Source organism: Agromyces intestinalis (genome assembly GCF_008365295.1).
Classification (GTDB): Bacteria; Actinomycetota; Actinomycetes; order Actinomycetales; family Microbacteriaceae; genus Agromyces; species Agromyces intestinalis.
Genome location: NZ_CP043505.1, coordinates 1 through 229884, shown reverse-complemented (window position 1 = coordinate 229884; position 229884 = coordinate 1). Strand labels below are relative to the sequence as shown.

Below are 229884 nucleotides of genomic sequence, written 5' to 3'. Positions count from 1 at the left end.
CGCTGGCGGCCGAGCTGGCCGGCGGAGCGTCCGACGAGGTGCAGCGCCGCTTCGCCGACTACCTGGCCGAGGTGGGTGCCGAGACCGATATCGAGCGCCTCGCGACCGACAAGCCGAAGACGGGCGTGTTCCTCGAGCGCTACGCGATCAACCCGCTGAACGGCGAGCGGCTGCCGATCTGGGCGAGCGATTACGTGCTCGCCGACTACGGTCACGGCGCGATCATGGCGGTGCCCGCGCACGACCAGCGCGACCTCGACTTCGCCCGAGCGTTCGGCCTGCCGGTGCGCGTCGTTGTCGACGTGAACCAGCCGGTCACCGGCGTCATCCCGGTCATCCCGACCGACGACGAGGGCAACCCGGTGCTGCCCGACGACCTGCCGCCGCTCGATCCGGCGTCGACGGGCACCGCGCTCACGGGCGAGGGCCGGCTGATCAACTCGGGTCCGCTCGACGGGCTCTCGAAGTCGCGCGCGATCCACCGGGCGATCGAGGTTCTCGCCGAGCGCGGCACGGGCCGTGCCGCCAAGAACTACCGCCTGCGCGACTGGCTGATCTCGCGGCAGCGGTTCTGGGGCACGCCGATTCCGATCATCCACTGCCCCGACTGCGGCGAGGTGCCGGTGCCCGAGGCCGACCTGCCGGTGCGCCTCCCCGAGGCCAAGGGCCTCGATCTCGCCCCCAAGGGATCGAGCCCGCTCGGCGCAGCCGAGGACTGGGTCAACGTCTCCTGCCCGACGTGCGGCGGCGCGGCCAAGCGCGACTCGGACACGATGGACACCTTCGTCGACAGCTCGTGGTACTACCTGCGGTACCTGAACGCGAACGACGAAACCCGGGCGTTCGACCCGGTCGAGGCCGAGAAGTGGGCGCCCGTCGACCAGTACGTCGGCGGGGTCGAGCATGCGATTCTGCACCTGCTGTACTCGCGGTTCGTGACGAAGGTGCTGTTCGACCTCGGGTATCTCAGCTTCACCGAGCCGTTCACCTCGCTGCTCAACCAGGGCATGGTGCTCATGGACGGGTCGAAGATGTCGAAGTCGAAGGGCAACCTCGTCGAATTCGCCGCCGAACTGAACCAGCACGGCACCGACGCGCTGCGCGTCACGCTCGCGTTCGCGGGCCCGCCTGAAGACGACATCGACTGGGCGGATGTCTCGCCGGTGGGTTCGGCGAAGTTCCTCGCGCGCGCGTGGCGCATCGCGGGGGAGGTCACTTCGAGCCCGCAGGTGGAGTGGAAGACGGGCGATCGTGCGCTTCGGCGCGTCACGCACCGACTGCTGGCGGATGCCCCGGGGCTGATCGAGTCGTTCAAGTTCAATGTGGTCGTGGCGCGGCTCATGGAGCTCGTGAACGCGACCCGCAAGACGATCGACCAGGGGCCCGGCGCGGGCGACGCGGCGGTGCGCGAGGCGGCCGAGGTCACCGCGATGGTGCTCGACCTGTTCGCACCGTACACCGCGGCCGACATGTGGCAGCGGCTCGGCTACGACACCCCGGTGGCCCTCGTGCCGTGGCGCAAGGCCGACTCGGCGTTGCTGGTCGCCGAGCAGGTCACCGCGATCGTGCAGGTCGACGGCAAGGTGCGCGATCGGCTCGAGGTGTCGCCGAAGATCTCGACCGACGAACTCGAGTCGCTCGCCCGCGGGTCGGCGGCGGTTGCCCGCGCGGTCGGTGAGCGCGAGATCGCGAACGTCATCGTGCGTGCGCCGAAGCTGGTCAACATCGCCACGCGGCGGTAGCGTCGCTCGCCCGAGCACTCCTCGACAGGAGGGCGCTCGATACGTGGTTCGCCCACCCGTGATCGGGTGCGCCGAGCTGAGGCGAGCGGGCTTCTAGCCTGCCCGCATGCGTGCGGACGACCCCGACGACCCCCTCGACCGGCTGGACCCCCTCGACCGGCTGGACCCCCTCGACCGGCTGGACGCGAGCGCCCGTCGCGCCGGTCCCCGCGCGCGGGTCGCGATCGGTGCGTCGGTCGTGCTGTTCGTCGCCGCGGTGGCGGTCGCGGCGGTGCTGTCGGCCGCCACATCGGGCGGCGGAGAACGCGGGGTCATCGCAGCCGGGTCCGGCGCCGCCGAGGGTGCCGGGTTCGGCGGCGACGCGGATGTCGCGACCTCCGCCGCGGTCGGCGCCGTCGACGCGCCGCCCCTGCTCGTGCACGTGCTGGGCGCGGTCGCTACCCCCGGCCTGGTCGAACTCGCACCGGGCTCGCGGGTCGTCGACGCGATCGCCGCCGCGGGCGGGTTGACCGAGGCCGCCGACCCGGCCGGCGTGAACCTCGCTCGCCCGGTCGCCGACGGCGAACAGCTGCGGGTGCCCGCGCAGGGCGAGGTGCCGCCGCCGGCGGCAGCGTCGTCGGGCGGCGGGACGTTCGGTGCCGGCGGCGGCGCGGCCGCGGGCGGGCTGGTCTCGTTGAACTCGGCGACGATGACCGACCTCGACACTCTTCCGCGGATCGGGCCGGCGTTGGCCCAACGCATCATCGACTTCCGTGAGGCGAACGGCCCGTTCACGAGCGTCGACCAGTTGCGTGAGGTCACCGGCATCGGGGACGCCACCTTCGCCGGCCTCGTCGACCTCGTGACGCTGTGAGGTGCCGTGCGCACTCCTGACCTGCGATTGGCGTGGCCCGCGCTCGTCGCGTGGGCGGCCGCCTGGACGGCGCCGCTGGTCGCCTCGTCGGCCGGGCGCGCGGTCGTGGTCGCGGTCACCGTGGCGGCATGGGTCGTCACCGGCGTGCTCGTGGCCGGCGCGGTGGCCATCGGTGCGGCCGGACTCGGGCGCGCGCCGCGGCGGGCGCCGGCGGAGACCGCCGCCGGTCGAACGGATCGGGGCGGTCGCCGCGGCTTCGTCGGCGCCGTGCCCGCCGTCGCGGTCGCGACCGCCGCCGCGGCGCTGGCGTTCCACGCCGCGGCCCTGGGCATCGGGGTTCGGCTCGATTCGCCCCTCGCCGAGGCGGCCGTGGCCCACCGCACGGTCGATGTCGTCGTCGAACTCGTGCGGGCGCCGCGCGCGTCGAAGTCCGCCCCACCGTGGGCGGTCGACGACGACTCCGGCGAGGGGCGGGTCGTCGACGTCGTCATCGACGGTCGCGCGATCGCGGTCGACGGCAGGGCGGTCGCCGCGGTGACGGTGAGCGCGGTGCTCGCCGACGACGAACGGCTCGCGTTCGGCGCCCGGATCGGATTCCGTGCGCGGGTCGAGGCGCAGCCCGCCGAGGAGGGCACCGCGTTCCGGTTGCGCGCGGTGGGGGACGACCTCGACGTCGCATCGCCACCGCCGTGGCTCGCCTGGGCGGCGTCGCTTCGGGCGGCGTTCCGCGACGCCGCTGCCGATCTGCCCGGCGACGGCGGCGCCCTCGTGCCGGGGCTGGCGATCGGTGACACCGCCGCCGTGAGCGATGATCTCGACGCCGCGATGAAGGCGTCTTCACTCAGCCACCTCACCGCCGTATCGGGCGCGAACTGCGCGATCGTGACCGCCGCGGCGTTCGCCATCGCGGCCGCCGCGGGACTCGCGACTCGATGGCGCATCGTGGTCGCCCTGCTCGCGCTGGGCGCGTTCGTCGCGCTCGTGACACCCGAGTCGAGCGTGGTGCGCGCCACCGCGATGGCTGTCGTCGTGCTCCTCGCCCGCGCGTCGGGGCGCCCGGGCGGGGGCGTCGCGGCGCTGTCGGGCGCAGTCGTGATCCTGCTCGCCGCAGACCCCTGGATGGCGCGCGACTACGGATTCGCGCTGTCGGCGAGTGCGACCGCCGGCCTGCTGCTGCTCTCGCGCCCGCTCGGCGGCGCGCTGGCGCGGGTCATGCCCCGACGCATCGCCGACGTGCTCGCCGTGCCGATGGCCGCCCAGCTCGCATGCCAGCCGATCCTGATCCTGCTCGACCCGGGCATCGCGGTGCACGGAGTGGTCGCGAACCTGCTCGCGGATCCGGCCGCGCCGATCGGCACGGTGATCGGCATGATCGGATGCCTCGTGCTGCCCGTCCTGCCCGGCGTCGGCACCGCCCTGCTGCAGGTCGCGTGGCTGCCCGCGTCCTGGATCGCCGCGGTGGCGCGCGGCGTCGCCGCGTTGCCGGGCGCCCGACTGCCCTGGCTTCCCGATGCGATCGGGGCGCTGCTGCTGGCCGCGATCACGGGGCTCACGCTGTGGCTGGTGCTGGTGCGCCGTCGACGAGGCTGGGCCACCGCGTTCGGCGCGGGTGCACTCGCGGTACTCGTCGCGATCCCGGTCGGCGTGACCGCGGGCGCGCCGACGCTGCGATCATGGTCGATGCCGGGCGACTGGCAGTTCGCCGCGTGCGACGTCGGCCAGGGCGACGCGATGCTGGTGCGCTCGGCGGGGGCGGTGGCACTCATCGACACGGGCCCCGACCCCGCCGCCCTGTCGACGTGCCTCGGCCGGCTCGGCATCGGGCACATCGACCTGCTCGTACTGACCCACTGGGATACCGACCACGTCGGCGGGTTCGAGGCCGTCGACGGCCGAGTCGGCACGGTGCTGCACGGCCCGCTCGACGGTGGGCGATCGTCGCGCGTGCTCGGGCCGCTCGTCGCCGGCGGTGCCGAGTCGGTCGAGGTCGTCGCGGGCCGGTCGGGCCGGCTCGGCGACGACCGCTGGACCGTGCGGTGGCCCGAGCCCGACGAGCCGCCGGGCAACGATGCGAGCGTGGTGATCCAGCTCGATGCGCCCGGGTTCCGTGCGCTCTTCCTCGGCGACCTCGGCGAGGACGCGCAGCGGCGGATGTCGCGGACCGCAGACCTGCCGCCGGTCGACGTCGTGAAGGTCGCGCACCACGGGTCGGCCGACCAGTACCCCGAGCTCTACCGCTCGCTGGGCGCACGCGTCGGGTTGATCGGCGTCGGCGCCGACAACGGCTACGGGCATCCGACGGCCAAGACCGTCGACCTGCTCGCGGATGCCGGCATCGCCGTCGTCCGCACCGACCGCGACGGCACGTCGGTGCTCACGATCGACGAGCGCCGAGACATCCGACTGTGGACCGAGCGGGGCGAAGCGACGTCGGAGGCCGACCGTACACTGGGAGCGGCAGAACGCGAGGCACGGGAGGCACGGTGGCGGCTCGCCCCAGCGCGACGAAGACCAAGACGGCGATCCCGCAGCTCGGGTGGAACGCCGTTCGTCCGGCACCCGTGGTGCTGGTGTCGGGCCCCGAAGACGTGCTGGCCGACCGCGCGATCTCGATGCTGCGCGAGTTCCTGCGCACCGAAGACCCCGCCCTCGAGGTGAGCGACCTCGACGCGGCCGGTTACCCGCGCGGCGAACTGCTGACCCTCGCGAGCCCGTCGCTGTTCGGCGAGTCCCGGCTCATCCGGGTCTCGGGCGTCGAGCACGCGAGCGACGACTTCCTCCTCGACGCGCTCGGCTACCTCGAGCAGACCGCGTCCGATACGACGCTCGTGCTGCGGCACCGCGGCGGTGTGCGGGGCAAGAAGCTGCTCGACGCGATCCGCGCGGGTACCGGCGGCGGGGTCGAGATCGTGTGCGCCGAGCTCAAGAAAGACGCCGAGAAGCAAGACTTCGTGCACGACGAGTTCCGCGCGGCGGGCCGGCGCATCACGCCGGGTGCGTTGCGCGACCTGGTCGGCGCCTTCAGCGACGATCTCGCCGAGCTCGCGGCGGCGTGCCGTCAGCTGCTCGCCGACGCTCCCGGCGACATCGACGAGCGCACCGTCGCGCGGTACTACGGCGGACGCGTCGAGACCACCGCGTTCGCGGTCGCCGACGCCGCAATCGCCGGCCGGCACGGGGCAGCGCTCGTCGCTCTGCGGCACGCCCTCGAGAGCGGTGCCGACCCGGTGCCGATCGTGGGCGCGTTCGCGGCGAAGGTGCGCCAGATGGCCAAGGTCGCGGGGGCGCCGCGCGGCGGCTCGGGTCAGCTGGCGTCGAGTCTCGGTATGGCGCCGTGGCAGGTCGACCGCGCGCGGCGCGATCTCGCCGGATGGGACGATGAGGGGCTCGGCCGCGCGATCGAGGCGTTGGCCGCCGCCGATGCCGCGGTGAAGGGCGCCGAACGCGACCCGGTGTTCGCCCTCGAACGGCTCATCGCGGTCATCGCGAGCCGGGGTCGGGTGCGGTCGGCGTCGACGCGTTGACGCGCTGATGCGTTGACGCACGGGCGCTGCGTCGCCTCTCCGTGCTGCAGCCGGGGGCTGTGGACAGTTCCGCTCACGGTCCGCTCGGCGCACATAGACTCGGCGCGGACCCGGCTCTCGGGAACTTCCCAGTCAACCCTTTCGAAAGGACACCATGCGAGCGCGTAAGAGGATCGGCACCATTCTGGCGGGCCTGGCGTTGGCCATCGGGGCGATCGCGCCCGTGGTCGCGCCGAGTGAGCCCGCACAGGCCGCGGCACCGTGCGTCAGCTATGTCTACGGCCAGAACTCGACCTACGCGTCCTGCGTCAAGAACATCCAGACGATCCTCAACGGCGCGACGGTGCTGCGCAGCACGTGTCGTGGCGTCGGGTATGCGAACAACCGCATCACCGCCGACGGCTACTTCGGCCCGGCCACGAAGAGCCGCGTCATCGCGTTCCAGAAGTCCAAGTGCCTCACGGGCGACGGTGTCGTCGGACCCAAGACGTGGTCGGAGCTCTGCTGGGTCGCCAACTGGCTGGGCGCGAACATCCGGTCGGGCGCGCCCGACTACGCGATCGCTCAGACGACGTACAAGGCCGGAAAGGCTTCGGGCTGCTGAATCGGCGCTCGAGATGACGAAGGGCCCCGCACGATCCGTGCGGGGCCCTTCGAGCGGGCTGCGTCAGAGCGCGGCGACCTGCTTCGCGATCGCCGACTTGCGGTTCGCGGCCTGGTTCTGGTGGATGACGCCCTTCGAGACGGCCTTGTCGAGCTTGCGGGTCGCGACCTTGAGGGCGGCGTTCGCCTTCTCCTTGTCGCCGGCGGCGATGGCCTCGCGGGTCGCGCGGACGACGGTCTTGAGCTCGCTCTTGACGGCCTTGTTGCGCTCCTGCGCCTTGAGGTTGGTCTTGATGCGCTTGATCTGCGACTTGATGTTTGCCACGTCGGTTCTTTCGTTCTCGTGCGGGTACGGGATGTGCCGCGAGCGGTAGAGGGGCCGTCACGGCGTCTCGTGCGGGGTGGGACCCACACGCAAGCCAACAGGCAACGATACCAGTTCGGCGCTCACGTCTCCACTCGGGTGCGCGCCGTTCGCGCCCGGGCGCGGCGCTCGCGAGCCGCCCGGCGGTCGAGCTCGGCCACCGCATCGAGCACCGCCGCGGTGAAGTGGTCGGGCTTGACGAGGCTGACCAGGTGCGTGGCGCCGGGAACCACGACGAGCCGCGCGTCGCGCGCAGCGCGGAGCATCCGTCGCTCTTCGAAGCGGAAGTGATCCCAGCGTCCGTTGACGAACCAGACCGGCACGGCGATACCGCCGAGCGCGGCCTCGAGGTCGATGGTGCCGATCGCCCCGAGCGCGTCGGCCATGACGTCGAGCGCCACGCCGCCCGCAACGATGTCGGCGGCCGCGTCGGCAGGCAGGAACAGCGCGGCCATGGCATCGTTCAACGACCGGCCCTGGTCGGGAAGCCGGCGGATCGCCGCCGCGAGCGCCCGGTAGCCGGCCAGGCCCGCTCCGCGCGGGCGGGTGCCGGCCGACGCTGCGACGAGCCCGTCGATGCGGCCGGGATGCTCCGCCGCGTACCCGATCGCGAGGTAGGCGCCGAGGCTCAGCCCGACGAGCAGGCGCGGCACCGTGGCATCCGTCTCGCCCTGCGCCTGGGATCGCGCGAGGGCCGCATCGATCGCCGCGTAGGCGGCGTCGAGCGAGAACGCCTCGCCGAGGTGCGCTCCGTGACCCGGCAGGTCGATGGCGTCGACCTCGACGCCGTGCGCACGCAGTGGTGCGAGCTGGTTGCGCCACATCGTCGCCGAGGTGCGGATCCCGTGCACGAGCACGACGCGTGCCCGCGGCATCCGCTTCGTCGCCGCTCGGTCGCGACCCGCCTCGCCCATGCCTCAAGCCTACGAGCCGGGTCCATCGGGCAGGGGCGGCCCGGGGGAGCGAAGCATGGGAGAATCGACAGGATGTCTCCGAGAGCCGCCAACCCGCCGGTGCCCGCCGCCACCGACCCCGCGCTGATCCGCAACTTCTGCATCATCGCGCACATCGACCACGGCAAGTCGACCCTCGCCGACCGCATGCTCGGCATCACGGGCGTGGTCAGCGACCGAGACATGCGTGCGCAGTATCTCGACCGCATGGACATCGAGCGCGAGCGGGGCATCACGATCAAGAGCCAGGCGGTGCGCATGCCGTGGCAGGTCGACGGCACGTCGTACGCGCTGAACATGATCGACACGCCCGGCCACGTCGACTTCAGCTACGAGGTGTCGCGGTCGCTGGCGGCGTGCGAGGGCGCCATCCTGCTCGTCGACGCGGCCCAGGGCATCGAGGCGCAGACGCTCGCGAACCTGTACCTCGCGCTCGAGAACGACCTCGAGATCATCCCCGTGTTGAACAAGATCGACCTGCCGGCCGCCGAGCCCGAGAAGTACGCGAAGGAGCTGGCCGACCTGATCGGCGGCTCGCCCGACGATGTCCTCAAGGTCTCGGGGAAGACCGGCCTGGGCGTCGAGGACCTGCTCGACCGCGTCGTCGAGCGCATCCCCGCTCCGGTGGGCCAGGCGGACGCCCCGGCCCGCGCGATGATCTTCGACTCGGTATACGACAGCTACCGCGGCGTGGTGACCTACGTGCGCATGGTCGACGGTCAGCTGAACCCGCGCGAGCGCATCCAGATGATGTCGACGCGGGCGACCCACGAGATCCTCGAGATCGGCGTGAGCGCCCCCGAGCCGACGCCCACCAAGGGGCTCGGCGTCGGCGAGGTCGGATACCTGATCACGGGCGTGAAGGACGTGCGTCAGTCGAAGGTCGGCGACACGGTGACGACGGCGTCGAAGCCGGCGACCGAGGCGCTCGCGGGGTACACCGAGCCGCTGCCGATGGTGTTCTCGGGCCTCTATCCGATCGACGGCAGCGACTACCCCGAGCTGCGCGAGGCGCTCGACAAGCTGAAGCTGTCGGATGCTGCGCTCGTCTACGAGCCCGAGACCTCGGTGGCGCTCGGCTTCGGGTTCCGCGCCGGGTTCCTGGGCCTGCTGCACCTCGAGATCATCACCGAGCGGTTGCGCCGCGAGTTCGGGCTCGACATCATCGCGACGGCGCCGAGCGTGGTCTACGAGGTCACGACCGAAGACAAGAAGACCGTGACGGTTACGAACCCGAGCGAGTTCCCGACCGGCGGCAAGATCGCCGAGGTGCGCGAGCCCATGGTGCGCGCGGCGATCCTCGCCCCGAAAGACTACGTCGGCACCATCATGGAGCTCTGCCAGTCGCGCCGCGGCACGCTGCTCGGCATGGAGTACCTCGGCGAGGACCGGGTGGAGATCCGCTACAACATGCCGCTCGGCGAGATCGTCTTCGACTTCTTCGACAACCTGAAGTCGAAGACCGCGGGCTACGCGTCGCTCGACTACGAGCCGAGCGGCGACCAGGCGGCCGACCTCGTCAAGGTCGACATCCTGCTGCAGGGCGAGCAGGTCGACGCGTTCAGTGCGATCGTGCACCGTGACAAGGCCTACGCGTACGGCGTGCTCATGACCGGGCGGCTTCGCGAGCTCATCCCGCGGCAGCAGTTCGAAGTGCCGATCCAGGCCGCGATCGGCGCGCGCATCATCGCGCGAGAGTCGATCCGCGCGATGCGCAAGGACGTGCTCGCCAAGTGCTACGGCGGCGACATCACCCGCAAGCGCAAGCTCCTCGAGAAGCAGAAAGAGGGCAAGAAGCGCATGAAGATGGTCGGCCGCGTCGAGGTTCCGCAGGAAGCGTTCATCGCCGCGCTCTCAGGAGAAACCGAGGGCAAGGCGGGCGGCAAGAAGTAGGCTGTCGCGGATGTCTCGTCGCAGCACCTTCACCGACCAGTCCGTCACGTACGGGGCGATCGGCGCCACCCTCGACCCTGATTTCCTGCGCTATCCGCCGAAGGGGTTCCGCCCCTCCGAGGACGCGGTGCGCATCGGTTCCGGCGCCGAGCGCTTCGAGCGTGCCGCCGAGGACCTCATGACGTGGGGCGTGCAGCGCGGCGCCGGCCTCGAGGTCGTCGACGTGTCTGCGGGCACAGGCATCCAGTACACCGGCGTCGTCTACGACCCCGAGGGTGCTCCCGTGAGCGGTGAAGCGCCGCGCACCGAGCAGCGGTACAGCGCCGACGGCACGCCGTGGATCACCGCGGGCGTCGCGGCCACGCTCGTGCGGCGCGGCCGGTTCCGCGCCGCCCGCACCCCGGTGCTCGTGGTGTACGTCATCGACGAGCCCGACCGGGTCGGGTTCGCGTACGGCACCACCGGGCGCAGCGCCGAGAGCGGCGAGGAGTCGTTCATCCTCGAGCGCCGGGAAGACGACGGCGTCTGGCTGACGATCCGTTCGATCCTGCAGGGGTCGGGCGGCGCCGGGGCGGTCGCCGCGCCCGTCGTGCGCCGTCGTCGGCGCGAGCTGACGCGGCGCGAACTGCGGGCGCTGCATCCCGCATTCGTCTGATGGGCGCCGCACTGCCGCTCGGCGACCCGGCTCCGGCCGACGGGCTGCTGCCCACGAGCGCAGCGCGCGACGCCGCCGAGCGCGGGTTCGGCGTGTACCTCCACGTGCCGTTCTGCCGGGTGCGGTGCGGCTACTGCGACTTCAACACCTACACCGCGACCGAGCTGCGCGGCGCGCGACAAGAGGACTACGCCGGCCACGCCGTCGACGAGGTGCGGTTCGCGCGGCGGACGCTCGAGGCATCCGGGCTGCCCGGCCGCGAGGCATCCACCGTGTTCTTCGGCGGTGGCACGCCGACCCTGCTGCCGGCCGCCGACCTGGTGCGCATGCTCGCGGCGGTGCGCGACGAATTCGGGCTCGCACCCGGCGCCGAGGTGACCACCGAGGCGAACCCCGACTCGGTCGGGCCCGCCGACCTCGAGGCGCTGGCCGCCGGCGGATTCACCCGCGTCTCGTTCGGCATGCAGTCGGCGGTGCCGCATGTGCTCGCAGCCCTCGACCGCACGCACGACCCCGCGCGAGTGCCGCTCGTCGTGCGCTGGGCACGCGACGCGGGTCTGGACGTCAGCCTCGACCTCATCTACGGCACCCCGGGGGAATCGCTCGACGACTGGCGCCGCAGCGTCGACGCCGTCGTCGCCGAGCGTCCCGACCACGTCAGCGCGTACGCCCTCATCGTCGAGGAGGGCACGAAGCTCGCCCGGCAGATCCGCCGCGGCGAGCTCGCCGAGCCGTCCGACGACCTCGAGGCCGACATGTACGAGCTCGCCGACGACGCGTTCGCGGCGGCGGGCTACGAGTGGTACGAAGTCTCGAACTGGGCGACGTCGCCCGACCATCGTTCGCGTCACAACCTCGGCTACTGGCGTGGTGACGACTGGTGGGGCGTCGGCCCGGGCGCGCACAGCCACATCGGCGGCGTGCGCTGGTGGAATGCGAAGCATCCGGCCGCCTATGCCGAGCGCATCGCCGCCGGCGTCTCGCCCGCGGTCGGCCGCGAGACGCTCGACGCGCCCACCCGCGAGACCGAGCGCGTGCTGCTTGCGACCCGCATCCGCGAGGGCATCGCGGTGTCGTCGTTGGGCGCAGGCGGGCGGCACGCCGTGGCGGGCCTCATCGCCGACGGGCTCGTCGAGGCGCGCACCGCGCTCGGCGGTCGGCTCGTGCTGACCCGCCGCGGCCGGCTGCTGGCCGACGCGGTGGTGCGGCGGCTGCTCGCCGACTGATCGCCCGCCCGCTGTCCCTCGCACGCGCGCTGTCCGTCGCCCGCCCCGCTCGCTCTCCGGCGCGCGCCCCGCTGCCGCGGGTTCCCTCCCGCTGCGCCACATGCGCGGCCTGCGCGCCACCCGAGCTGGCGCAGCGGGAGCCGAACTGGCGCAGAGCGACGGACCGGGGCACGCAGCAGGTGGACGGCGCCAGGCAACGGACAGCAGGCGCGGGCCGTCAGGCCGAGCGCTGGTAACTGCGCAGCGACGACACGGCCCAGACGAACGAGGCAGCGGCGAGCAGCGCGAGCAGCAGCATCCGGCCGGCGACGAGCAGCCCGTCGCCCGAGCCGTCGAACGCCGTGCCGTCGAGCCCTGCGCGCCCGGCCTCGACGGCCCAGGTGAGCGGGTTCCACGCCGCGACCGCCGCGATCCAGTCGGGCAGCAGGTCGGCGGGCATCATCGTCGTCGACAGGAACGTCGCCGGCAGCACGACCGTCTGCGAGAGCCCGATGAGCGCGACCTGGTTCCGGGTGCTGAGCGCGACGGCGCTCGACATCGAGCAGAACGCGGCCGCGAGCAGGGTCGCCGCGGCGAGGGCGAGCAGGATGCCGGGCAGCCCGCCCGGGTAGCGGGCTCCGCCGAGCCATCCGATGCCGAGCACGATCGCCGACTGCGCGAGGTTGATCACGAGTTGCTGCAGCAACTGACCCGTGATGATCGCCGTGCGCGAGATCGGTGCGGTCAGCAGCTGATCCATGACGCCCGAGCGGATGTCGTCGATGTACCCGGTGCCGGCCCACGCGCCCGAGTAGAGCACGGTCATCATGAGCACGCCCGGCACCAGGTACGCCAGGTAACCGGCGTCGCCGAACGCGGGAAATGCGCCGAGCGACGCGAACACCTGCCCGAACAGCAGGATCCAGATGATCGGCTGGATGAGGCTCATGACCGGGCCCCAGGCCTGTCTGGCGGTGCCCACCATCCATCGGCGGAAGACCTGGCCGGTCTGGGTGAACCACCCGGCGTCGCGCACGGGGGCGGACGCAGAAGATGCGATGGTCGCGCTCATGCGGCGACTCCCTCCTGGTCGGACGCGGCGTCGGCGAGGCCCGCGTCGAAGCTGTGGCCGACGTGGTGCAGGTACACGTCGTCCAGCGTCGGCGCCGACACGGATGCCGCGCCGAAGGCGACCCCGCCGGCGGTGAGCGCGGCGATGACGGCGGCAAGCGCCGCGGTCGCGTCGTCGACGCGGGCGGTGACGGACCCCGCGGTGCCCTGCGTCTCGACGACCACGTCATGCAGGCCGGGAACGCCGTCGATCGCGCGGCGGACCGCCGTGGCATCCGGTTCGACGAGCGTGACGCGCAGCGTCTCGCCGCGCAGCCCCGCCTTCAGCGCAGCCGCTGTGCCCGACACCACCTCGACGCCGCGATCGATGATGACGAGCCGGTCGGCGAGGCGGTCGGCCTCTTCGAGGTAGTGGGTGGTGAGCACGACGGTGAGCGCGTCCTCGGCCGACAGCCGGCGGATCTCGGCCCACATCGCCGCGCGCGACTCGGGGTCGAGTCCGGTCGTCGGCTCGTCGAGGAACAGCACCGAGGGGCGGTGCACGAGCGCCGCGGCGACGTCGAGCCGCCGGCGCATGCCGCCCGAGAACCGGGCGACGGTGCGGCCGCGCGCGTCGTCGAGGCCGAACTCGTGCAGCAGGCGTCGTGCGCGTTCGCGGGCATCGGCGGCCGGGATGCCTCGCAGCCGTGCCGCGAGCACCAGGTTCTCCTCGGCGGTGAGCAGCGGATCGGTGCCCGTGCCCTGCGAGACGTACCCGATGCGCCGGCGCACCGCCGCCGGATCGCGCGTGACGTCGATACCGGCCACGGTGGCGGTGCCCGAGGTGGGCCGCGCGAGCGTGGTCAGGATCTTCGTGGTGGTCGACTTGCCGGCGCCGTTCGGGCCGAGCAGGCCGGTGACGAGGCCGGCGGGCAGGTCGAGATCGAGGCCGCGCAGCGCGTGCACCGGCGGCTTGCCGCGCCCGACCCGGTACGTCTTGGCGAGCGCCGCCGCCGTGATGGCAGGGGAGGAGGAGGTCATGTCGGAATCCTTCGGAACCGTGACTGAACGGTGGGCGCTGCGCCTCAGCGCTTCGCCGGGAAGAGCATGCGGGCGAGCGTGACGAACATCACGACGAGGGCAGCCGGGAAGGCGAGCAGCGCCCACCACCAGCCGACCGTGAGCCCGAGCACGATGAACGCGACGAGGGCGGTGGTCCAGATCGCCGCGGAGTAGATGCCGAAGCGGGCGGCGCTGGCCGGGTCGTGGTCGAAATGGTTCGCGACGACCTGGCTGCGCTGGATCTCACGCACCCACGCCTTGTGGCGGTTGGTCTGCGTCGCGCCGAGGAAGGCGAACAGCACCGCGGCGCCGGCCACGAGCAGAGCCGGAACGAACGCGACCCATACGGGGATCGCGCCGATCACGATGAGCGCGGTGAGCCCGAGCCCGAGCACGGTGACTCCGGCGCCGAGCCCGTAGCCCGCGGCGCGGGGTTGCGGCATGGGATGGTTCGTCGTCGTCTCCTGCTGGAGCGAGTCGGCGACGATCCAGAAGACGGCGGTCGAGAGCAAGCCCGCCATGCCGAGCGCGGCGACGGGTTCGGCGGCCGTGGCTCCCGAACCCAGCACGACGCCGAACACGAGCGCCGCGGCGCCGATCGCAGCCGCGACGGTGACGCGCACGACGAACGCCGGCTTCGGCCGCACGCGGTAGCGCGCGTGCAACAGCTCGGCGCTGGGTCGCACGGCCGGCTGCGCCGTCGCGATCGACTCGGCCTCGACGAGGGCGTGGATGTCGCCGAGCTCGCGGATCGCGCGATGCGCGGCATCCTGCGGCGTTGAACCGCCGGCCTCGAGCTCGGCGACCCGCGCGATGAGGTTCGAGCGCATCTCTTCTTTCAGGTCTTGCACTTCGGGCGTCGACGGGATGCCCGCGAAGGCCTCGTCGAGCAGGCGGTGGATGTTGTCGATGGCCATCATTCGGAGCCTTTCAGTCGCTCGTCTCGAGCAGGGAGTCGATGATCGTCCGCGTGGCGACCCACGCGGTGACGTTGCGGTGGTAGACCGACCGACCGGCGTCGGTGATGCGGTAGTACTTGCGGCGGCCGCCCTGCGTCTCGTCGCCCCAGTACGACTCGGCGAGTCCGTCGCGTTCGAGGCGTCGGTAGGTGGCGTACAGGGTCGCCTCCTTGATCTCGTAGCGACCGCCGGTGGCATCGCGGATCGTCTTGTAGATCTCGAAGCCGTAGCGCTCGCCGCGTCGCAGGACGCCGAGGACGATCGTGTCGGTGTGACCGCGCAGCAGGTCGGCGGCGAACGCGTCGTCGGCGGCGGGCACGGTGTGGTCTGTCATGACCAGTACTGTATCTGATCAACTACTCGATCTGCAAGACACCCTGCACGACCGCACCTCGCCACCACCTTCGTCGGGGTCGCTCGTGGTCGCGTAGCGCCGCGCGCAGCGACCACAAGCGACCCCGACGCGCGGGCCAGGGCGCCATCAGACGCGACGGCGCCCACCGGCAGGGGGGGCGCCGGCGGGCACGACGAAGCCCGCCGGCCCGGGGATCCGGGCGAGCGGGCTTCGGTCAGGCGGCCGGGTCGATCAGCTCACGAACTTGATGGCCACCGGGTACACGTAGGGCTGGCCCTGGTTGGCCTTGATCGCAGCGATGATGCCGAAGACGATCGACGCGATCCAGGCCGCGGCCAGCAGCAGGAACCCGATCAGCACGAACGCCAGAACCCAGCCGACCACGTAGGCGATCAGCAGCGTGATCTGGAAGTTCAGCGCGGTCGCGGAATGCCCGCGGATGAACGGACCCTTGTCTTTCAGGACGAGGTAGCCGATTAGAGCCGGCAGGAACCCGAACAGGATGCCGCCGATGTGGATCAGCGTCGCCCAGAGCTTCTCGTCGGACGGGCTGAGCGGCTGGCTCTGCTGGTACGGATTGCCGGGCGGCGGACCTGCCGGCGGCGGCGTCGGGGGACCGGGCGGAGGCGGCGGGGTCGGAGGCGTTGCGTCTGACATGAGGCTCCTTCGGGGTGCCCGCGTTCGCGGGGTATGCCGCCATATTCCCAGAGCGGCACGCCGGGGGGAAGACCCCGCCCGGCGTGCCGGTGCCGGATTACTTGATGAGACGGATGGCGAACGGGTAGCGGTAGTGCTGGCCGTCCTTGGCCTTCAGGAAGGCGATGATCGAGAAGACGACGCCGAGGATCCACGGCACCCACACCAGGAAGGTGAGCAGGGCGCCGAACCCGAACGTCAGGATCGTGATGATGGTCACGAGGATCCACAGCGCGATCGACGCGATCGTCAGCGTGATCTGGAAGTTCAACGCCTCCTTCGCCTCGGTGTTCGTGAACTGGCCGCGATCCTTGAAGACCAGCCAGATGATGAGCGACGGCAGCAAGCCGAGGATGCCGCCGAGGTGGGCGAACGAGGCCCACTGCACGTCCTGTTCGGGCGTGAGCGGAGCGGCGGGCTGCGCGTACTGGCCGGGCGCGGGCTGCTGCGGTGCAGCCGGGTCGGGAGCGGGGTTCTGGTCGGACATGGCATGCCTTTCAGACTGCGAGGTGAGCCGCCGGGGGAGCGGCGTCCGCGCCGGGACCTGCGCGAACGGTGCAAAGCTAGTGCCGCGCCGCCGCCTGCGGCAACGGTGCTGGCCCTGAACGTCACGATAGGATTGGCACTCAGGAACGTCGAGTGCCAGTTCGTCGGAACGGGAGGACGCATGGTCTCCGAGCGTGGTCTCGCGGTGCTCCGCGCCATCGTGCAGGACTACGTCGCCTCACGCGAGCCCGTCGGCTCCAAGGCGATCGTCGAACGCCACGCGTTCGGGGTGTCCGCGGCGACGATCCGCAACGACATGGCGATCCTCGAAGAGGAAGAACTCATCGCCGCCCCGCACACCTCATCGGGGCGCATCCCGACCGACAAGGGCTACCGGGTGTTCGTCGACCAGCTCACCGAGCTGCGGCCGATGAGCCAGGCCCAGCGGCACGCGATCGAGACGTTCCTCGGCGAGGCGGGCGACCTCGACGAGCTGCTGAGCCGCACCGTGCGCCTCATCGCCCAGCTCACCAACCAGCTCGCGGTCGTGCAGGTGCCGAGCTTCCACAGCGCGCGCGTGCGGCACGTCGAGCTCGTGCAGCTCGCGCCGACGCGGGTGCTGTGCATTCTCATCACCGATGCCGGCCAAGTCGAGCAGCGCATCGCCGAGCTCGCCGACGACGTCGACGTCGACACCCTCGCCGACCTGCGGCTGCGCCTGAACCGCGTCGCCGCGGGCCTCACCATGAGCGACGCGGCCGCCGTGCTGTCGGGCGAGATCGAAGGCGCCGACCCCCGGCACGCGGCGGTGCTGCACACGCTCGCGCTCACCCTCGCCGAGCAGGCGCGCGCGCAGCGCGGCGGCGACCGGCTGGTCGTCGCCGGCGCGGCGAACCTCGTGCGCATCGAGCAGGACTTCTCGGGCTCGATCCTCGAGGTCATCGAGGCGATCGAAGAGCAGGTGGTGCTGCTGCGCCTCTTCGGCGAGATGGCCGCCGACCCGCACGGCATCGCGGTGCGCATCGGCCGAGAGAACGCGCCGTTCGGGTTGCCCGAGGCTTCCGTCGTGTCCACCTCGTTCGCGGTGCCCGGGCGCGACATCTCGCGGCTCGGCGTCGTCGGGCCCACCCGTATGGACTACTCCGCCAGCATGGCCGCCGTCCGCGCGGTCGCGCGCTACCTGTCGCGCACGCTCGGCGAGCACTGACCCGCGGCCTCGGCCGCATCCGATCGAAAGGAACCGCCCTCCGTGGCAGACCACTACGAGGTCCTCGGCGTCTCACGCGACGCAACGCCCGACGAGATCAAGAAGGCGTATCGTCGCCTCGCCCGAGAACTCCACCCCGACGTCAACCCGGGCGCCGAGGCATCCGAACGATTCAAAGAGGTCACGCACGCCTATGACGTGCTGAGCGACCCCAAGCAGCGCCAGCAGTACGACCTCGGCGGCCAGGGCGGCTTCGGCGGTGCGCAGGGCTTCGGCGGGTTCGGCGACATCTTCGAGACGTTCTTCGGCGGCGGCGGGCAGACCCGAGGGCCGCGCAGCCGGCGCGAGCGCGGCCAGGACGCGCTGATCCGCGTCGAGGTCGGCCTCGACGAGGTGATCTTCGGCACGCATCGCGATCTCGAGGTCGACTCCGCCGTGCTGTGCGAGACCTGCAACGGCTCGTGCTGTCAGCCGGGCACGTCGCCCGTCACGTGCGACATCTGTCACGGCAGCGGGCAGATCCAGCGCACCGTGCGGTCGCTGCTCGGCAACGTCATGACCTCGAGCCCCTGCGGCACCTGCCGCGGCTACGGCACCATCATCGCCACGCCGTGCGTGACCTGCCAGGGGCAGGGCCGGGTGCGCGCGCGGCGCACCGTGCCGGTCGACATCCCCGCCGGAGTCGACACCGGCCTGCGGCTGCAGATGCCCGGCTCGGGCGAGGCCGGGCCCGCGGGCGGGCCGAACGGCGACCTCTACCTCGAGATCAAGGTCAAGACCCACGACGTGTTCAGCCGCAACGGCGACGACCTGCTCTGCACGATCGAGGTGCAGATGTCCGACGCGGTGCTGGGCACGACGACCACGATCCCGGCGCTCGACGGCGACGTCGACGTCGAGCTGAAGCCCGGTCTGCAGGCGGGCGAGGTGATCACGGTGAAAGACCGCGGTGTGACGCGACTGCGCGGCTCGGGCCGCGGCGACCTGAAGATCGGCGTGCAGGTGGTCACCCCGACGAAGCTCTCGCACAAGGAGCGGCAGCTCATCGAGCAGTTCGCGCAGGCGCACAAGCCCCAGAAGCCGCAGCTCAGCCACTTCCAGCAGGGTCTGTTCGCGCGGTTGCGCGACCGGTTCCTGGGCTGAGCGCGAAGATCGGATGCCTCGATGAGCAACCTGTACCTCGATGAGCGGCTCGACGCGGCCGCGGTCGCGCCCGGCGCGACGGTCGAGCTCACCGGCGACGAGGCGCGGCACGCCGTGACCGTCGCCCGGGTGCGGGTCGGCGAGCGCGTCGCGATCGGCGACGGCCGCGGCACGATCGCATCGGGTGCGGTCGCCTCGACGGGGCCGCGCGAACTCGCGATCGAGGTCGACGAGGTCGTCTTCGAGGAGCCGCCGGCCGTCCGGCTCACGCTCGTGCAGGCGCTCGCGAAGGGCGACCGCGACGAACTCGCGGTGCAGGCGGCCACCGAACTCGGCGTCGACCGGGTCGTCCCGTGGGCCGCCGCGCGCTCGGTGTCGCGCTGGGAGGGGCAGAAGGCGCAGAAGGGCCGGGCCCGGTGGGCCGCGATCGTACGCGAGGCGACCAAGCAGTCGATCCGGTCGTACCTCGCCGAGGTCGACGAGCCGGCCACGACCGCGCAGCTTCCCGCGCGCCTCGACGGCCAGCGGATGCTGCTGCTCGAGCCGACCGCATCGGTCCGCCTCACCGATCTCGAGCCCGACGGTCGCGACCTCGCGCTCGTCGTCGGCCCCGAGGGCGGCATCGCCCCCGCCGAACTCGACCGGCTCGTCGCCGCCGGCGCCGAACCCGTCAGGCTCGGAGCATCCGTGCTGCGCACCTCGACCGCCGGCCCGGCGGCCATCGCGGTGCTCAGCGCCGCGCTCGGCCGCTGGTGAGCGTTCCCTCGCTACGATGGAGTGATATGACCGACACTGCCGACCGGCCCACCGTCTTCGAGCGCATCGCCGCCGGCGAGATCCCCGCGCGGATCGTCGCCGAAACCGAGCGCGTCATCGCGTTCCACGACATCGCGCCCCAGGCGCCGGTGCACGTCGTCGTGACGCCCAAATCGGGCGACTACCGCGATGTCGCCGAGCTCGCCGCGGGCGACCCCGCCCTGCTCGTCGAACTGGTCGAAGTGGCGAAGGGCGTGGCATCCGACCTCGCCGACGGCGACTACCGACTGATCTTCAACTCCGGCCCCGCGGCCGGCCAGACCGTTTTCCACGTGCACGCCCACGTGCTCGCCGGGGGACTCGAGGAGGGCACGCTTGCCGGCGGCTGAACCCGACCCGGGCGCTGAGCCCATCACCGAGTCGCCCGACGAGGAGCGGCTGAGCATCGACGGCGTCGCGATGGTGCGTCTGCTCGGCCCGCAAGACCGACTGCTCTCGTCGATCCAACGCGAGTACCCCGGCGTGACCGTGCACGTGCGCGGCAACGAGATCGCCATCCGCGGCGGCGAGGCCGAGCGCGTGCGCGTGCGGCGGCTCATCGAAGAGCTGCTCGAGCTCGTGCGCAACGGCCAGGACCCGACGCCGACCGAGGTGCGCACCTCGGCGCGCATCCTCGACGCCGACCCCGCGGCACGGCCCTCCGAACTGCTGAGCCAGGTCATCGTGTCGAGCCGCGGCAAGTCGATCCGGCCGAAGACCGAGGGGCAGCGCGAATACGTCGACGCGATCGACGAGCACACCATCGTGTTCGGCATCGGCCCCGCGGGCACCGGCAAGACGTACCTGGCGATGGCGAAGGCCGTGCAGGCGCTGCAGCGCAAAGAGGTGAGCCGCATCATCCTGACCCGTCCGGCCGTGGAGGCCGGCGAGCGCCTCGGGTTCCTGCCCGGCACGCTGACGGACAAGATCGACCCGTACCTGCGCCCGCTGTACGACGCGCTCAACGAGATGATGGACCCCGAGCTGGTGCCGAAGCTGCTGGCGTCGGGCACCGTCGAGGTCGCACCGCTCGCGTACATGCGCGGCCGCACGCTGAACGACTCGTTCGTCGTGCTCGACGAGGCCCAGAACACCACGCCCGAGCAGATGAAGATGTTCCTCACCCGCCTCGGCTTCGGCTCGAAGATGGTCGTCACGGGCGACATCACGCAGATCGACCTCCCCGGCGGGGCATCGGGCCTTCGGCTCGTGACGCGCATCCTCGACGGCATCGACGACATCCACTTCTCGCGGCTCACGAGCGACGACGTCGTGCGTCACTCGCTCGTCGGTCGCATCGTCGACGCCTACACCGAGTACGACCAGCGCACCCAGGCGCAGCGCTTCGAACGCGACCAGGCGCGCGAATTCGCGAATCGCGCCGAACGGCGCGGGCGGATGCCACGCGACCACCAGCCCCCGCGGCCGCGGGCGTGAGCGGGCGACGGCCGACCGCATCGTGACCACGCCGACCTTCGAGAGGACCAAGTGAGCATCGAGATCAACAACGAGTCGGCGATCGAGGTCGACGAGGCCGCGCTGCAGCGCCTCGCGGTCTACGCCCTCGACGCGATGCACGTGCACGCCGATGCCGAGCTGGCGATCGTGCTCGTCGACGAAGGCGCTATGGAGCAACTCCACGTGCAGTGGATGGACGAGCCCGGCCCGACGGACGTCCTCAGCTTCCCGATGGACGAGCTGCGCCCCGGCACCGCCGACCACCCCACCCCGCCCGGGCTGCTCGGCGATGTCGTGCTCTGCCCGCAGGTCGCCGAGTCGCAGGCGAAGACCGCCGGACACTCGCTGCTCGACGAGCTGCAGCTGCTCACCACGCACGGCATCCTGCATCTGCTGGGCTTCGATCACGCCGAACCGGCCGAAGAGAAGGAGATGTTCGGCATCCAGCGTGACATCCTCGTCGGCTTCGCCATGCAGGAGCGCCGCCGCTGACCATGGAGCCCTGGCTCTTCCTCGCCGCCGCCCTCGTGCTGGTGGCGTTCGGCGGCCTGATGGCCGCCGTCGACGCCGCCCTCGCCACCCTCTCGCGGGCCGACCTCGTCGACCTCGCGCTCGCGTCGCGGGCACGTCGATCGTTGCTTGCGATCGCCGACGACACCGGTGCCCACGTCAACGCGGTGAACTTCACCCGCATCATCGCCGAGACCACGGCGGCGGTGCTCGTGACGCTCGCCTTCACGTCGTTCGCCGACAACGTCTGGTGGGCGCTGCTGTGGTCGGCGCTCATCATGACGGGGGTGTCGTTCGTGCTCGTCGGGGCGAGCCCCCGCAGCGTCGGCCGCGCGCACGCGCGGGGTGTGCTGCGCGTCGCCGCACCCGTCGTGCGGTTCATCCGGCTGCTGCTCGGGCCGATCGCCAACGCGCTGGTGGCGCTCGGCAACCGGGTGACGCCGTCGCGTGCGCGATTTTCGGGCGTGGCGAGCGAGGAGCAACTGCTGAGCATCGTCGACGACGCCACCGAGCACGACGTGCTCGAGGAGGAGGACCGCGAGCTCATCCACTCGATCTTCGAGTTCAACGCGACGGTGGTGCGCGAGGTCATGGTGCCTCGCACCGACATGGTCACGATCGAGTCGACCGCCCACCTGCCGCATGCGATGGCGGTGTTCCTGGGCGCCGGGTACTCGCGCATCCCCGTGGTGGGGCGCGACGCCGACGACGTCATCGGCGTGCTGTACCTGCGCGATCTCGCGAAGGTGGGGTTCGAACGATCGCTCGACGCCGAGACGCTGACCGTCGGCGAACTGGTGCGCCCGGCCGCCTACGTGCCCGAGTCGATGAAGGCCGACGCACTGCTGCGGCGCATGCAGCGCGAGTCGAACCATCTGGCGATGGTCGTCGACGAGTACGGCGGCATCGCCGGTCTGGTCACCCTCGAAGACCTCATCGAGGAGCTGGTCGGCGACATCTCCGATGAGTACGACCGCGAGGCCGCCCAGGTCGAACCCCTCGACGGCGGGCGCTTCCGGGTGAACGCGCGACTGGCGATCGACGAGCTCGGCGAGCTGTTCGGCATCGAACTCGACGATGACGACGTCGACTCGGTCGGCGGCCTGCTGACCAAGGAGCTCGGCCGGCTGCCGCAACCCGGCGAACGGGTCGCGGTGTCGGGGCTCGTGCTCGAGGCCGAGCGCACCGAGGGCCGGCGCCGCCGGATCTCCACCATCCTCGCCTGGGCCGACCAGGCGCTCATCGACGTGCGCGCGGCCTTCGAGTCAGGCGCCGAGGGAAGGAACGGTCGTGACTGAATACCGTGCCGGGTTCGTGTCGTTCGTCGGGCGGCCGAACGTGGGCAAGTCCACGCTCACGAACGCCCTCGTCGGCGAGAAGGTCGCCATCACGAGCTCGAAGCCGCAGACGACGCGCCGGGCCATCCGCGGCATCGTGCACCGCGAGCGCGGCCAGCTCATCCTGGTCGACACGCCGGGTCTGCACCGCCCGCGCACCCTGCTCGGCGAGCGGCTCAACACGCTCGTGCAGACCACGCTCGGCGACGTCGACGTGATCGCGTTCTGCGTGCCTGCCAACGAGGCGATCGGCCCGGGGGACCGATTCATCAACGAGCAGCTCGACCAGTATCCGCGGGCGAAGAAGGTCGCGATCGTGACCAAGACGGATGCCGCGTCGAAGGCGAAGGTGGCCGAGCAGCTGCTCGCCGTCTCGCAGCTGCGCGAGTGGGCGTCGATCATCCCGGTGTCGGCGCCGAAGGGCGAGCAGCTCGACGTGCTCGTCGACGAGCTGCTGGCGCTCATGCCCGAGTCCGAGCAGCCGCTCTACCCGGCCGAGACCCTCACCGACGAGGACGTCACCGAGCGCATCGCCGAGCTGGTGCGCGAGGCCGCGCTCGAGGGCGTCTCCGACGAGCTGCCGCACTCGATCGCCGTCACCGTCGATGACCTGATCGAGCGCGACGACAAGGACCTGCTCGAGGTCTACGCGAACGTGTACGTCGAGCGCGACAGCCAGAAGGGCATCATCATCGGCAAGGGCGGCTCGCGGCTCAAGGAGGTGGGCGCGAGTGCGCGCGCACAGATCGAGCAGTTGCTGGGTCGCAAGGTGTACCTGGCGCTGCACGTGAAGGTCGCCAAGGACTGGCAGCGCGATCCGAAGCAGCTGGGGCGGCTCGGGTTCTGAGCGGGTCGGTTCCGAGCGGCGCGCGGGTCCCTCGGCGCGCGTGCCGCGCGGCGCGCGGGTCCCGCGGCGCGCGTGTCGCGCATACATCGAGCGGATGATTCGGGCCGGTGCGCACCGAAGACCGGCGGGTGACGACGTACGGTGGATCGGTGCATCCCACTGAGCGACTGAGCCGCGGCAAGCTCACGACCGACGTCGTGCTCGCGACCCTCTTCTCGCTCGTGTCGCTGCCGTTCGCGCTGCTCGGCAACGGAGTCGACCTCGTGGCGCTGGTGCTGTTCGGCACCGCCTTGGCGGTGCGCCGGCTCTCGCCGGCGTGGTCGCTCGGTATCGCCTGGGCCGGCGCGGTGCTGCAGATGCTCGCGCTGCGCGACCTGCAACTCTACGACGCCGCGGTGCTGGGCGTGCTGTATTCGACGGCGGCGCACGGCGGTCGCACGGTCAAGTGGCTCGGACTCGCGTCGGCGATCGTCGGCGCGTTCGTCGCGACGGGTTACCTCGGACTGGTGAAGACGCTGTTCGGCGGGTCCGCCGACCCGGCCGGCGAGGTGCTGCAGGTGCTGCTGCTGCTCGGCATCCTGTTCGTCGGGGCGATCTCGGTGCTGGTGCTCGCCTGGACGGCCGGCCTGCTCATGCGCGCGGTGCGCGAGTCACGTGAGACCCGCCGTCGCGAGGAGGTCGCGACCCGCGAACGCGAGCTCGCCGAGTACCGCTACGCGGTCGAGCAGGAGCGCAACCGCATCGCCCGCGACATGCACGACGTGGTCGCGCATTCGCTCGCGGTCGTCATCGCTCAGGCCGACGGTGCCAGGTTCGCGGCGGCCGCGCGACCCGAGGCCGCGATCGACGCGCTCGAGACCGTCTCGACGGTGGCACGGCGTGCGCTCGGCGACGTGCGACTGCTGCTGGCCGAACTGCGCCACGCCGAGGGGGAGGCGCCGCAGCCCGTGCTCGACGACCTGGGCGAGCTGATCGCCGAGATGCGCCGGGCCGGCCTCGACGTGCGGTTCACCGAATCGGGCGTGAGGGTCCCGCTCGGCGCGGGCCATCAGATCGCGGTCTACCGCATTGCGCAGGAGGGGCTCACGAATGCGCTTCGGCACGGCGACACGTCGAGTCCGGTCGAGTTCGAACTGGCGTGGAGCCCGTCGGCGGTGCGGCTCGTGATCGAGAACGTGCTGCGAGCGGATGCCCCGACTGACGCGGTGGGGTTCCGCCACGGCATCCCCGGCATGCGCGAGCGGGCGCAGTTGAGCGGCGGCGGCCTGCAGGTCGAGGAGACGGCCGGCCGACGATTCCGTCTCGTCGCAGAGATTCCCGCGAGCCCGATGACGGAGGCCACCGCATGAGACCGATCCGCGTCGCCCTCGTCGACGATCAGGCGCTGTTCCGCGCGGGCATCCGCATGCTCGTCGAGTCGCAGCCCGATCTCGTGTTCGCCGGCGAGGCGGGCGACGGCGTCGCCGCGGTGCAGCTGGTCGCCGAGTCGCAACCCGACGTCGTGCTCATGGACGTTCGGATGCCGCTGCTCGACGGCATCGCCGCCACCCAGCGGATCCTCGCCGACACAGATCGCGCCGGGCGGCCCGCGCCGCGGATCATCGTGCTCACCACGTTCGACCTCGACGAGAACGCCGCGCGCGCGATCCGCGCGGGTGCGAGCGGGTTCGTCCTGAAGGATGCGGCGCCAGAGTTCCTGCTCGCGGCGATCCGCACCGTGCACCAGGGCAACGCGGTGCTCGCCGCGACGGCGACGCGCGAATTGTTCGCGCACGTCGGCCGGGGCAACGGCCGGCGGCCGGCGCCCGCGGCGTGGGGCGAGCTCACGTCGCGCGAGCGCGAGATCTTCGACCTCGCTGCGCGCGGCCTGTCGAACTCCGAGATCGCCGCGGCCGAGTTCGTGAGCGAGGCGACCGTGAAGACCCACGTCAGCCGCGTGCTGCAGAAGCTCGGACTGCGCGATCGGGTGCAGCTGGTCGTCTTCGCCTACGAGCACGACCTCCCCGCCTGACCCGCCGGCGGTCTTCAGGCGCCCAGCACAACCCGATCCTTTTTCAGGCGTAATGGGTCGGTTCGGCGTCGTGCACGGCGTGTTCTCCTGAGAAACGTGCGCTTCGCAGGATCTCTCCTGAGAAAGGTCGGGTGGGGGTGGGTGGGAGGGTCATCCGAACGGATGACGCGGACGAGACTCGAGCCGGATGCTTCGCCGCCGGGGCCGTCCGTAGCGTCGAAGGCATGCAGAACACTCCCTCCGAACTCGGACTCATCGCGCGCGCCGTCGGTCTCGGCAAGCGGTACGGAACCGGCCAGGGCGAGGTCATCGCCCTCGACGACGTGTCGATCGGGCTGCGCCGCGGCGAGTTCACCGCGATCATGGGCCCGTCGGGCTCGGGCAAGTCGACCCTCATGCACCTGATGGCCGGTCTCGACACTCCGACGAGCGGTCGAGTATGGCTCGGCGACACCGACATCACCGAACTCGGCGACAGCGCCCTCACGGTGCTGCGCCGGCGTCGCATCGGGTTCGTCTTCCAGTCGTTCAACCTCGTGCCCACCCTCGACGTTCGCGGCAACATCCTGCTGCCGTTCGAGCTCGACGGACGCAAGCCCGCGGCCACCGAACAGGCTTGGATCGACGAGCTCATCGACACCCTCGGGCTGCGCGCCAGGCTGGCGCACCGGCCGCACGAACTTTCGGGCGGTCAGCAGCAGCGCGTCGCGATCGCGCGGGCGCTGGCGACTCGGCCCGACCTGGTCTTCGCCGACGAGCCGACCGGCAACCTCGACTCCCGCACCGGCCGTGAGGTGCTGGGGCTGCTGGCTTCGGCTTCGTCGCGGTCGGGCCAGGCGATCGCGATGGTGACCCACGACCCGATCGCCGCGAGCCACGCCGACCGCATCCTGTTCCTCGCCGACGGGCGGATCGTGCGCGACCAGGGTCGCGCCAGCGCGGAGGAGATCTCGTCGCTGATGTTGCAGATGGAGGCGGCGGCGTGAGCCGGGGCATCCGCGACCACCTGCCCACGCTGCTGGTCGCCGCCCTGTCGTCCGGGTTCGGCGTGACGCTGCTGCAGATCACCGGCATGCTCACCGCCGTCGTCTCGGCCGACGACGTCATGGGGTCGAGCGCGACGGTGGCGCTCCTGCTGAACCTCCTCGCGATCGCCTTCATCGCGATCGCGGTGTACGTCGCTGCCGTCACCACGGCGAACACCGTCGCGACCGTCGTCGCCGGGCGCACCCGCCTCATCGCCTTGCTTCGGCTCATCGGCTCGTCGGGGCGGGCGCAGCGCGCCGTGATCGCGCGCGAGGGCCTCGCGGTCGGGGCGATCGGCGCCGTCATCGGCGCGCTCGTCGGCACCGGCGCGGCCTGGGTGGTCGGCCGGATCGGCGTGGCGACCGAGACGATCCCGGCATTCGATTACGGGTACCTCGACCCCGTGCTGCTCGTGCCGATGGTGGCGGTCGTGGTCACCACCTGGCTGGCCGCGTGGGCGGGTTCGCGCCGGGTGCTCTCGGTGCGCCCGGCCGAGGCGCTCGGCAACGCGGGGGAGTCGTCGGTGGCCGAGGTCGACCGGCGGGTCGGGCGCACCGTTGTGGGCATCGTGCTCATCGTGCTGGGCGCTGCGGCGCTCGCGCTCGGCGTGCTGGTCGGGCTCGTGCACCCCACCGGCGTGCTCGTCGGCGTGGTGGGCGGCATCCTCTCGTTCACCGGCATCGTGCTGGTCGCCGACCGCATCATGCCGCGCGTGCTGCGGGGCGTCGGCCGATTCCTGGGCGGTTCGCCGTCGGCGCGCCTCGCGGCCGAGAACGCGGTGCGTCACCCCGAGCGATCGACCCGCATGACGATCGGCCTCGTCATCGGAGTCACGCTGGTCACCATGTTCGCGGTGACGATGGAGACCTACCGGCACGCGGTGCTCGACGCGCTGAGCGGGCAGGAGCAGCTCGAGGAGGCGATCGGGCCGGTCATCGACGGCACCGTCGCGGTCTTCTCGGCGCTCGTCGGGTTCAGCGCGGTGATCGCGGGTGTGGGCCTCGTGAACACGCTGTCGATCAGCGTGCTGCAGCGCACGCGTGAGATCGGTCTGCTGCGCGCCCTCGGTTTCGACCGGTCGCAGATCACGCGGATGATCCTCGCCGAGGCCGCGGCGCTCACGGTCGCCGCGACGCTCACGGGCCTCGTGCTCGGCACGGCGTACGGATGGTTCGGGGCGCAGTCGATGCTCGGGTCGATGACGGGCGAACCGCAGCTCATCGCCCCGGTCGTGCCATGGGTGATCGTCGGCATCGTCATCCTCGCGGCCCTCGTGCTCACCCTCGCGGCATCGATCACGCCCGCCCGGCGGGCGGTGCGCATCTCGCCGGTGGTCGCGCTCGCGGTCGAATAGGCGAGACCCGCGCGACGGGCAGGGGCGTCGGCGGCCGGATGACTCGGGGGCGGGTCATCCGGCCGCCGACGTTTCGCGCACCGCGGCGACGGTGCTAGCCTTGCTGCGTGCTTCACGGCCTGCTTCTCCTTAGCTGCCGCAGCGAGTCCTAGTTCGAAGGCCTCCCTCGCTGCGGAGTTCGTCGTCGGCTGAAACCGAACCAAGCGAGAGAAGAGTCCAGTGAAGAACCAGCAGAAGCCGTCCTCGATGCCCGTGCATCGCTACCGGCCGTTCCACGAGCAGATCCGCGTCGACCTGCCCGACCGCACCTGGCCGTCCAAGCGCATCACCGAGGCCCCGCGCTGGTGCGCGGTCGACCTGCGCGACGGCAACCAGGCGCTCATCGATCCGATGAGCCCCGAGCGCAAGCGCATCATGTTCGACCTGCTTGTGCGCATGGGCTATAAGGAGATCGAGGTCGGGTTCCCGAGCGCGAGCCAGACCGACTTCGATTTCGTGCGCAGCCTCATCGAAGAGGGCGCGATCCCCGACGACGTGACGATCCAGGTGCTGACGCAGGCACGCGACCACCTCATCGAGCGCACCTACGAGTCGATCAGGGGCGCCAAGCAGGCGATCGTGCATCTCTACAACTCGACGAGCATCCTGCAGCGCGACGTGGTGTTCCGCACCGACCGCCAGGGCATCGTCGACATCGCCCTGAACGGCGCGCGCAAGTGTCGCGAATACGAGGCGACCGTGCCCGGCACGACCGTCTACTACGAGTACTCGCCCGAGTCGTACACCGGCACCGAGCTCGAGTTCGCCGTCGACATCTGCAACCAGGTGCTCGAGGTCTTCGAGCCGACGCCCGAGCGCAAGGTCATCATCAACCTGCCGGCCACGGTCGAGATGGCCACGCCCAACGTGTACGCCGACTCGATCGAGTGGATGAGCCGGCACCTGAACCACCGCGAGAACGTGATCCTGAGCCTGCATCCCCACAACGACCGCGGCACCGCGGTCGCGGCGGCCGAGCTGGGCTACCTGGCCGGCGCCGACCGCATCGAGGGGTGCCTGTTCGGCAACGGCGAGCGCACCGGCAACGTCGACCTCGTGGCGCTCGGCATCAACCTGTTCACGCAGGGCATCGACCCGCAGATCGACTTCTCAGACGTCGACGAGATCAAGCGCACCGCCGAGTACTGCAACCAACTGCCGGTGCACGAGCGCAGCCCCTGGGCCGGCGACCTCGTCTACACCGCGTTCTCGGGGTCGCACCAGGACGCGATCAAGAAGGGCTTCGAGTCGATGGCCGCCGCCGCCGACGCGGCCGGCGTCGCCGTCGACGAACTCGAGTGGGCCGTGCCCTACCTGCCCGTCGACCCGAAGGATCTGGGGCGCTCCTACGAGGCGGTCATCCGGGTCAACTCGCAGTCGGGCAAGGGCGGCGTCGCCTACCTGCTGAAGACCGACCACGCGCTCGACCTGCCGCGTCGCCTGCAGATCGAGTTCTCGGGCGTCGTGCAGCAGAAGACCGACACCGAGGGCGGCGAGGTCACGAGCGACGAGATCTGGCGCGTCTTCACCGACGAGTACCTGCCCGCACCGGCCGACCGCCCCGACGAGAAGTGGGGCCGCTTCGAGCTGTTGAGCCTGCGCACCGAGAGCGAGCTCACCGGCGAGGTGCGCGTGCAGGTGGGCCTGCGCGACGGCGAGACCCGGCACGAGCTGGCCGGCGTCGGCAACGGGCCGATCTCGGCGTTCCTGCAGGTGCTGGGCACCGAGGGCGTCGAGGTCAAGCTGGTCGACTACGTCGAGCACACGCTGTCGGCCAGCGGCGACGCACTCGCGGCGGCCTATGTCGAGGTGCAGGTCGAGGGTCGGACGCTCTGGGGAGTGGGCATCGACGCCGACATCTCGACCGCGTCGCTGAAGGCGATCGTCTCGGCGGTCAACCGCGCGCTGCGCGGCGTCGTGCGTACCGCCGAGCCGTCGCTCGCCGGCGCCGTCTGATCGCCACGCAGGGTCAGCGACGGACGATCGGGATCATCCCGGTCTCCGTCGCGACCTTGCGCCGGTAGATCATGCGCTGCTCGGGCAGCGAGATGTCGAAGATCACGGCGAGCCAGCGGATGAGCGTGGTCACCGCCGCCCCGACGATCCCGGCGATGGCGATGGGCACGCCGAACTCGTGCAGACTCGCCAGCACGAGGCATCCGGTCAGCGCGGCGACCGCATAGAGCGAGCCGACGTGCATGATCGACACCGGCAGGCTCATGAGCACGTCGCGCAGCACGCCGCCGCCGACGGCAGCGCACGCGCCGACCATCACGGCGGGCACGAACGGCACGCCGAGGCTCAGCGCCTTGCTCGTGCCGAACGCGCCGAACAGGCCGATGACGAGCGCGTCGAGTCCGACGATCACGGCGTTCAGCCGCTGCAGCGGCGCGGCAAGCAGCATGCCGACGAGCGACGCGATGACCGCGGTCACGAGATACCAGTTGCTCTGCAGGCTCGCCGGAGGCAGCCCGAGCAGCAGGTCGCGGATGAGTCCGCCGCCCAGGCCGATGAGCGTGCCGATGATCGCGACCCCGAGCAGGTCGAGACGGCGTTCGCCGCGGAACCCCGACGCGAAGAGTGCGCCCTGGATGCCGCCGAGGCCGACGGCCGTGAGGTCGAGCCACAGAGGGATGGTGAACTGGGTGCCTTCCACCGAATCAGTGAATCATGCGCGGATGCCTCGCAGCGCGACATCCGTGCCCGCTGCCGTGACCGTCGGCTGCAGGTGGGAGAATCGCAGGGTGCCGGTCTACCGAGATGAAGCCGTCGTGCTGCGCACCCACAAGCTGGGCGAAGCCGACCGCATCGTCACCCTGCTCAGCCGCCGGCATGGCAAGATCCGGGCCGTCGCGCGAGGCGTGCGCCGCACGGCGTCGAAGTTCGGCGCGCGGCTCGAACCGTTCATGGTCGCCGACCTGCAGCTCTACGAGGGCCGCACGCTCGACGTCATCACGCAGGCCGAGTCGCTCGGCAGCTACGGCGCCGAGATCTCGCGCGACTACGCCGCCTACACGGCCGCGAGCGCCATGGTCGAGACGGCTGATCGCGTCACCGAGGCCGAAGGGTCGCTGCAGCAGTACCTGCTGCTCGTCGGGGCCTTGCGCTCGCTCTCGCGGCGCGAGCACGGAGCCGGGCTCACACTCGACTCCTACCTGCTGCGCGCGCTCGCGCTGGCGGGCTGGGCGCCGACCTTCCAAGACTGCGCGCGCTGCGGTGCGCCGGGCCCGCACAGCGCGGTGGTCGTGCAGGTCGGCGGGGTGGTGTGCGATGATTGCGCGCCGCCCGGCACACCCCGCATCGACCCGGCGACCGTGGGCCTGCTCGGGGCGCTGCTCAGCGGCGACTGGGCGTCGGCCGAGGCATCCGGCGAGCGCGATCGCAATCAGGCCAGCGGCATCGTCGCGGCCTACACCCAGTGGCATCTCGAGCGGGGGCTGCGTTCGCTGCCGCACGTGAGCAGAGGAGCATCCGAGCAGTGAGTCCCAAGCCGTACACCCACAAGGATGCGGTGCCGTACCGCCCCCTCGACTGGACGGGGCTGACCCCGCCGGCGCTGCCGAAGCAGGCGGTGCCGAACCACGTCGCGATCGTGATGGACGGCAACGGGCGCTGGGCGAACCGACAGGGCCTCACCCGCATCGAGGGGCACAAGGCGGGCGAGGAGGTGCTGCTCGACGTCGTCGCGGGTGCGATCCAGGCGGGCGTGAAGCATCTGTCGGTGTACGCCTTCTCGACCGAGAACTGGAAGCGCTCACCCGACGAGGTGCGGTTCCTCATGGGGTACAACCGCGATGTGCTGCACCGGCGCCGCGACCAGCTCAACGAGTGGAACGTGCGCATCCGCTGGGCCGGCCGCAAGCCGCGGTTGTGGAAGTCGGTCATCGACGAACTGCAGTATGCCGAGCGGCTGACCGCCGGCAACACCGGCCTGCAGTTCACGATGTGCGTGAACTACGGCGGGCGCAACGAGCTGGTCGACGCGGTGCGGGCGATCGCCGACGACATCGCTGCGGGTCGGATCCGCCCGTCGGCGGTGTCCGAGAAGCTGATCGGGCGGCACCTCTACGTGCCCGACATGCCCGACGTCGACCTGTTCGTGCGCAGCTCGGGCGAGCAGCGCACCTCGAACTTCCTGCTCTGGCAGTCGGCGTATGCCGAGATGGTGTTCCTCGACACGCTCTGGCCCGACTTCTCGCGCGTCGACCTGTGGCAGGCGATCGAGCTGTACGCGAACCGCAACCGTCGCTTCGGCGGTGCCGTGGACGCGCCCACGGATGCCCCGTCGGCGAGTTCGTAGGCCCGCCCCCGTCGGGCCGGAGCCCGCCGCGAAGCGGTACGCGGCGTGTCAGGTCGCCGCCGCCCGAACCCGGTCGTGCAGCAGGCTCGCCGCCGCGCCGAGCGCTTGCTCTGCGGCCGGCTGACGCTGGGCCGGCACCGACGACTCGCTGAGCACGGCGATCGCGAACACTCCGCCGTCGCGGTGCTCGATCACCCCCACCTCGTGGCGCAGGTGCAGGAAGGTGCCGGTCTTCGAGAACCACTCCGCATCGTCGGACTCGAGGTCGGGCGCGAGACGCTGACGCACGAGATTGCCGCTGAGCAGGCGTCGCAGCGGTTCGCGTTCGCGCGCGAGCGCGGGGTCGCCCCAGATGCGCTCGAGCAGGTCGACGAGGGCGCGCGCGGTGCCGGCGTTGGCGCCCGTGACGTCGAGCTGCGGGATGAGGTGTCCGCCGCCCGCGGTCGACGCGGCGATCGCGAGGGCCAGCGCCTGCGGCCGCTCGTCCTCGGAGAGGCGGCTCGCGAGCGTCTCGTGCAGGTCGCGGATGCGGTGCCGCACCGTGATGCCCTCGACGCCGACTTCGCGGAGCACCGCGGTGACGGCGTCGGGCGAGCATCGGTCGAACAGGGCGTCGGCGGCGGTGTCGTCGCTCACGCACATCGCGAGCGAGAGCAGGTCGCCGATCGCGATCTCGGCGGCGTACTCGAACCGGCAGGTGCCGGTCGGGCCGGGCGTGCGACGGCCGGGGTCGAGCCGCACCGGCTCGGCGAGGTCGAGGTCGCCCGTTTCCGCAGCCCGCAGCACGGCGAGCGCGAGCGGCAGCTTCACGATCGAAGCGAGTGGATACGGCGCGTCGGCACGGTGTGCGAGCTCGCGCCCGGTCGCGAGGTCGCGCACGAGGATCGATGCGGTGAGTCCGGCGTCGTCGAGGACGCGCGCCGCCTCGCGGACGACGAGGAGCTCAGCCTGCACGATGCGCACCCTCGGTCGTGGGGTCGGCGATGCCTGCCGGCAGGGGTGCGGCGACCGCGCCGACGAGCGCCGGCGCGAGGTCGCCGACGGCGTCCGTGAACCGCCGGGCGAGCTGATGATCGCGGTGGGCGAGCGCATACCCTCGGCGCAGGTGCAGGTCGCCGAGCGGATGCCACGTCAGCCTCAGCGCGCGGGCTTCGGCCGATGTGCACAGCACCAGGTCGTCGTCGGCGATCACCCGCGCCACGGCCGCGGTGAGCGACCGTTCCACGGCGAGTTGCCCGGGCGAGAGCCCGGCACCGTTTCGGGCCCGCTCGAGCCGGTCGCGAACCTGGGGCACGTCGTCCTCGGGCTGCAGGCGGATGCGGCGCACGCTCGAGGATCCCCGCCGCGGGCGGATGGCCGCGAGGAAGAACGGATGCTCCGTGGCATCCGTCGCCGCCGTACCCACCCCGAGCGGCGCCGACCAGCTCGCCCGATCGGGCTCGACGTGTTCGAAGGCGAGCTGTGCGCGACCGGTGGAGAGCCAGGCGGCACGTTCGCGAGGCGTGCCGCTCACGGCCTCGACGCGCATGGAGGGCGTGGCCGCCGCCGCCGCCGCGATCGCGTGCGCGGCTGCGGCACCGCCGTCGATCGGATGCGGCACCGCGACCGCGATGGGGAGGTTCCGCGCCTGCCCGGCGTCGTCGGCGAGTTCACCGGCCGCGGTGACGAGCTTCACGGCGCTCGGCAGGACGCTGCGCCCGAACGCGGTGAGCGCGACCCGGCGCGAGGAACGCTCGAACAATCGACCGCCGAGGTGCGCTTCGAGCGCCGCGACCCGACGGCTCGCGACCGATTGCGAAACGCCGACCGCGGCTGCGCCCGAGGTGAAGCTCTCACGATCGGCGACCGCGACGAATGCCTCGCAGGCGGCCGCGAGGTCGAGGCTCTTGGGCATGCATGCCAGTGTTGCATCGATACGACCATGAGGTGCTTTGCATGCATGCGGTGGGTCTCGTGAGACTGCCGACATGACCACTCGATCGCAGCACCCCGCTTCGGCTCAGCCCTCGCTCTCGCGCCGTTCGCTTCTCGCCCTCGGCGGCCTCACCGCCGCCGGCGCCGTCGTGGCGGCGGGTGGCGCCGGCACTGCGTGGGCTGAGACCACGGCCCCCTCCACGACCCTGCTCGGCACGACGGGTGCGCTCCGCCGGCTCGAGCGCGAGACGTCCGTCACGATCGGCGTGACCGCGGTCGTGCACGGCACCGAACGCGTCTTCCGGTACCGCGGCGGCGACCGGTTCCCGATGTGCTCGCTCTTCAAGGTGCTCGCTGCGGGCGCGCTCGTGCGGGCGCGCGGCTACGACGACGGGTACTGGACCAGGGCGATCCCGTACACCGACGCCGACATCGTGCGCGACTCGATCGTGCTCGCCACCAAGCAGCCGCAGCAGGCGACACCCGGCGAACTGGCCGATGCTGCGCTGCGGTTCAGCGACAACACCGCGGGCAACCTGCTGATGCGCGAGCTCGGCGGGCCGGCCGCGATCACCGCGTTCGCGGCCGAGCTCGGCGCCACCGCGACCCGACTCGACCGGTGGGAGCCCGACCTCAACGCGGCGATCCCCGGCGACTTGCGTGACACGTCGACGCCCGATGACATCGCACGCATGTACGAGGCGCTGCTGCTCGACGATGCGGCCGGCGTGCTCGCGTCGTCGCGGCTGCGGGAATGGATGCTCCGTAACGCCACGTCCGGCACGCGTATGCGGGCCGGGCTGACCCCGCCGTACGAGCTGGCCGACAAGACCGGCGGCGGCGACTACGGCGTGGTCAACGACGCGGGGGTGCTGTGGCGTCCCGGTCGGACTCCGCTCACGCTCGCGATCATGACCCGCGCCGACCGCGCGGATGCGGTGCGCAATGACGACGTCGTGGCCCGCGCCACCCGGATCGTGCTCGGCGATCGCGTGCTCGGCGGCTGAATCCGCCCGCCGGTGCGCTGACGGGTTCGCGAACCGGCGCACCGGCGGGAATACGAACGCATGGATGTCTCGTTGCCCTTGACGTGACTTCCCCCATCAAGATCGACATCTGGTCCGACATCGCCTGCCCGTGGTGCTACATCGGCAAGCGCCACCTCGAGGCCGGCATCGCCGCGCTGGGCGATGACGCGCCCGACGTCGAGATCGAGTACCACTCGTTCGAACTCTCGCCCGACACGCCGCTCGACTTCGAGGGCTCGACGGTCGAGTACCTGTCGGAGCGCAAGGGCATGCCGGTCGAGCGCGTCGAGCAGATGCTCGAGCACGTGACCGGCGTCGCGGCCAAGGCGGGCCTCGAGTACCACTTCGAGAAGGTCGCGCACACCAAGACCCTGAAGGCCCACGAGCTGCTGCACTTCGCGAAGGCGCACGGCAAGCAGCTCGAGCTGAAGGAGCGGCTGCTGAAGGCGTACTTCACGGAGGGCGGCCGGGTGAACCGCATCGACCAGCTCGTCGGGTTCGCGGCCGAGGTCGGCCTCGACGCCGACGACGCGCGCGAGGCGCTCGAGTCGGGCCGCTACGCCTCCGACGTGCAGGCCGATATCGCGCAGGCGGGTGCGTACGGCATCCAGGGCGTGCCGTTCTTCGTCTTCGAGGGCAAGTACGGCGTCTCAGGCGCGCAGCCGGCCGAGGTCTTCGCCAACGTGCTCACGCAGGTGGCCGGCGAGCAGGAGCGGGTCGCGTGAGCGAGCCGGCGGATGCCTCGGTGACGGATGCCTCGCGACCGGCGCCGTTCACGATGGTGACGGGCGACCCCGCGGCCATGGTGTGCGAGGGCGACGTCTGCTTCGTGCCGGCACCCGACGGCGCTGCCGATCCCCGCGACTGATCGCCTCGCGCTGCGCCGTACAAGGTCGAATTGCGTGATGGAGTGAGGTCGAGGACGACCTCAGTCACGCAAATCGACCTCGCACGGCAGAAGCGGGGTGCGCGGGGGAGGGGGTGCGCGGGGGAGGGGTGCGCGGGCGAGGGGGGTGCGCGGGGGCTACTCGGGCTCGCTGATGTCGGCGACCGTCGCGTCGAAGGCAGTGATGAGGGCGTCGGCGTCGACGAAGAGGCTGCGTCCGTGCTCGCCGGCGCCCATCGAGACCCGGCGCCCGACCACGGACTCGTCGACGATGACCGGCCACGCGGTCGTCGAGCCGAGCGGAGTGATCGTGCCGCGTTCATAACCGGTCGCGGCGAGGGCCAGCGAGGCATCCGGCAGCTGCAGTTTGTTCACGCCGAGCAGAGCACGCAGCTTCGGCCAGCTGATCTTGCGCCCCCCGGGCACGAGCGCGAAGACGTAGGTGTCGTCGCTGCGCTTCACGACGAGCGACTTCACGATATCGCCGGGCTCGATGCCGAGGATCGAGGCGGCCTCCTCGAGACTTCGCGCCGCGGGCCGCTCGATGACCTCGATGTCCAGGCCCCTGGCTGCGGCATCCGCCCGCACTCGCTCGGCGCCGGTCGGCGATCCGTCCGTCATCTCGTCCTCCCCAGGTGTGCGCTTCTCGCATCCTAGGCGCGTCGCGACCCTCGATCGGCCGCGAGCCTGCAGAAGTCTGGGAGAATCGGAGGCGATGTCACTTCCCAGCACCGCCACCCGCGACCCGCTCTCCATCGGCGGCATCGAGCTCGACGTGCCCGTCGTGCTCGCGCCGATGGCGGGCATCACCAACACGGCGTTCCGCAGGCTCTGCCGCGAGTTCGGCGCGGGCCTCTACGTGAGCGAGATGATCACGAGCCGAGCGCTCGTCGAGCGCACGCCCGAGTCGATGCGACTCATCACGCACCACGAGTCCGAGACGCCTCGGTCGATCCAGCTCTACGGCGTCGACCCCAAGACGGTCGCCGACGCGGTCACCATGCTCGTCGCTGAAGACCGGGCCGACCACATCGATCTGAACTTCGGATGCCCCGTGCCGAAGGTCACCCGCAAGGGCGGGGGAGCCGCGCTGCCGTGGAAGTCGGGGTTGTTCCGCGGCATCGTCGAGGGCGCAGTGAAGGCGGCGGGCGACATCCCGCTGACGGTGAAGATGCGCAAGGGCATCGACGCCGATCACCTCACCTACCTCGAGGCGGGCCGCATCGCCGAGGGCGCCGGTGTCGCGTCGATCGCCCTGCACGCGCGCACGGCCGCCGAGTTCTATTCGGGCCAGGCCGACTGGCCGGCCATCGCGAAGCTGAAAGAGACGGTCACGACCGTGCCCGTGCTCGGCAACGGCGACATCTGGTCGGCCGACGACGCCCTGCGCATGGTCGATGAGACCGGGTGCGACGGGGTCGTGGTCGGTCGCGGATGCCTCGGGCGGCCGTGGCTCTTCGGCGATCTGGCCGCGGCGTTCCGCGGTGAGCAGCGCAAGGCCGAGCCGAGCCTCGGCGACGTGGCGCGCACGTTCCGGCGGCATGCCGAGCTGCTGGTCGAGTTCTTCGACAGCGAAGAACGCGGGTGCCGAGACATCCGCAAGCACGTGGCCTGGTACTTCAAGGGCTACCCGGTGGGCGGCGAGCTGCGGGCGAAGCTCGCGACCGTCGAATCGCTCGCCCATCTCGACGATCTGCTGGGCGAGCTCGACTGGTCGATGCCGTACCCGGGCGAGGGCGCCGAGGGGCCGCGCGGCCGGGCCGGCACGCCGAAGCAGCCCGCGCTGCCCGACGGCTGGCTCGACTCGCAAGAGCTCGTCGGCCACGACCGCACGACGCTCGTCGACGCCGAGCTCGACACGAGCGGCGGCTGAGTTGCGCGAGCGACGACTGTTCGGCGGCTACGACGACGCCGATCACGAGAGGCGACTGCCCGAAGAGCACTCCTCGCGGCGCAGCGACTTCGCCCGCGACCGCGCACGCCTGCTGCATTCGAGCGCGCTGCGCCGGCTCGCCGCGAAGACGCAGGTGCTGAGCCCGACCGCGGGCCTCGACTTCGCCCGCAACCGGCTGACGCACTCGCTCGAGGTCGCGCAGATCGGTCGCGAGCTGGCGGCGAACCTGGCGCTCGACCCCGACGTGGTCGACACCGCCTGTCTCGCGCACGACCTCGGGCATCCACCGTTCGGGCACAACGGCGAGAAGGCGCTGAACGCGTGGGCGGCCGACATCGGCGGCTTCGAGGGGAACGCGCAGACCTTGCGCATCCTCACGCGTCTCGAGCCCAAGGTGTTCGATGACGACGGGCACAGCTACGGGCTGAACCTCACCCGGGCCAGCCTCGATGCGAGCTGCAAGTACCCCTGGCCCGAGACCTCGGGCGTGCCCGACCCGTCGGGGCGACGCAAGTTCGGCGTCTACGAGGACGATCTCGAGTCGTTCCGCTGGCTGCGGCGGGGTGCGCCCACCCGGCGGCTCTGCATCGAGGCGCAGGTCATGGATCTCAGCGACGACATCGCATACTCGGTGCACGATTTCGAGGACGCGATCGTGAACGGCTACCTCGACGTCGCGGCGCTCGGCGCCCGCGCCGACCACGACGAGCTCGTCAGGTCGATGTACGCGTGGATCGGCGGGTCGATCCCGCACGACGAGCTGATGGCCGCGTTCGACCGACTCGAGTCGCTCGACGTGTGGCTCCGAACGTGGGATTCGAGCCGGCGCGACCAGGCGCGGTTGAAGAACCTCACCAGCCAGCTCATCGGCCGGTTCGCGCACGCCGCGACCGAGGCGACTCGGGCGGCGTTCCCGCTCGCGAGCCTCATCCGGTTCGACGCCGACGTCGTCGTGCCGCGCAGCATCCAGGCCGAGATCGCGGTGCTGAAGGGCATCGTGGCGACGTTCGTGATGTCGCGCAACACCCGACAGCCGATCTACGAGCAGCAGCGCGAAGTGCTGACCACGCTCGCGGACGTGCTCTCCGATCGCGGGCCCGACGTGCTCGACCCCGGCTTCGCCGAAGACTGGTCACTCGCCGCCGATGACGCGGCCCGCCGACGCGTCGTCGTCGATCAGGTGCAGAGCCTCACGGATCAGTCAGCCCTCGCCTGGTACGAGCGGCTGGTGCAGCGGTGATCGCTCCGGCCGTGCGCCGGCCGCGCGGGCCTAGGATGTGACCATGCCCGGCCGGATTCGACAATCAGACGTCGACGAGGTCAAGGCCCGCACGAACATCGCCGATATCGTCGGCGAACACGTGAGCTTGAAGTCCGCGGGCGTCGGCTCGATGAAAGGACTCTGCCCGTTCCACGACGAGCGCAGCCCGAGCTTCCATGTGCGCCCGGGTCTCGGCTACTACCACTGCTTCGGCTGCGGCGAGTCGGGCGACGTCTACACGTTCCTCCAGCGCATGGACCACGTGACGTTCAGCGAGGCGGTCGAGCGGCTCGCCGGCCGGCTCGGCTACCAGCTGCACTATGAAGACGGCGGCCCGGCGCAAGACCACGGCAACCGCGCCCGGCTGCTGGCGGCGAACCAGGCGGCCGCCGAGTACTTCGTCGAGCAGCTCGGCACCGCCGAGGCCGAGGTCGGTCGCCGGTTCCTCGGTGAGCGCGGGTTCGACGCCGACGCGGCCACGAGATTCGGCGTCGGCTTCGCGCCGAAGAGCTGGGACCGCCTGACGAACCACCTGAAGGGCCGCGGCTTCACCACCGACGAGCTCGCCGCCGCCGGGCTCGTCTCGCAAGGCGACCGCGGCGTGTACGACCGATTCCGGGGGCGCCTGGTCTGGCCGATCCGGGATGTCACCGGTCAGACCGTGGGGTTCGGCGCCCGACGCCTGCTCGACGACGACAACGGCCCGAAGTACCTCAATACCCCCGAGACGGCGCTGTATCGCAAGGCCCAGGTGCTCTACGGCCTCGACCTCGCCAAGCGCGACATCTCGAAGTCGCACCGCGTGGTGGTGGTCGAGGGGTACACCGACGTGATGGCGTGCCACCTCGCCGGCGTCACGACCGCGATCGCGACCTGCGGCACCGCGTTCGGCGTCGAGCACATCAAGGTGCTGCGCCGGGTGCTCGGCGACGACTCGGGCGTCGGCGAGGTCGTGTTCACGTTCGACGGCGATGCGGCCGGCCAGCAAGCGGCGATGCGCGCCTTCGCCGAGGAGCAGCGGTTCCAGGCGCAGACCTACGTCGCGGTCGCCCCCGACGGGCTCGACCCGTGCGACCTTCGCCTGTCGCGCGGCGACCGTGCGGTGCGCGACCTCGTCGAGACCCGCACCCCGATGTTCGACTTCGTGATCCGCCACACCGTGACGAAGTTCGACCTCGAGACGGTCGAGGGCCGCGTCGGTGCGCTGCGCGCGGCGGCGCCGATCGTCGCCGACCTGCGCGACCCCGCCCTGAGGCCCGGGTACACGCGCGAGCTCGCGCGCATGCTCGGCATGGAGCTCGGCGAGGTCGAGCGCGCTGTGCGCACCGCGCGCGGTCAGTCGCGCAGCGCTGCGCCGGGTCGGCAGGGTCGCGACGAGGCATCCGGCGAGGCATCCGGTCGCGATCGCGGCGGCGAGGCCCGTGCGGATGTCGCGGTGCGCCCGTTCTCGATCACCGAGCTGCCCGGCGACCCGTCGACGCGGCTCGAACGCGACGCGCTGCAGGCGATGCTGCAGTATCCAGAATCGGTCGGCGACGAGCTGATCCGCCGGGCGACCGACAGCCGATTCGGCAACGAGACGCTCGCCGTGGTGCGCGACGGCATCGCCTCGACGCTCGCCGCCGACGGCTCGGTGAAGGTCGATCGGGTGATGGCCGAGGTGCCGGCGCCCTACGCCGGGGTGGTGCAGCAGCTCGCGGTGGCCCCCGTGCCGCAGCGCAGCACCGCCGAGCTCTCGGTGTACGTCACGGGCGTGGTGGGGGCGCTGGTCGAACGCGAACTGCTGCGCCAGAAGCGCGAGCTGCTCGGCCGGCTGCAGCGCACCGACGCGGCCGATCGCGAGACGTACGCGACGATCCAGCGCGCGCTCGTCGATATCGAGCGCGAGCGGCGCGCGTTCGCCGGAGATTGAGGCGACGGCCGAGCCTGCGTCAGCCGCGCTGGATGATCCGGTCGAGCTCGGCGCGCAGCTTCGTCTCGTCGGCGCCGCCCGGCCAGAGCTTCACGAGACGACCGTCGGCGTCGATGAGCGCGGTCATGGGCGGCTCGTCGACGGCGTACGAACGCCAGATGCGCAGGTCGGGGTCGTGGATGACGGGCTGGTCGACGCCGAGCTCGTCGAGATGCTCCAGCAGGTCGTCGGCGCCGTCGGCGGGGTCGCCCGCGACGAGCACGACGGTGAGCGCGTCGCCGTAGTCGCGCGCGATGCCCGCGATGACGCCCTGCTGCTCGTCGCAGCGGGTGCACCAGGACGTGATGAACTGCAGGACCGCCGGGCGCTCGCCCCACAGGTCGTCGCCGTCGACCGTGGTGCCATCGACGAGCTTCGCATCGATCGCGGGCGCGTTCGGCGCCGTCTCGGTCGCGGCGAATGTGATGTCGCCCGGAACCGGGCCGGGCAGGCGGTCGGCGCCGCCGCGGGGGCCGGAGGTGCAGCCGGCGAGCGTGAGCGCGAGCAGCACTGCGGTCGCAGCGGCGGTGATCGAACGGGAGACTCCGGGGTGGAGGGGCATCAGCGGTCTCCGGTCTCGAGAATGGCGTTGGGGTCGGCGAGCGGCGGCACTGCGATCGGCGGGGTGTCGGTGTCGAGGTAGCGGTAGGTGCCGGCTGCGCGTCCGTCGATGGTGACGGCGTACTCGGTGTCGGCGGTGAGGCCGGGCACGTCGAGCCGGAATCGACAGGCCGTCGGGATGCGAGGGGCGGCTCCGTAGTCGAGGTCGTCGATGCGCACCGCCTCGCCGTCGGGCAGCTCGACCGCGAGGCGTTCGTCTGCGTGCTCGAGCACGAGCTCGGAGCCGCGGTGGATGTGCTGGTAGGGGCGTGCACCCGAGCAGGCGTCGCCCGCGACCCGCAGCTGCGCGTCGCGCACGAGGAGGTCGACGGTGGCAGCGTCTGGGCCGCCTCCGGTGGAGCCGGCTCCGGCGGGCTGAGCGGCGCATCCGGTGAACGCGAGCGCGGCTGCGGTCGCGACCACGGCCGCGATGCGGGGGAGGGATCTGGTCATGGCTGGAACTCCGAGGTGTTGCGGGGGCGTGACGGGTGCCCGGGACGGGTGCCTCCCCGCTTCAGCGAGGAGGCACCCGTCCACGTCGACGCTAGTTCAGTGTGAACGTGAGCGTCGTGGCGTTGCCCGCCACGTCGTACACGACGAGCGTGTTCTCGCCGACGACACCGCCGAACGCGCCGGGCTTCACGAAGTTGAGATCACTCCACGCGTTGTCCGTAAGATCCTTCACCACCCCGTTCAGCGTCAGCTTGTCGATCTTGCCGGCGTCGAAGAGCTTGAAGCTCACCAACGAGTACACGCCGTCGGCGCCGGCCGTCTCGTTCGCGCCCGTCTTCACCGTGACCGTCGGCGCCGTCGCGTCGATCGAGAACGCGAACGTCCCGGTCTTTGCGATGTTGCCGGTGAGGTCTTCGGCGTTGTACTTGACGGTGTAATCGCCGTCGGGCAGCGCGACCGTGGCGACGTGCGTGGCGCTCGAGGCGCCGTTCGCCGCGGTCTGCGTGCTCTTGAACAGCGTGCCGTCCTTGTAGATGTTCGCGACGACGCGCTTCAGCGCGTAGTTGTCGGTCGCATCGACCTGGATCGACAGCGCCTGGAACGGCCCGGCGGTGGTCGGGGTGACCAGGGTCGCCACCGGCTTGACCGCGTCCACGAGCGAGGTCGTGGTCGAGGCCGTCGCAGCCGGGTCGCTCTCGGAGGTCACGGTGACCGTGACGGCCGGAACGGCCGAGGGAACGCCCTCGCCCTCGTACGCGAGGTACACGGGCACGTCCTTGGTCGCCCCGGTGCCCAGCGCGACGAGCGCGTTCGGCAGCTGCACGCGCCATCCGGCCGCCTCGCCCTGGATCGCCGCGGCGACCCGGTAGACGTCACCGTCGGAGAGCGCGTCAACACCGGCGGCACCGGTGTTCGTCACCGGAACCGTCAGGCCGATCAGGCCGCTCTCGGTCGAGCCCGAGGAGACGGGCTGGCCGAGCGCGACACCGCGCGCCTGCGTCGAGGTCGACGTCAGCGAGCGGATGGCCACGTCGTACGACAGCAGCCCCTGCTCGTCGCGCTCCACATCGGTGATGTAGAAGTGCAGGCCGTTGGCCTCGTCGACGTACTCGTACTCCGAGCCGGAATCGGTTCCGGCGTGGAAGAGGGCGTCGTTGAGCTGGCGCTGGTCACCGCGGGTGATCATGACGGGCGTGCCGTCAGGGCGGACGTAGTCGACGGTGTCGATGTCCTGCGGGTTGGCGTCGATCGTCCAGATGAAGGGGTTCGAGTCCCGGTTCTTCGTCTTCGCGATCATGACCCCGTGGTCGGGCTGGAACGAGTCCGTGCCCATGCGGTCGATCACCTCGAGCGTGTAGTTGTCGAAGTTGCCGCCGTCGCAGTTCCACGTGGCGTTGCCCTCGGCGTCCCTGCCCTGACGGGTGCACGAGCCGGTCGAGTTGTCGGCGGGGGCCGAGTCGGGCTTGTCGAGCACGAGGTTCACACCCGTCGTCAGCCCTTCGCCCATCACCGCACGCGACGTGATGCGCGTGCTGACGAGTCCGACCTGGTCGAGGGTCTCCTCGGGCAGGTTCACGTACTCGGACTGGTCGATGATGTTCAGGTTGATGCGGTTGCGAAGCGCGACGCCCGCGGGCTGCGATCCACCGGCGATCGACGGAACGCTCCACCGCTGGTGCGTGCCGCCCGGGCCGTTGAACGAACCGCGCGCGAGCACGTCGAACGGACCGCTGGTGTCGCGCAGCGGGCCGCCGTCGGCGCCCTCGGTTCCGTACGGGTTGCCGTAGTTGTCGGAGATCCCGAGGATGTGGCTGAACTCGTGCGCGAACGTACCCATGCCCGACGACTCCGCCTGCGTGGAGTTGCCGGCCCGCCCGCCGGACGCGAAGTTCGCGTTCGGCCAGTGGTTGATGGCGGCCTGCCACGAGGTCCACGGGATGTACCGCGTCTTGGCCCAGTTCTTCATCGGCTGACCGTTCTGGTCGAGCGCCACGCCGTTCTCGTCACGCGGCGGACCGAAGTCGTCGGTGACGTCCTCGGGGTTCTCGAACAGCATCTGGCCGAACTCCTCCCACGTCGAGGACTCGTCGTGGCCGGCGGTGATGTAGAACACCTGGTCGAATTCGCGCAGCGGGTCGGGAACGCCCATGTCGGCGCCCCACAGCGAGAGCGCGTCGGTGCGGATGTTCTTGTTGCAGCTGAGGCCCTGCGGGCAGTACGCGCGGTTGCCCGCGGCGCCCGGGTCCTTGTTGAACGAGTCGTTCAGGCCGTACTCCTCGATGTTGCCGGGGAGCTTGTACGGACCGAACGCCTCCATCTGCACGCTCAGGCGACCGCCCGACTGCTCCATCCAGTACTCGTTGATGGTGCGGCCGTGGTTCAGCTCGTTCGGCGTGTTCAGCAGGTCGAGGTAGAACTGCGGAACGTCCTCGCGGTCGAGGCCGTTCGCGATCGACGACGGGTCGCCGAACGGGTGGGCGCCCTCCTCTTCGGTCACGAGGAACGGCTGGTTCTCGAAGTCCAGCAGCACGATCGCGCCGTTGAATTGCCGGGTGCTGCCCTCGGTGTCGTTGGCCCAGTCGGTGCCCGGGACCGGGACGTAGTCGTCCCAGGTCATGTCGTCCATGTTGACCCAGTTCTGCGGATCGATCGGATCGAGGACCGCAGGGTCGACGGGCGGGGGAGCGGCCGGCGCGGCGACGGCGGCCGTGGTAGAGGCGGCTGCCGCGGCAAGCACACCGGAGGCCGCGACGAGCGCGACTCCGGTCCGCAGGCGACGGCGACGTTGCATCCTGCTCAATTCAGCTCCTTCTTCATCGGGGCCGCCGACGGGTGCCGGCGACCCGTGTCCGCCGACCGGAGTCGGCGATCCGCTCCCGGTGGTGCACGAGAGGACCGGATTGTTCGGGAGCTTGGCAGGAGGCGGCGAGGTAATGCATCACATTCCGCGAAATCCATGTGTGGGAATCGAGGAAGGGTATTCGTCGAAATCTCCAACGGTTTCATTCCCGTAACACGTCTTCTGTCCGAACGATCGTCCGTGCTACCTCTAGTGGAACGGAGTCGGGTCGACCGCGCGGAGCAACGTTGCAGATCGATAAACATTGCCGGCGCGACCGCCCCCTCCGAAGGGTGTTCCCCGGGGCCTGTGCTAGGCCTGAACCAGCAACGGCGTGGCTGCCCCGGCCACGTGCGTCGAATCCACAGGAAGAGGTAGACGGATATGGCATCCGCATCCCAGACCGGCCGCGGCATCGCCGTGGTCGCCGGGCTCTCGGTCGCCGCTCTCGCTCTCGCCGGCTGCAGCGCCGGCGGCGGCGGCGGCAACGAGGGCGGCGGCGCGAGCACGCTGACGATCGGCACGACCGAGCAGGTCACCGCGCTCGACCCGGCCGGCTCGTACGACAACGGCTCGTTCGCCGTCATGAACCAGGTGTACCCGTTCCTGCTGAACACCCCGTACGGCAGCCCCGACGTCGAGCCCGACATCGCGGAGTCGGCGGAGTTCACCTCCGACACCGAGTACACGGTGACGCTGAAGGAGGGCCTGAAGTTCGCGAACGGCAACGACCTGACCTCCTCCGACGTCAAGTTCACGTTCGACCGCCAGCTCGCGATCGCCGACCCGAACGGTCCCTCGTCGCTGCTGTACAACCTCGACAGCGTCGAGGCGCCCGACGACCTCACGGTCGTGTTCAACCTGATCTCGCCGAACGACCAGATCTTCCCGCAGATCCTCTCGAGCCCGGTGGGCCCGATCGTCGACGAAGAGGTCTTCTCGGCCGACTCGGTCACGAGCGATGACGACATCATCGAGGGCAAGCCGTTCGCCGGCCAGTACACGATCACGAGCTACTCGTTCAACGAGCTCATCGCGTACAAGGCGAACCCCGACTACAACGGTCTGCTCGGCCCCGCCGAGACCGAGACGGTCAACGTCAAGTACTACACCGACGCGTCGAACCTGAAGCTCGACGTCCAGGAAGGCAACATCGACGTCGCGAACCGCACGCTGAGCGCGACCGACATCGAAGACCTGCGCGGCAACGACAACGTGAAGGTCGTCGACGGCCCCGGCGGCGAGATCCGCTACCTGGTCTTCAACTTCAACACGATGCCGTTCGGCGCGACGACCGCCGAGGCCGACCCGGCCAAGGCGCTCGCCGTCCGTCAGGCGATCGCCGACCTGATCGACCGCGACGCGATCTCGGAGGACGTGTACAAGGGCACCTTCACGCCGCTGTACTCGTACATCCCGGCCGGCCTCACCGGCGCCACCGAGTCCCTCAAGGGCCTCTACGGCGACGGCAACGGTCAGCCCGACCCCGACAAGGCGGCCGAGCGGCTCGCCGCGGCGGGCGTCTCGACGCCGCTGGACATCTCGATCCAGTACGTCGCCGAGCGGTACGGCCCGTCGTCGGGTGATGAGTACGCGATCATCAAGGACAACCTCGAAGAGAGCGGCCTGTTCACGGTCAACCTGCAGTCGACCGAGTGGGTCCAGTACTCGAAGGACCGCGTCGCCGACCTCTACCCGGCCTATCAGCTGGGTTGGTTCCCCGACTACTCGGACGCCGACAACTACCTGACGCCGTTCTTCCTCACCGAGAACTTCCTGGCGAACCACTACGACAACCAGGAGGTCAACGACCTCATCCTGGAGCAGGCCGTCACGGCCGACCCCGACGCGCGCACCGCGCTCATCGAGGACATCCAGGACAAGGTCGCGGCCGACCTGTCGACCATCCCCTACATGCAGGGTGCTCAGGTCGCCGTGGTGGGCAAGGACGTCAGCGGCACCGAGAAGACGCTGGATGCCTCGTTCAAGTTCCGCTACGCCGCGCTCTCGAAGGGCTAGGCCGGCGCACTAGAGTCGATCCATCGACCGACGGGGGCGACCCGCGACTGCGGGTCGCCCCCGTCTCCTGTTTCCCGAGGACCCAATGACTGCACTCGACAACCCGACGGCGGTCGGCGGCGCACCCGGTGGCGCCCGACCGACCCGAAGCAGATCGGGTGGTGGCGGCTTCGGCCGCTATCTGCTCATCCGCTTCCTGCTCATCTTCCCGACCATCTTCATCCTCGTCACCCTCGTCTTCTTCCTGATGCGGCTCACGGGCGACCCGATCACGGCGGCGCAGGGCGGGCGACTCAGCCCCGACCAGCTCGCCGCCCTGAGGGAGGCGGCCGGATTCGACCGTCCGATCCTCGTGCAGTACCTCGAGTACCTGGGGCAGGTCGTTCGCTTCGACTTCGGCACGACATTCACGACGAACCAACCGGTCATCGAGGTGCTCACCACCTACGGCCCGGCGACGTTCGAGCTGGTGTTCTACGCACTCATCGTCGCGTTCGCGGTCGGCATCCCGCTCGGCCTTCGTGCCGCGTACAAGCGCGACCGCCCCGAAGACGCCGTCTACCGGGTGCTCGCGATCTGGTGGTACGCGGTGCCGGTGTTCTTCGCCGGCCTCATCCTGAAGCTCGTCTTCGCCGTCTGGCTGAAGTGGCTGCCGGTCGCCGGGCGCTCCAGCGTCGGCACCGAGATCCAGATGCAGACGCTGCCAACGCGAACCGGGTTCTACACCATCGATGCGCTGCTCACCGGCGACCCGGCCGCGATCGGCGACGTGCTGGCGCACGCCGTGCTGCCGGCGATCACCCTGGGCCTCTTGACCGCCGGCATCTTCCTGCGGCTCGTGCGCACCAACGTCATCGGCACCCTCGCCACCGACTACGTCGATGCGGCGCGCTCGCGCGGCGTGCGCGAGACGCGCCTGCTGCGCAAGCACGCCTACCGGCCCGCGCTCATCCCGATCATCACCGTCATCGGGCTGCAGATCGCACTGCTGCTCGGCGGCGCGGTGCTCACCGAGACCACATTCGAGTGGCGCGGTCTCGGGTTCCAGATGGCGGAGTTCCTCGAGAACCGCGACTTCATCGCCGTGCAGGGCATCGTCGCCCTGCTCGCCGTGATCGTCGCGCTCACGAACTTCGTCGTCGACATCCTCGCCGCCTTCATCGACCCGAGGGTGAGGTACTGACATGACCGCCACCATTCCCGTCGCGGTGCCCAAGCGCCGCCTCGTCGACCGGATCCCGGTCGTGCACCAGCTGCGTCAGAGCGTCGGGCTCCAGCGCGGCATGCTGGTCGCCGGCCTGATCATGATCGGCGTCTGGCTCGTCACCGCGGCGCTCGCGCCGGTGCTCGCCCCGTACGGGTTCGCCCAGCGCACCGCCGACGGGCAGAAGTTCGGCACCCAGCAGCCGCCGTCGGCCGAGCACTGGTTCGGCACCACCGTCGGTGGCTACGACGTGCTCTCGCGGGTGATCTGGGGCACCCAGACCGCGCTGCTCGTGGTGATCGTCGCGCTCGTGCTGTCGATCGTCGTCGGCGTGCTCCTCGGCCTGTTCTCGGGGTACTTCGGGGGCTGGGTCGACCGGCTGCTCGTCGTCATCTGCGATGCGATCTACGCGTTCCCGTCGCTGCTGCTGGCGATCGTGCTGGCGATCGTCGTCTCGAAGGGGCAGTCGAACCTCTGGGGCGGCGTGATCGCCGCAGCCGGGTCGATCACCGTCATCTACGTGCCGCAGTACTTCCGGGTCGTGCGGGCCGAGGTCGTGCGGATCAAGGGCGAGGCCTTCGTCGAGTCGGCGAAGGTGCTCGGGGCGTCCAACGGACGCATCATCTTCCGGCACGTGTTCCGCAATACGACCCGCACCCTGCCGCTCATCATCACGCTGAACTCCTCCGAGGCGATCCTCACGCTCACCGCGCTCGGCTTCCTCGGCTTCGGCATCGAGCCGACGGCCGCGGCCGAGTGGGGCTTCGACCTCTCGAAGGCCCAGTCGGATGTCACGAGCGGCATCTGGTGGACCGCGGTCTTCCCGGGTATGGCGATCGTGATCACGGTGCTCGGCATCACGCTCGTCGGCGAGAGCCTGAACGACCTCGCCGACCCGCGTCTGCGCGGTCGCCGGCGCGTCGCGCAGGCCGCCGGACAGGTCGCCGCCACGTCGGTCGTCCCGGGCGGTACGCTCACCGCGGGCCCCGGCGGCATCGACGGGCTCGAAGGCGGAGAGACGATCGAGGATCACGGAATCGAGGTCAGGCCATGAGCATCGTCAGCATCGAACGGCTCGGCGTGTCGTTCGCGACCGACCAGGGCGCCGTGAAGGCGGTCGACGACGTGAGCCTCCGCGTCGAGCCGGGCGAAGTGCTCGCGATCGTCGGCGAGTCGGGCAGCGGCAAGACCGTGACCGCGAAGACGATCCTCGGGCTGCTGCCCGAGACCGCCACCGCGAGCGGCGCGGTCATCCTCTCGAACCGCGAGGGCACGCACCGGCACGATATCGTCACGCTCGACGGCGCGGCGCTGCGCGCCGTGCGCGGCACCGACGTCGCGATGGTGTTCCAGGAGCCGTCGACCGCGCTGAACCCCGTTTTCACGGTGGGGTGGCAGATCGCCGAGGGCTTGCGGGCGCACGGCGAGTTCTCGAAGGCCGAGGCGCGCGAGCGGGCGATCGACATCCTCCGCAAGGTCGGCATCCCCGACCCCGAGGAGCGCGTCGACCACTACCCGCACCAGTTCTCGGGCGGGCAGAAGCAGCGCATCGTGATCGCGATGGCGCTCGTGCTGAACCCCGGCCTCATCGTCGCCGACGAGCCCACCACGGCGCTCGACGTGACCGTGCAGGCCGAGATCCTCGACCTGCTGCGTCGCTGCCGTGACGAGTTCGGCAGCGCGATCGTGCTCATCACCCACAACATGGGCGTGGTCGCCGACCTCGCCGACCGGGTCGCGGTCATGTACCAGGGCAGGGTCGTGGAAGAGGCCGACGCGCGCACGCTGTTCGCGTCACCGCAGGACGAGTACACCAAGGCACTGCTGGCCGCCGTGCCGTACGTCGGCCACGGCACGGTCAAGGCCGCCGCGCGTGCCGCGGCGCGCACCGAGGAGTGGGCGACGTCGACTCCGGTCGTCTCGGCGCAGGGGCTCACGATCGAGTACCCGGGGCGGTTCGGCCGGGCGCCGTTCCAGGCGGTGCGCGGCGTCGACTTCCTCATCCGCCCCGGCGAGGTGCTCGGCCTGGTGGGGGAGTCGGGGTCGGGCAAGACCACGATCGGCCGCGCGATCGCCGGGCTCACGAAGGCGACGGGCGGCTCGCTCCAGGTGCTCGGCCACGAGATGGTCGGCATCCGCGAGCGCGAGTTCCGCCCGGTGCGAAGCCGCATCGGATTCGTCTTCCAGGATCCGGCGACGAGCTTCAACCCGCTGCTGACGATCGCCGACTGCGTGGCAGAGCCCCTCATCATCCACGGTCGCGCACGCGATCCGCGATCCGCCCGTCGGCGCGTCGACGAGCTGCTCGAGGCGGTGCAGCTGCCGCGCTCGTACGGCGACCGGTTCCCGCACGAGCTGTCGGGCGGCCAGCGCCAGCGTGCGAGCCTCGCGCGGGCGCTCGCGCTCGAGCCCGAACTGCTCATCGCCGACGAGCCCACCTCGGCGCTCGACGTGTCGGTGCAGGCGCGCGTGCTCGAACTGTTCGCCGAACTGCAGCGCGAGTTCGGGTTCGCCTCGCTCTTCATCAGCCACGACCTCGCCGTCGTCGACCTGCTCGCCGACCGCATCGCGGTGCTCTACCGCGGTCGACTCGTCGAGGAGGGCACGGGCGAGGAGGTGCTCGGCGCGCCGAAGGACCCGTACACCCAGCGGCTGCTGGCCTCGCTGCCGGTACCCGATCCCGTGGCGCAGGCCGAGCGTCGGGAACACCTGTGGGCGCTCAAGGAGGCGGAGCGCTGATGTCGGCGCCGGCGCACGGCCACCCCGTCGTGGTGAGCGACCTGTCGGTCGAGTACCCGTCGCACGGCGCGAGCCCTGCGCACGTGGCGCTGCGCGGCATCCAGTTCCGCCTCGCGCCCGGCGAGGTGCTGGGCGTGCTCGGCAGCGCCGGAAGCGGCAAGTCGACGCTCGCCCAGGTGCTGTCGGGGCAGTTCCTCGAGCCGCGCAGCGGCGAGGTGCGTCCCGTGCTGACCGGCGGCGAGGTGCGCGTGCTCGGCACGAAGCTGCAGCCGATGACGCGCCGCCGGCTTGCGGAGCTGCGGTTCCACGTCGGATACCTGGCGCAGGACGCGGCGACCACGCTGCCGGCCGAGTTCACGGTGGCCGAACTCGTGGGCGCGCCGATCCTCGAGCGCGATCGCCGCTACGAGCGGCGCGCGCTCGCGAGCCGGGTCGCGACGCTCATCGACGCGGTGCGGTTGCCGCTCACCGTGCTCGACCGCTACCCGTACGAGCTGAGCGGCGGGCAGCGCCAGCGGGTGGCGCTGGCCCGAAGCCTCGTGCTCGGGCCGTCCCTGCTCATCGCCGACGAACCGACCGCCGGCGTCGATGTGACCGTGCGCGACGCGGTGGCAGGTCTCATCGGCGAGCTCCGCGAGGCACGCGCCTTCTCGGCCATCGTGGTGAGCCACGACCTCGCCGTGCTCCGACGCATCACGAACCGGGTCGCCGTGCTCGACCGCGGCTCGCTCGTGGCGCTCGGCAGGATCGACGAGGTGTTCGCCGATCCCATCCACCCGTACGTCCGCGCGCTCGGTGCCGCGCTCGACGAGGGGCGCGCCGCGATCGGCGAGCGCGACTCCGGGTCGGCTCGGTGACCGCGGCTCGACCCCGCCACCACGCCGTCGACGGGGCTGCGACGCGTCGCGCCGCGACCCCGCCGCCGATAGCCGGGCCGGTGGCCGTGCTGCCCGACGCCGAGCCGTCGATCGTCGAGGCGGTGCGACTCGGGGGCGGCAGTATCGGCGCGCTCGACGACGCGACGCGGGGCATCGTGTGGGTCGCAGCAGACGGCGACGGTGCGCTCGAGGCGGTGCTGGCGAGGCATCCCGGTATCGAATGGGTGCAGCTCCCGTGGGCGGGCGTCGACGCCTTCGCCCAGGTGCTCGCTGCGGAAGCATCGCACGGCAGTCGCCGTATCTGGACGAGCGCGAAGGGCGCGTATGCGCAGCCGGTCGCCGAGCACGCGCTCGCGCTGGCGCTGGCCGTGCTGCGCGAGTTCCCGATGCGTGCGCGCGCCACGACGTGGCAGGCCGACGAGCGTGGGCGATCGCTGTTCGGGGCATCCGTGACCGTGCTCGGCGCGGGCGGCATCGCGGTCGAGCTGCTGCGGCTGCTCGAGCCGTTCGGCGTGCGCACGACTGTCGTGCGGCGCGACGGCGCCTCGCGCGTGCCGGGCGCCCATGCGACCGTCGGATTCGACCGGCTCGGCGAGGCGCTGGCCGACGCCGAGGTGCTCTTCGTGGCGGCTGCGCTCACCGAGCAGACGCGCGGGATGATCGACGCCGACGCGCTCTCGACCCTCCCCGAGGGCGCGGTCGTGGTCAACGTCGCGCGCGGCGCGATCATCGACGCAGCAGCGCTCGACGCGAGCCTGCGCGCGGGGCATCTCGGCGGCGCGGGACTCGACGTGACCGATCCCGAGCCGCTCCCGGCGGGTCATCCGCTGTGGTCGGCGCCGAACTGCCTGATCACCCCGCACGTCGCGGACACCGTCGAGATGACCACGCCGCTGTTCGCTCGGCGCGTCACCGAGAACACCGCCGCGTTCGTGTCTGGCGGACCGTTGCGGGGCGTCGTGGATCCCGTGCTCGGGTACTGATTCGGCGCCGCTCATGAGGCGGCCTCGAATTGGACTCCGCGCGCGGCTTTGCTAGCATGGCTCTGCTGCACCGCAGTGATCCTCCATAGCTCAATTGGCAGAGCAATCGGCTGTTAACCGATAGGTTCTTGGTTCGAGTCCAAGTGGGGGAGCCGAGAGGGCCGTCCGGGTTGACCGGGCGGCCCTTCGCCGATTCCGAGGCGCATCGCGTCGACGGGTTCCAGCAGTGGAGTGAGCGTGGACGACGAGACGGCGGGCGGGGCCCCCGCGCGCGATGCGGCCGGTGCCGCGGTGCGCGACGGCCTCGCGGTGGGGCTCGCCACCGCGGTCTACGGCGTCTCGTTCGGTGCGCTCGCAGTCGCCGCCGGCCTGGATGTCTGGCAGGCGTGCTTTCTCAGCCTCGTCATGTTCACCGGCGGCTCGCAGTTCGCCCTCGTCGGGGTGCTCGCCTCGGGCGGCGTCGCCGCGGGCGGCTCGGCGATCGCGACCGCGGCGCTGCTCGGTGTGCGCAACGTCGTCTACGGCATGCGCATGAAGCCCGTCGTCGACACGGGCAGCCGCTGGCGACGCATCCTGGCCGCGTGGATCACCATCGACGAGTCGACCGCGGTCGCGCTCGCGCAATCCGACCAGAGGGGCGCGCGGGTCGGGTTCTGGGTGACCGGCCTGGTCATCTTCGTCGGCTGGAACCTCACCACCCTGCTCGGTGCGCTCATCGGCGACGCCATCGGCGACACTCGTGCGTGGGGGCTCGACGCGGCCGCGGCGGCGGCATTCCTCGGCCTGCTCTGGCCGCGGCTGAAGCGAGTGCAGGCGGGTGCGGTCGCCGTGTTCGCGGCGGTCGTCGCGACCGTCGCGACGCCCGCGCTCATGCCGGGCCTGCCGGTGCTCGTCGCGGGCGTGGTCGCCGTGCTGGTGGGCTGGTTCGACCTGTTCTCGCGGAGGCGCAGCGCATGACGGTGTGGCAGATCCTGCTCGTGGCATCCGCCGCGACCCTCGCGCTGAAACTCGCGGGCCATCTGGTTCCCGCCGACTTCCTCGAGCGCGAGCGACCGGCCCGCATCGCCGACCTGCTCACCGTCGCGCTGCTCGCCGCGCTCGTCGCGGTGCAGACGCTCGCGACCGGTCAGCAGGTCGAGGTCGACGCGCGCGTGCCGGCGGTCATCGTCGCCGCGGCGCTGTTCGCGCTGCGGGTGCCGTTCGTCGTCGTCGTGATCGCCGCGGCCGCGGTCGCGGCGGGAATCCGCGCCTTCACCTGACGCGAGCGGCCGGATGTCTCGCCGGCGTGTTCAGGCCTCGATGTCGTCGATGCCCGGCACCCACTGGCGACCGGGCTTGCCCCAGTCGAGCTTCTTCGTGATCTTCGCGACGATGCGCTGGTCGCGGTCGCTGAGTCGATCGGTGTAGAGCACCCCGTCGAGGTGGTCGTACTCGTGCTGGAAGATGCGCGCGAGCCACCCCTCGGCCTCGATCTCGTAGCGTTCGCCGTCGAGGTTCGTGGCGCGCAGGACCGCGCGCTCGGCCCGCCGGAGCCCGAACCGTTCGCCCGGGAACGAGAGGCACCCCTCAGACTCGGTGTCGGGGTCGGGCGCGCCCGGCTCGGTGGGGGAGAGCCACAGCTCGGGGTTGATGGCGACGCCGCGCCACTCGGTGTCGTCGTCGGTCCAGCCGAAGGTGAAGAGTCGCAGCGCCACGCCGACCTGCGGGGCGGCGAGACCGACACCCGGGGCGGCGTCCATGGTCTCGAACATGTCGGCGACGAGGGTGCGGACTTCGTCGTCGATCTGCTCGACGGGCAGGGCGGGGGCGTGCAGCACGGGGTCGCCGGTGATCCGGATCGGGAGGACGGCCATTCGGCAAGGATATCGTCGGGCGAGCGGGTAGGGTCGAGGCGTGGATCCCGACCTGACCGACCTGGGTGAGCAGATCGCGCTCGACCCGCAGCAGTTCATCGGCATCCCGCTGGCACTGATCGGTGCGGTCTTCCTCTCGCTCGGGGCGCAATTCCAGCACCGCGGCGTCGTGAAGGTCGAGTCGCACACCACCGACACGCTCGGCAAGGGGCTGAACGGCAAGCAGCTCATGCTGCTGCTCGCCCGGCCGTCGTGGGTCATCGGCACGCTCATGCTGGGCCTCGCGATCGTCTTCCAGCTCACGAGCCTGTATTTCGCGCCGCTGATCGTCGTGCAGCCGCTCGGGGCGATCGCCCTCGTCATCACGTCGATCGTCAACTCGAAGGTGAACCACGTGCAGCTGAACCGCACGTCGATCACCGCGATCGTGATGTGCGTCGGCGGCGTGTTCCTGTTCGTCGGCGTCGCCGCCTTCACCGCGGTCGACAAACCGGTGACCGAGCGGCAGCTCGCGGTGATCCTCATCGTGCTCGCCATCGTGCTCGTGCTGGCCGGGCTCGCGTTCGCCTTCTTCCGGCGAAGCATCCGCGCGATCTTCTACGTGCTGCTCGCCGGCGTGCTCTACGGCTTCGTGGCCACCCTCGCGAAGGTCATCATCGGGCGCATCCAGCAGGGCGAGTTCGAGTGGCTGACGCTCCTCTGCGTGATCGCGCTGCTCGCGGCGACCGCGCTCGGCGCGTACTTCGTGCAGAACGCCTACGCGTCGGGGCCGCCCGACCTCGTGATCGCCGGCCTGACCGTGGTCGACCCGCTGGTCGCGGTCGTGATCGGCATCGTCGTGCTGGGCGAGGCATCCCAGGCGCCGCCGTGGGCGATGGTCGTCTTCGCCGTCACCGGGGTGATCGCCGTGTGGGGCGTGTTCCTGCTCGCCCGGAGCCATCCGCAGACCAGGCTCTGAGACATCCGCACGCCTGCCGCCGACGCATCCGCGAGCCGTCGCAGCGAGCGCGCCGCATCGCCGATCGCGCACCCTCGTAAGCTAAGGTCGGAGTTGGCCGCGCACCCCCGACCCTGCCTGCGGCCGCGGATCCGGGCCGAAGCCCGGCAGAAAGTGTGAGGATCCCGACACGTGTCTGAGACCCCCGGTGCGTCTTCCGAGGACCATGACCAGCCCGTCGCCGAGCGACCTCTGCGCATCCTGATCGGCGCCGACACCTTCGCCCCCGACGTGAACGGCGCTGCCCGCTTCGCCGAGCGCCTCGCCGCCGGCATGGTGGCACGCGGTCACGAGGTGCACGTCATGGCGCCCGCCGCCAGCCGCAAGCACGGCACCTGGACCGAGATCCACGAGGGCCAGGAGATCACCGCCCACCGCCTGCTCAGCTGGCGCTGGTACCCGCACGACTGGCTGCGCTTCGCGCTGCCGTGGCGCATCAAGCAGAACAGCGCGCGCGTGATCGACGCGGTCAAGCCCGACGTGGTGCACTTCCAGTCGCACATCGTGGTGGGTCGCGGCCTGTCGATCGAGGCGCAGAAGCGGGGCATCCGCATCATCGGCACCAACCACTTCATGCCCGAGAACATGCTCGAGTTCACGCTCATCCCGAAGGCGTGGCAGGAGTGGGCCATCGGCCTCGCCTGGAAGGCGGCGCGTCGCACCTTCGGCCGCGCCGAGGCCGTGACGACGCCGACCCTGCGCGCCGCGCAGTTCCTCGAGAAGTCCACCGGCCTGAACGGCGTGCACGCCATCTCATGCGGCATCGACGCGCAGCGGTACGCGCCGAACTGGCAGCCGCGCAACGAGAACCGCATCCTGTTCGTCGGTCGCGTGACCGGCGAGAAGCAGATCGACGTGCTGCTGCGCGCGGTCACCAAGCTGCCGGCCGAGCTCGACGCCAAGGTCGAGATCGTCGGCGGCGGCGACCAGCTGCGCAATCTGCAGCACCTCGCCCAAGAGCTCGGCCTCGCTGACCGCGTGACCTTCACCGGCTACGTGACCGACGAAGAGCTGCGCGACGCCTACCACCGCGCATCCGTGCTCGCGATGCCCTCGATCGCCGAACTGCAGAGCATCGTGACCATGGAGGCGATGGCCTCGGCCCTGCCGGTCGTCGCCGCCAACGCCATGGCGCTGCCGCACCTCGTGCACGACGGCGAGAACGGCTACCTCTTCGAGCCGAGCAACCCCGACGACCTCGCTGCCAAGCTGCGCACCGTGCTCGAGGCCTCGCCCGACGAGTACCGAGCGCTCAAAGAGGGATCGATCCGGCTCATCGCCGCCCACGACATCACCCGCACGCTGTCGACGTTCGAGAGCCTGTACCGCGGCGAGCCCGTGACCGACCCCGTCACCGACTCCACGCCCGTCGCCCTGCCCGAGTGACGCGGTCATGAGGTTCGACTCATGACCCCTGACTCGTCTGGCCCGGTCGAACCGGGCGACGCGGTGGTCTCGGCGCTCGCGATCAACGTCGCGGTGCCCGAATCGCTGCAGTGGACCGACACCCGCCGCGGCGAGGAGTACGTGCTGCAGTCGATCACGGTTCGGCTGCTGCCCGACGGAACGCTCGCCGCAAAGGCATACGGGCGGCCCGTCGCGGGCGGGCGCGGGGGATACGTGTCGTTCGCGGTGCCCGATCGGGCCGAGCTGGCGATGCTCATCGCGAACGCCGCCGATCGGGCTGCCGAGCGGTGGGCGGGGCATCGAGGGCTCGGGTGAGGCCGCGGGCCCGTGAGGCTGCAGGCCCGGGTGAACATCGAATCGCGCCGCTCGTCGTGAGGCAGCCGGTATCGTGGTGATTCGGCGGCGACATCGTCGCCGACGTCGCGTCGATCACTCCACACGGGTGGCGCGTGGCGAGGGGCGGTAGCTCAGCCGGTCAGAGCAGTGGACTCATAATCCATCGGTCACGGGTTCAAGTCCCGTCCGCCCTACCTCGAAATCTCGACTCATCAGGGTTTCTTGTCCCAGACGAAGGGACGAGATTTGATGCGCAACACGTTTATCCAACACTTTTGGTCGAGAAACGGTCGTACGGGCCCTCCTGAACGGAAGGTGCTCGGGCGGGTTCGGCTCGTCTGGGATGTCCTCGGACACCTATGTGTCATGGACAGCGAACGGATCTCCGGACTCGGCCTCGAGCCGATGTTGACGACCAGCGAGCTCGCCGAGTACCTCGGCGTGCAGGCGCAGGCGATCTACGATCTGCGCGCCGACGGGAGGGGTCCCTCCGGCATCCGAGTCGGGCGGGAGCTCCGCTACCGCATCTCCGACGTCCGGCGCTGGCTCGACCGAATGCACGAGGCCGACCCGGCGATGATGCGCAGCGGAGGCGGACGCTGATGGCGGGACGGAAGCGCCTGCCGATCGGCACGTTCGGGGAGATCACCGTACAGAAGATCGCAGTGCGGAAGTATCGCGCCTCGACACGGTACCGCGATTGGGACGGCGTGACGCGTCAGGTCTCGTGGACCGCAGAGAGCCGAGCGGCGGCGGCTTGGGCGCTGAAGAAGGAGCTCACGGGTCGGATGCGTCTCGGTGACGGCGCCGACGGGCTCTCTGCGGACTCGCCCTTCAGCGACCTCGCCGCTGCCTGGCTGGAAGACATGCGTCGGGATCACGATCTGGCGGACAACACGAAGGAGACGTACGAACGCGAACTCCGAACGCTCGTGATGCCGACGTTCGGGAACTTCACCGTGCGCGAGGTGACCGTCGGACGCGTCGAGAGCTTCCTGAAGACACAGCGGGCGAAGTCCTACCCGCGGGCAAAGCACTCGCGGACGATCCTCGGGATGGTGATGTCGTTCGCGGTACGGCGCGAGATCGTCCCGCGTAACCCGGTGAAGGAGACCTCGAGACTGAAGAAGCCGAAGCACGTGCCGAAGGCGCTCACGCCCGCGCAAATCGCCCAGATACGTGTGGCTGCGCGCACCTGGCGCACTGAGGAGGGACGATACGGCCCTCGCCCCGACGGACAGATCCGAGATCTTATCGAGGTAATGCTTGGCACCGCCATCCGGATCGGCGAGGCCCTCGCGCTGCGTCGGTGCGACGTGGACATGACCGCCGACCCGCCCCGTGTATACATCACGGGCACGATCATCGTGAGCAAGGGCAAGGGAGTGTTCCGACAGTCGCACCCGAAGACCCACGAGTCGAATCGGGTCATCGCGGTGCCGCCATTCGCGGCGGAGGTGATCCGCAGGAGACTGGCGCTGATCGCGCGGGACGACGAGGAGGCGTTGCTTTTCCACTCGCGGAAGGGCACGCCGCTCACGCCGAACAACGCGAGGCGGACGTTTCGCGCGATCCTCGCGAGCGCCGGCATGGACGACATGGAGATCACGCCGCACGCGTTCCGGCGGACCGGCGCGACGTTGCTGGCGAACGAGGTCAGCATCCAGGCTGCTGCCGACGTGTTGGGTCATACCTCGACGTCGACGACGAAGGAGCACTACGCGGAGCCGGACCGCTCGGTGAACCCGGCGGCGGCGGAGGTGTTGCAGCGGTTGGCGCCGGACGACTGACCGAGAGCGTCGCGACTCCCGCCAACGTTGGGCGGGACTCCGATATTGCCCCGCAAATGGTCAGCGGGCGCGAACACCCAGGATCCGCCGCACCGGTTCCGCCGGACCGTCGCCCCCGCCTGTGAACGACGACGGGAGGCCGAGCTCACAGCCAAGCTGTTGGGCCACACCGGTACCCCGAGCGCGGTGCACCACTACATTCGCCGGGGCGAGCTGGCGGATGCGGCTCAAACTGATCTGTTGGAACATGCGTTGCGCGTGAGCATCAGGTCCCGGCCTGCCTGGCCTGCCGGGAGGAACGCCTGCGAGACACTACCCCCAGAAGGGGGTGCTCACCCGCGGCGCGCGACCGGAACGGGGATGCATCTGCATTGCTTCGCTACGGTGGGATGTTGTAGTTGGTCCGGCTCGCTCTGGAGGTCTAAGTTGCACGTGGCGGCCGGGGCTTCACTCGACTCGATTGTCGAACTGAATAACACCCAGGGGGCGTGAGGTGCTCGACAAGTTGAGAGTCGGAGCGACCGTCGCTGGTCTCGCTGGACCAGATCCTGTGCAAATCGTCGCCGTGGAGCGGTTGACGGAGGAGTCAGCGAACGTCGCATACCGGACTGAGACTGGGATTGCGGAAAAGATCATCTTTGCGGATGCCCTCGGCCATATTCGCGAAGTGGATGCAGGGCAGGCATTCGCATTCGATGCCGATCCGAGCGCATTCCTACTCGCCGCCGAAGCCCGTCGGATGCGTTTGGCATACCTGTTCGACCCGCAAGCGGCTCTAGGGACGAGCGATGTCCGACCGTTGCCGCACCAGCTCCGCGCAGTGTACGAGATTATGCTGCACAAGCAGCCGCTGCGTTACGTCCTGGCGGATGACCCCGGCGCAGGGAAAACAGTGATGGCTGGACTCCTGATCAAGGAACTGCTGCTCCGCGGCGACGCGGCGAACGTCATGGTGGTTTCCCCTGGCGCACTTGTCGACCAGTGGGACGAGGAGATGCGGGAGAAGTTCGACCTGGAGTTCGAGGTACTTACCCGCGACAAGATTCTCCACGAGGGTAACCCCTTCGCCCGCGGTGGTCTGTGGCTGGCCCGGCTCGACGTCCTGGCGCGCAATAGCGAGGGCATCCTCGACAAGGCTAACGAGGTCGACTGGGATCTCATCATCTTCGACGAAGCGCACAAGATGTCCGCCACGGTGTGGGGCAGCGAAGTCAAGAAGACGAAGCGCTACCAGATGGCCGAAGAGCTAGGGAAGCACTCGCGCAATCTCCTGATGATGACCGCAACGCCCCACTCCGGGAAGGAACAGCAGTTCCAGCTGTTCATGGCCCTACTCGACTCCGATCGCTTCGAGGGCGTCGCACGCGAAGGCAGCCGCAAGGCCGACGTCTCGGACCTCATGCGCCGACTGGTCAAGGAAGAGCTACGGACGTTCGAGGGCACGCGGCTGTTCCCGGAGCGCTTCGCGTTCACGGTCAAGTACGACCTTTCCCAGCCTGAGAAGGACCTCTACGTCTCCGTCACCGACTACGTTCGCGAGGAGATGAACAGGGCGGACGCGATCGAGGGAGACAACCGCCGCCGAACCGCAGTCGGATTCGCCCTCACGACGCTCCAGCGCCGACTCGCGTCGTCACCGGCCGCGATCCACCGTTCGCTCGAACGCCGCAAGACCCGTCTCGAGTCCGAACTGCGTGAAGCGCGGATGTATGCCGCAGTGAGGCCGGATGCCCCCGACGTTCCAGACGATTGGGAAGACCTCGAAGACCTGACCGACGAGGAGCGCGAAGCGCTCGAAGACCAGGCCATCGCCAGTGCGACGAACGCGCGCACGCCGGAGGAGCTGGAAACCGAGTTGCGAGTGCTCGAACGGCTGCTTGTGAAGTCCGCCGCCGTGAAGGCTTCACCCACGTACGCCAAGTGGAATGCCCTGCGCGACACGCTCGACGACTCCGACGAGATGCGCGACGACACAGGAGCCAGACGCAAGGTGATCATATTCACCGAGCATAAGGACACCCTCGATGACCTCGTGATGCGCCTGACCCAGCACCTCGGGCGGGACGACGCGGTCATCACTATCCACGGCGGCACGAAGCGCGAGGACCGGAAGAAGGCCAAGGAGACCTTCGAGCAGAACGAACAATGCGTCTTCCTCATCGCAACGGACGCCGCGGGAGAGGGTATTAACCTCCACAAGAACGCGCACCTGCTGATCAACTACGACCTGCCCTGGAACCCGAACCGCATCGAACAGCGCTTCGGCCGTGTACACCGAATCGGTCAGCCCAACACCTGCTTCATGTGGTCCCTCGTCGCCGATGACACCCGAGAGGGTGACGTCTATACGCGGCTGTTGGAGAAGCTCGAAGAGCAGCGCGCCACGCTTGGCGGGCGCGTTTACGACGTGCTCGGCCAGCTCTTTCAGGGCAACGCCTTGCGCGACCTGATGATCGCGGCGATCAAGGAGGCTAACAAGCCGGAGCGCCAGCGCTACCTGACCGACGTGGTCGAGCCGAGGATCGCGGATGGCATCCCCGAGTTGCTCAAGGCGAACCAGCTAGTGCCGTCGGCAATGAGCGATGCCGAAATCGACGACATGCGGCGTGAGATGGAACGTGCCGAGGCTGCGCGCCTTCAGCCCCACCACGTCGAGGCGTTCTTCCACCGTGCGTTTGCGGACGTCGGAGGACAGATGCGGATGCGCGAGAGCCACCGCTTCGAGATCAAGCGTGTGCCTGGCGAGATAAAGGAGCGGGATCGCGTCACCGGGTACGGCCAGCCCGTTGTCGATGAGTATTATCGCGTCACCTTCGACCCGAAATTCGTTCGCGTCGACGGCAACAACCGCCTCGCGACACTCCTGCATCCGGGCCACCCGCTGGTGTCGGCGACGATGAGCGTCGTCTCGGACCGGTATCACGATGCGCTCCGCCGTGGTGCGATACTCGTCGACCGATCTGACCTCACGACCCAGCCATATGTTGTTGGCCTTCTGGAGCACGACGTCACCGACGGGCGCACTGCCTCCGATGGACAGCCGCGTGTCGTTTCGCGCCGTGCGCAGTATGTCCGCATTGACGCGGACGGAACGATCACGCCGCTCACCGGCTCGCCGATCCCGAACTTCGAAGCGCCCACCGATGGCGAACTGAAGTCGAGCCGGCCGCTCCTGGCCGAACCATGGGCGCAGGCATCCGACCTAGATCGCCGCGTGATCCGAGAGGCGTCGGTTACGATCGCACGTCACCACGCCGAGGAGGTGGGTAGGCGCACGATCGAACGCGTCGATAAGACCGAGCGCTTGGTCCGCGAGCGCCTGACCCGTGAGATCAACTACTGGGACCGCCGCGCCTTCGAGTTGAGCGAGCAGGAGCGCGCAGGCAAGAAGACGCGCCTACCGGCATCGCAGATGCAGGAACGCGCAGAGGCACTCGCCCGCCGGCTTCATCGGCGACTAAGGGAGCTCGAGCAGGAACGCGACATCTCTGTGCGCCCGCCACGGGTGACGGGAGCTTGCCTGGTCGTCACGCGGGGATGGCTGGACGCCCAGACCGACCCGGAGGCGGCGGCAGTGCGCGCCCGGGAGACGACGCGGGTTGAGCGACTCGCCGTCGATGCGGTTCTGCGGGTTGAGCGCGCGCTCGGGCACGACCCGGCGGAGATGCACCACAACAACCCCGGCTACGACATCGAGTCGGACACGGGCAAGAGCCTAGACTTCATCGAGGTCAAGGGGCGCGTAGTGGGTGGCAAGACGTTTGTCCTCACGCGGCAGGAAGCGGTCACCGCGCTAAACAAGGCCGATCACTCAGTGCTTGCACTCGTTCAGGTCGCGGGAGACGACGCGACGACCGTGCGGTACATGAGACACCCCGTAGACCAACCCATCGACCCCCGTGCGGCGCGCGTTGAGTACGACTGGGAACCCTTCTGGAACGACGCAACGGAGATGAGCCAGCAGTGACCGAGACAGCCCGCAAGAAGAAGCTGATCGAGGTCGCGCTACCGCTCGAGGAGATCAACGCAGCGTGTAAGTCGGACAAGGACCGGAAGACTGGAACGCTAAGGAATCTCCACAAGTGGTTCGCGCCCATGCCTCTACCGGCCTGGCGCGCACTGCTCTTCGCGGCCCTGATTGACGACCCCGAGGACGACAATCAACGCGTCTACTTGCTTGACTTGATCAAGCGGTTGGTTCGGAATGGTGCTGATCTGCCTGACGCCGCCGACATGAGGGAAGCGCAGACGTTGCTGAAGCGCCAGTTTCCCGACGGGCTTCCTGCCGTGCTTGACCCGTTCTGCGGCGGCGGTTCGACGCTAGTGGAGGCGCAACGGTTTGGGCTCGAGTCGAAAGGGTCCGACCTCAACCCGGTTCCAGTTCTAATCACTCGCGCAATCACCGACCTTTTGCCTCGGGTGTACGGCGCCGAACCGCTATCCGTCTCCAATTCCGCTGCGGAGACTGGCGACCAGTTGTTCTCGTCCCGAACACTTGTCCAGACGAGTGGGTACGACGGGATTGCCGAGGACGTACTGCATTTTGCGCGTCGGGTCCGTGAGGCTGTTGAAGCGGAGATTGGGACGTACTTTCCGAAGGGGAATGACGGCAAACCGAGTACGTGGCTGTGGGGGCGGACGGCCATTTGCCCGAATCCAGCTTGCAGCGTGGAGTCAGTTCTGACAACGACGTGGTGGCTTTCGAAGCGAAAGGGTGCACTCGCGTGGCTAGAGCCAATCGCCAGCCGAGACAAGGTCGAACTAACGGTTATTCGAGATCAGGCCTCTGGGAGCGCTCCGGATAGTCCGAAGATCGGTCGCGGCGCTTCATTCTCCTGTCTAGCGTGTCGGCAGACCATCGATGAGGCCGAGATCCGACGCCAGGGGCAGTCGGGCGGACTTGGGTTGCGCCTAATGGCGGTGCAGGTCGTCGCACCTGACAAATCACGCTTCTTCCGGGCACCCACAGCGGCAGACCTCGAAGCCGCGGCGTCGGCTCGCCGACCGGAAGACCTGCCGGACATCTCACTCGGCGAGCCCAACCAGTACATTGCCCCGCCCCGTTACGGGATCACGTCACAGCTTGACTTATATACGAATCGCCAGTTGCTTGTGTTGTCGACCTTCGCGACGAAGATTCGCGAAGCATACGAATGGGTTCTGGAGGCCGGTGGGGGTGAGGAGAGAGCTGCTTGCATCGCAACTCTCCTGGGTCTGGCCCTCGGCAAATTGGCTCAGGGCGGGTCCACGCAAACAAGATGGAAGTTCGATTCGCGGAGTGGGTCAGCCTCGCCGGAAGGCATCTTTGGGCGCGCGGACTTGCCAATGACCTGGGACTTTGCGGAGGTGGACCCGCTCGGAGAGGGCGCAAAAAGCTGGACTCAGAACGTCGAGACGCTGCTCGATGCACTGCCCTACGCGCCGCATGGGCAGGGATCTGCTGTTCGGAGTGACGCGCGAACGACCGCGCTGCCCGCACCGGGGCTGGTTGCCACGGATCCACCTTATTTCGACGCAATTGGCTATGCGGACCTTTCGGACTTCTTCTACTTGTGGCACAGGCGTGCGCTCCGAGATGTTCACCCGGACCTATACGGGACGATCGCCGCTCCGAAGGCGGGAGAGCTGACGGCGTTCCCGTGGCACCATGGTGGATCTCGCGACCAGGCACAGAAGAACTTCATCAGCGGATTCGTCGAGACCTTCCACAACCTCCGAGCGTCGTTGCGCGAGGACTTGCCGATGCTCGTTGTATACGCCTCGAAAGAGCAACAGTCAGTTGCCGATGAGCAGTCCCGGTGGGCGTCCATCCTTACGGCCATCATCGATGCTGAGTTGGAGATCACTGGGACTTGGCCAATCCACGGCACCGGTTCTACACGAATGCGAGGTCAGGGCTCGAACGCTGTGGCTACCTACATTGCGATGGTCTGTCGCCCGCGCGCCGCGGCGGCACCCAATTCGTCGGTGTCGGACTTCACTCGAGCACTTCGACGAGAGCTTGGGCCCGCCGTCCGCGATCTACAGGCCGCATCGATTCTCCCGGTCGATTTGGCGCAGGCGGCTTTGGGTCCAGGGATGCAGATCTTCTCGCGGTACCGAGCCGTACTCGACCAGGCGGGCGAACGCATCTCCGTCGGACGAGCGCTCGACCTCATCAACACCGCCCTCGGTGAGGTTCTCGATGAGCAGGTTGGCGAACTCGACCCCGAGTCTCGCTTCGCGGTTCGATGGTGGGAGACGCACGGTTGGGTAACCGCGCCGTTTGCGGAGGCCGACAAAGCGGCCCGTCCGCTCGGTATCAGCGTCGACGATGTAAAGAGAGCACAGGTTGCAGTGAGCGAGGGCACTCGCGTCAGGCTCCTCGGCATCGAGGGTCTTGACCGAACTTGGGCACCGACTGGGGATACTCGGCCTACGGCATGGGAAGCCGTCCACCACCTTGTCGATCGGCTGGTGCGCGGGGGAGGCGAGCTGGAATCCGCACGCCTAATGTCCCAACTCGGCTCCCTCCAGGATCCTGCAATGGCCTTGACGTATCGCCTTCACGAGATCGCTGCTTCGAAGGGGCGCACAGCGGACCAGGAGCGCTACAACGCATTGATCAACTCGTGGTCAGAGCTTGTGAAACTGAGCGCGAGCCACTCAACCGCCGCGGGAAGGTTCTTCTGAAATGGCAGCACTTACAAACAAGGAACGCGTCGGTCGTGTGCTCGACCTCGTCGCCGAGGGGCTCGGTCCATGGATGGTCACGTTACTGCACGGCAAGTACGGCAGCGGATGGGCGACGGAGGTGGGTCGAACAGCGGGGCTCACTGGTCGCGATGCTACCCCGAACCAGTCCGACCCGGCCTACCTGTTCTGGGTCTTCGATAAGCAGTGGCACCAGGTCTTCAAGGACCAACTCACTTTCGAGGACAAGCGCGTCGTCTCGGCATTATGGGACGCGCGCAAGGAGTGGGCGCATGGCGAGCGGATCTCCTCGGAGCGCACTGAGCGGGTGCTCATGGACGGGGAGCACATCCTGCGGTCGACCGGGGCGGTTCAGCTCGCCGACGAGGCGGACGAGATGCGTCGCGAGTTTCGACGCCTGATGTTCGAGGAGGACCAGAAGCGGCTCCAGCGTGCACAGGAGAAGGCCCTATCGGTTCAGGTCGACTCGACCGGACTCCCGGCCTGGCGAGATGTCGTTGAGCCCCACGATGACGTTGCTCGTGGAACCTTCGAGTTGGCGCAGTTCGCGGCCGATCTGCGCCAGGTCCATCAGGGTGTGGCTGGCCCTGAGTATGGCGACCCAGTCGAGTTCTTCGGGCGTACCTATCTCACGCGTGGTCTGCGCTACCTGCTGGAGCAGGCGATCAAGCGCCTGAGCGGTGGCGGCGGTGAGCCGGTCATCGACCTCATGACGTCATTCGGTGGTGGCAAGACCCACTCGCTCCTCGCTGTTTACCACGCCGCGGCCGGGGTGCCTGCGGAACGTCTCCCAGGAATCGGTGAGCTGCTGGATGGCATCGGTGTCGCTGAGCTTCCCGCGAATGTGAGTCGCGCAGTCCTGGTCGGGAACGACTTGTCGATCCTCGGCATGCCCAAGCGTGAGGGAATCACGGTCAACACGCTGTGGGGCGAACTGGCGTACCAGCTCGGCGGAATCGAGGGCTACGAGCTGCTCAAACGGTACGACGAGCAATCCGTGCCGCCAACCACCACGGCGCTCGCGGACCTGTTGAGCAAGTACGGCCCTTGCATCGTCCTGATCGACGAGTGGGTCGCGTACCTGCGACAGCTCTGGTCGCGTGACAAGACCGCACCCGCTGGCACATTCGATGGGCACATGACCTTCGTGCAGTCGCTAACCGAGGCCGTCAAGGCTGTGCCGAACGCGCTCCTAGTTGTCTCTCTGCCCGCCTCAGACGTTGTGCGTGACATGCCGGGGTCCGACGCCCCGATCGAGAACGAGCACGAGGTTGGGGGCACAGCTGGCCTTGAAGCCCTGCGACACCTTCGCTCGGTCATCCACCGGCTGGAGTCTGCGTGGCAGCCCGCCACGATCGAGGAGTCTTTTGAGATCGTCCGGCGGCGCATCTTCAAGCCGTTCGGGCGAGAGCAGGATGCGGCGCGCGATCTCGTGGTGCACAAGTTCATGGACCACTACATGCGCTATGGGTCTGATGTGCCGAGTGAGGTTATGCAGCCGGGCTACCGCGCGTCGATGCGCACTGCGTACCCGATCCATCCCGAGCTGTTCGACCGGCTCTACAAGGACTGGTCGACGTTGGAGCGTTTCCAGCGCACCCGCGGCGTGCTTCGTCTCATGGCGACGGTTGTCTATGCGCTATGGACGAGTGGGGATCGATCGCCCATGATCCTCCCTGCCTCTATTCCGCTCGACAACGCCAAGGTCTTCGACGAGCTGGCCAACCACCTCGACGACTCGTGGAAGCCGATGGTGGACGCCGATGTCGCGGGCGAGACCTCGACGGCGAACGTCGTCGACAGCGACATCAGAATCCTCGGCCGGTCAATGGCCACCAAGCGCGCCGCCCGGTGCGTCTTCCTCGGCACGGCGCCTATGGCCAACCTCCGCAACCGCGACGGCACCGCAGCAACCATCCGCGGTATCGAGCAGAAGCGTGTCGTTCTCGGATCGACCTACCCTGGGGACAACCCGGCGCACGTCACGGACGGACTGCGTCGACTGGGTGACCTCGGCAAGTACATGAACCGTGACCAGGACCGGTACTGGCTGTCGCTACAGCAGACGGTTGCTCAGATCGTGCAGGAGCGCGCCGACTCGTACCACGAGGAGCAGGTCTTCGACGAGCTGGCGCAGGTTGTCCGTCAGGAGACCGACAAGGGCCTCTTCGAACGCGTCCACCGTTTCCCGCACGGCAGCATCGACGTCGAGGACGATCCCGGCATCGGTCTCGTGATCTTCGGCCCCGACCGCCCCTTTTCGAAGCGAGGACGCTCGGTCGCCGAGGACGCGGCGATCGAGTTCCTGACGAAGCGCGGCACCAACGCCCGCATCCACAAGAACAGCCTCGTGTTCCTCGCCCCCGAGGTCGATCGCGTCGACCTCCTGCTCAACGCTGTCCGGCAGCGCATGGCGTGGGAATACATCCTCGAGAACCGGGATTCGCTCAACCTCGATCAGCACAACATCAAGGTCGCGGAGTCGCGCGTTGCCCAGCAGAAGCAGACGGTGAAGGACTCCATCCGTGAGGCATACCGGTGGATTCTCGTGCCTACGCAGGAGCCGGGGGCCGCCGAGATTGAGCTTGAGTCGATCCTCATGAACGGCGACGGGACGCTCGCCGAGCGCGTGACCAAGAAAGCCGACGCGGGCGAATTCGTCGTCCGAACTTTCTCGCCGTCGCTACTGCGCATGCAGATCAACCGCCTACACCTGTGGCGCGAGAAGCCATACGTTCCGCTCGACGTACTCGTCGGGTACTTCAGCCAGTACGTGTACATGCCCAAGGTGGCGCAGCCGAAGGTCGTCGTCGACGCCGTCTGGCATCTCGACGACGCCCTCGTCGTGGAACTCGACGGGTTCGCGTACGCCGACTCGTACGAGGATGGCAGGTTCAGTGGACTGACTATGAAAGCGCCGTCCGCGGTGCGCCAGGGCGGGCTCGTGGTCGACCCGGTGGTGGCGGCTCAGCAAATCGAGGCCGACACCAAGGTCGCCGACCGGGAGAGCGGTGAAAGCGAGTCGGGTGGGACCGGCCCCGGTGCGGGCGTTTCAGGCACGTCGGTTGGGGGTACGGGGACAGGCGCATCGGGATCGACCACGTCGGCTCCGGGCGGACGCCCTGCGGCGGCCGTGCCCACGCGATTCCACGCCACGAAGGATCTTACTGTGAACCGGGTCGTGCGCGACGCCGGACAGATCTATGAGGAGATCGTGTCCCACTTCGTGACGGCCGGCGTCCCGGTGCGCGTCACCATCGACATTGAGTCGGACCAGCTCGCCAGGTTGACCGACGACCAGCGCTCCGCCATCCGAGAGAACTTGAAGACGCTCGGTTTCGCGGATAAGGATTGGTCGATGGATTGACCGGGACGCCTGGACCAAACCGCGGCTTCGCGCCCCTCAACCGACCATGACTCAGCCCGAAAAGCTGGGTGCGCCCGCCCTCCCGGCGATTGGTACCTCCGCGCTGCGTCGGCGCGCAACATCCGCGTCGACGAACTCCACGAAGTCGGCGTCCCGATCAATGATTCCGAAGTCCTCGACCGTCTCTGCTGGAGGCTCGCCCGGCCAGGTGGTTTGCCGCGTCGGTCGATCGCGGTCCAGTCTTGTTCCTGAGCTGGCGACCCAGTCGTGGAGGCGCTGGCGGGCATCGGCGAAGTCGCGGTGCCATCCGAACGGTGCCGAGCCGTGTTGATCGGGGTCGTAGGCGCTAAGCCAGTGCAGATGGAGAGCGGAGAGCTCCCACACGAGTTCGGGGTGGCGATGCCAGAGCGGGGGAACGACGGACGCCGGCAGGCCGTACGCGCGGCGAAGCCAGTTGACCCAGCGGTTGAGCTCTATCCACTCGATCTCTGCTTCCTCGGAGGTGAGCAAGTTCCAGTTGATCGGGTGCGGGGGCTCCGGGGTCAGAGGTCCGTCGAGGTCGTCGAACGCGTCGGGGCCGAGCGCGTCGTCGTCCGTCTGCCAGCGGCTTGAGGCATCCGTCATTGTCGTCTCACAGCCCGAGGGTGGAAGTCTCGCCGCGGACCAGCGTCGGCCTTCGTGATGCCAGCGCGGCGGGCACGGCCCGCTCGACGGTCGGTCCGGGTCGCCGTGAGCGGTCGACGTCGTAGTTAGTGCGGGCGAGGTCGTGGCCGATCTTCTTGGCGACGAACTCTTCGCGCTCGATGATCTCGCCGTCGCGCTCGACCGGGAAGGTACGGACGTAGCCCTCGGCGACGAAGCTGTCGCCCTTCGTGAAGCGGGCGAACGCGCGGTCGGCGGTGGCGCGGTAGGTCACGAGGTCGTGGAAGCTCGGCTCGAGCTCGCTGAAGCTGCCGTCGTCTTCGCGGCGGAAGTGCGGCTGGCCGATGCGGACGTAGAAGCGGGTGTCGCCGTTCTCGGTGATGGACTGCTGCGGCTCCGAGGCGATGAAGCCGGAGAGCGACTGCTGCGTGTGAAGAGCCATGGGACTCGACCTCCTGTTCGTTTCGGCGGGCCGATCGGTCCGCTCGAGGAACAGGTGCGCCGGCCGATTCATGAGCGCGGCGTCGCGTACGGGTCAGGCGGCACACGGGGATGCTGCGTCGTGCGGACATGGGCGAGGTGCACGGTCTCGACAGCGGTTCGGAGTCGGTCGAATCGTCCGATCGGATTCCCTCGGTATTGGGCGAGGTAGTAGACGTCAGTGCCTTGCCGCGTAATGCGGATGCCGCCGTAGGCGTGGCCATCCGAGTCGCGCATGGTCCATGTGCCTGGACTGTTCTCATCGGCGTTGAGAAGCGGGTGCCACTGGGTGGATCCGGGCTGCTTCGTGTTCACGGCGGCGTCCTTCACTTGGGCGGATGTTGCTTCTTGATAGAGGGCCCAGACGACCTCGGCGCAGAGGCGGATCTCGTCGGCGGGGAAGTAGCCGAGGAAGGCCCGCGCATCGTCATCTGCGGACCACGTGTCGGCGCGGAGGAGGGGTCGGGGCGGATATCCAGCGGTCACCGTTCGGATGATGGCGATGCGCCTGCTTGCGTCGAATTGCAGCCAGGTGCCGGGCCCGACGACCCGGAGCTTTGGCTGCCAATATCGCATGCTTCGAACATACATTCGAAGAACAGTTTCGCGGCCATCAGTCTTCGGGAGTCGGCGGCGATTCTGGCGCAGCCGCTCGAGCCGGCTCCCGCAGCAGCCGTTCGATCTCCATGCGGTGCCCGCGTAGCTCCGCGGCGTCCGATCGGCTCGTCCACATCCGCAGTTGGGCGATGACTGGGGGAGCGGCGCGCAGGAGGACAAGTCCGGTGCCGAACGGGAGGGTCCGGATGGTGTCGGGTGGCATCGTTGCGACGCGGCGGATGGAGCGCTGGGACGAGCGGGATCCGCGGTCGCCGACGGTGGTCGAGTCGGTGGCTTCGTCGCGCTCGCCGATGAGCGTCGACAGGTCCTGGAGGTCCCGGGAGTTAGATGCTCCGCCGAGGACGATCTTGACGATCGAGGAGTCCCAGATCGCGTTGGCCGCGTTGTCGCTCCACTTCGTGCGAGCTTGCGCGAGGGACTGCAGGACCGGCATCGTCGTGATCCCGGTGCCTCCGCCCTCGGCCATCAAACTGGGCAGCGACGGCAGGGGTGCGAGGTTGCCGATCTCGTCGAGGGCGAGCAGGAGTGGTGGGTCGAGGCGTGCGCCGGGGTTGCGGGCCGCCATTCGTCGGGCGGTCTCGATGAGGTCTTCGACGAACGCCGAGACGAGCGCTGCGGAGTTGTTCGCGCCGGCGCCGGTGGCGAGGAGGTAGAGGGTGCCGTTGCTGCGGAGGAATCGTTCGGGGTCGAATGCCTCGCCGTCGGTCGGTGAGACGGCGTCGAGTACCCGGGGGTCGGCGAGGGCGCCGAGGGAGAGGGAGACGCCTTGCCAGATGGAGTCTCGGGTGCGGGGGTCAGCCTCGAGCATGGCCTGGAGTGAGTCGCCCCATCCGGTCGCGGCGTTCGGGTTGCTGAGCAGGATGGAGACGGCGTCGTGGGCGGCGGACGGGTCGAGCGTCCAACGGAAGAGCTCGGCGGGCGGGCGACGGTCGAGGGCCGCGGCGTGCAGGAGGGACTGGAGGGCGGTGCGGGTCTTCGCCTCCCAGAAGCCCCCGCCGTCGACGCCGCCAGCGGCAAGGCCGGTGCCGGCGGCGAGGCCGGTGGCACGAATCATTGCGGTGAGCGGGTCTTCGCAGCCGCGGATGGGCGACCAGCGCAGACCGGCGGGGACGCCGGCAGCGAGGTGCTGCGGGTCGAATACCGCGACTGGTCCCGTCCGTTGCCGGGCTCGAAGTGTGACGGTGAGGTTGTCCGGTCGGGTGGACGTGGTCACAACGGGGCCGGGTGCGTCGAGAATGGCGTTGATCACGATGTGTGCGCCCTTGCCGGAGCGGGGTGGGCCGATGACGAGCATCGAGTCCTCGACGCTTGCCCAGACCGTGGTGCCGCGAGCGCGACCGATGACGTAGCCGACGTCAGCTGGGCCGGCGTTCGTGAGCGAGGGGCGCAAGTGGATGGCCCGCTTCATGAGCGCGGCGCGGGATGCGGCGCGCGTCACCTCGGTTCGCGTTGCGATGCCGGCCATGCGGTGAGGATCGAGTTTTCGGGTACGAGCTGTACTGCGAAGCATCCGCCACAACCAGATCGTTGCAACCATGGCGATCGTGATCAGCACGGCAGCACTGAACCAGAACGCGACAGGGTGCAACCCGGGTGCGCCGAGCGCGGCGGATGGGTCACCTGGATTCAGGAGTACGGCGAGCCCGGCCTCGGGCCCACCGGCCGGTTGGGGGAGTCCCGTCGCCCACGTTGCGATCGAGCCGGCCACGCGGAGGAGCACTGCGAAGCCGGCCGCCCCGATCAGGAGCGCGATGCCGAGGTTGGCGAACTCGTCGCCGAGCGTCCCTGTTCGTGTTGCGTTCATCGACGCACCCTTCGCGTGGGCACTACAACACCAGACCTGGGCCGGCGCGGTCGAAGCGTCGGGCTGGGGAGTAGGCGAAGGTCCGGTCACCTGAGAACCCGCTCGTGGAGTCGAGCAGGTCGGTGACATCCTGAGCATCGGTGACGAGACTCGCGACACCTTCCTGGATCAGCCGGTGGCATCCGGCGCTCGCGGCACTCGTCACTGGTCCGGGCACGGCGCCGACCGGTCGGCCGAGCGAGTGCGCCTGGCTGGCGATGTTCAGTGACGACGATCGGTGCCCGGCTTCGACGACGACCGTCGCGCCCGAGAGCACGGCGAGGAGCCGGTTGCGCTGCTGGAAGCGCCACCGAGTGGGCGCAGCACCCGGCGGCAGTTCGCTGACGATGAGGCCGCCAGCGTCCGCGATGCGCTCGAAGAGCTGTTCGTGACCGGCGGGGTACGCGCGGTCGAGCCCGCTGGCGATCACGGCGATTGTCGACCCGGGCGATGTGGCGGTTGCTGCACGGTGCGCTGCGCCGTCGATCCCGTACGTCCCGCCGGAGACCACCACGCGGCCCTGGGCAGCGAGCCCTGAGACGAGTTCGGTGGTGACGTGGTCGCCGTAGCTGGTGGAGGCGCGTGCGCCGACGACGGTGACCCTGCTGGGGATGGGCGTTGCGAGCAGGCTGGGGTCGCCTTTGAGCCAGAGCGCGAGGGGTGCACTCGCGCCGAGTTGCTGGAGTTCGCCGGGCCAGTCGAGGTCGTCGGGGGTCAGCAGGCGCAAGTCGTGGCGTTTCATGTCGGCGCGGATTCGTTCGACCTGGTCGGGGTTGATGCGCGGGGCAAGCCGACGCCGCCACAGTTCACCTTCGGCCGGGTCGACGCCGTTCGGCAGCCGCTCGCCGGTCGTGACGAGGTCGACCGTTGCGGCGGCGCCGAGCCGGCCGACGAGTGTTCCGGTGATGATGTCGTTCGGCTCGGACAGCGCGGCGAGCGTCATCCTCGCTTCTCGCTCCAGGTCCAGGGTCTCGGTCATGTGGGGTGCCTCCTCGATCTGATCGACTATTGGCCCGCAGTCATGCGGGCGGTCGTGTCGAATGCTTCGAGCTCGTCGGGGTGGAGTTGGTGTTGGACGACGAAGCTGCGGTCCTTGACACGCCAGAGCCCCTGGCCGGTTCCGAGCGCAGGGAGGAGCTTCTGCTCCGTGCCGCTGAGTCCGAGGGCGGTCGCGGTGTGACCGAGTTGGTCTGGCTCCTGGCGGTAGACGATCCGGGTTTCCGCGTTCGCGAGCAGGGATGATGCGAGGGCGCGCATCGCGGAGCCGGAGTCTCCGACGTTGTCGAGGTCGCTGAGCTTGTGGAAGACGAGCATGTTCGCGATGCCGAAGTGGCGTGCGAGCCGCCACTGCGCGTCCATTCGGCGCAGCAGCGCGGGGTATGCCATCAGCCGCCAGGCCTCGTCGTAGATGACCCAGCGTTGGCCGCCTGCCGGGTCGGCGAGCGCGGACTCCATCCACGCCGACGAGCAGGTCATCAGCACTGAGATGAGGGTCGAGTTCTCGGCGACGCGGGAGAGATCGAGCGAGACCATCGGCAACGACGGGTCGAATCGGACGGTGGACGGCCCGTCGAAGAGGCCGGCGAGGTCGCCGGCGACGAGGCGGCGCAGCGCGTGGCCGACGAGGCGCCCGTCTTCTGCGAGCCGGCCGTCGTGGTCGTCCTCGCTGTTGGGTTCCAGGATGCGGTCTACGACCATCGGGAGGATGGGCACCTCCGCGCTCCGGACTGTGTCGGCGAGCGCGAGGTCGATGGCGGTGTGTTCCAGCGGACTCAGCGCCCGGTCGAGCACGGTCTCGGCGAGCGCGCCGATGAGCTCACGGCGACGTGATGCCAGCTGGGCGGCCCACTCGGCGTCCGACGCAGACGCGGCGCGGTGCCCTTCGTCGAGCGGGTTGAGCCGGTTGCGCAGCCCATAGCCCAGGATGATCGCCTTGCCACCGACCGCCTCGGCGACGGCCGTGTGCTCGCCCTTGGGGTCGCCGGGAACGTACACCCGCCGCCCGAATGGCAGCGACCGGGTGTAGAGCGACTTCGCGAGCGACGACTTCCCCGAGCCGACGATGCCGGCCAGCACGATGTTCGGCGCCGTGATCATGCCCCGCTGGTATAGGACCCACGGGTCGTAGACGAACGATCCACCCGAGTAGAGGTCCTGGCCGACGAAGACGCCTGCCGAACCGAGCCCCGCTTCGGCGAGGAACGGGTAATGCCCGGCCAGCGTCGCCGACGTGTCTTGGTGCTTGGGCAGCTTCAGACGGCCGGGCATCCTGAGCTGCGCCGGACCCGTGTCGCCGGCCGCCGGGAGGTAGGCGGCCGACCGAGCTTCCGCCCGCTCGGCTTGCCAGCGGGACCGCGCCTCGAGGGTCTTCGCCCGTCGAGCATCCGCTTCGATCTGCGACGCCGAGCGTTTCCGCGCACGCCGGTCGCGGCGGTGCTCGTTGTGGGGCACCGCGAGCGTCGCGGTGTGCAGCCGTTCGTCGACCGTGTTCACAGCGCGATCGCGTGCCGGGTCCGGTGCGCAGACAGCGCGGGGTCGACGTCCCAGTGCTGCGGAATCGCATCCCGGAAAGGTGCGGATGTCTCGACGGATGCCTCATGCACCACTGGTTCAGCATCGAGCGAGGCCTCGTAGCGGCGCAGGAGCGAGACATATCCGTACTGCTCGCTGTAGGTCAGCGCGTACGGCGAATCGGGATCCTCGATCGTGCGGTCGGCCGATCCGACGGGAATCCGGTCGTAGACGTAGCCGTTCACGAGCGCGGCATCCGTTGTCTCGTCGCCGAAGTCCCTCTGCTGCAGGTACTCGATTGCGGCTGCTTCGCCGTCGCGGTCGATCATTGCCAGCAGCTCGCTGGCGTCCTCATCCTGCAGGAAGACGACGCTGATCCATCGGGACGTCGATGCGTCCATTCGTTCGTCGATCATGATGGCTCCAATCGGATGCTTCGCACGCGAGGTGCTTCGCAGAGGAGGTGTGCCCGGCTTCACACGCTGCGGCAGAGCGGCAGGGCGGCGGCGGTGAATGCCTGCGCCTGTTGGCCGACGAGGCGGCGGATCTCGCAGGACGCCTGGATCGCGGCCTGCTCGATCGTCGACACAGCGGCGTCAAGGTCGTCGACGGTCGGTGCCGTGATGCAGACGAGACCGGTCGCGCGCAGTACGCCGTGGCCGGCGGTGAGGTCGGCCTCTTGCTGCAGTACGTCTTCGTACTCGGCGCTCGAGCCGGCGTCCTCGATCTGGCCGATCCGTCGGCGCTGGTGGGCGTCGCTGATGAGCTCGGTCTTCTTCTTGCGGAGATCCCTCGCAGCCTGGTCCGCCCGGACGGGCAGGTAGTGCAGCGACACCGTCCGGAGCACGCCGTTGGTGAAGACAAGCGGCGAAAGGAAGCCGGGGTAGACCTGCGATCGTGGCCATTCGCTGATCCAGAGCACGGCATGGAACGCGCTGTCGGAGCGGAGCCGATCCCAGCTCTCGGCTACGGCCACGGGGCCGGCTGCGTCCAACGAGCGTCCGACTTCGGGATGCCGGTCGAGTTCGACGCCGACCGCCGGGTCGTAGGCCGTGCGCAGGATGCTCGCGAGTTCGTCGGCGGTGAGCCATCCGCCGACGATCAGGTCTGCGGCGCGGAGCGCGCCCGTCAGTGCCGCCATCTCCTGGCGAAGCACGGTCGCTGCACCGCGCATGCCGCCGCCCGACGTGCGGACCTGTCGCGCGGCGGCCTTCAGATCGAGGGAGAGGCTGATCGTGGTCGCGTGTCGTTCGCCGGCCGGCCCGGCCCTTTCGATGAGGTCGCGGTAGGTGGATGACGCCCAGCTGTCGTCTTCGATCCCATGTCGCTGCCACCATTCGGCGAGACCGGTGCCCGAGTCGGGGAGGGTGCGCTCAGCGACCTGGAGTCGTGCGATGCGCCCGGATCGGCAGGCGCCGGCGAGCACCCGGCCCCAGCCGGCGACGCGACGATGCTGCTCGCCGGGATCGAGGAGCGCGAACGCCGGATGCGACACCGTCACGATCGCTGTGAGGGTCTGCGTGTGCGGGTCGTGGATCATGACCGCACCTGACTCGGGATCGTTCCATTCCCGGAGCGGCGCCGCGTCGCCCGGCAGCGCGAGCGTGCCGGCCGGGCGCGGCTTCACGATGCGGCGCCGATAGGTGAGCTGCCCGCGTGCGGCACGCCAAAGCCAGCGGCTGACGATCGGCACCCACTCGACGACCTTCCGGCCGCCGATCGGGATCGCCGCGACCGCGGCTGCGGTTGCCCAGATCGGGCTCGTCCATGCGATGCCCGCGGCGCCGGCGGTGTACAGCGAGACGACGAGGGTGAGCACGGCTATCGAGAGCGCGATCAGTTGGGGGAGTGAGAGACCGAGCAGGATGCCTCGTCGCGTGAGCCGCGAGAACTGGACCGGCCCGAGTTGATACGCGGTGCTCGTTTCGGTGCCCATGGCTACACGTCCTTTCGTGCGCGTCCGGCCGCCGGGGAAGCAGCATCCGGCCAAGGTGTGGGGGTCTTCGCCTTGGTGGGGCCGAGCACCGGAGGCGGCGAACTCGGCGGAGTGGATGCCGCGGCGTCGCCGGCCGATGCCGAATGGGTGTCCGCGACGCTGCCGACCGCGTTTCCGACCGTCGGTCCGGCCTTCGCTGTCGACGACGCGACGGCTGCGCCGGCAGCGACCCCTGCCCCGAATCCGGCCGCCGCTGCGCCTGCCCCGGCGGTGCCCGCGCCCGCAGCTGAACCATGCGTCGCGGACCCGCCTGCTGCACCGGTCGGCGCGGCGGCTCCGTTAGGTCCGACGCCGCCGGTCCCTCCGCCACCGGGAGCGCTGCCCCCGCTGCTCCGGGCAGCTGGCGCCTGGCCACCGCGCCCCGATCGCGCGACACTGCCACCATCGTTGTCGCCGAGAATCTTCTTCGCACTGTCGGAAATCGGCCCGTTGGGCACCGGCACCGGTCGGTTCATCGCAGACTTCGCCTCCTGCTCACTCGACATCGCGTGATACATGTCCAGGCCGACGAAGTTGAGGAACTTGTACGTGATGTACGGCGCGAACGCGGCGATGAACATCAGTACGATCCCGGCGATCGGATCGCTGATGGATGCCAGATCCGCATCGATCGGCGCGGGCGCGTTGGTACGCCGCTTCAGCTCGGGTGCTTGGCATCGGATCGACCTTAGCCACCACCTCGGACACGCCCGTACGAATCGCCGCATGCAGTTGACCCGAGTTACGAGGACGTCGCTGCCCTGGCTGCCACCGCCAAAGCGACAGGAGAGACGCACATCCTCAACTGAGCCACGATGTGGCGGTGACGGATACTGCTCATAGGATCGCGAACGAGGCTGGAGCCCCTCCTTGCCCCTCTTCGATGGGATGCACCTCATCTGAACGAGTACATCGCTCGACCGCTTGTCGTGCAGCTAGAGCATCTTGAGACGGATCCAGTACGCCGAGACCTCGCTCGGGCGTCTCACAGCGATCGAGCACGAGAAGATCCAAACCAGACCGGTCGCGCTCGCGGCCTATTCCGCACAGTCACCAGGACCTTCAGCAGTCCCGATCGGCGGCTCTTGACCTCTCGTGTCTGCACGCAATAATCAGTAGCACCATGTCGACACCGCCACTAACTCAACAGACAGCTCCCGCACCTCCAAGCGTGTCACTTCAAATCCGAATTGCGAACTGCAACAGTCTTGACATCGCGGAGATCACGCTCGCCAAGTCGGCTCTGAATATTAAGTACGGGCCCAACGGAATCGGTAAGAGCACCATCGCTCGTGCACTTACCCTTCGTGCTGAGGGAGACGACGCGCTCAAGGCTCTTACGCCCTTCAAGTATCGCGATGGGACAGGGCACCCTCAGCCGTCGGTTGAAGGCGCAGATGACATCAAGAGCGTCCTGACATTCGATGACAGATATGTTTCACAGTTCGTCTTTCAGCAAGACGAAGTCCTGAAGAACAGTTTCGAGATCTTCATCAATACGGCTGAGTACCAGGCCGGCAACGAGGAGATCGAAGAGCTTTTCGCGGCGCTGCAAACCACGTTCGTGGAGCAGGAAGAGTTCGACAAAGCTGTTCACGCGTTCACGCATCTTTGCGAGGTCTTCGGTGTGACGAAGACGGGTGTTCTCTCGAAGAGCACAAAGGGCTACAAGGCGATGGCCGTCGGCGGCAAGTTGCAGAACATCCCTGAGCCGCTGAAGGGTTACAAGGGCTTCTTGCAGAGCAATGACCCAGCCAGCTGGGTAGCTTGGCAGGCGAAGGGTAAGAGCTTCCTCGATCTGTCAGACAATTGCCCGTTCTGCTCCATCGATGGTGTTGACAAGGCTACGGCCGAGCTGGTCTCCGCGGAGTACGAGACTGCAACAGTCAAGAACATGAGCCAACTCCGAGCCGCAATCGAGACCGCCGGCCACTACTTCGACCCGTCCTACCTGGCGCAACTCAGCGAGATGCTGACTCTCATCACGGAGCCGAAGCCCGAACAGCTGCAGTTTCTCGCGACCCTTCGTGGCGAAGTTGAGGTCTTCCTCAATCGCCTCAAGACGCTTCGAGGACTTGCGTTCCATACGCTCCGCGACGAGGAGAAGGTCGACGAACACCTCTCTGGACTGAAGATCGACCTCGGACTTCTGCGGTCCCTCAACTCTGAGACGACCAAGTCTGTCGTTGCGATCATCAATTCCAAGCTGGATGAGGTTGCTTCCCAAATCTCAGTGGTCAAAGCGCGAATTGGGCAACAGCGCGGCCGAGTCAAGCGCCTGATCGAAGCGAATCAGAAGCAGATCAACTCCTTTCTGGAATCCGCGGGGTACCGATACCAGGTTTCGATTGAGCCCAGCGATGACTCGTATCGAATGCTCATCCAGCACCAGGACCTACCAGGCCACCTCGGGGCGGCAAACAGTCATTTGAGTTACGGAGAGCGCAACGCCTTCGCTCTAGTGCTCTTCATGTACCAAGTGCGGCGCGAACAACCCGACCTCGTGGTCCTCGATGACCCTGTGTCGAGCTTCGACGACACGAAGAAGTTTGCGATTCTGCATGAGCTCTTCCGTGGCAAGAACAGCATCCGCGACCAAACGACCTTGATGCTGACGCACGATCTCGAGCCTGCCATCGATATCGTTCGGCTCTCGACAAGGCGGCTTTTCGCAACGGCGCATCCCGTTGCTCACTTTCTCACCAGCAAGCGAGGAACGATCACCGAGAAGCCGATTGGCAAAGACGACCTCAAGACATTCGGTGAGGTCTGCGATGCCAATATTGCCGCGGCGAGCGATGACATCATCAAGCTCATCTATCTGCGTCGCAAACTTGAGATTCTTGGCGTCAGCGACGCGAGCACGGACGTGCTCTCGAATTTGTTCCATCTTCGTGTCGCGCCGGACCGCCCTGTCGGGGGTGGCGACCGCGAGCCTCTCAGTCCTGAAGAAGTGGCGGTCGGCTCATCGAAGATCGGCGAAGTGGTGCCTGGGTTCGACTACGGCGTCGTGGTCGATGGGCTGCGTGACCTAGACACCCTCAAAGACAAGTTCGCCGCCACGGCCGTCGGCTATGAGAAAGTGCAGCTCTTTCGAATGATGCTCGAGATCGATGAGCCTCAGGAGGATGACACGTTCAAGAAGTTTGTGAATGAGACCTTCCACATCGAGAACGAATACGTCATGCAACTCGACCCGCGCGAATTCGACTCGGTGCCGGAGTTTGTGGTCCGGGAGTGCGAGCGACAAGTGGCTCTGATGAAGGTCACCTGATCGGCCAGGTTCATGAGCATAAGGGAGCCGCATAACCCTCCAGAAGCTCGACGCAGCACGGGCGCGCAGCGCTGATCGCCGCTCGTCGGGTCGCAGACGAGTCCGCCGAAGCATCCGCTGGTCGACCGTTCGTCCCGCCGGCGACACCGATTGTCGGTCCCTCGTTCTAGAGCGCGGGCAGGGGCAACTTCCAAAGGCGATGCCACATACGGTGACGTCACAGGCCCGGAGCATCCGGCGCCCTCCAACGTCTTTGTTGCTAGGTCAGGGAGGGCCGCAGCATGTTCGCATTCGTCTTCGCGATCGTTCAGCGTGCGCTGCACGGGCTGATGCCGACCAACACCCTGCTCGAAGCGATCACACCCATCGCGGACTCAGGTCGGGCGTCCCGGCGACACTGGTCGCGGTGCGGTGTGGCCCGGCATGATTCGGCCTGGCTTTCGTTCCCATCAGAACGAAATCCAGGCCGCTTTAGATTGAACGCCCAACCGCAAGCCGACCGTTTCCAAAGGTCTTGATAGTCCGGGATAGAGTCGCGCACGTGATGACGGAACCCGTGCCCGCGTGGTCGTGAAAGTTGAGGAGTCCTGGTATTCACAGCTACGAGAGCGGTGGAGGCCGCAACATGTCAGGCTGCTGATGATCGCCGAGAGCCCGCCCGACGATGGCGGGGACCTCCTTCATCGGCGATTCTTCTACGCGGACAGGCTTGGCGCTGACAACCTCTTCCGTGGCGTCGTCGCGGCTATCTTTGGGACCACGAAGGATGAGCTGAAGCGAACGGGGAAGCGCCCATGGCTGGAGCGCCTTCAGGCTGAAGGGTTCTTCTTGATCGATCTGGCACCGTACCCGGTCAACGGTCTCAGCGGTGCAGCACGTCGGCGTGCCCTGATCGACGCCGTTCCCGGGTGCGTGTCCCGCGCAGCGAGACTTTCGCCCGACGGCGTTGTCGTAATCAAGGCCGATCTTTACCCGATGCTCGAGGGTCCCCTCCGCGACGCCGACCTCCCGCTCCTGCAAGACGGCCCGATCGCGTTTCCCCTTGGGAACACACGTGCCGAGTTCGTCGACGGGTTCAACAGGGCTCGGTCGAAGCTCGGGGCGTGAACCCGTAGACGCGAGGGTCAGCGGGCTGCCTGTCGTCGACCGTTGCCGCGTTTTGCACGGTTCGATTTGTCAGCGATGGTGGGACTAGCGTCCGCTACAAATCCGTGACCATGACCAACGAAGGAGCAGCTGTGACAGCCGAGTCGATCTACGCGAACACCCTGGATAATTCCGCCCGCTTCCTGCTCGGCACAGAGGGCGAGAACCCGCTCATCGTCGTCGGTGTGAACCCGAGTACCGCAGCGCCTGGTGATCTCGACCTCACGGTCACCAAAGTGACAGAGTTCGCCAGGCGCAACGACTTCGATAGCTGGGTAATGCTCAACCTCTATCCGCAACGTTCGACCGATCCGACGGGTATGCACGATGTACTCGACCCCGCGCTGCAGGCCGAGAATGAGCGACACATCGCCGCGTTCATCAACGGCCGTCCGCTGACGATCCTCGCTGCGTGGGGCGAGTTGATGGACTCCCGGCCCTACCTGCCCACGCTGCTCGCTGGGATCCTCACCTTGCCCGAGCTATCGGGCTGCACCTGGATGTCGATCGACGAACTGACTGCGACGGGTCACCCGCGCCACCCCTCACGCGCGGGTTATGACTGGCCGCTTCGACCCTTCGACGTCGTGCCCTACCTCGCTATCGTCACGGCCCGAGCCGAGGCCAAAGCGAAGAGAAGAGCCGGCCGTGCCGCGACGTTGCCCGGACATGAACCACACGCCGCCGCCAATACGCTGCTGGCCCCCGGAGTAGTCGCCGGGGGCCAGCAGCGGATCCCTATGCAGTGAAGTGCGAAAAAGCCTGCCCTCCCGAGCGTGGACTGCGTCTGAAATCCAACTTCACTCCTACGCCCCATCGTTGCGTGTTCCGCGCGCCGAATCACGCAGTTCACTAGTGGCACGGCGACTGTGGATAGCTTGGAGGTCAGGTCGGCTCGGCCGTTCGCCTCTTCGCCCGCCCGTCACCTGCTCCGGCTGTGGGCGCTTCCCCAATCGGTGCAGCCAAATCCTCCAGGAGCGTGGCACAAGCGCTATCCGCGACCGTCGCCCATGCTTCGATAGACGGGGTAGCCCAAACGGGCCGATCTTGAGCGCTACCCTGTCCACATGCCCAAGTACGAAGCCTCCCCTGAAGAAGCCGAAGCGAGCCTCCGTGAGAGCGGTGATGCAATCTTCACGCTGGAGAACGCACTCGCCGTAGCTGAGGAACGCTCTGAGCAACTGGAGCAAGAGATTGGTGATGCCTTCGACATCGGGGACTCCGAGCGACAGGCAAGCCTTGAAGCAGAGATGGAGCGGGTGCAGCAGGAAATCCAGGACATCAATACTGACCTCGAGGGCGCGAACCAGCACCACATCGACAACCAGACGTTCTGGGGCTTCTGAGCCCGCCAGGGGAACGTAATTGGAGCGCTCTGTCTCGAGCGATCCGATTCACGAGGGCAGTGAGTGACGTTCAGAACACCCATCGACGGTGAGTCGATTCATCCCCAGGACTTGCCAGATTTTCGAACGCAAGCTAGGCACGATCCGTGGCCGACTGATGCCGGCCACCCGGAGGGCGACGCGATCCGCCACGCGGTGCGGCCCGCCATCGCCTGCCCGGCCTCACGGGCTTCGTCGGCAAGCAGCCGGTGCCCGAACTCCGGGTCATCGCGGTGCGCGTCGAAGAGTGCGTTCGCCCGGTACGCCTCGACCAGCTCGGCGTCGGTGATCGGGTCGGCCAGCCACCGGTAGTAGGGCTGGCGGGCGAGCTTGAGCACCCGGCACGTCACCGAGACAGGGACCTTCCTGTCCTCGGCGAGCTCCTTCACGAGCGGGTAGAGCTGTAATGGCTTCTGGCGGGCCTGCGGCCCGCTGACAGGCTGGGCCACGGCTCGGTCGTGTGACTCCTGGTAGAACCGACCCGCCCCCAGGGCGGTGTCTTGAAAAGGACGTGTCCACGGTCTGAGTCCCCCCGGCGTGTCCGGAGACATGATTCCTTGGAAGGAACGTCTTCACGGCACGTCCCAGCAAGTATCCGCGAACTCGTGGGCGCGCGGTTCGGATCATCGTCGACGGCACCGGCACTGGTGGCCTCGGAAATGGCATCCGGAGACAGTACCGGCACGAACGGCCACCACCAGCTCGACGCGGCGTGGCAGATGCAGGGCTGGCCGGGCGGGGGAACCCGACCGATGACTTGATCCGCGCACGTTTATCCAACACTTTTGACTCAAGATGCGCCGAGAGTGATCGAGATCAACAGGTAGCATCGAACCTCGACAGCGATCGTCGCGGCAAGGAATTCCTGATCACGTCGAGATTGAACGAGGCATCCCGGTTCCGATCGAGACCACGACTCGAACCCCGGCAGATCCATCGGTCACGGGTTCAAGTCCCGTCCGCCCTACTCGGCAGATTTCGCCGCCTATTCGGCGCACATGTTGTTCTGTGGATCGCGCGCTCGAGCATTCGGGGTAGTCTCGCGGCCTCTCGGGCGAGCTGGACACGAGCGCTGACTTGCCTGAACGAGCGGTCGGCTGCGCAGGCCCGGTGGACGGCAGTGTGGCTTCTCCCGGGCTCATGTCCGTCGCACTTCTGCCCGAACGGGCAAGAAGGGCTGCCCATGGCGGGCCTGCGTTGACGAGAACGGAACCGGCAGACTCGAAACCGTGAGTGTTCCGGCGCGGGAAAGGTCGACGAAGCGTGCATCGGTACGCACACCGACTGCCACCGAGGTCGGCACCGACTCGCGCTCGGCCGCGTGGATCCGTCTCCAGCGCACGGCTGGCAACTCAGCCGTCGCCGGGCTACTGGACGTCCAGCGGGACAGGAAGGCCCCGCCCACGAAGTCGCCGGTCACCGACCCGCCGGAGAAGCAACTCGCCGACATCCAGGGCCACGCCATGGACTCCCTGCTCCCCGAGCTGGCGGCGCTCGAGGCCGAGGTGCGGGGGGACGAGGCGATCGGCATGGCCGTCGGCGGGACCCGCCTCGTCATGGCCATGCAGACCGTCAAGGCGAAGACCGCGAAGACCGCGTGGAGGACCTTCCTCGACGCCAAGAAGGCCGACTTCTCAACGTGGCCGCCCGACCAGATCGGCTCGATCCTGCGCTTCCTCGGCGCCGCGTCGGAGAGCGCGGCGATGCAGGAGCTGGCGGTGAGCGAGCTGTCAGAGCTCATCGCGACGCCGCCGGAGGAGCTGCCGCTCACCTCGGAGGGCCGAACCGATCTCATCCGGAAGACCGTCGGCCAGATGGCCGCGAAGGAGATGGGCTATGGCTCGACTCGGCCCTTCGTGGACGATGTCAAGCAGCGCGTCCTCGTCTCGATCTACATGCAGTACACGCAGGCGGGCACCGAGAAGGGACTGGCCAAGGGCTTCAGCTACCCGAACCGCAAGGGGGACGGCACCGAGGGCGTCGCGGCAAAGGTGAACAACGCGGCCGAGGGCTTGTGGGGGCCGAACAAGGGCGGCGACGCTTACTACTTCGAGCTGTCCGACCGGGGCAAGCGGAACGCCTACCAGGCGATCACCGCGCTGTTCACGCCGCAGACCGATCCGAAGGCCCGCACGCTCATCCACTGCGACTACCTGATCAGCGTGATCGAGTTCCGAGCGTGGGCCGAGACGATCGGCGTGGAGATGTTCAATAGCAACGTCAGGATGGGCAACATCGTCCCGGTGCTCAAGTACGACGGCTTCGCCGACCTGGCCAAGAGCACGAGCATCTCGGACGGCAAGAACGTCGTGACGACGCAGCCGCTGAGCAAGGTCACGCTGGCGAGCGAGTCCGAGCTCGTGATCGGCGACCACGTCGTCTTCTACAACGACCCGACCTACGACCCTCTCACGAAGGGCGACCCCGACGTGTGGAAGCTCGAGAACGCTGTCGTCGTGAGTTCCGGCAAGAGCGGCCTGCTCTTCCAAGGCCACGGCTACCCGACGCCCCTGCCGAAGAGCGCGTTCATGAATGCCCTGTGTGCCAAGTACAACCTGCACGTCGCCCGAGCGAGGAAGCTCATCGCCGAGGAGAAGCAGGCGAAGGGCACCGCCAAGGCCGCCGCCCGCACCAAGCGTGAGACGCTCTACCCGCGCGTCCTGAACGTGGGCGGCACGTGGGTGGTCAGCGGCGAGAGCACCGTCACCGGAACGATCGCGAGAAGGCCGCTCGGGGAGCTCACCCCCGCGACGGCACCCGGCCTGCGCCACCCGAGGGACAACGCGCTGATCGCGCGCCGTCCCGTGCGGGAGTAACGGCGACAGGGATCGCATTCCTCGTGGCCGACTGAACGACCATGCTGGACCACTCGCCCGCGATCCGACGGATGTCCTGGGCTCAGGCCGCAACCGGCGCGGTGTGCAGGGCTGCCCACTCCGAGTCAAGGCGGGTGCGTACCTCCGGGTCGAGGTCGAGTTCGGCCGCGCCGAGCGCTTCCTCCAGCTGAGCGACGCTCGAAGCTCCGACGATCGGCACGACAGGCGTCTCACCGCCGAGCATCCAGGCGAGCGCGAGCTGGTTGGGTGTGACATCCAGCTCTGCCGCGATCCCGCGCAGGCGGTCGAGTCGCTCGTGCGAGGTCGGGTGATTGGTGCCGCCCCAGAGCGACTTCGCGGGGTTCACGAGCGCGCCCTGGTGCAGTGGAGAGTATGCCACTACGGTCAGCGGCGGGCGGCCGTCGACGCCAGTGGATGCCGCGTAGTCGAGGAGCTCAGGCGTCGCGAAGTTGAGCCGTCCCTGTTCCGGGTGCACATAGCTGTACTGCTGCTGCACGAGTCCATAGGGAGCGATACCCTGCCGAACGGCCTCCTCGCGGGCCTCGACGACACGCCAAACAGCGACGTTCGAGATACCCGTGATGCCGACGACGCCCTCGTCCTGCAGTGCGCCGAACGCGCCGACCGTTTCGGCGAGCGGGGTGTCGCGGTCGTCGACGTGCCCGTAGAGCACGTCGAGGTGCTCGACGCCGAGGTGCCGCAGGCTCAGGCGGGCCTCAGCGTCGATCACACGGGCACTGAGGCCCTGGAAGTTCGTCGGGGGCGTGCTCGAGAGCGGGAGCTTCGGGTCGCGCTTCGCCGCACCGAGCTTGGTTGCGATGCGCACCCGATCGCGCACGCCGGGACGGCTCGCGAGCCAGCGGCCGATCACGTCCTCGGAGTCGCGGCCATAGCCCTCACCCCACGCGTTGTAGTTGTTCGCCGTGTCGAGGAACGTGCCGCCGGCGTCGACGAAGCGGTCGAGGATGGCGAACGCGGTCGGCTCGGGCGTGCGAGTGCCGAACCACATCGTGCCGAGGCAGATCGTGGACACGTCGAAGGCGGTCCGGCCGTTGCCGATGGTGCGGTAGCGCATAGGTGGAACTCCTGTCGAGACGAGTGGATGCTTCAACGGTAGGCATCCATAGGTCCGGCACTACAATCCAACTTCATGTCTTCTGACCAGGCCAATCTGGGGAATACCGCCCTCGCGTGGGAGGTGCTGCTCGATCTCGATGCCGAGGCCGGGCGGCTCCGAGATCGCATGGAACGGGCGTTGCGTGCCGCGATCGGAGATGGCCGTCTCGCGCCAGGCTCCGTACTGCCGCCTTCCCGGCTGCTCGCAGCACGACTCGGCATATCCCGCTGGGTGGTCACCGAGGCCTACGGGCAACTCGTGGCCGAGGGCGTGCTCGAAGCGCGCGTGGGCGCAGGCACGCGTGTTCCGCCGCCCAAAGCCTCTCCGCTCGCGCAGGCACTCCCGCCGCAATCGGGTCGAGGTGATCGGCGCGCCGACGTCGGCGGGGGCGCGGTCGACATGGCGACCTCCAGGCCGGCTCCGGCACGCTTCGACCTCGGAGCCGGGAAACCCGATCTCCGGTTCGCGCCCCGCGATCGGTGGATCGCGGCCATGCGCCGAGCCCTGGCCGTGCTGCCTGACGCCGAACTCACCGAATCGCCTCGAAACGGAAATCCACGTGCCCGCGCCGCGGTCGCGGCCCACCTCGTCGCCTCGCGCAATGCGCTCACAGGCCCGGCCGAGGTTGTGGTCACAGCCAGCACGCGCGACGCGGTGGACCGGGTGGCGGCGGCACTGCGAACGCTGGGGCACACCCACCTGCTCGTCGAGGACCCGAGCTGGTCGGCGCTGCGTACGATCGCCGCCCAGCATGGCCTCGCGCCGGTGCCGGTACCGGTCGACGACGACGGGGTCGACGTCGACGCGCTCGTGGATACCGCGCACCGCACGGGTGCGCGAGTGGCCCTCGTGACGCCGGCACATCAGTTTCCGCTCGGTGCGGCGCTCTCGCCCGGGCGGCGCGAAGCCCTCGCGCGGTGGGCGCGGGAGCAGGACGCCGTGCTGATCGAGGATGACTACGACGCCGAGTTCCGCTACGATCGACGGCCGATCGCGGCGCTGCAACGGCACGCGCCCGAGCGCACGGTGCTGCTCGGCTCTCTCAGCAAGAGCGTCTCACCGGCGTTCGGCATCGGTTGGGCGGTCGTACCGGAGTGGCTGCAGGCCGCGCTTCCGCCGACATCATCCCGGCCGTCGACGCTCGACCAGCTGGCCTTCGCCGAGTTCGTCGAGGGCGGCGACTTCGCGCGGCACCTGCGTGCGAGTCGCATTCGCCTCGGCCGGCGCCGTGCCACGCTCGCGGCGGCGGTTGCGCGCGAGCTCCCCGGCGCCAGGCTGACCGGCATCGAGGCCGGCATGCACGCCGTACTCGCGCTGCCGTCCGGCATGACTGCGGCATCGGTCGTCACGGCGGCCGCGGCGGCGGGCGTCGAGGTTTCGGATGCCGCGTGGTACCGCGCCTCGGAGACGCCGCGACCAGAGGCGCTCGTACTCAGTTACGGCAATCTCGCCGACCCGCTCGTCGATGAGGCGGTCGCAGAGCTGGCGCGCATCATCCAGGGCTTGGTGCCGCGCCGATAGCCATGCTTCAGGGACACCCGCTGAAGGGGATCATGAGCCCCCGGCGAGTTCGAGGTCGTCCAGGACGTCATCGCGCGTGATCTCCGGGTAGGTCTCACGCCACGACCGGACGTGCACCTTCGCCATTGCGAGTGCATCATCCGGATGTGCGGCGCGCACGACCGTGGGAGTCGGGCCGCCCCTCATCAGGATGCTCCGCCGCCGCTCGTCAGCCGGATCGGGAACAGCTGGGTACGGGCGATGACCCGATCGCGTTCCTCGCTCATCGCGGTGCGCCGAGGGTCCGACAGATAGCTCTCGAGCGCGTCGCGGCTGCCGAATCGATAGATCTGGACTTCGTTCGGGCGGCCATCTTCACCGTCGGCGATCGCACGGTGTACGACCGCACCGTCGTGGTCGCCGAGCAGGCTGAGCACGCGATCCTCGTAGTCGCTGAGATCGTCGGCGTGTCCCGGGGCGGCCCAGAGAAGGCAGCAGAGGACCAACGCCTCGCGTTCGTCGATGTTCATGCGGATCGATTCCTCTCGTCGATGGGTGTGGTGTTCGATGGAGTGACGGTGTCCGCATGCCTGCGAGATGGCCACGCACAGGAAGGACGCGCGAGTTGACCACGTTCCCTCGGTCCGGCCGGACCCGAACGACCGACGGCGCGGAGCTGGAATGGATCTCGCAAGGGCAGGGGAGCGCGCTGCTGCTGATCGCCGGGTGGCGGATCGCGGTCAGTTCGCCGTCGGCGTCCACAACGAGACCGACTTCATCCGCGCCGTCACGGATGCGCGACTCTCCGTCGTCGCCGAAGCGTTGCAGCAGGGCAGGGTCCAACAGCTCTGGGAGGTCGTCATCCGCGACGAGCGTGGCGTCCTCGTCGCGCGCGGGACGCTCCGGCTCCAGAACATCCCGCGGCCGGTGCCGTCTGCCGGTGCTCCGGAGCGTTGAGTACCTCGGTCGTGGCCGCGGGTGCGTTGGGAGCGTGTCGACGTACTGATCGATCTCGATCCGGATGTCGGCGAGCCGCCGGGAGATGGGAATCCCGTCCGATACCGGAACGAACTGCTGCGCGTGTTCGATTCGAACCGCGACCGATCCCGCTCGCGGGCGAGCCTCGTACTCAGAGAGCGTTCGACCCCGACGCCGACGCCGATGCCGGCGCTGCCTGCCGGCGCACGGCGCCCGGCGTCTGCCCGATGGTGCGGGCGAACGCGCGGGTGAAGGCTGCCTCCGACTCGTAGCCGACTTCGGCGGCGACCTGGGCGACCGTCGCGCGGTCGTCGCGCAGCCGGTTGACGGCGAGGCTCATGCGCCAGCGAGTGAGATAGGCCATGGGCGCCTCGCCGACCATGCCGGTGAATCGTGCGCTGAACGCCGATCTCGACATCGTGGCGACGCGTGCGAGCTGCTCGAGGTTCCACGCTCGGTGGGGTTCGGCGTGCATCGCCTCGAGGGCTCCTCCGATCCGATCGTCGTGCAGGGCCAGCAGCCAGCCGTCGTGCGAGGTGGGGTCGTGTGCGAGCCAGGCGCGAATGGCCTGCACGACGAGGATGTCGGAGAGCCGCGTGGCGACGGCCTCCGCGCCGGGTTGCGCGCGAGTGAGTTCGTCGGCCATGAGGCGCAGGGTGTCTCGGACGGACGACGCCATGACAGGTTCATCGCCGCTCACCGTCAGTATCTTCGGCAGGCCGCGCACGAGCTCGCGGGCGGCCGGGTCATCGAACGCGACGATTCCGCAGATCAGCTGTGTCGCACGGCCGCCACCGCCGTGCCGGAGCACCGAATAGTGCGGTCCGAGGTAGTGCTGCGGGAGCAGGTCGACCCGCGATGACCCGATACCCGGCGAGCTCAGGATCTCGTGCCCACGGCCGTGCGGCACGAGTGCGAGGTCACCGGGACGCAGTTCGACGGGGTCGACGCCGTCGACGCGGAGCCAGCACGATCCGAACGTCGGCACGTGGAAGCTCACCGAGTCGGGGATCGCCGGCATCTCCAGCCCCCAGGGCTGGGTCAGCTCGGAGCGGCAGTAGAAGACCCCGCGCATCCGCAGTGTCTGCAGGACCCGGGCGATGCGGTCTCGGCTGTCCCATGGTGTGGCTTCCATGCCTCCATGGTGTCGGAATGCTGCTCAGGCATCCTGTCAACCTGGACGAATGAGCAAGAAATCTCGACGAACCGGCATGGATGCGCCAATTGAATCCTCCTACCGTCGGATGAGTGAACATCTCGACGAAGGAGCGACACATGTATGCGGTAGCTGGAGCGACGGGACGCGTGGGATCGGCAACAACGCGTCACCTGCTGGCGGAGGGTGCTGAGGTGCGGGTACTCGTTCGGAACCCCGAACGCGTCGAGGAATGGAATCGGCAGGGCGCGGAGGCCCGTGTCGTCGATCTCGGTGACCGGGCCGCCGTTCGCGAGGCGATCACCGGGTGCGACGGCCTCTTCGTACTGTTGCCGTTCGATCTCACGGTCGATGACCTCGACACCTACGCCGACGCGGTCACGAGGTCGGTCGCCGGCGCGGTTGCAGACAGCGGAATCCCGCATGTCGTCATGCTCTCCTCCGGGGGCGCCGACCTCCCCGGCGGTACCGGCCCGATCGCGGGGATGCACCGGATGGAAGAGGCGCTGCGGGCGACGGGCACCGTGCTGACCGCGCTCCGGTCGGGGCATTTCCAGGAGAAGGTCGGCGACTTGCTCGCGGCGGCACGGGAGGGGGTCTATCCGGTCTTCGCCTCGTCGGCCGACGTCTTGGTTCCGATGGTGGCGACGCGCGATCTCGGTGCGACTGCCGCGCGGGCGCTGTTGTCGCCGGATGCGACGAGCACATCGATCGACGTACGCGGTCCTGCGTACTCCGAACGAGAGGTCGCCGGGATTCTCGGAGCGGCGCTGGAACGCGACCTCGACGTCATCGTGCTGCCCGAGGACGCATGGGCGCCCTCGCTGATCGACGCCGGTTTCCGTCCCCATGTGGCCGAGAGCCTCGCCGAGCTCTACCGCGCCGACGAGCGGGGCCTGCTGGCGCCCCGTGGGGATCGCGTGGTTGGCGTCGACACTCCGATCGAGGCGACGATCGCCGCCCTCATCGCGGCGTGATCGGTGTGGAGACCGGGATGAACGGGCTTGCAGAAGCGGTGCTCGTCGCCGCGATCGCCGGCAACGGACTCCTCGCGGGGGTGTTCTTCGCCTTCAGCTCCGGCGTGATGCCAGGGCTGCGCCGCGTCGACGACGATGCGTACGTGACCGTGTTCCGCGCCGTCGATCGAAGCATCGTCAACGGCCCGTTCATCGTCGTGTTCCTGGCTGCGCCCATCGCGACGGTCGCCGCCGCAGCGTTGCACCTCGACGCTGCCGCTCAGCATGCACTGCCCTATCTCGTGGCGGGTCTCGTGCTCTCGTTGGTTTCCTTCGCGGTGACGGGCGTCGTCAACGTGCCGCTGAACAATCGGCTCGCTGCTGCTCCCATCGGCGACGCCCAGCTTCGGAAGGAGGCGCGCGACCGATTCGAGGTGCGGTGGAATCGGTGGAATCACGTGCGCACCGTCGCCAGCACCGCCGCGTTCGTCGTTCTCGCGCTCGCGTGACGGTGACGATGACGTCAAGCGACTGCGTCGCCCGCCACGCGACCGACCGGCGACTCGGCCGTTCCGGACGAACGACGGTGGCCCGGCCGGGCCATCTTGGATTGGCTCATCCGAGCGATGCTCGCCGCGTGGTGCGTCGCTGGAATGGGCGCATGTCGAACACACCAGATTCCAGCCCCACGAAGATCCGCCAGCCGCTGAACGGCGTCGACGTCCCGAACCTGTTCGCGACCCTCGACGCGGTGCGGCAGACGCCGGAGCTTGCCGCGTTCCGATTCCGCGCCCGCAACACCTGGCGGGCGGGAACCCATTCGAGTACGGAGATCTCGGGCTTCCACGGCGCACTTCACGAGATGGCGCACAAGAACGTCACCTTCCTCGACAGCGACCACCCTGCCGTGCTCGTCGGCGCCGACAACGCACCGACTCCCGTCGAGTACGTGCTGCATGCGTTGGCGAGCTGTCTCACCGCCGGCATCGGAAACATCGCTTCGGCTCGCGGCATCCGTCTCGACCGTGTGAGTTCCACTGTGGAGGGAGACATCGATCTGCTCGGGCTGCTCGGTCTCTCAGATGATGTTCGCAACGGATACCGCTGGATTCGCGTGACCTTCGAGATCAGCGGGGATGCCGACGACGAGACGCTGCGTGGTCTCGTGGAGCAGTCCCGGCGTCGGTCGGCGGTGTACGACGCGCTGGTCAACCCGACCCCGGTCGAGGTCGAGGTCGACGTCGTCACTCGCTGACGAGCCCGACGACCGAGCGATCATGAGGAGCGGTTATGACGTGGTGGTCGTGGGGGCACGGATCGCTGGTGCCTCCACGGCCATGCTCCTTGGTCGCGCGGGGCTGCGCGTCCTCGTGCTCGAGCGGGGGCGGCCGGGTACGGACACGGTCTCGACGCACGCGCTGATGCGTGCCGGCGTGCTCCAGCTATCCCGGTGGGGCCTGCTCGATGCGGTCGTCGCGGCCGGCACCCCCGCAATTCGAACGTCGACGTTTCGCTACGCCGGACAGCCTCCGCTGCGCATCCCGATCCGCCCGAGCGCGGGGGTCGAAGCATTGTCCGCTCCTCGGCGTCGCCTGCTGGACGGCATCCTCGTGGACGCCGCCGCAGATGCAGGTGCCGCCGTCCGTTTCGGTGCGAATGTCTCGGGCCTACTGCGTGATGGGTCCGGACGGGTTCGCGGTGTCGCGACCGTCGACGGACGGCGATACAGCGCTGACCTCGTCGTCGGCGCCGACGGCGTCCACTCCCGGATCGCATCGCTCGCCGCGGCCCCGGTCATCGCGACGCGGGTCGGCGCGAGCGCCGTCCGATACCGGTACGTGGAGGGGCTGGATCCCGACGGCTACGAGTGGAGTTACGGCTCCGGCGCCGCAGTCGGAGTGATCCCCACCAACGATGGATGCCACTGCGTCTTCGTCGCGACGACCCCGGAACGAATGAGATCGACTCGTGCCAGCCTGAACGCTGAATCGGCGTTCGACGCGATCTTGCGCGCAGTGGACCCGGCGCAGGCTGATCGTGTCGCGGGAGCGCGCCTGGTCGGCCGCGAGACCGGATGGCGTGGAAGAACGGGATTCCTGCGCCAGTCCTGGGGTGCCGGATGGGCGCTCGTCGGCGACGCAGGCTCGTTCAAAGACCCGATCACGAGCCACGGGATCTCCGACGCTCTGCGCGACTCGGAGCTGCTCGCGCACGCCATCGTCGATGGACTCGGCTCTGCCGGCGAGCAGGCCGCGCTCGAGTCGTACCAGCGCACCCGCGACCGATTGACGTTGCCGCTTCTCACTGCCGGCGCCGATGTGGCGCGCTATGACTGGGCGGACGAGGAGATTCCCGGCATCCTCCGGCGACTCAGCGCAGCGATGGTCGACGAGGTGTCGATGCTGGAGCACCTCGCCCTGCCCGGCTCGGAGGTGCGCAGCATCTCGGCGGGATGAGGCTCACCGCCAGGCGATCCCGCAGATCGCGGTGTTGACCGGGTAGAACACGCTGCCGCGCAGTATCCGATCGGAGACGGAGGTGCGCTGGAATCCAGCACGCTCGATGACGGCGGCGGTGTCCCGATGCGGGTCGCAGCCTTCGAACGTCCACCCCCACGGTCTGCGCACTGCGCGCTGGACCCAGGAGCGGATGCTTCGCGGGGGACCTGCGACGTGCTCGACGAAACGGAACCGTCCACCTGGTCGGAGCACACGTCTCACCTCCCGGAGCACGGCATCTGGATCCGCCACGGTGCACAGCACGAGGGAGCAGATCACCTCGTCGACGGACTCGTCGGCGAGGGGGATCCTCTCGGCGTATTCGGTGATGAGTCGCAGTTCGACACCAGCCTGCGCGCAACGCTTCGCGAGAGCCGCGTGCATGCGGGAATTCGGTTCGACGGCGACGAGTTCCGCTCCCGGTGGAAGATAGCGAAGATTGGAGCCGACGCCGGCGCCGAGCTCGACGACGGTCCGCGCAGCCAGGCTCCCGAACGCCGTCCTCTTGAGGGGCGCGGTGACGCGATTGATGTACGCGTCGAGGGCCGAGAAGAACCAGGCGTTGAAGCGGCCGCGCAGGGCGTGGTCGAACGGTATCGTGCGCGTGACCGTGCGTTCACTCATCTCGATCGCCTCACAGGACCCCGTGGGCAGTCGCCCACACGGCGGCTGCCGCACGGGAGCTGACGCCCAGCTTGGTGCGGATGTTCGCCATGTGCCGGTGAACGGTGTGCGGACTCAGCAGCAGGCGCTTCGCGATCTCGGGGTCGGTCATGCCCTGGGCGGTCAGGGCGAGCACCTCGCGTTCCCTGCCGGAGAGTTGCACCGGTCTCACCGGGGGAGCGACTCGCCGCTCCACAGCGGTGCCGGTGAGAAAGGCGATGACCTCGTTCGCGATCCGCACACGGTCGCCACGCCACGGGAAATGGTTGGCGCCGTCGACCACGACGAAGTCGGCATGCGGAATCGCCGCGGCGAGTTCTCTGCCGAGCTCGAGTCGAATCGCCCGATCGTCCCGGCGGTGAAGGACGAGGGTCGGCACGCCGATCTCGCCCAGCTCAGCGGAGCAGTCGAACGTGTACAGGGCCTTCAGCGAAGCGGCAGCCTGATCAGCGGTTGTGCAGCGACGCTGGAACTCGGCGAACTCGGCGCGCTCCTGCCAGGTCGATTCAGGGAGGAAGAGGTCCGCGAGTACACGCGACCCGAGGCCCCAGTGCCTCTGCGTCGCGGCGATCAACGTGTCGCGCACGGCCGGGGGCGAGATGTCGGCACCACGGGCGTAGCCGCCGCACAGCACGAGCTTCTCGACACGCCCGGGATGGCGCGCAGCGTAGACCGCTGCGGCGGCGCATCCCGACGACCCGGCAAGCAACGTGAAGCTGTCGAGTTGGAGTGCATCGACGAGCCCGGCAAGTGCGCGGTATTCCGCTTCGAGGGTTGCCGGTGGTGCACCGGCACCGCCCGACAGCCCCGTGCCGGGCCGGTCGTAGCGGATGACGGTGCGATGGCGTCCGAGACGTTCCAGGTAGTCCCGGAAGCCGGCGTCCGCCCAGTTGAGCCGGAGGTGACTGCACCACCAACCCGCCACCACGAGCGCCGGACCAGAGCCAGTCGCTGCCCAGGCGACGGGTGTGCCGTCGAATTCGACGTAGCGGACGAAGAGGTCATCGCTCATCAGCCTGCCCTCGGGCTCGTCCAACCTGACGGAGCGCAGGTCTGGGTGGTCGGGGTGAGGAGTCTCCACCCCCCGGCGCATGAGATCGATCATCCTTCTGCCTTTCGACTGGTGTCCCGCATCAGACGGCGACCCGGGCGTGGTTCCTCGGTGTTGGCATGGCGACTTCGACCCACGTCACCTCGGCGGACGCGACGGTGCGTCCGGCGCCGTCGAGGACGGCGGAGGCGGTGCGGTGCGAGCGAGTGCCCTTGCCGGTACGCCAGCCGACGACGACGAGTCGCTCGTCGGCGTCGACCGCGCGCTCGACGTGCGCGGTCAGCTGCCCCGTGACCGCGACGGTACGGCTGGGCAGCAGATCAGACGGGAAGCTGGTGCAATCCAGCGCACCCCAGAGGATCTCAGGGCGCAGGGCGCCGTTCACGGCGAACCGGGGCGGTGCCGAGAGCGGAGCGATCAGCACATCGCGGAGGCGACGGGAGTTGCCGAAGACGACGCCGATACCGTCGGGCCGGGTCGGAGAGCAGACCACGCAGTCCGAGAACAGGTGACGAACACCGACGAACGGGTGGCGCTGAGATGCCTCGAGTGCCTCCGTGAAGGAGGGTGCGAGCGGGGCCTCGTGTCGAAATGGGGCGATCGGCTCGGCTTTCGCGATGAGCGTGTCGTCGTGCGCGATCGAGACCATGCCGCTCGGGCCATCGTGCACGGCCAGGTCGGCATCGAGCGGAATGGGATTCAGCAGTCGCACTCGGGCGGAGCCGCCGACGAGTTGTGCGAACATGCCCGATGCGATGCCGCCCTGCGCGGCATCCACCAGACCGTTGAGATGGGGAGCGATGCGTATGGATGTCATGCCATCAGTCCAGTGCTCGGTCTTCGCCTGTGGCATCGCTCGGACGAGCCAGATCGGGATGGCCGGTTCGGGCCATCCGATCTCGGTTCGCGCTCGGGGTTGCGTGTGGGATCTCGTCGATCGAGTAGTACACCGGGATGCCGCGCTCGCGTGCGATCGCGACGTCGCGATCGGCCCCGTGGGAGTCACCGGCAAGCCGCAGCACGGCGTTGCAGTGCTGCAGGAGACGCTCGGCGGTGGGGTACATCACCTCGCTGGCCAACGGATCGGCCGGCCCGCTCGCCCCCGCGCGTGCCAACACCGGGAGCGCGACCCACTCGCCGATGATGGGCACGTGCCCGGCCTCGAAGATCGGCCAGGCGGCGCTCTCGAGGCGCTCGAGGTTCTGCGCCATCAGATCGAGGCGCCCGTTCGTGCCGGATGAGTAGGGGCCGGCGATCAGGATCAGCAAAGGCTTCCGCACAATCGGCATGATACAGTAAAAACGTGCACAAACAGGAAGGATCGATGATGCTGGCTGCGTCGCGGAAAAGTCTGCTTCTGGACCGTCTGCGCCGAGACGGGCGCATCATCGCGAAAGAGGTGGCCGCCGAGCTGGGTCTCTCCGAAGACAGCATTCGGCGCGATCTGCGCGAACTCGACGCGGCCGGTCTCGCGGTGCGTGTGTACGGGGGCGCGCTCCCGGCCTCCCCGGCCGTCGCCGACTACGCGACCCGCACCGCCGTCGCAACCGACAGCAAGCGGCGGGTTGCCGGTATCGCCGCCGCACTCATCGAGGACGGCGCGACGATCATTCTCGACGGCGGCACCACGACGCTCGCGATGGTCGAGGCACTCCCGAGAACCTTCCGTGGCACGATCATCACGCACAGCCCGACCATCGCTGCAGCACTTCTGGACCACGACGCCGACGTGTTCCTCATCGGGGGACAGCTGTTCAAGCACTCCGCGGTGGCCTGCGGTGCAGCCGCAGTCGAAGCGGCGGAAAGGATCAGCGCCGATCTGTTCTTCCTCGGCGTCACCGGCGTGCATCCCACGACCGGGCTGACGACGGGGGATGCGGATGAGGCCGCGATGAAGCGCGCGCTCGCATCACGCGCCGCCGAGACGTATGTGCTCGCCAGCGACGAGAAGATCGGCGCAGCGTCGCGCTATGCGGTCCTGCCGCTCGACGCGGTCGCTGGCGTCATCACCGATCTGTCGACGAACGACCCGATGTCGCGAGAACTCATCGACGCCGGCGCAAGGCTGATTCACTCCAGCGCGGTTTCGGGTCGCAGCTGATCGGCCGGTGGGCCGCCGCCACCCTCAGAATCCCCCGTTCGCGACCCGGTTCGCGATCGCCCACCAGCCGTAGGGGATGCCGGTCGGGTTCACGGCGACGCCGAGACCGAGCGTCGAGGCATCCGGAACACCGGCGAGCCAACCGATGACGAGGTCGATGCGGCCGGGCCGTCTTCCGGTCGCCGCCGCGTCGCGGCGGGCCGACCGCTCCCAGAGCAGGTTCGCCTGGGATGGGGTGAGCCGTTGGAATGCGGCGACCTCGGCCGTGGTGATCGCCGATCGACGGTGCGGCTGCTCGCGCTCGTACCGCTTCACCACCCGGATGTCTCGAACCGATGCTTGGAACATGGCGGCCTCTCGACGGCTCGTGCGATGCGGGTGCCGGGGGTGCCGGTGACGGCACCCCCGGCGGGGTGTGCGATTCAGAGGTTGGCCAGCAGCGCGGCGGCCGCCCAGACTCCGCACTTGTGCGTGAGGGCGAAGTCGCGCTCGACCTTCGACGCGGGCGTCTCGAGGGAGACGATGCGCGGGTTCAGCGCCTTGAACTGCGGCCACTGCACCGCCTCAGTCGACGGCGAGCCGATCGCGGCGAACTGCACCCACGCGGCGCGCATGTTCGCGGCGAGCTGCTCCTGGTCGGGTGAGAGCCCGCCGGGCAGCTGCGAGTTCGGGAGGTCGAACAGGTACTGCAGCTCCGACTGGTGCGTCGCGGCGAACGGTGCGCCCAGGCCGTCGGGGACATCGCGCTGGGGGGCCAGCGCGTCGTTGAACTCGTATGCGAACGTCGGCACGTATCGCGAGGCGGCGATGTCGAGCGCATACGCGGGGCACGAGAAGTTCGCGTCGGAGTTCAGCGTGCTGAACGCGTGCGCGGGGGTCGCGTACTTCGACAGCGGGTACGCCGCCGCGATCAACTTCGCCTTCGTCGTGCTGATGCCGAAGTTCGTCGCGATCGTCGATACGTAGTTCGAGGCGTCGATCGGGCCGGGAAGCAGGATCGTGGCGCCCTTCGTCACGCTTCGACCGATCGTGGTGAAGATCCGCTCCTCCTGCGTGTTCGTGCCGTTGATGATGGGCACACGATTGAACCGACCGGTGGCGATCGCCGAGCCGACCGATTCGCGCAGCACCGTCCCGTCGACGTAGCCCGGCGTGAACGAGGCCTGCTCGTGGGCGACGAGCGTGTCGACCGACACCGCGCGCAGGCACTCGGCGGACTGGTCGGGGCATCCGACCGCAACCGCGCTGGCCTGGCCGGCCTGCTCGGCCTGTGCGAGCGACTGCTGCTGGAGTGCGAACGCACCCGCCTGGATCACCGCGCGGTGGAACAGGCCTTTCGCCCCGGGGGAGGCCAGTTGTGCGAGCACCGAGAGACCACCGGCCGAGTGACCGACGATCGTCACGTTGTCGCGGGCGCCGCCGAACTGATCGATGTTCTGCTGCACCCAACGCAGGGCCGCCTGCTGGTCCTGGTAGCCGAAGTTGCCGGTGCTTGCGCCCGGGCCGTCGGCGAGTGCGGGATGCGCGAGGAATCCGAGCAGCCCGAGTCGGTAGTTGAACGTGACGACGATCGCGCCGTCGCCCGCGAGCTTCGTGGGGTCGTAGTCGGCGCCCTCACCGTACGAGAAGCCGCCACCGTGGATGTACACGATGACCGGCAGCTCGCTGCTCGCCGCGGCATCCCTTGCCGGGGCGGTCACGTTCAGGTAGAGGCAGTCCTCGCTCTGCCCCCACGGGCTCGGCGGAGCCTGTGGGCACACCGGCGGGAACACGGTCGCGTCACGGGTGTCGGTCCATGAGGCGACCGGCTGCGGGGGAGTCCACCGCAGTTCACCGGTCGGCGGAGCCGCATACGGGATGCCGCGGAACTCGACGCCGGTGGGCGTGGCGATGCCCTGCACGGGCCCGTCCGCGGTCTGCACGACGGGCGCGTCGGGCGTGTCGGGCGCGTCGCTGGATGAACCGCTCGACGCCGTGGCGCTGAGGGTCTCGGCGTGGGCAGGCGGGACGATCGACGCCCAACAGGCGACGAGCACGACGATCGCGGCGGCGACCGCTGCGATCGAGAAGGCGATGCGCTTCGCGTCGACGGCGCGTGCCGACGTGCGAGCGACTCGGGAATGGGTGTGGATGTTCATGGCTCCACGGTCGTGCAACCGTTCCCGGGGGGCACCTGTGCCGGTGACGGGGAAGCCCCCCGGTATTCTGCCGTCGGGATGCCCGGGTGTCCGGTGCGCGGGTCCGTCGGGGCGGCTACGCGGGTGCGGGCTGCGTGACCCGCATGGCACGTGCGAGCTGTCGTCGAGACGAGACGTCGAGTTTCACGAAGACCTTGCGGAGGTGCCATTCGACGGTGCGCGGGCTGAGGAAGAGCTGCTCGCCGATCTCGGGATTCGTGCTGCCCGACGCAGCGAGCAGGGCGATCTGGCGCTCCTGTGCGGTGAGCTCGTCGACGGGGCTCGCCGCCGGCTTGTGCACCACCTCGCCGGTGGCGGCGAGCTCGCGCCGGGCACGCTCCGCGAACCCGTCGCCGTGGGTCTCCACGAAGAGCTGGTGCGCGAGCCGCAGATGCTCGCGCGACTCGACGCGACGGTTCCGACGGCGCAGCCACTCGCCGTAGAGCAGGTGCGCGCGAGCGAGCGCGGTGCGGATCCGCGTGCGCCCGAGGCGCTCGATCGCTTCGAGGTGGAGCGGTTCGGCCAGGTCGGCGGCGGCGACGAGGGCTGCGGAGCGAGCCGCGAGCCCCCGGGCCCAGTCGGTATCGGATGCCGCGGCGAGCTCTTCGAGCCGACCGAGCGCCTCCGTCCCGAGCTCGGGGGAACCCGCGCGTACGGCGGCTTCGACCCGCTCGGGCAGGATCCATCCGGCGAGCCCGAGGTCGTACGGGTGACCGGCCGCCGAGTCCGTGGCTGCGAGCGCCTCGGGGTAGCGCCCGAGCGAGTTGTACAGCATCGCGTCCTGCCACGCGACCGTGGTGAACCACTGCCCCTCACCGCGCTCGAGGATCTCGGGCCGCAGCCGTTCCGTCACCTCGGCCTTCGTGCGCTCGTCGCCCCGGAACGTGGCGAGCCAGCCGCTGCGCGTCATCGACGTCGGCATGCCCGTCGCTTCGACGATCGGCTGCAGCTCCTGCGCGACGGACATCGCCTCGTCCGTCCGGCCGCTGAGCAGCAGCACCGACGCGCGCTCCGCCATCAGCAGCGGAAGCTGCGAGAACGCGCCCTGGGTGCGGCTGATGCGCACCGCTCGTGCGGCGAGCAGGTCGTAGGCCGAGTCGTCGAGCAGGGCGCGCGCGACGGCGCAGGCGATGGGCAACCACTGCAGCAGTCCGCCGGGGGGCGCGGCGTCCTCGCCGAGCCCGCGGCGCGGGTCGGGTTCGGCGGCCGGCCCGGCCGGATCGTCGGACTCGGCGAACGCCACGAGCCGATCGAGCCCGCTTCGCAGCGTCGGGGCCGCAGCCGCGTACCCGTCGACGATGAGCACCGCGAGCCCGTGCAGTGCTTGCCGTGCGGCGCGGGCGGGCCCGCTGAGCGGCGGCGCCGGGTCGGCCGCGAGCACCGCCGCCGCCACCTCGGCGGGCCCGACCTCTTCGGCGTGCGTTCCCGCGGAGAGCGCGGCGATCACCGCGTCCGCGTAGGTCGCCAGGGCGGTCTCTCCGTCGTGTCGTTCGAGCAGGCGCGCGGCGGTCACTAGGCGCGCCGCGGCGCCGCGGCCGCGAGTCGTGCTCGAGGCCACGTGCGCGCGCACCAGCTCGATGCGGGCACGCTGGTGCTCGTCGAGCAATTCGGGCTCGGTCAGGTCGAGCAGTCGCAGCGCATCGGACATCGCTCCCGCCCGGTACAGGTCTTCAGCGGCCATCAGCGCGCGTCTCGAGCGCATCGTCGGGTCGGGCGTGAGCTCAGCGCCGCGCGCATGGAAGGTCGCGCCGGCGGCCAGCCCGCCACGCGCCTGCGCTCGTCGGGCGGATCGGACCAGGTCGGCGGCGACCTCCTCGTCGAACCCGATCGCCGCTTCGGCCAGGTGCCACGCCCGTCGGTCGGGATCGGCGGACGCATCGGCACTCGCGGCGAGCGCGCGATGCACCGCGCGTCGGGCGCCGACGGGGCTCGCGCGCACGACCGCGGAGCGGATGAGCGGATGCCGGAACCTGACGCGCGCGCCGAACTCGATCAGCGTCTCCTCGATCGCGGGGCTCATCGCATCCGCCTCGATGCCGAGCGAGCCCATCGCCCGTTGGATCAGGACGGGATCACCCACCGGCTCCACCGCGGCGACGAGGAGCGCCGAGCGCGTCTCGGCCGGAAGCTCGCCGATGCGGTCGACGAACGTGTCCTCGATGCGGCTCGTCACGCTCGCTGCCGCCGTCATGCCGTAGCCGCCCGCGATCTCGACCGCCCGCTTGCCGCGCGAGAGCTCGATGAGCGCCAGGGGGTTGCCCCTGGTCTCGGCGACCAGCCGGTCGCGGACGTCGGGATCGAGCGGGCCCGAGATCACGGACGCGAGCAGCCGCCGGGCGTCGGCGTCCTCGAGGCCCTCGAGGACGAGGTCCTCGATGCCGGCGAACGCGTCGTCGACGGGCTCGCGCACCGCGAAGACGATGCCGACCGACTCCGCCACGATCCGCCGCGCGACGAATGCGAGCACCTGTGCGGACGCCCGGTCGAGCCACTGCGCATCGTCGACCAGGCACAGCAGCGGTCGCGACGCCGCCGCGTCGGCGAGCAGTCCGAGCACCGCGAGCCCGACGATGAACCGGTCGGGTGCGTCCCCATTGCGCAGGCCGAACGCGACTCCGAGCGCCGCCGCCTGCGGCGCGGGCAGCGCGTCGATGCCGTCGAGCAGGGGAACGCACAGCTGGTGCAGACCGGCGTAGGCGAGTTCCATCTCGGATTCGATGCCCGTCGAGCGCAGCACCCTGCAGGCGGTGGCGCGGTCGGACGCGTAGTCGAGCAGCGCCGACTTGCCGGCACCGGCCTCGGCACGCAGCACGAGGGCGCGGCTCTGGCCGCCGCCGAGGCTCGCGAGCACGCGGTCGATCGCCTCGCACTCGCGCCGACGGCCCAGCAGTTGCGGGGCGGGCGCGCGGTGCTCCATGCTCGCCGATCCTATTGGGTTCACCGGCTCGCTCCCACTCCGCGGCTCAGTCCTGCAACCGTCGGATGAGGTCGATGGAGCGGATGACCCACCGCTCGCCGTCGCGGAGGTAGGTCTGGTGCATCCGGCAGTACCCGTGGTGCGCGCGGCCTGCCGCCGAGCCGTCCTGGCCGACGACGTACTCCGCCGCCCAGACGGCCTCGGCTCGCGACTCGGCTCGAAGGGTCAGCTCGCCCCCGAACGAATGCACGACGAGCGTGCCGCTGCCGGCCTCGACGTCGATCGTCGCGCCGATATGCGGACTGAGGGCGAACCATGCCAGCGAACCATCCGGTTCGTACACGCGCAGCTGCCCGTCGGCGGCGAAGCATCGTTCGAACTCGTCCCACGCGCGGTCGCCCGCCGCGCGACAGAGCCGACCCTGCAGCGAGCGGAGCTCCTCGAAGACGAGCAGCCGAGCCAGATGGGCCGAGCGTTCGGTCATTCAGGCAGCTCCTGGCCCGCGGCCGCCCGCACCATGTACTCGGCGTACCACTCGGGCCAACCGGCATCCTCGTGGCCGATCCTGGCCTCGTGCGCGCCGTGCGCCTCCGCGGCCGCGCGCAGTGCGGCCGCCAGCTCGGCGGGGGAGTCGTAGCGGGTCTGCACGACCCGGCCCGGGATCCGCTGGGTGACCTCCTGCACCAGCCACTCGTTGCCGTCGGGGTCCTCGAACGCGATCCACGAGCCGTACGAGCTGCGGTCGGGTGCGAGGCCGGGCACGCGCGCGATGGTGCCGCCGTGGTGGAAGACGCCGGTCTCATCGTGGAAGACCTCGCTGACGAGGGCCCCACCGGCCGCGAGCTCCTCACGCGCCGCTTCGATGTCGGATGCCACGAGCTGCAGCCCGCGGACCGAGCCGGGTGCGGCCTCCGTCACGCCGGTGCCGAAGATGATCGACGTCGGCGACCCGGGAGGCGTGAACTCGACGACCCGGTAGCCGGGTGCGATGTCGAGGTCGACGTCGAGCGTCCAGCCGAGCCCGGCGTAGAACGCCTTCGCCCGGTCGACGTCCGAGACGGGGATGACGACGACCTCGAGCTTCAGGGCAGGGGCCGCGTCTCGCACCTCGGCATCGGTGCGAGTCGTCTCGGTCGCGGTCGTTTCGGTGTCCATGGGAAGGGTTCCTTTCTCTGCGTGCATCGGTTCGTTGTCTCGAGGATGCTTCGCCGTCGCGTTCGGCGCGCCCGTCGGACTCACTGGCGCGCCCCCGGGTCGCCCCGACGGCCGCGCCGCCGGTCAGAGGCCGAAGTCCCAGAAGTCCCAGCCGCCGGAGGGATCGCCGATCGCTCCGCCCGGGTCGCCCCAGGAGGTCCATGCCGCCGAGGCGATCGCGTACCAGGCGACGGTGTCGAGCAGGGACGCGCCGACCCACCCGTGCTGGTCGGTGCCGGCGGGTGTTCGCTCGAGCGAGCGTACGGTCGCGGCCGGTCGACGCCGGCCGGCCCGTGCGACCGAGCGCGCCAGGTTGGCGGGGTTCGCGTCGACGGGCCGCTCGTCGCTCTGCTCGGCGTCCGCCGTGAGCCGCTCGAACAGCAGGTCGAGCTGTGCCGGCGTAAGCCGCTCGAACGCCTCGACGTGGGCGCGTTCGATGACGTCGGGCGGTGCGGTGCGCAGCATCCGCTGGTAGCGCTCGACGGCGCGCGCATCGCCGATGGTCGCGCCCGCCGGCAGCGCCTCGGTGTCGAGCTCGACCTTGCGGCCGAAGATCCGGTCGATCCATCCCATGGACGGTCCCCTTCGTGTGGTCGCTGACCGGCGCGGGCTCGCGCCCGTACCGGTCCTCATGCGGCGGCCGCCGTCTGGGCCCGGAGCGGGCCGCTGAACGACTTGCGCAGCGCGCCCGGTGCGACGAGCGGCAGGAGCAGCGCGAGCACCTTGGCCTTGAAGGCAGTCGGTCGGCGGGTGAGCTCGACATCGACCCGGGTGCGGTCGCCCTCTGGGGTGAGCTGGAACACCCAGCCGCCGCCGGGGCCGAAGACCTTCGAGTCGAGCGTGGTGATCGCGACGCGATTCGCGGCGGCGTCCCATTCGTAGTGCGCGTGCTCCCACGCGGAGGCGGTGCCCTCCGTCACGTCGGCCCAGTTCTGCCCGAGCGCGTGCACCTCGAAGTGGTCGGCGTCGATCGTCGGCCAGTTCTCGGCACGTGCCGGGCTGAAGTCGGTGAGCACCGCCATGAGTTCTGGTGCGCTCAACGTGGAGGTGAGGTGGAATCTGACGGTCGTCATGAGCTTTCCCTTCCGATGCCCGACCTGCTGGTCGGTCGTGCCGATCGGTCGGCACCGCACCACGTTCCCGCGAGAGCTGCCACCGACGCGCCCGGGTGGATGACCGGTCGACCCCCCGGGGATCACGGGCGGCATGGCGACCGGGGCTCGACCCGGGCGCGGCCCCGGCACCGTCACGGGCGCGATCCCGCCGCCCTGCGGCGCACGCTGGACGACAGTGCCGGCGAAGGTCCGGCGCGAAGGGACGGACTCATGAACGAGCAACAGGGACGACGGAGCGACACTCTGGTCTGGCTGATCACGGGAAGCTCGCGCGGCTTCGGCAGGCGGATCGTCGAGGCCGCCCTCGACCGCGGCGACCGTGTCGTCGCGACCGCTCGACGAACCACGTCACTCGACGACCTCGCGGCACGGTACGGTTCCGACCGACTGCTGGTCGCCGAACTCGACGTCACCGATGCCGACGCGGCGACCCAGGTCGTCGGTCGTGCCGTCGACCGATTCGGACGGCTGGACGTCGTCGTCGACAACGCGGGCTACGCGAACAGCGGCTCCATCGAGGAGACGCCGGCGGCGGACTTCCGGGAGCAGATCGAGACGAACTTCTTCGGCGTGGTCAACGTCACCCGCGCGGCGCTGCCGCTGATGCGCGCGCAACGTTCGGGGCTGTTCCTGCAGTTCTCATCCGTGGGCGGTCGCATCGGCGGCACCCCGGGACTCGGCGCGTACCAGGCGGCGAAGTTCGCCGTCGAGGGCTTCTCCGAGGTGCTCGCGGCGGAATCGGCGCCATTCGGCGTCGGCGTCGTCATCGTCGAGCCCGGCGCGTTCCGCACCGACTGGCAGGGCGACTCGATGACGATGCATCCGGTCGGCCCCGACTACGAGGCGACGATCGGCCGCATCCACGAGCAGCGCCGGCAGAGCGACGGCACGCAGCCCGGCGACCCCGCCCGTGCGGCGCGCGTGCTCGTCGACCTCGCCCACGGCGACCTCGGCCGGGCCCACGACGGGCTTCCGATGCGCCTGCTGCTCGGCGGCGGCGCGGTCGACCGGGTGCTCAGCGGCGAGCGGCGCCGCCTCGAGGAGGCGGTCGCGTGGGCCGACGTCAGCAGGTCGGCGGACTTCCCGGCGGCCGAGTCCGGCACGACCGACGTCGACACGACGACGGAGGGAACGGCAGCATGAGCGACATCCCGACCTGGTTCATCACCGGGGCCGGCAGCGGCCTCGGGGCCGCGCTCGCCGAGCGCGCGCTCGAGGCCGGCGACCGGGTCGTGCTCGCGGCCCGGCGCGGGCACGACCTCTCCGCCGTGCGGATGCGCCACCCCGAGACCGCCTTCGTCGTCGAGCTCGATGTCATCGACGCTGAACAGCGACGCGAGGCGGTCGCCGCGGCGGAGACGTGGGCCGGCGGCATCGACGTCCTCGTGAACAACGCCGCGATCGACTTCCTCGGCGCGCTCGAGGAGCAGGACCAGCGAGACATCCGCGCCCAGTTCGACGTGAACGTGTTCGCGCCGATCGAGCTGACCCGACTCGTGCTGCCGGGCATGCGAGCACGCCGCTCGGGCACCATCGTCAACATCTCGTCGATGGACGGCATCTCGAGCCTGGCCGCCAACGGGTACTACTCGACCACGAAGTTCGCGCTCGAGGGGTTCACCGAAGCGCTCTGGCAGGAGATCGAGCCGATCGGGCTGCGAGCGTTCCTCGTCGAGCCCGGGTCGTTCCGCACGGGGATCGAGCAGCGCACCCACGTCTCCGGGCAGGCCATCGCCGACTACGACGCCACCTCGGGGGCCTTCATCCGGGCGGTGACGGCCGTGCGGCCCGAGCAGTTCCCCGGCGACCCCGCCCGTGCGGCCGACGCGATCATCGCCAACGTGCGCGCCGCCGAGCCGCGGCACTGGCTGATCCTCGGCAGCGACGCGTACCGCCGCATCGGCGACAAGCTGGCTCGCTTCCACGCCGAGTTCGACGCGGGGCGCGAGCTCGCGGCATCCACCGACTATCCGGGCAGCGGACCGGCGGTGCTGTGAACGGGCAGGTCGACGATGCTGTGAACGCCGTGACCGGCGCGACGGGCGAGCGCGCGGATGCCCGACGCGACGGCGATCGCGTGACGATGTTCGAGATCTTCTTCGACCTCGTCTTCGTGCTGGCGCTCATGCGCGTCGTCGACCTCATGGAAGCTCAGCCCACCCCGGCCGGTTTCGGTCGGGGCGTGCTGTTGCTCCTGCTGCTCTGGTGGGCGTGGTGCGCCTACATCTGGCTCGGCAACCGCGTGCGGCTGGACCGCGGCCGCGTGGTCGTCGCCATCCTCGTGGCGATGTGCGCGCTCTTCGTCGCCGCACTGGCGATCCCCGGCGCGTGGGAGTCGCCCGCCGGAACGCTCAGCCCGGCGCTCGTGCTCGCGGTCGCGTTCATCGTGGTGCGGGCGAGCTATTTCGCGGTGTTCCTCTCGACCTCCGGCCGGGACCGGCGACTGCGCACGCAGTTGCTCATCGATGCCATTCCGCAGACCGGCTCGAGTGCGCTCCTGATCGTCGGGGCAGTGCTCGGCGGCGACCTGCAGAGCGTGTGCTGGGCCGTCGCATTCGGGCTCGACTTCGGCGTCGGATGGCTCGCCTCGCGGTACAACGGCTGGCGCGTCGCGAGCCCGGCGCACTTCGTCGAGCGACACGGCCTGGTGCTCATCATCGCGCTCGGCGAGACGGTGCTCTCGTCGGGTGCCGGGCTCGGTTCGACGATGCGGGATTCCGCGGTCGAGCCCCGGTCGATCGCCGCAGCCCTGCTCGCCTTCGCGATCGTGCTCGGCATCTGGTGGTCGTACTTCCGCGGGCCGTCCATCGCAGCGCACCGTGCCCTCCTCCGGGCGGCACCCGCTCGTCGGCCCGCGCTCGCCCGCGACGGATACACGCTCGGGCACCTGCCGCTCGTCGCCGGCACCGTCTTCGTCGCGCTCGGGGTCCGGCTCCTCCTCGAGGACATCGCCGTCGCACCCGCGGCCCCGGCGCACTGGGGTGCGATCGCGGCGCTGAGCGGCGGGCTCGCGTGCTACCTGCTCGGGCTCGGACTCTTCGCGCGGCTCGCGACCGGCGCGTGGAGCCGCGCTCCCCTCATCGCCGGCGTCCTGACCATCGTGCTCGGCGCGGTCGCCCTCGGGCTCGCGTCACTGGCGGCACTCGCGCTCTCCGCCGCACTCGTCGTGATCGCCGCGCTCGCCACCGCGTCGCAGACACGTCGCACGGCGGTCTGATCGCCGCGGCCGGATAGGATCGGAGGACCATGGAGATCGAGGTCGACAGACTCTAGCCGCCGGACACCGGTGGCCGTTCACGATCAGCAGGAGCCCTCAGCGCTCCCGAGTGAGCGACCCCTCCGACGCGTCGCCTGTTGCGACGACGTTCCGGCGCGCACCGCACCAGTCATCCACCCCACTGCCGCACGCGGCAGAAGGAGCATCACCATGCCATCGAAACCCGCCATCACCCTCCGAGACCTGTCGTTCGAGTGGCCCGACGGGACCATCGCACTCGACCGTCTCGACGCCACCTTCCCCTCGGGTCGCACCGGCCTGGTCGGCCGGAACGGGGCCGGCAAGTCCACCCTGCTCCGGCTGATCGCCGGAGAGCTCCAGCCGACCTCTGGTCAGATCGACACCGTCGGCGACGTCGGCTACCTGCCGCAGACCCTGACGCTCACCACCGACTCCACCATCGCCGAGTTGCTCGGCATCGACCACGCAGTGACGGCCCTCCGGGCCATCGAGGCGGGCGACGTCGACGAACGGCACTTCGACGCCATCGGCGACGACTGGGACATCGAGGCCCGCGCCGACGAGGCGCTCGCCGAGATCGGATTCACGGCCGCCGACCTCGGCCGCCGCGTCGCCGAGGTCTCGGGCGGCGAGGCGATGCTCATCGCGATCACCGGCCTGCGACTGAGGCGCACCGCCATCACCCTCCTCGACGAGCCGACGAACAACCTCGACCGGCCCACCCGCGAGAAGCTCGCCGACATCGTCGATGCGTGGCCCGGCACGCTCGTGGTGGTGAGCCACGATCTCGAGCTGCTCGAGCACATGGACGACACCGCAGAGCTCCATGCCGGCCGTCTCGAGGTGTTCGGCGGCCCCTACGGCGCCTGGCGGGCGTACCGCGAGCAGGAGCAGGCGGCGGCGACGCAGGCCGCCCGGGCCGCGCAGCAGGCGCTGAAGGTCGAGAAGCGGCAGCGCGTCGAAGCCGAGACCAAGCTCGCCCGTCGCGAGCGCACCGCCAAGAAGACCCAGCAGGACGGCGGGATCCCGAAGATCCTCGCGGGCGCCCGTGCCAACAGGGCCCAGGGGTCCGCCGGGTCGATGCGGTCGACGCTCGACGACAAGGTCCGCGCGGCACAAGCCGCTGTCGACGCGGCGGACGCGCGCGTCCGCGACGAGCAGCACATCCACCTCACGCTGCCCGACCCCGACGTGCCTCGCGGGCGACGCATCGCCGAGATCCATGGCCCGAACCGCACGATCGTCATCCAGGGGCCCGAGCGCGTCGCGCTCGTCGGGCCGAACGGCGCCGGCAAGTCGACCCTCATCGGCCGGCTGCTCGACAGCGGCAGCAGCGCTGGCGACGGCACCGGCAGCGAGCCGACCGACGGGCGGCCGCACGGAGCCCTGCTCACCGACCGGGTCGGCTACCTCCCGCAACGGCTCGACGGCCTCGACGAGACCGCGAGCGCGCTCGACAACGTGCAGGCGGTCGCTCCGGGCAGCACGCCCGGGGCCATCCGCAATCAGCTGGCGCGGCTGCTGATCCGCGGCAGCAGCGTCGACCGGCCCGTGGCATCGCTGTCGGGCGGCGAGCGTTTCCGCGTGTCGTTGGCCCGGCTCCTGCTCGCCGACCCGCCCGCGCAGCTGCTGATCCTCGACGAGCCGACGAACAACCTCGACATCGAGAGCGTCGAGCACCTGGCGGAAGCCCTCGACGGCTACCGCGGCGCACTGCTGGTGGTCAGCCACGATCGGGCGTTCCTGGATCGACTGGCGATCGACACGGTCATCGAGCTCGATCCGGCCGGGCGGATCCGCGATCGAGGCGGGCGCGAGGGCTGACCTCGCCCTGTGCGCACGAGAAGGCGGGCGTCGCCGGCGAAACCGGAAACGCCCGCCTTCGTCGTCGTCAGGACGCCGCGGGAACCGTCGCGGCGACCGCCGCCAGGATCGTCTCGGCGACCGCCTCGGGCTGCGAGACGCTGATCGCGTGGGATGCGCCGGCGATCTCGCGGGTGCCGCGGGACGAGGCGCGTTCCGCGCCGACGCGATGCACGGCGACGGGGATGTTGAGATCGGCGTCGCCGTACACGAACCACGATGGGATGCTCCGCCACGCGGGCTGCTCGGTGGGCAGCCCCTGCGTGAGCGCGGCCTCGGTCACCGGTCGCTGGGTGGCCGCCATGAGCGCGGCCTCGGCTTCGGGGACATCCGCGGCGAACTGGTGATGGAACGCTTCCCGGCGGATCGCGAACTCGGTCCCGCCGCTCGCGAGCGGATACGCGACCAGCGCATCGCCGAGCGTGCTGCCGGGTTCGCTGTTCGACAGTTCGAGTGCGCTCTGGCTGGGCTCGGGCACGAATGCCGCGACGTACACGAGTCCGACGACGGCGTCGTTGCGGGACGCCGCCTCGGTGATCACGAGTCCGCCGTACGAGTGCCCGACGAGCACGACCGGTCGATCGATCGCAGCGACCACGTCGCGCACGTATGCGGCGTCGCCCGAAAGGCTGCGCAGCGGGTTCGCCGCGGCGATCGCATCGATACCGCGCTCGGTGAGCCGCGAGATCACGCCGTTCCAGGACGCGGACTCCGCGAATGCGCCGTGCACCAGCACGACGACGGGGTGTTGAGTGTTCATGCTCTCTCCTTCTTCTGGATCGGTGTGCTCATCACCGATCTCATGCCGGATGCTCCGGCATGGCTGTCGCCCATCACGGCTGCCGTGACATCCGATGGACGTCGACGATCGCGCGCGCGAACTCGCGCGGCGCCTCCTGGGGCAGGTTGTGTCCGACCCCGCCGCCGACCACCCGGTGCTCGTACGCGGCGGTGAACTTGGACGCGTACACGGCGGCATCCGGATGCGGTGCGCCGTTGGCGTCGCCCTCGAGCGTGATCGTCGGCACGCCGACGGTCGGGGCGGTCGCGAGGACCGTCTCGACTTCGTCGAACCGCGGGTCCCCGCCGGCGAGCCCGAGGCGCCATCGATAGTTGTGGATCACGATGTCGACGTGGTCGGGGTTGTCGAAGGCGACCGCGCTCGCATCGAACTCGGCGTCGTCGAACGACCACTGCGGGGAGGCGAGTCGCCAGATCAGCTTCGCGAAGTCGCGACGGTACCGGTCGTAGCCTTGGCGACCCCGTTCGGTCGCGAAGTAGTACTGGTACCACCACTGCAGCTCGGCCGCCGGCGGAAGCGGGGTCGCCCCGGCGGCACGGCTGCCGATGAGGTAGCCGCTCACCGAGACGAGTCCGATGATCCGGCCCGGGTGGAGCACGGTGAGGATGTCGGCGGTCCGCGCGCCCCAATCGAACCCGGCCACGATCGCATGCTCGACGCCCACGGCATCCAGGAAGTCGATCGCATCGGCCGCGAGCACCGACTGCTGCGCGTTCCGGGGCGCGTGCTCGTCACGGAAGCGCGTGGAACCGTGCCCGCGAAGATACGGCACGAGCACGCGGTAGCCCCGCTCGGTCAGCAGCGGCACGACCTCGGCGAAGCTGCGGATGTCGTACGGCCAGCCGTGCAGGAGCAGCACCGGTGTGCCGTCCCGCAGGCCCGCGTCGAGGTATCCGACGCGGAGCGCGCCCGCGTCGACGAACCGGAGTTCGGCGAACGGGTCGGCGACTGGTGCGTCCGCCCGGGTCGCCTGGGAAGCGGCGGGTGATGACGTCATGGCGATGCTCCTGTCGTCCACTCGTCAGAGCGAGGCCAGCGCGTCGCGGAGCGTCGCGGTCCAGGCCTCGGCGGTGGACGGGTCGGAGAGCGAACCGTGATGTCCGGGGAACACCGCGAACGGTGCGCCCGCGCCCTCGGCGACCGCGCGAGCGGTGCGCCCGAACGGCAGGTCGAGGCTGAGTCGCCCGGCGCCGGCGACGAGCTTCACGCCGTTGCGGCGGATCCTGTCGAGGTCGGGCAGGTAGTCCGTGAGCGGCAGCATCTGGTGCTTCATGTAGTAGTCGGCGAAGTCGATTCCGGGCACCTGCTCCGCTCCGGGGCGGATCGCCGCGACCTCGGCGGCCGTGAACGGCTCGCCGGCGTTGAAGGGCAGCTGCGTCAGGAGCAGGAAGTCGAAGAACGCCGCTTTGCTGCCCTCCGTCCAGGCCGTCCGGTAGATCTCGGCGATGCGGGTCTGGAGCTCGTCCGTGTCGGGCAGGAGCCGAACGACGGGCGGTTCGTGCGTGACGACGCCGGCGACGACGTCGGGATGGTTCGTCGCGAGCTCGAGACCGACCTCCGCGCCGGCGCTGCTGCCGACCACGAGCGCTCGCTCGATTCCGGCTGCGCGCAACACGGCGACGACATCGCGGGCCTGCTGCCCGATCTCGTACCGCCGCGGTTCGTTGGCCGAGCTGCGACCGAAGCCGCGCGGGTCGTACGTGACGACGGTGTGATCGGCAGCCAAGGGGCCCGCGACGAGCCCGAACACGCTCGCATCGCCGGGCGTGCCCGGCAGGAGCGCGATGGGGGTGCCTTCGCCGCGGACATCGAACACGATCCGATCGCCTTCGGTGTCGACGTGGCCGGTGCGGGTGCTGGTGACGGCTTCCTGGATGGACATGAACTGACTCCTTGCATCGAGTGATGGGATGCCTCGACGATGCCGCGGCACCCGATCGGCGCGCGCCAGTGGGATGCCCGGGCTCGCACCCGTGACTCGAAGGCGGGTCACCCCGTCGATCGGGGCGCGCACCACGGCCCCGGGGGTGGACTCGGGACACTCACGGGTGCGTCGTGCCCGTTGTCGCTGCGACGGTGGGTGCACCACATCATCGAGCGAGGTCATCACCATGTCGTACACGGTCGCGGAACTCATCGTCGAGACGCTGAAGAGCGCCGGAGTGCGTCGGGTGTACGGCCTGCCCGGCGACTCGCTGAACGGGCTCAGCGACGCGTTGCGGCGCACCCGCGACCTGGAGTGGATGCATGTGCGGCACGAGGAGACCGCGGCGTTCGCCGCAGCGGCCGAGGCCGCACTCACCGGTGAGCTGGCCGTCGCGGCCGCGAGCTGCGGGCCGGGCAACCTGCACCTCGTCAACGGGCTGTTCGACGCACAGCGCTCGCGGGTACCGGTGCTCGTCGTCGCCGCGCACATCCCGTCGAGCGAGATCGGCACCGGCTACTTCCAGGAGACGCACCCGCAGGAGCTGTTCCGCGAGTGCAGCGTCTTCTCCGAGCTCGTCTCGACGCCAGACCAGCTTCCGTACGTGCTCGACATCGCCATCCGCACCGCCGTCGAGCAGCGTGGCGTCTCGGTCCTCGTGGTGCCCGGCGACGTGCTCGTCGCCCAGGTGCCGCGGCCCCGAGCGTTCCCGGCGATCCGACGAAGCCGATCGAGCGTTCGACCGAGTGACGGCGAACTCGACGTCGCGGCGAAGGCGCTCGACGCGGCGGAGCGCGTGACGATCCTCGCCGGCGCCGGGTGCGACGGCGCCCACGACGAGCTCATCGCGCTCGCGAGCCGATTGCAGGCGCCGATCGTGCATTCGCTCCGGGGCAAGGAGTTCGTCGAACCCGACAACCCGAACGACGTCGGAATGACCGGGCTGCTCGGCGTGGCCTCGGGCTATCACGCCATGCAGGCGTGCGACACCCTGCTCATCGTCGGGGCCGACTTCCCGTACCGCGAGTTCTACCCCGAACACGCGACCGTCGTCCAGATCGACGTGCGCGGTGAGCAGATCGGTCGGCGGACGAGGGTCGACATCCCGCTGGTGGGGTCCGCGAAGGAGACGCTGGCGGCGCTGTCGTCCCGAGTGCGTGTCGAGACCGACAGCGGCCACCTCGACCACGCGCGTCGTGACTACGCCTCGACCCGCGAGCGCCTCGATCGGCTCGCCGAAGCCGATCACGACCGTACGCCCCTGCACCCGCAGTTCGTCGCGCGCACCATCGACGAGATCGCCGCGGATGACGCGGTCTTCATCCCGGATGTCGGGACCCCCGTGATCTGGGCGGCTCGGTACCTGCGCATGAACGGACGTCGACGGCTGATCGGTTCCTTCACCCACGGCAGCATGGCGAACGCCGTGCCGCAGGCGATCGGCGCGCAGGCGTCGCAGCCGGGTCGGCAGGTGGTGACGCTGTCGGGCGACGGCGGCCTGGCGATGCTGCTGGGCGACCTCATCACCCTCGAGCAGATGCGGCTTCCGGTGAAGGTCGTCGTGTTCAACAACGGATCCCTCGGGTTCGTCGAGCTCGAGATGAAGGCGGCCGGCTACGTGAACTTCGGTACCGACCTCTCGAATCCGAGCTTCGCCGAGGTCGCTCGCGCGCTCGGGATGCACGGTCGCCGTGTCGAGCACCCGCACGAACTCGCGGACGCGCTGCGCGAGGCGTTCGCGCACGACGGGAGCGCCGTCGTCGAGGTCATGGTCGCCCGCCAGGAACTGGCGCTTCCACCGAGCATCCGTACGTCCCAGGTCGAGGGCTTCGCGCTCTACGCCACCCGGAGCGTCCTCTCCGGCCGGGCCGATGAGCTCATCGAACTCGTCCGTACCAACATCACTCGAAGGGTCTTCTCATGAACCTCATCACCTCAGTCGGCGCCGGGATCGTCGCCGGCGCCGTGGGCACCGCGGCGATGGATCTCCTCTGGTACCGCCGATACCGCCGACGGGGCGGACGCGAACGGTTCTCGAGCTGGGAGTCCGCGGCGGGGGTGCGTACCTGGGACGCCGCTTCTGCGCCGGGGCAGGTCGGCCGCAAGGTCGCAGAGCTGGTGAGCGGCAGCACTCCGCCCGACTCGTGGGCGCGACCGACGACGAACGTCGTGCACTGGGCGACCGGTATCGGGTGGGGGATCACCCACGGCGTCGCCCAGGCCGTGTCCTCCCGTCCCCGTGCGGTCGCCGCCGCGCTCGGCCCGACCGCGTGGCTCGCGAGCTACGCGATCCTGCCGGTGCTCGGCGTCTACCGGCCGATCTGGAAGTACGACGCCCGTACGCTCGGCAAGGACCTCTCCGCGCACCTCGTGTTCGGCCTGGCGACCGCCGCGGCCCACGCGATCCTGACCAAAGCCGGGAGGAGGCGATGACGCAGGAACGGATCGCGCTCGTGACCGGCGCGAACAAGGGGCTGGGCTTCGCGACCGCGCGCCTGCTGGCCCAACGGGGCCTCACCGTGCTGCTTGGCAGTCGCGATGCGGCGAAGGGCGAGCAGGCGGTCCTCGCGCTGCAGCGCGAGGGCCTCCAGGCTCAGCTCGCGGTGATCGACGTCACGGACGACGCCTCGGTGACATCGGCGGTGAGTCGGATCGACATCGAGTACGGGCACCTGGACGTCTTGGTGAACAATGCCGGCGTCCTCATCCGTCGCCCGGCCCTCCTCGTGACGGCCGACGAGATGCGCATCGAGTTCGAGACCAACGTCTTCGGCATGGTACGTGTCGTGCACGGGATGCTCCCGCTGCTTCGCCGCGCCCCCGACCCGCGCATCGTCAACGTGTCCAGCGACTCGGCCAGCTTCGCGAACACGGCCGATCCCGACTCGATGTTCGGCGCGTCGCACGAGTCCTTCGTGTACTCGGCGACGAAGGCGGCGGTGAACATGCTCACGCTGAAGTACGCGCACGCCTTCCTGGCGGATCCCACCCTGCGGCACGTGAAGATCAACGCGGTCACGCCCGGCTATACCGCCACCGACCTCAACGGGTTCCGCGGGTCGAAGTCGCCCGAGGAGGGCGCGACGGCCGCCGTGCGGTGGGCGACCGTCGGAGCCGACGGCACGACCGGCGGATTCTTCGACGACTCGGGGCGCGTGCCGTGGTGAGGCTTACCGGCCCGGTGTGCGCGCGCCTCGACGGAGCGCGGCTTCGAGATCCCGGCGGGACGTGATGGCGAGCTTGGCGAAGATCTTGCCCAGGTGCCACTCGACGGTGCGCGGACTGATGAACAGTTGCGTCGCGATCTGCGGGTTCGTGTCGCCGTTGGCGGCGAGCCGCGCGATCTGAGCCTCCTGCTGGGTGAGGTCGAGCTCGGTCTCCGGCGTGCGTCGGCGGACGGTCTCGCCGGTGGCGGCCAGCTCGCGACGCGCTCGATCGGCGAACGCGTCGGCGCCGATGTCGCTGAACAGGTCGTGCGCTCGGCGGAGCTGTTCCCTCGCGTCGGTCCGGCGACCCTGTCGGCGGAGCCACTCGCCGTAGACCAGGTGGGAACGTGCCTGCTCGGTCCGCAATCGCGTGTGCTGCAGCTGCTCGATGGCGGCCAGATGGTGGCGTTCGGCGTGATCGGGCGCAGCGAGCAGCGCCCGAGATCGCGCGGCTACGCCCAGTACCCAGCGCGTTCCGGATGCCTCGGACAGCCGCGTGAGGCGTCGCATCGCCTCGGTGGCCCGTTCGGGTTGCCCGCTCCGCGCGGCCGCCTCGATCAGCTCGACCATCGCCCAGTTGACGAGGGCGAGCTCGTTCGGCGGCACGATCGCACGTTCCGCGGCTGCCAGCGCGAAGTCGTAGCGGCCCAGACCGTTGTTCACGACCGCCTGCGCCCATCCGCTCGCGGTGAGCCACTGTCCTTCGCCACGGTCGGTCGCCTGCAGCCGCTCCGAGTCGACGATGGCGTCGACACGCTCGGCATCGCCGCGATACGCCGCTACCATCAGCAACCCGTACGGCGGCTTCGGGATGGTGGTGGCCTCGCGGATCAGGTCGCACTCCTCGGCGAGCGCCGCAGCCGTCGACAGATCGCCGGCGAAGATCTCGTACCCGACTCCGAGCATGAGCGCGGTCGGAAGCACCGAGAACGCGCCGCGCTCCCGCGCCAGCGCGATGAGGCGCGAACACACGTCGTGCGCCCCCTCCTCGTCCCACATGCCGAATGCGACCAGGGTCACGAACGGCAGCCATGAATACGAGGCATCCGAACCGAGTTCCCGGCGTCGGAACTCGGCGACCGCTTCGCGCAGCAAGGGGGCTCCTGCCGAGTGGTCCCGTGTGACCGTCAGTGCGACGCCGTCGAGGAGGCGGTCGTGGATGCTCACCGGCGGATCGCGGTGTTCCGTCAGTCGAGTCGCGGCCGCTTCCTCGAGGGTGCCCCCGTCGCGACCGAGCTGTCCGGCCACCTGTGCGGCGTAGAACGCATCCCGGTAGGTGTCGCGAGCAAGGTCGGGATCGATGGGGTCGAGTCGTTTCGCCGCAGCGAGGAGCGGCGACCCTTGGCCGGGTTCCAGGCGGCTCACGATCTGGGCGTGGAGCAGCTCCACGAGCGCTCGGTTCCGTTCGTCGGCGAGGCCGGCTCGGGCGATGGCGAGCAGTCGGAGCGCGCGTTCGGGGGCGCCCGCATCGAACTTCGCGCGGGCGGCGAGCAGCGCTCGCTCGGCTCGGCGTCGCGGATCGGGGGTGAGCTCGGCGGCGCGTTCGAGGAACGCGGCGGCGGCCGCCTTCCCGCCGCGCGCCTCCGCGAGGCCGGCCGATCGGTGCAGCTCGGCGGCGACGGCCTCATCGAGCCCGGAGGTCGCCTGAGCTCGATGCCAGGCGCGGCGCTCGGGATCGGCGTCGGCATCCGTGGCGTCGGCCAGGGCGCGGTGCGCGGTCCGCCGCTCGTCCGCGAGCGCGGCCCGATAGACGGTCGAGCGCGCCAGTGGATGGCAGAAGCGAACGAGTCCGGTGAGGTCGATGAGGCCGTCGGCCACTGCCGGTTCGGCGTCGCGCATCGTGACGCCGAGCCGGGCCGCGGCCTTCCAGATCACGGCCGCCTCCTGGCCCGGCTCGGCCGCGGCGACGACGAGCAGTCGGCGCGTGGCGGTCGGCATGCGCGCGAGACGCCGTTGGAAGCTCGCCTCGAGCTGTCTGGTCAGCGCGCCTGCCCCGGCGAACCCGAACCCGCCGGCGACCTGCTCGGGCGTGAGGCGATGGGGCAGTTGCAGCAGTGCGAGCGGGTTCCCACCGGTTTCGGCGATGATCCGCTCACGCACCCGCCGGTCGATCGGCCCCGGCAGCGCCGAGGCGAGCAGCGTGCTCGCGTGCCGATCGGACAGGCCGGTGACGATGAGCTCGGGCAGGCTGTGGAGCTCGAGGGTGGCGGCCGGCGCTCGCTCGGCGAACACCATGCCGACGCTCTCGGCCTGCAGCCGTCGCGCCGTGAACGCGAGCGTCTGAACGGATGCCTCGTCCAGCCACTGCGCGTCGTCGATGACGCAGATCACCGGGCGGTGCCTGGCGGACTCCGAGATGAGGCTCAGCACGGCCAGGCCGACCAGGAACCGGTCGGGAGAGTCGCCGCCGGCCGCACCGAACACCGTGTCGAGCGCTGCTCGCTGCCGCGCCGGAATGAAGTCGACATGCGGCAAGAGGGGGAGGCAGAGTTGGTGCAGGCCGGCGTACGCGAGCTCCATCTCGGATTCGACACCGGCGGACTCGACGACGAGGCATCCGGAATCGGAAGCCAGCTGCGTGAGGTGGTGGAGCAGGGCGGTCTTGCCGATTCCGGCCTCGCCCCGCAGGACGAGCGCCTGGCTCTCGCCGTCGCGCACGCGGCCGACCAGTCGCGTCAGCTCATCGGACTCGCGCTCCCGCCCGACCAGGCCGCGCGCAGCGCCCCGATCCCTCGCGGTGCGGCTCGTGAAGGCTGCCACACCCGGCAGCCTAGCCAGTCGGGCCTTCGCGCCGCCCGCCGGGGCCGAATGTTGTGCGATGGTCGTGTGCATGCTCGCCTCCTCGCCTCCTCGCCTCCTCGCCTCCTCGACCGACGATCAGCCGAACGTCGAGATCTCTCGGAGCTGCCAGACGTTTCCGTCGGGATCCGAGAACGTGGCGAACGACGCGTGGCTGCGGCGCTCGGGATCGAGTCCGGGTGCTCGGGCATACGTTTCGGCGTACGACGCCGTTCCGGAGGCGTCGTGGAAGATCTCGCTCACGTCGACCCCGCGGGCGGTCAACTCGGCGCGTGCCGCTTCGAGGTCGGCGACGCTCAGCAGCAGGCCGCGAATACTGCCGGCGGGCGCTGCGGCCAGCCCGGTGCCGAAGACGACTGAGCAGGGCGAACCGGGTGGGGTCACCTGCACGATGGGGAACCCGTCGGCCTGGTGGTCGAGATCCACCTGCCAACCCAGCGTCTCGAAGTACGCCCTCGTCCGGTCGACGTCGGCGACCGGCAGCACGATCGACTCGAGCTTCATGTCCATCGAAGCAGCTCTCCCTCGCGATCCTCGCGCGCGGTGCGCGAGGATCGATCACCACCAGCCTGCGCGAGCCGCAGTGTCGTCGCACCCGTGACCACCCCGGCGGATACCCGGGTCGCCGGCGGTGGATCCAACGAGCGCTTCGACGACCTACTCGGCCGGCTCCTCGGGGATGCCGAGGCCGCGCGGGAACACGCTGTGGCGCAGCGGCATCTCCATGGCGGCGACGATGTCGGTGAGATCGACGTCGGCGAGGTCGGCTGGCCTCCAATCGGGCACCGAGGCCTGGTGCAGCGAGTCGGTGTTCTGGGCCACGAGCGCCTGCACGCCGGTGAACAGGTCGGGCTGGGTCGTGAACCAGCGCGCGAGGCGCAGCTCGCGCTCGAGGGCGTCGCGCAGCGACTCGCCGTCGCGGGCCGCGCGCACCGACCGCAGCGTCGCCACGAGCGCCGTCGGCGAAAGGTGCAGCAGCGTGTCGGCGGCGGCAGCGGCGTTGGCCGCGGCGTCGGGGTCGTTCGAGTCGGCCGCGCGCACCCCGCCGACGACCTCGCCGTTCGAGAACGTCCAGAGCCGCTCGAGGATCGTCTGCACGGTGTCTGCCGAGTAGCAGGCGTCGATCCAGTCACGACCCGCGAGCACCGGCGACGGGCCGGCGTCCGTCGAGAATCGGCGGACCAGCTCGTCGAGCTCGGCCGCGTCGGTGGCCCCGAGGAGCGCGCTGGTCAGTTCAGCGACGCGCCCGGCCGGAACCACCACGTCGGCGAAGCCGAGGGCGATCGCATCCGCGGCGGTCAGGTCGACCGAGTTCAGCGCTACATACGTGCCGATCTCGCCGGGGGTGCGGGCGAGCCGCCAGGTCGCGCCGCCGTCGGGGACGAAGCCGTAGCCGGTCTCGGGTTGCCCCAATCGCACTCGATCGGTCACGACCCGCGTGGTGACGTGCCCGGCGAGCGAGATTCCGCCGCCCATGGTCATGCCGTGCATGATCGACACGATCGGCTTGGGGAACTCGGCGAGCTTCGCGATGAGTCGGTACTCGTTGCGGAAGAAGACCGTGCCGATCGTCATGCCCTCGGCCGCGCGCGCCAGGATCTCGCGGAAGTCGCCGCCCGCGCAGAACCCGTAGTCGCCGAATCCGTCCAGCAGGACCATCGAGACGGCGGGGTCGATCGCCCACGCGTCGAGCGTCTCGGTCAGGGCGAGCATCATCTCGAGGTCGATCGCGTTGATCGAATCGGGACGGTTGAGGCTCAGGTGGCCGGTGCGGCCGACGACGGCGGCGCTGACAGAAGGATGCACCTGCACAACCGTAACGGTCGCCGGGCCGTGCTGAGGAATCGAGGCGGGATTCGGTGGTCGGAAACGAGTCCGCCCGGCCGCGATGCGAACATCGGACCGGGCGGACTCGCGGGTTCGACCCGTGTCAGTCGCGCGGCTCGGCGGGCGGGCGCCCGAGCTGGCTGCCCGCGAGGCCTGCGAGCACGGCGCTCACGTCGAGACCGGTGAGCGACTTGACGACCTCGGTGCCCTCGCCGAGCACCTGGCCGACGGTCTTCGTGAGCGCGCTCGCGCCGTCGGTCGAGACGACGGTGAGCTTGTCGATCGCACTGATCGGCTCGGCGGCGGCGCGGATGATCTCGGGCAGACGCGAGATGATCTCTTGTGCGAGCGCGGCCTCGCCGTACTTCTTCAGCGCCTCGGCCTTGGCATCGGTGGCCGCGGCGTCGGCGAGACCCTCGGCCTGCACCGCCGCGGCACGCGCCTCACCGTCGGCACGGATACCGGCCGCGAGGGCGACCTGGCGGTCGCGCTCTGCTTCGCCGGCGAAGCGCACCGCGGTCGCGGCCGCCTCGGCGTCCTGCACGGCGGCGACCTTGTTCGCCTCGGCGATCTTCGTGCGCTTGTACGCGTCGGCCTCGGTCGCCGCGTTGGCGGCGTCGCGCTGGGCGGTCGCGCGCTGCACCTCGGCGTACGCCTCGGCCTCGGCGGGCTTGCGGATCTCGATGTCGAGCCGCTCCTGGGTGACGAGGGCCTGCTCTGAGAGCGCGTCGCGCTCCTGCACCGCGACGAGCTTGTCCTGCTCGGCCTTCGCGAGCTGGCCGGCGGCCTCGGCCTCGGCGTTGGCGCGGTCGGTCTCGGCCTTGATCGTGGCCTGCTTCAGGCTCAGCGCCTTCTGACGTTCGGCGATCTGCTCGGCCGCCTCGATGCGGGCGAACTCGCTGGCCCGTGCGGCCTCGGCCTCGGAGACCTCGGCGACCTGGCGGGCGCGGGCCGCCTCGGCACGACCCAGGTTCGCGAGGTAGTCGCTGCCGGGAGTCGAGATGTCGGAGATGTTCAGCAGGTCGACCTGCAGGCCCTGCTCGGCGAGGTCGGCCTTGGTCTCGGTGACGACCCGGTCGGAGAGGCCCTTGCGGTCGGAGATGATCTGCTCGATCGTCATGTCGCCGACGATGGAGCGCAGCGAACCCTCGAGGGACTCCTTGATGATGTCGGTCAGCGCACCCTGCTGCGACAGGAAGCGCTGAGCCGCGCGGCGCACGCCGTCTTCGGTGCCGTTGACCTTGAAGTTGATCGAGGCCTTGATGGCGATCTTGATGCGGTTCTTGTCGACGCCCTCGACCGTGATGCCGATCTGGCGCTGTTCGAGCGAGATCGCGAAGCCCTGCTGCAGGACCGGCCAGATGAAGGTGCGACCGCCGATCACGACCCGCTGGCTGACGGGGGACTCACCGGGAGCGGGGCGGCCGGCACCCCGACCGACGATGACGAGCGCTTCGTTGGGCGGCACGCGGCGGATGCGTCGTGCGATGAACGTCAGCAGCGCGAGCACCGCGATGACGATCGCGACGACGGCGATGATCTGGGTGAGCAGGGGGTCGAACATGGGTTCCTTTCACAGGCGGTCGGATGACTCGGCCGGCGCGGACCGGCTGAATGAGGGGAGGGAGACTACGCGGGGACGACCTTGACCCGTGCGCCGTCGTGCTCGACGACGCGAATGCGCACGCCCGACTCGATGTCGTGGTCGGCGAACGCGAGGCGCCGTTCGAGCTCGCCGGGCCCGTCGAGGCGGACCTCGCCGCCCGCGGGTCCGACCGGCGAGGTGGTGACGCCGGCGAGTCCGACCGCCGAAGCGGGCACGCCGTCGCTCGACCTGGTGAGGCTGCGGATCGCGAGGATGCTGATCACATAGGCGACGAGGGCGAGGCCCACGGCGAGCACGTACGCCCACACCAGGTCCCACCCGAAGGACGCGGCGAGCACACCCGAGGCGCCGAACACGACGAGCCCGACCGAGAGTGCGGTGCCCGACAGGAATCCGTCGCCGACGTCGAAGTGATCCAGCAGGTCGCCGACGACGAGCGAGATCACGAGCAGGATGAGGCCGAGGCCTCCGACGATGAGGAAGGGCAACAGCACGGGTGGGTCACTTTCAGGCAGGGTGAAGCGGCCGGGGAGGGGTGGAATCACCCTAGCGGGCGGACGCCGCGCGGAACAGGGTTCGCGGTCGATTCGGGCTCGGTTCGGGCGATGGCCGCCACCGCTTCGACGCCCCGGATGTCTCGCAGGTGCGCGAGCACGGCGTCGGCGACGTGGTGGGTGATGGACGTGCAGACGATGCTGTAGCGCCCGAGCGGGCCGAGCCCGCCCCCGCGTACACGGATCACCTCCCAACCGACTTCGCGCAGCGCGGCATCTTTCTCGAGGTCGGATGCCTCGCGGAGCCCGCGATGCGAACGCCCACCGCGGCCGGGGTCGTCGTACTCGATCGCGACGCGCAGTGCGGGCACGAGGATGTCGGGCCAGACCACCGTGCGACCGTGGAACGTGCGCCGGATGTGCACGGCGTTGACGCGGTGCGGCAACCGGATGCGCTGGTCGAGCAGGGTGCGGAGTCGATGCTCGGTCGCCGAGGTGCGGGTGCGCAGGCCGTGGTCGATGAAGGCGAGACCGGCCTCGCGCACCGCCGCGGGGGCCTCGGCGGCCGCGCGGCACTTCGCGCAGCCGGTGCCCGTGAGTTGCTCGACCACCGTCGCGGCGTAGCGATCATGGCCGCGAGCGCAGCGCCATTCGTACTCGGCGCCGACGCGGGTCTCGACGGCGAGCCGGGCGCGCTGGGCGGGAGCGACGCGGCCGAGGAGCTCGCCACGAGAGCGCTGGGTCTCGTCGATCAGCCGGCAGACCGGGCAGTCGCGCGAGATCGTCACCGAGCCGCCGGCACCCGCGCCATGCCCGCAGGCGAATCGCACCGCGACCATGCTGCTCCCTTCGACGCGGGAGAGTCTGCCGCACCCTTCCGACACGCATGTCCGAGGTCGGCGCGACAATGAGACCGTGCGGATCACGGTCGGCGACCTCGAGCCCGGCCGGGTGGGCCTGTTCGATCCCGACGCCGGCACCCTGCTCGCTGAGGGTCGCCTCGCCGAGTTCCCGTCGCTCGTCGCGCTGTTCGAGCACATGCGTCCGCGATGGGTGTGGAGCGACACGCGCCGTTGGGCGCCGTTGCTGCTCACGGCGGGCGTGCGCATCGAGCGGTGCAGCGATCTCCGGCTCTCGGCGGCGATCCTCGAGTGGTCGACCGACGCGGACACGTCACGCACGGAGCATCCGCCGCGTCCGTCCTGGCTCGCGCCCGGCCCGGCCGAGCTCGCGCTCGACGCGACGCACGCGGCCGCGTCGATTCCCGGTGCGGCTGCAGCGCCGGCCACGGCGTCCTCCGCCGACCGGGTCGCGCTCTTCGAACTCGACGAACTCGACGACGTCGCCGACGGCGGTCCCCGCGAGGGGCGCATCGGGGAGGCTTCCGGTGCGGCATCCGATGCGCTCGGCCGGGCGACGCCGCACCAGGTCGCCGACGAGCACGATCGGCAGCTCGCGATCGTAGCCCGAAGCGCACGCCCGCCGCGATTGCGGCTGCTGCTGGCCGCCGAATCGGCGGGCGCCCTCATCGGCGCCGAGCTGACCGCGGCCGGTGTGCCCTGGGACTCGGCGACCCACGATCGGGTGCTGACCGACGCGCTCGGCCCGCGCCCGCGGCCCGGCGCCAAGCCGGCGCGCATGGAGGAGCTCGCCGCGCACGTGCGCATCGAGCTCGCCGCGCCGACGCTGAACCTCGACTCGCAGGTCGAGCTGCTGCGGGCGTTGCGCGCGGCGGGCATCCGCGTCGACTCCACGGCGCGGTGGGAACTCCGCGAGCACGACCACCCCGCGATCACGCCGCTGCTCGCGTACAAGCGGCTCGCACGCCTGCTGAGCGCGAACGGCTGGGGCTGGCTCGAGACCTGGGTCATCGGCGGTCGATTCCGCCCCGACTACGTGCCCGGCGGCACGGCGACCGGCCGGTGGGCGACGTCCGGCGGGGGAGCCCTGCAGCTGCCCAAACAGGTGCGCACCGCCGTGGTCGCCGACCCCGGCTGGCAGCTCGTGGTCGCCGACGCCGCCCAGCTCGAACCGCGCGTGCTCGCCGCGATGGCCGGCGACCTGCGCATGGCCGAGGCCGCGCGCGGGCGCGACATCTACCAGGGGATCGTCGACGCGGGTGTCGTGGCCACACGCGGCGAGGCGAAGATCGCCCTGCTCGGGGCGATGTACGGTGCGACGACCGGCGAGAGCGGCCGCTTGCTGCCGCGTCTCGCCCGTGCGTTCCCGGCCGCGATGGCCCTCGTCGATCGTGCGGCCGCCACCGGCGAGCGCGGAGCGCGCGTCACGACCCTGCTCGGCCGATCGTCTCCGCTGCCGCCCGCGTCCTGGCGGGCGACCCAGGCGCGCGCGACCGAACCCGACGCGACCGCGCAGGACGAGCGCCGGGCCCGGTCGTCGGCGCGCGACTGGGGCCGGTTCACACGCAACTTCGTCGTGCAGGGCACCGCGGCGGAGTGGGCGCTCTGCTGGATGGCCGGCGTGCGGGCCCGCCTCGCCCGGCTCGGCGAGCTCGAAGACCAGTCGGATGCCTCGCCGCCGGCGACGGCCGCGGGGCCGGTGTTCGCCCGTCGCCCGCACCTGGTCTACTACCTGCACGACGAGATCATCGTGCACACGCCCGCTGAACTCGCCGACGAGGTCGCGGTGGCGGTACGCGAGTCTGCCGCCGATGCCGGGCGACTGCTGTTCGGCGAGTTCCCGGTCGACTTCCCGCTCGACCTGTCCGTCGTGCAGAGCTACGGAGACACCGGCGACTGATCCGGGCGCCGTGGGGCGGACGACGTCGAGGCGGCGGATTCGGTGTCGACGGAGGCCGCCGGCCTCCGACCGCGTCGTGGGCGGTCGGCGGCAACGGGCAGCGGCACCGGCGGCAGTGCGGCCACGCGGTCGAGCCACGACAGCGCCGCTTCGGCGCGTGCGGCGTCGGCCGCGGCCGCGAGCCGCGCCAACGCGACGCCCGGTTCGGCGTGCTCCGCGGCATCCGAGAGCTCTGCGCGCTCCGCCGCTTCCGCCCGACGGGCCGTCCAGCGTTCGCGCTCGCGCCGGGCGATCGCCGCGGGGTCGACGCCCGTCGCGTCGAGCGATCGCGCGATGAGCACGCGATCGAGCGTCTCGTCCCACGGGTCGGCGCCCGTCGCATCCGCGCCGTCCAGCCAGGCCAGTGCCGCTGCGCGACCCGCGCGAGTGAGCCGATGCAGCGGCAGACCGTCGGCGGTGGCGCCGGCGGGCTCGACGAGCCGCTGCTTCGCAAGCCGATCGAGCGTGCCGTAGGTCTGCCCGACGTTGATGCGGCGGCGCCCGCCGGTGCGGTCGGCGAGGGCGCCGTGCACCTGGAAGCCGTACGCCGGTCCGAGCAGGAGGATGGCGAGGACAGCGTCGCGCACGGCCACGGAGGCTCCGATCGTCGGCCGGAAGGAACGGTTCACCGAGCATGCTATTGGCCCGGGAGGGGTGGATGTACCGAGGCGCGCGGATGGCGGCCGACGCGACCCGCGCGGCGTCCCTTGTCTCCACCGCTGATCCGGGGCATAATCGCCGGTGACGGCTCGCCGTCCACAACCGAATCGAACATCCGCACCGACGCGTTCCGAGGTCGTAGGGGAAGACGCACCTCACGAGAACGGAGTCGAGATGGCGGAGGCAGTGTCGCGGGCACCCGGCGCCGCGCGTGGAATGCTGTTCATCCATTCCTCGCCCCGGGCGGTGTGTCCGCATCTTGAATGGGCCGCGGGTCGCGCCCTCGGCGAGCCCGTGAGCTTCACGTGGACCGAGCAGCCCGTGCTCCGCGGCACCATGCGCGCAGAGTTCCCGTGGCTCGCGCGCGTCGGCGACGGTGCCCGACTCGCGTCCGCGCTGCGCGGGTGGGACGGAGTGCGGTTCGAGGTGAGCGAGGACCCGACGCCGGGATCGGACGGCGCCCGCTGGATGCACTCGCCCGAACTCGGCGTGTTCTTCGCGCAGACCGACTCCGCGGGCAACACGGTCATCCCCGAAGATCGCGTCCGCTACGCGATGGAGCTCGCGGGCGACGACCCCGGCGAACTGCGGCGCGAACTGCGGCTCGCGCTGGGCCAGGCGTGGGACGACGAACTCGAGCCGTTCCGTCACGCGAGCGACGAGGCATCCGTGGTCTGGCTGCATCAGGTGGGGTGAGCGCAGCCCGCGGTGCGGGAGGCGGCGCGACGCGAGGGTCGGATGACACTTCCCCGGCCGGCGCACGAGCGAAGTCCAGCACCGTGACGAGCAGACCCCGATGCGCCTGAGGCGCACCGGGGTCTGCTCGGGTCTCTCGGCCTCGTGCCGATCTGCGTCGTGCGGGGCGACGTCAGACGCTGCGGATCGCGACGACCGCGTTGTGGCCGCCGAACCCGAACGAGTTCGAGATCGCCAGCTGCGGGGCGTCGCCGAGCGGCTGCGTCTCGCCCGAGAGGCGGAACGGCACCTCGGGGTCTTGCGTGGTGAGATTGATCGTCGGGGGAGCGACGCGGTTCTGCACCGCGAGCACCGTGAAGATCGCCTCGAGCGCACCGGTGCCGCCGAGCAGATGCCCGGTCGACGCCTTCGTCGCCGATACCGGGATCTCATCGACACGGTCGCCGAACACGGCCCTCAGGGCCTGGTACTCGTTCGGGTCGCCGACGGGCGTCGAAGTGGCGTGCGCGTTGATGTGGGTCACGTCGTCGGGCGACGCATCCGCCGCCGCGAGCGCGAGGCGCACCGCGCGGGCCGCGCCGCGACCCTCGGGGTCGTTCGCGGTGATGTGGTACGAGTCGGCGGTGACGCCGCCGCCCACGACCTCGGCGTAGATCTTCGCGCCGCGGGCCTTCGCGTGCTCCTCGGTCTCGAGGATGAGCACGGCGGCGCCCTCGCCCATGACGAAGCCGTCGCGGTCGATGCTGCCGGGGCGCGAAGCGTGCGCCGGGTCGTCATTGCGCTTCGACAGAGCCTGCATGGAGGAGAAGGACGCGATGGTGATCGGGTGGATCGCCGACTCGGTGCCACCGGCGATCACGACGTCGGCGAGGCCGTCCCGCAGATGCTCCACCGCGTTCACGAGCGACTCCGTGCTCGATGCGCAGGCGCTCGCGACCGTGGTGGCGAACGCGCGGGCACCGAAGTGCAGCGACAGGTTGCCCGAGGCCGAGTTGGGCATGAGCATGGGCACGGTCATGGGCAGCACACGCCGCGGGCCCTTCTCTCGCAGCGTGTCCCAGGCGTCGAGAAGGGTCCACACCCCGCCGATGCCGGTCGCGAAGTCGACGCCCAGGCGCTCGGGGTCGACCTCGGGGCTGCCCGCGTCGGCCCACGCCTCGAGCGCGGCGACGAGCGCGAGCTGCGACGAGGGGTCGAGGCGCTTCGCGACGGGCCGCTCGAGCACGGTGTCGGGACGGACGAGCGCCTCCGCGGCGAAGGTCACAGGCAGCTGGTACTTCTCGACCCACTCGTGCTCGAGCGTGCGGGCGCCGGACGCGCCGTTCAGCAGGGCGGACCAGCTCTCGGGCGCGGTGCCGCCGATGGGCGACGAGGCGCCGATGCCGGTGACGACGATCTTCTTGGTCATGACGAACACTCCGGTGGAGGGGAACGGGAAGAAGACGCGGACGGACCGGAGCACGGCCCCGGTCCGTCCGCGAACCGACTAGGCCTGGGCCTTGACGATGAAGTCGACGGCGTCGCCGACGGTCTTGAGGTTCTTGACCTCTTCGTCGGGGATCTTGACGTCGAACTTCTCCTCGGCGTTGACGACGATCGTCATCATCGAGATGGAGTCGATGTCGAGGTCATCGGTGAACGACTTGTCCAGCTCGACCGTGTCGGTCGCGATGCCGGTCTCGTCGTTGATGAGCTCGGCCAGGCCGGCCAGCACTTCTTCGGTGGACAGTGCCATGTTGTTTCTCCTCAGGGGTGTCGTATGACCGTTGGACAGTCTAGATGGACGGGTGTCGGCGGTTCAGGGCAGAACCACCACTTGGGCGCCGAACACGAGTCCGGCGCCGAAGCCGATCTGGAGAGCGAGGCCTCCGGAGAGCTCGGGATGCTCCTCGAGCAGGCGATGCGTCGCGAGCGGGATCGATGCGGCCGAGGTGTTGCCCGTCGTGGTGATGTCGCGTGCGATGACCACCGACTCGGGCAGCCGCAGCTGCTTGGCGAACTCGTCGATGATGCGCAGGTTCGCCTGGTGGGGGATGAACGCGGCGAGGTCGTCGGGGCCGATGCCGGCCTCCTCGAGCGCCTGCTTGGCGACCTTCGCCATCTCCCACACCGCCCAGCGGAACACGGTCTGCCCCTCCTGGCGGAGGGTCGGCCACTCGGCCGCGCCGTCGCGGAACTCGGTGAGCGTGTGGTTCATGCCCACGGCGCCGGCCTTGGATCCGTCGGACCCCCACACCGTGCCCGAGATGCCGGGCGTCTCGCTCGCGCCGATGACGACCGCGCCTGCGCCGTCGCCGAGCAGGAACGAGATCGAGCGATCGGTCGGGTCGACGACGTCCGACAGTTTCTCGGCGCCGACGACGAGCGCGTTGCGGGCGACGCCCGCACGGATCAGCGCGTCGGCCTGGGCGACCGCGTAGGTGTAGCCGGCGCACGCCGCGTTCACGTCGTAGGCGGCGGCCGGGTTCGCGCCGACCCGATCAGCCACGACGGCGGCCATCGACGGGGTCTGCTGCACGTTCGAGATGGTCGCGATGATCACGAGGTCGATCTCGTCGGGCGCGACGCCCGACTTCGCGATCGCCTCGCGGGATGCCTCGGTCGCCAGGTCGAGTGCGGAAACGTCGGCGCCGGCACGGGTGCGCGTGATGATCCCGGTCCGTTGCTGGATCCACTCGTCGGACGAGTCGATCGGGCCGACCAGGTCGTCGTTCGGCACGACGTTCGCGCCGCGCGCGGCGCCGACGGCGTAGATGCGGGTGTGCTCGACACCCTGCGACTGGCGGAGCGTGGGTTCGGTCATGTCGGCTTTCTCTCGTGAGCGGATGTCTCGGGCCGGTCGATGGCGGGCCGGATGCCTCGAGGCGGTGTCAGGCGGCCTGGTCGAGCAGCTCGAACGCGGCGGGAAGGTCGTCGGGAGTCTTGACCGCGACCGTCGGCACGCCCTTGAGCGCGCGCTTGGCGAGGCCGACGAGGGCGCCGGCCGGAGCCAGCTCGACGATGCCCGTCACTCCGGCGTCCGCGAAGGACGTCATGCAGCGATCCCAGCGCACGGGCGACGAGACCTGGCCCACGATCAGCTCGAGGTACTCGGCTCCGCTCGCGACCCGCGACCCGTCGCGGTTGGTCCAGAGCGGCAGGGTCGGGTCGCTCGGGGTGAGCGAGGCCGCCTTCGCGGCGAGCCGCTCGACGGCCGGTGCCATGTATCGGGTGTGGAAGGCGCCCGCGACCTGCAGCGGAATCACGCGGGCGCCCGCCGGGGGCTCGGCGCGCAGCGCATCGAGCGCGTCGAGGGCGCCCGCGACGACGATCTGGCCGCCGCCGTTGAAGTTCGCGGGCTCGAGCCCGAGCGAATCGAGACGGGTGAGCAGCTCGGCCTCATCGCCGCCGACGACCGCGCTCATGCCGGTCGCGGCGAGGGCCGCGGCATCCGCCATCGCGCGGCCGCGCTCGGCGACCAGGTCGATCGCCTCGGTGCCCGACAGGATGCCGGTGGCCGCCGCCGCGGTGATCTCGCCGACCGAGTGGCCCGCGACGCCGCCGATGCGGGCGCGTCGGCCGTCGGCCGCGAGCGCCTCGAACGAGAGGATGCCCGCCGCGACGATGAGCGGCTGGGCGATCGCGGTGTCGCGGATCGTGTCGGCGTCGCTCTCGGTGCCGTGGCGCACGAGGTCGACGACCGCGGCGCCGGACAACTCGTCGAGGCGGTCGGCGAAGCCGGGCTCGGCGAGCCACGGAGACAGGAAGCCGGGGGTCTGGGAGCCCTGACCGGGGCACACGACGACGATCACCATCCCAGTCTCGCCAACCCGCTGGGGCGAGCGTGTGTGCACACGCGACAAGGCTCTCACCGAAGCCTTGTCAGATCACCACAGGCCCGGTGAGCTGGACTCAGCTCTGCGGGCGTCGCCGCGGGGAGATCTCGTGGTCGTTCATCGACCCCACGATGAGCGCGGTCTGCAGGATCAGCGCCTCACGGGCCCCGGTCGCGTCCCACCCGATCACGTCGGAGACGCGCTTCAGGCGATACCGCACGGTATTCGGGTGCACGAACAGCTCGCGGGCCGTCGCCTCGAGCGACCGGCCGTTGTCGAGGTAGCTCCACAGCGTCGACAGCAGCTCGGTCGAGTGCGCCTGCAGCGGGCGGTAGATGCGGTGAACGAGGGTCGCCTTGGCCAGCGCGTCACCCGCGAGCGCACGCTCGGGCAGCAGGTCGTCGGCGTGCACCGGCCGGGGCGCGTTGCGCCACGAGCGGGCGACGGCGAAGCCCGCCAGTGCCGCACGCGCGCTCTTCGAGGCATCCACGAGGTTCGAGACCTCGTGGCCGAGCACCAGATGTCCCGGCCCGAAGTACGGCTCGAGCTGCGTCGCGATCTCCATGAACGTGTTGGCCGGCGAGGTGCCGATCGCCTCTTCGTTCTCGGACGAGCGGGGCTCGGCACGGCCGATCACCACGACCAGCCGATTGCCCTGCACCCCCACGAGCACGTCGGCGTGCATGTGCCGGGCGGCACGGCGCACCTGGTCGACGTCGAACTGCTTCGGAGCGGTGCCCACGAGCACCGCGACCTCGCCGTGCCCGTGCCACCCGAGCGCGGCGATGCGGCTCGGCAGCTCGTCGTCGGCCTCACCGGTGAGGATCGAGTCGACGACGAGCGCCTCGAGCCGGGCGTCCCAGAGCCCGCGGGCTTCTGCCGCACGCGCGTACACGTCGGCGGCGGCGAAGGCGATCTCGCGCGAGTACAGCAGGATCGCCTCGCGCAGCGGCTCACCGCCGTCCTTGATGCGCTCCTCCACCACCTCGACCGTCACGCGGATGAGCTGCAGCGTCTGCTGCAGGCTCACCGAGCGCAGCAGCTCCCGCGGAGCGGCGCCGAACACGTCGGCGGCGATCCACGGCGTCGACTTGGGGTCGTCGAACCAGGCGATGAACGAGCTGATGCCCGCCTGGGCCACCAAGCCGACCGCCGACCGCCGACTCGGCGGCATGTCGCCGTACCACGGCAACGTGTCCTCGAGCCGCTTCAGGGTGCGCGTGGCGAGCTCGCCCGCGATGGTGCGCAACCACGCGAGCGTCTCCGCCTTCGTCCTCGGCTTCGCAGCCACCCCGGGGTCGCCCGTCAGCTCTCGCCGCCGGCCGTCCCCGTCGTGCCGGCGTTCACGTCATGCAGGCGATACTTCTCGATCGCCTGCGCGGCGGCCGAGGGGTCGACCTCGCCGCGCTCGGCGAGCAGCTGCAGGGTGCGGACGACGACCGAGGGTCCGTCGATCTTGAAGAAGCGGCGGGCGGCCGGGCGGGTGTCGGAGAAGCCGAACCCGTCGGCGCCGAGCGTCGCGTAGCGGCCCGGGACGTAGGCCCGGATCTGCTCCTGCACCGCGCGCATGTAATCGGAGACGGCCACGAACGGCCCCTGCTCGCCGGCGAGCTTCTGCGTGAAGTAGGCGTACTGCGGCGCCTCTTCGGGATGCAGGAAGTTGTGCTCGTCGGCCTGCTGGCCGTCGCGGGCGAGCTCGGACCAGCTCGTCACGCTCCAGACGTCGGCCGACACGCCCCAGTCCTCGGCCAGCAGCTGCTGGGCCTCGAGGATCCACGGCACCGCGACGCCCGACGCGAGCAGATGCGCCTTGGGACCGGCCACCTGCGAGGTCGAGATGCGGTGGATGCCGCGGACGATGCCCTCGACGTCGACGCCCTCGGGTTCGGCGGGCTGCACGAGCGGCTCGTTGTACACCGTGAGGTAGTACATGACGTTCGGGTCGGGGTGGCTGCCGCCGTACATGCGGTCGAGGCCGGCACGCACGATGTGGCCGATCTCGTAGCCGTAGGCCGGGTCGTACGCGACCGTGGCCGGATTGGTCGCCGCGATGAGCGGCGAGTGCCCGTCGGCATGCTGCAGGCCCTCGCCCGTGAGCGTCGTACGACCGGCGGTCGCGCCGATGAGGAAGCCGCGCGCCATCTGGTCGCCGGCCGCCCACAGCGCGTCGCCCGTGCGCTGGTACCCGAACATCGAGTAGAAGACGTAGATCGGGATGAGCGGCTCGCCCTGCGTCGAGTACGACGTGCCGATCGCGGTGAACGCGGCGAGCGCGCCGGCCTCGTTGATGCCCACGTGCACGAGCTGGCCCTGCGGGCTCTCTTTGTAGGCGAGCAGCAGTTCGCGGTCGACCGACGTGTAGTGCTGGCCGTTCGGGTTGTAGATCTTCGCGTTCGGGAAGAACGCGTCCATGCCGAAGGTGCGCGCCTCGTCGGGGATGATCGGCACCACGCGGTTGCCGAAGTCCTTCGAGCGCATGAGGTCTTTCAGGAGTCGGACGAACGCCATGGTCGTCGCGATCTCCTGGGTGCCCGAGCCCTTCTTGGCGATCGCGTACGCCGAGTCGTCGGGCAGCGAGATCGCGGTGTGGTTCGTGCGGCGCTCGGGCAGGTAGCCGCCGAGCGCGCGGCGGCGTTCGTGCAGGTACTGGATCGCCTCGTCGCTCTCGCCGGGGTGGTAGTACGGCGGAAGGTACGGGTTCTCCTCGAGCTGCGCGTCGCTGATCGGGATGCGCATCGTGTCGCGGAACGTCTTCAGGTTGTCCAGCGTCATCTTCTTCATCTGGTGGGTCGCGTTGCGACCCTCGAAGGCCGGACCGAGACCATAGCCCTTGATGGTCTTCGCGAGGATGACGGTGGGCTGGCCCGTGTGCTCGACCGCGGCCTTGAACGCCGCGTACACCTTGCGGTAGTCGTGGCCGCCGCGCTTCAGGCCCCAGACCTCGTCGTCGCTGAGGTGCTTGACGAGCTCGAGGGCGCGCGGGTCGCGGCCGAAGAAGTTCTCGCGCACGTACGCGCCCGACTCGGCCTTGTAGGTCTGGTAATCGCCGTCGGGCGTGACGTTCATGAGGTTGCGCAGCGCCCCGTCGTGGTCGCGGGCGAGCAGATCGTCCCACTCCCGGCCCCATACGACCTTGATGACGTTCCAGCCGGCGCCGCGGAAGAAGCTCTCGAGCTCCTGGATGATCTTGCCGTTGCCGCGCACCGGGCCGTCGAGGCGCTGCAGGTTGCAGTTCACGACGAACGTCAGGTTGTCGAGTCCCTCGTTCGCGGCGACCTGGAGCTGGCCGCGGCTCTCGACCTCGTCCATCTCGCCGTCGCCCAGGAACGCCCAGACGTGCTGGTCGGACGCATCCCTGATGCCGCGGTTGGTGAGGTACTTGTTGAGCTGCGCCTGGTAGATCGCATTGATCGGGCCGAGCCCCATCGACACGGTCGGGAACTGCCAGAACTCGGGCATGAGCCGCGGGTGCGGGTAGCTCGAGAGCCCGTTCGGCGCGTGCGACTTCTCTTGACGGAACCCGTCGAGCTGGTCGCCGTCGAGCCGGCCCTCGAGGAAGGCGCGCGCGTACATGCCGGGGGAGGCGTGCCCCTGGAAGAAGACCTGGTCGCCGCCGCCCGGGTGGTCGGGGCCGCGGAAGAAGTGGTTGAACCCGACCTCGTAGAGCGCAGCCGACGAGGCGTACGTCGAGATGTGGCCGCCGACCGCGATGCCGGGGCGCTGGGCGCGGTGCACGAGCATGGCCGCGTTCCAGCGGATCCATGCGCGATAGCGGCGCTCGATCTCCTCGTCGCCGGGGAACTCGGGCTCGTTCTCAGGGGCGATCGTGTTGAGGTAGTCGGTGGTCGGCACCATCGGCACGCCGAGGTGCAGCTCCTTCGACCGCTTCAACAGGCTCAGCATGATCTCCCGACCGCGCTGGTGACCCTTCTCTCCGACGAGCGCGTCGAGGGACTCGTTCCACTCGGCCGTCTCGTCGGGGTCGGCATCGTATGCTCCGACCGAGTACGGATCCTGGTCGTTGACAGTCACACTCGACCTCTCTCTTCAGCAGCAGGGGTGTCTGCGCACACGGCGCGCGCACGCGCGAACGGATCCCGTCCGGGGCGACGACGCCATCCTAATGAGTCTATGCCCGCCCGCGGTCCCACCGTCCGCGGTCGGGCAGGTCCGAACGCCCTTAGGCTGACGAGGTGATCCTCTCGCCCGGAGCAGTCGCCCCCGAGTTCGAGCTGCCCGACGCGTTCGGCGCGCCCACGTCGCTGCGGCGCCTCCGCGAGCGCGGCGCGGTGGCGCTCGTCTTCTTCCCGTTCGCGTTCTCGCGCACCTGCCACGGCGAGCTGTGCGAGCTGCGCGATCGGCTCGAGCTGTTCGAGGCCGAGGGCGTGCGACTGGCCGCGGTGTCGGTCGACTCGAAGTACGCCCTGCGGGCCTGGTCCGAGCAGGAGCGTTTCGGCTTCCCGCTGCTGAGCGACTTCTGGCCGCACGGCGCGGTCGCGCAGGCGTACGGCGCGTTCGAGGCGGATCGGGGCTTCGCGTCGCGTGCGAGCTTCGTCATCGATGCATCCGGTCTGGTGCGCGCCTCGTTCGCGTCCGCGGCCGGCGAGCCGCGCCCGATCGAGGCCTACCGGAGCGCACTCGCGGCGCTCCGCGGCTGAGCCGAGTTCCAAGCCCGCAGCCCAGCGCAGGGGCGGGATGCCCCGGGTCCCTCACGCGAGGATGTTCACGCTCCTCGCGATCACGAGCGCCAGGATGAGGAACCCGCCGAAGGCCTGCAGCGACCAGAGCAGCTTGAAGCGGGGCGACAGCGGCATCGCGTCGGTCGCGCTGAACGCCATCGAGTTCGCGAGCGTCGAGTAGAGGTAGTCGACGTAGCGGGGCGTCCAGTCGACCACCGCCGACGACCGCGCGGCGACCTCGGTCACGGCGTCGTCGTCCTCGTCCTGCGGGAACCGCAGGTCGGCGGGCGGCAGGTCGGCGCGCGCGAGCATCGTCCGCGCGACGGGGCCGCCGCGGTCGAGTTCCCAGTACAGCGTGGTGAACCCGATGACGTTCACCACCCAGACCTGCAGCGCGGCGACCAGCAGCCCCGGGGCATCCTGCTGCGGGTCGACGAGCGTTCCCAGCAGGAGCAGCAGCGTCACCTGGTTGGTCGCCACCAGCAGCGATGCGAACACGACCGACAGCCCGCGGGTCCACGGGGTCTGCCGGGTGAGGCGGTGCGGGTTGGCGACGACGAGCGGCACCAGCAGGGCCAGCCCGACGCCGACCACGATGTAGCGCTGCGGCCCGAGGATCGCGTTCGGCAGCAGTGCGTAGAGCGCGAGGGCCGCCGCGAGCGCGACGATCGCCGGCCAGCGATGCTCCGCGGTCGCGGTGCGGCTCGGATGCTGCCGCAGGGGCTCCATGCCCGCGAGTGTAGGCGCGCTCGACTACCATGGGCGTGCGCCGCACCGGCGCGGGGGCCTGTAGCTCAGTTGGTAGAGCGCCACGTTTACACCGTGGATGTCGTCGGTTCGAGCCCGGCCGGGCCCACTGACGTCGCACCGTCGCGAACGGATGCCTCGCGGCTAGGCTGAACGGATGCCAGTGCTGCTCGCCGAAGTGCTCGAGGTCGTCGACCGGTTGTGGCCCCTCTCGGGGGCCGAAGCCTGGGATGCTCCGGGACTCGTCACCGGCGACCCCGGTGCCGAGGTGCGGCACGTGCTCTTCGCCGTCGACGCCGTCGCCGCGACGGTCGATGAGGCGATCGAGCAGGGCGCCGACCTGCTGATCGCCCACCATCCGCTGCTGCTGCGCGGGGTGACGAGCGTCGCCGAAGACCGGTACAAGGGCGCGCTGCTGGCGCGGCTCATCCGCGGCGGCTGCGCCCTCATCGGCGCGCACACGAACGCGGACGTGGTCGAGACCGGCACCTCCGCGGTCCTCGCCGAGCGTCTCGGCCTGCTGGATGCCTCGCCGATCGTGCCGTCCGCCGACCCGGCGCGCGGGCTCGGCCGGGTGGGGCGGTTGCCGGCACCCACGACGCTCGGCCGGCTCGCGCGCACGCTGGCCGACCTGCTGCCGCCGACCGCCGGCGGCGTGCGCGTCTCGGGCGGGTACGACGACCCGGTCGAAACGATCGCGGTGTGCGGGGGAGCCGGCGACTCGTTGCTCGCCGACCCCGCCGTACGGGCCGCCGACGTCTACATCACCGCCGACCTGCGGCACCACCCGGCCTCCGAGGCGCGCGAGCAGGCGCTGCTCGTCGGGGGTCCGGCGCTCATCGACGTGTCGCACTGGGCCAGCGAATGGCTCTGGCTCGAGCGCGCCGCGGCCGAGCTGGCCGAGGCCTTGCCGGGGCTCGACATCCGGGTCTCCGAGCTCCGTACCGATCCGTGGGATTTCGCAGTCGTGCAATGATCGAACCCACCACGACCCCCACGAGGAGCACCACGTGAAGGCCACCCCATCCGCACAGCTCGACCTCCTTCGGGTGCAGGCGCTCGACACCCGGCTCGCGCAGCTCGCGCACCGGCTCGGCGCCCTGCCGCAGACCGCCGAGCTGGCCGAGCTGGCCACCCGCGACGACGTGCAGCGGCGCGCCCGCGCCGAAGCTCTCGGCGCATTGGAAGACATCCGCACCGAGCTTGGGCGCATCGAGTCCGACGTGCAGATCGTCGAGGCGCGCATCGCGCGCGATGGCGAGCGGCTCACGCACACCTCGTCGATGAAGGACGTCACCGCGCTCGAGTCCGAGCTGGTGTCGCTGCGCAAGCGCCTGTCCGATCTCGAAGACCAGGAGCTCGTCGTCATGCAGCGTGCCGAGGACGCCGAGCGCGTCGTCGCGTCGATCGACGAGGAACGCGCCGCCATCGCCGCCGACCGCCTGCGTCTCGAGGGCGAACGGGGTGACGCGGCATCCGCGCTCGATGCCGACCGCGTCGCGGCCGAACGCGACCGCGAAGCCGTCGCAGGCCTCGTGCCCGACGATCTGCTCGCGTTCTACGAGCAGCGTCGCACCCGCGGCGGCGGCGTCGGGGCGGCGCTGCTTCGCCAGCGCACCTGCGGCGGCTGCACCATCACGCTCACCGGGTCCGACCTCGAGCGTGTGCGCCGAGCCGCCGACGACGACGTGCTGCAGTGCCCCGAGTGCGACCGCATCCTCGTGCGCACCGACGAGTCGGGGCTCTGAGCCCGGTAGGCTGGAATGAGCGAGCGGGTCGGCAAGACGGTCGCGTCGCCCGAGCGATCGGGCGCCGAGGAACGTCCGGGCTCCGCAGGGCAGGACGGTGGGTAACGCCCACCCGGGGAAACCCGAGAGACAGTGCCACAGAGAACAGACCGCCGCGGGCCTTGGCACGCGGTAAGGGTGAAACGGTGGGGTAAGAGCCCACCAGCGGCCGCGGTGACGCGGTCGGCTCGGTAAACCTCGTCCGGAGCAAGGCCAGACAGGAGACCATGGGGCTGCCCGTCCCGTCTCCGGGTAGGCCGCTGGAGGGCTGCGGCAACGCAGCTCCGAGAGAGATGGCCGTCCAGCCGGTGTCGCGCAAGCGCCCGGTGAACAGAACCCGGCGTATCAGCCGGCCCGCTCGCCCCTCAGCCGACCGGCCTCAGCGTGCCGCGAGCGCCGCCGCACCCAGGATTCCGGCGTTGTTGCGGTGCCGGGCCGGCACGATCGGCGTGCGCAGGTCGAGCAGCGGCGCGAACGCGTCCCAGTGCTTCGAGACGCCGCCGCCGACCACGAAGAGGTCGGGAGTGAAGAGGAACTCGACGTGCGAGTAGTAGCGCTGCAGGCGCTTCGCCCAGTGCTTCCAGTCGAGGTTCTCGCGCTCCATCGCCGAGTACGCCGCCCGGCTCTCGGCGTCGTGCCCGTCGATCTCGAGGTGGCCGAGCTCGGAGTTCGGAATCAGCACGCCGTCGAAGATGAGCGCCGAACCGATGCCGGTGCCGAGCGTCGTGAGGATGACGAGGCCCTGCTGTCCGGCTGCGGCGCCGAACCGGATCTCGGCGTAGCCGGCGGCATCCGCATCGTTGACGAAGTGGATGTCCCGCTCGAGGATCTGCTCGAACCGGGGCTCGGCGTCCAGGCCGATCCACTTCTTCGACACGTTCGCCGCCGACAGCGTGCGACCCTGCTTCACGATCGCGGGGAAGCAGACCCCGACCGGCAGCTTCGCCTCGTCGCCGGCCACCGCGTCGAGCCGATCGAGCAGTTCGCGCGTCGACTCGAGGATGTCGTCGGGTTCGCCGCCCTCGGGGGTGGGAACCTTGATGCGGTCGGAGGCCAGTTCGCCGGTCTCGAGATCGACCACCGCCCCCTTGATCCCGGTTCCGCCGATGTCGATGCCGATCGCCTTCGTGCTCGCCATGGCGCCAGACTATCGCGCCGGGTCGGGGCGTAGGATCGGGCCATGGTCGACGACATCGAACACGCCTACTGGTACAACATGCGCACCGGCGAGGTCGAGCACGGCCTGCTGTCGCCGTCGGCCGACCGGGTCGGCCCGTTCCAGACCCGTGCCGAGGCCGAGCGGGCGCTCGAGAAGCTGCGCGAGAACAGCGCGAAGTGGGCCGAGGAGGACGCGGCCGACGCCTGAGCCGACCGCAATCCGTCACTCGTACGAGTGCTCGGGCCCCGGGTAGATGCCGTTCGCGACGTCGTCGCGCCATTCGTGCGCGGCCGTCGAGAGCACGCCCGCGAGGTCGGCGTACTGCTTCACGAACTTCGGGATGCGCCCGGTCGTGAGCCCCGCCCAGTCCGTCCAGACGAGGAGCTGGCCGTCGCAATGCGGCCCTGCGCCGACCGAGATCGTCGGGATGTCCAGCGCGTCGGTGACCTGCCGCGCGGCGTCCGACGGAACCATCTCGAGCACGACCGCGAAGGCGCCCGCCGCCTGCACCGACCGGGCGTCGGCCAGCAACTGCTCGACCTGGTCGCCGCGGCCCTGGATGAGGTGCCCGCCCAACCCGTGCTCGCTCTGCGGGGTGAAGCCGATGTGGGCCATCACCGGGATGCCCGACTGCACGATCCGGCGGATCTGCTTGTGGCTGCGTTCGCCGCCCTCGAGCTTGACCGCGTGCGCGCCGGCCTCCTTCATGAAGCGCACCGCCGTGTGCAGCGCCTCCTCGGCACCCGACTCGTAGGAGCCGAACGGCATGTCGCCGATCACGAACGCACGGCTCACGGCACCGGCGACCGCACGGGTGAGGGGGATGAGCTCGTCCACGGTCACCGGCAGCGTGGTGTCGTAGCCGAGCACGTTGTTGCCGGCTGAGTCGCCGACGAGCAGGAAGTCGACGCCGGCCTCGTCGAAGATGCGGGCGGTGAGCTGGTCGTAGCTCGTGAGCCCGGTGATCTTGATGCCGTCGCGTTTCGCGTTCTGGAAGTGCCGGGTGCGCACCCGCTTGACTCCGGGCGCAGCCTTGGCCGCGCCGCCGTACGGGTTCTGTTCGGACTGCTCTGGCATGGGCTCAGTCTGGCACAGCGGTGGTCGGCACCCGTTCGCGCGGGCGCCGTCATGACCCGCCTCATCGCCTGCCCCGGGGCGGTGCGAGCCACTACGCTGTGAGAAGCGAGGAAGGGTGTGGATGGACAAGCAGCGGGACTTCGTGCTCCGGACCATCGAAGAGCGAGGCGTCAAGTTCGTGAGGCTCTGGTTCACCGACGTGGTGGGCACGCTGAAGTCGGTCGCGATCGCGCCGGCCGAGGTCGAAGGGGCCTTCGCCGAGGGCATCGGATTCGACGGCTCGGCGATCGAGGGTCTGAGCCGCACCTTCGAGTCCGACCTGCTCGCGTTCCCCGACCCGTCGACGTTCCAGATCCTGCCGTGGCGTGGCGAGATCGACCCGACCGCGCGCATGTTCTGCGACATCAGCACGCCCGACGGCGAGCCCGCCGTGGCCGACCCGCGCAACGTGCTGAAGCGCACGCTCGCCCTGGCGGCCGACCGCGGATTCACGTTCTACACGCACCCCGAGATCGAGTTCTACCTGCTGAAGTCGTCGAAGTACGGCGCCGAGGGCCCGATCCCCGTCGACTCGGCGGGCTACTTCGACAACGTGCCGGGCGGCACGGCGCACGACTTCCGCCGTCGCAGCGTGCGGATGCTCGAGGACCTCGGCATCTCGGTCGAGTTCAGCCATCACGAGGCCGGCCCAGGGCAGAACGAGATCGACCTCCGCTACGCCGACGCGCTCGCGATGGCCGACAACATCATGACCTTCCGCACGGTCGTCAAAGAGGTCGCGATCGAGCAGGGGGTGTACGCGACGTTCATGCCCAAGCCCTTCTCCGAGCATCCGGGCAGCGGCATGCACACGCACCTGTCGCTGTTCGAGGGCGACCAGAACGCGTTCTACGAGGCGGGCGCTCAGTACCAGCTCTCGAAGATCGGTCGCCAGTTCATCGCCGGCCTGCTCAAGCACGCCTGCGAGATCTCAGCGGTCACGAACCAGTTCGTGAACTCCTACAAGCGGTTGTGGGGCGGCGGTGAGGCGCCGAGCTTCGTCTGCTGGGGTCACAACAACCGGTCGGCGCTCGTACGCGTGCCGCTCTACAAGCCCAACAAGGGGCAGAGCCACCGGGTCGAGTACCGCGCGATCGACTCGGCCGCGAACCCGTACCTCGCGTTCTCACTGCTGCTCGCCGCAGGGCTCAAAGGCATCGAAGAGGGCTACGAGCTGCCGCCCGAGGCCGAAGACAACGTCTGGACGCTGAGCGACAGCGAGCGCCGGGCGCTCGGCTACAACCCGCTGCCCGCGAGCCTCGACCACGCGATCGAGTACATGGAGGAGTCCGACCTGGTCGCCGAGACGCTCGGCGAGCAGGTGTTCAGCTATGTGCTCGCGAACAAGCGCGCGGAGTGGCGCGACTACCGCTCGCAGGTCACCCCCTTCGAGCTGCAGCGCAATCTCGAGATCCTCTGACCGCACGGATGTCTCGACAGCTTCCGATCCTCGGCGCCCTCGTGCGCGCCGGGTTCGCGGAACTGGATCGCGCGGCCGAGACGATCGCCGCGCTCTCCGCCGACACCGGGGTCTCGGTCGAGGCGCTGCTCGACGCATTCGCACGCGCGGCCGACCCCGACGAGGCGCTGCTGGCGCTGCGCCGGCTGCACGATCGCGCGGGCGAGGCCGTCGCGGGGCTGCTCGCCGATCCCGACGCGGCGGCGCGCACGGCGGTGCTGCTCGGGGCATCCCGCGGCTTCGCCGACTTCTTCCAGCGCAACCCGGCCGAGCTCGTGCTGCTGCGCGGCACGCCGAGGCGGCCGCTGGGGCAGCCCGAGGCATCCGCCGTGCTCGCCGAGGTGATCGCGACCGCCGCCGCCGCACCGGGCGCGACCGACGAGCAGGTCGTGCGCTCCCTCCGGGTCGGCTACCGCCGTCTGCTGGCCGGCATCGCCGTGTGGGATCTCACGCGCACCAGCCCGATCGACGCGCTCGACACGGTCGCGACCGGGCTCGCCGATCTCGCGGGCGCAGCCCTCGACGCCGCGCTCGTCGTCGCCCGTCGCGTCGTTTCGGGCGGCGACTCCGAGCCGGCGGCGCCGGGCCGCTTCCCCGAGGACGAGGTCGCGGCGACGCGGCTCGCCGTGATCGGCATGGGCAAAGCGGGTGCGCGCGAGCTCAACTACGTGAGTGACGTCGACGTGATCTTCGTCGGCGAGTCCGCGGATGAGGCGGCGGTGTCGTCCGCACGGGCGATCGAGATCGCGACGCGCATCGCGATGGTGGCGATGCGCGCGATCGCCGAGTCGGGCATCGAGCCGCCGCTCTGGGAGGTCGACCCGAACCTGCGCCCCGAGGGCAAGGACGGCGCGCTGGTGCGCACGCTCGACTCGCACCTGCAGTACTACGACCGCTGGGCCAAGAGCTGGGAGTTCCAGGCACTGCTGAAGGCCAGGCCGCTCGCCGGCGATGTCGAGCTCGGCGAGGGCTACTGCGCCGGCGTCGCGCCGAAGGTGTGGTCGAGTTCATCGCGGGAGGGCTTCGTCGAGTCGGTGCAGCGCATGCGCGAACGCGTGACCGAGCACATCCCCGCGGCCGAGGTCGAGCGACAGGTGAAGCTCGGCCCCGGCGGCCTGCGAGACATCGAGTTCACGGTGCAGCTGCTGCAACTCGTGCACGGCGCGACCGACCCGGCGATCCGACAGGCTGGCACCCTGCCGGCGCTGTCCGCCCTCGCCGAGACCGGCTACGTCGGTCGCGAGGAGGCGGCCGAGTTCTCACGTGACTACCGCGTGCTGCGGGTCATCGAGCATCGGCTGCAGCTGGCTCGGTTGCGTCGCACGCACCTCATGCCCACGGATGACACGGAGCTGCGTTCGCTGGCACGCGCCACCGGGCTCGCGCGCACCGCCGACGAGCTGCGCTCGGTCTGGCAGGGCACCAAACAGCGCGTGCGCGGACTGCACGAGCGACTCTTCTACCGACCGCTGCTGTCGGCGGTGGCGGCGTTGCCTGCCGACGGCCTCGAGCTCACGAGCGAGCAGGCCGAGGCCCGGCTCGCCGCGATCGGCTTCCGCGACCCGCATGGCGCGCTCGCACATCTCGGCGCGCTCACCGCGGGGGTGTCGCGACGCGCGACGATCCAGCGGCACCTGCTGCCGGTGCTGATCTCGTGGATCGCCGAGGGCGCCGACCCCGACTACGGGCTGCTCGCGTTCCGCCGCGTGAGCGAGGCGCTCGGCACCACCCACTGGTACCTGCGGCTGCTGCGCGACTCCTCGGACGCGGCGATGCGACTGACCCGGGTGCTGTCGGGCTCGCGGTTCGCCGGCGAACTGCTGGAGCGCATCCCCGAGGCGGTCGCGTGGCTCGAGGACATCGACGAGCTGCGACCCCGCCCGCTCTCGGCGCTGCGCGACGAGGCCCGTGCCGTGCTCACCCGGCACGCCGACGCCGACGCCGCGGCGAAGGTGCTGCGCGCCGTCCGCCGGCGCGAGGTGCTGCGGCTCGCGATGTCGGCGATCCTCGACGTCTGCACGGTCGAGGAGCTCGGACACGGGTTGAGCGACGTGACCGAGAGCCATATCGCCGCGCTCGTCGAGGCGATTCGACGCGACGGCGTCGGCGGCATCGAGTTCGCGGTGATCGGCATGGGGCGGTTCGGCGGGCGCGAGCTCGGCATCAGCTCCGACGCCGACATCATCTACGTGTACCGGGCGATCGACGTCGATGGAGATGTCGCCGCGCGCGAGGCACTGCGCATCGTGGCCGAGCTCGGGCGGCTCAGCACTGACGCCCGGCTGCCGTTCGAGCTCGACGCGGACCTGCGCCCCGAGGGCAAGAACGGCGTGGTGGCCCGGTCGATCGAGGCGTACCGCGCCTACTACGCGCGCTGGTCGCTCACCTGGGAGGCCCAGGCGCTGCTGCGCGCGCGCGCCGTCGCCGGCGACGCCCGGCTCATCGCCGAGTTCACCGAGCTCGCCGACCAGATCCGATACCCCGACGAGATCTCGGAACGCGACATCCGCGAAGTCAAGCGCATCAAGGCGCGCGTCGAGAACGAGCGGCTGCCGCAGGGTGCCGATCCCGCGCGGCATCTGAAGCTCGGCCGCGGCTCGTTGAGCGACGTGGAGTGGTTCGTGCAGCTGTTGCAGCTCGAGCATGCGTCGAAGATCCCTGAACTGCGCACGACGTCGACGCTCGATGCGCTCGACCGCGCGCTCGGTGCCGGGCTCCTCGTCGACGCCGACGCACGCGCGCTGCGCGAGGCATGGATCTTCGCGTCACGGGCGAGGTCGGCGCTGACGCTCTGGCTCGACCGCACCACCGACGTGCTGCCGGTCGACCGGGTGCAGCTCGAGGGGGTTGCCCGCATCATGGGCTACCCGCCCGGATCCGCCTCACGCCTCGAGCACGACTACCTCGGCGTCACCCGGCGTGCTCGAGCGGTGTTCGAGCGCGAGTTCTACGGGTTGGCGCCGCGGCCGGCGCGGGGCTGAGCTCGGCACGCGCCCGGTCTCGAGACGCGTCCGACCGCGTCGGCCCCTCCTCGATCGGCGAGCTCGGAAACAGGGGAGGGGTCGCACCGCCGAAGCGGTGCGACCCCGTGGGGACTGCAGGGGGGCAGTCGGTCAGACGCCGTAGTAGAGCTCGAACTCGAAGGGGTGCGGGCGCTGGGCCAGCGGCTTCAGCTCCTTCTCGCGCTTGTAGTCGATCCAGGTCTCGATGAGCTCCTTGGTGAACACGCCGCCCTCGAGGAGGAAGTCGTGGTCGGCCTCGAGCGCTTCGAGCACGGCGTCGAGCGTGCCCGGCACCTGCGGGATCGACTTCGCCTCCTCGGCGGGGAGCTCGTAGAGGTCCTTGTCGACCGGCTCGTGCGGCTCGATGCGGTTCTTGATGCCGTCGAGGCCGGCCATGAGCTGGGCGGCGAAGGCGAGGTACGGGTTGCCCGAGGCGTCCGGTGCACGGAACTCGATGCGCTTGGCCTTCGGGTTGGTGCCCGTGATCGGGATGCGGATGGCCGCCGAACGGTTGCCGGCCGAGTACACCAGGTTGACGGGCGCCTCGAAGCCCGGCACGAGGCGGTGGTACGAGTTCACGGTCGGGTTCGTGAACGCGAGCACCGCGGGAGCGTGCTTGAGCAGCCCGCCGATGTACCAGCGGGCGATGTCGCTGAGGCCGCCGTAGCCGGCCTCGTCGTAGAACAGGGGCTGGCCCTCGTTCCAGAGCGACTGGTGGGTGTGCATGCCCGAGCCGTTGTCGCCGAACAGCGGCTTCGGCATGAACGTGGCGGTCTTGCCCCACTGGTCGGCCGTGTTCTTGACGATGTACTTGAACTTCAGGATGTCGTCGGCCGCGTGCACCATCGTGTCGAAGCGGTAGTTGATCTCGGCCTGGCCGGCGGTGCCCACCTCGTGGTGCGCGCGCTCGAGGATGAGGCCCGCATCGATGAGCTTCAGCGAGATGTCGTCGCGCAGGTCGGCCTGCTTGTCGGTCGGGGAGACCGGGAAGTAGCCGCCCTTGTACGGGGTCTTGTTGGCGAGGTTGCCGCCCTCCTCGACACGGCCCGAGTTCCAGGCCGCCTCTTCGGAGTCGATGAAGTGGAACGCGCCGTTCTGCTTCACCTCGTAGCGCACGTCGTCGAAGATGTAGAACTCGGCCTCGGGGGCGAAGTAGGCGGTGTCGGCGATGCCGGTCGAGGCGAGGTACTTCTCGGCCTTCTTGGCGACCTGACGCGGGTCCTTCGCGTAGATCTCGCCGTTGCGCGGGTTGTAGATGTCGAAGATCATGACCAGCGTGCGCTCGGCCCGGAACGGGTCGACGTACGCCGTCGTCACATCGGGGATGAGCTGCATGTCGGACTCGTGGATCGACGCGAAGCCGCGGATCGACGAGCCGTCGAAGAGCTGGCCGACGGTGAAGAAGTCCTCGTCGACGGTCGACGCCGGGATGTTGAAGTGCTGCTGCACGCCCGGGAGGTCGGTGAAGCGGATGTCGAGGAACTTGACCTCCGTCTCCTTGATGAACTTGAGGACTTCAGACGAATCACTGAACATGTGACGACACTCTCCAGGGCGACGGGTTGTGGCGACGGGCGCTTTGCTCGGCCGTAACCGACCGTACTCAGGGGCGGTTTCCCGACCGTGACGCGATTGTTTCGACCGTGTTACGCCATGCCGGAACGTAGAATCGTCGGGTGCCAGAATCCCCACCGACCACCTTCGGCGATCTCGAACCCAGTCGTTGGCCCGGTGAGCGGCTCGGCCTTCCGAATACGGGCCGAGGCTCGGTGGGCCGCGTCGGGCGCCGGCTCGGCGCCATCCTCGTCGACTGGCTCATCGCGAACCTCATCGCGCTCTTCTTCGGCCCGTACACCTCGACGGCGCAGACCATCGCGACGCTCGTGATCTTCGCGCTGATGCAGGTGCTGCTCATTCCGACCATCGGCGGCAGCATCGGCCACCGCCTGTTCGGGCTGCAGATCGTGCCGCTCATCGGCGGGTGGGTCGGCCCGTGGCGGCCGGTGGTGCGCACGCTGCTGCTCGTGATCGTGCTGCCCGCACTCGTGTGGGACTCCGACCAGCGCGGGTTCCACGACAAGGTGGCCGGTACGGTGCTCATCCGGCGCTGAGCATGCGGAACGGGACATCCGATCGGATGCCCCGTTCTCGCGACGTCGAAGCGGAACGCTGCCGCTCAGCGCATGCGACCGCGCTGCGGGCGCGCCTTCATCGGGTCGATGCCCTTCGGAATCGGCAGCGACGACTGCAGCGAGTTGAGCCGGTTCGACACGGCGACGACCTCGGGCTTGGTGATGACGCGCTTGGTCTTGCGCAGCGTCGCGGCGAGGCGGTGCAGCGGCACGTCGCCCTCGTCATGGCCGACCGACATCAGGGTGATCGGCACGTTCGGCAGCACGCGGGCGACCTTCCGCTGCTCGTCCTCGAGCATCCGACGGGTGCGCGACGCCGGACCCTCGCTGATCAGGACGACACCGCCGCGGCCGACGGCGCGGTAGACCGCGTCCTGCGTCTTGCCGTTGACGGCGACCGGCATCTCGTTGCCCATCCATCCGCCGCGCAGGCCCCCGCGCAGCACCGCGCCGACCGCGCCGGGCTGCCCGTCGATCTGCGAGTAGGCGGCACGCTCGGCGCGGCGGCCGAGGATCACCATTGCGATCAGCAGACCCGCCAGCACGCCGGCGACCACCCAGAGCGTGATCGTCAGGGCGTTGCCGGCGCTCAGCCAGAGCGCGAATGCGAGTGCGACCGCCACCGGCGCGAGGAAGCCGAGCAGCATGAGCCAGGGCGCCGTCGAGTCGTAGCGGCGGGTCATCTGGAAGACCTGCCACATCTGCTTCAGGCGGCCGGGCTCCTTGGGGGCGGACGCGGAGTCCTTGGTGCGTGCCATGCCGTCTAGGATACCGGCGGCCGGGGCCGCCGCGGACCGCGCTGCGCGACCTCGGCGGCCCCGGCCCGGGTCATCCGACGGCCTGTGCGAAACCGGCCGATTCGTCGGCCAGGTGCGCGAGGTCGGCGGGAAGTTCGCGGCCCTTCGCACGCATCGACTGCGCCCAGAGCCGCCCGGCCCGGTAGGACGACCTGACCAGCGGCCCCGCGAGCACACCGAGGAATCCGATGCGTTCGGCCTCGGTCTTCAGCTCGACGAACTCCTCGGGCCGCACCCAGCGCGCGACCGGCAGGTGACGCGGGCTCGGTCGCAAGTACTGCGTGATCGTGATGATGTCGGTGCCGGCGTCGTGCAGGTCGCGCAGGGCCTGCGAGATCTCGTGGCGTTCCTCGCCCATGCCGAGGATGAGGTTCGACTTCGTGATCAATCCGGCCTCGCGCGCTGCGGTGAGCACGCCGAGCGACCGGTCGTACCGGAACGCCGGGCGGATGCGCTTGAAGATGCGGGGCACGGTCTCGACGTTGTGCGCGAACACCTCGGGCTCGGCTGAGAAGACCTCGGCGAGGTGTTCGGGTCGGCCCGAGAAGTCGGGCACCAGGATCTCGACGCCCGTACCGGGCGACTGCCGGTGGATCTCGCGGATCGTCTCGGCGTAGAGCCACGCGCCCTCGTCGGGTAGGTCGTCGCGGGCCACGCCCGTGACGGTCGAGTATCGCAGTTGCATGCGCAGCACCGACTCGGCGACCCGGCGCGGCTCGTCGACGTCGTATTCGGCCGGCTTGCCGGTGTCGATCTGGCAGAAGTCGCACCGACGGGTGCACTGGGAACCGCCGATGAGGAACGTCGCCTCGCGATCCTCCCAGCACTCGTAGATGTTGGGGCAGCCGGCCTCCTGGCAGACGGTGTGGAGTTCCTCGCTCTTGACGAGCGCGTGCAGCTCGCGGAACTCCGGCCCCATCTTCGCGCGCGTCTTGATCCACTCGGGCTTGCGCTCGATCGGGGTCTGCGCGTTGCGCACCTCGACGCGGAGCATCCGCCGACCGTCGGGTGCCGCGCTCATGCGGCGACCGCCGTGAGGTGAGCGCCGAGCGCGGAGTCCAACCGTCTGCGAACGGGCTCGGCGACGTCGGCCGGGGTCACCTCGTGGCCGAGGATTCGCGAGATCGTCGTGACCCCGGCATCGCGGATGCCGCATGCGACGATGCGGTCGTACGGTGCGAGGTCGTTCGAGCAGTTCAGGGCGAAGCCGTGCATGGTGACGCCGCCTTCGACGCGGATGCCGATCGCGGCGATCTTGGCGTCCCGACGCTCGCCGGTCCAGACGCCTGAACGGCCCTCGACGCGGTGGCCTTCGACGCCGGTCTCGGCGAGCACCTCGATCAGCACGCCCTCGAGCAGCCGGACGTAGCCGACGACGTCGATCGGTTCAGGCAGGCGCACGATGGGATAGCCGACGAGCTGCCCCGGGCCGTGCCAGGTGATCTTGCCGCCCCGGTCGACGTCGACGACCGGGGTACCGTCGCTCGGTCGCTCGTCGGGGGCGGTGCGCTTGCCGGCGGTGTAGACCGACTCGTGCTGCAGGAGGATGACGGTGTCGGGGCGTTCGCCCGCGACGACCGCGCGATGGACGGCGCGCTGGAGGGTGAGTCCCTCGAGATACGGCACGGAGTTGGCGCTTAGCCCCGTGTCGACGTAGTCGAGCATGGGTCGAGTCTACGAGTCGTCCTCCCCAGTGCGGCTCGGCGTGGCGAATCCTCACGATCGGGTGACGGATGCCTCGTCCGCCCGTGTGCCGGCGCCAGGCTGGCGGCGTGATGGGCGACAGGCACGACGAACCCGACGACGCGCAATCGATCGCGGGGTACCGGGTTCTGCGGCGTGCGGCGACGGGGGAGCGCGCCGTGCTGTACCTCGCGACCGCAGGGGCTGGTGGTGGAGCAGCCGGTTCCGGGCCGGACGACGGCTTCACCCCGAGCGCGGATGACCCGCCGCAACTCGTGATGCTGCGCGTGTACCCCGCGGCCACCGACCCCGAGCGGCTCGCGGTCGACGTCGAGGCCATGTCGGGGGACCCCGGATCGGCGTATCCGCACCTCCTGGATGTCGCCACCCTCGCCGACGGACAGGTCTGTCTCATCGTCGAGCGCCTGAGCGGACCGAGTCTCGCGGCGATACTGCGCGACCGAACGTTGAGTGCCGGCGAGGCGGTGACCGTGCTCGCTCCGATCGCCGCCGAGCTCGGGCGTCTCGCGCGCCGCGGGCTCGCTCCGACGCGCCTCGGCACCGCCGACGTGGTGTTCGACGGTGCGGGCCGGCCCCGGCTCCTCGGTACGGGAGCGCTTGCGCGCATCGCGGGCGACGCGGTCGAGCCGACGACCCGAATCGAGCGGCAGCGGGAGTCGCACGCGGCCTTCGCAGCGCTCGTCGGCGAGGTGGCGCAGGCGAGCCGCCCCACGGCGCCCATCGACGGCGTACGGGCACTGATCGAATCCCGGCTCGCGGCGCGGCCGTTCGTGCCAGATCCCGAGGCGTTCGAACGCGCACTCTTCAACGCTGCGGCGCCATCGCCGGTGGCGGGGCATTGGGACGGCGGTGTCGTGCGCAGGTCGGTGGCCCCGCCACCGTCGGCGGTGCTGCTGCGTCCGGCCCGCGCGCTCGTGCCGCCGGCCGACGAAGGTTCGCACGCAGAGGCAGAGGCTCCTGATGGCGGGGGCCCGCTGGGCGGGCTCGCCCGGCTCACCGGCGACCTGCTCGCCGTCCCGCGCTCCGACGATCGTCGGAGTCAGCGCCGGGTCGCGGCGACCGGGTCGATCGGCACCCGTGTCCGCGATGCGATCCGCCGGCGTCGCGCGCCACTCGTGTTCGCGACCCTGATCGGCGGTGCAGCCCTCGTCCTGGCTCTCACCGTGGTGCCCCCGAACGGTCGCGCGGCCGACTCGAATGCGAATGCGAGCGACGAGTCGACCGAAGCCGGATCGACGGTCGTCGGATCGGAGGCCCACGACCTCGGGGCGAGCCCGACGCCCGGCCCGAAGCCGGTGCTCCGCGACGATCCCGCAGCGGCCGTGGCCGAGCTGTTGCAGGATCGCGCCGGATGCCTCGCCGATCTCGATCTCGCCTGCCTCGAGACGGTCGATCAGCCGGGATCGGCGCTGGTGGCCGCCGACCGCGACGCGATCCTCGGCGCACGCGAGGGCGGTTCTGTCGCGATCGAGGCATTCGACCTCGACCACGTCACCGTGCTCGGGTCGATGGGCGCGGCGTGGCTGGTGCAGGTGCCGTACCCCGACGATCGCGAACCGGCCTCGGTGCTCGCGATGAGCACCGAGGCCGGTTGGCGTCTGCGGGAGATCTTCGACTAGATGCCGAGGTCGGCCTCGAAGTCGCCCTCCTCGAGGCGCGCCTTGACCGCCGTGAGGAACCGGGCGGCGTCGGCACCGTCGATGATGCGGTGGTCGTACGAGAGCGCGAGGTAGACCATCGAGCGGATGGCGATGGCGTCGGAGCCGTCTTCCGAGATCACGACCGGGCGCTTGACGACCACACCCGTGCCGAGGATCGCCGTCTGCGGGAGGAAGACGATCGGCGTGTCGAACAGCGCGCCGCGCGAACCGGTGTTGGTCAGCGTGAACGTGCCGCCCGAAAGCTCGTCGGGCTTCAGCTGGTTGTTGCGCGTGCGCTCGGCGAGGTCGGCGATCTGGCCGGCGAGGCCGGCGATGTCGAGCTCGCCCGCATCGCGCACGACCGGGGTGAGGAGGCCCCGCTCAGTGTCGACCGCGATCGAGAGGTTCTCGCCTTCGGGGTACACGATGGAGTCGCCGTCGACGGTCGAGTTGATGATCGGGTACGCACGCAGCGCCTCGACGGCCGCAAGGCCGAAGAACGGCAGGAAGCTGAGCTTGTTGCCGGTCTTCTCGAGGAACTCGCCCTTCACGCGGTCACGCAGACGTGCGACGCGTGTGACGTCGACCTCGACGACCGAGGTGAGCTGGGCGCTCGACTGCATCGACACGACCGCGCGCTCGGCGACGACCTTGCGCAGGCGCGTCATCGGCTGGGTCGTGCCGCGCAGCGGCGACGTCTCGAGCTGCACGCGAGGTGCCTGGGCGGCAGCGGCCGGAGCCGCCTGCGCACTGAGCACGTCCTGCTTGCGGATACGGCCGCCGACTCCGGTGCCGGTCACGCTGGCGAGGTCGACGCCCTGCTCGTTCGCGAGCTTGCGCACGATCGGGGTGACATAGCCGGCAGGGCCGCTGTGTGCGCCGCCCTGCGAGGGGGCTTCGGCGGGCGCAGCAGCCGGGGCGGGTGCCGGAGCCGCGGCCGGAGCGGGCGCAGCAGCCGGAGCCGGAGCCGCCGCGGGAGCCGGAGCGGGCGCTGCGGCGGGTGCCGGTGCCGCCGCGGGTGCCGGAGCCGGAGCGGGTGCTGCGGCGGGTGCCGGAGCCGGAGCGGGTGCTGCGGCGGGTGCCGGTGCTGCGGCGGGTGCCGGTGCCGGAGCGGGCGCGGCAGGCGGAGCGGGTGCCGCGGCGGGTGCTTCGGCCGCCGGTGCCGGAGCGGCAGGAGCCGCCGGCTCCGGCGCCACGGGCGCGGCAGGTGCTTCAGCAGCCGGGGCGGGAGCCTCGGGCGCTGCGGGCGCCTCCTCCACGGCGGGCTCGGCGGGAGCCGCGGCAGCGCCCGAGCCATCGCCGATCGTCACCAGCGGGGTGCCGACCTCGACCGTCTCGTCCTCCTGGACGAGGATCGCCTCGATCACCCCGGCGACGGGGGAGGGGATCTCGGTGTCGACCTTGTCGGTCGAGACCTCGAGCAGCGGCTCGTCGACCTCGACACGGTCGCCGACGTTCTTCAGCCAGCGGGTGACCGTGCCTTCAGTGACACTCTCACCGAGTGCCGGGAGGCTGACGGATTCGCTCATGCGCTTGTCTCCTTCACAGCGTGGGACGCATTGTCCAGCATATTGCAGTCGTCTGGGTTGGGTTCGGGGTCAGAGCGCGTGGAGCGGCTTGCCCGCGAGCTTCAGGAATGCCTCGCCGAGCGCCTCGTTCTGCGTCGGGTGGGCGTGGATGAAGGGGGCGACGTCCTCGGGGTACGCCTCCCAGTTCACGGCCAGCTGAGCCTCGCCGATGAGCTCGCCCACGCGGGCGCCGATCATGTGCACACCGACGACGGGGCCGTCGTTCACACGCACGACCTTGATCGAGCCGCTGGTCTCGAGGATGTGGCTCTTGCCGTTGCCCGCGAGGTTGTACTCGTACGCCGACACCCGGTCGGCGCCGAACTTCTCGGCCGCTTTCGCCTCGGTGTAGCCGACCGAGGCGACCTCGGGTTCGCAGTACGTGACTTTGGGGATGTTGACGTCCTCGACGAGGATCGGGTTGAGGCCCGCGATCTCTTCGGCGACGAAGATGCCCTGCTGGAACCCGCGGTGGGCGAGCTGCAGGCCGGGCACGATGTCGCCGACGGCGTAGACGCCCGGCACGCTCGTGCGGAGGCGCTCGTCGGTGATGACGAAGCCGCGGTCGATCGTGACGCCGGCTTCTTGGTAGCCGAGCCCCTGGGTGACGGGGCCTCGGCCGACGGCCACGAGCAGGAGCTCGGCCTCGACGGTGTCGCCGTTCTCGAGCGTGACGACGACGCCGTTCTCGTGCTGGGTGACGCTCTGGAAGCGCACGCCGAGCTTGTAGTCGATGCCGCGCTTGCGGAACGCGCGCTCGAGCTGCTTGGAGATCGACTCCTCCTCGTTGGGCACGAGGTGGGGGAGCGCCTCGATGATCGTGACCTCGGCGCCGAACGACTTCCACACGCTCGCGAACTCGACGCCGATCACGCCGCCGCCGAGCACGGCGACCTTGGAGGGCACGAAGTCGAGCTGCAGGGCCTGGTCGCTCGTGACGACGCGGCCGCCGATCTCGAGACCGGGCAGCGATCGCGAGTACGAGCCGGTGGCGAGCACCACGTTCGCGCCCGTGTAGCGGTCGTCGCCGACCTGCACGGTCTTGGCGCCGACGAGACGCCCTTCGCCCTCGACGACGGTGATGCCGCGGGCCTTCACGAGGCCCTGCAGGCCCTTCCACTTGCTGGTGATGATCGAGTCGCGATAGCCGCCGACCTGCGTCATGTCGACGCCGTCGAGCGTGGCCTGGATGCCGAACTTCGCGGACTCGCGGGCGCTGTCGGCCACCTCGGCGGCGTGCAGCAGCGCCTTGGTGGGGATGCAGCCGCGGTGCAGGCAGGTGCCGCCGAGCTTGTCCTTCTCGATGAGTGCGACGGTCGACCCGAGTTCCGCGGCGCGCAGTGCAGCGGCGTACCCGCCGCTGCCGCCGCCGAGGACGACCAGGTCAAAGTTGTGCTCGGACAAGCCGGTATCTCCCTTGCGCAGGTGGTGTGCGACACGGCTGCGCGGGGTCGTGCCCGGCGCAGGCTGCTCAGGCGACGTTCTCGCCCATAGAACTGTACTACTTGGCTGCGAGCGACTCGCCCAGGCGGATGAGGGTGCGCACCGCGACACCGGTAGGCCCTGCATCGGTGAAGCCCCACGCCGGCCCGGTGTTGTTCGATGGGCCCGCGATGTCGAGATGCGCCCACGGGATGCGCTCGTCGCCGCCCTCCCGATGTCCCACGAACTCCTGCAGGAACACACCGGCCAGGAGCATGCCCGGCACCACCTGGCCGAGCTTCGAGTTCGTGTAGTCCGCGACATCCGACTTCAACAGGCGCTTCAGATCGCCCGGCAGCGGCATCGGCCAGACCGCCTCATCGACCTCCCGTGCTGCCGCGCGGACCTGCTCGACGAGAGCCTCGTCGCCCATCAGGCCCGAGATGCGCTGCCCGAGTGCGACCTGCTGCGCTCCGGTCAGGGTCGCGACGTCCACGATCGCGTCAGGCTGCTCGTCACCGGCTGCGACGAGCCCGTCGGCGAGCACCAGGCGCCCCTCGGCGTCGGTGTTGACCACCTCGACCGTCGCACCGTTCTTCATCCGCAGCACGTCGTTGGGGCGGATCGCCTCACCCGACGGCATGTTCTCGGCCAAGCACAGCCAGGCCGTGACCGCGATCGGCGCACCGACTTCGGCGAGCGCCGTGACGGCGCCCAGCACGGCCGCGGCGCCGGCCATGTCGGTCTTCATGCCGACCATCGATGCCGCGGGTTTCAGTGACAGCCCGCCCGAGTCGAAGGTGATGCCCTTGCCCACCAGCGCGAGCCGGAACGTCGCACCCTCTGGCGAATAGTCGAGCCGAACCAGCCGCGGACCCCGCACCGACCCCTGCCCGACCCCGAGGATCCCGCCGAACCCGCCCTCCGCGAGCGCGGCCTCGTCGAGGACCCGGGCGTCGATGCCCAGCGCCGTGGCCTGGTCGACCGCGATCGACGCGAGCACCTCGGGCGACAGATCGGACGGCGACGCGTTCACCAGGTCTTTCGTGCGCGCCACCGCGCCCGCCACGGCGCGCACCCGCGCGAGACCGATTTCGTCGTCGCCGAACGGGGTGTGCAGCGCGATGCGGGCGACGGGGTGCACGGGCTCTGACCGGTACGCGTTGTAGCGGTAGGCGCCGAGGGCGGCGCCTTCCAGGGCCGCGGCCGCGACCGTCGGGTCGGCGGTCGCGATGCCGATCGCGACCTCGTCGATATCGGCGAGTCGGCGCAGCGCTGCGCCTGCGGCCAGACGCACCGAATCGGGCGTGGCCGTCGATCCGGCACCGGCGACCGCGACCACCGGCGCGCCGTCGAGCCCCGGCAGACGGACCAGTTCGTCTGCCGCACCCTTCGCGCGCAGCCGTCGGAGTGCCCCCGGCACCCATTCGAAGCCGCCGTCGACGAGCACGGAGGGCCCGTCGTCGCCGGCGACGGCGAACAGCAGGACCACGTCGGCGCGGCTCTCGGACGGCGGAGAATCCTGGATGAGCAGTTCGGGCACGGACATGCCTCGATGCTACGTGTTCGCTGTCGGCACACGGGCGGCACGAGACATCCGGCCGGCGGGTCTCGCGACCGAACTACGCTGGAATCATGCGCGACCCTCGGAGCCTGTACGAGCTGAATGCGGATGTCTCGGTGCCCGCGGGCATCCCGCTCGTCGCCGGGTTGACGGGGTTCGCCGACGCCGGCTCGGCCGTGCAGCAGACCACCGACTACCTGCTCTCGACGCTCGAGAGCACGGTGGTGGCTGCGTTCGACGCCGACGAGCTGCTCGACTACCGTGCGCGCCGGCCGATCATCCTGTTCGACGGCGATCACCTCACCGATTACCGCCCGGCGCGGCTCAGCCTCGACCTCGCGCGCGACGAGCTCGGCAGGCAGTTCCTCCTGCTCACGGGATTCGAGCCCGACTTCCAGTGGGAGCGGTTCTCGACCGCGGTGCTGGGCCTGATCGACGAACTCGCCGTCTCGTCGACGACGTGGCTGAATTCGATCCCGATGCCGGTGCCGCATACGCGCCCGATCGGGCTCACGGTGAGCGGCAACCGGTCCGAGCTCACCGACGCGATGTCGGTGTGGCGTCCGACCACCCAGGTGCCCGCGAACGCGCTGCACCTGGTCGAGTACCGGCTGCAGCAGCTCGGTCACCCGACCGCGGGCTTCGTACTGCTCGTGCCCCACTACCTCACCGACGCAGAGCACCCGGGCGCGGCGCTGACCGCACTCGACGCGGTGTCGGCTGCGACGGGCCTCATCTTCCCGACCGATGCGCTGCGCGAGCAGTCGCGCGAGTTCCTCGCCCGGATCGACGAGCAGGTGGCCGAGAATCCCGAGCTGTCGAAGCTCGTCGGCACGCTCGAGGAGCGGCACGATGCCTACATGGAGGGCACGTCGCTGCGTTCGCCGCTCACCGACGAAGACGGCGAGGTGCCCTCTGCCGACGTGATCGCCGCCGAGCTCGAGAAGTTCCTCGCACGCCGTCGCGGTCGCGACGACGAGTCGCCGCTGGGCGGTTGAAGGCGCCAGGCCGCGCTCGTGTGCGCATCCGGCGGCGGCCGGCAGGGAATGTCGCGGCCCCTCTCGTCGTTGTGAAGACGTGGAGATGAAGCGCCCGCGAAAGCCGTTCGGCGACACGTCGAGGCCGGTCGATTCGGGGCGCGCAGGCATGCGGCGGTATAATGGGGGCAGGACCCGTTCAGGTTCGACCGGCGCGATCATCGTCGCGCGATCACGGCGGACTTGACATGGGTCCTCATAGTGTCCGAAAACACCGTGATCCGATCGCGGTGCGAGCGGGCGGCGCGACTGCGTCGCGCGAGGAGCACGTGCCGTCGGCAAGGCAGAAGCCGGCGCGACGGCGAGGAGAGGTGCAGAGTATGGCGAAGGCCGCAACGACGACCGCCAAGGGCGAAACCGAGGCGAAGGCCACGGCGCCCGCGAAGGCGGCCGCGGCAACCAAGACGACGGCGAAGACCGCGTCGAAGCCCGCCGCGAAGGCCGCGACGACGAAGACCGCGTCGAAGCCGGCAGCGAAGACGGCGTCGAAGACCGCGCGCACGTCGACCGCGAAGGGCGCTTCGACGACGGCGAAGTCGAAGGCCGCGAAGGGCGCCGACGACGAGTTCGACGACAGCGACGCCGAGATCGAGGTCGAAGAGGTCGAGCTGGTCGAGACGGCCGAGGTCGCCGAGTCCGAAACGGCCGGCACCGCCGACGAGGCGTCGGACGACACGGATGACGCCGCCGGGGAGTCCCCGGTGGTCGTCGAGCCGCACCCCACGGGCGCGCTCGTGCTGCGTGCCGGTGACGACGAGGACGAAGTGCCGGTCTACTCGGCGCAGATCACCGGTGCCACCGCCGACCCGGTGAAGGACTACCTGAAGCAGATCGGCAAGGTCGCGCTGCTGAATGCGGCCGAAGAGGTCGAGCTCGCGATGCGCATCGAGGCGGGCCTGTTCGCCGAAGAGAAGCTGTCGCACATGAGCGACACCGAGAAGCGCACCCAGCTCGGTCGCGAGCTGCAGTGGGTCGCGAAAGACGGTCAGCGCGCGAAGAGCCACCTGCTCGGCGCGAACCTGCGTCTCGTGGTCTCGCTTGCCAAGCGCTACACGGGTCGCGGCATGCAGTTCCTCGACCTCATCCAAGAGGGCAACCTGGGCCTGATCCGTGCGGTCGAGAAGTTCGACTACACGAAGGGCTTCAAGTTCTCGACCTACGCGACGTGGTGGATCCGCCAGGCGATCACCCGCGCGATGGCCGACCAGGCCCGCACCATCCGCATCCCGGTGCACATGGTCGAGGTCATCAACAAGCTCGCCCGCGTGCAGCGGCAGATGCTGCAGGATCTGGGTCGCGAGCCCACGCCCGAAGAGCTCTCGAAGGAGCTCGACATGACCCCCGAGAAGGTCATCGAGGTGCAGAAGTACGGCCGCGAGCCGATCTCGCTGCACACGCCCCTCGGCGAAGACGGCGACAGCGAGTTCGGCGACCTCATCGAGGACACGGAGGCGGTCGTGCCCGCCGACGCGGTGGGCTTCACGATGCTGCAGAAGCAGCTCGAGAGCCTGCTCGACTCGCTCTCCGAGCGCGAGGCGGGCGTGATCCGCATGCGCTTCGGCCTCGGCGACGGCATGCCGAAGACGCTCGACCAGATCGGCGACACGTTCGGGGTCACCCGCGAGCGCATCCGCCAGATCGAGTCGAAGACGATGGCCAAGCTCCGCCATCCGTCGCGCTCGCAGTCGCTCCGCGACTACCTCGAGTAGGCCGCCGGTGCGCGCTGGTTCCCTGCGTTATGGGCCGGCGATCCTCGCCGGCAGACTCACCAGATTCGCCGCCCGGCTGCGCAAGCCGGGCGGCGGATCCGCGGTTCCGGGCCTCGTCGTCAACCGCATCGCCCCCGGCTACCTGAAGCGCACCCTGTCGGGCTTCCCGCAGGGACTCATCGTGGTATCGGGGTCGAGCGGCAAGTCGACGACGACGAAGATGCTCGTCGCGATCCTGCGCGCCCACGGCGTGGACGTGTTCACGAACCCATCGACGGCGAACATCTCCCAGGGCCTGACGTCGGCGCTGCTCGAGCGCGCCGACTGGCGCGGCCGCGTGCCGGGCGATCTCGCCGTGCTCGAGATGGACGAGGGACACGGCGCCCTGGTCATGCAGGGCGTCGACGCGCGCATCGTCGCGCTCACGAATGTGATGGTCGACCAGATCGACCGGTTCCACGACTCCGACATGGTGGTCGGGATGCTTCGCCGCATCGCCGAGCGCGCGCACGAAGCGGTCGTGGTGAATGCCGACGACGCCGCACTCGAGCGGCTGGCGGCCGCGCTGCCCGGCTCGGTCGCGGTGCACCGGTACGGCGTCTCCGACGACGTGCTCGCGTCGGCGCCGCGAGGCCTCGGCTACACCGAGACCGCACGTGACCGCCTCGACGCCGACGGCGGCCTCGTGGTCGAGGCGGTCGATGGTCGCCGTGCCGTGCTCGTCGACGACGAGGCATCCGTCGACGTCTCGCTGCCCGCCCGAGGCATCCACTACGCCGTCGACGCCGCGGCCGCGTACGCGACCGCGAAGGCGGCGCTCGGCGACCGTTTCGGCCGCGCGACCGCGGCGCAGGCGCTGAGCGAGATCCCGGCGGTCTTCGGCCGCGGCGAGCGCACCACGGTGCGCGGGCACGAGGTCGAGTTCGTGCTGGTGCAGAATCCGGCGAGCTACCAGCTCAACGCCGACGGCATCGAGCCCGGCACCGAGCAGATCCTCTTCGCGATCGGTTCCGACGTGCGCGATCCCTCCTATTTCTGGCCGACGGATGCCTCGAGCCTGCGCCGTGTCGCGATCGTCTCGGGTTCGAAGGCGCACGAGGCGGCCCTCATGCTCGCCTACGACGGCGTGCAGATCGACCGCGTCGAGCCCGACCTGGCGCGCGCCATCGACGACTTCCTGGCGGCCCCCGGCCCCGAGCACGGGGTGAAGACCATCGTGTTCACCGCGGACTCGATGCGCCGCACCCGCGCCCACCTCGGACTCACGGAGGCCTGATGACCTTCACGATCGCGGCGCTCGTGCCGTCGCTGCTGAACACCAACGGCGATGCCGAGAACGCGGCCGTGCTCGCGCAACGCCTCCGTTGGGCCGGGCACGAGGCCCGCATCGCCCGCGTCGAACACGTCGACGAGCTGCCCGACCGGGTCGACGCCGTGGTCGTGGGCTCGGGCAACGACTCATCGCTCGAGGCGGCGCGCGAGCGCCTGCTCACCATGCACGACCAGCTGCGCCGGTGGGGAACCGAGGGCGTTCCGATCCTCGCCGTCGGCACCGGTTGGGAACTGCTCAGCTGGGGCGTGGAGACCGCCGACGGCCGCACCGTCGAAGGACTCGGCGTCCTGCCCGGGCGGGCCGTGCCGCGTGCGGCGGGCCGCGTCACCGGCGAGATCGTGCTGCGGTCGCCGCGATTCGGGCACCTCGTCGGATTCGAGAACCACGCGCGCGACTACGTCCAGGCCGAGGCCTCGCCGCTCGGCCGACTGCTCGCCGGTGCCGGGAACGGCCGCGATTCGGGCCAGGAGGGCGTGGCCATGGGGTGGGTGCTCGGCACGCACCTGCACGGGCCGGTGCTCGCCAAGAACCCCGGGTTCGCCGACGCGATCCTCACCGAGCTCGCCTCGCGCGCCGGCGTGGAGTACGCGCCGGGGGAGCAGGCCGCGATCGTCGACGGCTACGCGAACGAGGCCCGTCGGCTGCTGCTCGAGGCCGCGAAGGTCGCGCTGCCCGGGTGAGGCGCGGCGGCTGCGGCCGTCATCGCCCGCTCCGCGGCATCCGTCGAGCAGAACGACGAACGCCCCGCCGAAGCGGGGCGTTCGTGGAAGACCTGATCAGTCGCGCGTGTCGACCAGCAGGCGGCTCGACTCGTCGTGCCAGCTGTGGGCGATCTGCGACAGCTTCTCTTGGTGCTTGCGACCGTGGTGCGCGCAGAACAGCAGCTCGCCGTTCGAGACGACCACGCGGATGTACGCCTGCGCACCGCAGGCGTCGCACCGGTCGAGCGCGGTGAGCTCGTAGGGGGCCTCGGCTTCGGTCGCAGCGGTCTCGGTGTACTGCGTCATGGCTCCTCCTCCAGTCGGTCACGCTCGTGTTTCCGTTCCTCAATGAAAGCACGGGAATGCCGAGGTCCCCTCCACGTGGGCTGGCATTTCGCTGTGCGCGTAGCGCCTGACGCACGGTGTCGCCGGGCGTCAGTATCCTTGACCGTCGTGAGCTCCGACTATTCCGCCCGCCATCTCTCCGTGCTCGAGGGCCTCGAAGCCGTGCGCAAGCGACCGGGCATGTACATCGGTTCGACCGACTCGCGCGGCCTCATGCACTGCGTGTGGGAGATCATCGACAACTCGGTCGACGAGGCGCTCGCGGGTCACGGCAGCGACATCGAGGTCGTGCTGCACCGCGACGGCAGCGTCGAGGTGCGCGACCATGCGCGCGGCATCCCCGTCGACATCGAGCCCAAGACCGGTCTCAGCGGTGTCGAGGTCGTGTTCACGAAGCTGCACGCCGGCGGAAAGTTCGGCTCGGGCTCGTACTCGGCGTCGGGCGGTCTGCACGGTGTCGGTGCGTCCGTCGTGAACGCGCTGTCCGAGCGGCTCGACGTCGAGGTCGACCGGGGCGGAAAGACCTGGGCGATGTCGTTCCACCGCGGCGAGCCCGGGCGTTTCGCCGACGGCGCCGACGGGCCGAGCCCGCTGTCGCCGTTCTCGCCGTTCGAGCAGTCGAGCGAGCTGCGGGTGGCCGGCAAGGTCGCCAAGGGCGTCACCGGCACGCGCATCCGGTACTGGGCCGACCCGCAGATCTTCACCAAGGGCGCGAGCTTTCAGCTCGAGGAGCTGCTCGCCCGCGCCCGCCAGACCGCGTTCCTGATCCCGGGTCTGGGCATCACCGTGCTCGACGAGCGCGGCGACGAGCCCGAGACCCATGGCTTCCGCTTCGAGGGCGGCATCAGCGAGTTCGTCGAGCACCTCTCGACCGACGGCCCCGTCACCGACGTCTGGCGGCTCAACGGCGATGGCCGGTTCACCGAGACGGTGCCGGTGCTGAGCGACCGCGGCGCGATGGTGCCGACCGAGGTCGAACGGCACTGTCACGTCGATGTCGCGCTGCGCTGGGGCACCGGGTACGACACGACGGTGCGCACGTTCGTGAACATCATCGCCACGCCGAAGGGCGGCACGCACCTTGCCGGCTTCGAGCAGGGCCTGCTCAAGGTCATCCGCAGCCAGGTCGAGCAGAACGCGCGGCGGTTGAAGGTGGGCAACGACAAGCTCGACAAGGACGACGTGCTCGCCGGCCTCACGGCCGTGCTCACGGTGCGCCTCGCCGAGCCGCAGTTCGAGGGCCAGACCAAAGAGGTGCTCGGCACGCCCGCGGTGCGCTCCATCGTGGCGTCGGTCGTGCAGAAGTCGCTGGCCGAGCGGTTCGCCTCGACCAAGCGCGACGACAAGGCGCAGACCGCACTCGTGCTCGACAAGGTGGTCGCCGAGATGAAGGCGCGCATCTCCGCGCGCACTCACAAAGAGACCCAGCGTCGAAAGAACGCGCTCGAGTCTTCGTCGCTGCCGGCGAAGCTCGCCGACTGCCGATCGTCGGATGTCGCGCACAGCGAGCTCTTCATCGTCGAGGGCGACTCCGCGCTCGGCACGGCCAAGCTCGCTCGCGACAGCGAGCACCAGGCACTGCTGCCGATCCGCGGCAAGATCCTCAACGTGCAGAAGGCGTCGATCGCCGACATGCTCGGCAACGCCGAGTGCGCCGCGATCATCCAGACCATCGGCGCAGGCTCTGGGCGCACCTTCGATCTGTCGGCGGCACGCTACGGCAAGGTCATCATCATGAGCGACGCCGACGTCGACGGCGCGCACATCCGCACCCTGCTGCTGACGCTGTTCTTCCGGTACATGCGCCCGATGATCGAGGAGGGGAGGGTCTTCGCCGCCGTGCCCCCGCTGCATCGCATCATCGTGCAGAACCCCGGCACCAAGCCGAACGAGACGATCTACACCTACTCCGAGGCCGAGTTCGCCGCGGTCACGAAAGACCTCACCCGCCGCGGCCGCAAGTTCGGCGAACCGCAGCGCTACAAGGGCCTCGGCGAGATGGATGCCGATCAGCTCGCCGTGACCACGATGGATCCGAAGCATCGCATGCTGCGCCGCGTCGGGGTCGCCGATGCCGAGCAGGCCGGCCGGGTGTTCGAACTGCTGATGGGCAACGACGTCGCGCCGCGCAAGGAGTTCATCATCGACAGTGCCAACGGACTGAGCCGCGAGCGCATCGACGCGTGAGGCGCTGCGGGCGGGCGTCACGCGAGGTGCGGCCGCGCCGCACCTCGGCCGGGGGTGTGCGGCCTTCGGGCCTCAGCCCCCGGTGCGGGGCGGCGTCGCGGTCAGCCGATCCGTCGTCCGATGACCGCGACGGGCGCGTCGAGCGGGGTCCCCGAAGCATCCCGCTTCGCAAGCGCCTCGGGAAGCTGGCGCACGCTGCCGTCGGCCCCGAGCGCGTGCGCCGGCTCGGGCCCGGCCCACGCCACCGACAGCGCGTCCTGACCCTTGAGGAACCGCTGGGCGCGCACCCCGCCGGTCGCCCGGCCCTTGCCCGGGAACTCGTCGAACGACGAGGTCTTGGCCGAGCCCGGGTCAGCGCCGAGCAGCGTGTCGGTGGCCGCGGCGACCGTCACCACGACGCTGCGTTCGAGATCGCCGCGTTCGATCACGGAGAACCCGACGACACGGGCGTCGGCGGCGAGCTTGATGCCCGCCATGCCCCCCGCGGCACAGCCCTGCGGACGGACGGCCGACGCCGGGAAGTGCAGCAGCTGCGCATCGCTGGCGATGAACACCAGTTCGTCGTCGTCGCCGCCCTGCGCCGCGCCGACCACCGCGTCGCCGGGCTTCAGCGCGATCACCTCGAAGTCGGGCCGGTTCGGGTAGCCGCCCGGCTGGACGCGCTTGACCACGCCCTGCGCGGTGCCGAGCACGATCGGCTGGTCGGAGGTGAGCGAGACGAGCGCGAGCACCTGCTCGGAACGGTCGGCGAGGCCGAGGTACTCGCCGACGCGCACTCCGGCGCCGAGCTGCGGCGCGTTCGGCGGCAGCTGCGGCAGGTCGAGCGGTGAGAACCGGATGAGTCGGCCGCGACTCGTGACCGCCCCGATCTCGCTGCGGCTGGTGGTGTCGAGCACCGACCTCACCGCATCGTGCTTCGAGCGACGAGTGGGGACCGTGATGGCCAGCTCGTCGGCGCCGTCGGGGCGATCGATCCTGGCGATGCGGCCGGTCGCGCCGAGCAGCACCCGGCACGGGACATCCGCGTGCTCGAGCGACGCGGCCGACGCGGCCGCCGCAGCGCGCCGCGCCGCAGGCGGCAACGACTTGACCATCGTGAGCAGCGTGCGGCGCGGCGTGCCGAACCGCTCAGCGATCTCACCGAGCTCGTCGGAGACCAGCGCGCGGATGCGCGCCGAGCTGGCGAGCAGCTCCTCGAGGTGGGCGATGTCGGCGAGCAACTGGTCGCGCTCGGTCTCGAGCTCGATGCGCGAGAACTTCGTGAGCCGGCGCAGCCGGAGTTCGAGAATGTACTCGGCCTGCACCTGACTGAGGTCGAAGACCTCTTGCAACCGAGTGCGGGCGCGGTCGGCGTCGTCGCTCGAGCGGATGACCTGGATGACCTCGTCGATGTCGAGGATCGCGACGAGCAGGCCCTCGACCAGGTGCAGCCGTTCGCGCCGCCGGGCGAGCCGGAATTCGCTGCGCCGCGTGACCACCCGTACGCGGTGGTCGATGTAGACCTGCAGCAGCTCTTTCAGCCCGAGAGTCTGCGGCTGGCCGTCGACGAGCGCCACGTTGTTGATGGCGAAGCCGTCTTCGAGCGGCGTCAGCCGGTAGAGCTGCTCGAGCACCGCCTGCGGGTTGAATCCCGTCTTGATGCCGATCACGAGGCGCAGCCCGTGCTTGCGGTCGGTCAGGTCGGTGACGTCGGCGATGCCGGTGATCTTCTTGGCGTTGACACCGTCTTTGATCTTCTCGATGACCTTCTCGGGGCCGACGAGGTAGGGCAGCTCGGTGACGACCAGGCCCGTCTTGCGGGCGGTGAGCTGTTCGACCGCGACCTTCGCGCGCGTCTTGAACGAGCCGCGGCCCGAGGTGTACGCATCGCGCACGCCGTCGAGCCCGACGATCGTGCCGCCCGATGGGAAATCGGGGCCGGGCACGAACTCCATCAGTTCGTCGAGCGTCGCCTCGGGGTTCGCGATCAGGTGGCGGGCGGCGTGCACGACCTCGACGAGGTTGTGCGGCGCCATGTTGGTGGCCATGCCGACCGCGATGCCACTCGCGCCGTTCACCAGCAGGTTCGGGAACGCCGAGGGCATGACCTCGGGCTGCTGCAGTTTGCCGTCGTAGTTGGGCACGAAGTCGACCACGTCTTCGTCGAGTCCCTCGGACATCGACACGGCGGGCGCGGCAAGACGTGCCTCGGTGTATCGCGACGCGGCCGGGCCGTCGTCGAGCGAGCCGAAGTTGCCGTGGCCGTCGACGAGCGGCACGCGCAGCGTGAAGGGCTGGGCGAGCCGCACGAGGGCGTCGTAGATCGCCGAGTCGCCGTGCGGATGGTACTTGCCCATCACCTCGCCGACGACGCGGGAGCTCTTCACGTGCGCACGATCGGGCCGCAGGCCCATCTCGGTCATGCTGAAGAGGATGCGACGCTGCACCGGCTTCAGGCCGTCGCGGGCGTCGGGCAGCGCCCGGGAGTAGATCACCGAGTACGCGTACTCGAGGAAGGAGCCCTGCATCTCGGTGGAGACGTCGACGTCTTCGATGCGCTCCGCGATCGGCGTGTCGGTGGGCTCGTCGGCTGCTCGGGTCATCCGTCTCTCGGGGGCTCGGCGCGGTGCTCGCGCGATGGAACGGTTCGCGCCCGGCCTGTGCCAGACTGGGCGCGATGCCTGCCATGCTACCGGTGCCCGACGACACCGTTCTGCGGCCGGCCGCGATCCTTCCGAGCGTGACGGCCGCCCTCGCCGGGGAGGCGAACCCGCTCGGCCTCCCCGGCGCCCGCAGCGCGATCGTCGCGCTCGTCGACGGTCTGGGTGCCTCGAACCTCGCATCGCGGGCCGGGCACGCCCGGCATCTCGCGGGTCGGATGTCGCGACGCGACGTGATCCGCACGGTCTTCCCGTCGACGACCGCCGCCGCCATCGCCTCGTTCTCGACGGGCGAGCCGCCCGGCGTGCACGGCATCGTGGGCTACCGGGTGCTCGAGCCGGCGGCCGATCGCGTCGTCAACCAGCTCAACGGCTGGGACGCGGGTCTGCTGCCCGACGACTGGCAGCGATCGGCGACCTGGTTCGAGCAGGCGGTGGCCCGAGGCATCCGCACCGTCGCCGTCGGCGCCGCCCGTTACGCGACGTCGGGGTTCACGCGCGCGGTGCTGCGCGGCGCCGAATACCGGGCCGCAGCGACCATCGCCGACCGGGTCGACGCGGCGCTCGAACTGATCTCGGGCGTCCAGCCGACCATCGTCTACCTCTACATCCCCGAGCTCGATCAGCTCGCGCACTCGCACGGGTGGGAGTCCGAGCGCTGGCTGGCCGCGCTCGAGACCGTCGACGCCGAGCTCGCCCGGCTCGACCGGCTCGTTCCCCGCGGCACGGGCACCCTCGTGACGGCCGACCACGGCGTGGTCGACGTGCCCGCGCATCGGCACGTCTTCGTAGACGACCGACCCGATCTGCTCGACGGGGTGCGGCACATCGCGGGAGAACCGCGTTGCCTCGCGTTGCATCTCGACCCCTCGCTGCCGGATGCCTCGCGCGCCCGACTCATCGACGGCTGGCGCCGCGCCGAAGAGGGCCGGTCGTGGGTCCTCACGCGAGACGAGGCCCTCACCGCCGGTCTCTACGGCCCGGCGGCGCGGATTCCACTCGAGGTGCGTGCGCGGATCGGCGATGTGCTCGTCGCCGCCCGCTCCGGCATCGCCTATTACGACCGGCGCGAGACGAACCGCACGGCTGAGAAGATGATCGGGCAGCACGGGTCGTGGACCGACGAAGAGTCGCGGGTACCGCTCATCCGGGGCGCCGCGTTCCTGCGCGACTGATCGCTCGGCGCGTCGGGTTCGCTGAGCGCGTCAGGTTCGCCTGGTGGGCCGGGTTCGCTCAGAGCGCCGGGTACTGGCGGCGCTTCACCTGCGGCTTCGGCAGCCGGAGCGGGCGCAGCTGCAGCGCGCGCATCGCGGCATACCACCGCACGCGCTCGGCGCGGTCGCCGTACTTCGAGCGCAGCTTGCGGGTGAGCAGCTGGCCCAGGATGATCACATCGATCACCGCGACGGCGAAGAACACCCACAGCAGCAGGATCGACAGGGCCTGCACCTCGTAGCTCTGCACGAAGGTGAGCACGATCACGAGGAACATCACGGGGATGAGCATCTCGCCGATGCTGAAGCGGGCGTCGACGTAGTCGCGCACGAACTTCTTCTGCGGGCCGCGGTCGCGGATCGGAAGGTACTTCTCCTCGCCGTTCGCCATGCCGACGCGGGCGCGTTCGCGCGCGTCGGCGGCCTTGGCCTTCGCCTGGCGGGCGGCCTCCTTGCGGTCGTTCGGCACGAGCGGGCGCTTGCGCGCGGCCTCACGCTCGGCGCGGGTGGGCGTCGGGACGCCCTTGCCCGCCTTCAGACGCGCCTCGGTGTCGGCGAGCGTCTCGGGGGCGGGCTGGTCGGTGTTGTTCGCGTTCTTGGCCACGGGATTCCTCGGATCGGTTCTCTTAAGATTACCGGCATGACCGAGCCTCACGATCCTTCCGCTCCCGACCGCGACGCCGCCGTCCGCGCCGCCGTGGACGCGGGCTTCCCTTCCGCCGTCGCCGACCTCGGCGCACTCGTGCGCATCCCGTCGGTGTCGTGGCCGGCGTTCGATCCCGCGCACGTGGCCGAGAGCGCCGAACGCGTCGCCGACCTCCTGCGCGCCACCGAGTTGTTCGACCTCGTCGAGATCCACCGTGCGCCCGTCGAGGACGGCAGCGAGCTCGGGCAGCCGGCCGTGCTCGCCCACCGGCCCGCCCGCGACGGCCGGCCGACGGTGCTGCTCTACGCCCACCACGACGTGCAGCCGCCCGGGCGCGACGAGGACTGGGAGACCCCGCCCTTCGAGCCGACCCAGCGGGGTGACCGGCTGCACGGTCGGGGCGCCGCCGACGACAAGGCGGGCGTGATGACCCATGTCGCCGCGCTGCGCGCCCTCGCCGACGTCGTCGACGACCCGGCCGTGGGCCTCTCGGTCTTCATCGAGGGCGAGGAGGAGTGGGCCTCGCGCTCATTCGGCAACTTCCTGCGCGAGCACCGCGACGCGCTCGCGGCGGACGCGATCATCGTCGCCGACTCGGGCAACTGGGATGTCTCGACGCCGGCGCTCACCGTCGCGTTGCGTGGAGCGGTCGCGTTCAACCTGCGTATCGAAACGCTCGCGCACGCCTCGCACTCGGGGATGTTCGGGGGAGCGGTGCCCGACGCGATGCTCGCCGGCATCCGCCTGCTCGACACCCTCTGGGCGGCCGACGGCTCCGTCGCGGTGGTGGGCCTCGAGTCCGCCGCCCTCGAGGTGCCCGCATACGACGAGGCGACCCTGCGCGGCGAGGCCGGTGTGCTCGACGGCGTGCAGACGATCGGTCGCGGCGACCTGCTCTCGCGGATCTGGGCGCAGCCCGCGATCACCGTCACCGGCATCGACGCGCCCGACGTGGCGAACGCGTCGAACACGCTGCTGCCGTCGATCCGGGTGCGGATCAGCGCGCGGGTCGCACCCGGGCAGTCGGCCGCCGACGCGTTCGCGGCCATCAGCGCCCACCTCGAAGCGAACGCCCCGTTCGGCGCGAAGCTGACCTTCGACAGCGTCGACCTCGGCGAGGCGTTCCTCGTCGACACGTCGGGCTGGGCGGTCGCCGAGATGCGCGGTGCGCTCGAGGACGCGTGGGACGGCACCGAGCCCGTCGACATGGGCGTAGGCGGTTCGATCCCGTTCATCGCCGAGCTCGTGTCGGAGTTCCCGGGCGCGCAGATCCTGGTGACCGGGGTGGAAGACCCCGACAGCCGCGCGCACAGCCCCAACGAGTCGTTGCACCTGGGCGTGTTCAAGCGCGCCCAGCTGGCCGAGGCGCTGTTCCTCGCCCGGCTCGACGAGCGTCGATGAACGGACCGTCGGTGAATGCTCAGCCGCTGCACGGCGGAACGGGCGTAGAATTCCGACGAACGTTCCCTGATCCAGAGTCCGAGGAGTGAGATGGGCATCACGATCACCGACACCGGGCACGGCGTCCTGCTGAGCGACCCGGCCGTCGACAAGGTCCGCAACCTGCTCGCGCAGGAGGGTCGAGACGATCTGCGCCTCCGGGTCGCAGTGCAGCCCGGGGGCTGCTCCGGGCTGATCTATCAGCTGTACTTCGACGAGCGGCTCCTCGACGGCGATGCCGTGGTCGACTTCGACGGTGTCGAGCTCGTCGTCGACAAGATGAGCGTGCCGTATCTCGACGGCGCGTCGATCGACTTCGAGGACTCGATCCAGAAGCAGGGCTTCACGATCGACAACCCGAACGCGCAGGGCAGTTGCGCGTGCGGCGACTCGTTCCACTGAGCGCCGATCGCAACTACGCCGAAGGGGAGCCGCATACTGCGGCTCCCCTTCGGCGTTTGCGCTGATTCTGCAGGTCGGCGAAGGAATCGCACGCGGATGGCTCGGCGAAACGGCTCGGGGGTGCACATCCCGCCCGCCGAGTCGGAGTAGGCTAGGCACGATCATGCACTTCGCTGAGAAGTGCCTTCGAGTCTCCCGAAAGGTCACCGGTGCGCCACAATCGCCGTCTCCGATGGGCTGCTGTTCCGATCGCAGCGACACTCAGCTTCCTCCTCGCCGGGTGCACGCAGGCACAGCTCCACGGCTTCCTGCCCGGTTTCCAGGAGGGCGAGCCGCCCGTCACGAACCACACCGAGCGAGTCGCCGGTCTCTGGGTCACGTCGTGGATCGTGCTGCTGGTCGTCGGCGTCATCACCTGGGGCCTGACGATCTGGGCGGTCATCGCCTACCGTCGGCGCCGTGGTCAGACCGGTCTGCCGGTGCAGCTGCGCTACAACATGCCGATCGAGGTCTTCTACACGATCGTCCCGCTCATCCTCGTGGTCGGCTTCTTCGCCTTCACCGCTCGCGACCAGGCGGCGATCGAGGAGCGGTTCGCCGCCGACGACGTCGACGTCAAGATCGAGGTCATCGCCAAGCAGTGGGCATGGGACTTCAACTACGTCAACGAAGACGTCTACTCGCCCGGCATCCAGGCACAGCTCGACCGCGACGCCGCCGACGGCTCGATCATCGAATCCGAGCTGCCGACGCTGGTGCTGCCGGTCGACGCGAACATCGAGATCGCCCTCGAATCGCGCGATGTCATCCACTCGTTCTGGGTCGTCGACTTCCTCTACAAGAAGGACATGTTCCCGGGCAAGACCAACTACATGTCGATCACGACCGAGCGCGAGGGCACCTACGTCGGCAAGTGCGCCGAGCTGTGCGGCGAGTACCACTCGCTCATGTTGTTCAACGTCGAGGTCGTCTCTCAGGCCGAGTACGAGGACTACATCCAGTCGCTCGAGGACGCCGGCCAGACCGGTCAGCTGTCCACCGAGTACGACCGAAACCAGAACCTGCCCGGCAAGGGCGCGCCCGAGTCGAATGAGGAGCACGACGCCGAATGAGCACCACGACCGCACCGGCTCGGCCGCAGTCGAGCAGCCTGCCGTTCGGCGCACCGAGGGTCGAACGCAAGGGCAATATCCTCGTCCGGTGGATCACCTCCACCGACCACAAGGTCATCGGGTACCTCTACCTGATCACCTCGTTCATCTTCTTCTGCATCGGCGGCGTGATGGCGCTCATCATCCGCGCGCAGCTCTTCGAGCCCGGCCTCGAACTGGTTCCGACGCGTGAGCAGTACAACCAGCTGTTCACGATGCACGGCACGATCATGCTGCTGATGTTCGCGACGCCGCTCTTCGCCGGTTTCGCGAACGTGCTCATGCCGCTGCAGATCGGTGCGCCCGACGTGGCGTTCCCGCGCCTCAACGCGTTCGCGTACTGGTTGTTCAGCTTCGGCTCGCTGATTGCGGTCGCCGGGTTCTTCACGCCGCAGGGTGCCGCCTCGTTCGGATGGTTCGCCTATCAACCACTCGCGTCGACGACGTTCTCGCCGGGCATCGGCGGCAACCTCTGGATGCTCGGCCTCGGCCTCTCGGGCTTCGGCACCATCCTCGGTGCGGTGAACTTCATCACCACGATCATCACGATGCGTGCGCCCGGCATGACCATGTTCCGCATGCCGATCTTCACGTGGAACACCCTGGTGACCTCGATCCTCGTCCTGATGGCGTTCCCGGTGCTGGCCGCGGCGATCCTCGCCGCCGGCGCCGACCGCATCTTCGGTGCGCACATCTACGATCCCGAGAACGGCGGGGTGATGCTCTGGCAGCACCTGTTCTGGTTCTTCGGACACCCCGAGGTGTACATCATCGCGCTGCCGTTCTTCGGCATCGTCTCCGAGATCTTCCCGGTGTTCAGCCGCAAGCCGATCTTCGGGTACAAGACGCTGATCTACGCGACCATTGCGATCGCCGCGCTGTCGGTCACGGTGTGGGCGCACCACATGTACGTCACCGGCTCGGTGCTGCTGCCGTTCTTCGCGCTGATGACGATGCTCATCGCGGTGCCGACGGGTGTGAAGATCTTCAACTGGATCGGCACGATGTGGCGTGGCTCGATCACGTTCGAGACACCGCTGCTCTGGTCGCTCGGCTTCCTCATCACCTTCGTGTTCGGTGGTCTCACGGGTGTGATCCTCGCGTCGCCGCCACTCGACTTCCATGTCTCCGACACGTACTTCGTCGTCGCGCACTTCCACTACGTGGTGTTCGGCACCGTCGTGTTCGCAATGTTCGCCGGCTTCTACTTCTGGTGGCCGAAGTGGACCGGCAAGATGCTGAACGAGACCCTCGGCAAGTGGCACTTCTGGCTGCTGTTCATCGGGTTCCACACGACGTTCCTGATCCAGCACTGGCTGGGCGTCCTCATCATGCCGCGTCGGTACTACTCGTACCTGCCCGAGGACAACATCACCGGGATGAACCAGCTGTCGACGATCGGGGCGTTCATCCTCGCGGTCTCGCTCATTCCGTTCTTCCTGAACGTGTACATCACGGCACGTCGCGCGCCCAAGGTGACCGTCAACGACCCGTGGGGGTACGGCCGTTCGCTCGAGTGGGCGACGAGCTGCCCGCCGCCGCGGCACAACTTCACCTCGATCCCGCGCATCCGCTCGGAGGCGCCGGCGTTCGACCTGAATCACCCCGAGGCCGGCATCCCCGTCGGCATCGGTCCGGCGAAGGACGCGCCCGAGGCCCCTGTGTACGACGTGGAAACGAAGGAAGTCAAGTAAATGCGCGCCAACGTCGTCCTCTTCTGGATCCTCGCCGGCTTCTTCGCGTTCGCGGCGGCCCTCTACGGCTTCTGGACCGCACTCGGCGGCGTCGAGCAGCACAACGGCCCCGAGTGGGCGGGCTTGACCGCTATGACCCTGGCGGGCGTGCTGAGCGCGTTCATCGCGTTCTATCTCGGCCGCGTGCACAGCGCCCAGGGTGGCACGCTGCCCGAGGATCGGCTCGACGCCAACATCGACGACGGCGACCCCGAGCTCGGCTTCTTCAGCCCGTGGAGCTGGTGGCCCATCGTGCTCGCCGCCGGCGCCGCGCTCGCATTCCTCGGGCTGGCGATCGGTTTCTGGATCAGCTTCATCGCCGTGCCGATCGTGCTGATCGCACTCGTCGGCTGGGTGTACGAGTACTACCGCGGTAACTTCGCGCGTTGACACTGAACCACGGCGATGGCCCCGGCGGATTCCGCCGGGGCCATCGCCGTTTCAGGCACCGCGCTGCGCGGTGCACCGATGGTGTGGCTCATGCGCCTCACTGGGGATGCGCGAACGCGAGCACGTCGACCGCGGCGGTCACGTCGCGCGTCTCGAGAGTGGCCGGCGCGGCGGCGTGATGTGCTGACGGCCCCATCGCGACGAGGTCGGCGAGTTGATCGGCGGATGCCGGGAACGCGTACTCGACACTGCGACGGGCCGAGAGCCTCAACCCCGCCGCGGTGAACTGCTCGGTCACGAGGGTGTCCTTGCCGTCGGGGATTTCGAGGAGCGACCCGGTCGATCTGAGCTCGGCGAGATGGCGGGGCGTCGGCACCACGACGATGAGCGTGCCGACAGGCGAGAGGATCCGCGCGTACTCGGCCGGGTTGCGCGGCGCGAAGACGTCGAGCACGATGTCGGCGGTCGCGTCGGCGATCGGCAGCGGGCGCCACAGGTCGAGCACGACGCCGGTGACGTCGTTCCCCGTGGTCTCACGGTGGTGCAGGCGGCTCCAGCGGACGGCGTCGGGGGAGCGATCGGCGACGAGAACACGCCCGGCGCCGGTGTCGCGCGCGACGACGGCGGAATAGTACCCGGTGCCGCACCCGAGGTCGACGATCGATGTACCCGGGCCGGTCACCGTCGCCCGCGCCGCGGCGCTCACGGCCTCGGCGACAGGTGAGTAGACGCCTGACGCGAGCAAGTTCGCCCGAGCCTCGAGCATGCGGCGGTCGTCGCCGATGGTCTTCGGCGCACGCGGCGGCAGCAGGGTGAGGTAGCCGTGCTTCGAGCGGTCAAACCGGTGCCCGTTCGCGCACCCGTAGACGCTGTCGGCGACCGCGGCGAGCGGCAGCAGACAGTTCGGGCACCGGAACCAGGTCGTGTCGACCGTCATCGTTCCGGTGCCCGAACTCGTCGGAACCTCGCTCAGTGCGCGGAGTCCGAGTGCTCCGTGTGGTGGTGCGCCGCCTCGAGCTCGCCTCGCGAGACCGGCGCGATACGGTCTTCGAAGAACCAGCGAGAGAGCGCGGCGCGCACGTGCTGACCCGCCGTGATCTTGCCGCGCGCGTTCGGGCGGATCATGAGGGGTGCGTAGCTCTCGAAGCTCACCAGGCGCCAGCGCTCGTACTCGTCGAGCGGCTGGTGCACCTCGATGAACTCGCCGCCGGGAAGCTTCACGATGCGACCGGACTCGTAGCCGTGCAGCACGATCTCGCGATCCTTCTTCTGGAGCGCGATGCAGACGCGCTTCGTGACGAAGTAGGCGATGAACGGACCGAGGATGACCACGGCCTGGAGCGCGTGGATCACGCCCTCCATCGTGAGCGAGAAGTGCGTCGCGAGGATGTCGGAGCTCGCCGCGGCCCAGAGGCCGGCGTAGAACGTGACACCCGCGGCACCGATCGCGGTGCGGGTCGGGGCGTTGCGCGGACGGTCGGCGATGTGGTGCTCGCGCTTGTCGCCGGTGACCCACGCCTCGATGAAGGGGTAGGCGACGACGAGCACGAGGAAGATGCCGATCGCGATGAGCGGAACGAGGATGTTGAACGACCAGGTGCGGTCGAGCCAGACGAACTCCCAGCCCGGCGGAATGAGCCGCAGCGCGCCGTCGGCGAAGCCGATATACCAGTCGGGCTGGGTACCGGCCGAGACGGGCGAGGGATCGTACGGGCCGTAGTTCCAGATCGGGTTGATGGTGAACATCGACGCGATGAGCGCGAGCACGCCGAACACGATGAAGAAGAAGCCGCCGGCCTTGGCCGCGTAGATCGGCAGGATGGGCGGGCCCACCGCGTTCTGCTGGGTCTTGCCGGGGCCTGCGTACTGGGTGTGCTTGTGCACGACGACCAGCACGAGGTGCACGGCGATGAGCGCGACGACGAGCGCCGGCAGCAGCAGGATGTGCAGCGTGTACAGCCGGCCCACGATGTCGGTGCCGGGGAACTCGCCGCCGAAGATCAGGAACGAGAGCCAGGTTCCGACAAGTGGGATGCCCTTCACCATGCCGTTGATGATCGCGAGGCCGTTGCCCGACAGCAGGTCGTCGGGAAGCGAGTAGCCGGTGAAACCCTCGGCCATCGCGAGGATGAACAGCGTGAAGCCGATGATCCAGTTGAACTCACGCGGCTTGCGGAATGCACCGGTGAAGAAAATACGCAGCATGTGCAGGCCGATCGCGGCCACGAACAGCAGCGCCGCCCAGTGGTGCATCTGCCGAACGAACAGGCCGCCGCGGATGTCGAACGAGATGTCGAGCGTCGACGCCATGGCGACCGACATCTCGACACCCTTCAACGGCACGAACGAGCCGGCGTAGTGCACCTCGGCCATCGATGCCTGGAAGAAGAAGGTCAGGAACGTGCCCGAGACGAGCACGACGACGAACGCGAAGAGGGCGACCTCGCCGAGCAGGAACGACCAGTGGTCGGGGAAGGCCTTGCGCCCGAGTTCCTTGACGAAGCCCGCGAGGCTCGTGCGTTCGTTGACGTAGACGGACGCAGCCGCGGTGAACGACCGCTTCTGCGGAGCGTTGGTGGGGGTTGCGGTGCTCAATGGCGCTCCCAGAAGCTCGGGCCGACGGGTTCGGTGAAGTCGCTCTGAGCGACGAGGTAGCCCTCGTCGTCGACGGTGATGGGCAGCTGCGGCAGCGGGCGGGCAGCCGGGCCGAAGATGACCTCGCAGTGGTTCGCGACGTCGAACTGCGACTGGTGGCACGGGCACAGCAGGTGGTGCGTGTGCTGCTCGTACAGGGCGACGGGGCATCCGACGTGGGTGCAGATCTTGGAGTACGCGACGATGCCGTCGTACGACCAGGACTCGCGCTCGGGGAGCTCGTTGAGCTCCTCGGGGTTGAGGCGCATGAGCAGCACCGCCGCCTTGGCCTTCGCTTCGAGTCGACCGTGCTCGAGGTCTTGCAGACCCTCGGGGATGACGTGGAACGCGCTGCCGATGGTCACGTCGGACGCCTTGATGGGCACGCCCGACGGGTCGAGCGCGAGGCGGGTGCCCTTCTCCCACATGGTGTGGCTGAGCAGCTCGATGGGGTTCTGGTCTTGGGGAGCGAGACCGCGGAAGAGCACCACGGCGGGCAGCGGGAAGGCGACCAGCGCGCCGATGAGGCTGTTGCGGATGACGGCGCGGCGGGTGAAGCCCGACTCTCGGTCGGAGTCGGCGAAGACCTTGGCCGCCGCGGCCTGCGTCTCGGGCGAACCGCCGATCGGGTGCCGCTCGTCGACGAGCTCGACGTCGGTCATGATCGACTTCGCCCAGTGCACGGCGCCGAACCCGATGCCGAGCAGCGCGAGTGTGGCGCCGAGGCCGATGAACATGTTGTTCAGGCGCACGTCGCCGACGTTGTTCGACTCGATCGGGAACAGCATGTAGGCGGCGATCGCCCAGACACTGCCGAGGATCGACAGGTAGAAGAGCGTGTAGATCGTGCGCTGCGCGCGCTTCTCGCGCTTCGGGTTCTCGTCGGTGACGCGCGGGCGGTGCGCCGGGAAGCCGGGGTTCTCGAACGCGTCGGCGACGATGACGGCCGTACCCGGGGACGCGGTCGGCTGCTCGGGATGCGACGAGTCGGCAGCGACGAGCTCCGCGCTGCTGTGGTCGTCCTGGGCCATGGTTCTCCTTCTCGAGCTACTTCGTGCCGTGCGCTAGTTGGACTTCGCCGTGATCCACACGGTGACGGCGACGATCGCGCCGAGACCGAAGATCCAGATGAACAGGCCCTCGGCCACCGGGCCGAGCGAGCCGAGTTCGAATCCGCCGGGGGAGCGGTTGTCCTGGACGTACTTGAGGTACGTGATGATGTCGCGCTTGTTCTCGGGCGTGATGTTCAGGTCGTTGAAGACCGGCATGTTCTGGGGCCCGGTGACCATGGCCTCGTAGATGTGCACGCCGCTGGTCTCGGTGAGCGCCGGGGCGAACTTGCCCTCGGTGAGCGCGCCGCCCGCCCCCGCGACGTTGTGGCACATCGCGCAATTGATGCGGAACAGCTCGGCGCCGTTGGCCGCGTCGCCGCCGCCGTTCACGAGATGGTCTGCGGGGATGTCGGGGCCGGGGCCGAGCGAGGCGATGAAGTACGCCATCTGCTTGATCTGCTCGTCGGTGAACTGCACGGGCTTCACCTGGGCCTGCGGGCCCTGCATCTGCATGGGCATGCGGCCGGTGCTGAGCTGGAAGTCGGCCGCCGCTGCGCCGACGCCGATGAGGCTCGGGCCGTTGTCGGTGCCTTCGGCATCGAGGCCGTGGCACGTGGCGCAGTTGGCCTGGAAGAGCTTCTTGCCCTCCTCGATGGTCGACTGCGACGTCGGGTCGACCTCGGCTTGGGCGGTTCCAGTGCTGAACGCCGCGTAGGCGCCACCGGTGAAGACCAGTCCGAGTGCGAGGAGCGCGACGGTCGCGAGCGGGTGCCGGCGTCCGGTGCGTCGCTTCGATCGGTTCATGGGCTTCTTCCTGTTCACGGGCATGGGGTGCTGACGCTCCTGACGCGGACTATCTGAGGATGTAGATGACGAAGAACAGGCCGATCCACACCACATCGACGAAGTGCCAGTAGTACGAGACGACGATGGCGCTGGTCGCTTCTTTGTGACCGAAGTTCTTCACCGCGAACACGCGCCCGATGACGAGCAGGAAGGCGATGAGACCGCCGGTCACGTGCAGGCCGTGGAACCCGGTCGTCAAGTAGAAGGCGGAGCCGTACGAGTTCGAGTCGATCGCGATGCCCTCGGAGACGAGCGAGGCGTACTCCCAGATCTGGCCGGCGACGAAGATCGCGCCCATGACATAGGTGAGGAAGAACCACTCGACCATGCCCCACTGGGTCGGCTTCCACCCGGTGGCGTAGGGCTGCATGCGCTCGGCGGCGAACACGCCGAACTGACAGGTGAAGCTCGACGCGACCAGGATGATCGTGTTCACGGTCGAGAACGGCAGGTTCAGGCGCGCCGTCTCAGCAGCCCACAGATCGGGTGACATCGATCTGAGCGTGAAGTAGATGGCGAACAGGCCGGCGAAGAACATGACCTCGCTGCCCAGCCAGACGATCGTTCCCACCGCGACGGTATTGGGGCGTTTGATCAGGGGCGCGCTCGCCTGATGCGTCAAAGAGGTGCTCGTCACCCTCCCATTATGGAGGAAAGCGCGACTGAGTTTTCATCACACCTGCACGCTGTGTCGGAATGCCGGCTGCGATCGAGCCGGGACGCACCTCGGGAACCGCCGTGAATCCGCCGAGAATCCCGCCGCTAGGATCGTCGCCATGACGTCCTCGCGCTCCTGGCCCGCCATTCTCACCACGCTGCTCGACGGCGAGGACCTGAGCGTATCCGACGCGTCGTGGTGCATGGAGCAGATCGTGACCGGCGCCGCCACGAGTTCGCAGATCGCCGGATTCCTCATCGCGCTGCGGCGCAAGGGCGAGACGGTCGACGAGATCGTCGGCTTCCGCGACGCCATCCTCGAGCACGCGCTGCCGCTCACGGTCGACCCGATGGCGCTCGACATCGTCGGCACCGGCGGCGACCGGTTCGGCACGGTCAACGTGTCGACCATGGCATCGGTGATCGCGGCCGCATCGGGTGTGCCGGTCGTCAAGCACGGCAACAAGGCGGCGAGCTCGGCATCGGGGTCCTCCGACGTGCTCGCCGCGCTCGGCATCGACCTCACCCTCGCTCCCGAACGGGTCGCCGAAGTCTTCGAGCGCACCGGCGTGACGTTCGCCTTCGCGAGCGCGTTCCACCCCGGGTTTCGTCACGCAGGGCCGGTGCGCGCCGAGCTCGGCGTGCCCACGGTGTTCAACTTCCTCGGGCCGCTGTGCAACCCGGCCAGACCGGAGGCATCCGCCGTCGGCGTCGCCCACCTCGACCGCGTGCCGCTCATCGTCGGCGTCTTCCAGACTCGCGGTGCGACCGCCCTCGTGTTCCGCGGCGACGACGGGCTCGACGAACTGACCACCACCGGCCACAGCCACCTCTGGGAGGTCTCGCGCGGCACGGTCAAGGAGCACGACCTCGACCCGCGCGAGCTCGGCATCGAGCGCGCCTCGATCGAGGACCTCCAGGGCGGCGACGCCGCGCACAACGCCGGTATCGTCCACGAGGTGCTCGCCGGCGCGCGCGGGCCCGTCCGCGACATCGTCGTGCTGAACGCCGCCGCCGGGCTCGTCTCGTACGAGCTGGCCCGCGACCACGACCAGTTCCAGCGCACGATCCTCGACCGGTTCCGCGACAAGATGGCGGTGGCCGAGGAGGCCATCGACAGCGGCGCGGCCGCGCGCAAGCTCGAGGAATGGGTGGCGGCCACGCGCGCCTGATCACGCATGCGGTCGCGACCGCCAACAGCCGGATGCCCCGGGCGATCGACTCGCCCGGGGCATCCGTCGCTCTCGCGGAATCGCGATCACTTCACGTCGTCGTCGACCCAGTCGAACGTCTTCGTGACGGCCTTCTTCCAGAGCCGGATCTGCCGGTCGCGCTCGTCGGCATCCATCTTCGGCTCCCAGCGCGAGTCCTCCTGCCAGTTGGCACGCAGCTCGTCGAGATCCGACCAGAATCCGACCGCGAGGCCCGCCGCGTAGGCCGCGCCGAGCGCGGTCGTCTCAGCGACGACCGGCCGCACCACCGGCACCCCGAGGATGTCGGCCTGGAACTGCATGAGCGTGTTGTTCGCGATCATGCCGCCGTCGACCTTCAGCTCGGTGAGGTCCACGCCCGAGTCGGCGTTGACCGCCTCGAGCACCTCGCGGGTCTGGAACGCGGTCGCCTCGAGCGCGGCGCGCGCGATGTGCCCCTTGTTGACGTACCGGGTGAGGCCGACGAGCGCACCGCGCGCGTCCGCTCGCCAGTACGGCGCGAACAGGCCCGAGAACGCCGGCACGAAGTACGCGCCCCCGTTGTCGTCGACGGTCTTCGCCAGATCCTCGACCTCGGGTGCGCTCGCGATGAGCCCGAGGTTGTCGCGCAGCCACTGGATCAGCGACCCGGTGACCGCGATCGAGCCCTCGAGCGCGTAGTGCGCCGGTTGGTCGCCCAGCTTGTAACCCAGCGTGGTGAGCAGCCCGTTCTTCGAGTGCACGATCTCGGTGTCGGTGTTGAAGATCAGGAAGTTGCCCGTGCCGTAGGTGTTCTTCGACTCGCCGGCGTCGAACGCCGCCTGGCCGAAGGTCGCCGCCTGCTGGTCGCCGAGGATGCCCGCCACCGGCACCTCGCGCAGCAGGCTCGAGGACTCGACGTTGCCGTACACCTCGGAGGACGACCTGATCTCGGGCAGCATCGAGCGCGGGACGTCGAAGGCCGCGAGGATGTCGTCGTCCCACTGCAGCGTCTCGAGATCCATGAACAGCGTGCGGCTCGCGTTCGTGACATCCGTCGCGTGGACGCCGCCGTCGGGGCCGCCCGTGAGGTTCCAGAGCACCCAGCAGTCGGTCGTGCCGAACAGCAGGTCGCCGGCCTCGGCGCGCTCGCGTGCACCCTCGACGTTCTCGAGGATCCACACGATCTTGGTGCCTGAGAAGTAGGTCGCCAGCGGAAGCCCGACCTGCTGCTTGAAGCGCTCGACCCCGCCGTCGGCCGCGAGGCGGTCGACGATGGGCTGGGTGCGGGTGTCCTGCCAGACGATCGCGTTGTAGACGGGCTCGCCGGTGTTCTTGTCCCAGACGACGGCGGTCTCGCGCTGGTTGGTGATCCCGACCGCGGCGATGTCGTGCCGGGTCAGGTCGGCCTTGCCGAGCGCCTGCCCGATCACCTCGCGGGTGTTCGTCCAGATCTCGGCGGGATCGTGCTCGACCCAGCCCGCCTTCGGGAAGATCTGCTCGTGCTCGAGCTGACCGACCGAGACGATCGATCCCTTCTTGTCGAACACGATCGCTCGGGTGCTGGTGGTTCCCTGGTCGATGGCCAGGATGTAGTCGGCCATGCCGTCCTCTCATTTCTTCGTCGGCGGCCGGAAGCCGCCGGACGTGTGCGGGGGAGCGGAGGACGCATCCTCCGGTCCGGTGCCCTGTCGGCCCGGTGAACGAGGCGGGGGCCGGTCCTTCGCGGACCGGCCCCCGAGGCTCATCCGAGGATCGGCAGGAGCGGGATGGCGGCCCAGCCTGCGAGCAGGCCGCCGATGATCGGGCCCACCACGGGGACCCAGGAGTAGCTCCAGTCGCTCGAGCCCTTGCCCTTGATGGGCAGAATCGCGTGGGCGAGGCGGGGGCCGAGGTCACGAGCCGGGTTGATCGCGTAGCCCGTGGGACCACCGAGGGAGGCGCCGATGCCGACCACCAGGAGCGCGACCGGCAATGCGCCGAGCGCCGCGAGGCCGCCGTCGCCCTGCCGCCCGCCGCCGAAGCCGATCACCACGAACACCAGCACGAAAGTGCCGATGATCTCGGTGATGAGGTTCCACGCGTAGGAGCGGATCGCCGGACCGGTCGAGAACACCGCGAGCTTGAGCCCGGCTTCGGGCTCCTCGTCGAAGTGCTGCTTGTATCCGAGCCAGACGATGACGGCGCCGATGATCGCACCGATCAGCTGCGCGCCGATGTAGGCGATGACCGACAGGAAGTCGACCGGAACCGTCGTGCCGAAGGCCGAGTTGCCGAACTCCGTCGCGCCGTTGGCCACGAGGCCGAGGGTGACGGCGGGGTTGATGTGCGCACCCGACGCGTAGGCGACGATGACACCGGCGAACACGGCGAGGCCCCATCCGAAGTTGATGAGGAGCCATCCGCCGCCGTTGCCCTTCGTTTTGGCGAGCACGACGTTGGCGACGACGCCGCAACCGAGCAGGACGAGCATTGCCGTCCCGACCAGTTCGGCGAGGAAGAGGGTGCCGAGATTGTCCACGTTGACTTTCCATCCCTTCGCTGGGGCCCCGCGGGCGGAGCCGACGGGCCGGATAGCGCACACGATACTCGCGCGGACCCGCCGCGGACGAGGGCCGCGCCGGAATTCGTGCGGACCCTTACGGCGCATCCCGTTCGGGGCGTAGGTTGTGGGCAGGTGCTGCGTCGGAGCCGATGCATCGTCGCGCGGTGTCGGGCAGCCGAGGGGAAGGGATGTCCGTTGAAGAAGATCATCAACGACCCGAAGCAGGTGGTCGACGAGTCGGTCGCGGGATTCGCCGCGGCCCATGCGGATCTCGTGCGAGCGGAGTACGACCCGATCTACGTCGTTCGCGCCGACGCACCCATCCAGGGCAAGGTCGCCCTCGTGAGCGGCGGCGGCAGCGGTCACGAACCGCTCCACGCGGGGTATGTCGGCTACGGCATGCTCGACGCCGCGGTGCCCGGCGCGGTCTTCACCTCGCCGACGCCCGACCCGATCCTCGCAGCGACGAAGGCCGTCGACGGCGGCGCCGGCGTGCTGCACATCGTGAAGAACTACACGGGCGACGTGCTCAACTTCGAGACGGCCGCCGACCTGGCCGCCGCCGAGGGCATCGAGGTGCGGGCAGTCATCACGAACGACGACGTCGCCGTCAAGGACTCGCTGTACACCGCGGGCCGTCGCGGTGTCGCGGGCACCGTGCTGGTCGAGAAGATCGCCGGCGCCGCGGCCCAGCGCGGCGACTCCCTCGACCAGGTGGCCGAGATCGCCGAGCGGGTCAATGCCAACGCGCGCTCGATGGGCATGGCGCTCACGCCCTGCATCGTGCCGCACGCCGGTGAGCCGAGCTTCACGCTCGCCGAGGACGAGTACGAGCTCGGCATCGGCATCCACGGCGAGCCCGGGCGCGAACGGCTGAAGCTCGAACCTGCCGACGCGATCGTCGATCGCATGCTCACTCCGATCCTCGAGGACTTGCCGTACTCGTCGGGCGACCGGGTGCTGTTGTTCGTGAACGGTATGGGCGGCACGCCCGAGGTCGAGCTGTTCATCGCGTACAAGCACGCCGCCGAGGTGCTGGCGGGCAAGGGCATCGAGATCAGCCGCTCGCTCGTGGGCAACTACATCACCTCCCTCGAGATGCAGGGCTTCTCGCTGACACTGCTGAAGCTCGACGACGAACTCGTCGAACTCTGGGACGCCCCGGTGCAGACGCCGGCGCTCCGGTGGGGTCGCTGATATGGCGGGACTCGGCAGGGACTGGGCGGTCGACTGGGTGCGGCGCAGCGCCGACGTGATCGGTGAGCATCGAGTGGAGCTCATCACCCTCGACCGCGAGATCGGCGATGGCGACCACGGCGAGAACATGGACCGCGGATTCCAGGCAGTGATCGGCAAGCTCGACGGCCTCGCCGACGACGCGAGCCCCGGCGACGTGCTGAAGCTGGTTGCGACGACGCTGATCTCGACGGTCGGCGGCGCAGCCGGTCCGCTCTACGGCACCGCCTACCTGAAGGGCGCGGTCGCGGCCGGCCCCGCCTCCGAACTCGACGGCGCCGCCATCGCGGCGGTGCTCACGGCCGCACGCGACGGCATCGTCTCGCGCGGCAAGGCCGAGTTGGAGGACAAGACCATGATCGACGCGTGGACTCCGGCGGTCGATGCTGCGGATGCTGCGGCAGCCGCCGGGGCGGAGCCCGGTGCCGTGCTGCGCGCGGCCGCCGAGGCTGCGGCGGCCGGCGCGGTGGCGACCGAGCCGCTCGTGGCACGCAAGGGCCGCGCGAGCTACCTCGGCGAGCGCTCGGCCGGTCATCGCGACCCCGGTGCGCAGTCGACCGCGTTGCTCCTCGACGCGGCGGCGGCCGCAGCGGGAGCCTGACGTGGCGGATCAGCGTGTGGGCGTGGTGTTCGTCTCGCACTCCGAGTCGATCGCGCGCGGACTGGTCGAGCTCGCCGGGCAGATGGCGCCGAACGCGCTGCTCGTCGCTGCGGGCGGCACGGACGACGATCGGATCGGCACCAGTTTCGAGAAAGTGACCGCGGGCATCGCCGAGGCCGACGCGGGTGCGGGGGTCGCGGTGCTCTGCGACCTCGGGTCGGCGATCCTCACCGCTGAGACCGCACTCGACTTCCTCGACGACGAGCAGCGCGAGCGGGTGCGCATCGTCGATGCACCGCTCGTCGAGGGCGGGGTCGCCGCGGCGGTCGCAGCCGAGGCGGGCGACGATCTCGATGCCGTGGTCGCGGCGGCCGAGTCGGCGCGCGGCGCCGGGGACGCCGGCCAGGCCGGCGTGCGGGCTTCGGATGTCGCCGCAGACGCGAGCTCCGATGCATCCGCCGGCTTCAGCCGCACCGTGACGCTCGTGAACGCCGACGGCCTGCATGCCCGGCCGGCCGCCGAGTTGGTGAAGCTCGCCGCGACGTTCCCGCAGAAGGTGACCGTGAACGGCGTCGACGCGAAGAGCCTGCTCGCGATCATGGCGCTCGGGCTCACCAAGGGCGCCGAGGTCGTCATCTCGACCGAGGATCCGGCCGGCGGTGGCGCCGTCACAGCGATCGCTGCGCTGGCCGAGTCGGGGTTCGGCGAAGCCTGACCGCGCGGGACGGTGTCCGGTCGGCAGGGGGAACCGACCGGACCCGCTTCGTTGCCGCCGAACCCTCAGTTGCCGCCGGTGACGCGGATGTCGGTGCCGGTCGTGTACGACGCGTCGGTCGAGAGCAGGTACGCGACGGCACCCGCGATCTCGTGCGGGTACCCGGCCCGGCCCATCGGGATTCGACCGGCACGCTCGGTCGGCGCGTCGGGCCGACCCGCGGCGGCGTGGATCTCGGTGAACGTGGTGCCCGGCGAGACCGTGTTGACCCGCACGCCGTCGGCCGCGAACTCTTTGGCCGCGCCGATCGTGAGCACGTTGAGCGCCGCCTTGCTCATCGCATACGGGATGTACGTGTGCGGCGACCCGTTCGTCGCGGCACCCGAGGAGATGTTCACGATCGCCCCGCCGGCGCCGCCGCGCTCGGTCGACATGTGCGCGATCGCCGCCCGGGTGAGCACGATCGGGGCGAGCACGTTGATGCGGAAGACGAGTTCGGACTCCTCGATGGGCGCGTCCAGGAACGGCCCGATCTTGCCCGTGATGCCGGCGTTGTTCACCAGGCCCGTCACGACGCCGAACGCGGCGACGGCGGCGGGAACCACTCCGGCGGCGGCCTCGAGATCCGCGAGCTCGACCTGGTGGAGTTCGACCCTGGATCCGGCGGCACGGCACCGATGGGCGACCGCCTCGGCGTCGGCCGCGCGGTCGCGATAGGTGAGGAACAGGTCGTGCCCGTCGGCGGCGAGCCGGTCGGCGATCGCCGCGCCGATGCCACGGCCACCGCCCGTGATGATCGTGACCGGGCGATTCGGGGCATCCGTCGTCATGCCCGCCAGCCTAGGGGAACGGTAGCGACGCGGACCTCGCGGGGCGTACCATCGGCCCATGGCCAGCGATGCAGCGGGCCGCCCAGAGGACGGCAACGCGTTCACGAGGTTCTTCGATCGAGTCGATCATGCGCTCGAGCCGATCTTCGGCGCCCCACCCATCACCGAGGCCTCCGACCCGGTCGACCCGGCCGAGCTTGCGGCGCGCCCCTGCCCGGTGTGCGGGCATCCGATCTCGGAGCACACGTTCGCCGAGGCATCCGGCAACGTCCTGATGGAGTGCCCCACCGACGATCGGCTTCCCGAGCGAGCCGATGACGCTCCGCTCAACGAGCTCGGCATGCCGTCGTCGGGGGAGCGGCTCGAGCGCCAGCAGGCGCGGCAGACCAGCGACTGAGTGGTGCCTAGGCTGGAGGCGTGCTCACCCTCCTCGCCGTGCTCCTGCTCGTGAACGCCGCCTTCAACGCGATCGTCTGGCCGCGCTTCCTGAAGCGCATCGCCGACGACCCGCGTGCCCGCGACGCCGAGGGCCGCCGCACGCGCTTCTACGCGGTGCATGCGGTGCTCATCACCGCGGCGCTGGTGATCGCGGCGGTGTCGGCCGTCGCGGCGATCGTCGTGCTCGTCGTGGGGTAGCCCGGCGCGCCCGTATCGGCATCGCCCGGCGGGATGTCTCAGTCGGCGCCGTGGAGTGCGGCCTCGCGGCTCAGCCAGAGCGCGTAGCGCTGCCACGGGTCGTCGACGCCGTCGCGAACGAGCGCGACATGGGCGCTGAGCGCGTCGTCGATCTCGAACCACTCGGTGCCGGGGATGCGATGCTCGGCGAACTGCAGGTGCCGGCGGTGCTCGAGCAGCCGGCCGCCGCGCTCGAATGCGAGCACCTCGTGGTGCGGAAGCGCCGCGATGCGCTGCCGTGGCCGCGACGAGGTGCCGATCTTGATGCGGTCGTCGTAGCGCAGGTAGTAGACGACGTCGACGCGCGGCAGCACGAGGTCGTCGTCGGGCACCTCTCCGACGCGCCACTCGCACGCCGCGCACACCCACCCGCTCGGGTACCGCACCCCGACGCGCGACGCGCAGAGCCGGCAGGGCGACGGAAGCAAGTCGGTCACGCCCGCGTCGCGCACGACCCAATCGTGCGCGAGCAGCAGGTGCGTGGTGCAGAGCGCGATCGGGGCGGCTTCGTCGGCGACGGGGGCACCGCATCGGCTGCCTCGCACGGTGAGGTCGCACGTGCGCGGCGAAGCCGGGGGAGTCGCGGACACGACTCCAGGATAGTCGAAGATGTGTTCGAACGCGCGGTTCGCGGGCGTTCGGCCGGGATCACGCCGCTTCGCGCAGCACCTCGCCGATGACGCGCGCTGCCTCGGGGAAGCGCTCGGGGTGCGACCCGGCATAGTTGAGCCGCAGGTACGGCGCCGACGGCTCGGCCGGGAACCACTCGGTTCCCGGCGCGACGATCACGTGCCGCGCCTCGCATTCGCGTGCGACCTCATCGGCATCGAGACCGTTCGGCAGGCGAACCCAGAGGTTGAGTCCGCCGAGCGGCGGTCGATCGAGGTGCGCGTCGGGCGCGTGCTCGCGCAGGCTGTCGACGAGCAGGTCGCGGCGGGCGCGGAGCGCGTCGCGCAGGCCGCGCAGGTGCGTGCGCCATGCGGGCTGCGTGACGACGTCGAGCGCGGCCGCCTGGAGCAGGCCGCTCACGTAGAGCGACTCGGCGGCCCGGTCGCCGAGGATGCGGTCGCGCGCCGGCCCGCGGGCGACGACGGCCGCCACGCGCAGGGCGGGGGAGACGCTCTTGGTGAGCGAGCGCAGATAGATGGCGTGGCCGTCGTCGTCGGTCGCGGCGAGCGGGCGCGGCTCGCTGTCGATCGCCAGGTCGTGCGCCCAGTCGTCCTCGATGAGGAACGCGCCGTGCCGCCGCACGGCGTCGAGGATGTCACGGCCGCGCTCGGCAGACCACTGCACGCCCGTGGGATTGGCGAAGGTCGGCTGTGCGTAGAAGGCGCGCGCCCCGGTGCGTGCGAGCACGCGCGCGAGCTCATCGGGGTCGGGACCGTCGGCCCCGGTGGGGATCGGCACCAGATCGACCCCGGCCTGGGCGGCGGCGAGGATGGCGCCCCAGTACGTCGGCGATTCGACGATCAGCGGATGCCCCGGGCCCACGATCGCACGGAAGATCGAGCTGAGCCCGCTCTGGCTGCCCGAAAGCACGAGCACGTCGCGATCGGTCGGCGGCGTCGCGCCGGGCGGGGCCGACGCCGCGAGCTCGGCGGCGAACCAGGCCTGCAGCTCGGGAACGCCGGCGACCGGGGATCGGGTCACCGCGGCATCCGTTCGACCCGCGCGGGCGATGGCCTGGCGCACCACGCGCTCGGGCAGCAGCTCACGGGCGGGGTATCCCGAGTGCAGCGCGATGGCGTCGGGTGCGACCGAGCGCTGCGCCGCCGACGACGTCGGCAGCCGCGACTGGGAACCGAGCGCGGCGGTCTGCCAGCCGAAGTCGACGGGGCGGGGCCGACGGGTCGAACGGACGAACGTGCCGACTCCGGGACGGCTCTCGACGAGGCCGAGTTCGGCGAGTGTTCGCATCGCCCGCTGCACCGTGACCGGGCTCGCGCCGTACTCGGCCATCAGCTGACGGTTCGACGGCACTCGAGCACCCGCGGGCGCGCCGGCGACCCACCGACGCAGGTCGCCGATCATGCGATCGGTGCTACTCTCGTTCATGTCAGAACAGAGTAGCGTTATCGTTTCCGAGCCGAAAGTGCTATCGCGTCGGGCCGGACTGCGGTGGGGGTTCCTCGGCGTCGCGGCGTTCTCGTTCACGCTGCCCTTCACGCGCATCGCCGTCGGCGGGCTCTCGCCGCTGTTCATCGGCTCGGGGCGCGCCGTGGTCGCCGCACTGCTCGCCACGGTCGCGCTGGCGCTCGCCCGTCAGCCCCGGCCGACGCGCACGCAATGGCTGCGCCTGGCCGTCGTCGCGGGCGGTGTGGTCGTCGGGTTCCCGATGCTCACCTCGTTCGCGCTCACGGCCGTGCCCGCGAGTCACGCGGCCGTGGTCGTCGGCCTGCTGCCCGCCGCCACCGCGGTCATGGCGGTGCTGCGTACCAAGGAGCGGCCGGCCGGCAGGTTCTGGGTGTTCGCCGCACTGGGCGCGATCGTCGCAATGGCCTTCGCGTCGATGCAGGGCGGAGGGTTCGGCGAGTTGCACGCCGCCGACCTGCTGCTGTTCGGTGCGATGATCGCCGCCGCGGTCGGCTACGCAGAAGGCGGACTGCTCGCACGCGAACTCGGATCGTGGCAGACCGTGTGCTGGGCACTCGTGCTCGCCGCACCGGTCATGACCGCGCTGACGGCCGTCTCGGTGGTCGATTCGCCTCCGACCGCGACGCCGATGCAGTGGCTGGCGTTCGGCTACCTCGCGGCGGTGAGTATGTTCCTCGGGTTCTTCGCCTGGTATCGCGGTCTCGGGATCGGGCCGATGGCGCAGGTCAGCCAGATCCAACTCGTGCAGCCGGTGATGGGCATCCTCTGGGCCGCAGTGCTGCTCGGCGAGCAGATCACGTGGGCGACCGCGCTGGGCGGCGTCGCGGTGATCGCGTGCGCCGGACTCGCGGTGCGCACGCGTCTCGGGCGTCGGTGAGAACGCCGGTGAGGCGGCACGGCCGTGCGGATCATCGAAGGCGTTCGGATCGAGCGGGTTCGGATCATCGAGCGCCGGGAAGGTTGAGGTCGTCGGGATCGACGTCGACGTCGCCGGCGTCGTCGGGCCCGCCGGTGCCGGGTACCGCGCGGATCTGACCCGCGTCGATGTCGTCGTCGAGCGAGTCGGGCAACGGATCGCGCTGCTTGGCAGCAACCTCGGCTTCGCTCCCCGGGGACTCACTGACGTCTTTGCGGATCAGGTCGTCGTCGCTGAGCGCACCGACCTGCTCGCCGCCGACGTCGGGATGCTCGGTCGCAGCGTTCTCGTCGCGCGGCGTGGGCTCATCTCGCGGATCGCCCATGTCCCTGAAGCTACGGCCGAGGGGGGCTCGCCGGCAGGGGCTTGACGCCGGGCCGCTCGGCGGCATCGGACTCGAGCGACGACACCAGCACGGCCAGCGCGCCGATCGCCGCCCGGAGGTCGTCGTTCGTGAGCGGCCCGAGGTGCTTCGCCGCCGTCAGCAGGCCGATGGTGGCGCTCGAGAGTGCGAGCGCGAGCGCCTCGGCGTCGACACGGGTGCTCAGCTCGCCACGCTGCTGCAGCGCCGCGATCCACTCCACGACCGCCCGGTGCCGTGCGCGGTAGCGGTCGTCGCGCTTCTCGTCGAGGTAGGAGCCGAGCACCCCCCGGTCGTCGAGGAAGGCGGCGGTCATCAGGCGGTCGTCGAGCAGCACCTCGGCCGCGACCGCATAGGACCGGCTGAGGGACGGATGCTCCGCGTCATCCAGTCGCGCCTTGCTCGCCGCCGACATCCGATCCGTCGAGCGCGACAGCAGCGCATCGAGGATGTGCCGTTTGCTCGCGAACTCGCGATAGACCGCGCCTTTCGCGATGCCGACCTCGTCGGCCAGCGACTGGATGCTCATGGCGTCGAAGCCGCGCTCGAGGACGATGTGCTCGGCAGCGTCGAGCAGGCGCCCGCGGCGGTCAGGGATGAGCGGACGAGGCATCCGGCCCTCCTTCGAGCTCGTCGAGGAAGTCGACCACCGCGGTCGCGACCAAGTCGGGGCGGTCGCGCTGCACCCAGTGGCCCGCACCGGGCACGACGAGCAGGCGGGCGTCGGGCATGCCGGCCGCGGCTCGCTCGATGACGGCGAGCGGCACGCCGGAGTCCCGGTCGCCGTGCACGACGAGCACGGGGGAGCGGAGCTGCCCGGCCTGCGACGCGTAGTTCGTGCGGAGGCGGCGCCAACCGAACTGGTCGCGCTGCCACTGGCCGAACGCGGTGCCGCTCCCGGGTCGGCGCGCGGCGACCTCGACCTCGTCGAGCAGTTCGTCGGTCAGCTGCCCCGGATCGCGGACGATCTCACGCATGCCGCGGGCGAGGAGGCGCCGATCGCGGGCGTAGGCGCGCTGGGCGACATCGAGCAGGCCCGTGCGGAGCATCAGCCACGTGAGGGCGTGCGCTGACGCACCGAAGACCCCGTCGACCTGGCGATCCATGAGCCCGTAGGTGGCGAAGAGCAGGACTCCCGTCACGCGGTCGGGCCTGGCGAGCGCGTGCCCGATCGTCATGCCGCCGCCGAGCGACAGGCCGCCGATGATGCAGCGGTCGAGGCCCACCGCATCGGCGAATTCGCCGACGTAGTCGACGAGGCGCTCCTGGGTCACCGTCCACGAGGGCAGGGGGCTCTCGCCGAAACCCGGATGATCGGGCGCGATGACGCGATGGCCGGCCCGGGCCAGCCGCGGAGCGAGGGCGCCCCACGACAGGGATGCATCGTCGACCCCGCCGCCGTGGAGGAGCAGGATCGTCGATCGCGGCGCGGCATCGGGGCGCCAGCTCAGGTAGGAGACCGGTCCGCCGGACAGGTCGATGGTCGTGCGGGTCGGGTGCATGCGGGCTCCGAATCGTTATGACCAGCTTAGCGGAACTGGTCATAACCAGGCGGAGGATGCCTCGCGGCCCCGCCGCTCGCCGACCGCTGATCTATCCTCGCAAGGGAGCGCAGAAGGCGCCCGACGGGGAGGGTGAGCCATGCTGAGGCAGGTCGCGGAAGGTGTGCTGGTTCACGAGAGCGAGTGCATCCAGAGCAACACCACCGCCGTGCAGGGCATCGACGGCGTGCTGCTCGTCGACCCCGGCATCACGCGTGCGGAGCTGACCTGCATCGCGAACGACCTGCGCGAGTCGGGGCGGGCGGTGGCGGCCGGGTTCTCGACGCATCCCGATTGGGATCACGTGCTCTGGCACGCCGAACTCGGCGAACCGCCTCGGTACGGCACCGCCCGCTGTGCGGCCGACATCCGGAACCAGCTGTCGAACGCGGACTGGGAGGTCCGCGTCGCCGAGGGACTCCCACCCGAGTTCGCCGACGACATCCCGATGGAGCTGCTCGGCGGCGTGACCGGTCTGCCTGTCGACGCCGCGCGCGTTCCATGGGACGGCCCCGTCGCACGGGTCATCGAGCACCGGGCCCACGCCTCCGGCCACGCGGCGCTGTTCATCGAGGAGCGCGGGGTGCTCATCGCCGGCGACATGCTCTCGGACGTGCTGGTTCCGATGCTCGACCTCGACGCTGCGGAACCGGTCGAGGACTACCTCGCCGCGCTGCGGTTGTTCGAGGACGTGGCAGATGGCGCGGGTGTCGTCATCCCGGGGCATGGCTCGGTCGGCGACGCCGAGGAGTTGCGCGCACGCATCGAGCGGGATCGCGCGTACGTGCACGCCCTGCGCGACGGCGAGGACCCCGACGACCCACGGATCGGCGCGTCGGCCGCGCCCGGATGGGAATGGGTCGCCGACGTGCACGCGTGGCAGCTGGAACGGCTGCGCGAGCAGGGGAGTCGGTGACAGGTCGGCCTCGCTGCGCTTCGACCTTCAGGATGCGACGACCTCGACGTCGAGTTCGCGCAGGAGCTGCTCGACCCGCGACCTGATGTCGTCGCGGACGCGCCGCACCGTGACGAGGTCCTTGCCGGCGGGGTCGTCGAGCTCCCAGTCTTCATAGCGCTTGCCTGGGAAGATCGGGCAGGCATCGCCGCAGCCCATCGTGATCACCGCGTCGGCGGCGCGCACGTCATCCGTCTGCAGGAGCTGCGGAACCGCCCGGCTGATGTCGATGCCCTCCTCACGCATGGCTTCGATCGCGACGGGGTTGATCCCGGTTCCAGGCTCGGAACCGCCCGACAGCACGGTCACCGTGCCGCCGGACAGTGCGCGGGCGTAGCCGGCGGCCATCTGGCTGCGGCCGGCGTTGTGGACGCAGACGAAGAGGATCGTGGGCTGGGTGTCCATAGGTTCAGTCTCCGATTCGGCGGGATCGATGGCTAGCCGCAACTCGACGGCGACGCGCTGCCGCAGCACGATGGTGCGCCATCGCTGCGATCTTCGGTGAGGCTGGACGAGCAGACCCCGGTCGCGGGCAGTTGGAGCTCGACGCTCGTGGCGGCGGAGTGATCGCCCGCGAGGTGCGCGACGATCGAGCGCACCTGCTCGTATCCGGTGGCGAGGAGGAACGTCGGGGCACGGCCGTACGATTTCATGCCGGCGAGGAAGAAGCCGGGTTCGGGGTGCTCGAGTTCGGCGAACCCGTGCGGTCGCACCGTGCCGCAGCTGTGCAGGTTGGGATCGATGAGCGGGGCGAGGCGCCGCGGCGCTTCGACGACCTCGTCGAGATCGAGGCGGATCTCGCGGAGCAGGGCGAGGTCGGGGCGGAAGCCGGTGGCGTTGACGATCACGTCGGCCGTGAGCTCCTCGACGGCGTCGCCGCGGTGACCGATGAGGGTCACCCGGTCGCCGTCGCGACGCAGCCGAACGGTCTCGAACCGGTCGACGAGTCGGATGCGTCCCTCGCCGACGAGTCGATCGACGCGGGCGCCGATCGACGCGCGGGCCGGCAGTTCGTCGTCGGCCGACGAGCTCACCCGGATCGCCGAGGGGTTGCGAATGACCCACGTCGCCTCCGTGCCGGGGTACGTCTCGGCGAGTTCGGCGAGTTTCAGGAGGGTGTTCGCGGCCGAGTGGCCGGCGCCGACGACGACCGTGCGACGGCCCGCGAATCGGTCGCGCTCGCTGCCGAGCACATCGGGCAGCGCGTGGGTCACGAGATCGCGCGCTTCCTCGGCACCGAGCGGGTCGAGCCCCGACGAGGCGAGCGAGTTGGGGGTGCGGTACGTGCCGGACGCGTCGATCACCGCGCGTGCTCTCACCTCGTAGGGGCCGTCGGGGCCAGCGACGCGAAGCAGGAATGGCGTGGTCTCACGGCTCGCCGTTCGGGTGCGATCGACACCGTCACGGCTGATCGCGATCACCTCCGCGCCCGTCACGAGGTGCTCGGCGATCTGCGGAAGTGCAGCGAGCGGCAGCAGATACTCGTCGACGAGCTCGGTACCCGTGGGAAGTCCGTCGTCACGCGGATGCGCCCAGCCGGTGGCCTCGAGGAGACGGCGTGATGCCGGGTCGATCAGGTGTCGCCAGGGGGAGAACAGCCGGGTGTGGCCCCACGTGCGGACCGAGTCGGCCACGGCGTCGCCGGCCTCGTAGACCTCGAAGGGGATGCCTCGCTCGACGAGGTTCGCGGCGGCCGCGAGTCCGATCGGGCCGGCACCGACGATCGCGACGGGCAGGCCGTCGAGTCGGGCGTCGCGTGGGATCGGGGTGGTCAGCTCGACGAGGGTCACTATGCCTCCTTGGCATCGAAGAACATCGATGCACGTAGCATCCCGCCCATATCGAAGAATGTCAATATGGCGTAGGATGTGAGGCATGACCGACGTCATCGAGCTGCCCGCCATCCAACCGGAGACCTGCTGCACGTCGATGACGAGCGCGCCGATCACCCCCGAGGAAGCGGCCGCGACCGCCTCGCTGTTCAAGGCGCTGGGGGATCCGACGCGAGTGCTGCTCGTCTCGATCGTCGCCGCGGCCGAGGGGCGAGAGGCGTGCGTGTGCGATCTCACCGAGCCGACGGGGCTCTCGCAGCCGACCGTGTCGCACCATCTGAAGATCCTGATGGACGCCGGATTCCTGAGTCGCACGCGGCGCGGGAGCTGGGCGTACTACGCGCTCGTGCCCGGCTCGCTCGAGCGACTCGCCGCGGCGCTGGGGGAGTAGCTACGCGCTCAACTGCTGCGTGCTGGCGACATGCTCGGCGATCCAGCGCGCGACGGCGTCCTCGTCGTTGCCGCCGATCACACCCGTCGCGGCTGCGCGCACCGCGGGAACCGCGTTCGCGACCGCGTACGACGCGTCGGCGATCTCGAACATGGGCAGATCGTTGTGGTTGTCGCCGAAGACGACCACGCGATCAGCGCCGAGCCGGCGCATCAGCCGATGGATGGCCCTCGCCTTCGTTCCTGCGCCGTCGTGGATCTCGAGCCAGTCGAGGCCCGGGGTTCCCTGGTCGACGCTGAGGAAGTGGGCCGCGTTGCCGAGCGAGGGGAGCAGGGCGTCGCGGAGCTCGGTCAGCACGGCATTCGGCCCGATGATGGCGACGTAGAACACGGTGGCGGTGTCGAGGGGGTCCTCGCGCGTGATCGGCCGCAAGCGCGGGTCACCGGGGCGCGCTTCGAGGAAGGTTCGCACCCCCGCGGTCACCCGCTCGGGGCGCCAGCGCACCCAGTCCCGGCCGCGCTCGAAGGTGTGCACGATCGGCTCGATCGAGTCGTGTGCCGCGCATAGACGAAGCGCGGCCTCGACGGTGCGCTCGTCCAGTAGGCGCAGATCGAGGTGCTCTCCGGTATCGGGATCGGCGGTCACCGTGCCGCCGTACGCGATCACCGGCAGCCGCAGACGCAGTGTCGCGGTGGCCTTCCGGGAGCCCAGGAACGATCTCGCCGTCGCGTAGGTGAAGAGGATGCCGTCGTCGATGAGGGCGTTCAGCATACGCGCCGATTCGGAGCTGACCGATCCGTCGGACCGCAGCAGTGTTCCGTCGAGATCGGTGACGTACAGGGTGCGCGAATCGGTTGCCGAGGTCATGAGACCAGCATCCCATCGGGCGCAGGTCGATCCGCGCGGGGGTGCGGCGCCAAAGCCTGATCCGACATAATGTGCATTATCGGCGCATTGTCCACAGGTCCGGATCCGCTGGAGAAATCGCGCCCACCAGCCACTTCACGAAGCCTTTCCTGCCGCTTCGCGCGCGTACCGCGGCCGACCCGCGGCCGGCACTCGCGCGTTGGTACCGCGGCCGCCTCGCGGCCGGCGGCACGCGTGTGTTCGATCCGACGCCGCAATTCACCCCCATCTCGACCACCGACTTCCCGAACGCAACTATTGGTTGCGGATAGCGAGATCGCTCGCTACTCTGACACGCAACCAATAGTTGCGAAAGGAACGACATGGAGTACGCGAGCATCGAACGGGAGTTGCATATCGACGCCACCCCCGAGATCGTCTTCGACGTCGTGAGCGATCCCGTTCACGTCCGCGAGTGGTGGCCCGACGAGGCTGAGTATCCCCCGGTGCCCGGTGAACGCGGGCGCATCGGGTTCCGCAATCCCGACGGCTCGCTCCAATGGGTGCAGTTCAGCGTCGTCGAGGCCGAGCGTCCGCGGAGGTTCTCCTTCCGGTGGACGTACGACGAAGACGAGAGCGTTCGACTCGGCAACTCGCTGCTGGTCGTGTTCGAGCTCGAACCCGATGCGACCGGCACCCGGCTTCGCATGACCGAGACCGGCTTCCGCGAGCGTGGATGGACCGAGACGAAAGTCGTCGAGGAGTACGACTCGCACGTCGCCGGGTGGGACTTCTTCCTCGGCCGGCTCCCCGCGTACGCGGAGGGCGTTGGAGCGACCCGGTGAGCACCGCGATCGACGACGACCTCTGGTCGGCGATCGGCGAGCCGACGAGGCGCCGCATGCTCGACCTGCTGCTCGCCGAGCAGGGAACCGCGACCACGCTGAGCGCCCGGCTTCCGGTCTCGCGACAGGCGATCGCGAAGCATCTCAGCGTGCTCGAGCGCGTCGGGCTCGTGACCGCCACCACCTCGGGTCGCGAGCGCCGGTACGACGTCGACGACGCACAACTCGCCCGGGCGAGCGCTCAGCTCGCACAGGTGGGAGCCGCATGGGATGCCCGTCTGCGGCGCATCCAGCGCATCGCAGAGCGCATCCAGCACGAGCGCGACGCCGCTGCCCCGCACCCGGACGAGCGGGAGACCGACGAACACCAACAGAACGAAAGCGAGGAGCGGAACGATGGTTGACATCCTGCATCGAGTAGGAATGAAGGATGCGACGGCCGAACGCGTCTACGACGCGATCGCGACGATCGACGGCCTGTCGGGCTGGTGGGCCGAGCGCACGTCGGGTGATCCGTCGATCGGCGGCGTCATCGAGTTCCGGTTCGGACCGGGCGGCATCGACATGGAGGTCGTCGAGCTCGAACCCGGGCGTCGAGTGGTCTGGAAGGTGTCGGATGGTCCGCAGGAGTGGATCGGCACGACGGTCGAATGGGACATCCGCACCGAGGGCGACTTCGTGATCGTGCTCTTCCGGCACGTGGGCTGGCGCGAGCCGGTGGAGTTCATGCACCACTGCAGCACGAAGTGGGCGATCTACCTGCTCAGCCTGAAGGAGCTCGTCGAGAACGGCGCGGGCCGACCCGACCCGGTCGACATCTGGATCAGCGACTGGCACTGAACACGTCTCCCCCGGGCTCTCTGAGTCTCAGCCGCCGACGTACTCGGCGAGATGCTGCCCCGTCAGCGTCGACTTCGCCGCGACCAGGTCGGCGGGCGTGCCCTCGAACACGATGCGCCCGCCGTCGTGACCGGCGCCGGGGCCGAGGTCGATGATCCAGTCGGCGTGCGCCATGACGGCCTGGTGGTGCTCGATCACGATGACCGACTTGCCCGAGTCGACGAGCCGGTCGAGCAGGTTCAGCAGGTTCTCGACGTCGGCCAGGTGCAGGCCCGTCGTCGGCTCGTCGAGCACGTAGACGTCGCCCTGCTCCCCCATCGCGATCGCCAGCTTGATGCGCTGGCGCTCGCCGCCGGACAGCGTCGACAGCGGCTGCCCGAGCGTGAGGTAGCCGAGCCCGGCGTCTTCGAGCCGGCTGAGGATGCCGACCGCTGCCGGCAGCTTCGCCTCGCCCGACGCGAAGAACTCGTGCGCCCGGGACACCGGCAGATCGAGCACCTCGGTGATGTCGAGCCCGCCGAGCCGGTACTCGAGCACGCCCGCCTGGAACCGCTTGCCGCCGCAGTCCTCGCAGGGCGTTTCGATGGTGTCCATGAACCCCAGCTCGGTGATGATCACACCAGACCCCTTGCAGGTCGGGCACGCGCCCTCGGAGTTCGCGCTGAACAGGGCCGGCTTCACCCCGTTGGCCTTCGCGAAGGCCTTGCGGATCGGCTCGAGCAGCCCGGTGTACGTCGCCGGGTTGCTGCGGCGCGACCCTCTGATGGCGCCCTGGTCGATCGAGACCACCCCGTCGCGGCCCGACACGGACCCGTGGATCAGCGAACTCTTGCCCGACCCCGCGACGCCTGTGACCACGGTCAGCACTCCGAGCGGGATGTCGACGTCGACCTGCTGAAGGTTGTGCTCGTCGGCGCCGCGCACCTCGATGGCGCCCGTCGCGGTGCGCAGCGTCGGCTTGATCGCGGCGCGGTCGTCGAGGTGCCGCCCGGTGAGGGTGCCGCTCGCCCTGAGCCCGGCGATGTCGCCCTCGTACGTGATCTCGCCGCCGTCGCCGCCCGCGCCGGGGCCGAGGTCGACGACGTGGTCGGCGATGGCGATCATCTCGGGCTTGTGCTCGACGACGAGCACCGTGTTGCCCTTGTCGCGCAAGCGCAGCAGCAGCTCGTTCATGCGCTGGATGTCGTGCGGGTGCAGACCGATCGTGGGCTCGTCGAAGACGTACGTGACATCCGTCAGCGATGACCCGAGGTGACGCAGCATCTTGATGCGCTGCGCCTCGCCGCCCGAGAGCGTGCCCGACGGCCGCTCGAGCGAGAGGTATCCCAGCCCGAGCGTGACGAACGCGTCGAGGTTGTCGCCGAGCGCGGTGAGCAGCGGCCCGGCCTCGGGGCGGTCGAGACTGCGCACCCACTCGGCGAGGTCGGTGACCTGCATGCGACAGGCGTCGGCGATGCTGATGCCGTCGATCTTCGACGAGCGGGCGCCCTCGGTCAGCCGGGTGCCGTCGCACTCGGGGCAGGTCGCGAAGGTCGCCACCCGCTCGACGAACGCGCGGATGTGCGGCTGCAGTGCGTCCAGATCTTTCGAGAGCATCGACTTCGTGATCTTCGGGATGAGCCCCTCGTACGTCATGTTGATGCCCGAGATCTTGACCTTCGTCACCTCGCCGTAGAGGAAGAGCTGCCGCTGCTTCTCGGTGAACGCCGCGATCGGCTTGTCGGCAGGATAGAACCCCGACTGCGAGAAGCCCTTCACCATCCAGCCGTCGGCCGTGTAGCCCGGCACCATGATCGCGCCCTCGTCGAGCGACTTCGACTCGTCGACGATCTGCGAGAGGTCGAGGTCGGACACCGTGCCGCGACCCTCGCACCGCGGGCACATGCCGCCGAGGTAGATCGCGTTCTGCACGATCTTCTTCTCGCCGCTCGGGCCGATCATGACGCCGCTGGCTTTCTGCGTCGGGATGTTGAACGAGAACGCGGTGGGCCCGCCGATGTACGGCTCGCCCAGGCGGCTGAACAGGATGCGCAGCATCGCGTTCGCGTCGGTCACCGTGCCGACGGTCGAGCGCGGGTTCGCCCCCATGCGCTCCTGGTCGACGAGGATCGCGGTAGTCAGCCCCTCGAGCACGTCGACGTCGGGCCGCGGCACCGACGGCATGAACCCCTGCACGAACGCGCTGTAGGTCTCGTCGATCAGCCGCCGCGATTCGGCGGCGATCGTGTCGAAGACGAGCGAGCTCTTGCCCGAGCCCGACACGCCGGTGAACACGGTCAGCCGGCGCTTCGGGATCTCGACCGAGACATCCTTCAGGTTGTTCTCGCGGGCGCCCTGCACCCGGATCAGGTCGTGCGTGTCGGCGGGGTGGTCGGTTGCGGGTGCGTCGGTGGCGGGTGCGTCGGTCATGCGGTCTCCATCGTCGGGTCGGGCGGTGGGGTGGAACAGCGTCGGATGCCGCTCAGCGCGGCTGCTGGATGCGGACCATGTTGCCCGCCGGGTCGCGGAACGCGCAGTCCCGCACCCCGTACGGCTGGTCGATCGGCTCCTGGGCGACCTCGGCACCCGTGGCGGCGACCCGGTCGAACGCGCCGTCGACGTCGGTCGTCGCGAGCACGATCGACGCATACGTGCCCTTCGCCATCATCTCGGCGACGGTGCGGCGCTCGTCGTCGGTGGTGCCCGGGTCGGGGGTCGGCGGGGTGAGCACGATCGAGGTGTCGGGCTGGCCGGCCGGGCCTACGGTGATCCACCGCATGTCCTCGTAGCCGACGTCGTTGCGCACCTCGAATCCGAGCGTGTCGCGGTAGAACGCGAGGGATGCCTCGGGGTCGGTGTGCGGCAGGAAGGTGTACTGAATCGTGATGTCCATATCGCCAAGCTACTTGCGTGCCGAGGTCGGTGCTTCTCGATTCCTGACCGGTCTGGCGGCGCGCTTGGCGAGCACCGACGGCACGCCCTCGAAGATGCCGTCGGGCTGGGTGCGAAAGACACTCGGCGGCACGCCGACGAGCTCAGTGAACCGGGTGCTGAAGGTGCCCAGCGACGAGCAACCGACCTCGAAGCACACCTCGGTGACGGTGAGGTCGCCGCGCCGCAGCAGCGCCATCGCGCGCTCGATGCGCCGGGTCATCAGGTAGCTGTAGGGCGACTCGCCGTACGCACGCTTGAACTCGCGGCTCAGGTGCCCGGCCGACATATTCACACCGCGGGCGAGCGCATCGACGTCGAGCGGTTTCGCGTATTCGCGATCCATCCGATCGCGCACGCGTCGCAGCAGCGCGAGATCGCGCAGGCGCTGCGCTTCGTCAGGGCTCCCCACCCCGGCGATGCTTCCACCCGGACGGGAGGATGTCCAGCGACGAACCCCCTCGTCTGCCTCGAATTGCCGGTAGACAGACCAGTCTGTCACACTGACGCGGTGGCATCCTCCCCCGCGCGTCCCTCCCCTGCCGTGCGCATCCTCGACACGGCGAACCGATTGTTCTACGACGAGGGGTTCCGTGTCGGCATCGACCGCGTGATCAGCGAGTCGAAGGTCGCGAAGGCGTCGTTCTACCGCGCGTATCCGTCGAAGGACGACCTCATCGTCGCGGTGCTGCGGCGCCGCCACGAGGAATGGACGCGTTGGTTCGTGCGCCGCGTCGACGCACTCACGACCGAACGCGGTCGCAGCTTGGTCCGGCTCGCCGACGCGTTGGGCGAGTGGTTCGCGCGCGACGACTTCCGCGGGTCGCCGTTCACGAACGCGATGGCGGATGCCTCGCTCCCCCGAACCGCGGTCGAGGTCGTGCACCGCCACGACGAGGCGCTGCGGCGCGCACTGCTCGCGTACCTGGAGCACGTCGGCCTCGAGGCATCCGACGAGGTCGCCGACCAGGTCTCGCTCATCGTCGAGGGCGCCATCGTGCGCGCCCAACGTGCCGATCGACCGGATGCCGCGGCCGCCGCCGCACGAGCGGCCGCAAGCCTGCTCGCCCGACTGGACCGACCGGTCTGATCGCTCGCGCACGCACCATCAGCCGCGTGCACGTGCGCGCCGGCCGACCGCGACCACGCCCACCCCGATCCCGATCACCGAGGCGGCGATCGGAACCACGAGCGCGATCCGACTCGCCTCGACGGCGCCGCGGCCCTCGACGGCCATCAGCACCGCACTCGTCGCGGCGAGGCCGATGGCGGCGCCGAACTGGAAGGCGGTGTAGAGCAGTCCGCCGCTGAGCCCCTGGTCGGCGTCGTCGACACGCGCGGTCGCCGCCACGGTGAGTGGACCGTAGGCGAAGGTGAATGCCAGCCCGAGCGCGAGGAAGCTCGGGAACATCGCCGCGTACGTCCAGTCGGGACCGACCGGGACGAACAGCAGGAACGACGCCGCCGCCGCGACGAGCCCGCCGAGGATGACCGGCCACAGGCCGAACCGCGCCACGAGCCGCGGAGTCAGGGTGGGTGCCAGCACCGCGTCGATGCCGAGCACGAGCAGGGCGACGGAGGTCTCGAGCGCGCTCCAGCCGCGGAACTCCTGCAGGTACAGCACCACGATGAACTGGAACCCGATGAATCCGGCCGCGAGGGAGGCGGCCGCGAGGTACGCCCGCAGCAGGGGCGTTCGGCGAAGGAACCCGAGCGGGATGAGCGGCTCGGGCGCGCGCCGTTCGATGGCGACGAATGCGGCGAAGAGCCCGACGCTCGCCGCGGCGATGACGGTGGTGACGACTGGCGACGCGTGCGTCGACTGCTCGACCGCGGTGATGAGCAGCAGGAAGGCGGCCGTGATCGTGACCGCGCCGGCGACGTCGACGCGACGGCGTCCACCTCGCCCACCGTCGGCAGGCGCAGGTTCGCGGGGCACGAGCGGGATCGCGAGTGCCAGCAGCACGGCCGTCACGAGCACGGGCGCGAAGAACACCCAGCGCCAGCCGAGCATGGTCAGAAGACCTCCCGCGACCAGGCCGATCGAGAAGCCCGCCGCGCCGATCCCGGCGTAGATCAGCAGGGCCCGCGTGCGTGCGTGGCCCTCCTCGAAGCTCGTCGTGATGATCGAGAGCCCGGCCGGCATCATGAACGCGGCGGCGATGCCGGTGACGGCACGCGCGGTGAGCAGCATCCAGGATTCGGTCGCCATGCCGCCGAGCCCCGAGAATGCGAGGAACACCGCCATGGCCACGAGGAACACCCGACGACGCCCGAGCAGGTCGGCCGCGCGCCCGCCGAGCAGCATGAATCCCCCGTACCCCAGGATGTACGCGCTCACCACCCACTGCAGTTCGCCGGTGGCGAGACCCAGCTCGGCACGGATCACGGGCAGCGCCACGCTGAACATCGCGATGTCGACGCCCTCGAGGAAGGCCGCGCCGCACAGCACCGCGAGCAGGCCGAGCGCGCGCCCGCCGAAGCGGGATTCGGCAGGAGGTGCGGGCGAGCCGCCGACCGCCGTCACCGCCGGCTCGGAACGGGTTCCTGTGGTCACGGTCACTCCGATCATTCGGTTACTTCTTGTGCCTGAGCACATCTTGAGTGACTATGTAGGCATGGCGGAAGACGGCACTTCGAAGTCACTCGGTACCCCCGCGGGAACCGTGTGCGACGACGACTGCAGCGCGTTCCAGTGGGACGCACGGGAAGACTGCGAGGTGCGCCAGATCCTCGACCGGATCGCCGACAAGTGGTCACTGCTCGTCATCGCCCTGCTCGACGACCGCACGATGCGGTTCACCGAGCTCAAGCGCATGATCGACGGCGTCAGCCAGCGCATGCTCACGGTCACGCTCCGCCAGCTCGAGCGCGACGGCATGGTGCGTCGCACCGTCTACCCCGTCGTTCCGCCCCGGGTCGACTACGAGCTCACGCCGATGGGCCGTTCGCTGCACGCCACGGTGCAGTCGCTCGTCGTGTGGACCGAAGCGCATCAAGACGAGATCGCGGTCTCACGCGAGCGCTACGACCGCTCAACGGGCGTCGAGGTCGTGCCGTCCGAACTCGTGGGGTGAGCGCGACCGCGGCGCCATTTGCTCGCGAGCCCGCTAGTCCCCGGTGCAGTCGACCCGCGCGCCGTCCGCGTCGCCCGCATCCTCGTCGGAGGCGACGAGCCTGCCGCCGACGAACCTCGCGCACGAGAGCGGGCCGAACTCGGCGGTCGCACGGTAGCTTCGCCGGGCCGGTCCGGCGTCGGAGCATTCGGCGAGGACCGCCGTGAGCACCGGGCCGGGCTGGGTCATCCGGCGCACGAAGAGGGTGCCGTCGGCGCGCGAAACGGGGTAGGTCACGCGCACCGGCCTTGTGTCGTCGCCCGATGCGACCACGAAGGTGATCAGATCGGTCGCCGCCGGATCGACCGGGCAGTCGCCGCGCTGCGCGGGAAGCACCTCGATCGCGCCGCCCGGATCGGGCACCGCGCCCGGGTCCCACGGCTCGGCGGTCGGGGTCGCCGTCGGACGATCGGATGCCTCGGGCAGGACGCCGCCCGTCGAACACGCCGAGAGCAGCACGCATGATGCCGTGACGAGAGCCGCCGCGCCGGCGGCCGCGATCGAGCGCATGCCCGCCATGCTATTCCCGCCCCGAAACAGCCCCGAGGTCCGGTTCCGGCATGCACGGCGACCCCGGAGGTCGCATTCCGACTCGCGCGTTCACATCCGACTCCCAGTCGCCGGCGAGGCATAGCCTGACCGTGCTTGCAGTACGTCGCGCCATGAAGGGGGCCCTCATGTCCAGTCCGCAGTCCGATTCGTTCTTCGCCGCGTTCTCACTCGACGGCGAGGATCTCTCGAAGTCGACCGTCAACACCATCCGCGCCACGCTCGGCATCGCCGGGGTGGTCGCGCTCATCATCGGCATCCTGATCACGTTCTGGCCGAAGAACTCGATCGTCGTGCTCACCGTGATCCTCGGGATCTACTTCCTCGTCGCGGGCATCGCGTACCTCGGCCTCGGCATCTTCTCGAGGGGGATCTCGGGCGGCTCCAGAGCGCTCGACATCATCGTCGGGCTCCTCTTCCTCATCGCCGGGTTCATCGTGGTGTTCAACGCCACGAGCTCGGCCGTCATCATCGGCATCTTCCTCGGCGTCTTCATCGGCATCGTGTGGATCGTCGAGGGCGTCGTCGCGCTCGTGCAGTCGGGCGACGCAGCGTCGCGCGGCTGGGCGATCTTCTTCGGCATCCTCAGCGTCGTCGCCGGCCTCATCGTGCTGTTCTCGCCGCTGTGGGGCGCCGTCGTACTGTTCTGGCTGGCCGGCATCTCGCTGATCGTGCTCGGCATCGTGCAGATCATCCGCGCGTTCACCTTCGGCAAGGGCAAGCGACCGGCGGCTCCGCCCGCCGCGTCCGCTGCCGCCTGATCACCGCGCGCGACGAACGGGGCCGGCGAGGGAGGTCCCCTCGCCGGCCCCGCGGTCTGCGTGCGCCGCGCTCGACGCGAACGCGCTGTTCAGTCGAGCGAGTCGGGTGTGAACCCCGACACGTCGCCGACATAGCGCGTGTGGTCGGCTGGGACGGGCTCGACCGCCGCGAGGGCGACCTCGGCGGCGAACTCGGCGACGTTGTACAACCGGCCGGCCTCGGCCTTGCGCTCCTGGATCGCGCCGGGGTTCGCACGCTCGAGCAGGGTCGCGGTGATCGTGCCCTCGATCATGTCGCCCGACACCACGACGAACTCGACGCCTGCGGCGTCGAGCTCGGGGAGCTTCGCGCGCAGCGCGTCCTCGCCGGCGCGCTTGGAGAGAGCGACCGGCTCGTACTCGGGCATGGTCGGCGTGGTGCGGATGAAGTGGGCCTGGTGGCTCGTGACGAACACGATGCGCGCACCCTCGGCCAGGTGGCCCAACGCGCCCTCGACGACGTTGACCTGCGCGTCGCGGTTCAGGCGCATCGCATAGTCGTCGCCCATGCCGGTCTCCATGCCGCCCGACGCGTTCAGCACGAGCACGTCGATCGGGCCGAACTCGGACTCGGTGCGAGCGAACATCTCGGCGACCGAGGCCGGATCGGTCAGGTCGGCCCCGACGGCGATCGCGCGGCCGCCGCCCGCGGTGATCTCGGCGACGACCTTGTCGGCGCGCGGTGCCTTGCTGCGGTAGTTCACGACGACCGCGGCGCCGGCCTCGGCGAGGTAGCGGGCGGTGTCGGCGCCGATTCCGCGGGAGGACCCGGTGACGAGCGCGACACGACCGGAGAGGGATCCGGCGGCGAGAGGATTGGACACGGTGCGACTCCCGGGTGTCGATTGAGGTGATGCGCGGCACGCGTCGTCCGCTCGGTCGACACTACCAATCTCCCGGCGCGGGCCCGGCCCTGCTAGGTTCGAACCGGGGGCGCGTTCGAATTCGAAGGAGAGCGAATGGATGTGCTGACCCAGTACGCCTGGATCGTGTGGCTGGTGCTGATCCTGGCCTTCGCGACGATCGAGGTGTTCACGCTCGAGATGACGTTCCTCATGCTCGCCCTCGGCAGTGTGGCCGGCCTGCTCTCGGGGCTGACCGGCATCCCGTGGTGGGCGCAGTTCATCATCGCGGCGGTCGTCGCGGTCGCGCTCATCCTGCTGCTGCGGCCGCCACTGCTCCGGATGCTGCGCCGCGGCGCCGATCCGGCGCGCAGCAACGTCGATGCGCTCATCGGGGCCGACGGCCGCGTGGTGCGCACGGTCACGAGCATCGGCGGTCAGGTCAAGCTGCAGAACGGCGATGTCTGGACGGCGCGGTTGTCGCCGATCACCGAGCAGGCGGATGTCGCGGTCGGCGAACAGGTGCTCGTAACGGGCATCGACGGTGCGACGGCGGTCGTCGTGCCGGTTGAGAGGAGCACCCCGGAGTGAACATCGACGTGCCCACCATCATCGTCGCGATCGTCGTCGTGGCGATCGTCATCTTCGTGATCGTGGTGATCTCGAGGGCGATCCGAATCATCCCGCAGGCCTATGCCGGCGTGGTCGAGCGACTCGGCCGCTACCACAAGACGCTCACCCCGGGCCTCAACCTGCTGGTGCCGTTCATCGACCGGCTGCGCCCGCTCGTCGACATGCGCGAGCAGGTCGTGTCGTTCCCGCCGCAGCCGGTCATCACCGAGGACAACCTCGTGGTCTCGATCGACACGGTGGTGTATTTCCAGGTCACCGACGCGCGCGCGGCGACCTACGAGATCGCGAACTACCTCGGCGCGGTCGAGCAGCTCACCACCACCACGCTGCGAAACGTGGTCGGCGGGCTCAACCTCGAAGAGGCGCTCACCAGCCGCGACAACATCAACGGGCAGCTGCGCATCGTCCTCGACGAGGCCACCGGAAAGTGGGGCATCCGCGTCTCACGGGTCGAGCTGAAGGCGATCGACCCTCCCCACTCGATCCAGGACTCGATGGAGAAGCAGATGCGCGCTGAGCGAGACCGCCGCGCGCTCATCCTCACCGCCGAGGGTACGAAGCAGTCCGCGATCCTCACCGCCGAGGGCCAGCGGCAGGCCGCGATCCTCCAAGCCGAGGGCGATGCGAAGGCCGCGGTACTGCGCGCGCAGGGCGAGGCCGAAGCGATCCTCACGGTGTTCAAGGCCATCCACGAGGGCGATCCCGATCCGAAGCTGCTCGGCTACCAGTACCTGCAGATGCTGCCGCAGATCGCCGAGGGCCAGTCGAACAAGCTCTGGATCATTCCGAGCGAGCTCACCGAGGCGCTGAAGGGCATCGGCAAGGCGTTCACGCCGAACCCCGAGCGCGCCGCGGGCCCGGGTGCGGGCGAGTCGGGCGCCGCTGGTGCATCCGGCGTGCCGCGCGCCTGATGGCGACGTGGGCTACTTCTCCCCCGAAGGCCCGCGGGTGCTCGCGCACCGCGGGCTCGCGGTGGACGCGCCCGAGAACACGCTGACCGCGTTCGAGGCGGCGGTCCGCTCGGGCGCGGCCTACGTCGAGACCGACGTGCACCGCAGTCGCGACGGCGTCGCAGTCGTCTCGCACGATCCGACGCTCGACCGCGTGGCCGGGCACCGGGTCCGGGTCGGCGACCTCACCGCTGCCGAGCTCGCGGCCATCGATCTCGGCCGCGGCGCGGGGTTGCCGACGCTCGCCGACGCGCTCGCCGCGTTCCCCGACACCCGGTTCAACATCGACGTGAAGGAGGCGGCGGCGGTCGACGCCACGGTCGACGCGGTGCGGTCGACCGGTTCGATCGATCGGATCCTGCTCACCAGCTTCGACGATGCGCGCCGCAGACGGCTCGCCGGGATGCTGCCAGGAGTCGCCACCTCGGTGGGCAGCGCCGGCGTCGTCCGCGCCCTGCTCACGGGCCGGTTCGGTGCAACCGCGATGCGGCGGGCGGTGCGTGGCGCCGCCGCCCTGCAGGTGCCCGAGCGCGCCGGCCGGGTGCGCATCGTCTCCCCCGGCTTCGTCCGTGCCGCGCACGCCGCCGGGCTCGAAGTGCACGTGTGGACGGTGAACGAGCCCGACGACATGCGCCGGTTGCTGGCGTACGGTGTCGATGGGCTGGTCACCGATCGGTGCGATCTGGCACTCGAGATCGTGGCCCGAAACTGAGAGACTGCTGAGAGATCCTCAGCGTTCGGCAAGGTTGCGCCCAGCTTCATCGTTTATACACGTAGACGACGAGAGGAGCATCAATGGCAGACCGGAGCCTCCGCGGCATGCGGATCGGGGCCCAGAGCCTGCAGAGTGAAGACGGGGTGGTGTTCGCGGAGCGGACCAACCACACCTATCTCTGCGAGACGTGCGGCCGTGAGACGGTGATGACCTTCTCGAGCGACGCAGAAGTCCCCGAGAGCTGGGAATGCCGCACCTGCGGCGCGAGCGCGACCTTGCTGGTCGACTCCAAGCCGGTCGAGATCGACCGGTCGGGCGAGAAGACCGCCCGCACTCACTGGGACATGCTGCTCGAGCGCCGCACGATCGCCGAGCTGGAGGAACTGCTCGAAGAGCGCCTGCAGCTGCTGCGCGCACGTCGCGGCCAGAAGATGAGCGCCTGACCCATCAACGCCCGTCGCCCGGTTCAGCCTTCGGCTGGCACCGGGCGATTCGCGTCTTCTGGTGAGGATGCGACCGCGTCGGCCGCGCGTCGCCGGCGCACCAGCACGAACGCGACCGCCAGCGCCGCGAGCCCGCCCACGCTGATCGCGCCGTCGATCCACCCGCCCACCACCACCGACGGCGTGAGCCCGGTGCGCAACCCCACGGTCGTCACCATCGCCCCCGGCTGGTCGGCGGGGATCGCGTCGACCGTGCGCCCGCTCGCGTCGATCACCTGGCTGCGACCCACCGTCGACAGGTTGACCACCCAGCGGCCGGTCTCGATGGCACGGAGCCTCGCGAACGCGAGCTGCTGCTGGTTCTCGTCGGTGCCCCGGAAGTCGGCGTTGTTGGTCTGCAGCAAGTACACCTCGGCACCGTCGCGCGCCGCCTCGTGGATCACCTCGTCGTAGATCACGTCGAAGCAGATCGCCAGGCCGGCGATCGTCTCGCCAAGGTCGAACACAGGCGGGTTCGTGCCCGGCGAGTAGCCGCGTTGCACGAGCCCGATGAGGTCGGGCGCGAAGAACATGTAGAAGTCGCGGTCGGGGATGTACTCGCCGAACGGCACCGGATGCCGCTTGTCGTAGGTCTGCGTGATGCCCTCGCCGGTACGCCACAGGAACGACGTATTGAAGTACTCGTCGCCGCGCACGGTGACGGTGTTCGCGATGAGCGGGGCGTCGAGGGCGGCTGTGATGCGGTCGAGGGTGCGCGCCGCCGAGGTGCCGGGGTTCACCGAGTCGTCGACCGATCCCTCGGGCCAGAGCAGCACGTCGATATCGTCGCGCCCGAGCAGCGGTTCGGTCGCGTCGACCTGCGTCCGCAGCACGTCGCCGGTGCTGCGGACGTCGAAATACCCCGCGGGCCCGTTGCCCTGCGCGCTCGCGACCGTCAGGCTGCCCTGTGGCGCGGTTTGCCACGCGGGCACGACGCCGGCCACGACGAGCACCGCCGCGAGCGGCACGAGCCCGACGAGCGCGCGCGGGCGCGGCAGCAACGGGCCGCCGGGTTCGGCGGAAACCCGTACCCACTCGATCGCCGAGGCCGTCACCCACACGATCGCGAAGCCGAGCCCCGCGAACCCGATCCACGACACCGCCTCGGCGAACGGGCTCTGCGACTGGCTGACCGCGAGCCGCGCCCACGGGAACCCGCCGTACGGGAAGTTGCCGATCACCGTCTCCTTTGCGATCCACAGCGCCGCGACGACCGCGGGCAGCGCCGTGAGACGCGCCCACCGCCCCGGCCAGACCCGCGGAACCCAGCGGTACGCGAGCGTGATCGCAATGCCTCCGACGCCGACGAACAGCGCCTCGAACAGCGAGAGGGCGAGCCACGGCACCGGGCCGAGGTACCGCGACGTCCACTCGACGTGCACCAGGTAGAAGCTCACGCCGTAGGTGTACCCGATCAGGAACGCCCCGCCGACGCTGCGGCCGATCTGCGCGAGCAGCGCGAGGGCGACGCCGACGAACACGAGCGGCCAGATGGCCAGCTCGGGATACGCGGCGTCGGTGAGGAATCCGGCGAGGACGGCGACGAGCATCGCCGCCCACCAGGGCAGAAGGGGGCGGGGGGCGGGCACGTCGTTCAGCCTAAGCGACGGGGCCGGATGCCTCGTGCCGGCGCCGGCCGTGAGGCATCCGATCGAATCGTGATCGAGAGGGTCGCGCCCGTCGCACCGACCGTGCTGCTACCCCGCGAGCGTGTCGATCACGACCCCGCGACGCACCCCGTCGATCGCATCGCGCGCCGCCCGACCGACCTCGCCGTCGGCGACGATCGAGATCTGGTCGAGCAGGTCGATGACCTGCTTGGCGAGCCGCACGAAGTCGCCGGCGGCCAGCTCGGTGTCGGCGAGCACGTCGCCGAGGCTCGAGCCGCGCGCCCACGCGTGCATGGCGTTCGCGAGCGCCGCGGTCGGCGGCTCGCTGCCCGGCAGCCGGTGTTCGCGCTCGAGGTCGTCGAGCTCGCTCCAGACGTGCCCGGTCGCCTCGAGTGCGGCGCGGAACGGGCCGCGCGGCAGGCGGTACTCGATGCCGCGGTCGTCGCGTCGCGGCTCGTAGACGAGGGCGGCGGCCATCGCGGCCAGCCCGGCGTGGTCGAGCTCGTCCCACAGGCCACGGCGCAGGCACTCGGCGACGAGCAGATCGCGTTCGCCGTAGATGCGCTTCAGGATGCGCCCGGCCGACGTCGACACCAGCTCGCCGTGCCGATCGCGCTCGACGTAGCCGAGCTTCGAGAGCACCTCGGTCACCCGGTCGAACCGTTTGGCGACCTGCCCGGTACGGGTGCGGATCTGCCGCGACAGCTGGTCGTGCTCGCGCTGGAGCCGCCACCACCGCTCGGCCCAGCGGGCGTGCTGCTCGCGCTCGGCGCAGCCGTGGCACGGGTGCGCCCGCAACTGCTTGCGCAGCCTGACCAGCTCGCGCTGCATCCGCTCGCGCTGCGCATGCGTGGGGTTGCCCTTCGCCGCCTCCTTCTCGAGGTCGCTGATGCGGCGCCGCAGCCCCGAGTACTCGCCGAAGTCGCCGAGGTGGCAGCGCATCGCCTCGGCGTAGCCCGACAGCGACTCCTCCTGCTTGCGCAACGTGCGGGCCAGATCGACCACGGCCCGGTCGGCCTGGAACTGCGCGAACGACAGCTCGAGGATCTGCCGGGTGCGCTCGCGGCCGAACTGGTCGATGAGGTTCACCGCCATGTTGTAGGTGGGCTTGAAGCTCGAGTTCAGCGGGTAGCTGCGCCGCGAGGCCAGCGCCGCGACCGCCTCGGGGTCGAGCCCGTCGACCCACTGGATGACCGAGTGCCCCTCGATGTCGATGCCGCGCCGGCCCGCGCGCCCCGTGAGCTGGGTGTACTCCCCCGGCGTGATCGGCACCCGAGCCTCGCCGTTGAACTTCTCGAGCTTCTCGAGCACGACCGAGCGCGCCGGCATGTTGACCCCGAGTGCGAGCGTCTCGGTCGCGAACACCACCTTCAGGAGCTTGCGCTGGAACAGCTCCTCGACGACCTCTTTGAAGGCGGGCAGCATACCCGCGTGGTGGGCGGCCACGCCGCGCTGGAGCCCCTCGACCCAGTCCCAGTACCCGAGCACCGCGAGATCCTCGTCGCGGAGCATCCGCACTCGGGCCTCGACGACTTGCCGGATCTCGTCGCGCTCCGAGGCATCCGTCAGCCGGATGCCGCTGCGCAGCACCTGCCGCACCGCCTGGTCGCATCCGGCGCGCGAGAAGATGAACACGATCGCGGGCAGCAGGTGCTTGGACGCGAGCAGCGCGACGACGTCTGGCCGATCGGCGCGGCCCGTGCCCGGCGCGCCGCCGCCCCGGCCCCGGCCGCGGTACCCCCCACGGTCGGAACCGCGCCTCCCGCGCTGCGACCTGGTGCCGAGCGAGCGGCTCGCCCTCGCGAGCTGCTTCAACTCGGGATTCACGCGGTTCGCCGCGGCCTGCCCCGACGAGTCGAACAGGTCGACCATCTTGCCGCCCACCAGCACGTGCTGCTCGAGCGGCACCGGGCGCGCCTCGGAGACGATCACGTCGGTGTCGCCGCGTACCGCCTGCAACCAGTCGCCGAACTCCTCGGCGTTGGACACCGTGGCGCTCAGGGAGACCAGCCGCACCGCCTCGGGGAGGTGGATGATGACCTCCTCCCACACGGCGCCGCGGAAGCGGTCGGCCAGGTAGTGCACCTCGTCCATCACGACGTAGGCGAGCCGATCGAGCAGCGGCGAGTCGGCGTAGAGCATGTTGCGCAGCACCTCGGTGGTCATCACCACGATGCGACCGGTCGCGTTCACGTTGGTGTCACCGGTGAGCAGGCCCACGTCGTCGGGGCCCCACGCGTCGACGAACTCCTGGTACTTCTGGTTCGACAGCGCCTTGATCGGGGTCGTGTAGAACACCTTCGCGTCGGGGTCCTGCATGGCGAGGTACACCGCGAACTCGGCGATCGCGGTCTTGCCCGCACCCGTCGGGGCGGCGACCAGCACGCTGCGCCCCTCGTCGAGCGCACCGCACGCGGCCCTCTGGAACGGGTCGAGGTCGAACTTGAGCGTGGACGCGAACTCGGCCAGGCGCGGCCGGCGCCGCTGCTCGCGTGAGAGCGCGTAGCGCTCGGCCGGTGAGGGGCTCGTCACCGTTCCAGCCTACGGCGGATGCCGCGTGGACCCGCCGCGATCAGGCCAGCGCCGTGCCGAACTCGGCCTCCTGGCGCCTCGCGACGCGACGATCGTGCAGCCACGCGATGAACCAGGCCGCGAAGTACAGCACCACCATCGGGATCGCGAGCAGGAACATCGAGACCACGTCGGCGGACGGCGTCGCGATCGCCGTGAACAGCACGATCACGAGGATCGCGACCCGCCACGACTTCAGGATGCCCGCCGCGGTCAAGATGCCCGCGAAGTTCAGCAGCACGATGAACACCGGCACCACGAACGCGATGCCGATCGCCACGACGAGCTTCGTGACGAAGTCGACGTACTCGCGAGCCGTGAACAGCGCGTCGCTGCCGTCGGGCACGAAGCTCGTCATCAGGCGCACGATGTTCGGCAGCACGAACCATCCGGCCGCGCAGCCGGCGAAGAACAGCGGGATCGCAGTCAGGAAGAAGCCGAAGGTGTACTTGCGCTCGCGCGTGTTCAGCCCCGGCACGAGGAACGCGAAGATCTGGTACAGCCACACCGGGCTCGAGATCACGATGCCGATCGTGAACGCGATCTGCAGCTGCAGGTCGAACGCGCTCGAGATGGTCGGGAAGATGATCGCGGTCTTGTCGCCGCGTGCGTCGGCGACGTTCTGCACCGGGGCTTGGATGGCCGTCCAGACGTAGGCGCTGTTCAGCCACCAGCCGACGCCCGTGCCGACGATGATCGCGGCCGCGGAGATGAACAGCCGGCGGCGCAGCTCGAGCAGGTGCGCGCCGAGCGACATGCGCCGCTCGCGGTTCTTGCCGCCGCGCTGATTCACCGCGGTCACGTGGTCAGCTCTTGGTGGTGTCCGTGCTGCTGCCGGTCGCCTTCGGCTGGTCGGTCGTCGCAGCGTCGGCGGAGTCGGTGGTGCCCTCGGCCTGGTCGCTGTCGGAGCGGACCTCGTTCTTCAGGATCTTCATCGACTGGCCGAGGCTCCGGGCCAGTGCGGGCAGCTTGGGCGCGCCGAACAGCAGCAGGATGACCACGAGGATGATCAGGGCATGCCAACCGGTGAAGCCTTGAAACATGGGGTTCGTCCAATGATCGGTGGATGGTGCCCACAGTCTACCCGTCGTACGCCGCGAGCCCCGCTTCAGCCCAGGCCGCGACGGCGTCGCGCGCCTCGTCGGGGGCGACGACCGTGACGAGGCCGCCGAGCCCGGCGACCAGGCGCTTGAGTCCGTGATGGTGGGCGACGCGCAGCGTGACCCGCAGCCGGCCGTCGGACTGCACGTCGGTCGACGCGTCGGCGAGGTAGTCGGCGATGAGAGCGAGCGCGTCGGGGGCGACGTCGACGACCACGTCGAAGTCGGTGTCGGAGGCCTGGAAGAGCGTCGACGGCAGCACCGCGTCGGCGTGGTCTGCGACGGACTCGTCGACGACGACGAGGTCGGTCATGCGATCGACGCGGAAGTTCCGCACGTCGAGCCGCGTGTGACAGTAGGCCTGCAGGTACCAGTCGGCACCGTCGGAGAGCACGCGCAGCGGGTCGGTGCGACGCCGCATGTGCTCACCCTGGGCGTTGCGGTAGTCGAACTCGAGCTGGCGGCCGGTCTCGACGGCCTCGCGCACGAGCGTCAGCGAGGCATCCGACTTCGCCTCCTCGGCGCCGAGCGGAACCGGGTCCTCGGACGCACCCTCGGCGAGCTTGCGCTTCAGCGACGCGAGCTGCGCGCTGTCGCGGTTCTCGGGCAGCGTGCTGAGGTACTGCACGGCGGTGATGAGCGCCGCCGCCTCGCGCGAGCTCAGCCGCGGGGCATCGTCGATCGCCACGTGATGGACGATGATGATGAGGTCTTCCTCTTCGAAGGCGTCCCAGTCGATGTCGAACAGGTCGTTCGCCTGGTAGGTGCCGGTGTCGCCCGGCAGCCCCGACGTGGCGATGCGCTCGACCGCGGCGCGGATCTGCGCCTCGTCGACGCCGAAGTGCGCCGCAGCCTCGGCGACCTCGACGACGCGACGCTCGAGCAGGTACGGCACGAGCGCGAGCAGCAGCAGCAGCTTGTCGGGCGCCTTCTGGGGGCGGGGGCGTCGGTCGGTCATCGCGCCTCGTCTCGGTGGGCCGCCACGACGGCCGCGAGCCGGTCGCGGACGCGGGCGCGCAGCGAGTCGGGAGCGATCACCCGCACCTCGGGCCCGTACGAGGCGAGCTCGTCGGCGAACACCACCTCGTCGGTGTAGTGCAGGCGGATCACCCGGCCATCGCGTTCGACCGCGCGCCGTCCGAGGCGCACCTCGGCGTCGGAGCCGGCGATGAGCTCGAGGTCGGCGGCGTTCGCGAGCCGCAGCGCCTCGAGCTCGGCGAGCACGCGGTCCTGCACGCCCGGCTGGGGCGGGTCGAAGGTCGAGTTCGATACGGATGCCACGGGGCCGGTGATGCGGCTCAGCAGGAACGTGCGCGGGGCGTCGAGGTCGCGGTCGTGCCCGTGCAGGTGCCAGCGGCCCTCGTGCAGCACGAGCGCGTGCGGGTCGACCGTGCGCTCGCGGGGCGCCTCGGAGCCGGGGCGCAGGTAGCGGAAGCGCACCGTCTGGTGCCGGTCGAGCGCCTGGCGCAGCGGGTCGAACGCGCCATCGCGCACCCGCAGCCGAGGAGCGTACCCGATGACGGGTTCGCGCGGCTCGATGCCCAGGGCACGCAGCTTGGTGAGCGCGCGCTGCGAGTCCTCGGAGAGGGATGCCTCGCGCCACACCTCGGCGGCGAGGCCGAGCAACCCGATCTCATCGGGGGTGAACCGCACCGACTCTGGCAGCTCGTAGCGCCCTTTGCGGATGCGGTACCGCAGCAGCTGGTTGTCGCCGGCGTGGTCGGGCGACTCGAGGGTCTCGAGCGGGATGCCGAGCTCGCGCAGCTGCTCTTTGTCGCGCTCGAATTGCCGCTCGAGGTTCGCGTTGCGGCCGGGGCGTGCGTCGTACCGCTCCGCGTATCCGCGGACCGTCGAGAGGATCTCGGTCTTCAGCAGGCCGTGCTCGGTCGCGATGAGCGCGAGCACCAGGCTGAACAGCCGGTCGTCGGCCTCGATCCTCGATGCGATGCTCGACTCCCCTGGCACACGAGCGATCTTAGCGCCGCGCAGCACGTCGCCAGCCGCCGTCGCCGCGACGCGCCCGCTCAGGTCGCGGGCGCTCAGACGACGCCGAGGATGTCGACGACGAAGAACAGCGTCGAGCCGCCGGGCACCTGCCCGTTGCCCTGGTCGCCGTATCCGTCGGCCGGCGGGATGATGATGCCGACCTGCGAACCGATCTTCTGTCCGATGAGCCCCTTCGAGAAGCCCGGCACCACCTGCGACGTCTCGTCGTCGGCGACCGTGAACGCGGCGACGCCTCCGCGCTCCCACGTGGAATCGAACACCTTGCCGGTGTCCCAGAGCACGCCGGTGTACTGCACGACCACCTGATCGCCGCTCTCGACGACGTCGCCGTCGCCCTGCAGCAGCACCTCGACTTCGGTGTTGGCGGGCGGGTCGGACTTCGGCACGGTGATGCCGGGGCGCCCGTCGGGAGCGAGCACGACGGCGGGGAACCCGTCGCGCGTGAGCGTCGGCGTGCCGTCGGCGCGCACGGGGAACGCCCGCTGCACGTCGGCGACGATGACGAGGCTGTCGCCCGGCTGGATGCCGACGCTCGCGTTGCCCTCGTCGCCGAACGCGTCCTCGGGGGCCACGACGATCGCGACCCGCGACCCTTCGCGCGCGCAGCTCAGGCCCTTGGTGATGCCCTGGAGCGTCGTCTCGTTGAGGTCGAGCGGCAGCGGCTCCTCCGCGCCGAACCCGGCGACCTCGAGGGCCTCGCCGGTGCGGCCGTTGGAGATCGAGAGCCCCACCATGACGCGCTGGCCGTCCTGCAGCAGGTCGCCCTCGCCCGCGATCACCTCGGTGCACTGCGTGCGCTCGGGGGTGAGCGGTGTCGGGAAGCTCACGATGGGCTTCTCGCCGAAGTCGCCGCGAACCGAGACGGCGTCGGACGACACGCCCGGGCTCGCCTCGGGCTCGGCGGTCGGCCCGGCGCAACCGGTCAGGGCGACGGCGATGACACCGGCGGCGGCGATGAGCGCGATGGACGAGCGCACGGGACCTCGATTCGATCGACGGGGATGCGGGAGAGCAGCAGAAAGCCTACCCGGCGGTGCCGGACGTTTCGTTCGTGACGTCGGACGGCGAGGGCTCGGCGGGCAGGGAGGCCGTGTCATCCGACTCGCGAGCCAGGTTCGCCGCCGTGCCTGCCGCGCGAACCCGTTTGCGCAGGCTCTTGGCCGAGACATCCCGCTCGCCGAGGGCGCCCGGGGTCCAGACCTCGACGTCCTCATCGCTGAAGTCGGTCTTGGACGGGCGACGCTTCAGCTCGGGCAGCACCGTGCCGGGTGCGAGCCGGCGCGCGGTCAGCAGGAACCCGGTGTGCGCGATCATGCGGTGGTCGGGCCGCACTGCGAGGCCCTGCACGTGCCATCCGCGCACCATCGTCTCGTTCGCGACCGGCTCGGTGTACGCGCCGGTCGCGCGGATCGCCTCGGCGACCCGCGAGAGCTGCGTGACCGTTGCGACGTAGCAGAGCACGACGCCGCCGGGCTTCAGCGCCTCGGTCACCGAGCCGAGGACCTCCCAAGGGGCGAGCATGTCGAGGACGACGCGATCGACGGATGCCCCGGCCACCGTCTCGGGCAGCGCGTCGGCCAGGTCCCCCAGCGTGATCGACCAGTTCTCGGGGTCGTCGCCGTGATAGGTCGCGACGTTGCCGCGGGCCACCTCGGCGAACTCCTCGCGCCGCTCGAACGAGTACAGCCGCCCCTCGGGGCCGATCGCCCGCAGCAGCCACAGCGACAGCGCACCCGACCCGACGCCGGCCTCGACGACCGTCGCGCCTGGGAAGACGTCGGCCTGCGCGAGGATCTGCACCGCGTCCTTCGGGTAGACGATGGCCGCTCCGCGCGGCATCGACATCACGAAGTCACTGAGCAGCGGCCGCAGCGCGAGGTACTCGATGCCGACCGCGTTCGCCACGACGGAACCGTCGGGCAGGCCGATCAGGTCGTCGTGCGGGATCGGGCCCTTGTGCGAGTGGAAGACCTTGCCGGGCTCGAGCGTGATCGTGTGCATCCGGCCCTTCGGCCCGGTGAGCTGCACTCGGTCGCCGGCGCGGAACGGCCCGCTCTGCGCCCCGCGTGCCCCGTTCATGCGCGCGCCCCGGCGTAGGCGGCGGCGATGTCGTCGGCCGTGCGGCCGTCGAGTGTCGACCACAACAGGTGGTGCGGCACGTCGTCGAGGGCGAGGATGTTCGGCACGCCGATCGCAACGGCCCCGGCGGTCGCCGCCGAGGTGAGCCCGGCCGGCGAGTCCTCGATGGCGACGCACTCGCCGATCGGCACGCCGAGCTGCTGCGCCGCGGTGAGGTACGGCTCGGGGTGCGGCTTCGCCTCGGCGACCTCGTCGCCCGTGACAAGCAGGTCGAAGGCGTGAAAGGGGATGGCGTCGACGATGTCCTGGGCCATGGAGCGCACCGACATGGTCACGAGCGCGGTGGGCACGGATGCCTCGCGCAGCGCTTCGAGCAGTTCCTTCGCACCAGGCCGCCACGGCACGCCGTGCTCGGAGAGCTGTTCGCGCACGCGCTCGGTGAGCCGCGCCACGATGGTGTCGGCGTCGAGGTCGACGCCGTAGCGCTGGAACACTTCGGCCGACTCCCACAGCCCCGAACCGACCAGCCGCATGGCGTCGTCGTGGGTCCAGGTACCGCCGAACTCCTCGACCATCTCGGTCTCGGCGGCGATCCAGTAGGGCTCGGTATCGACGAGCGTGCCGTCCATGTCCCAGAGGACGGCGGCGGGAAGGCGAGTGGTCACAACGGGCAAGTCTACGGGCAGCGCCTATTGTGGGGTGGAGACCCCGGAGGTCGGAGTCGGAAACGGGGTGTCTGAGTGCATCAGCCGGTCGGGTTCGGAAGCGGACGCCTGCTCGTCGTCGCCTTCGAGGGTTGGAACGATGCCGGCGAAGCCGCCAGCGGCGCCGCGCGCCTGCTCGTCGAACGCCTCGGGCTCGTCGAGATCGCCGCGGTCGACCCCGAGCTCTACTACGACTACCAGTTCAACCGCCCGACGGTCGTCTCGGGCGACGACGGCGTGCGTCGCATCGAATGGCCGGGTGCAGCGTTGCTCGGTCCCGGCGGCCCGGCCGACGACGGCGATGACGCGGTCACCGGGCCGGGTGCGGCCGTGCTGCACGTGCTGCTCGGCGCCGAACCCGCCCGGAGCTGGAAGAGCTTCGCGTCCGAGCTGATCGACGCCGCCCTCGCGGCCGACGTCGACGGCATCGTGCTGCTCGGCGCTATGCTCGCCGACGCACCGCACACCCGCCCCCTCATGGTGTTCGCCTCGAGCGAGAACCCCGACGTGCGCCAATCGCTCGGCGTCGAACGCTCGAGCTACGAGGGGCCCATCGGCATTCTCACCGTGCTGGCCGACCAGGCCGAGCGGGTCGGCATCCCGACCGTGACGCTCTGGGCGTCGGTGCCCCACTACGTGCACAACGCGCCGTCGCCGAAGGCGGTGCTCGCCCTGCTGGCCAAGCTCGAGGAGCTCACCGGCCTGTCGATCCCCCGCGGCAGCCTCGAGGTCGACGCCGCGGCGTGGGAGGCCGGAGTCGACGCCCTCGCCGCCGACGACGAGGAAATGGCCGGGTACATCGAGCAGCTCGAGCGCGCCCGCGATGCCGTCGATGCGCCCGAGGCGAGCGGCGAGGCGATCGCGAAGGAGTTCGAGCGGTATCTGCGCCGCCGAGGCGACCAGCGCGGCGACGAGCCCTGGCGGCCGCCGGCAGGCGGCTGAGCCTCGGCGCGGCCACGCGGCATCCGATCATCGAACGCACGTGTTCGCGCTGATGGCGCCGGCGTACGCGATCGCGGTGGGGCTCAGGCGTCGATGACGCCGGCCGCGAGCAGCCAGAAGATGAGCCCGCCCAGCGCGATGCGGTAGATCACGAACAGCAGGTAGCTGTGCCGTGAGATGTACTGCATGAAGAACGCGATGATGAGGATCGCGACGACGAACGCGACCAGCGTGGCCGCGGCCGTCTCGATCGGGCCGTACACGCTCGGCTCGCCGATGCTCTTGAACGCCTGGAACAGCCCCGAGGCGAACACCGCCGGGATGGCGAGCAGGAACGCGTACCGCGCCGCGGCCTCGCGCGTGTACCCGAGGAACAGCCCCATCGAGATCGTGCCGCCCGACCGGGAGACGCCGGGGATGAGCGCCAGTGCCTGCGCGAGCCCGAACAGGATGCCGTGGCCGACCGTGAGCCGGTCGAGCGTGCGGGTCTTGCGCCCCGCCCAGTCGGCCAGGCCCAGGATGAGGCCGAACACGATGAGCATGGTCGCGACGATCCACAGCGACCGGAACGTGGTCTCGATCTCGTCTTGGAACAGCAGCCCGAGGATGCCGATCGGCAGCGAACCGACGATGATCAGCCAGCCCATGCGCGCGTCGGGGTCGTTGCGCGGCACCCGGCCCGTGAACGAGCCGAACCAGTGCGAGATGATGCGCACGATGTCGCGCCAGAAGAACACGACCACGGCCGTCTCGGTGCCGAGCTGGGTGATCGCGGTGAACGCGGCGCCCGGGTCCTGGGCGTTCGGGAGGAACTCGCCCAGGATGCGCAGGTGCGCGCTGGACGAGATCGGCAGGAACTCCGTCAGCCCCTGCACGAGGCCCAGGATCAGGGCTTCGAGCACGTTCGCCTCCTCCTTCCGCCTCCGCGCGGAAGGGCGGAGACCCGGGACCGCCCCGTCGAATCGGTCGTCAATAGTCGAGCAGCAAGTCCCGGAGCACCTGCCTCCCGAATGCTAGCGCGTCGAGCGGAACCCGCTCGTCGACGCCGTGGAACATCGCCGGGAAGTCGAGCGTGTCGGGCAGCCGCAGCGGCGCGAACCCGTACCCGCGGATGCCGAGCCGGCTGAGCGACTTGTTGTCGGTGCCGCCGCTCAGCATGTACGGGAAGATCGCCGCGCCGGGGTCGTGCGCCGTGATCGCGCGCGTGACGGCGTCGACGAGCGGCCCAGAGGTCGGCGCCTCGAGCCCGACGTCGCGGTGCACGATCTCGATCTCGATGTCGTCGCCCACGATCTCGCGCACGCGCGCCAGCACCTGGTCCTCCTCGCCGGGCAGGGTGCGGATGTCGACGAGCGCCTCGGCCAGGTCGGGGATCACGTTGTGCTTGTAGCCGGCGTGCAGCAGGGTCGGATTCGCCGTCGTGCGCAACGTCGCGGTGATGAAGCCCGAGGCCGACCCGGTGGCGAGCGCGAGCTCGTCGGGCGAGACCTGCTCGGGGTCGACGCCCAGCGCCGTCGCGATCTCGCCGAGCAGTTCGCGGGTGGTGTCGGTGAGCCGCACGGGCCACTCGGTGCGCCCGAGTGCGGCGATCGCCTCGGCGAGCCGTGTGACCGCGTTGTCGCGGATGAGCCGGGAGCCGTGCGCGGCGGTGCCCCGCGCACGCAGCCGCACCCAGACCAGCGCCTTCTCGCCCGTCTGCAGCAGGTAGGCACGGGTGCCGCCCACGGTGATGGAGTACCCGCCGACCTCGCTGATCGCCTCGCTCGCGCCGGCGAACAGCTCGGGGTGCTCGTCGACCATCCAACTCGCGCCGTACCCGCCGCCGGCCTCCTCGTCGGCGAAGAACGCGACCACGGTCTCGCGTTCGGGCAGGTCGCCCGACCTGAGGATGTCGCCGATCGAGGTGAGGATCATGGCATCCATGTCCTTCATGTCGACAGCGCCGCGGCCCCACAGGCAGTCGTCTCGGATCTCGCCCGCGAACGGGTCGACGCTCCAGGCGCGGGAGTCGGCGGGCACGACGTCGAGGTGGCCGTGCAGCACGAGGCCGGGCTTCGCCGGGTTGCGGCCCGGAACCCGGGCGACGACGCTCGCGCGGCCGGGAGCGGACTCGAATATCCGGGGTTCGAGGCCGAGGGCCGCGAGCTCGGCCTCGACGTACTCGGCGGCCTCGCGCTCGCCGTTGGAGCGGCCTTCCCCGTGGTTCGTCGTGTCGATGCGGATGAGGTCGCGGGCGATGCGGGCGGTCTCCTCGAGTTCGGTCGGGGCGTCTGGATTCGCGGAGGATTCGGCCATGCGCTCCACCGTAGCGAAGTGGTCAGAGGCGCCTCGCAAACCGTGCTAATGTCTTCTACGGCCGCTGAGGGATCAGCGGCGGACACACGCGCGGGTGGCGGAAATGGCAGACGCGCTAGCTTGAGGTGCTAGTGCCCGAAAGGGCGTGGGGGTTCAAGTCCCCCCTCGCGCACGATGTGTCGGAAGGCCCGGATCGGTTTCGATCCGGGCCTTTCGTGTGTTCGGGTGCGCTGCGTGTGCGATGGCGAAGCGCTCTGCCCGTTCGACCGGTCGGCGAGGCATCCGTTGATTCAGCGATACATGAGTTCATGATTTCCTGTACTCTCGACGCATGACGTTCGCGACGGCCACCCTGACCCACCGAGCGGCGCTGAGCCGGTTCGGCCATGCGCTCGGCGATCCCACACGGACGGGCATCCTGCTCGCGCTCCGCGAGGCGCCCGGCTTCCCATCCGATCTGGCCGACGCGCTCGGCGTCTCGCGGCAGGTCATGTCGAACCAGCTGGCGTGCCTGCGCGGCTGCGGGCTCGTCGAGGCGGTCCCCGAGGGGCGGCGCACGTGGTACCGGCTCGCCGATCCGCACCTCGCACCGGCCCTCGACGAACTGCTGCGCGTCGTGCTGCACGTCGAGCCCGACTGCTGCGACGGCGAGGGCTGCACGTGCTGAGTCCCCCGGCCGCGCTCTCGGCCGACCGACGCGACCGGTTGCACCGGCGCATCCGGCTGATCGTCGCCGCCACGATCTCGTACAACGTCATCGAGGCCGCCGTCGCGATCGCCGCGGGAACCGCCGCCTCCTCGGTCGCGCTGATCGGATTCGGGCTCGACTCCGTCGTCGAGGTGCTCTCGGCGGCCGCCGTGGCCTGGCAGTTCACCCGTCGCGACCCCGAGCGCTGGGAGCGACCGACGCTGCGGGTCATCGCGATCGCGTTCTTCGCGCTCGCCGCCTACGTGACGGTGTCTTCGGCGGTCGCGCTCGCCGGCGGAGCCGAGGTGCGGCACAGCACGATCGGCATCGTGCTCACGGTGGTGAGCGTCATCCTGATGCCGTTCCTCTCGCTCGCCGAGCGCCGGGCCGGGCGCGAGCTCGGCTCGGCGACGGCCGTCGCCGACTCCACGCAGACCCTCATCTGCGCGTGGCTCTCGGCCGCCGTGCTCGCCGGACTCGTGCTCAATTCGACGCTGGGCTGGTGGTGGGCCGACGCCGTCGCCGGCCTCGTCATCGCCGCCTTCGCGACGCACGAGGGCGTCGAGGCGTGGAAGGGCGACGCCTGCGCGACCTCGGTCGGCATGATCCTCGAGGCCCAGGAGGGCGACGAGCCCGACGACTCCTGAGCGATCGCCGCGCCGTGCGGACGCGTGGCCTGCGCGACTTGCCCCATTCGAATGAATGTTCGAAACTGGGCGGGTGAGCGCATCTCCCCTGCCCCAGGCATCCCGACTCGACCGGGTGGGCGAGCTGCAGTCGCGCATCCGCGGCATGGAGGCCACCCGGCTCGACTCTCGGGCGGTGCCCACGCACCCCGCATTCGCCGACGTGCTGCCCGGGGGCACCCTGCGCGAGGGCACCGTGGTGCAGGTCGCCGGCTCCACGAGCCTCGTCATGGCGCTGCTCGCCGGTGCGTCGCAGAGCGGCCGGTGGGCGGCCGTGGTCGGGCTGCCCGACTTCGGCGTCGAGGCGGCGGCGCGGTTCGGCATCGCACTCGACCGGCTCGTGCTGGTTCCCGATCCAGGCGGGCAGTGGCTGACGGTCGCCGCCACCCTCGCCGAGGTGATCCCCGTCGTCGCGGTGCGGCCGTCGGGGCGCGTCTCCCCGGCCGAGGCGTCCCGGCTGGCCGCTCGCATCCGCCAGCGCGGATCGGTGCTCGTCGCGGCCGGCGACTGGCCGGGCGCCGACACCGTGCTCGAGGTCGCGGCGAGCGAGTGGGCCGGGCTCGAACCCGGGCACGGCGCCCTGCGCGAGCGTGAGGTCGAGGTGCGGGTCGGCGGGCGCGGCGAACTCGCACGCGGCCGGCGCGCCCGGTTGCGCCTGCCCGAGCGGGGGCTGGCTGCAGCGCGGGCTTCGGCTGCCGAGGGGGCGGATGCCCCGCTCGCCCCCGTGCTGCCGCTCGAACGGCGGGCCGGATGAGCGACCTCGCCCGCACGATCGTGCTCTGGTGCCCCGACTGGCCGGTCCTGGCCGCCGCCCGCGAGGCCGCGATCGACCCGTCGTCGCCCATCGCGCTCACCGCGGGGGGACTCGTGCACTCGTCGTCGGCCTCGGCACGCCGCGAGGGCGTCATCCGCGGCCTGCGACTGCGCGAGGCGCAGCTGCGGTGCCCGTCGGTCGTGGTGCTGGCCTACGACGCGGCGCTCGACGCGCGGGCGTTCGAACCGGTCGTCCGCGCGGTCGAACAGGCGGTGCCGGGCGTGCAGGTGGTGCGGCCCGGCACGCTGGCGATGCGGGCACGCGGCCCGGTGCGCTACTACGGCGGTGAGGATGCCGCGGCGCAGGCGCTGCTCGCGACCGTGGCCTCGGCCGGGGTGCCCGATGCCAGGGTAGGAGTCTCCGACGGGCCGTTCGCCGCCGAGCAAGCCGCCCGGGCCACCCGCGACGAGCAGCCCGTCGGGGTCGTCGACGCCGGGGCATCCGCCGGGTTCCTCGCCCCGCTGCCGGTGCGCCTGGTGGTCGAGCCGCGGGTCGCGACGCTGCTGCAGCGCCTCGGGGTGCGTACGCTGGGCGAGTTCGCCGCGCTGCCGGCCGACGATGTGCGCCGTCGGTTCGGCGCCGCGGGCGCGTTCGCGCATAGGCTCGCTGCGGGGCGCGAGGGCACTCGGGTCGCGCCGCGCACTCCCCCGCCCGAGTTCGCCGTCGAGCAGGAGTTCGAGCCGCCGATCGACCGGGTCGACCAGCTCGCGTTCGCGTTCCGGGTGCGGGCCGAGGAGTTCATCGACCGCATGCGCGCGAGCCGGCTCGTGTGCACCGCGATCCGGGTCGAGATCGACGACGACCGCGGCGGGCACTCGGGTCGTGGCTGGCTGCACCCGCGCTGGTTCACCGCGGCCGACGTGGTCGACCGCATCCGGTGGCAGCTGCAGGGGTCGGGCAGCGCCGATCGCGGCCTCGCGGCGCCGATCGTGCGTGTGCGGGTGGTGCCCGAGCGGGTCGACTCGACCGGCAACCACGAAGACGGGCTGTGGGGCGGCGGACCCGACGAGCGCGTGCACCACGGTCTCACCCGGGTGCAGAGCATGCTCGGGCACGACGCGGTCGTCACGGCCGCGGTCGGCGGTGGTCGCATGCTCACCGACCGGCAGGTGCTCGTGCCGTGGGGCGACCGGCCGCCCGAGCGCCGCGACGACGCCCCCTGGCCGGGCAGCCTGCCCGCGCTCGCACCCGCGAGCGTGTTCCGCGAGCGCCCCCGGGCGGTGCTCCTCGACGCGGGTGGCGCGACCGTGACGGTCGACGACCGCGGCGCGGTGTCGGCCGCCCCGGTCTCGTTCGCGGTCGGCGGCGGCGAGCCCGCCGCGGTGCGCGCCTGGGCGGGCCCGTGGCCGGTGGTCGAACGCTGGTGGGATCCGGTGCACGCCCGCCGCGTGCACCGCTTCCAGGTGGTCGACGACGACGGCTGCGCCTGGCTGCTGGTGCGCGACGCCGACGGCTGGCAGGCCGAGGCGAGATACGACTAGGGGCGGCGATGGGCTGGAACAACCCCGAGATCCCCTGGTCCGAGCTCGAGCGCACGCTCTCCGACCGGCGCCGGCCCGACCAGAGCCGGTCGAAGCTCATCGCCGACGGCGGCGACAGTCCGGCATGGAGTCGCAAGCGACATCCGTACAAACCCTCGACTCCCCTGCCGCCGCCGACCGAGCCGCTCGTGCCCTATGCCGAGCTGCACGCGCACTCGGCCTACAGCTTCCTCGACGGCGCCTCGATGCCCGAGCAGCTCGTCGAAGAGGCCGTGCGGCTCGGCCTCACCGGACTCTCGCTCACCGACCACGACGGGTTCTACGGCATCGTGCGGTTCGCCGAGGCCGCCGAAAGCTTCCCCGACCTCACGACCGTGTTCGGGGCCGAGCTCTCGCTCGGGCTCTCGGCGCCCCAGCTCGGCGCGGCCGACCCCCAGGGCGACCACCTGCTCGTGCTCGCCCGGCGCGAAGCGGGCTACCACCGGCTCGCGGGCGCGATCACGGCGGCGCAGCTCGCCGGCGGTGAGAAGGGCCGACCGGTCTACGACCTCGACGACCTGGCCGCGCGGGCCGGCGACGACTGGGTCGTGCTCACCGGGTGCCGCAAGGGTGCGGTTCGCAGGGCGCTGGCCGCCGACGGGCCGGATGCCGCGTGGCGCGAGCTCGACCGGCTGGTCGCGCTGTTCGGCGCCGAGCACGTGGTGGTCGAGCTCACCGACCACGGGCACCCCGACGATCAGGTGCGCAACGACGTGCTCGCCGGCCTCGCCGCGCGCGCCCGGCTGCCGATCGTCGCGACGAACGCGGTGCACTACGCGACGCCGCCCGAGCATCGACTCGCGTCCGCGCTCGCCGCGGTGCGGGCCCGGCGCAGCCTCGACGAGCTCGACGGCTGGCTGCCGGGCAGCGACGGACAGCACCTGCGGTCGGGCGCCGAGATGCAGGCGCGGTTCGCCAGGTATCCGGGCGCGGTGGCCCGCTCGGTATCGCTGGCCGACGAGCTCGGGTTCACGCTGCGCAGCGCCCGGCCGCGCCTGCCGAAGCAGCAGGTGCCGGCGGGGCACACGCCGATGAGCTGGCTGCGCGAGCTGGTTTGGCGGGGCGCTGCCGAGCTGTACCCCGGTGTGCCCGACCACGTGCGCGATCGACTCGAGCAAGAGCTCGCGGTGATCGAGCAGAAGGACTTCCCCGGCTACTTCCTGATCGTGCACGACCTGGTGCGCGAGGCGCGCGACCGGGGCATCCTGTGCCAGGGCCGCGGATCTGCGGCGAACTCGGCGGTCTGCTACGCGCTGCGCATCACCGCGGTCGACTCGATCGGCTTCAACCTGCCGTTCGAGCGGTTCCTGTCGGCGCTGCGCGACGAAGAGCCCGACATCGACGTCGACTTCGACTCCGACCGGCGCGAAGAGATCATCCAGTACGTCTACGGCAAGTACGGGCGCGAGAACGCCGCCCAGGTCGCCAATGTCATCAGCTACCGCCCGAAGAACGCGGTGCGCGACATGGCGAAGGCGCTCGGGTACTCACCCGGCCAGCAAGACGCCTGGTCGCGCCAGGTCGAGCGCTGGGGCGCCGTCGTCGAGACCGACGACCACGACATCCCGCAGCCGGTCGTCGAGCTCGCCGAGCAGGTGCTCGGGTTCCCGCGGCACCTCGGCATCCACTCGGGCGGCATGGTGCTCACCGACCGCCCGGTCGGCGAGGTGGTGCCGATCGAGCACGCCCGCATGGAGCACCGCACGGTGCTGCAATGGGACAAGGACGACTGCGCGTGGATGGGGCTCGTGAAGTTCGACCTGCTGGGGCTCGGCATGCTCGCGGCGCTGCAGTACACCTTCGACCTGATCCGCGAGACCACCGGCGAGACCTGGGAGCTGGCGAGCCTGCCGAAAGAAGAGGCCGCCGTCTACGACATGCTGTGCCGAGCCGACTCGATCGGGGTGTTCCAGGTCGAGTCGCGGGCGCAGATGGGCACCCTCCCACGCCTGAAGCCGCGCGAGTACTACGACCTGGTCGTCGAGATCGCGCTCATCCGGCCCGGTCCGGTGCAAGGCGGTGCGGTGCATCCGTACATTCGCCGTCGCACCGGCGAAGAGGAGGTGACCTACCTGCATCCGAAGCTCGAGCCGGTACTGGAGCGCACGAAGGGGGTGCCGCTCTTCCAGGAGCAGCTCATGCAGATGGCGGTCGCGGTCGGCGACTGCACGCCCGCCGACGCCGACCTGCTGCGCCGCGCGATGGGCTCCAAGCGCGGGGTCGAGAAGATCTCACGGCTGAAAGAGAAGCTCTACGCGGGTATGGCGCGCAACGGCCTCTCACCCGAGGACGCCGACCTCGTCTACGGCAAGATCGAGGCGTTCGCCAACTTCGGCTTCGCCGAGAGCCATGCGCTGAGCTTCGCACTGCTCGTCTACGCGAGCTCGTGGCTGAAACTGCACTACCCGGCAGCGTTCCTGGCCGCGCTGCTGCGCGCCCAGCCGATGGGCTTCTACTCGCCGCAGACACTCACCGCCGACGCCCGGCGACACGGGGTGCGGGTGCTGCGGCCCGACATCCAGCGGTCGGGGGTGCACGCGGGGCTCGAACCGCTCGACGCGGACGAGCGATCGGATGCCTCGCCTCGCCGCGCTCCGACCGGCATGCCGACGTGCGCGGCCGCCGAGCAGCCGCCCGTCCCGAAGGAGTTCGACCGCGAGGCACCCGACCGGTCGGCCGAGCATCGGCGCGACGGCGCGTTCGCGGTGCGGCTCGGGCTGGCAGACGTCTCGTCGATCGGCGAGAAGACCGCCGAGCGCATCGTCGCCGAACGCGGGCGCGGCGGCCCGTTCCGCGACCTGGCGGAGGTGTCGAGACGGTGCGGGCTCGAGGCATCCGAACTCGAAGCGCTCGCCGCTGCCGGGGCGTTCGCGTCCTTCGGGCTCGACCGCCGCCGGGCGCTCTGGCTCGCGGGCGAGGCCGCACAGGATCGCGAGGAGTTCCTGGCGGGCTCGGTCGTGATCGTACAGCCGCCGTTGCTGCCGCTGCTCACCGAGGCCGAGCAGGTCGTGTACGACCTGTGGGCCACCGGGATCTCGCCCGACGACCACCCGATCCGGCACATCCGCGAGCAGCTCGACGCCCGCGGCGTGCTGCGGGTCGACCGGCTGCGCGACGCCGAGTCGGGCCGGCGCATCGAGGTCGGCGGCGTGGTCACCCATCGGCAGCGGCCCGCGACCGCGTCGGGCATCACGTTCCTGAATCTCGAAGACGAGTCGGGCACCGTGAACATCATCGCCGGGGTCGGCGTGTGGAACCGGTACCGCCGCATCGCCCGCGAGGCGCCCGCGATGATCGTGCGCGGCATGCTCGAGCGCAGCCGCGATGGCATCGTGAACGTCGTCGCCGACCGGTTCGAGTCGCTCGCCGTGTCGGCCAGGCACCGCTCGCGCGACTTCCGTTAGCCTCGATCGGTGCCCGCTCCCGACTCCCCCTTCGACGGCCCAGACCGCTACGGCTCCGACGTGCTCGCCGGCGACTGGCGTGCCCGCGGGCGCCGTGTCATCCCCGAGGTGGCCGCCGACCGCGATCTCGTCGTCGAGCTCACCGCCGACGGGTTCTGCGGTGCCGTGGTCGCCGTCGAGAAGCAGACCGTCACCCTCGAGGACCGATTCGGCAGGCGCCGACTCTTCCCGCTCGGGCCGGGGTTCCTCGTCGACGGCGAACCGGTGAAACTCGTGCCGCCGACGCGAGCCGCACCCGGCGCACGCGGTGCCGGCTCGAGCGGCGCGCCCGGTGTGCCTGGAGGCGCGACCGGCGGCGCATCCGCACGCCCGCGCACCGCGTCGGGCTCGTTCGCCGTCGACCACGGCCGTGCGAAGGTCGCGCTGCCGAGCCGCATCTTCGTCGAGGGCCGGCACGACGCCGAACTCGTCGAGCGGGTGTGGGGCGCCGACCTGCGCGTCGAGGGCGTCGTCGTCGAGTATCTCGAGGGCGTCGACCTGCTTCCCGACCTGCTCGACGAGTTCCGCCCCGGCCCGGGGCGCCGGGCAGGCGTGCTCGTCGACCACCTCGTGCCCGGGTCGAAAGAGCAGCGCATCTCCGACGCGGTCGCTCGCGGGCCGCACGGGGCGAACGTGCTCGTGGTGGGGCATCCGTTCATCGACATCTGGCAGGGAGTGAAACCCGCACGGCTCGGCATCGAGGCCTGGCCGGTCATCCCCCGCGGCACCGAGTGGAAGCACGGCATCTGCGCCGCCTTCGGCTGGCCGCACGCAGACCAGGCCGACATCGCCCGGGCGTGGCAGCGCATCCTCGGCCGGGTGCGCGATTACACCGACCTCGAGCCGGCACTCCTCGGCCGCGTCGAGGAGCTCATCGACTTCGTGACCGCACCCTGACCCCTCTCCACGGCGGCCCACCCACTCCCACTCACCCACCCCACTCAGCGGATCAGGAATTCCGACCGAGACGGCGGCGTGTCGCGGCATCCACACCGGCGTGTCACCGAAACGTTCCTGATCCGCTGAAAGGGGGCCGTGCCGCGGAAGCTGAAAGGGGGCCGTGCCGCGGAACCGAACCGCACCCGATCGCGTACCTCCCGCGGGCGTGCTCAGACCGAGAACCCGCCGTCGCTGTGGATGAGCTGCCCCGAGATCCAGCCGCCCTCGTCGGCGAGCAGGAACCGCACGAGCCGCGCCGCGTCGTCGGGCGTGCCGAGCCGGCCCGTGGGCTGGTGGGCGGCCAGCGCCGCCCGGGTCTCGTCGTCCATCCAGCCGGTGTCGACGGGGCCGGGGTTCACGAGGTTCGCGGTGATGCCGAGCGGCGCGAGCTCGCGGGCCGCGGCGATCACGATGCGGTCGAGTGCGCCCTTGCTGGCGCCATAGGGCAGGTTGCCGACGACGTGGTCGCTCGTGAGGGCGACGATCCGCCCGCCGTCGGCCGGCACCTGACGGGCGAACGCGCGAATCAGCAGCCACGCGGCCCTCGTGTTGACCGCGAAGTGCCGGTCGAAACTGTCGAGCGTGGTGTCGAGGATGCCCGAGTCGACGCTTTCGGCGTGCGAGAGCACCAGCGCGCCGACCGGTCCGAGCACGTCGCCGACCTCGGCCAGCAGCCGATCGGGTACGGCGGGGTCGGCGAGATCGACCTCGAAGGCAGCTGCCCGCCGACCGAGCCCCTGCACTGCCGCGACCAGCCGATCGGGGTCGTTCACGGGGTCGGCGCCGAGCGGAACCCGCTGCTCGTACGCCCGCCACGAGGTGA

At 70.1% G+C, this 229884-nt stretch carries 213 protein-coding genes, 4 tRNA genes, 1 other RNA gene and 1 pseudogene (1 of these 219 only partly in view); 116 read left to right on the top strand and 103 right to left on the bottom strand.

Translation table 11 applies throughout. From position 1 onward, the window contains the following. From leuS to FLP10_RS01070, 5 genes are all read left to right on the top strand, one after another. A protein-coding gene (gene leuS / locus FLP10_RS01095) for a leucine--tRNA ligase (RefSeq protein ID WP_246150100.1) crosses the window boundary here: on the top strand, positions 1-1742 show its 3' portion. The gene continues 835 nt to the left of window position 1, outside the view; the window shows 1742 of its 2577 coding nt (coding positions 836-2577); its start codon lies beyond the left edge, outside the window; its stop codon occupies positions 1740-1742. A gap of 106 nt (positions 1743-1848) precedes the next feature. Continuing rightward, positions 1849-2595 carry a ComEA family DNA-binding protein gene (locus FLP10_RS01090; RefSeq protein ID WP_149159185.1) on the top strand — a complete coding sequence of 249 codons (747 nt, stop codon included), beginning with the start codon at positions 1849-1851 and terminating at the stop codon, positions 2593-2595. Between the two features lie 6 nt (positions 2596-2601). Beyond that, complete coding sequence (locus FLP10_RS17345; RefSeq protein WP_168209071.1) at positions 2602-5253, top strand: ComEC/Rec2 family competence protein; 2652 nt, start codon at positions 2602-2604, stop codon at positions 5251-5253. Then, entirely contained in the window at positions 5166-6119 is a 954-nt protein-coding gene (gene holA, locus FLP10_RS01075; RefSeq protein ID WP_168209056.1) for a DNA polymerase III subunit delta, read from the top strand. The genes FLP10_RS17345 and holA overlap by 88 nt, the downstream gene beginning before the upstream one ends. 154 nt (positions 6120-6273) lie before the next feature. Next, positions 6274-6723, top strand: coding sequence for a peptidoglycan-binding domain-containing protein (locus FLP10_RS01070; RefSeq protein ID WP_149159183.1), 450 nt, complete (start codon positions 6274-6276; stop codon positions 6721-6723). A gap of 63 nt (positions 6724-6786) precedes the next feature. Here the strand turns inward: FLP10_RS01070 and rpsT are convergent, their stop codons facing one another. Both rpsT and FLP10_RS01060 read right to left on the bottom strand, forming a co-directional pair. Beyond that, positions 6787-7047, bottom strand: a complete 261-nt coding sequence (gene rpsT / locus FLP10_RS01065; RefSeq protein ID WP_149159182.1) for a 30S ribosomal protein S20 — start codon at positions 7045-7047, stop codon at positions 6787-6789. Between the two features lie 122 nt (positions 7048-7169). Then, positions 7170-8000, bottom strand: coding sequence for an alpha/beta fold hydrolase (locus FLP10_RS01060; protein WP_246150099.1), 831 nt, complete (start codon positions 7998-8000; stop codon positions 7170-7172). A 72-nt stretch (positions 8001-8072) separates the two neighbouring features. On the opposite strand from FLP10_RS01060, the gene lepA reads away from it, so the two are divergent. From lepA to hemW, 3 genes are read left to right on the top strand one after another with little or no spacing between them, the layout of a single operon-like run. Further along, the gene (gene lepA / locus FLP10_RS01055; protein WP_149159181.1) at positions 8073-9932 is read left to right on the top strand and encodes a translation elongation factor 4; all 1860 of its coding nucleotides are present in this window, start codon (positions 8073-8075) and stop codon (positions 9930-9932) included. Between the two features lie 10 nt (positions 9933-9942). Then, positions 9943-10587 carry a DUF1990 domain-containing protein gene (locus FLP10_RS01050; protein WP_149159180.1) on the top strand — a complete coding sequence of 215 codons (645 nt, stop codon included), beginning with the start codon at positions 9943-9945 and terminating at the stop codon, positions 10585-10587. Then, positions 10587-11813 carry a radical SAM family heme chaperone HemW gene (hemW, locus tag FLP10_RS01045; RefSeq protein ID WP_149159179.1) on the top strand — a complete coding sequence of 409 codons (1227 nt, stop codon included), beginning with the start codon at positions 10587-10589 and terminating at the stop codon, positions 11811-11813. The genes FLP10_RS01050 and hemW overlap by 1 nt, the downstream gene beginning before the upstream one ends. A gap of 217 nt (positions 11814-12030) precedes the next feature. Here hemW and FLP10_RS01040 read toward each other — a convergent pair whose 3' ends face one another. The 6 genes from FLP10_RS01040 to FLP10_RS01015 form a co-directional block, all read right to left on the bottom strand. Further along, the gene (locus tag FLP10_RS01040) at positions 12031-12864 is read right to left on the bottom strand and encodes an ABC transporter permease (RefSeq protein ID WP_149159178.1); all 834 of its coding nucleotides are present in this window, start codon (positions 12862-12864) and stop codon (positions 12031-12033) included. Continuing rightward, a complete protein-coding gene (locus FLP10_RS01035; protein ID WP_149159177.1) occupies positions 12861-13883 on the bottom strand; it encodes an ABC transporter ATP-binding protein in 1023 nt (340 codons plus the stop codon). Before FLP10_RS01035 ends, FLP10_RS01040 begins: the two co-directional genes overlap by 4 nt. Positions 13884-13927: 44 nt before the next feature. Beyond that, positions 13928-14821: a permease prefix domain 1-containing protein gene (locus FLP10_RS01030; protein ID WP_149159176.1), complete on the bottom strand. Its 894-nt coding sequence runs from the start codon at positions 14819-14821 to the stop codon at positions 13928-13930. A 13-nt stretch (positions 14822-14834) separates the two neighbouring features. Continuing rightward, positions 14835-15197 carry a PadR family transcriptional regulator gene (locus FLP10_RS01025; protein WP_149159175.1) on the bottom strand — a complete coding sequence of 121 codons (363 nt, stop codon included), beginning with the start codon at positions 15195-15197 and terminating at the stop codon, positions 14835-14837. A gap of 252 nt (positions 15198-15449) precedes the next feature. Further along, a complete protein-coding gene (locus tag FLP10_RS01020) occupies positions 15450-15875 on the bottom strand; it encodes a DUF4870 domain-containing protein (protein WP_149159174.1) in 426 nt (141 codons plus the stop codon). 97 nt (positions 15876-15972) lie between these two features. Beyond that, positions 15973-16401 carry a DUF4870 domain-containing protein gene (locus tag FLP10_RS01015; protein ID WP_149159173.1) on the bottom strand — a complete coding sequence of 143 codons (429 nt, stop codon included), beginning with the start codon at positions 16399-16401 and terminating at the stop codon, positions 15973-15975. 180 nt (positions 16402-16581) lie between these two features. On the opposite strand from FLP10_RS01015, the gene hrcA reads away from it, so the two are divergent. The 13 genes from hrcA to leuA all read left to right on the top strand — a co-directional run bounded on the left by hrcA (position 16582) and on the right by leuA (position 30083). Further along, positions 16582-17607 carry a heat-inducible transcriptional repressor HrcA gene (hrcA, locus tag FLP10_RS01010; RefSeq protein ID WP_149159172.1) on the top strand — a complete coding sequence of 342 codons (1026 nt, stop codon included), beginning with the start codon at positions 16582-16584 and terminating at the stop codon, positions 17605-17607. A gap of 42 nt (positions 17608-17649) precedes the next feature. Next, a complete protein-coding gene (gene dnaJ, locus FLP10_RS01005) occupies positions 17650-18750 on the top strand; it encodes a molecular chaperone DnaJ (protein ID WP_149159171.1) in 1101 nt (366 codons plus the stop codon). A 21-nt stretch (positions 18751-18771) separates the two neighbouring features. Beyond that, entirely contained in the window at positions 18772-19506 is a 735-nt protein-coding gene (locus tag FLP10_RS01000) for a 16S rRNA (uracil(1498)-N(3))-methyltransferase (RefSeq protein ID WP_149159170.1), read from the top strand. A gap of 26 nt (positions 19507-19532) precedes the next feature. Next, a complete protein-coding gene (locus FLP10_RS00995) occupies positions 19533-19895 on the top strand; it encodes an HIT domain-containing protein (protein ID WP_149159169.1) in 363 nt (120 codons plus the stop codon). A 70-nt stretch (positions 19896-19965) separates the two neighbouring features. Next, the gene (locus FLP10_RS00990) at positions 19966-20982 is read left to right on the top strand and encodes a PhoH family protein (protein ID WP_149162015.1); all 1017 of its coding nucleotides are present in this window, start codon (positions 19966-19968) and stop codon (positions 20980-20982) included. A gap of 51 nt (positions 20983-21033) precedes the next feature. Continuing rightward, on the top strand, positions 21034-21495 hold the full coding sequence (gene ybeY / locus FLP10_RS00985; protein WP_149159168.1) for an rRNA maturation RNase YbeY: 462 nt from the start codon (positions 21034-21036) through the stop codon (positions 21493-21495). A gap of 2 nt (positions 21496-21497) precedes the next feature. Continuing rightward, positions 21498-22811 carry a hemolysin family protein gene (locus FLP10_RS00980; RefSeq protein WP_149159167.1) on the top strand — a complete coding sequence of 438 codons (1314 nt, stop codon included), beginning with the start codon at positions 21498-21500 and terminating at the stop codon, positions 22809-22811. Further along, complete coding sequence (gene era, locus FLP10_RS00975; RefSeq protein WP_149159166.1) at positions 22804-23697, top strand: GTPase Era; 894 nt, start codon at positions 22804-22806, stop codon at positions 23695-23697. The genes FLP10_RS00980 and era overlap by 8 nt, the downstream gene beginning before the upstream one ends. Before the next feature lie 149 nt (positions 23698-23846). Further along, positions 23847-25046 (top strand): sensor histidine kinase, encoded by a 1200-nt coding sequence (locus FLP10_RS00970; RefSeq protein ID WP_210418451.1) that lies wholly within the window; start codon positions 23847-23849, stop codon positions 25044-25046. Beyond that, on the top strand, positions 25043-25708 hold the full coding sequence (locus FLP10_RS00965) for a response regulator (protein ID WP_149159165.1): 666 nt from the start codon (positions 25043-25045) through the stop codon (positions 25706-25708). Before FLP10_RS00970 ends, FLP10_RS00965 begins: the two co-directional genes overlap by 4 nt. A gap of 224 nt (positions 25709-25932) precedes the next feature. Further along, the gene (locus tag FLP10_RS00960) at positions 25933-26694 is read left to right on the top strand and encodes an ABC transporter ATP-binding protein (protein WP_149159164.1); all 762 of its coding nucleotides are present in this window, start codon (positions 25933-25935) and stop codon (positions 26692-26694) included. Then, a complete protein-coding gene (locus FLP10_RS00955) occupies positions 26691-28088 on the top strand; it encodes an ABC transporter permease (protein ID WP_246150097.1) in 1398 nt (465 codons plus the stop codon). Before FLP10_RS00960 ends, FLP10_RS00955 begins: the two co-directional genes overlap by 4 nt. A gap of 219 nt (positions 28089-28307) precedes the next feature. Then, positions 28308-30083 carry a 2-isopropylmalate synthase gene (leuA, locus tag FLP10_RS00950; RefSeq protein WP_149159163.1) on the top strand — a complete coding sequence of 592 codons (1776 nt, stop codon included), beginning with the start codon at positions 28308-28310 and terminating at the stop codon, positions 30081-30083. A 13-nt stretch (positions 30084-30096) separates the two neighbouring features. Here the strand turns inward: leuA and FLP10_RS00945 are convergent, their stop codons facing one another. Further along, on the bottom strand, positions 30097-30783 hold the full coding sequence (locus tag FLP10_RS00945; protein ID WP_149159162.1) for a trimeric intracellular cation channel family protein: 687 nt from the start codon (positions 30781-30783) through the stop codon (positions 30097-30099). A gap of 88 nt (positions 30784-30871) precedes the next feature. Here FLP10_RS00945 and recO point away from each other — a divergent pair, with 88 nt between their 5' ends. After that, the gene (gene recO / locus FLP10_RS00940; RefSeq protein ID WP_149159161.1) at positions 30872-31609 is read left to right on the top strand and encodes a DNA repair protein RecO; all 738 of its coding nucleotides are present in this window, start codon (positions 30872-30874) and stop codon (positions 31607-31609) included. After that, positions 31606-32427, top strand: coding sequence for an isoprenyl transferase (locus FLP10_RS00935; protein WP_149159160.1), 822 nt, complete (start codon positions 31606-31608; stop codon positions 32425-32427). The genes recO and FLP10_RS00935 overlap by 4 nt, the downstream gene beginning before the upstream one ends. A gap of 48 nt (positions 32428-32475) precedes the next feature. On the opposite strand, the gene FLP10_RS00930 is transcribed toward FLP10_RS00935, so the two are convergent. Continuing rightward, positions 32476-33381 (bottom strand): serine hydrolase, encoded by a 906-nt coding sequence (locus FLP10_RS00930; protein WP_168209070.1) that lies wholly within the window; start codon positions 33379-33381, stop codon positions 32476-32478. Next, positions 33371-34321 carry a LysR family transcriptional regulator gene (locus FLP10_RS00925; RefSeq protein ID WP_168209069.1) on the bottom strand — a complete coding sequence of 317 codons (951 nt, stop codon included), beginning with the start codon at positions 34319-34321 and terminating at the stop codon, positions 33371-33373. Before FLP10_RS00925 ends, FLP10_RS00930 begins: the two co-directional genes overlap by 11 nt. 73 nt (positions 34322-34394) lie before the next feature. Here FLP10_RS00925 and bla point away from each other — a divergent pair, with 73 nt between their 5' ends. From bla to FLP10_RS17340, 3 genes are all read left to right on the top strand, one after another. Next, positions 34395-35348 carry a class A beta-lactamase gene (bla, locus tag FLP10_RS00920; protein ID WP_149159157.1) on the top strand — a complete coding sequence of 318 codons (954 nt, stop codon included), beginning with the start codon at positions 34395-34397 and terminating at the stop codon, positions 35346-35348. An 83-nt stretch (positions 35349-35431) separates the two neighbouring features. Continuing rightward, complete coding sequence (locus tag FLP10_RS00915) at positions 35432-36094, top strand: DsbA family oxidoreductase (protein ID WP_149159156.1); 663 nt, start codon at positions 35432-35434, stop codon at positions 36092-36094. Next, a complete protein-coding gene (locus tag FLP10_RS17340) occupies positions 36091-36237 on the top strand; it encodes a hypothetical protein (RefSeq protein WP_168209068.1) in 147 nt (48 codons plus the stop codon). Before FLP10_RS00915 ends, FLP10_RS17340 begins: the two co-directional genes overlap by 4 nt. Positions 36238-36393: 156 nt before the next feature. Here the strand turns inward: FLP10_RS17340 and FLP10_RS00910 are convergent, their stop codons facing one another. Continuing rightward, positions 36394-36876, bottom strand: coding sequence for an aminoacyl-tRNA deacylase (locus FLP10_RS00910; RefSeq protein ID WP_149159155.1), 483 nt, complete (start codon positions 36874-36876; stop codon positions 36394-36396). A 94-nt stretch (positions 36877-36970) separates the two neighbouring features. On the opposite strand from FLP10_RS00910, the gene dusB reads away from it, so the two are divergent. From dusB to dnaG, 3 genes are read left to right on the top strand one after another with little or no spacing between them, the layout of a single operon-like run. After that, positions 36971-38128 carry a tRNA dihydrouridine synthase DusB gene (gene dusB, locus FLP10_RS00905; protein WP_149159154.1) on the top strand — a complete coding sequence of 386 codons (1158 nt, stop codon included), beginning with the start codon at positions 36971-36973 and terminating at the stop codon, positions 38126-38128. 1 nt (position 38129) lies between these two features. Continuing rightward, on the top strand, positions 38130-39389 hold the full coding sequence (locus FLP10_RS00900; protein WP_149159153.1) for a deoxyguanosinetriphosphate triphosphohydrolase: 1260 nt from the start codon (positions 38130-38132) through the stop codon (positions 39387-39389). Positions 39390-39432: 43 nt separating this feature from the next. Next, positions 39433-41322, top strand: a complete 1890-nt coding sequence (gene dnaG, locus FLP10_RS00895; RefSeq protein WP_149159152.1) for a DNA primase — start codon at positions 39433-39435, stop codon at positions 41320-41322. A 19-nt stretch (positions 41323-41341) separates the two neighbouring features. Here the strand turns inward: dnaG and FLP10_RS00890 are convergent, their stop codons facing one another. The 3 genes from FLP10_RS00890 to FLP10_RS00875 all read right to left on the bottom strand — a co-directional run bounded on the left by FLP10_RS00890 (position 41342) and on the right by FLP10_RS00875 (position 45214). Continuing rightward, complete coding sequence (locus FLP10_RS00890; protein ID WP_149159151.1) at positions 41342-41923, bottom strand: TlpA family protein disulfide reductase; 582 nt, start codon at positions 41921-41923, stop codon at positions 41342-41344. Next, positions 41923-42414 (bottom strand): hypothetical protein, encoded by a 492-nt coding sequence (locus FLP10_RS00885; protein WP_149159150.1) that lies wholly within the window; start codon positions 42412-42414, stop codon positions 41923-41925. The genes FLP10_RS00890 and FLP10_RS00885 overlap by 1 nt, the downstream gene beginning before the upstream one ends. 91 nt (positions 42415-42505) lie before the next feature. Beyond that, positions 42506-45214, bottom strand: a complete 2709-nt coding sequence (locus FLP10_RS00875; protein ID WP_210418450.1) for a peptidase M6 — start codon at positions 45212-45214, stop codon at positions 42506-42508. Between the two features lie 423 nt (positions 45215-45637). Here FLP10_RS00875 and FLP10_RS00870 point away from each other — a divergent pair, with 423 nt between their 5' ends. The 9 genes from FLP10_RS00870 (at position 45638) to FLP10_RS00830 (ending at position 54335) form a co-directional block, all read left to right on the top strand. Beyond that, positions 45638-47272, top strand: a complete 1635-nt coding sequence (locus FLP10_RS00870) for an ABC transporter substrate-binding protein (RefSeq protein WP_149159149.1) — start codon at positions 45638-45640, stop codon at positions 47270-47272. An 85-nt stretch (positions 47273-47357) separates the two neighbouring features. Continuing rightward, positions 47358-48455, top strand: a complete 1098-nt coding sequence (locus FLP10_RS00865) for an ABC transporter permease (RefSeq protein ID WP_149159148.1) — start codon at positions 47358-47360, stop codon at positions 48453-48455. Between the two features lies 1 nt (position 48456). Next, positions 48457-49530, top strand: coding sequence for an ABC transporter permease (locus FLP10_RS00860; RefSeq protein WP_149159147.1), 1074 nt, complete (start codon positions 48457-48459; stop codon positions 49528-49530). Further along, positions 49527-51215 carry a dipeptide ABC transporter ATP-binding protein gene (locus FLP10_RS00855; RefSeq protein ID WP_149159146.1) on the top strand — a complete coding sequence of 563 codons (1689 nt, stop codon included), beginning with the start codon at positions 49527-49529 and terminating at the stop codon, positions 51213-51215. Before FLP10_RS00860 ends, FLP10_RS00855 begins: the two co-directional genes overlap by 4 nt. Next, positions 51215-52072, top strand: a complete 858-nt coding sequence (locus FLP10_RS00850; protein WP_149159145.1) for an ATP-binding cassette domain-containing protein — start codon at positions 51215-51217, stop codon at positions 52070-52072. The genes FLP10_RS00855 and FLP10_RS00850 overlap by 1 nt, the downstream gene beginning before the upstream one ends. Continuing rightward, positions 52069-53076, top strand: a complete 1008-nt coding sequence (locus FLP10_RS00845; protein ID WP_246150095.1) for an NAD(P)-dependent oxidoreductase — start codon at positions 52069-52071, stop codon at positions 53074-53076. The genes FLP10_RS00850 and FLP10_RS00845 overlap by 4 nt, the downstream gene beginning before the upstream one ends. Before the next feature lie 79 nt (positions 53077-53155). Continuing rightward, positions 53156-53228 (top strand) — tRNA-Asn (locus FLP10_RS00840). A gap of 85 nt (positions 53229-53313) precedes the next feature. Next, positions 53314-54033 (top strand): AzlC family ABC transporter permease, encoded by a 720-nt coding sequence (locus FLP10_RS00835; RefSeq protein ID WP_149159144.1) that lies wholly within the window; start codon positions 53314-53316, stop codon positions 54031-54033. Further along, entirely contained in the window at positions 54030-54335 is a 306-nt protein-coding gene (locus FLP10_RS00830; RefSeq protein WP_149159143.1) for an AzlD domain-containing protein, read from the top strand. Before FLP10_RS00835 ends, FLP10_RS00830 begins: the two co-directional genes overlap by 4 nt. 30 nt (positions 54336-54365) lie before the next feature. On the opposite strand, the gene def is transcribed toward FLP10_RS00830, so the two are convergent. Then, positions 54366-54929 (bottom strand): peptide deformylase, encoded by a 564-nt coding sequence (gene def, locus FLP10_RS00825; RefSeq protein ID WP_149159142.1) that lies wholly within the window; start codon positions 54927-54929, stop codon positions 54366-54368. A 40-nt stretch (positions 54930-54969) separates the two neighbouring features. Here def and FLP10_RS00820 point away from each other — a divergent pair, with 40 nt between their 5' ends. From FLP10_RS00820 to FLP10_RS00780, 9 genes are all read left to right on the top strand, one after another. Further along, positions 54970-55887, top strand: a complete 918-nt coding sequence (locus FLP10_RS00820; protein ID WP_149159141.1) for a DMT family transporter — start codon at positions 54970-54972, stop codon at positions 55885-55887. 171 nt (positions 55888-56058) lie between these two features. Then, positions 56059-57312, top strand: a complete 1254-nt coding sequence (locus FLP10_RS00815) for a glycosyltransferase (RefSeq protein ID WP_246150093.1) — start codon at positions 56059-56061, stop codon at positions 57310-57312. A gap of 21 nt (positions 57313-57333) precedes the next feature. After that, complete coding sequence (locus FLP10_RS00810; RefSeq protein WP_149159140.1) at positions 57334-57648, top strand: hypothetical protein; 315 nt, start codon at positions 57334-57336, stop codon at positions 57646-57648. Between the two features lie 141 nt (positions 57649-57789). Next, a tRNA-Ile gene (locus tag FLP10_RS00805) sits at positions 57790-57863 on the top strand. Between the two features lie 172 nt (positions 57864-58035). Next, positions 58036-58272, top strand: coding sequence for a helix-turn-helix transcriptional regulator (locus FLP10_RS00800; RefSeq protein ID WP_168209067.1), 237 nt, complete (start codon positions 58036-58038; stop codon positions 58270-58272). Then, positions 58272-59459: a tyrosine-type recombinase/integrase gene (locus tag FLP10_RS00795; RefSeq protein ID WP_149159139.1), complete on the top strand. Its 1188-nt coding sequence runs from the start codon at positions 58272-58274 to the stop codon at positions 59457-59459. Before FLP10_RS00800 ends, FLP10_RS00795 begins: the two co-directional genes overlap by 1 nt. Positions 59460-60009: 550 nt before the next feature. Continuing rightward, the gene (locus FLP10_RS00790; RefSeq protein WP_149159138.1) at positions 60010-63426 is read left to right on the top strand and encodes a helicase-related protein; all 3417 of its coding nucleotides are present in this window, start codon (positions 60010-60012) and stop codon (positions 63424-63426) included. Next, entirely contained in the window at positions 63423-66131 is a 2709-nt protein-coding gene (locus tag FLP10_RS00785; protein WP_168209066.1) for a DUF1156 domain-containing protein, read from the top strand. Before FLP10_RS00790 ends, FLP10_RS00785 begins: the two co-directional genes overlap by 4 nt. A gap of 37 nt (positions 66132-66168) precedes the next feature. Further along, positions 66169-69519: a DUF499 domain-containing protein gene (locus FLP10_RS00780; RefSeq protein WP_210418449.1), complete on the top strand. Its 3351-nt coding sequence runs from the start codon at positions 66169-66171 to the stop codon at positions 69517-69519. Positions 69520-69570: 51 nt separating this feature from the next. Here FLP10_RS00780 and FLP10_RS00775 read toward each other — a convergent pair whose 3' ends face one another. The 9 genes from FLP10_RS00775 to FLP10_RS17335 form a co-directional block, all read right to left on the bottom strand. Beyond that, on the bottom strand, positions 69571-70143 hold the full coding sequence (locus tag FLP10_RS00775) for a hypothetical protein (protein WP_149159135.1): 573 nt from the start codon (positions 70141-70143) through the stop codon (positions 69571-69573). A gap of 7 nt (positions 70144-70150) precedes the next feature. Next, positions 70151-70603, bottom strand: coding sequence for a single-stranded DNA-binding protein (locus FLP10_RS00770; protein WP_149159134.1), 453 nt, complete (start codon positions 70601-70603; stop codon positions 70151-70153). Between the two features lie 68 nt (positions 70604-70671). Next, a complete protein-coding gene (locus tag FLP10_RS00765) occupies positions 70672-71217 on the bottom strand; it encodes a hypothetical protein (RefSeq protein WP_149159133.1) in 546 nt (181 codons plus the stop codon). 37 nt (positions 71218-71254) lie between these two features. Then, positions 71255-73063, bottom strand: a complete 1809-nt coding sequence (locus FLP10_RS00760) for a type IV secretory system conjugative DNA transfer family protein (protein WP_149159132.1) — start codon at positions 73061-73063, stop codon at positions 71255-71257. A gap of 22 nt (positions 73064-73085) precedes the next feature. Further along, complete coding sequence (gene dprA / locus FLP10_RS00755; protein ID WP_149159131.1) at positions 73086-74081, bottom strand: DNA-processing protein DprA; 996 nt, start codon at positions 74079-74081, stop codon at positions 73086-73088. Between the two features lie 26 nt (positions 74082-74107). Further along, positions 74108-75595, bottom strand: a complete 1488-nt coding sequence (locus FLP10_RS00750) for an ATP-binding protein (protein ID WP_149159130.1) — start codon at positions 75593-75595, stop codon at positions 74108-74110. Beyond that, positions 75592-76029, bottom strand: a complete 438-nt coding sequence (locus tag FLP10_RS00745; RefSeq protein ID WP_149159129.1) for a hypothetical protein — start codon at positions 76027-76029, stop codon at positions 75592-75594. The genes FLP10_RS00750 and FLP10_RS00745 overlap by 4 nt, the downstream gene beginning before the upstream one ends. Positions 76030-76088: 59 nt before the next feature. Then, positions 76089-77549 (bottom strand): SCO6880 family protein, encoded by a 1461-nt coding sequence (locus tag FLP10_RS00740; RefSeq protein WP_149159128.1) that lies wholly within the window; start codon positions 77547-77549, stop codon positions 76089-76091. A gap of 2 nt (positions 77550-77551) precedes the next feature. Continuing rightward, on the bottom strand, positions 77552-78169 hold the full coding sequence (locus FLP10_RS17335) for a hypothetical protein (protein WP_168209065.1): 618 nt from the start codon (positions 78167-78169) through the stop codon (positions 77552-77554). A gap of 590 nt (positions 78170-78759) precedes the next feature. Here FLP10_RS17335 and FLP10_RS00730 point away from each other — a divergent pair. The 4 genes from FLP10_RS00730 to FLP10_RS00715 all read left to right on the top strand — a co-directional run bounded on the left by FLP10_RS00730 (position 78760) and on the right by FLP10_RS00715 (position 83354). Continuing rightward, complete coding sequence (locus FLP10_RS00730; protein WP_210418448.1) at positions 78760-80862, top strand: AAA family ATPase; 2103 nt, start codon at positions 78760-78762, stop codon at positions 80860-80862. Positions 80863-81501: 639 nt separating this feature from the next. Beyond that, positions 81502-81969: a hypothetical protein gene (locus tag FLP10_RS00725; protein ID WP_149159126.1), complete on the top strand. Its 468-nt coding sequence runs from the start codon at positions 81502-81504 to the stop codon at positions 81967-81969. 110 nt (positions 81970-82079) lie between these two features. Continuing rightward, entirely contained in the window at positions 82080-82757 is a 678-nt protein-coding gene (locus FLP10_RS00720) for a DUF1643 domain-containing protein (RefSeq protein ID WP_246150316.1), read from the top strand. 318 nt (positions 82758-83075) lie between these two features. Next, complete coding sequence (locus FLP10_RS00715; RefSeq protein ID WP_149159124.1) at positions 83076-83354, top strand: hypothetical protein; 279 nt, start codon at positions 83076-83078, stop codon at positions 83352-83354. A gap of 98 nt (positions 83355-83452) precedes the next feature. On the opposite strand, the gene FLP10_RS17525 is transcribed toward FLP10_RS00715, so the two are convergent. Continuing rightward, the gene (locus FLP10_RS17525; protein ID WP_210418447.1) at positions 83453-83842 is read right to left on the bottom strand and encodes a hypothetical protein; all 390 of its coding nucleotides are present in this window, start codon (positions 83840-83842) and stop codon (positions 83453-83455) included. Between the two features lie 1014 nt (positions 83843-84856). On the opposite strand from FLP10_RS17525, the gene FLP10_RS00705 reads away from it, so the two are divergent. Next, positions 84857-86209 carry a hypothetical protein gene (locus FLP10_RS00705; protein ID WP_149159123.1) on the top strand — a complete coding sequence of 451 codons (1353 nt, stop codon included), beginning with the start codon at positions 84857-84859 and terminating at the stop codon, positions 86207-86209. Between the two features lie 82 nt (positions 86210-86291). Here the strand turns inward: FLP10_RS00705 and FLP10_RS00700 are convergent, their stop codons facing one another. Then, positions 86292-87305, bottom strand: coding sequence for an aldo/keto reductase (locus FLP10_RS00700; protein ID WP_149159122.1), 1014 nt, complete (start codon positions 87303-87305; stop codon positions 86292-86294). A 75-nt stretch (positions 87306-87380) separates the two neighbouring features. On the opposite strand from FLP10_RS00700, the gene pdxR reads away from it, so the two are divergent. Further along, positions 87381-88868, top strand: coding sequence for a MocR-like pyridoxine biosynthesis transcription factor PdxR (gene pdxR, locus FLP10_RS00695; protein ID WP_149159121.1), 1488 nt, complete (start codon positions 87381-87383; stop codon positions 88866-88868). A gap of 185 nt (positions 88869-89053) precedes the next feature. Here pdxR and FLP10_RS00690 read toward each other — a convergent pair whose 3' ends face one another. Further along, entirely contained in the window at positions 89054-89377 is a 324-nt protein-coding gene (locus tag FLP10_RS00690) for a hypothetical protein (protein WP_149159120.1), read from the bottom strand. A gap of 196 nt (positions 89378-89573) precedes the next feature. Between FLP10_RS00690 and FLP10_RS17650 the strand changes: the two genes are divergently transcribed. Then, a complete protein-coding gene (locus FLP10_RS17650) occupies positions 89574-89804 on the top strand; it encodes a PaaI family thioesterase (RefSeq protein WP_246150091.1) in 231 nt (76 codons plus the stop codon). 172 nt (positions 89805-89976) lie between these two features. Here FLP10_RS17650 and FLP10_RS00680 read toward each other — a convergent pair whose 3' ends face one another. Then, a complete protein-coding gene (locus FLP10_RS00680) occupies positions 89977-90960 on the bottom strand; it encodes an AraC family transcriptional regulator (protein WP_149159118.1) in 984 nt (327 codons plus the stop codon). Positions 90961-91073: 113 nt separating this feature from the next. Between FLP10_RS00680 and FLP10_RS00675 the strand changes: the two genes are divergently transcribed. From FLP10_RS00675 to FLP10_RS00660, 4 genes are all read left to right on the top strand, one after another. Next, entirely contained in the window at positions 91074-91958 is an 885-nt protein-coding gene (locus FLP10_RS00675; protein WP_246150089.1) for an NAD(P)H-binding protein, read from the top strand. Positions 91959-91975: 17 nt separating this feature from the next. Continuing rightward, positions 91976-92446, top strand: coding sequence for an anthrone oxygenase family protein (locus FLP10_RS00670; RefSeq protein ID WP_149159117.1), 471 nt, complete (start codon positions 91976-91978; stop codon positions 92444-92446). 152 nt (positions 92447-92598) lie between these two features. Next, positions 92599-93192 carry an OsmC family protein gene (locus FLP10_RS00665; protein WP_149159116.1) on the top strand — a complete coding sequence of 198 codons (594 nt, stop codon included), beginning with the start codon at positions 92599-92601 and terminating at the stop codon, positions 93190-93192. Then, positions 93074-94393, top strand: coding sequence for an NAD(P)/FAD-dependent oxidoreductase (locus FLP10_RS00660; RefSeq protein WP_342780551.1), 1320 nt, complete (start codon positions 93074-93076; stop codon positions 94391-94393). Before FLP10_RS00665 ends, FLP10_RS00660 begins: the two co-directional genes overlap by 119 nt. Positions 94394-94396: 3 nt before the next feature. On the opposite strand, the gene FLP10_RS00655 is transcribed toward FLP10_RS00660, so the two are convergent. The 4 genes from FLP10_RS00655 to FLP10_RS00640 form a co-directional block, all read right to left on the bottom strand. After that, the gene (locus FLP10_RS00655; protein WP_149159114.1) at positions 94397-95059 is read right to left on the bottom strand and encodes a class I SAM-dependent methyltransferase; all 663 of its coding nucleotides are present in this window, start codon (positions 95057-95059) and stop codon (positions 94397-94399) included. Positions 95060-95069: 10 nt separating this feature from the next. Then, entirely contained in the window at positions 95070-96110 is a 1041-nt protein-coding gene (locus FLP10_RS17645; RefSeq protein WP_149159113.1) for an alpha/beta fold hydrolase, read from the bottom strand. A 121-nt stretch (positions 96111-96231) separates the two neighbouring features. Beyond that, positions 96232-96966: a hotdog fold domain-containing protein gene (locus FLP10_RS00645; protein ID WP_149159112.1), complete on the bottom strand. Its 735-nt coding sequence runs from the start codon at positions 96964-96966 to the stop codon at positions 96232-96234. Between the two features lie 4 nt (positions 96967-96970). Next, positions 96971-97429 carry a DUF4406 domain-containing protein gene (locus FLP10_RS00640; RefSeq protein ID WP_246150087.1) on the bottom strand — a complete coding sequence of 153 codons (459 nt, stop codon included), beginning with the start codon at positions 97427-97429 and terminating at the stop codon, positions 96971-96973. Positions 97430-97452: 23 nt separating this feature from the next. Here FLP10_RS00640 and FLP10_RS00635 point away from each other — a divergent pair, with 23 nt between their 5' ends. Then, positions 97453-98250 carry a DeoR/GlpR family DNA-binding transcription regulator gene (locus FLP10_RS00635; RefSeq protein ID WP_425457624.1) on the top strand — a complete coding sequence of 266 codons (798 nt, stop codon included), beginning with the start codon at positions 97453-97455 and terminating at the stop codon, positions 98248-98250. Between the two features lie 24 nt (positions 98251-98274). Here the strand turns inward: FLP10_RS00635 and FLP10_RS00630 are convergent, their stop codons facing one another. The 7 genes from FLP10_RS00630 to FLP10_RS00600 all read right to left on the bottom strand — a co-directional run bounded on the left by FLP10_RS00630 (position 98275) and on the right by FLP10_RS00600 (position 105611). After that, positions 98275-98598, bottom strand: coding sequence for a hypothetical protein (locus tag FLP10_RS00630; RefSeq protein ID WP_149159111.1), 324 nt, complete (start codon positions 98596-98598; stop codon positions 98275-98277). Between the two features lie 74 nt (positions 98599-98672). Continuing rightward, a complete protein-coding gene (locus tag FLP10_RS00625; RefSeq protein WP_149159110.1) occupies positions 98673-100388 on the bottom strand; it encodes a carboxylesterase/lipase family protein in 1716 nt (571 codons plus the stop codon). Positions 100389-100503: 115 nt separating this feature from the next. Continuing rightward, entirely contained in the window at positions 100504-103344 is a 2841-nt protein-coding gene (locus FLP10_RS00620) for a helix-turn-helix transcriptional regulator (RefSeq protein ID WP_149159109.1), read from the bottom strand. Positions 103345-103390: 46 nt separating this feature from the next. Continuing rightward, complete coding sequence (locus FLP10_RS00615) at positions 103391-103828, bottom strand: nuclear transport factor 2 family protein (RefSeq protein WP_149159108.1); 438 nt, start codon at positions 103826-103828, stop codon at positions 103391-103393. Beyond that, a complete protein-coding gene (locus FLP10_RS17875; RefSeq protein WP_149159107.1) occupies positions 103825-104499 on the bottom strand; it encodes a VOC family protein in 675 nt (224 codons plus the stop codon). Before FLP10_RS17875 ends, FLP10_RS00615 begins: the two co-directional genes overlap by 4 nt. A 123-nt stretch (positions 104500-104622) precedes the next feature. After that, positions 104623-105111: a hypothetical protein gene (locus FLP10_RS00605; RefSeq protein ID WP_149159106.1), complete on the bottom strand. Its 489-nt coding sequence runs from the start codon at positions 105109-105111 to the stop codon at positions 104623-104625. A 56-nt stretch (positions 105112-105167) separates the two neighbouring features. Beyond that, the gene (locus tag FLP10_RS00600) at positions 105168-105611 is read right to left on the bottom strand and encodes a hypothetical protein (RefSeq protein WP_149159105.1); all 444 of its coding nucleotides are present in this window, start codon (positions 105609-105611) and stop codon (positions 105168-105170) included. A gap of 252 nt (positions 105612-105863) precedes the next feature. Here FLP10_RS00600 and FLP10_RS00595 point away from each other — a divergent pair, with 252 nt between their 5' ends. From FLP10_RS00595 to FLP10_RS00580, 4 genes are all read left to right on the top strand, one after another. Beyond that, a complete protein-coding gene (locus FLP10_RS00595) occupies positions 105864-106796 on the top strand; it encodes an SDR family NAD(P)-dependent oxidoreductase (RefSeq protein WP_149159104.1) in 933 nt (310 codons plus the stop codon). Then, positions 106793-107650 carry an SDR family NAD(P)-dependent oxidoreductase gene (locus FLP10_RS00590; RefSeq protein WP_149159103.1) on the top strand — a complete coding sequence of 286 codons (858 nt, stop codon included), beginning with the start codon at positions 106793-106795 and terminating at the stop codon, positions 107648-107650. The genes FLP10_RS00595 and FLP10_RS00590 overlap by 4 nt, the downstream gene beginning before the upstream one ends. Before the next feature lie 20 nt (positions 107651-107670). Continuing rightward, positions 107671-108870 (top strand): low temperature requirement protein A, encoded by a 1200-nt coding sequence (locus FLP10_RS00585; protein ID WP_149159102.1) that lies wholly within the window; start codon positions 107671-107673, stop codon positions 108868-108870. A 210-nt stretch (positions 108871-109080) separates the two neighbouring features. Beyond that, positions 109081-110715 carry an ABC-F family ATP-binding cassette domain-containing protein gene (locus FLP10_RS00580; protein ID WP_149159101.1) on the top strand — a complete coding sequence of 545 codons (1635 nt, stop codon included), beginning with the start codon at positions 109081-109083 and terminating at the stop codon, positions 110713-110715. Positions 110716-110782: 67 nt separating this feature from the next. Here the strand turns inward: FLP10_RS00580 and FLP10_RS00575 are convergent, their stop codons facing one another. The 3 genes from FLP10_RS00575 to FLP10_RS00565 form a co-directional block, all read right to left on the bottom strand. Then, entirely contained in the window at positions 110783-111514 is a 732-nt protein-coding gene (locus tag FLP10_RS00575; RefSeq protein WP_149159100.1) for an alpha/beta fold hydrolase, read from the bottom strand. 73 nt (positions 111515-111587) lie between these two features. Next, positions 111588-112553 (bottom strand): alpha/beta fold hydrolase, encoded by a 966-nt coding sequence (locus tag FLP10_RS00570; protein WP_149159099.1) that lies wholly within the window; start codon positions 112551-112553, stop codon positions 111588-111590. Positions 112554-112577: 24 nt separating this feature from the next. Next, positions 112578-113438, bottom strand: coding sequence for an alpha/beta hydrolase (locus tag FLP10_RS00565; RefSeq protein ID WP_168209063.1), 861 nt, complete (start codon positions 113436-113438; stop codon positions 112578-112580). A 229-nt stretch (positions 113439-113667) separates the two neighbouring features. On the opposite strand from FLP10_RS00565, the gene poxB reads away from it, so the two are divergent. From poxB to FLP10_RS00550, 3 genes are read left to right on the top strand one after another with little or no spacing between them, the layout of a single operon-like run. After that, positions 113668-115404, top strand: coding sequence for a ubiquinone-dependent pyruvate dehydrogenase (poxB, locus tag FLP10_RS00560; RefSeq protein WP_149159097.1), 1737 nt, complete (start codon positions 113668-113670; stop codon positions 115402-115404). Further along, complete coding sequence (locus FLP10_RS00555) at positions 115401-115913, top strand: hypothetical protein (protein ID WP_149159096.1); 513 nt, start codon at positions 115401-115403, stop codon at positions 115911-115913. Before poxB ends, FLP10_RS00555 begins: the two co-directional genes overlap by 4 nt. Then, entirely contained in the window at positions 115910-116647 is a 738-nt protein-coding gene (locus tag FLP10_RS00550) for an SDR family NAD(P)-dependent oxidoreductase (RefSeq protein WP_149159095.1), read from the top strand. Before FLP10_RS00555 ends, FLP10_RS00550 begins: the two co-directional genes overlap by 4 nt. A gap of 3 nt (positions 116648-116650) precedes the next feature. On the opposite strand, the gene FLP10_RS00545 is transcribed toward FLP10_RS00550, so the two are convergent. The 6 genes from FLP10_RS00545 to FLP10_RS00520 form a co-directional block, all read right to left on the bottom strand. Then, the gene (locus FLP10_RS00545; protein ID WP_149159094.1) at positions 116651-119518 is read right to left on the bottom strand and encodes a helix-turn-helix transcriptional regulator; all 2868 of its coding nucleotides are present in this window, start codon (positions 119516-119518) and stop codon (positions 116651-116653) included. Positions 119519-119563: 45 nt separating this feature from the next. Continuing rightward, entirely contained in the window at positions 119564-119995 is a 432-nt protein-coding gene (locus FLP10_RS00540; RefSeq protein WP_149159093.1) for a VOC family protein, read from the bottom strand. A gap of 147 nt (positions 119996-120142) precedes the next feature. Beyond that, positions 120143-121291 (bottom strand): enoyl-CoA hydratase/isomerase family protein, encoded by a 1149-nt coding sequence (locus FLP10_RS00535; RefSeq protein WP_168209062.1) that lies wholly within the window; start codon positions 121289-121291, stop codon positions 120143-120145. 124 nt (positions 121292-121415) lie between these two features. After that, the gene (locus FLP10_RS00530; protein ID WP_149159091.1) at positions 121416-122876 is read right to left on the bottom strand and encodes a flotillin family protein; all 1461 of its coding nucleotides are present in this window, start codon (positions 122874-122876) and stop codon (positions 121416-121418) included. Between the two features lie 65 nt (positions 122877-122941). After that, positions 122942-123412 carry an NfeD family protein gene (locus FLP10_RS00525; protein WP_246150085.1) on the bottom strand — a complete coding sequence of 157 codons (471 nt, stop codon included), beginning with the start codon at positions 123410-123412 and terminating at the stop codon, positions 122942-122944. A 47-nt stretch (positions 123413-123459) separates the two neighbouring features. Then, entirely contained in the window at positions 123460-124251 is a 792-nt protein-coding gene (locus tag FLP10_RS00520) for a hypothetical protein (protein ID WP_149159090.1), read from the bottom strand. Positions 124252-124450: 199 nt separating this feature from the next. On the opposite strand from FLP10_RS00520, the gene FLP10_RS00515 reads away from it, so the two are divergent. After that, entirely contained in the window at positions 124451-126172 is a 1722-nt protein-coding gene (locus FLP10_RS00515) for a bifunctional 3'-5' exonuclease/DNA polymerase (protein WP_246150314.1), read from the top strand. Here the strand turns inward: FLP10_RS00515 and FLP10_RS00510 are convergent. Then, positions 126151-126798: a PadR family transcriptional regulator gene (locus FLP10_RS00510; RefSeq protein ID WP_168209061.1), complete on the bottom strand. Its 648-nt coding sequence runs from the start codon at positions 126796-126798 to the stop codon at positions 126151-126153. The genes FLP10_RS00515 and FLP10_RS00510 overlap by 22 nt on opposite strands. A gap of 289 nt (positions 126799-127087) precedes the next feature. Here FLP10_RS00510 and FLP10_RS00505 point away from each other — a divergent pair, with 289 nt between their 5' ends. Further along, on the top strand, positions 127088-127567 hold the full coding sequence (locus FLP10_RS00505; RefSeq protein ID WP_149162005.1) for a DUF3145 domain-containing protein: 480 nt from the start codon (positions 127088-127090) through the stop codon (positions 127565-127567). A 172-nt stretch (positions 127568-127739) separates the two neighbouring features. Here FLP10_RS00505 and FLP10_RS00500 read toward each other — a convergent pair whose 3' ends face one another. The 6 genes from FLP10_RS00500 to aceE all read right to left on the bottom strand — a co-directional run bounded on the left by FLP10_RS00500 (position 127740) and on the right by aceE (position 135414). Then, positions 127740-128975 (bottom strand): beta-ketoacyl-[acyl-carrier-protein] synthase family protein, encoded by a 1236-nt coding sequence (locus tag FLP10_RS00500; protein WP_149162004.1) that lies wholly within the window; start codon positions 128973-128975, stop codon positions 127740-127742. 78 nt (positions 128976-129053) lie between these two features. Beyond that, the gene (locus tag FLP10_RS00495) at positions 129054-129302 is read right to left on the bottom strand and encodes an acyl carrier protein (protein WP_056731598.1); all 249 of its coding nucleotides are present in this window, start codon (positions 129300-129302) and stop codon (positions 129054-129056) included. Between the two features lie 63 nt (positions 129303-129365). Next, a complete protein-coding gene (locus tag FLP10_RS00490) occupies positions 129366-130370 on the bottom strand; it encodes a beta-ketoacyl-ACP synthase III (RefSeq protein ID WP_149159087.1) in 1005 nt (334 codons plus the stop codon). 67 nt (positions 130371-130437) lie between these two features. After that, entirely contained in the window at positions 130438-131358 is a 921-nt protein-coding gene (locus FLP10_RS00485; protein ID WP_149162003.1) for an ACP S-malonyltransferase, read from the bottom strand. 100 nt (positions 131359-131458) lie between these two features. Beyond that, positions 131459-132673, bottom strand: coding sequence for a PucR family transcriptional regulator (locus tag FLP10_RS00480; RefSeq protein WP_149159086.1), 1215 nt, complete (start codon positions 132671-132673; stop codon positions 131459-131461). 14 nt (positions 132674-132687) lie between these two features. After that, complete coding sequence (gene aceE / locus FLP10_RS00475; protein WP_149159085.1) at positions 132688-135414, bottom strand: pyruvate dehydrogenase (acetyl-transferring), homodimeric type; 2727 nt, start codon at positions 135412-135414, stop codon at positions 132688-132690. Positions 135415-135575: 161 nt separating this feature from the next. Between aceE and FLP10_RS00470 the strand changes: the two genes are divergently transcribed. After that, positions 135576-136040: a peroxiredoxin gene (locus tag FLP10_RS00470; RefSeq protein WP_149159084.1), complete on the top strand. Its 465-nt coding sequence runs from the start codon at positions 135576-135578 to the stop codon at positions 136038-136040. 51 nt (positions 136041-136091) lie between these two features. Here the strand turns inward: FLP10_RS00470 and FLP10_RS00465 are convergent, their stop codons facing one another. Further along, positions 136092-136790, bottom strand: a complete 699-nt coding sequence (locus tag FLP10_RS00465; protein ID WP_246150084.1) for a hypothetical protein — start codon at positions 136788-136790, stop codon at positions 136092-136094. 54 nt (positions 136791-136844) lie between these two features. Here FLP10_RS00465 and FLP10_RS00460 point away from each other — a divergent pair. The 4 genes from FLP10_RS00460 to rnpB all read left to right on the top strand — a co-directional run bounded on the left by FLP10_RS00460 (position 136845) and on the right by rnpB (position 138956). Continuing rightward, positions 136845-136917 (top strand) — tRNA-Val (locus FLP10_RS00460). 48 nt (positions 136918-136965) lie between these two features. Next, positions 136966-137784: a Nif3-like dinuclear metal center hexameric protein gene (locus tag FLP10_RS00455; protein ID WP_149159083.1), complete on the top strand. Its 819-nt coding sequence runs from the start codon at positions 136966-136968 to the stop codon at positions 137782-137784. A 34-nt stretch (positions 137785-137818) separates the two neighbouring features. Then, positions 137819-138556 (top strand): zinc ribbon domain-containing protein, encoded by a 738-nt coding sequence (locus FLP10_RS00450; protein WP_149159082.1) that lies wholly within the window; start codon positions 137819-137821, stop codon positions 138554-138556. 24 nt (positions 138557-138580) lie between these two features. Further along, positions 138581-138956, top strand: an RNA gene (gene rnpB, locus FLP10_RS00445) — RNase P RNA component class A. 18 nt (positions 138957-138974) lie between these two features. Here the strand turns inward: rnpB and ppgK are convergent. Beyond that, positions 138975-139733, bottom strand: coding sequence for a polyphosphate--glucose phosphotransferase (gene ppgK / locus FLP10_RS00440; protein WP_149159081.1), 759 nt, complete (start codon positions 139731-139733; stop codon positions 138975-138977). Positions 139734-139775: 42 nt separating this feature from the next. Between ppgK and FLP10_RS00435 the strand changes: the two genes are divergently transcribed. Further along, entirely contained in the window at positions 139776-139961 is a 186-nt protein-coding gene (locus FLP10_RS00435) for an SPOR domain-containing protein (RefSeq protein WP_149159080.1), read from the top strand. 15 nt (positions 139962-139976) lie between these two features. Here the strand turns inward: FLP10_RS00435 and panB are convergent, their stop codons facing one another. Next, positions 139977-140831 carry a 3-methyl-2-oxobutanoate hydroxymethyltransferase gene (gene panB / locus FLP10_RS00430; protein ID WP_149159079.1) on the bottom strand — a complete coding sequence of 285 codons (855 nt, stop codon included), beginning with the start codon at positions 140829-140831 and terminating at the stop codon, positions 139977-139979. 121 nt (positions 140832-140952) lie between these two features. On the opposite strand from panB, the gene FLP10_RS00425 reads away from it, so the two are divergent. Together FLP10_RS00425 and FLP10_RS00420 are read left to right on the top strand one after the other, a co-directional pair. Next, complete coding sequence (locus FLP10_RS00425; protein ID WP_149159078.1) at positions 140953-142290, top strand: glutamine synthetase family protein; 1338 nt, start codon at positions 140953-140955, stop codon at positions 142288-142290. A gap of 8 nt (positions 142291-142298) precedes the next feature. Continuing rightward, positions 142299-145310 carry a bifunctional [glutamine synthetase] adenylyltransferase/[glutamine synthetase]-adenylyl-L-tyrosine phosphorylase gene (locus FLP10_RS00420; protein ID WP_149159077.1) on the top strand — a complete coding sequence of 1004 codons (3012 nt, stop codon included), beginning with the start codon at positions 142299-142301 and terminating at the stop codon, positions 145308-145310. Positions 145311-145442: 132 nt separating this feature from the next. On the opposite strand, the gene glnA is transcribed toward FLP10_RS00420, so the two are convergent. Then, the gene (gene glnA, locus FLP10_RS00415; protein ID WP_149159076.1) at positions 145443-146867 is read right to left on the bottom strand and encodes a type I glutamate--ammonia ligase; all 1425 of its coding nucleotides are present in this window, start codon (positions 146865-146867) and stop codon (positions 145443-145445) included. A gap of 140 nt (positions 146868-147007) precedes the next feature. Here glnA and FLP10_RS00410 point away from each other — a divergent pair, with 140 nt between their 5' ends. Then, positions 147008-147442 carry an RDD family protein gene (locus FLP10_RS00410; protein ID WP_149159075.1) on the top strand — a complete coding sequence of 145 codons (435 nt, stop codon included), beginning with the start codon at positions 147008-147010 and terminating at the stop codon, positions 147440-147442. A gap of 65 nt (positions 147443-147507) precedes the next feature. On the opposite strand, the gene FLP10_RS00405 is transcribed toward FLP10_RS00410, so the two are convergent. From FLP10_RS00405 to lipB, 3 genes are all read right to left on the bottom strand, one after another. Further along, complete coding sequence (locus FLP10_RS00405) at positions 147508-148221, bottom strand: DUF4191 domain-containing protein (RefSeq protein ID WP_149159074.1); 714 nt, start codon at positions 148219-148221, stop codon at positions 147508-147510. Positions 148222-148291: 70 nt separating this feature from the next. After that, positions 148292-149281, bottom strand: a complete 990-nt coding sequence (lipA, locus tag FLP10_RS00400; RefSeq protein WP_149159073.1) for a lipoyl synthase — start codon at positions 149279-149281, stop codon at positions 148292-148294. Next, positions 149278-149925 carry a lipoyl(octanoyl) transferase LipB gene (gene lipB, locus FLP10_RS00395; RefSeq protein ID WP_149159072.1) on the bottom strand — a complete coding sequence of 216 codons (648 nt, stop codon included), beginning with the start codon at positions 149923-149925 and terminating at the stop codon, positions 149278-149280. Before lipB ends, lipA begins: the two co-directional genes overlap by 4 nt. Positions 149926-150032: 107 nt before the next feature. Between lipB and FLP10_RS00390 the strand changes: the two genes are divergently transcribed. Then, complete coding sequence (locus FLP10_RS00390) at positions 150033-151583, top strand: hypothetical protein (RefSeq protein WP_149159071.1); 1551 nt, start codon at positions 150033-150035, stop codon at positions 151581-151583. Here FLP10_RS00390 and sucB read toward each other — a convergent pair. The 3 genes from sucB to FLP10_RS00375 form a co-directional block, all read right to left on the bottom strand. Then, complete coding sequence (sucB, locus tag FLP10_RS00385) at positions 151580-153133, bottom strand: 2-oxoglutarate dehydrogenase, E2 component, dihydrolipoamide succinyltransferase (protein ID WP_149159070.1); 1554 nt, start codon at positions 153131-153133, stop codon at positions 151580-151582. The two genes, FLP10_RS00390 and sucB, sit on opposite strands and share 4 nt — an antisense overlap. A 69-nt stretch (positions 153134-153202) precedes the next feature. Next, positions 153203-154576 carry a dihydrolipoyl dehydrogenase gene (gene lpdA / locus FLP10_RS00380; protein WP_149159069.1) on the bottom strand — a complete coding sequence of 458 codons (1374 nt, stop codon included), beginning with the start codon at positions 154574-154576 and terminating at the stop codon, positions 153203-153205. Positions 154577-154673: 97 nt separating this feature from the next. Then, positions 154674-156143 (bottom strand): leucyl aminopeptidase, encoded by a 1470-nt coding sequence (locus tag FLP10_RS00375; RefSeq protein WP_149159068.1) that lies wholly within the window; start codon positions 156141-156143, stop codon positions 154674-154676. Between the two features lie 86 nt (positions 156144-156229). Between FLP10_RS00375 and FLP10_RS00370 the strand changes: the two genes are divergently transcribed. From FLP10_RS00370 to FLP10_RS00355, 4 genes are all read left to right on the top strand, one after another. Continuing rightward, the gene (locus tag FLP10_RS00370; RefSeq protein ID WP_149159067.1) at positions 156230-157156 is read left to right on the top strand and encodes a proteasome assembly chaperone family protein; all 927 of its coding nucleotides are present in this window, start codon (positions 156230-156232) and stop codon (positions 157154-157156) included. Between the two features lie 227 nt (positions 157157-157383). Beyond that, on the top strand, positions 157384-158904 hold the full coding sequence (locus tag FLP10_RS00365; protein ID WP_210418445.1) for an RNA polymerase sigma factor: 1521 nt from the start codon (positions 157384-157386) through the stop codon (positions 158902-158904). Between the two features lie 7 nt (positions 158905-158911). Continuing rightward, positions 158912-160180: a Mur ligase family protein gene (locus tag FLP10_RS00360; protein WP_149159065.1), complete on the top strand. Its 1269-nt coding sequence runs from the start codon at positions 158912-158914 to the stop codon at positions 160178-160180. Next, positions 160180-160917 carry a type 1 glutamine amidotransferase gene (locus tag FLP10_RS00355; protein ID WP_149159064.1) on the top strand — a complete coding sequence of 246 codons (738 nt, stop codon included), beginning with the start codon at positions 160180-160182 and terminating at the stop codon, positions 160915-160917. The genes FLP10_RS00360 and FLP10_RS00355 overlap by 1 nt, the downstream gene beginning before the upstream one ends. Positions 160918-161013: 96 nt before the next feature. Here FLP10_RS00355 and FLP10_RS00350 read toward each other — a convergent pair whose 3' ends face one another. After that, complete coding sequence (locus FLP10_RS00350) at positions 161014-161244, bottom strand: DUF7455 domain-containing protein (RefSeq protein ID WP_149159063.1); 231 nt, start codon at positions 161242-161244, stop codon at positions 161014-161016. Between the two features lie 147 nt (positions 161245-161391). Here FLP10_RS00350 and FLP10_RS00345 point away from each other — a divergent pair, with 147 nt between their 5' ends. Continuing rightward, positions 161392-163470, top strand: coding sequence for a DNA gyrase/topoisomerase IV subunit B (locus FLP10_RS00345; protein WP_246150083.1), 2079 nt, complete (start codon positions 161392-161394; stop codon positions 163468-163470). 101 nt (positions 163471-163571) lie between these two features. On the opposite strand, the gene FLP10_RS00340 is transcribed toward FLP10_RS00345, so the two are convergent. Continuing rightward, a complete protein-coding gene (locus FLP10_RS00340) occupies positions 163572-166052 on the bottom strand; it encodes a DNA gyrase/topoisomerase IV subunit A (RefSeq protein ID WP_149159061.1) in 2481 nt (826 codons plus the stop codon). 74 nt (positions 166053-166126) lie between these two features. Between FLP10_RS00340 and FLP10_RS00335 the strand changes: the two genes are divergently transcribed. Continuing rightward, the gene (locus FLP10_RS00335) at positions 166127-167284 is read left to right on the top strand and encodes an alkaline phosphatase family protein (protein ID WP_149159060.1); all 1158 of its coding nucleotides are present in this window, start codon (positions 166127-166129) and stop codon (positions 167282-167284) included. A 58-nt stretch (positions 167285-167342) separates the two neighbouring features. Here FLP10_RS00335 and FLP10_RS00330 read toward each other — a convergent pair whose 3' ends face one another. After that, positions 167343-167927, bottom strand: a complete 585-nt coding sequence (locus FLP10_RS00330) for a DUF3043 domain-containing protein (RefSeq protein ID WP_149159059.1) — start codon at positions 167925-167927, stop codon at positions 167343-167345. A gap of 36 nt (positions 167928-167963) precedes the next feature. Between FLP10_RS00330 and FLP10_RS00325 the strand changes: the two genes are divergently transcribed. The 5 genes from FLP10_RS00325 (at position 167964) to ctaF (ending at position 173085) form a co-directional block, all read left to right on the top strand. Continuing rightward, complete coding sequence (locus tag FLP10_RS00325) at positions 167964-169370, top strand: dipeptidase (RefSeq protein WP_149159058.1); 1407 nt, start codon at positions 167964-167966, stop codon at positions 169368-169370. A gap of 90 nt (positions 169371-169460) precedes the next feature. Further along, the gene (gene erpA, locus FLP10_RS00320; protein WP_149159057.1) at positions 169461-169811 is read left to right on the top strand and encodes an iron-sulfur cluster insertion protein ErpA; all 351 of its coding nucleotides are present in this window, start codon (positions 169461-169463) and stop codon (positions 169809-169811) included. Positions 169812-170020: 209 nt separating this feature from the next. After that, positions 170021-170923 carry an aa3-type cytochrome oxidase subunit II gene (gene ctaC, locus FLP10_RS00315; RefSeq protein WP_149159056.1) on the top strand — a complete coding sequence of 301 codons (903 nt, stop codon included), beginning with the start codon at positions 170021-170023 and terminating at the stop codon, positions 170921-170923. Next, positions 170920-172656, top strand: a complete 1737-nt coding sequence (ctaD, locus tag FLP10_RS00310) for an aa3-type cytochrome oxidase subunit I (protein WP_149159055.1) — start codon at positions 170920-170922, stop codon at positions 172654-172656. The genes ctaC and ctaD overlap by 4 nt, the downstream gene beginning before the upstream one ends. After that, positions 172657-173085, top strand: coding sequence for an aa3-type cytochrome oxidase subunit IV (ctaF, locus tag FLP10_RS00305; RefSeq protein ID WP_149159054.1), 429 nt, complete (start codon positions 172657-172659; stop codon positions 173083-173085). 97 nt (positions 173086-173182) lie between these two features. Here the strand turns inward: ctaF and FLP10_RS00300 are convergent, their stop codons facing one another. Genes FLP10_RS00300 through ctaE form a run of 5 tightly spaced genes read right to left on the bottom strand, consistent with a single transcriptional unit; the run spans position 173183 to position 178254 of the window. Further along, a complete protein-coding gene (locus tag FLP10_RS00300) occupies positions 173183-174022 on the bottom strand; it encodes a putative RNA methyltransferase (RefSeq protein ID WP_149159053.1) in 840 nt (279 codons plus the stop codon). 32 nt (positions 174023-174054) lie between these two features. Then, the gene (gene qcrB / locus FLP10_RS00295; protein WP_210418444.1) at positions 174055-175680 is read right to left on the bottom strand and encodes a cytochrome bc1 complex cytochrome b subunit; all 1626 of its coding nucleotides are present in this window, start codon (positions 175678-175680) and stop codon (positions 174055-174057) included. Continuing rightward, the gene (qcrA, locus tag FLP10_RS00290) at positions 175677-176750 is read right to left on the bottom strand and encodes a cytochrome bc1 complex Rieske iron-sulfur subunit (protein ID WP_149159052.1); all 1074 of its coding nucleotides are present in this window, start codon (positions 176748-176750) and stop codon (positions 175677-175679) included. The genes qcrB and qcrA overlap by 4 nt, the downstream gene beginning before the upstream one ends. Before the next feature lie 33 nt (positions 176751-176783). Beyond that, positions 176784-177575 (bottom strand): cytochrome bc1 complex diheme cytochrome c subunit, encoded by a 792-nt coding sequence (qcrC, locus tag FLP10_RS00285; RefSeq protein ID WP_149159051.1) that lies wholly within the window; start codon positions 177573-177575, stop codon positions 176784-176786. A gap of 49 nt (positions 177576-177624) precedes the next feature. Further along, positions 177625-178254 carry an aa3-type cytochrome oxidase subunit III gene (gene ctaE / locus FLP10_RS00280; protein WP_246150082.1) on the bottom strand — a complete coding sequence of 210 codons (630 nt, stop codon included), beginning with the start codon at positions 178252-178254 and terminating at the stop codon, positions 177625-177627. Positions 178255-178393: 139 nt separating this feature from the next. Here ctaE and trpD point away from each other — a divergent pair, with 139 nt between their 5' ends. Continuing rightward, complete coding sequence (gene trpD / locus FLP10_RS00275) at positions 178394-179446, top strand: anthranilate phosphoribosyltransferase (RefSeq protein ID WP_149159050.1); 1053 nt, start codon at positions 178394-178396, stop codon at positions 179444-179446. An 86-nt stretch (positions 179447-179532) separates the two neighbouring features. Here the strand turns inward: trpD and glpK are convergent, their stop codons facing one another. Both glpK and FLP10_RS00265 read right to left on the bottom strand, forming a co-directional pair. Further along, on the bottom strand, positions 179533-181047 hold the full coding sequence (gene glpK / locus FLP10_RS00270) for a glycerol kinase GlpK (RefSeq protein WP_149159049.1): 1515 nt from the start codon (positions 181045-181047) through the stop codon (positions 179533-179535). 140 nt (positions 181048-181187) lie between these two features. Beyond that, complete coding sequence (locus FLP10_RS00265; RefSeq protein ID WP_281286443.1) at positions 181188-181964, bottom strand: MIP/aquaporin family protein; 777 nt, start codon at positions 181962-181964, stop codon at positions 181188-181190. Between the two features lie 219 nt (positions 181965-182183). On the opposite strand from FLP10_RS00265, the gene dhaK reads away from it, so the two are divergent. The 3 genes from dhaK to dhaM are packed head-to-tail and all read left to right on the top strand — an operon-like array spanning position 182184 to position 184540. Further along, complete coding sequence (gene dhaK / locus FLP10_RS00260; protein WP_149159048.1) at positions 182184-183185, top strand: dihydroxyacetone kinase subunit DhaK; 1002 nt, start codon at positions 182184-182186, stop codon at positions 183183-183185. A 1-nt stretch (position 183186) separates the two neighbouring features. Beyond that, positions 183187-183825, top strand: a complete 639-nt coding sequence (dhaL, locus tag FLP10_RS17635) for a dihydroxyacetone kinase subunit DhaL (protein WP_246150081.1) — start codon at positions 183187-183189, stop codon at positions 183823-183825. A gap of 1 nt (position 183826) precedes the next feature. After that, positions 183827-184540, top strand: coding sequence for a dihydroxyacetone kinase phosphoryl donor subunit DhaM (gene dhaM, locus FLP10_RS00255; protein ID WP_246150080.1), 714 nt, complete (start codon positions 183827-183829; stop codon positions 184538-184540). A 65-nt stretch (positions 184541-184605) separates the two neighbouring features. Here the strand turns inward: dhaM and FLP10_RS00250 are convergent, their stop codons facing one another. Then, positions 184606-185370, bottom strand: a complete 765-nt coding sequence (locus FLP10_RS00250; RefSeq protein ID WP_149159046.1) for an SDR family NAD(P)-dependent oxidoreductase — start codon at positions 185368-185370, stop codon at positions 184606-184608. 58 nt (positions 185371-185428) lie between these two features. Here FLP10_RS00250 and FLP10_RS00245 point away from each other — a divergent pair, with 58 nt between their 5' ends. After that, positions 185429-185767 carry a hypothetical protein gene (locus tag FLP10_RS00245; protein WP_149159045.1) on the top strand — a complete coding sequence of 113 codons (339 nt, stop codon included), beginning with the start codon at positions 185429-185431 and terminating at the stop codon, positions 185765-185767. 20 nt (positions 185768-185787) lie between these two features. Further along, positions 185788-186006, top strand: a complete 219-nt coding sequence (locus FLP10_RS00240; protein ID WP_149159044.1) for an SCO4848 family membrane protein — start codon at positions 185788-185790, stop codon at positions 186004-186006. Between the two features lie 38 nt (positions 186007-186044). Here FLP10_RS00240 and FLP10_RS00235 read toward each other — a convergent pair whose 3' ends face one another. Next, a complete protein-coding gene (locus FLP10_RS00235) occupies positions 186045-186635 on the bottom strand; it encodes a GIY-YIG nuclease family protein (protein WP_342780549.1) in 591 nt (196 codons plus the stop codon). Between the two features lie 58 nt (positions 186636-186693). Further along, positions 186694-188100, bottom strand: coding sequence for an aminotransferase-like domain-containing protein (locus tag FLP10_RS00230; RefSeq protein WP_149159042.1), 1407 nt, complete (start codon positions 188098-188100; stop codon positions 186694-186696). Here FLP10_RS00230 and FLP10_RS00225 point away from each other — a divergent pair. Next, the gene (locus FLP10_RS00225; protein ID WP_149159041.1) at positions 188099-189016 is read left to right on the top strand and encodes a DMT family transporter; all 918 of its coding nucleotides are present in this window, start codon (positions 188099-188101) and stop codon (positions 189014-189016) included. The genes FLP10_RS00230 and FLP10_RS00225 overlap by 2 nt on opposite strands. Positions 189017-189080: 64 nt before the next feature. On the opposite strand, the gene FLP10_RS00220 is transcribed toward FLP10_RS00225, so the two are convergent. The 3 genes from FLP10_RS00220 to FLP10_RS00210 are packed head-to-tail and all read right to left on the bottom strand — an operon-like array spanning position 189081 to position 190918. Then, positions 189081-189380: a hypothetical protein gene (locus tag FLP10_RS00220; protein ID WP_149159040.1), complete on the bottom strand. Its 300-nt coding sequence runs from the start codon at positions 189378-189380 to the stop codon at positions 189081-189083. 10 nt (positions 189381-189390) lie between these two features. After that, positions 189391-190029 (bottom strand): TetR/AcrR family transcriptional regulator, encoded by a 639-nt coding sequence (locus FLP10_RS00215; protein WP_149159039.1) that lies wholly within the window; start codon positions 190027-190029, stop codon positions 189391-189393. Further along, positions 190007-190918 (bottom strand): alpha/beta fold hydrolase, encoded by a 912-nt coding sequence (locus FLP10_RS00210; RefSeq protein ID WP_149159038.1) that lies wholly within the window; start codon positions 190916-190918, stop codon positions 190007-190009. The genes FLP10_RS00215 and FLP10_RS00210 overlap by 23 nt, the downstream gene beginning before the upstream one ends. Before the next feature lie 139 nt (positions 190919-191057). Here FLP10_RS00210 and FLP10_RS00205 point away from each other — a divergent pair, with 139 nt between their 5' ends. Beyond that, complete coding sequence (locus FLP10_RS00205; protein ID WP_149159037.1) at positions 191058-191873, top strand: MBL fold metallo-hydrolase; 816 nt, start codon at positions 191058-191060, stop codon at positions 191871-191873. Between the two features lie 27 nt (positions 191874-191900). Here FLP10_RS00205 and FLP10_RS00200 read toward each other — a convergent pair whose 3' ends face one another. Both FLP10_RS00200 and FLP10_RS00195 read right to left on the bottom strand, forming a co-directional pair. Further along, positions 191901-192317: an arsenate reductase ArsC gene (locus FLP10_RS00200; RefSeq protein ID WP_149159036.1), complete on the bottom strand. Its 417-nt coding sequence runs from the start codon at positions 192315-192317 to the stop codon at positions 191901-191903. A gap of 32 nt (positions 192318-192349) precedes the next feature. Further along, positions 192350-193702: an NAD(P)-binding domain-containing protein gene (locus FLP10_RS00195; protein ID WP_149159035.1), complete on the bottom strand. Its 1353-nt coding sequence runs from the start codon at positions 193700-193702 to the stop codon at positions 192350-192352. An 85-nt stretch (positions 193703-193787) separates the two neighbouring features. Here FLP10_RS00195 and FLP10_RS00190 point away from each other — a divergent pair, with 85 nt between their 5' ends. Continuing rightward, positions 193788-194135 (top strand): ArsR/SmtB family transcription factor, encoded by a 348-nt coding sequence (locus tag FLP10_RS00190; protein ID WP_149159034.1) that lies wholly within the window; start codon positions 193788-193790, stop codon positions 194133-194135. Here the strand turns inward: FLP10_RS00190 and FLP10_RS00185 are convergent, their stop codons facing one another. Beyond that, positions 194136-195002, bottom strand: coding sequence for an HAD-IIB family hydrolase (locus FLP10_RS00185; RefSeq protein ID WP_149159033.1), 867 nt, complete (start codon positions 195000-195002; stop codon positions 194136-194138). It abuts the gene before it with no gap. Between the two features lie 362 nt (positions 195003-195364). On the opposite strand from FLP10_RS00185, the gene FLP10_RS00180 reads away from it, so the two are divergent. Genes FLP10_RS00180 through FLP10_RS00170 form a run of 3 tightly spaced genes read left to right on the top strand, consistent with a single transcriptional unit; the run spans position 195365 to position 196666 of the window. Then, complete coding sequence (locus tag FLP10_RS00180; protein WP_149159032.1) at positions 195365-195826, top strand: SRPBCC domain-containing protein; 462 nt, start codon at positions 195365-195367, stop codon at positions 195824-195826. Then, positions 195823-196230 (top strand): ArsR/SmtB family transcription factor, encoded by a 408-nt coding sequence (locus tag FLP10_RS00175; protein WP_210418443.1) that lies wholly within the window; start codon positions 195823-195825, stop codon positions 196228-196230. The genes FLP10_RS00180 and FLP10_RS00175 overlap by 4 nt, the downstream gene beginning before the upstream one ends. Then, complete coding sequence (locus tag FLP10_RS00170) at positions 196223-196666, top strand: SRPBCC family protein (protein ID WP_149159030.1); 444 nt, start codon at positions 196223-196225, stop codon at positions 196664-196666. Before FLP10_RS00175 ends, FLP10_RS00170 begins: the two co-directional genes overlap by 8 nt. 27 nt (positions 196667-196693) lie before the next feature. Here FLP10_RS00170 and FLP10_RS00165 read toward each other — a convergent pair whose 3' ends face one another. The 3 genes from FLP10_RS00165 to FLP10_RS00155 are packed head-to-tail and all read right to left on the bottom strand — an operon-like array spanning position 196694 to position 199988. Further along, a complete protein-coding gene (locus tag FLP10_RS00165) occupies positions 196694-199075 on the bottom strand; it encodes an ATP-binding cassette domain-containing protein (RefSeq protein WP_149159029.1) in 2382 nt (793 codons plus the stop codon). 52 nt (positions 199076-199127) lie between these two features. Next, positions 199128-199538, bottom strand: coding sequence for a VOC family protein (locus FLP10_RS00160; RefSeq protein WP_149159028.1), 411 nt, complete (start codon positions 199536-199538; stop codon positions 199128-199130). A 9-nt stretch (positions 199539-199547) separates the two neighbouring features. Next, positions 199548-199988 (bottom strand): helix-turn-helix transcriptional regulator, encoded by a 441-nt coding sequence (locus tag FLP10_RS00155; RefSeq protein WP_246150078.1) that lies wholly within the window; start codon positions 199986-199988, stop codon positions 199548-199550. 99 nt (positions 199989-200087) lie between these two features. Between FLP10_RS00155 and FLP10_RS00150 the strand changes: the two genes are divergently transcribed. Continuing rightward, on the top strand, positions 200088-200666 hold the full coding sequence (locus FLP10_RS00150) for a TetR/AcrR family transcriptional regulator (protein WP_168209060.1): 579 nt from the start codon (positions 200088-200090) through the stop codon (positions 200664-200666). 18 nt (positions 200667-200684) lie between these two features. Here the strand turns inward: FLP10_RS00150 and FLP10_RS00145 are convergent, their stop codons facing one another. Beyond that, positions 200685-202148, bottom strand: coding sequence for an MFS transporter (locus tag FLP10_RS00145; protein ID WP_149159025.1), 1464 nt, complete (start codon positions 202146-202148; stop codon positions 200685-200687). 46 nt (positions 202149-202194) lie between these two features. On the opposite strand from FLP10_RS00145, the gene FLP10_RS00140 reads away from it, so the two are divergent. Then, positions 202195-202653 (top strand): winged helix-turn-helix transcriptional regulator, encoded by a 459-nt coding sequence (locus FLP10_RS00140; protein ID WP_149159024.1) that lies wholly within the window; start codon positions 202195-202197, stop codon positions 202651-202653. Positions 202654-202686: 33 nt separating this feature from the next. On the opposite strand, the gene FLP10_RS00135 is transcribed toward FLP10_RS00140, so the two are convergent. Continuing rightward, the gene (locus FLP10_RS00135) at positions 202687-203202 is read right to left on the bottom strand and encodes a hypothetical protein (RefSeq protein ID WP_149159023.1); all 516 of its coding nucleotides are present in this window, start codon (positions 203200-203202) and stop codon (positions 202687-202689) included. 167 nt (positions 203203-203369) lie between these two features. Here FLP10_RS00135 and FLP10_RS00130 point away from each other — a divergent pair, with 167 nt between their 5' ends. After that, positions 203370-204002 carry an HdeD family acid-resistance protein gene (locus FLP10_RS00130; protein ID WP_149159022.1) on the top strand — a complete coding sequence of 211 codons (633 nt, stop codon included), beginning with the start codon at positions 203370-203372 and terminating at the stop codon, positions 204000-204002. Between the two features lie 89 nt (positions 204003-204091). On the opposite strand, the gene FLP10_RS00125 is transcribed toward FLP10_RS00130, so the two are convergent. Continuing rightward, a complete protein-coding gene (locus FLP10_RS00125) occupies positions 204092-204865 on the bottom strand; it encodes an SDR family oxidoreductase (protein ID WP_149159021.1) in 774 nt (257 codons plus the stop codon). Between the two features lie 135 nt (positions 204866-205000). Here FLP10_RS00125 and FLP10_RS00120 point away from each other — a divergent pair, with 135 nt between their 5' ends. The 4 genes from FLP10_RS00120 (at position 205001) to FLP10_RS00105 (ending at position 207624) form a co-directional block, all read left to right on the top strand. Further along, on the top strand, positions 205001-205474 hold the full coding sequence (locus FLP10_RS00120) for an NfeD family protein (RefSeq protein ID WP_149159020.1): 474 nt from the start codon (positions 205001-205003) through the stop codon (positions 205472-205474). Between the two features lie 17 nt (positions 205475-205491). After that, positions 205492-206427 carry an SPFH domain-containing protein gene (locus FLP10_RS00115; RefSeq protein WP_425457648.1) on the top strand — a complete coding sequence of 312 codons (936 nt, stop codon included), beginning with the start codon at positions 205492-205494 and terminating at the stop codon, positions 206425-206427. A 7-nt stretch (positions 206428-206434) separates the two neighbouring features. Further along, on the top strand, positions 206435-207178 hold the full coding sequence (locus tag FLP10_RS00110) for a glycerophosphodiester phosphodiesterase family protein (protein ID WP_149159018.1): 744 nt from the start codon (positions 206435-206437) through the stop codon (positions 207176-207178). An 83-nt stretch (positions 207179-207261) separates the two neighbouring features. Then, complete coding sequence (locus FLP10_RS00105) at positions 207262-207624, top strand: RNA polymerase-binding protein RbpA (RefSeq protein ID WP_149159017.1); 363 nt, start codon at positions 207262-207264, stop codon at positions 207622-207624. Positions 207625-207647: 23 nt separating this feature from the next. Here FLP10_RS00105 and lnt read toward each other — a convergent pair whose 3' ends face one another. The 9 genes from lnt to FLP10_RS00060 form a co-directional block, all read right to left on the bottom strand. Next, positions 207648-209252 carry an apolipoprotein N-acyltransferase gene (gene lnt / locus FLP10_RS00100; protein WP_342780548.1) on the bottom strand — a complete coding sequence of 535 codons (1605 nt, stop codon included), beginning with the start codon at positions 209250-209252 and terminating at the stop codon, positions 207648-207650. A 108-nt stretch (positions 209253-209360) separates the two neighbouring features. After that, the gene (locus FLP10_RS00095; RefSeq protein ID WP_149159016.1) at positions 209361-211805 is read right to left on the bottom strand and encodes a DEAD/DEAH box helicase; all 2445 of its coding nucleotides are present in this window, start codon (positions 211803-211805) and stop codon (positions 209361-209363) included. 40 nt (positions 211806-211845) lie between these two features. After that, complete coding sequence (tatC, locus tag FLP10_RS00090) at positions 211846-212601, bottom strand: twin-arginine translocase subunit TatC (protein ID WP_149161997.1); 756 nt, start codon at positions 212599-212601, stop codon at positions 211846-211848. 49 nt (positions 212602-212650) lie between these two features. After that, complete coding sequence (gene tatA / locus FLP10_RS00085) at positions 212651-212887, bottom strand: twin-arginine translocase TatA/TatE family subunit (protein WP_149159015.1); 237 nt, start codon at positions 212885-212887, stop codon at positions 212651-212653. Between the two features lie 37 nt (positions 212888-212924). Continuing rightward, positions 212925-213902 (bottom strand): helix-turn-helix transcriptional regulator, encoded by a 978-nt coding sequence (locus FLP10_RS00080; protein WP_149159014.1) that lies wholly within the window; start codon positions 213900-213902, stop codon positions 212925-212927. Next, on the bottom strand, positions 213899-214909 hold the full coding sequence (locus FLP10_RS00075; RefSeq protein WP_246150077.1) for a helix-turn-helix transcriptional regulator: 1011 nt from the start codon (positions 214907-214909) through the stop codon (positions 213899-213901). The genes FLP10_RS00080 and FLP10_RS00075 overlap by 4 nt, the downstream gene beginning before the upstream one ends. Positions 214910-214983: 74 nt before the next feature. Beyond that, complete coding sequence (locus tag FLP10_RS00070) at positions 214984-215928, bottom strand: FKBP-type peptidyl-prolyl cis-trans isomerase (RefSeq protein ID WP_149159013.1); 945 nt, start codon at positions 215926-215928, stop codon at positions 214984-214986. Between the two features lie 46 nt (positions 215929-215974). Then, complete coding sequence (locus FLP10_RS00065) at positions 215975-217030, bottom strand: tRNA (adenine-N1)-methyltransferase (protein WP_149159012.1); 1056 nt, start codon at positions 217028-217030, stop codon at positions 215975-215977. Beyond that, the gene (locus FLP10_RS00060) at positions 217027-217695 is read right to left on the bottom strand and encodes an HAD family hydrolase (RefSeq protein WP_246150076.1); all 669 of its coding nucleotides are present in this window, start codon (positions 217693-217695) and stop codon (positions 217027-217029) included. The genes FLP10_RS00065 and FLP10_RS00060 overlap by 4 nt, the downstream gene beginning before the upstream one ends. A gap of 75 nt (positions 217696-217770) precedes the next feature. Between FLP10_RS00060 and FLP10_RS00055 the strand changes: the two genes are divergently transcribed. Next, a complete protein-coding gene (locus tag FLP10_RS00055) occupies positions 217771-218676 on the top strand; it encodes a PAC2 family protein (RefSeq protein WP_246150075.1) in 906 nt (301 codons plus the stop codon). A gap of 83 nt (positions 218677-218759) precedes the next feature. Here FLP10_RS00055 and FLP10_RS00050 read toward each other — a convergent pair whose 3' ends face one another. After that, positions 218760-219578, bottom strand: a complete 819-nt coding sequence (locus FLP10_RS00050; protein ID WP_210418442.1) for an undecaprenyl-diphosphate phosphatase — start codon at positions 219576-219578, stop codon at positions 218760-218762. A gap of 67 nt (positions 219579-219645) precedes the next feature. Next, on the bottom strand, positions 219646-220971 hold the full coding sequence (locus FLP10_RS00045; RefSeq protein ID WP_149159010.1) for a M20/M25/M40 family metallo-hydrolase: 1326 nt from the start codon (positions 220969-220971) through the stop codon (positions 219646-219648). 88 nt (positions 220972-221059) lie between these two features. Here FLP10_RS00045 and FLP10_RS00040 point away from each other — a divergent pair. From FLP10_RS00040 to FLP10_RS00010, 7 genes are all read left to right on the top strand, one after another. Further along, positions 221060-221143: transfer RNA gene (locus FLP10_RS00040), tRNA-Leu, on the top strand. A 159-nt stretch (positions 221144-221302) separates the two neighbouring features. Further along, positions 221303-221638, top strand: coding sequence for an ArsR/SmtB family transcription factor (locus tag FLP10_RS00035; RefSeq protein ID WP_149159009.1), 336 nt, complete (start codon positions 221303-221305; stop codon positions 221636-221638). Further along, the gene (locus FLP10_RS00030; RefSeq protein ID WP_149161993.1) at positions 221626-222306 is read left to right on the top strand and encodes a cation efflux transmembrane domain-containing protein; all 681 of its coding nucleotides are present in this window, start codon (positions 221626-221628) and stop codon (positions 222304-222306) included. The genes FLP10_RS00035 and FLP10_RS00030 overlap by 13 nt, the downstream gene beginning before the upstream one ends. 73 nt (positions 222307-222379) lie before the next feature. Continuing rightward, on the top strand, positions 222380-223099 hold the full coding sequence (locus FLP10_RS00025; protein WP_149159008.1) for a hypothetical protein: 720 nt from the start codon (positions 222380-222382) through the stop codon (positions 223097-223099). Next, positions 223096-224640: a DNA polymerase Y family protein gene (locus tag FLP10_RS00020; RefSeq protein WP_149159007.1), complete on the top strand. Its 1545-nt coding sequence runs from the start codon at positions 223096-223098 to the stop codon at positions 224638-224640. Before FLP10_RS00025 ends, FLP10_RS00020 begins: the two co-directional genes overlap by 4 nt. An 8-nt stretch (positions 224641-224648) precedes the next feature. Further along, a complete protein-coding gene (locus FLP10_RS00015; protein ID WP_149159006.1) occupies positions 224649-228083 on the top strand; it encodes an error-prone DNA polymerase in 3435 nt (1144 codons plus the stop codon). A 9-nt stretch (positions 228084-228092) separates the two neighbouring features. Next, positions 228093-229019, top strand: a complete 927-nt coding sequence (locus FLP10_RS00010) for a DUF3097 domain-containing protein (protein ID WP_149159005.1) — start codon at positions 228093-228095, stop codon at positions 229017-229019. A 212-nt stretch (positions 229020-229231) separates the two neighbouring features. Here FLP10_RS00010 and FLP10_RS00005 read toward each other — a convergent pair. Next, positions 229232-229876 (bottom strand): annotated as a pseudogene (locus FLP10_RS00005) (SDR family oxidoreductase); the annotation flags it as partial. Between the last annotated feature and the right edge of the window lie 8 nt (positions 229877-229884).

Coding starts and splice junctions, on each gene's coding strand:
- FLP10_RS01090 (WP_149159185.1), top strand. CDS start 1,849: ATGCGTGCGGACGACCCCGACGACCCCCTCGACCGGCTGGACCCCCTC.
- FLP10_RS01070 (WP_149159183.1), top strand. CDS start 6,274: ATGCGAGCGCGTAAGAGGATCGGCACCATTCTGGCGGGCCTGGCGTTG.
- FLP10_RS01060 (WP_246150099.1), bottom strand. CDS start 8,000: ATGGGCGAGGCGGGTCGCGACCGAGCGGCGACGAAGCGGATGCCGCGG.
- lepA (WP_149159181.1), top strand. CDS start 8,073: ATGTCTCCGAGAGCCGCCAACCCGCCGGTGCCCGCCGCCACCGACCCC.
- FLP10_RS01050 (WP_149159180.1), top strand. CDS start 9,943: ATGTCTCGTCGCAGCACCTTCACCGACCAGTCCGTCACGTACGGGGCG.
- hemW (WP_149159179.1), top strand. CDS start 10,587: ATGGGCGCCGCACTGCCGCTCGGCGACCCGGCTCCGGCCGACGGGCTG.
- FLP10_RS01040 (WP_149159178.1), bottom strand. CDS start 12,864: ATGAGCGCGACCATCGCATCTTCTGCGTCCGCCCCCGTGCGCGACGCC.
- FLP10_RS01035 (WP_149159177.1), bottom strand. CDS start 13,883: ATGACCTCCTCCTCCCCTGCCATCACGGCGGCGGCGCTCGCCAAGACG.
- FLP10_RS01030 (WP_149159176.1), bottom strand. CDS start 14,821: ATGGCCATCGACAACATCCACCGCCTGCTCGACGAGGCCTTCGCGGGC.
- FLP10_RS01025 (WP_149159175.1), bottom strand. CDS start 15,197: ATGACAGACCACACCGTGCCCGCCGCCGACGACGCGTTCGCCGCCGAC.
- FLP10_RS01020 (WP_149159174.1), bottom strand. CDS start 15,875: ATGTCAGACGCAACGCCTCCGACCCCGCCGCCTCCGCCCGGTCCCCCG.
- FLP10_RS01015 (WP_149159173.1), bottom strand. CDS start 16,401: ATGTCCGACCAGAACCCCGCTCCCGACCCGGCTGCACCGCAGCAGCCC.
- hrcA (WP_149159172.1), top strand. CDS start 16,582: ATGGTCTCCGAGCGTGGTCTCGCGGTGCTCCGCGCCATCGTGCAGGAC.
- FLP10_RS01000 (WP_149159170.1), top strand. CDS start 18,772: ATGAGCAACCTGTACCTCGATGAGCGGCTCGACGCGGCCGCGGTCGCG.
- FLP10_RS00995 (WP_149159169.1), top strand. CDS start 19,533: ATGACCGACACTGCCGACCGGCCCACCGTCTTCGAGCGCATCGCCGCC.
- FLP10_RS00990 (WP_149162015.1), top strand. CDS start 19,966: ATGGTGCGTCTGCTCGGCCCGCAAGACCGACTGCTCTCGTCGATCCAA.
- FLP10_RS00980 (WP_149159167.1), top strand. CDS start 21,498: ATGGAGCCCTGGCTCTTCCTCGCCGCCGCCCTCGTGCTGGTGGCGTTC.
- FLP10_RS00965 (WP_149159165.1), top strand. CDS start 25,043: ATGAGACCGATCCGCGTCGCCCTCGTCGACGATCAGGCGCTGTTCCGC.
- FLP10_RS00960 (WP_149159164.1), top strand. CDS start 25,933: ATGCAGAACACTCCCTCCGAACTCGGACTCATCGCGCGCGCCGTCGGT.
- FLP10_RS00925 (WP_168209069.1), bottom strand. CDS start 34,321: ATGCCCAAGAGCCTCGACCTCGCGGCCGCCTGCGAGGCATTCGTCGCG.
- bla (WP_149159157.1), top strand. CDS start 34,395: ATGACCACTCGATCGCAGCACCCCGCTTCGGCTCAGCCCTCGCTCTCG.
- FLP10_RS00910 (WP_149159155.1), bottom strand. CDS start 36,876: ATGACGGACGGATCGCCGACCGGCGCCGAGCGAGTGCGGGCGGATGCC.
- dusB (WP_149159154.1), top strand. CDS start 36,971: ATGTCACTTCCCAGCACCGCCACCCGCGACCCGCTCTCCATCGGCGGC.
- dnaG (WP_149159152.1), top strand. CDS start 39,433: ATGCCCGGCCGGATTCGACAATCAGACGTCGACGAGGTCAAGGCCCGC.
- FLP10_RS00890 (WP_149159151.1), bottom strand. CDS start 41,923: ATGCCCCTCCACCCCGGAGTCTCCCGTTCGATCACCGCCGCTGCGACC.
- FLP10_RS00885 (WP_149159150.1), bottom strand. CDS start 42,414: ATGACCAGATCCCTCCCCCGCATCGCGGCCGTGGTCGCGACCGCAGCC.
- FLP10_RS00870 (WP_149159149.1), top strand. CDS start 45,638: ATGGCATCCGCATCCCAGACCGGCCGCGGCATCGCCGTGGTCGCCGGG.
- FLP10_RS00865 (WP_149159148.1), top strand. CDS start 47,358: ATGACTGCACTCGACAACCCGACGGCGGTCGGCGGCGCACCCGGTGGC.
- FLP10_RS00860 (WP_149159147.1), top strand. CDS start 48,457: ATGACCGCCACCATTCCCGTCGCGGTGCCCAAGCGCCGCCTCGTCGAC.
- FLP10_RS00855 (WP_149159146.1), top strand. CDS start 49,527: ATGAGCATCGTCAGCATCGAACGGCTCGGCGTGTCGTTCGCGACCGAC.
- FLP10_RS00850 (WP_149159145.1), top strand. CDS start 51,215: ATGTCGGCGCCGGCGCACGGCCACCCCGTCGTGGTGAGCGACCTGTCG.
- FLP10_RS00830 (WP_149159143.1), top strand. CDS start 54,030: ATGACGGTGTGGCAGATCCTGCTCGTGGCATCCGCCGCGACCCTCGCG.
- def (WP_149159142.1), bottom strand. CDS start 54,929: ATGGCCGTCCTCCCGATCCGGATCACCGGCGACCCCGTGCTGCACGCC.
- FLP10_RS00810 (WP_149159140.1), top strand. CDS start 57,334: ATGACCCCTGACTCGTCTGGCCCGGTCGAACCGGGCGACGCGGTGGTC.
- FLP10_RS00800 (WP_168209067.1), top strand. CDS start 58,036: ATGGACAGCGAACGGATCTCCGGACTCGGCCTCGAGCCGATGTTGACG.
- FLP10_RS00795 (WP_149159139.1), top strand. CDS start 58,272: ATGGCGGGACGGAAGCGCCTGCCGATCGGCACGTTCGGGGAGATCACC.
- FLP10_RS00775 (WP_149159135.1), bottom strand. CDS start 70,143: ATGACGGATGCCTCAAGCCGCTGGCAGACGGACGACGACGCGCTCGGC.
- FLP10_RS00770 (WP_149159134.1), bottom strand. CDS start 70,603: ATGGCTCTTCACACGCAGCAGTCGCTCTCCGGCTTCATCGCCTCGGAG.
- FLP10_RS00765 (WP_149159133.1), bottom strand. CDS start 71,217: ATGCGATATTGGCAGCCAAAGCTCCGGGTCGTCGGGCCCGGCACCTGG.
- FLP10_RS00760 (WP_149159132.1), bottom strand. CDS start 73,063: ATGAACGCAACACGAACAGGGACGCTCGGCGACGAGTTCGCCAACCTC.
- dprA (WP_149159131.1), bottom strand. CDS start 74,081: ATGACCGAGACCCTGGACCTGGAGCGAGAAGCGAGGATGACGCTCGCC.
- FLP10_RS00745 (WP_149159129.1), bottom strand. CDS start 76,029: ATGATCGACGAACGAATGGACGCATCGACGTCCCGATGGATCAGCGTC.
- FLP10_RS00740 (WP_149159128.1), bottom strand. CDS start 77,549: ATGGGCACCGAAACGAGCACCGCGTATCAACTCGGGCCGGTCCAGTTC.
- FLP10_RS17335 (WP_168209065.1), bottom strand. CDS start 78,169: ATGTTCATCGCCGCGTTCGCGCCGTACATCACGTACAAGTTCCTCAAC.
- FLP10_RS00725 (WP_149159126.1), top strand. CDS start 81,502: ATGATCGCCGAGAGCCCGCCCGACGATGGCGGGGACCTCCTTCATCGG.
- FLP10_RS00720 (WP_246150316.1), top strand. CDS start 82,080: ATGACCAACGAAGGAGCAGCTGTGACAGCCGAGTCGATCTACGCGAAC.
- FLP10_RS00715 (WP_149159124.1), top strand. CDS start 83,076: ATGCCCAAGTACGAAGCCTCCCCTGAAGAAGCCGAAGCGAGCCTCCGT.
- FLP10_RS00705 (WP_149159123.1), top strand. CDS start 84,857: ATGGACTCCCTGCTCCCCGAGCTGGCGGCGCTCGAGGCCGAGGTGCGG.
- FLP10_RS00700 (WP_149159122.1), bottom strand. CDS start 87,305: ATGCGCTACCGCACCATCGGCAACGGCCGGACCGCCTTCGACGTGTCC.
- pdxR (WP_149159121.1), top strand. CDS start 87,381: ATGTCTTCTGACCAGGCCAATCTGGGGAATACCGCCCTCGCGTGGGAG.
- FLP10_RS00690 (WP_149159120.1), bottom strand. CDS start 89,377: ATGAACATCGACGAACGCGAGGCGTTGGTCCTCTGCTGCCTTCTCTGG.
- FLP10_RS00680 (WP_149159118.1), bottom strand. CDS start 90,960: ATGGAAGCCACACCATGGGACAGCCGAGACCGCATCGCCCGGGTCCTG.
- FLP10_RS00670 (WP_149159117.1), top strand. CDS start 91,976: ATGAACGGGCTTGCAGAAGCGGTGCTCGTCGCCGCGATCGCCGGCAAC.
- FLP10_RS00665 (WP_149159116.1), top strand. CDS start 92,599: ATGTCGAACACACCAGATTCCAGCCCCACGAAGATCCGCCAGCCGCTG.
- FLP10_RS00660 (WP_342780551.1), top strand. CDS start 93,074: ATGCCGACGACGAGACGCTGCGTGGTCTCGTGGAGCAGTCCCGGCGTC.
- FLP10_RS00655 (WP_149159114.1), bottom strand. CDS start 95,059: ATGAGTGAACGCACGGTCACGCGCACGATACCGTTCGACCACGCCCTG.
- FLP10_RS17645 (WP_149159113.1), bottom strand. CDS start 96,110: ATGAGCGATGACCTCTTCGTCCGCTACGTCGAATTCGACGGCACACCC.
- FLP10_RS00645 (WP_149159112.1), bottom strand. CDS start 96,966: ATGACATCCATACGCATCGCTCCCCATCTCAACGGTCTGGTGGATGCC.
- FLP10_RS00630 (WP_149159111.1), bottom strand. CDS start 98,598: ATGTTCCAAGCATCGGTTCGAGACATCCGGGTGGTGAAGCGGTACGAG.
- FLP10_RS00625 (WP_149159110.1), bottom strand. CDS start 100,388: ATGAACATCCACACCCATTCCCGAGTCGCTCGCACGTCGGCACGCGCC.
- FLP10_RS00620 (WP_149159109.1), bottom strand. CDS start 103,344: ATGGAGCACCGCGCGCCCGCCCCGCAACTGCTGGGCCGTCGGCGCGAG.
- FLP10_RS00615 (WP_149159108.1), bottom strand. CDS start 103,828: ATGACCGAACGCTCGGCCCATCTGGCTCGGCTGCTCGTCTTCGAGGAG.
- FLP10_RS17875 (WP_149159107.1), bottom strand. CDS start 104,499: ATGGACACCGAAACGACCGCGACCGAGACGACTCGCACCGATGCCGAG.
- FLP10_RS00605 (WP_149159106.1), bottom strand. CDS start 105,111: ATGGGATGGATCGACCGGATCTTCGGCCGCAAGGTCGAGCTCGACACC.
- FLP10_RS00600 (WP_149159105.1), bottom strand. CDS start 105,611: ATGACGACCGTCAGATTCCACCTCACCTCCACGTTGAGCGCACCAGAA.
- FLP10_RS00595 (WP_149159104.1), top strand. CDS start 105,864: ATGAACGAGCAACAGGGACGACGGAGCGACACTCTGGTCTGGCTGATC.
- FLP10_RS00590 (WP_149159103.1), top strand. CDS start 106,793: ATGAGCGACATCCCGACCTGGTTCATCACCGGGGCCGGCAGCGGCCTC.
- FLP10_RS00580 (WP_149159101.1), top strand. CDS start 109,081: ATGCCATCGAAACCCGCCATCACCCTCCGAGACCTGTCGTTCGAGTGG.
- FLP10_RS00575 (WP_149159100.1), bottom strand. CDS start 111,514: ATGAACACTCAACACCCCGTCGTCGTGCTGGTGCACGGCGCATTCGCG.
- FLP10_RS00570 (WP_149159099.1), bottom strand. CDS start 112,553: ATGACGTCATCACCCGCCGCTTCCCAGGCGACCCGGGCGGACGCACCA.
- FLP10_RS00565 (WP_168209063.1), bottom strand. CDS start 113,438: ATGTCCATCCAGGAAGCCGTCACCAGCACCCGCACCGGCCACGTCGAC.
- poxB (WP_149159097.1), top strand. CDS start 113,668: ATGTCGTACACGGTCGCGGAACTCATCGTCGAGACGCTGAAGAGCGCC.
- FLP10_RS00555 (WP_149159096.1), top strand. CDS start 115,401: ATGAACCTCATCACCTCAGTCGGCGCCGGGATCGTCGCCGGCGCCGTG.
- FLP10_RS00550 (WP_149159095.1), top strand. CDS start 115,910: ATGACGCAGGAACGGATCGCGCTCGTGACCGGCGCGAACAAGGGGCTG.
- FLP10_RS00545 (WP_149159094.1), bottom strand. CDS start 119,518: ATGCACACGACCATCGCACAACATTCGGCCCCGGCGGGCGGCGCGAAG.
- FLP10_RS00540 (WP_149159093.1), bottom strand. CDS start 119,995: ATGGACATGAAGCTCGAGTCGATCGTGCTGCCGGTCGCCGACGTCGAC.
- FLP10_RS00530 (WP_149159091.1), bottom strand. CDS start 122,876: ATGTTCGACCCCCTGCTCACCCAGATCATCGCCGTCGTCGCGATCGTC.
- FLP10_RS00520 (WP_149159090.1), bottom strand. CDS start 124,251: ATGGTCGCGGTGCGATTCGCCTGCGGGCATGGCGCGGGTGCCGGCGGC.
- FLP10_RS00515 (WP_246150314.1), top strand. CDS start 124,451: ATGCGTCCGCGATGGGTGTGGAGCGACACGCGCCGTTGGGCGCCGTTG.
- FLP10_RS00505 (WP_149162005.1), top strand. CDS start 127,088: ATGCTGTTCATCCATTCCTCGCCCCGGGCGGTGTGTCCGCATCTTGAA.
- FLP10_RS00500 (WP_149162004.1), bottom strand. CDS start 128,975: ATGACCAAGAAGATCGTCGTCACCGGCATCGGCGCCTCGTCGCCCATC.
- FLP10_RS00495 (WP_056731598.1), bottom strand. CDS start 129,302: ATGGCACTGTCCACCGAAGAAGTGCTGGCCGGCCTGGCCGAGCTCATC.
- FLP10_RS00490 (WP_149159087.1), bottom strand. CDS start 130,370: ATGACCGAACCCACGCTCCGCCAGTCGCAGGGTGTCGAGCACACCCGC.
- FLP10_RS00465 (WP_246150084.1), bottom strand. CDS start 136,790: ATGGAGCCCCTGCGGCAGCATCCGAGCCGCACCGCGACCGCGGAGCAT.
- FLP10_RS00455 (WP_149159083.1), top strand. CDS start 136,966: ATGCCAGTGCTGCTCGCCGAAGTGCTCGAGGTCGTCGACCGGTTGTGG.
- ppgK (WP_149159081.1), bottom strand. CDS start 139,733: ATGGCGAGCACGAAGGCGATCGGCATCGACATCGGCGGAACCGGGATC.
- FLP10_RS00435 (WP_149159080.1), top strand. CDS start 139,776: ATGGTCGACGACATCGAACACGCCTACTGGTACAACATGCGCACCGGC.
- panB (WP_149159079.1), bottom strand. CDS start 140,831: ATGCCAGAGCAGTCCGAACAGAACCCGTACGGCGGCGCGGCCAAGGCT.
- FLP10_RS00425 (WP_149159078.1), top strand. CDS start 140,953: ATGGACAAGCAGCGGGACTTCGTGCTCCGGACCATCGAAGAGCGAGGC.
- FLP10_RS00420 (WP_149159077.1), top strand. CDS start 142,299: ATGTCTCGACAGCTTCCGATCCTCGGCGCCCTCGTGCGCGCCGGGTTC.
- glnA (WP_149159076.1), bottom strand. CDS start 146,867: ATGTTCAGTGATTCGTCTGAAGTCCTCAAGTTCATCAAGGAGACGGAG.
- FLP10_RS00405 (WP_149159074.1), bottom strand. CDS start 148,221: ATGGCACGCACCAAGGACTCCGCGTCCGCCCCCAAGGAGCCCGGCCGC.
- lipA (WP_149159073.1), bottom strand. CDS start 149,281: ATGAGCGCGGCACCCGACGGTCGGCGGATGCTCCGCGTCGAGGTGCGC.
- lipB (WP_149159072.1), bottom strand. CDS start 149,925: ATGCTCGACTACGTCGACACGGGGCTAAGCGCCAACTCCGTGCCGTAT.
- sucB (WP_149159070.1), bottom strand. CDS start 153,133: ATGAGCGAATCCGTCAGCCTCCCGGCACTCGGTGAGAGTGTCACTGAA.
- FLP10_RS00375 (WP_149159068.1), bottom strand. CDS start 156,143: ATGTCCGTGCCCGAACTGCTCATCCAGGATTCTCCGCCGTCCGAGAGC.
- FLP10_RS00370 (WP_149159067.1), top strand. CDS start 156,230: ATGCGCGACCCTCGGAGCCTGTACGAGCTGAATGCGGATGTCTCGGTG.
- FLP10_RS00365 (WP_210418445.1), top strand. CDS start 157,384: ATGGGTCCTCATAGTGTCCGAAAACACCGTGATCCGATCGCGGTGCGA.
- FLP10_RS00355 (WP_149159064.1), top strand. CDS start 160,180: ATGACCTTCACGATCGCGGCGCTCGTGCCGTCGCTGCTGAACACCAAC.
- FLP10_RS00350 (WP_149159063.1), bottom strand. CDS start 161,244: ATGACGCAGTACACCGAGACCGCTGCGACCGAAGCCGAGGCCCCCTAC.
- FLP10_RS00340 (WP_149159061.1), bottom strand. CDS start 166,052: ATGACCCGAGCAGCCGACGAGCCCACCGACACGCCGATCGCGGAGCGC.
- FLP10_RS00335 (WP_149159060.1), top strand. CDS start 166,127: ATGCCTGCCATGCTACCGGTGCCCGACGACACCGTTCTGCGGCCGGCC.
- FLP10_RS00325 (WP_149159058.1), top strand. CDS start 167,964: ATGACCGAGCCTCACGATCCTTCCGCTCCCGACCGCGACGCCGCCGTC.
- erpA (WP_149159057.1), top strand. CDS start 169,461: ATGGGCATCACGATCACCGACACCGGGCACGGCGTCCTGCTGAGCGAC.
- ctaD (WP_149159055.1), top strand. CDS start 170,920: ATGAGCACCACGACCGCACCGGCTCGGCCGCAGTCGAGCAGCCTGCCG.
- ctaF (WP_149159054.1), top strand. CDS start 172,657: ATGCGCGCCAACGTCGTCCTCTTCTGGATCCTCGCCGGCTTCTTCGCG.
- FLP10_RS00300 (WP_149159053.1), bottom strand. CDS start 174,022: ATGACGGTCGACACGACCTGGTTCCGGTGCCCGAACTGTCTGCTGCCG.
- qcrA (WP_149159052.1), bottom strand. CDS start 176,750: ATGGCCCAGGACGACCACAGCAGCGCGGAGCTCGTCGCTGCCGACTCG.
- qcrC (WP_149159051.1), bottom strand. CDS start 177,575: ATGAACCGATCGAAGCGACGCACCGGACGCCGGCACCCGCTCGCGACC.
- trpD (WP_149159050.1), top strand. CDS start 178,394: ATGACGTCCTCGCGCTCCTGGCCCGCCATTCTCACCACGCTGCTCGAC.
- glpK (WP_149159049.1), bottom strand. CDS start 181,047: ATGGCCGACTACATCCTGGCCATCGACCAGGGAACCACCAGCACCCGA.
- dhaL (WP_246150081.1), top strand. CDS start 183,187: ATGGCGGGACTCGGCAGGGACTGGGCGGTCGACTGGGTGCGGCGCAGC.
- FLP10_RS00250 (WP_149159046.1), bottom strand. CDS start 185,370: ATGACGACGGATGCCCCGAATCGCCCGGTCACGATCATCACGGGCGGT.
- FLP10_RS00245 (WP_149159045.1), top strand. CDS start 185,429: ATGGCCAGCGATGCAGCGGGCCGCCCAGAGGACGGCAACGCGTTCACG.
- FLP10_RS00225 (WP_149159041.1), top strand. CDS start 188,099: ATGTCAGAACAGAGTAGCGTTATCGTTTCCGAGCCGAAAGTGCTATCG.
- FLP10_RS00230 (WP_149159042.1), bottom strand. CDS start 188,100: ATGAACGAGAGTAGCACCGATCGCATGATCGGCGACCTGCGTCGGTGG.
- FLP10_RS00220 (WP_149159040.1), bottom strand. CDS start 189,380: ATGGGCGATCCGCGAGATGAGCCCACGCCGCGCGACGAGAACGCTGCG.
- FLP10_RS00215 (WP_149159039.1), bottom strand. CDS start 190,029: ATGCCTCGTCCGCTCATCCCTGACCGCCGCGGGCGCCTGCTCGACGCT.
- FLP10_RS00210 (WP_149159038.1), bottom strand. CDS start 190,918: ATGCACCCGACCCGCACGACCATCGACCTGTCCGGCGGACCGGTCTCC.
- FLP10_RS00205 (WP_149159037.1), top strand. CDS start 191,058: ATGCTGAGGCAGGTCGCGGAAGGTGTGCTGGTTCACGAGAGCGAGTGC.
- FLP10_RS00200 (WP_149159036.1), bottom strand. CDS start 192,317: ATGGACACCCAGCCCACGATCCTCTTCGTCTGCGTCCACAACGCCGGC.
- FLP10_RS00190 (WP_149159034.1), top strand. CDS start 193,788: ATGACCGACGTCATCGAGCTGCCCGCCATCCAACCGGAGACCTGCTGC.
- FLP10_RS00185 (WP_149159033.1), bottom strand. CDS start 195,002: ATGACCTCGGCAACCGATTCGCGCACCCTGTACGTCACCGATCTCGAC.
- FLP10_RS00180 (WP_149159032.1), top strand. CDS start 195,365: ATGGAGTACGCGAGCATCGAACGGGAGTTGCATATCGACGCCACCCCC.
- FLP10_RS00170 (WP_149159030.1), top strand. CDS start 196,223: ATGGTTGACATCCTGCATCGAGTAGGAATGAAGGATGCGACGGCCGAA.
- FLP10_RS00165 (WP_149159029.1), bottom strand. CDS start 199,075: ATGACCGACGCACCCGCCACCGACGCACCCGCAACCGACCACCCCGCC.
- FLP10_RS00160 (WP_149159028.1), bottom strand. CDS start 199,538: ATGGACATCACGATTCAGTACACCTTCCTGCCGCACACCGACCCCGAG.
- FLP10_RS00145 (WP_149159025.1), bottom strand. CDS start 202,148: ATGATCGGAGTGACCGTGACCACAGGAACCCGTTCCGAGCCGGCGGTG.
- FLP10_RS00140 (WP_149159024.1), top strand. CDS start 202,195: ATGGCGGAAGACGGCACTTCGAAGTCACTCGGTACCCCCGCGGGAACC.
- FLP10_RS00135 (WP_149159023.1), bottom strand. CDS start 203,202: ATGCGCTCGATCGCGGCCGCCGGCGCGGCGGCTCTCGTCACGGCATCA.
- FLP10_RS00130 (WP_149159022.1), top strand. CDS start 203,370: ATGTCCAGTCCGCAGTCCGATTCGTTCTTCGCCGCGTTCTCACTCGAC.
- FLP10_RS00120 (WP_149159020.1), top strand. CDS start 205,001: ATGGATGTGCTGACCCAGTACGCCTGGATCGTGTGGCTGGTGCTGATC.
- FLP10_RS00105 (WP_149159017.1), top strand. CDS start 207,262: ATGGCAGACCGGAGCCTCCGCGGCATGCGGATCGGGGCCCAGAGCCTG.
- tatC (WP_149161997.1), bottom strand. CDS start 212,601: ATGTCGCTCGGCGCGCACCTGCTCGAGCTGCGCCGCCGGCTGTTCATC.
- tatA (WP_149159015.1), bottom strand. CDS start 212,887: ATGTTTCAAGGCTTCACCGGTTGGCATGCCCTGATCATCCTCGTGGTC.
- FLP10_RS00080 (WP_149159014.1), bottom strand. CDS start 213,902: ATGACCGACCGACGCCCCCGCCCCCAGAAGGCGCCCGACAAGCTGCTG.
- FLP10_RS00065 (WP_149159012.1), bottom strand. CDS start 217,030: ATGAACGGGGCACGCGGGGCGCAGAGCGGGCCGTTCCGCGCCGGCGAC.
- FLP10_RS00045 (WP_149159010.1), bottom strand. CDS start 220,971: ATGGCCGAATCCTCCGCGAATCCAGACGCCCCGACCGAACTCGAGGAG.
- FLP10_RS00035 (WP_149159009.1), top strand. CDS start 221,303: ATGACGTTCGCGACGGCCACCCTGACCCACCGAGCGGCGCTGAGCCGG.
- FLP10_RS00020 (WP_149159007.1), top strand. CDS start 223,096: ATGAGCGACCTCGCCCGCACGATCGTGCTCTGGTGCCCCGACTGGCCG.
- FLP10_RS00015 (WP_149159006.1), top strand. CDS start 224,649: ATGGGCTGGAACAACCCCGAGATCCCCTGGTCCGAGCTCGAGCGCACG.